The sequence below is a fragment of the Modestobacter sp. Leaf380 genome, assembly GCF_001424485.1.
Lineage (GTDB): Bacteria > Actinomycetota > Actinomycetes > Mycobacteriales > Geodermatophilaceae > Klenkia.
Window position 1 is genome coordinate 683,916 of record NZ_LMQC01000001.1, and the last position, 161,611, is coordinate 845,526.

At 75.2% G+C, this 161,611-nt stretch carries 151 protein-coding genes, 4 tRNA genes and 1 pseudogene (1 of these 156 running past the window's edge); 74 read left to right on the plus strand and 82 right to left on the minus strand.

Features of this window, described 5'->3' with window-relative positions:
- The 4 genes in view from ASG41_RS03315 to ASG41_RS03330 are tightly spaced (at most 37 nt apart) and all read right to left on the minus strand, a layout consistent with a single transcriptional unit that may run on beyond the window.
- Positions 1-173: the start of a thioredoxin family protein gene (locus ASG41_RS03315; RefSeq protein ID WP_235564413.1), read on the minus strand. It extends 286 nt beyond the left edge of the window; only the first 173 of its 459 coding nucleotides appear in the window; it begins with the start codon at positions 171-173; its stop codon lies beyond the left edge, outside the window.
- Positions 174-210: 37 nt separating this feature from the next.
- Entirely contained in the window at positions 211-897 is a 687-nt protein-coding gene (locus ASG41_RS03320) for a DUF2993 domain-containing protein (RefSeq protein WP_056289547.1), read from the minus strand.
- An 18-nt stretch (positions 898-915) separates the two neighbouring features.
- Positions 916-1,737 (minus strand): hypothetical protein, encoded by an 822-nt coding sequence (locus ASG41_RS03325; protein ID WP_056289550.1) that lies wholly within the window; start codon positions 1,735-1,737, stop codon positions 916-918.
- Positions 1,734-2,600: an alpha/beta hydrolase gene (locus ASG41_RS03330; protein ID WP_082556487.1), complete on the minus strand. Its 867-nt coding sequence runs from the start codon at positions 2,598-2,600 to the stop codon at positions 1,734-1,736. The genes ASG41_RS03325 and ASG41_RS03330 overlap by 4 nt, the downstream gene beginning before the upstream one ends.
- A gap of 88 nt (positions 2,601-2,688) precedes the next feature.
- On the opposite strand from ASG41_RS03330, the gene ASG41_RS03335 reads away from it, so the two are divergent.
- The 6 genes from ASG41_RS03335 to pstB all read left to right on the plus strand — a co-directional run bounded on the left by ASG41_RS03335 (position 2,689) and on the right by pstB (position 8,705).
- Positions 2,689-3,441: a response regulator transcription factor gene (locus tag ASG41_RS03335; protein WP_056289553.1), complete on the plus strand. Its 753-nt coding sequence runs from the start codon at positions 2,689-2,691 to the stop codon at positions 3,439-3,441.
- 22 nt (positions 3,442-3,463) lie between these two features.
- Positions 3,464-4,396 (plus strand): mycothiol synthase, encoded by a 933-nt coding sequence (gene mshD / locus ASG41_RS03340; RefSeq protein WP_056289557.1) that lies wholly within the window; start codon positions 3,464-3,466, stop codon positions 4,394-4,396.
- A 276-nt stretch (positions 4,397-4,672) separates the two neighbouring features.
- Entirely contained in the window at positions 4,673-5,764 is a 1,092-nt protein-coding gene (pstS, locus tag ASG41_RS03345) for a phosphate ABC transporter substrate-binding protein PstS (RefSeq protein WP_235564416.1), read from the plus strand.
- 106 nt (positions 5,765-5,870) lie between these two features.
- Positions 5,871-6,815, plus strand: a complete 945-nt coding sequence (pstC, locus tag ASG41_RS03350; protein ID WP_082556549.1) for a phosphate ABC transporter permease subunit PstC — start codon at positions 5,871-5,873, stop codon at positions 6,813-6,815.
- Positions 6,815-7,897 carry a phosphate ABC transporter permease PstA gene (gene pstA / locus ASG41_RS03355; RefSeq protein ID WP_082556488.1) on the plus strand — a complete coding sequence of 361 codons (1,083 nt, stop codon included), beginning with the start codon at positions 6,815-6,817 and terminating at the stop codon, positions 7,895-7,897. The genes pstC and pstA overlap by 1 nt, the downstream gene beginning before the upstream one ends.
- Positions 7,898-7,925: 28 nt before the next feature.
- The gene (gene pstB, locus ASG41_RS03360) at positions 7,926-8,705 is read left to right on the plus strand and encodes a phosphate ABC transporter ATP-binding protein PstB (protein ID WP_056289567.1); all 780 of its coding nucleotides are present in this window, start codon (positions 7,926-7,928) and stop codon (positions 8,703-8,705) included.
- Positions 8,706-8,819: 114 nt separating this feature from the next.
- On the opposite strand, the gene ASG41_RS03365 is transcribed toward pstB, so the two are convergent.
- Positions 8,820-10,163 (minus strand): LCP family protein, encoded by a 1,344-nt coding sequence (locus tag ASG41_RS03365; RefSeq protein ID WP_082556550.1) that lies wholly within the window; start codon positions 10,161-10,163, stop codon positions 8,820-8,822.
- A 621-nt stretch (positions 10,164-10,784) separates the two neighbouring features.
- Between ASG41_RS03365 and ASG41_RS03370 the strand changes: the two genes are divergently transcribed.
- On the plus strand, positions 10,785-11,585 hold the full coding sequence (locus tag ASG41_RS03370) for a hypothetical protein (protein ID WP_056289574.1): 801 nt from the start codon (positions 10,785-10,787) through the stop codon (positions 11,583-11,585).
- On the opposite strand, the gene ASG41_RS03375 is transcribed toward ASG41_RS03370, so the two are convergent.
- Positions 11,582-12,004 carry a DUF2795 domain-containing protein gene (locus tag ASG41_RS03375; RefSeq protein WP_235564417.1) on the minus strand — a complete coding sequence of 141 codons (423 nt, stop codon included), beginning with the start codon at positions 12,002-12,004 and terminating at the stop codon, positions 11,582-11,584. The genes ASG41_RS03370 and ASG41_RS03375 overlap by 4 nt on opposite strands.
- Before the next feature lie 17 nt (positions 12,005-12,021).
- Positions 12,022-12,228, minus strand: a complete 207-nt coding sequence (locus tag ASG41_RS03380; protein WP_235564418.1) for a DUF2945 domain-containing protein — start codon at positions 12,226-12,228, stop codon at positions 12,022-12,024.
- 314 nt (positions 12,229-12,542) lie between these two features.
- Between ASG41_RS03380 and ASG41_RS03385 the strand changes: the two genes are divergently transcribed.
- The 6 genes from ASG41_RS03385 (at position 12,543) to cysD (ending at position 18,218) form a co-directional block, all read left to right on the plus strand.
- A complete protein-coding gene (locus ASG41_RS03385; RefSeq protein WP_056289581.1) occupies positions 12,543-13,331 on the plus strand; it encodes a siderophore-interacting protein in 789 nt (262 codons plus the stop codon).
- 66 nt (positions 13,332-13,397) lie between these two features.
- Positions 13,398-14,150, plus strand: a complete 753-nt coding sequence (locus ASG41_RS03390; protein WP_369799966.1) for a response regulator transcription factor — start codon at positions 13,398-13,400, stop codon at positions 14,148-14,150.
- A 9-nt stretch (positions 14,151-14,159) separates the two neighbouring features.
- Positions 14,160-15,719, plus strand: a complete 1,560-nt coding sequence (locus ASG41_RS03395) for a cell wall metabolism sensor histidine kinase WalK (RefSeq protein WP_235564419.1) — start codon at positions 14,160-14,162, stop codon at positions 15,717-15,719.
- A 34-nt stretch (positions 15,720-15,753) separates the two neighbouring features.
- Positions 15,754-16,464 carry a PaaI family thioesterase gene (locus ASG41_RS03400; protein WP_235564421.1) on the plus strand — a complete coding sequence of 237 codons (711 nt, stop codon included), beginning with the start codon at positions 15,754-15,756 and terminating at the stop codon, positions 16,462-16,464.
- The gene (locus tag ASG41_RS03405) at positions 16,464-17,225 is read left to right on the plus strand and encodes an inositol monophosphatase family protein (protein WP_056289586.1); all 762 of its coding nucleotides are present in this window, start codon (positions 16,464-16,466) and stop codon (positions 17,223-17,225) included. Before ASG41_RS03400 ends, ASG41_RS03405 begins: the two co-directional genes overlap by 1 nt.
- A gap of 84 nt (positions 17,226-17,309) precedes the next feature.
- Entirely contained in the window at positions 17,310-18,218 is a 909-nt protein-coding gene (gene cysD, locus ASG41_RS03410) for a sulfate adenylyltransferase subunit CysD (RefSeq protein WP_056290323.1), read from the plus strand.
- Here cysD and ASG41_RS03415 read toward each other — a convergent pair.
- The gene (locus ASG41_RS03415) at positions 18,209-18,442 is read right to left on the minus strand and encodes a hypothetical protein (RefSeq protein WP_235564424.1); all 234 of its coding nucleotides are present in this window, start codon (positions 18,440-18,442) and stop codon (positions 18,209-18,211) included. The two genes, cysD and ASG41_RS03415, sit on opposite strands and share 10 nt — an antisense overlap.
- Positions 18,443-18,501: 59 nt before the next feature.
- Between ASG41_RS03415 and ASG41_RS03420 the strand changes: the two genes are divergently transcribed.
- On the plus strand, positions 18,502-19,803 hold the full coding sequence (locus ASG41_RS03420) for a sulfate adenylyltransferase subunit 1 (RefSeq protein WP_082556489.1): 1,302 nt from the start codon (positions 18,502-18,504) through the stop codon (positions 19,801-19,803).
- Between the two features lie 135 nt (positions 19,804-19,938).
- Here the strand turns inward: ASG41_RS03420 and ASG41_RS03425 are convergent, their stop codons facing one another.
- The 3 genes from ASG41_RS03425 to ASG41_RS03435 are packed head-to-tail and all read right to left on the minus strand — an operon-like array spanning position 19,939 to position 23,608.
- Positions 19,939-20,805 carry a xanthine dehydrogenase family protein subunit M gene (locus ASG41_RS03425; protein ID WP_056289589.1) on the minus strand — a complete coding sequence of 289 codons (867 nt, stop codon included), beginning with the start codon at positions 20,803-20,805 and terminating at the stop codon, positions 19,939-19,941.
- Positions 20,802-21,308, minus strand: a complete 507-nt coding sequence (locus ASG41_RS03430) for a (2Fe-2S)-binding protein (protein ID WP_056289592.1) — start codon at positions 21,306-21,308, stop codon at positions 20,802-20,804. Before ASG41_RS03430 ends, ASG41_RS03425 begins: the two co-directional genes overlap by 4 nt.
- Positions 21,308-23,608 (minus strand): xanthine dehydrogenase family protein molybdopterin-binding subunit, encoded by a 2,301-nt coding sequence (locus ASG41_RS03435; protein ID WP_056289602.1) that lies wholly within the window; start codon positions 23,606-23,608, stop codon positions 21,308-21,310. Before ASG41_RS03435 ends, ASG41_RS03430 begins: the two co-directional genes overlap by 1 nt.
- A 159-nt stretch (positions 23,609-23,767) precedes the next feature.
- Between ASG41_RS03435 and ASG41_RS03440 the strand changes: the two genes are divergently transcribed.
- Entirely contained in the window at positions 23,768-25,012 is a 1,245-nt protein-coding gene (locus ASG41_RS03440) for an MFS transporter (RefSeq protein ID WP_056289605.1), read from the plus strand.
- Positions 25,013-25,015: 3 nt separating this feature from the next.
- Here the strand turns inward: ASG41_RS03440 and ASG41_RS03445 are convergent, their stop codons facing one another.
- Both ASG41_RS03445 and hrpA read right to left on the minus strand, forming a co-directional pair.
- Positions 25,016-25,216, minus strand: a complete 201-nt coding sequence (locus tag ASG41_RS03445) for a hypothetical protein (RefSeq protein WP_056289608.1) — start codon at positions 25,214-25,216, stop codon at positions 25,016-25,018.
- A gap of 65 nt (positions 25,217-25,281) precedes the next feature.
- Complete coding sequence (gene hrpA / locus ASG41_RS03450; protein ID WP_056289611.1) at positions 25,282-29,241, minus strand: ATP-dependent RNA helicase HrpA; 3,960 nt, start codon at positions 29,239-29,241, stop codon at positions 25,282-25,284.
- 210 nt (positions 29,242-29,451) lie between these two features.
- On the opposite strand from hrpA, the gene ASG41_RS03455 reads away from it, so the two are divergent.
- From ASG41_RS03455 to ASG41_RS03470, 4 genes are all read left to right on the plus strand, one after another.
- Positions 29,452-30,051 (plus strand): MarR family winged helix-turn-helix transcriptional regulator, encoded by a 600-nt coding sequence (locus ASG41_RS03455; RefSeq protein WP_056289614.1) that lies wholly within the window; start codon positions 29,452-29,454, stop codon positions 30,049-30,051.
- Entirely contained in the window at positions 30,048-32,045 is a 1,998-nt protein-coding gene (locus ASG41_RS03460; RefSeq protein WP_056289617.1) for an MDR family MFS transporter, read from the plus strand. Before ASG41_RS03455 ends, ASG41_RS03460 begins: the two co-directional genes overlap by 4 nt.
- A gap of 259 nt (positions 32,046-32,304) precedes the next feature.
- Positions 32,305-33,222: an alpha/beta fold hydrolase gene (locus tag ASG41_RS03465; RefSeq protein ID WP_082556491.1), complete on the plus strand. Its 918-nt coding sequence runs from the start codon at positions 32,305-32,307 to the stop codon at positions 33,220-33,222.
- 285 nt (positions 33,223-33,507) lie between these two features.
- A complete protein-coding gene (locus ASG41_RS03470) occupies positions 33,508-35,298 on the plus strand; it encodes an acyl-CoA dehydrogenase (RefSeq protein WP_056289621.1) in 1,791 nt (596 codons plus the stop codon).
- A gap of 19 nt (positions 35,299-35,317) precedes the next feature.
- On the opposite strand, the gene ASG41_RS24090 is transcribed toward ASG41_RS03470, so the two are convergent.
- The gene (locus ASG41_RS24090; RefSeq protein ID WP_200938684.1) at positions 35,318-35,488 is read right to left on the minus strand and encodes a hypothetical protein; all 171 of its coding nucleotides are present in this window, start codon (positions 35,486-35,488) and stop codon (positions 35,318-35,320) included.
- A 226-nt stretch (positions 35,489-35,714) separates the two neighbouring features.
- Here ASG41_RS24090 and ASG41_RS03475 point away from each other — a divergent pair, with 226 nt between their 5' ends.
- Positions 35,715-37,187: an MFS transporter gene (locus tag ASG41_RS03475; protein WP_157518923.1), complete on the plus strand. Its 1,473-nt coding sequence runs from the start codon at positions 35,715-35,717 to the stop codon at positions 37,185-37,187.
- A 76-nt stretch (positions 37,188-37,263) separates the two neighbouring features.
- On the plus strand, positions 37,264-38,283 hold the full coding sequence (locus ASG41_RS03480) for a YihY/virulence factor BrkB family protein (RefSeq protein ID WP_082556492.1): 1,020 nt from the start codon (positions 37,264-37,266) through the stop codon (positions 38,281-38,283).
- A 6-nt stretch (positions 38,284-38,289) separates the two neighbouring features.
- Here the strand turns inward: ASG41_RS03480 and ASG41_RS03485 are convergent, their stop codons facing one another.
- The 4 genes from ASG41_RS03485 to ASG41_RS03500 all read right to left on the minus strand — a co-directional run bounded on the left by ASG41_RS03485 (position 38,290) and on the right by ASG41_RS03500 (position 42,067).
- Positions 38,290-39,063, minus strand: a complete 774-nt coding sequence (locus ASG41_RS03485; RefSeq protein WP_056289628.1) for a ferric reductase-like transmembrane domain-containing protein — start codon at positions 39,061-39,063, stop codon at positions 38,290-38,292.
- The gene (locus tag ASG41_RS03490; protein WP_056289631.1) at positions 39,036-39,773 is read right to left on the minus strand and encodes an enoyl-CoA hydratase/isomerase family protein; all 738 of its coding nucleotides are present in this window, start codon (positions 39,771-39,773) and stop codon (positions 39,036-39,038) included. The genes ASG41_RS03485 and ASG41_RS03490 overlap by 28 nt, the downstream gene beginning before the upstream one ends.
- Positions 39,774-39,855: 82 nt before the next feature.
- On the minus strand, positions 39,856-41,418 hold the full coding sequence (locus ASG41_RS03495) for an MDR family MFS transporter (protein WP_200938685.1): 1,563 nt from the start codon (positions 41,416-41,418) through the stop codon (positions 39,856-39,858).
- Positions 41,419-41,464: 46 nt separating this feature from the next.
- Positions 41,465-42,067, minus strand: a complete 603-nt coding sequence (locus ASG41_RS03500) for a TetR family transcriptional regulator (protein WP_056289635.1) — start codon at positions 42,065-42,067, stop codon at positions 41,465-41,467.
- Positions 42,068-42,211: 144 nt separating this feature from the next.
- Here ASG41_RS03500 and ASG41_RS03505 point away from each other — a divergent pair, with 144 nt between their 5' ends.
- Both ASG41_RS03505 and ASG41_RS03510 read left to right on the plus strand, forming a co-directional pair.
- Entirely contained in the window at positions 42,212-42,880 is a 669-nt protein-coding gene (locus ASG41_RS03505) for an IclR family transcriptional regulator (RefSeq protein WP_235564426.1), read from the plus strand.
- A 62-nt stretch (positions 42,881-42,942) separates the two neighbouring features.
- Positions 42,943-43,968, plus strand: coding sequence for a hypothetical protein (locus tag ASG41_RS03510; protein ID WP_056289641.1), 1,026 nt, complete (start codon positions 42,943-42,945; stop codon positions 43,966-43,968).
- Here the strand turns inward: ASG41_RS03510 and ASG41_RS03515 are convergent.
- Positions 43,934-44,863 (minus strand): DUF5996 family protein, encoded by a 930-nt coding sequence (locus tag ASG41_RS03515; protein WP_056289643.1) that lies wholly within the window; start codon positions 44,861-44,863, stop codon positions 43,934-43,936. The genes ASG41_RS03510 and ASG41_RS03515 overlap by 35 nt on opposite strands.
- A 60-nt stretch (positions 44,864-44,923) precedes the next feature.
- Between ASG41_RS03515 and ASG41_RS03520 the strand changes: the two genes are divergently transcribed.
- On the plus strand, positions 44,924-45,184 hold the full coding sequence (locus tag ASG41_RS03520; protein WP_056289646.1) for a hypothetical protein: 261 nt from the start codon (positions 44,924-44,926) through the stop codon (positions 45,182-45,184).
- Here ASG41_RS03520 and ASG41_RS03525 read toward each other — a convergent pair.
- The 3 genes from ASG41_RS03525 to ASG41_RS03535 form a co-directional block, all read right to left on the minus strand.
- Positions 45,126-46,316 (minus strand): NAD(P)/FAD-dependent oxidoreductase, encoded by a 1,191-nt coding sequence (locus ASG41_RS03525; RefSeq protein WP_056289648.1) that lies wholly within the window; start codon positions 46,314-46,316, stop codon positions 45,126-45,128. The genes ASG41_RS03520 and ASG41_RS03525 overlap by 59 nt on opposite strands.
- 38 nt (positions 46,317-46,354) lie before the next feature.
- Positions 46,355-49,024, minus strand: coding sequence for a bifunctional diguanylate cyclase/phosphodiesterase (locus tag ASG41_RS03530; RefSeq protein ID WP_056289651.1), 2,670 nt, complete (start codon positions 49,022-49,024; stop codon positions 46,355-46,357).
- A 115-nt stretch (positions 49,025-49,139) separates the two neighbouring features.
- Positions 49,140-49,212 (minus strand) — tRNA-Lys (locus tag ASG41_RS03535).
- Positions 49,213-49,393: 181 nt separating this feature from the next.
- On the opposite strand from ASG41_RS03535, the gene ASG41_RS03540 reads away from it, so the two are divergent.
- The gene (locus ASG41_RS03540; protein WP_056289654.1) at positions 49,394-50,272 is read left to right on the plus strand and encodes a glycosyltransferase; all 879 of its coding nucleotides are present in this window, start codon (positions 49,394-49,396) and stop codon (positions 50,270-50,272) included.
- A 159-nt stretch (positions 50,273-50,431) separates the two neighbouring features.
- On the opposite strand, the gene ASG41_RS03545 is transcribed toward ASG41_RS03540, so the two are convergent.
- The 4 genes from ASG41_RS03545 to ASG41_RS03560 form a co-directional block, all read right to left on the minus strand.
- Positions 50,432-51,283, minus strand: coding sequence for a hypothetical protein (locus tag ASG41_RS03545; RefSeq protein ID WP_056289658.1), 852 nt, complete (start codon positions 51,281-51,283; stop codon positions 50,432-50,434).
- A 32-nt stretch (positions 51,284-51,315) separates the two neighbouring features.
- The gene (locus tag ASG41_RS03550; protein ID WP_056289662.1) at positions 51,316-52,206 is read right to left on the minus strand and encodes a Rieske (2Fe-2S) protein; all 891 of its coding nucleotides are present in this window, start codon (positions 52,204-52,206) and stop codon (positions 51,316-51,318) included.
- An 89-nt stretch (positions 52,207-52,295) separates the two neighbouring features.
- Positions 52,296-54,293 carry a methyl-accepting chemotaxis protein gene (locus tag ASG41_RS03555; RefSeq protein WP_056289664.1) on the minus strand — a complete coding sequence of 666 codons (1,998 nt, stop codon included), beginning with the start codon at positions 54,291-54,293 and terminating at the stop codon, positions 52,296-52,298.
- Positions 54,294-54,469: 176 nt separating this feature from the next.
- Positions 54,470-54,775 (minus strand): putative quinol monooxygenase, encoded by a 306-nt coding sequence (locus ASG41_RS03560; RefSeq protein ID WP_056289667.1) that lies wholly within the window; start codon positions 54,773-54,775, stop codon positions 54,470-54,472.
- 184 nt (positions 54,776-54,959) lie between these two features.
- On the opposite strand from ASG41_RS03560, the gene ASG41_RS03565 reads away from it, so the two are divergent.
- The 4 genes from ASG41_RS03565 (at position 54,960) to ASG41_RS03580 (ending at position 58,349) form a co-directional block, all read left to right on the plus strand.
- Positions 54,960-55,475 (plus strand): GtrA family protein, encoded by a 516-nt coding sequence (locus tag ASG41_RS03565; RefSeq protein ID WP_235564428.1) that lies wholly within the window; start codon positions 54,960-54,962, stop codon positions 55,473-55,475.
- Between the two features lie 64 nt (positions 55,476-55,539).
- A complete protein-coding gene (wrbA, locus tag ASG41_RS03570) occupies positions 55,540-56,139 on the plus strand; it encodes an NAD(P)H:quinone oxidoreductase (RefSeq protein WP_056289670.1) in 600 nt (199 codons plus the stop codon).
- 264 nt (positions 56,140-56,403) lie between these two features.
- Positions 56,404-57,984, plus strand: coding sequence for a metallophosphoesterase (locus tag ASG41_RS03575; RefSeq protein WP_056289672.1), 1,581 nt, complete (start codon positions 56,404-56,406; stop codon positions 57,982-57,984).
- Between the two features lie 17 nt (positions 57,985-58,001).
- Entirely contained in the window at positions 58,002-58,349 is a 348-nt protein-coding gene (locus ASG41_RS03580; protein ID WP_056289675.1) for a hypothetical protein, read from the plus strand.
- On the opposite strand, the gene ASG41_RS03585 is transcribed toward ASG41_RS03580, so the two are convergent.
- Positions 58,346-58,978 carry a hypothetical protein gene (locus tag ASG41_RS03585; protein WP_157518925.1) on the minus strand — a complete coding sequence of 211 codons (633 nt, stop codon included), beginning with the start codon at positions 58,976-58,978 and terminating at the stop codon, positions 58,346-58,348. The genes ASG41_RS03580 and ASG41_RS03585 overlap by 4 nt on opposite strands.
- A 155-nt stretch (positions 58,979-59,133) precedes the next feature.
- On the opposite strand from ASG41_RS03585, the gene ASG41_RS03590 reads away from it, so the two are divergent.
- The 7 genes from ASG41_RS03590 to ASG41_RS03620 all read left to right on the plus strand — a co-directional run bounded on the left by ASG41_RS03590 (position 59,134) and on the right by ASG41_RS03620 (position 62,637).
- Positions 59,134-59,206, plus strand: a tRNA-Glu gene (locus ASG41_RS03590).
- Between the two features lie 20 nt (positions 59,207-59,226).
- Positions 59,227-59,300: transfer RNA gene (locus tag ASG41_RS03595), tRNA-Asp, on the plus strand.
- 43 nt (positions 59,301-59,343) lie between these two features.
- Positions 59,344-59,417, plus strand: a tRNA-Phe gene (locus tag ASG41_RS03600).
- Positions 59,418-59,583: 166 nt separating this feature from the next.
- Positions 59,584-60,327 carry a response regulator transcription factor gene (locus ASG41_RS03605; protein WP_056290341.1) on the plus strand — a complete coding sequence of 248 codons (744 nt, stop codon included), beginning with the start codon at positions 59,584-59,586 and terminating at the stop codon, positions 60,325-60,327.
- An 8-nt stretch (positions 60,328-60,335) separates the two neighbouring features.
- The gene (locus ASG41_RS03610) at positions 60,336-61,901 is read left to right on the plus strand and encodes a cell wall metabolism sensor histidine kinase WalK (RefSeq protein ID WP_235564429.1); all 1,566 of its coding nucleotides are present in this window, start codon (positions 60,336-60,338) and stop codon (positions 61,899-61,901) included.
- 52 nt (positions 61,902-61,953) lie between these two features.
- Positions 61,954-62,361, plus strand: coding sequence for an STAS domain-containing protein (locus ASG41_RS03615; RefSeq protein ID WP_157518927.1), 408 nt, complete (start codon positions 61,954-61,956; stop codon positions 62,359-62,361).
- Positions 62,362-62,394: 33 nt separating this feature from the next.
- Positions 62,395-62,637: a DUF1272 domain-containing protein gene (locus ASG41_RS03620; protein WP_056289680.1), complete on the plus strand. Its 243-nt coding sequence runs from the start codon at positions 62,395-62,397 to the stop codon at positions 62,635-62,637.
- Positions 62,638-62,643: 6 nt separating this feature from the next.
- On the opposite strand, the gene ASG41_RS03625 is transcribed toward ASG41_RS03620, so the two are convergent.
- A complete protein-coding gene (locus ASG41_RS03625; RefSeq protein WP_056289682.1) occupies positions 62,644-63,504 on the minus strand; it encodes an NAD(P)H-binding protein in 861 nt (286 codons plus the stop codon).
- An 84-nt stretch (positions 63,505-63,588) separates the two neighbouring features.
- On the opposite strand from ASG41_RS03625, the gene ASG41_RS03630 reads away from it, so the two are divergent.
- Entirely contained in the window at positions 63,589-64,299 is a 711-nt protein-coding gene (locus ASG41_RS03630) for a TetR/AcrR family transcriptional regulator (protein WP_056289687.1), read from the plus strand.
- A gap of 3 nt (positions 64,300-64,302) precedes the next feature.
- Here ASG41_RS03630 and ASG41_RS03635 read toward each other — a convergent pair whose 3' ends face one another.
- The 4 genes from ASG41_RS03635 to ASG41_RS03650 form a co-directional block, all read right to left on the minus strand.
- Positions 64,303-65,037 (minus strand): GGDEF domain-containing protein, encoded by a 735-nt coding sequence (locus tag ASG41_RS03635; protein WP_056289689.1) that lies wholly within the window; start codon positions 65,035-65,037, stop codon positions 64,303-64,305.
- Positions 65,027-66,172, minus strand: a complete 1,146-nt coding sequence (locus ASG41_RS03640) for an FIST signal transduction protein (protein WP_056290347.1) — start codon at positions 66,170-66,172, stop codon at positions 65,027-65,029. The genes ASG41_RS03635 and ASG41_RS03640 overlap by 11 nt, the downstream gene beginning before the upstream one ends.
- A 103-nt stretch (positions 66,173-66,275) precedes the next feature.
- Complete coding sequence (locus ASG41_RS03645) at positions 66,276-67,148, minus strand: hypothetical protein (protein WP_157518929.1); 873 nt, start codon at positions 67,146-67,148, stop codon at positions 66,276-66,278.
- Complete coding sequence (locus ASG41_RS03650; RefSeq protein WP_235564467.1) at positions 67,145-67,876, minus strand: MerR family transcriptional regulator; 732 nt, start codon at positions 67,874-67,876, stop codon at positions 67,145-67,147. Before ASG41_RS03650 ends, ASG41_RS03645 begins: the two co-directional genes overlap by 4 nt.
- Positions 67,877-68,100: 224 nt before the next feature.
- Between ASG41_RS03650 and ASG41_RS03655 the strand changes: the two genes are divergently transcribed.
- From ASG41_RS03655 to ASG41_RS03665, 3 genes are all read left to right on the plus strand, one after another.
- Positions 68,101-68,676 (plus strand): RNA polymerase sigma factor, encoded by a 576-nt coding sequence (locus ASG41_RS03655; RefSeq protein WP_235564430.1) that lies wholly within the window; start codon positions 68,101-68,103, stop codon positions 68,674-68,676.
- Positions 68,673-69,677, plus strand: coding sequence for a hypothetical protein (locus ASG41_RS03660; RefSeq protein WP_056289699.1), 1,005 nt, complete (start codon positions 68,673-68,675; stop codon positions 69,675-69,677). Before ASG41_RS03655 ends, ASG41_RS03660 begins: the two co-directional genes overlap by 4 nt.
- Positions 69,678-69,859: 182 nt before the next feature.
- Positions 69,860-70,054: a GNAT family N-acetyltransferase gene (locus ASG41_RS03665; RefSeq protein WP_304438012.1), complete on the plus strand. Its 195-nt coding sequence runs from the start codon at positions 69,860-69,862 to the stop codon at positions 70,052-70,054.
- Positions 70,055-70,061: 7 nt separating this feature from the next.
- Here the strand turns inward: ASG41_RS03665 and ASG41_RS03670 are convergent, their stop codons facing one another.
- Both ASG41_RS03670 and ASG41_RS03675 read right to left on the minus strand, forming a co-directional pair.
- The gene (locus tag ASG41_RS03670; RefSeq protein ID WP_056290353.1) at positions 70,062-70,454 is read right to left on the minus strand and encodes a GntR family transcriptional regulator; all 393 of its coding nucleotides are present in this window, start codon (positions 70,452-70,454) and stop codon (positions 70,062-70,064) included.
- Positions 70,455-70,459: 5 nt separating this feature from the next.
- Complete coding sequence (locus ASG41_RS03675) at positions 70,460-71,395, minus strand: hypothetical protein (protein ID WP_056289704.1); 936 nt, start codon at positions 71,393-71,395, stop codon at positions 70,460-70,462.
- A 973-nt stretch (positions 71,396-72,368) separates the two neighbouring features.
- Here ASG41_RS03675 and ASG41_RS03685 point away from each other — a divergent pair.
- Complete coding sequence (locus tag ASG41_RS03685; protein WP_056289709.1) at positions 72,369-72,629, plus strand: hypothetical protein; 261 nt, start codon at positions 72,369-72,371, stop codon at positions 72,627-72,629.
- A gap of 187 nt (positions 72,630-72,816) precedes the next feature.
- Here ASG41_RS03685 and ASG41_RS03690 read toward each other — a convergent pair whose 3' ends face one another.
- From ASG41_RS03690 to ASG41_RS03715, 6 genes are read right to left on the minus strand one after another with little or no spacing between them, the layout of a single operon-like run.
- Positions 72,817-74,118 carry a glycosyltransferase gene (locus tag ASG41_RS03690; protein ID WP_235564431.1) on the minus strand — a complete coding sequence of 434 codons (1,302 nt, stop codon included), beginning with the start codon at positions 74,116-74,118 and terminating at the stop codon, positions 72,817-72,819.
- Positions 74,112-75,011 (minus strand): hypothetical protein, encoded by a 900-nt coding sequence (locus ASG41_RS23370; RefSeq protein WP_056289715.1) that lies wholly within the window; start codon positions 75,009-75,011, stop codon positions 74,112-74,114. The genes ASG41_RS03690 and ASG41_RS23370 overlap by 7 nt, the downstream gene beginning before the upstream one ends.
- On the minus strand, positions 75,008-76,036 hold the full coding sequence (locus tag ASG41_RS03700; protein ID WP_235564433.1) for a hypothetical protein: 1,029 nt from the start codon (positions 76,034-76,036) through the stop codon (positions 75,008-75,010). Before ASG41_RS03700 ends, ASG41_RS23370 begins: the two co-directional genes overlap by 4 nt.
- A complete protein-coding gene (locus tag ASG41_RS03705; protein WP_056289718.1) occupies positions 76,021-76,827 on the minus strand; it encodes a glycosyltransferase family 2 protein in 807 nt (268 codons plus the stop codon). The genes ASG41_RS03700 and ASG41_RS03705 overlap by 16 nt, the downstream gene beginning before the upstream one ends.
- A complete protein-coding gene (locus ASG41_RS03710) occupies positions 76,824-77,795 on the minus strand; it encodes a glycosyltransferase (protein WP_056289720.1) in 972 nt (323 codons plus the stop codon). Before ASG41_RS03710 ends, ASG41_RS03705 begins: the two co-directional genes overlap by 4 nt.
- On the minus strand, positions 77,792-78,997 hold the full coding sequence (locus ASG41_RS03715; protein ID WP_200938686.1) for a glycosyltransferase family 4 protein: 1,206 nt from the start codon (positions 78,995-78,997) through the stop codon (positions 77,792-77,794). Before ASG41_RS03715 ends, ASG41_RS03710 begins: the two co-directional genes overlap by 4 nt.
- Before the next feature lie 391 nt (positions 78,998-79,388).
- Here ASG41_RS03715 and ASG41_RS03720 point away from each other — a divergent pair, with 391 nt between their 5' ends.
- Positions 79,389-81,320 carry a hypothetical protein gene (locus ASG41_RS03720; RefSeq protein WP_056289725.1) on the plus strand — a complete coding sequence of 644 codons (1,932 nt, stop codon included), beginning with the start codon at positions 79,389-79,391 and terminating at the stop codon, positions 81,318-81,320.
- Positions 81,321-81,502: 182 nt separating this feature from the next.
- Positions 81,503-83,764 carry a diguanylate cyclase domain-containing protein gene (locus ASG41_RS03725; protein ID WP_056289728.1) on the plus strand — a complete coding sequence of 754 codons (2,262 nt, stop codon included), beginning with the start codon at positions 81,503-81,505 and terminating at the stop codon, positions 83,762-83,764.
- 12 nt (positions 83,765-83,776) lie between these two features.
- Here ASG41_RS03725 and pcaC read toward each other — a convergent pair whose 3' ends face one another.
- Genes pcaC through pcaH form a run of 5 tightly spaced genes read right to left on the minus strand, consistent with a single transcriptional unit; the run spans position 83,777 to position 87,709 of the window.
- Positions 83,777-84,160, minus strand: a complete 384-nt coding sequence (gene pcaC, locus ASG41_RS03730) for a 4-carboxymuconolactone decarboxylase (protein WP_235564435.1) — start codon at positions 84,158-84,160, stop codon at positions 83,777-83,779.
- Positions 84,157-84,930 (minus strand): 3-oxoadipate enol-lactonase, encoded by a 774-nt coding sequence (pcaD, locus tag ASG41_RS03735; protein ID WP_157518931.1) that lies wholly within the window; start codon positions 84,928-84,930, stop codon positions 84,157-84,159. The genes pcaC and pcaD overlap by 4 nt, the downstream gene beginning before the upstream one ends.
- A 10-nt stretch (positions 84,931-84,940) precedes the next feature.
- Positions 84,941-86,275, minus strand: a complete 1,335-nt coding sequence (locus ASG41_RS03740) for a lyase family protein (RefSeq protein WP_056289731.1) — start codon at positions 86,273-86,275, stop codon at positions 84,941-84,943.
- A gap of 22 nt (positions 86,276-86,297) precedes the next feature.
- Positions 86,298-86,954, minus strand: a complete 657-nt coding sequence (gene pcaG / locus ASG41_RS03745) for a protocatechuate 3,4-dioxygenase subunit alpha (protein ID WP_200938687.1) — start codon at positions 86,952-86,954, stop codon at positions 86,298-86,300.
- Positions 86,951-87,709 carry a protocatechuate 3,4-dioxygenase subunit beta gene (gene pcaH, locus ASG41_RS03750; RefSeq protein WP_056289735.1) on the minus strand — a complete coding sequence of 253 codons (759 nt, stop codon included), beginning with the start codon at positions 87,707-87,709 and terminating at the stop codon, positions 86,951-86,953. The genes pcaG and pcaH overlap by 4 nt, the downstream gene beginning before the upstream one ends.
- Positions 87,710-87,778: 69 nt before the next feature.
- Between pcaH and ASG41_RS03755 the strand changes: the two genes are divergently transcribed.
- A complete protein-coding gene (locus ASG41_RS03755) occupies positions 87,779-88,567 on the plus strand; it encodes an IclR family transcriptional regulator (RefSeq protein ID WP_056289738.1) in 789 nt (262 codons plus the stop codon).
- A 201-nt stretch (positions 88,568-88,768) separates the two neighbouring features.
- Positions 88,769-89,941 (plus strand): 4-hydroxybenzoate 3-monooxygenase, encoded by a 1,173-nt coding sequence (locus tag ASG41_RS03760; RefSeq protein WP_056289742.1) that lies wholly within the window; start codon positions 88,769-88,771, stop codon positions 89,939-89,941.
- 3 nt (positions 89,942-89,944) lie between these two features.
- Here the strand turns inward: ASG41_RS03760 and ASG41_RS03765 are convergent, their stop codons facing one another.
- On the minus strand, positions 89,945-91,006 hold the full coding sequence (locus ASG41_RS03765; protein WP_056289746.1) for an ABC transporter permease: 1,062 nt from the start codon (positions 91,004-91,006) through the stop codon (positions 89,945-89,947).
- A gap of 53 nt (positions 91,007-91,059) precedes the next feature.
- Here ASG41_RS03765 and ASG41_RS03770 point away from each other — a divergent pair, with 53 nt between their 5' ends.
- The 4 genes from ASG41_RS03770 (at position 91,060) to ASG41_RS03785 (ending at position 93,396) form a co-directional block, all read left to right on the plus strand.
- Positions 91,060-91,671, plus strand: a complete 612-nt coding sequence (locus ASG41_RS03770; protein WP_200938688.1) for a TetR/AcrR family transcriptional regulator — start codon at positions 91,060-91,062, stop codon at positions 91,669-91,671.
- Positions 91,672-91,830: 159 nt separating this feature from the next.
- Positions 91,831-92,043 carry a hypothetical protein gene (locus ASG41_RS03775; RefSeq protein ID WP_056289752.1) on the plus strand — a complete coding sequence of 71 codons (213 nt, stop codon included), beginning with the start codon at positions 91,831-91,833 and terminating at the stop codon, positions 92,041-92,043.
- A gap of 67 nt (positions 92,044-92,110) precedes the next feature.
- Positions 92,111-92,764: a hypothetical protein gene (locus tag ASG41_RS03780; RefSeq protein WP_056289756.1), complete on the plus strand. Its 654-nt coding sequence runs from the start codon at positions 92,111-92,113 to the stop codon at positions 92,762-92,764.
- Complete coding sequence (locus tag ASG41_RS03785) at positions 92,761-93,396, plus strand: hypothetical protein (protein WP_056289759.1); 636 nt, start codon at positions 92,761-92,763, stop codon at positions 93,394-93,396. The genes ASG41_RS03780 and ASG41_RS03785 overlap by 4 nt, the downstream gene beginning before the upstream one ends.
- Before the next feature lie 72 nt (positions 93,397-93,468).
- Here the strand turns inward: ASG41_RS03785 and ASG41_RS03790 are convergent, their stop codons facing one another.
- The 4 genes from ASG41_RS03790 to ASG41_RS03805 are packed head-to-tail and all read right to left on the minus strand — an operon-like array spanning position 93,469 to position 97,653.
- Complete coding sequence (locus ASG41_RS03790) at positions 93,469-95,058, minus strand: GMC family oxidoreductase (protein ID WP_056289763.1); 1,590 nt, start codon at positions 95,056-95,058, stop codon at positions 93,469-93,471.
- Positions 95,055-95,234 carry a hypothetical protein gene (locus ASG41_RS03795; protein WP_056289766.1) on the minus strand — a complete coding sequence of 60 codons (180 nt, stop codon included), beginning with the start codon at positions 95,232-95,234 and terminating at the stop codon, positions 95,055-95,057. Before ASG41_RS03795 ends, ASG41_RS03790 begins: the two co-directional genes overlap by 4 nt.
- Entirely contained in the window at positions 95,231-96,535 is a 1,305-nt protein-coding gene (locus ASG41_RS03800) for a class I adenylate-forming enzyme family protein (protein ID WP_235564440.1), read from the minus strand. Before ASG41_RS03800 ends, ASG41_RS03795 begins: the two co-directional genes overlap by 4 nt.
- On the minus strand, positions 96,529-97,653 hold the full coding sequence (locus ASG41_RS03805) for a hypothetical protein (protein ID WP_157518933.1): 1,125 nt from the start codon (positions 97,651-97,653) through the stop codon (positions 96,529-96,531). The genes ASG41_RS03800 and ASG41_RS03805 overlap by 7 nt, the downstream gene beginning before the upstream one ends.
- 120 nt (positions 97,654-97,773) lie before the next feature.
- On the opposite strand from ASG41_RS03805, the gene ASG41_RS03810 reads away from it, so the two are divergent.
- The 3 genes from ASG41_RS03810 to ASG41_RS03820 are packed head-to-tail and all read left to right on the plus strand — an operon-like array spanning position 97,774 to position 99,556.
- Positions 97,774-98,295: an SUKH-3 domain-containing protein gene (locus ASG41_RS03810; RefSeq protein ID WP_056289771.1), complete on the plus strand. Its 522-nt coding sequence runs from the start codon at positions 97,774-97,776 to the stop codon at positions 98,293-98,295.
- Positions 98,292-98,921 carry a hypothetical protein gene (locus tag ASG41_RS03815; RefSeq protein ID WP_056289775.1) on the plus strand — a complete coding sequence of 210 codons (630 nt, stop codon included), beginning with the start codon at positions 98,292-98,294 and terminating at the stop codon, positions 98,919-98,921. Before ASG41_RS03810 ends, ASG41_RS03815 begins: the two co-directional genes overlap by 4 nt.
- Entirely contained in the window at positions 98,918-99,556 is a 639-nt protein-coding gene (locus ASG41_RS03820) for a hypothetical protein (protein ID WP_056289778.1), read from the plus strand. The genes ASG41_RS03815 and ASG41_RS03820 overlap by 4 nt, the downstream gene beginning before the upstream one ends.
- Positions 99,557-99,594: 38 nt before the next feature.
- Here the strand turns inward: ASG41_RS03820 and ASG41_RS03825 are convergent, their stop codons facing one another.
- Positions 99,595-107,703 carry a toxin glutamine deamidase domain-containing protein gene (locus ASG41_RS03825; protein ID WP_056289780.1) on the minus strand — a complete coding sequence of 2,703 codons (8,109 nt, stop codon included), beginning with the start codon at positions 107,701-107,703 and terminating at the stop codon, positions 99,595-99,597.
- Between ASG41_RS03825 and ASG41_RS23910 the strand changes: the two genes are divergently transcribed.
- The 3 genes from ASG41_RS23910 to ASG41_RS03840 all read left to right on the plus strand — a co-directional run bounded on the left by ASG41_RS23910 (position 107,675) and on the right by ASG41_RS03840 (position 112,074).
- Positions 107,675-110,209 carry a hypothetical protein gene (locus tag ASG41_RS23910; protein WP_056289784.1) on the plus strand — a complete coding sequence of 845 codons (2,535 nt, stop codon included), beginning with the start codon at positions 107,675-107,677 and terminating at the stop codon, positions 110,207-110,209. The two genes, ASG41_RS03825 and ASG41_RS23910, sit on opposite strands and share 29 nt — an antisense overlap.
- Before the next feature lie 48 nt (positions 110,210-110,257).
- The gene (locus tag ASG41_RS23375) at positions 110,258-110,893 is read left to right on the plus strand and encodes a hypothetical protein (protein WP_157518937.1); all 636 of its coding nucleotides are present in this window, start codon (positions 110,258-110,260) and stop codon (positions 110,891-110,893) included.
- A gap of 476 nt (positions 110,894-111,369) precedes the next feature.
- Complete coding sequence (locus tag ASG41_RS03840; RefSeq protein WP_056289788.1) at positions 111,370-112,074, plus strand: SUKH-3 domain-containing protein; 705 nt, start codon at positions 111,370-111,372, stop codon at positions 112,072-112,074.
- 9 nt (positions 112,075-112,083) lie between these two features.
- Here the strand turns inward: ASG41_RS03840 and ASG41_RS03845 are convergent, their stop codons facing one another.
- A complete protein-coding gene (locus ASG41_RS03845) occupies positions 112,084-112,419 on the minus strand; it encodes a hypothetical protein (RefSeq protein ID WP_157518941.1) in 336 nt (111 codons plus the stop codon).
- A 4-nt stretch (positions 112,420-112,423) separates the two neighbouring features.
- On the minus strand, positions 112,424-112,816 hold the full coding sequence (locus ASG41_RS03850; protein ID WP_056289794.1) for a YbaB/EbfC family nucleoid-associated protein: 393 nt from the start codon (positions 112,814-112,816) through the stop codon (positions 112,424-112,426).
- Between the two features lie 113 nt (positions 112,817-112,929).
- Here ASG41_RS03850 and ASG41_RS03855 point away from each other — a divergent pair, with 113 nt between their 5' ends.
- Positions 112,930-114,219 (plus strand): S8 family serine peptidase, encoded by a 1,290-nt coding sequence (locus ASG41_RS03855; protein ID WP_056289798.1) that lies wholly within the window; start codon positions 112,930-112,932, stop codon positions 114,217-114,219.
- 66 nt (positions 114,220-114,285) lie between these two features.
- Here the strand turns inward: ASG41_RS03855 and ASG41_RS03860 are convergent, their stop codons facing one another.
- From ASG41_RS03860 to ASG41_RS03885, 6 genes are all read right to left on the minus strand, one after another.
- Complete coding sequence (locus ASG41_RS03860) at positions 114,286-114,588, minus strand: WXG100 family type VII secretion target (protein ID WP_056289801.1); 303 nt, start codon at positions 114,586-114,588, stop codon at positions 114,286-114,288.
- 14 nt (positions 114,589-114,602) lie between these two features.
- On the minus strand, positions 114,603-114,941 hold the full coding sequence (locus tag ASG41_RS03865) for a WXG100 family type VII secretion target (RefSeq protein ID WP_056289804.1): 339 nt from the start codon (positions 114,939-114,941) through the stop codon (positions 114,603-114,605).
- A gap of 165 nt (positions 114,942-115,106) precedes the next feature.
- On the minus strand, positions 115,107-116,546 hold the full coding sequence (eccB, locus tag ASG41_RS03870; protein WP_056289808.1) for a type VII secretion protein EccB: 1,440 nt from the start codon (positions 116,544-116,546) through the stop codon (positions 115,107-115,109).
- Between the two features lie 12 nt (positions 116,547-116,558).
- Positions 116,559-117,956 carry a type VII secretion integral membrane protein EccD gene (gene eccD, locus ASG41_RS03875; protein ID WP_056289811.1) on the minus strand — a complete coding sequence of 466 codons (1,398 nt, stop codon included), beginning with the start codon at positions 117,954-117,956 and terminating at the stop codon, positions 116,559-116,561.
- Entirely contained in the window at positions 117,953-118,417 is a 465-nt protein-coding gene (locus ASG41_RS03880; protein ID WP_056289814.1) for a hypothetical protein, read from the minus strand. The genes eccD and ASG41_RS03880 overlap by 4 nt, the downstream gene beginning before the upstream one ends.
- Positions 118,414-118,890, minus strand: coding sequence for a hypothetical protein (locus tag ASG41_RS03885; protein WP_157518943.1), 477 nt, complete (start codon positions 118,888-118,890; stop codon positions 118,414-118,416). Before ASG41_RS03885 ends, ASG41_RS03880 begins: the two co-directional genes overlap by 4 nt.
- A 116-nt stretch (positions 118,891-119,006) precedes the next feature.
- Between ASG41_RS03885 and eccCa the strand changes: the two genes are divergently transcribed.
- Entirely contained in the window at positions 119,007-122,975 is a 3,969-nt protein-coding gene (gene eccCa, locus ASG41_RS03890; protein WP_056289817.1) for a type VII secretion protein EccCa, read from the plus strand.
- 39 nt (positions 122,976-123,014) lie between these two features.
- Positions 123,015-123,776, plus strand: a complete 762-nt coding sequence (locus tag ASG41_RS03895; protein ID WP_056289820.1) for a hypothetical protein — start codon at positions 123,015-123,017, stop codon at positions 123,774-123,776.
- A gap of 74 nt (positions 123,777-123,850) precedes the next feature.
- Here ASG41_RS03895 and ASG41_RS03900 read toward each other — a convergent pair whose 3' ends face one another.
- Both ASG41_RS03900 and ASG41_RS25030 read right to left on the minus strand, forming a co-directional pair.
- Positions 123,851-124,249, minus strand: coding sequence for a hypothetical protein (locus ASG41_RS03900; protein ID WP_157518945.1), 399 nt, complete (start codon positions 124,247-124,249; stop codon positions 123,851-123,853).
- Between the two features lie 24 nt (positions 124,250-124,273).
- Positions 124,274-124,408 carry a hypothetical protein gene (locus tag ASG41_RS25030; protein WP_255352953.1) on the minus strand — a complete coding sequence of 45 codons (135 nt, stop codon included), beginning with the start codon at positions 124,406-124,408 and terminating at the stop codon, positions 124,274-124,276.
- A 1,825-nt stretch (positions 124,409-126,233) separates the two neighbouring features.
- Between ASG41_RS25030 and ASG41_RS23380 the strand changes: the two genes are divergently transcribed.
- The 3 genes from ASG41_RS23380 to ASG41_RS03915 all read left to right on the plus strand — a co-directional run bounded on the left by ASG41_RS23380 (position 126,234) and on the right by ASG41_RS03915 (position 128,835).
- On the plus strand, positions 126,234-126,374 hold the full coding sequence (locus ASG41_RS23380) for a hypothetical protein (protein WP_157518947.1): 141 nt from the start codon (positions 126,234-126,236) through the stop codon (positions 126,372-126,374).
- Positions 126,375-126,661: 287 nt separating this feature from the next.
- Positions 126,662-128,131 (plus strand): type VII secretion protein EccE, encoded by a 1,470-nt coding sequence (gene eccE / locus ASG41_RS03910; RefSeq protein WP_056289833.1) that lies wholly within the window; start codon positions 126,662-126,664, stop codon positions 128,129-128,131.
- Complete coding sequence (locus ASG41_RS03915) at positions 128,128-128,835, plus strand: hypothetical protein (RefSeq protein WP_157518952.1); 708 nt, start codon at positions 128,128-128,130, stop codon at positions 128,833-128,835. Before eccE ends, ASG41_RS03915 begins: the two co-directional genes overlap by 4 nt.
- Before the next feature lie 9 nt (positions 128,836-128,844).
- Here the strand turns inward: ASG41_RS03915 and ASG41_RS03920 are convergent, their stop codons facing one another.
- Positions 128,845-129,240 carry a hypothetical protein gene (locus tag ASG41_RS03920; RefSeq protein WP_056289842.1) on the minus strand — a complete coding sequence of 132 codons (396 nt, stop codon included), beginning with the start codon at positions 129,238-129,240 and terminating at the stop codon, positions 128,845-128,847.
- On the minus strand, positions 129,237-130,193 hold the full coding sequence (locus tag ASG41_RS03925; protein WP_082556504.1) for an SseB family protein: 957 nt from the start codon (positions 130,191-130,193) through the stop codon (positions 129,237-129,239). The genes ASG41_RS03920 and ASG41_RS03925 overlap by 4 nt, the downstream gene beginning before the upstream one ends.
- 64 nt (positions 130,194-130,257) lie before the next feature.
- Between ASG41_RS03925 and ASG41_RS03930 the strand changes: the two genes are divergently transcribed.
- Positions 130,258-131,919 carry an AAA family ATPase gene (locus ASG41_RS03930; RefSeq protein ID WP_056289845.1) on the plus strand — a complete coding sequence of 554 codons (1,662 nt, stop codon included), beginning with the start codon at positions 130,258-130,260 and terminating at the stop codon, positions 131,917-131,919.
- Positions 131,920-131,955: 36 nt separating this feature from the next.
- On the opposite strand, the gene ASG41_RS03935 is transcribed toward ASG41_RS03930, so the two are convergent.
- Positions 131,956-132,900, minus strand: a complete 945-nt coding sequence (locus ASG41_RS03935; protein ID WP_157518954.1) for a MinD/ParA family protein — start codon at positions 132,898-132,900, stop codon at positions 131,956-131,958.
- 129 nt (positions 132,901-133,029) lie between these two features.
- Here ASG41_RS03935 and ASG41_RS03940 point away from each other — a divergent pair, with 129 nt between their 5' ends.
- A complete protein-coding gene (locus tag ASG41_RS03940) occupies positions 133,030-133,542 on the plus strand; it encodes a hypothetical protein (protein WP_157518956.1) in 513 nt (170 codons plus the stop codon).
- A 10-nt stretch (positions 133,543-133,552) separates the two neighbouring features.
- On the opposite strand, the gene ASG41_RS03945 is transcribed toward ASG41_RS03940, so the two are convergent.
- Positions 133,553-134,920, minus strand: a complete 1,368-nt coding sequence (locus ASG41_RS03945) for an amidohydrolase family protein (protein WP_162245525.1) — start codon at positions 134,918-134,920, stop codon at positions 133,553-133,555.
- Positions 134,921-134,967: 47 nt separating this feature from the next.
- A complete protein-coding gene (locus tag ASG41_RS03950; protein ID WP_157518960.1) occupies positions 134,968-135,837 on the minus strand; it encodes an MBL fold metallo-hydrolase in 870 nt (289 codons plus the stop codon).
- A gap of 76 nt (positions 135,838-135,913) precedes the next feature.
- On the opposite strand from ASG41_RS03950, the gene ASG41_RS03955 reads away from it, so the two are divergent.
- Positions 135,914-136,429 (plus strand): hypothetical protein, encoded by a 516-nt coding sequence (locus ASG41_RS03955; protein ID WP_056289855.1) that lies wholly within the window; start codon positions 135,914-135,916, stop codon positions 136,427-136,429.
- 101 nt (positions 136,430-136,530) lie between these two features.
- Here ASG41_RS03955 and ASG41_RS03960 read toward each other — a convergent pair whose 3' ends face one another.
- The 4 genes from ASG41_RS03960 to ASG41_RS03975 form a co-directional block, all read right to left on the minus strand.
- A complete protein-coding gene (locus tag ASG41_RS03960) occupies positions 136,531-137,910 on the minus strand; it encodes a M23 family metallopeptidase (RefSeq protein WP_082556506.1) in 1,380 nt (459 codons plus the stop codon).
- A 186-nt stretch (positions 137,911-138,096) separates the two neighbouring features.
- Complete coding sequence (locus ASG41_RS03965; protein WP_056289858.1) at positions 138,097-138,891, minus strand: ATP-binding cassette domain-containing protein; 795 nt, start codon at positions 138,889-138,891, stop codon at positions 138,097-138,099.
- Positions 138,888-139,940 (minus strand): ABC transporter permease, encoded by a 1,053-nt coding sequence (locus tag ASG41_RS03970; RefSeq protein ID WP_056289861.1) that lies wholly within the window; start codon positions 139,938-139,940, stop codon positions 138,888-138,890. Before ASG41_RS03970 ends, ASG41_RS03965 begins: the two co-directional genes overlap by 4 nt.
- Before the next feature lie 72 nt (positions 139,941-140,012).
- A complete protein-coding gene (locus ASG41_RS03975) occupies positions 140,013-140,975 on the minus strand; it encodes a sugar ABC transporter substrate-binding protein (RefSeq protein WP_056289864.1) in 963 nt (320 codons plus the stop codon).
- A gap of 243 nt (positions 140,976-141,218) precedes the next feature.
- On the opposite strand from ASG41_RS03975, the gene ASG41_RS03980 reads away from it, so the two are divergent.
- Both ASG41_RS03980 and ASG41_RS03985 read left to right on the plus strand, forming a co-directional pair.
- A complete protein-coding gene (locus ASG41_RS03980) occupies positions 141,219-142,280 on the plus strand; it encodes a Glu/Leu/Phe/Val dehydrogenase (RefSeq protein ID WP_056290382.1) in 1,062 nt (353 codons plus the stop codon).
- Positions 142,281-142,499: 219 nt separating this feature from the next.
- Positions 142,500-142,685, plus strand: a complete 186-nt coding sequence (locus ASG41_RS03985) for a DUF3073 family protein (protein ID WP_369799967.1) — start codon at positions 142,500-142,502, stop codon at positions 142,683-142,685.
- A 151-nt stretch (positions 142,686-142,836) separates the two neighbouring features.
- On the opposite strand, the gene purM is transcribed toward ASG41_RS03985, so the two are convergent.
- From purM to ASG41_RS04010, 5 genes are read right to left on the minus strand one after another with little or no spacing between them, the layout of a single operon-like run.
- Positions 142,837-143,892, minus strand: a complete 1,056-nt coding sequence (purM, locus tag ASG41_RS03990; RefSeq protein ID WP_056289871.1) for a phosphoribosylformylglycinamidine cyclo-ligase — start codon at positions 143,890-143,892, stop codon at positions 142,837-142,839.
- The gene (purF, locus tag ASG41_RS03995) at positions 143,889-145,469 is read right to left on the minus strand and encodes an amidophosphoribosyltransferase (RefSeq protein ID WP_056289875.1); all 1,581 of its coding nucleotides are present in this window, start codon (positions 145,467-145,469) and stop codon (positions 143,889-143,891) included. Before purF ends, purM begins: the two co-directional genes overlap by 4 nt.
- A gap of 58 nt (positions 145,470-145,527) precedes the next feature.
- A complete protein-coding gene (locus tag ASG41_RS04000; protein ID WP_056289879.1) occupies positions 145,528-146,256 on the minus strand; it encodes a DUF72 domain-containing protein in 729 nt (242 codons plus the stop codon).
- 7 nt (positions 146,257-146,263) lie between these two features.
- Positions 146,264-146,872: an MBL fold metallo-hydrolase gene (locus ASG41_RS04005; RefSeq protein WP_056289882.1), complete on the minus strand. Its 609-nt coding sequence runs from the start codon at positions 146,870-146,872 to the stop codon at positions 146,264-146,266.
- Complete coding sequence (locus ASG41_RS04010) at positions 146,872-147,957, minus strand: S-(hydroxymethyl)mycothiol dehydrogenase (protein WP_056289886.1); 1,086 nt, start codon at positions 147,955-147,957, stop codon at positions 146,872-146,874. Before ASG41_RS04010 ends, ASG41_RS04005 begins: the two co-directional genes overlap by 1 nt.
- Positions 147,958-148,143: 186 nt before the next feature.
- Between ASG41_RS04010 and ASG41_RS04015 the strand changes: the two genes are divergently transcribed.
- Both ASG41_RS04015 and ASG41_RS24095 read left to right on the plus strand, forming a co-directional pair.
- Positions 148,144-149,550, plus strand: a complete 1,407-nt coding sequence (locus tag ASG41_RS04015; protein ID WP_056289890.1) for an OFA family MFS transporter — start codon at positions 148,144-148,146, stop codon at positions 149,548-149,550.
- Complete coding sequence (locus ASG41_RS24095; RefSeq protein WP_200938689.1) at positions 149,547-149,684, plus strand: hypothetical protein; 138 nt, start codon at positions 149,547-149,549, stop codon at positions 149,682-149,684. The genes ASG41_RS04015 and ASG41_RS24095 overlap by 4 nt, the downstream gene beginning before the upstream one ends.
- Before the next feature lie 69 nt (positions 149,685-149,753).
- On the opposite strand, the gene ASG41_RS04020 is transcribed toward ASG41_RS24095, so the two are convergent.
- From ASG41_RS04020 to purS, 4 genes are read right to left on the minus strand one after another with little or no spacing between them, the layout of a single operon-like run.
- Positions 149,754-150,152: a sterol carrier family protein gene (locus ASG41_RS04020; RefSeq protein ID WP_157518964.1), complete on the minus strand. Its 399-nt coding sequence runs from the start codon at positions 150,150-150,152 to the stop codon at positions 149,754-149,756.
- On the minus strand, positions 150,152-152,422 hold the full coding sequence (gene purL, locus ASG41_RS04025; RefSeq protein WP_056289893.1) for a phosphoribosylformylglycinamidine synthase subunit PurL: 2,271 nt from the start codon (positions 152,420-152,422) through the stop codon (positions 150,152-150,154). The genes ASG41_RS04020 and purL overlap by 1 nt, the downstream gene beginning before the upstream one ends.
- Positions 152,419-153,090 carry a phosphoribosylformylglycinamidine synthase subunit PurQ gene (gene purQ, locus ASG41_RS04030; protein ID WP_200938690.1) on the minus strand — a complete coding sequence of 224 codons (672 nt, stop codon included), beginning with the start codon at positions 153,088-153,090 and terminating at the stop codon, positions 152,419-152,421. Before purQ ends, purL begins: the two co-directional genes overlap by 4 nt.
- Before the next feature lie 2 nt (positions 153,091-153,092).
- Positions 153,093-153,341: a phosphoribosylformylglycinamidine synthase subunit PurS gene (purS, locus tag ASG41_RS04035; RefSeq protein ID WP_056289896.1), complete on the minus strand. Its 249-nt coding sequence runs from the start codon at positions 153,339-153,341 to the stop codon at positions 153,093-153,095.
- 175 nt (positions 153,342-153,516) lie between these two features.
- Between purS and ASG41_RS04040 the strand changes: the two genes are divergently transcribed.
- The 5 genes from ASG41_RS04040 (at position 153,517) to ASG41_RS04060 (ending at position 156,541) form a co-directional block, all read left to right on the plus strand.
- Positions 153,517-153,987, plus strand: a complete 471-nt coding sequence (locus ASG41_RS04040; protein WP_056289900.1) for a hypothetical protein — start codon at positions 153,517-153,519, stop codon at positions 153,985-153,987.
- Positions 153,988-154,026: 39 nt separating this feature from the next.
- A complete protein-coding gene (locus ASG41_RS04045) occupies positions 154,027-154,557 on the plus strand; it encodes a hypothetical protein (protein ID WP_157518966.1) in 531 nt (176 codons plus the stop codon).
- Complete coding sequence (locus ASG41_RS04050; protein ID WP_056289906.1) at positions 154,554-155,030, plus strand: hypothetical protein; 477 nt, start codon at positions 154,554-154,556, stop codon at positions 155,028-155,030. The genes ASG41_RS04045 and ASG41_RS04050 overlap by 4 nt, the downstream gene beginning before the upstream one ends.
- Positions 155,031-155,152: 122 nt before the next feature.
- A complete protein-coding gene (locus ASG41_RS04055; protein WP_056289910.1) occupies positions 155,153-155,824 on the plus strand; it encodes a PilZ domain-containing protein in 672 nt (223 codons plus the stop codon).
- A 69-nt stretch (positions 155,825-155,893) separates the two neighbouring features.
- The gene (locus tag ASG41_RS04060) at positions 155,894-156,541 is read left to right on the plus strand and encodes a PilZ domain-containing protein (RefSeq protein ID WP_056289912.1); all 648 of its coding nucleotides are present in this window, start codon (positions 155,894-155,896) and stop codon (positions 156,539-156,541) included.
- Here the strand turns inward: ASG41_RS04060 and ASG41_RS04065 are convergent.
- Entirely contained in the window at positions 156,534-157,394 is an 861-nt protein-coding gene (locus tag ASG41_RS04065; protein WP_200938691.1) for a phosphoribosylaminoimidazolesuccinocarboxamide synthase, read from the minus strand. The genes ASG41_RS04060 and ASG41_RS04065 overlap by 8 nt on opposite strands.
- A complete protein-coding gene (gene purB / locus ASG41_RS04070; protein WP_056289915.1) occupies positions 157,391-158,698 on the minus strand; it encodes an adenylosuccinate lyase in 1,308 nt (435 codons plus the stop codon). Before purB ends, ASG41_RS04065 begins: the two co-directional genes overlap by 4 nt.
- A 164-nt stretch (positions 158,699-158,862) precedes the next feature.
- On the opposite strand from purB, the gene ASG41_RS04075 reads away from it, so the two are divergent.
- A complete protein-coding gene (locus ASG41_RS04075; RefSeq protein WP_056289918.1) occupies positions 158,863-160,389 on the plus strand; it encodes an AI-2E family transporter in 1,527 nt (508 codons plus the stop codon).
- A gap of 107 nt (positions 160,390-160,496) precedes the next feature.
- On the opposite strand, the pseudogene ASG41_RS22770 reads toward ASG41_RS04075, so the two are convergent.
- Positions 160,497-161,493: pseudogene (locus ASG41_RS22770) on the minus strand (IS481 family transposase); the annotation flags it as partial.
- Positions 161,494-161,611 lie beyond the last annotated feature (118 nt).

Below are 161,611 nucleotides of genomic sequence, written 5' to 3' on the forward strand. Positions count from 1 at the left end.
TCCTCGGGGCGCACACCCAGCGAGCGGAGCACCTCGGTGTCCCTGGACCCGGTCACGTCGGCCTCCTCCTCGGCGGGGCGGCGGACCGCGCCGCTGCGGGTGCGCAGCCACCAGGCCGCGAGGCCGGTGAGGGCCAGCGCGACGAGCAGCACGACCAGACCCGTCGTCTCCACGTCCCGCCCAACACGACCGGCCTGGTGGGGATTCCCGTCAGCGCAGGACGGTGTCGGTGGCCTCGACGGTGAGGTCCACGCCGGAGTCGGTGGTGGTCAGCCCGGTGAGCTGGAGCCCGAAGGGCAGGGCGGGCACGGTGTAACGGAAGTCGAGCAGGTCCTGGGCGGCGTCGAGCAGGAAGTCCGGGACGTCGACCCCGGCGCCGGCGGCCTGGTCGACGGTCACCACCAGGTCCTGCCCGTCGAGGGCGACCTGCCCGGCGGCGGTCAGCCGGACCGACTGCCCGAGCACCTCCACGGTCCGGGTGACGCGGACGCCGTCGCCCTCGCGGGACAGCTGGGTGTCCCCGTCGAGCTGGGAGGAGAGCAGCCCCCAGGACAGCGAGGCCCGCCCGTCCACGTGCTCGACCGGGATCTCGGCGACGTCGCCGGCGATCACGTCGGACAGCGGCAGCTGCACTCCCTGCAGGGAGACCTCCGCGGTGCCGCCGTCGGGGAGGCCCAGCTGGTCGGCCGTGAGCGCGAGCCGGACGTCCTCGTAGCGACCGCCCAGGGCCTGGGTGAGGAACGGGAAGCCGGTGATGTCGACCTCGGGCTCACCGGTGAGCTGTCCGCGCTGGGCCACCTGGGCGGCGACCTGGTCCTCCGCGACCACGACACCGACCCGGTCGGCGGCCACCAGCAGGCCGAGCAGGACGAGGACGGTGATCAGCAGGCCCTTCACCGGGCCCAGTGTCCGGCGTCAGAGGCTGGTCTGCAGCGCCAGGAAGAAGGCCACCGGGGTGGCGGTGGCGAGCGGCAGGGCGGCCTGGACGACGGGCAGCGCCCAGCCCCGCTGCGGGCGCTCGGCGACGACGTAGGACGCCCCCACGGCCATCAGCGCCGCGACACCGCCGATCGCCGCCCCGTAGGTGGCTGCCGACAACGCGTCGACCAGGTCGTCGGGCGCGCGGCGCAGCAGCGCGACGCCGACCCCGGCCAGCACCGCCAGGACCAGGCCGACCAGCCCGCGGGGCACGCCCTGGGCGATCTGCGGCCGGGGCAGCACCAGGTCGACGAGGTGGCCGACGAGCAGCGCCGCGGTCACCACCAGCACGGCGCTGGTGGCCAGCCGGTCGCCGTCCGCGCTGCGACCCAGCGCCAGCAGCACCGACAGGGCGACGACGGCGCAGACCAGCAGCACCACACCGGCCAGCGAGGCCACCAGGTAGCGGCGGGGTGCGGGGCGGGCCATCTGGTGCACGAGGGCCACCAGCAGGCCGGGCCCCAGGACGAGCAGCAGCGACCCCAGCTGGGGGCGCTCGGGCAGGTGCATGAGCAGGTCGGCACCGACGGCGGCGGCGACCCCGATGCCGAGGGACCCGACGAACCCGCGGATGCCGGTGGCGACCACCCAGGCGCCCACCAGCGCCAGCTGCACGACGAGCACGCCGACCAACCGGCCGGTGTCACCCAGGGCGAGCGGGCCGCCGACCAGCAGCGCCCCCGCCACGACGACGGCGCCCGCGGCGGGCAGGTGGTGCGCCCCGCGCGGCAGCTCGGTCTCCAGCGCTGAGTGGCTCACCCGCGCATGGTCCCACCGTCGGTCGCGGACGCCGTGGAGGTCGCGACCCCGGGGGTGCTGCCCGGGACGCGGCCCACGGTGTCCCGCGCCCAGCGGCCGATCCGCTCGGCGAGCGGGCCGGACATCCCGCTCTCGGCGTGCCCCATGCCCGGGACGGTCCAGACGGTGGCAGCGGGCCCGGCGGCCCGGGCGAGTGAGCGGACGTGCTCGAGGGGGAAGTACGCGTCCTGGTCACCGTGCACCAGCAGCAGCGGCGTGGGCGCGATGGAGCTGACCAGCTGCACCGGCGCCGGTGGGCTGGCCGCCCACGGCGGCGCCAGCCGCACGCCCACGACCCGGGAGCCCAGCCGGCGCCCCAGGGTGGTCTCCAGCATCCAGTGCACCCGCCGCATGGGCAGCGTGTCCCGGACGAACCACCGGCTGACGGCGCTGACGCCCACCACGGCGTCCGGGCGCGACGTGCCGATCGCGGCCTGCCGCAGCGCGGCGCCCCCGCCCATCGACAGCCCCAGGCTCACCACGGTCCGCGCCCCGTCCGCCCGGGCGGCCGCGACGGCCGCGTCGACGTCGAGCAGCTCGGGGTCACCGCCCACCCCGGACTCCCCGCCGGAGCGGCCGTGGCCGCGGAAGTCCACGCCCCGGACCTCGCCGAACCGGGACAACCAGGAGGCCAGCCGCAGGAACGGCTGCCGCGCCGTGGAGTTGGTGAACCCGTGCGAGACGACGAAGGTCAGCGGTCGCTCGTCGGGCCCCAGCGGGGCCGGCAGCGCCGCCGGGACGACGATCCCGTGCAACCGGACGCCGTCGGCGGTGCGCACCGTCACCTCGGTCCGCGCGACGGAGAGGGTCTCAGGACGGCGCACGTCCGCTATCCTGCCAACTCACCTCGACACCGGTGTCGAAGGCCGCGCACCACAGGCGACAGCCAGTACGACGTGTGAGGAGATCGACGTGCGACTCGTGCTCATGACGTCCGCCCGGCAGGCCACCACCGAGGTGTTGCCCGCGCTGGGCCTGCTGGCCCACCAGGTGCGGGTCGTCGCGCCGGAGCTGTCCAGCCTGCTCGACGGCGACGCCGGCGACGTCGTCCTCGTCGACGCCCGCCACGACCTGGTCTCCGCCCGCACGCTGTGCGCGCTGCTGTCCTCCACGGGGGTCGCCGCCTCGGTGGTCGCCGTGCTGAGCGAGGGCGGCCTGGTCGCGCTGTCCGCCGACTGGGGCGTCGACGACGTGGTCCTGGACACCGCCGGCCCCGCCGAGGTCGACGCCCGGCTCAAGTGGGCTGCTGCCCGCCGGGTCGCCGCGGCCACCCCGAGCGCCGCCGACGACGGCGGGGTCACCAAGGCCGGCGAGCTGGTCATCGACGAGCACAGCTACTCGGCCAAGCTCCGGGGCCGCCCGCTCGACCTGACGTACAAGGAGTTCGAGCTCCTCAAGTACCTGGCCCAGCACCCGGGCCGGGTCTTCTCCCGCGCGCAGCTGCTGCAGGAGATCTGGGGCTACGACTACTTCGGTGGCACCCGCACCGTCGACGTCCACGTCCGCCGGCTGCGCGCCAAGCTGGGCACCGAGCACGAGGCGCTGATCGGCACCGTGCGCAACGTGGGCTACAAGCTGGACCAGCAGGTCGCCGACGCCACGGCCGCGGCGAACACCGCCGCCGAGACCGCCGTGCTGTCCGACAGCCGTTCCCCGCTCGCCTGAGACGTCCGTCCTGAGCACCCCCCTGCCTCCCGTCCGGGACGTCGACCGGCTCGCTGCCGACGACGTCCCGGCGGTGCTGGGGCTCCTGGCCGCGGCCACCGCCGCCGACCGGGTGCGCCCGGTGTCGGAGGAGGCCGAGCTCCGGCTGCAGCACGGCGGCCCGGGCGAGAGCCGGGACCTGCTGGCCACCCGGGACGGCGCGCTCGCCGGCTACGCCCGCTTCGAGGTCGACGGTGCCGAGTGCGAGGCCGAGCTGGTCGTGGCACCGCCCGCCCGCCGCCAGGGCGTGGGCAGTGCACTGCTCACCCGGCTCGAGGAGCTCGCCGGGGACCGCCCGCTGCGGGTGTGGGCGCACGGCGAGCTGCCGGGGTCGCGGGAGCTGGCCACCGGCCGCGGCTACGACCGGGCCAGGACCCTGCTGCAGATGCGCCGCCCGCTGGCGACCGTGGACCCCGATCCCCGCCCGGCCCTGCCGGCCGACGTGGTCGTCCGGGCCTTCCGGCCCGGGGTCGACGAGGACGCCTGGCTGCGGGTCAACTCCCGGGCGTTCAGCCACCACCCCGAGCAGGGCGGCTGGACGGCCCAGGACGTCGCGCTGCGGGAGGCCGAGGACTGGTTCGACCCGGCCGGGTTCCTGCTGGCGTGGCGGACGGCGTTCGCCGGCTCCGAGACCCTGCTGGGCTCGCACTGGACGAAGGTGCACCCGGCCGGCGAGGTGGCCGAGGAGGCCGTCGGCGAGGTCTACGTCCTCGGGGTCGACCCCGACGCCCAGGGCATGCGGCTGGGCCGCGCGCTGACCGACCTCGGGCTGGCGCACCTGCGGGGGCTCGGGCTCACCGACGTGCTGCTCTACGTCGAGGAGGACAACACCGCCGCGGTGTCCCTCTACGAGTCCACCGGCTTCACCCGGTTCGCCGTCGACGTCTCCTGGCGACGGGTCCCCGCCTCCCGCTGAGCGGTGCTCCCGCACGACCCCCGGGGCCCTCTCCAGGGTGACCAGGCGCACGCTCGGTGACCGCCGCGCCGTCGTTCACCTGACGGACGTGATGCGTCCCTCACCCCGTCGACGAAGCTCCGGGGCGCGTTCACCTCCCGTTCACCGATGCACCCGGATCCGTCCACCTCGCCTCCTTAGCGTCCTCGTCTGTTGGAACCCCACCGCCCGGCACCGACGTCCGGGCACCCACAGTCGAAAGGCACTGAGTTGAAGCTCAGCACCAAGACGCGCGCCGTGACCCTGTCTGCGGCGTTCGCCAGCACCCTCGCGCTCGCTGCCTGCGGCGCCTCCAACGAGGGCGGCGGCTCGACCGACGCCGCCGGTGGCAGCAGCAGCGAGGAGCAGCTGAGCGGCACCCTGGTCGGTGCCGGCGCCTCCAGCCAGCAGGCCGCCATCCAGGGCTGGACCGCGGGGTACTCCTCGCTGCAGCCGGACGTGACCGTCAACTACGACCCGGTCGGCTCCGGCGGTGGCCGTGAGCAGTTCCTCGCCGGTGGCACCGACTTCGCCGGCTCCGACGCCCCCCTCGACGACGAGGAGCTCGCCACCGCCGAGGAGCGTTGTGGCACCGACGGCGTCTTCGAGCTGCCGAACTACATCTCGGCCATCGCCGTGGTCTACAACCTGCCCGGCGTGGACGACCTGAACCTGTCCCCCGACACCCTGGCGGGCATCTTCACCGGCGCCATCACGACGTGGAACGACCCGGCCATCGCCGGGGACAACCCCGACGCGCAGCTGCCCTCGACGTCGATCACCCCCGTCCACCGGGCCGACGACTCGGGCACCACGAACAACTTCACCGACTACCTCTCCCAGGCCGCGCCGTCGGTGTGGACCGAGGAGCCGGACGGCGAGTGGCCGCTGGAGGGTGGCGAGGCCGCCAACCAGACCTCGGGCATGGTCTCCGCCGTCACCGCCGGTGAGGGTGCGATCGGCTACGCCGACGAGTCCCAGGCCGGCGACCTCGGTGTCGCCAACATCGGTGTCGGCAGCGAGTTCGTCGCTCCCTCCCCCGAGGCCGCCGCGGCGGTCGTCGAGGGCTCGGAGCTGGTCTCCGGGCGCGGCGAGTTCGACTTCGCCTACGAGATCAACCGCACCACGACCGCCGCTGACGAGTACCCGATCGTCCTGGTCAGCTACCACGTGGGCTGCATCTCCTACGAGGACGCCACCCAGGCCGACCTCGTGAAGTCCTTCATGGGCTACGTCATCAGCGAGGACGGCCAGCAGGCCGCGGCCGACGCCGCGGGCAGCGCGCCGATCTCGGACACGCTGCGCGAGCAGGCGCAGACCGCGGTCGACGCCATCACCTCCGGCAGCTGACCCACCCCGCTCCACCCGGCCCGGGGGTCCACACGGACCCCCGGGCCGGCGCACGACCCCCACCCGATCCCCTGAGATCACGGCCTCGAGCCGAACGGAGCACGTGGTGACAGCCACCGACGCACCCCCGACCCGCCCCCGCCCGCGGCAGCAGCCCGGCGACCGGGTCTTCGCCGGCAGCGCCAAGGGCGCCGGCATCCTGATCCTGGTCATCCTGGCCGGCGTCGCGATCTTCCTCATCACCGAGGCGTTCCCGGCGTTCACCGCCGACAGCGCCGACCTCCCCGGCGGCGAGGGGCTCTTCTCCTACGTCGCCCCGCTGGTCTTCGGCACGCTCATCGCCGCGGTCCTGGCGCTCATCGTCGCCACCCCGCTGGCCGTCGGCATCGCGCTGTTCATCACCTACTACGCGCCCCGGCGGATCGCCGCGGCCCTGGGCTACGTGGTGGACCTGCTGGCCGCGATCCCCAGCGTCGTCTACGGCTTCTGGGGCATCTTCGCCCTGGCGCCGGCGATGGTGCCCTTCTACGGGTGGGCCGAGGACAACCTGGGCTTCCTGCCCTTCTTCGCCGGCCCCGCCTCGGCCACCGGCCGCACGATGCTCACCGCCGGGCTGGTCCTCGCGGTGATGATCCTGCCGATCATCTCGGCCATCTCGCGCGAGGTCTTCAGCCAGGCCCCGGCCCTGCACCGCGAGGCCGCACTGGCCCTGGGTGCCACCCGCTGGGAGATGATCAAGATGGCGGTGCTGCCCTACGGCAAGTCCGGCGTCATCGGTGGCGCGATGCTCGGTCTGGGCCGGGCGCTGGGCGAGACGCTGGCGATCGCGCTGGTGCTCTCGGTCTCCGGCGGCATCACGTTCAACCTGATCTCCTCGTCGAACCCCTCGACGATCGCGGCGAACATCGCCCTCCAGTTCCCCGAGTCCACCGGGCTCGCGGTCAGCACGCTCATCGCCAGCGGCCTGGTCCTCTTCGTGATCACGCTGCTGGTCAACATGCTGGCCCGCTACGTCGTCAACCGCCGGGCCGACTTCTCCGGAGCGAACTGATGTCCACGTCCACCCCGCCGCGTCCCGACATCGCGCCCCCTCCGCTGGAGGAGGCCGTCCGCAGTCACAAACAGCTCCCCCGCTTCGGCGGCTCCGGCCTGTTCGCCGGCGGCGTCGTCCTCGGTGGCCTGCTGTCGGCACTGACCGGCTTCAGCTGGGCCCTGCTCGTCGTCTACGGCGTCGTGCTGGGCACGCTGGCGGTCTACGTCGGCTCCCGCGCCGTCGAGGGCAAGCGCAAGGCCACCGACCGGCTGGTGACCTGCCTCGTCGTCTCCGCGTTCGGCATCGCGATGGTGCCGCTGGTCTCGCTGGCCTACACGGTCATCAGCCGCGGCGCCGCCCGCTTCGACGCCACGTTCTTCAGCAACTCGATGGTGGGCGTCGTCGGCGAGGGCGGTGGCGCCTACCACGCCATCATGGGCACGGTGATCATCACCGCCCTGGCGGCGGTGATCTCGGTGCCGATCGGCCTGCTGACCGCCATCTACCTCGTCGAGTACGGCACCGGCCGGCTGAAGAAGGCCATCACCTTCCTCGTCGACGTGATGACCGGCATCCCCTCGATCGTGGCCGGTCTGTTCGCCTACGCCCTCTTCGCGCTCTTCTTCGGCCCCGGCGTCCGCCTGGGCGTCGGCGGCGCCGTCGCGCTCTCGGTGCTGATGATCCCGGTCGTCGTCCGGTCCTCCGAGGAGGTCCTCAAGCTCGTCCCCAACGAGCTGCGGGAGGCCGCCTACGCCCTGGGCGTGCCCAAGTGGCGCACGATCCTCAAGGTCGTCGTCCCGACCGCCATCGCCGGCCTGGGCACCTCGGTCACCCTGGCCGTCGCCCGCGTCATCGGGGAGACCGCGCCGCTGCTGGTCATCGTCGGCATCACCGCCGCGACCAACTTCGACCCGTTCGACGGACGGATGGCGACGCTGCCCGTCTACGCGTACTACCAGCTGACCCAGCCGGGGGTCCCGCCGCAGTTCGGGATCGACAGGGCCTGGACAGCAGCGCTCGTCCTGATCATCCTCGTCATGGCCCTCAACGTCGTGGCGCGCCTGATCAGTCGTTTCTTCGCCCCCAAGACCAGTCGCTGACCGAAGAACCAGGAAAGAGAGACCACTCATGGCCAAGCGCATCGACGTGTCGGACCTGGACATCTTCTACGGCGCCTTCAAGGCCGTGGAGGGCGTCAACGTCTCGATCGAGCCGCGCAGCGTCACCGCGCTGATCGGCCCCTCCGGCTGCGGGAAGTCCACCTTCCTGCGCTCGCTGAACCGCATGCACGAGGTGATCCCCGGCGCCCGCGTCGAGGGCAAGGTCGTCATCGACGGCCAGGACCTCTACGGCTCCGACGTCGACCCGGTCGACGTCCGCCGCCAGATCGGCATGGTCTTCCAGCGCCCGAACCCGTTCCCGACGATGTCGATCTACGACAACGTGGTGGCCGGCGTCCGGCTCAACGCCAAGAAGATGAAGAAGTCCGACCTCGACGACCTGGTCGAGAGCTCCCTGCAGGGCGCCAACCTGTGGAACGAGGTCAAGGACCGGCTCTCCCGTCCGGGCTCGGGCCTGTCCGGTGGCCAGCAGCAGCGGCTGTGCATCGCCCGGGCGATCGCCGTCCAGCCCGAGGTCCTGCTCATGGACGAGCCCTGCTCGGCCCTGGACCCGATCTCGACGCTGGCCATCGAGGACCTGATGACGGAGCTGAAGGACCGCTTCACCATCGTCATCGTCACGCACAACATGCAGCAGGCCGCCCGCGTCAGCGAGCAGACCGGCTTCTTCAACCTCAACGGTGTGGGCCAGCCCGGCCGGCTCATCGAGTTCAACCCCACCGAGAAGATCTTCAGCAACCCCGACCAGAAGGCGACCGAGGACTACATCTCCGGCCGCTTCGGGTGACCTGACCCCACCGCACCGCAGAGGGCCCCGCCGACCACTGGTCGGCGGGGCCCTCTCGCGTCCGGGCTGCTCGCCGCTGTCCCGGCGTCCGGGCTGCTCGCCGCGGTGCCGCCCTCAGCTGCAGGCGGCGGGAGCAGCCGCGACCGTGCCGGCCGCTGCGGCAGCGGCGGGGTCGGCAGCCGGGTCGACGGCCGGCGCGGCCGGCTCGGGCAGCCGGCTGTCCTTGATGACGGCGTCGAACACCAGCCGCGCGGCGTCGCCGTCGAGCAGGACGTGCGCGGTGTCGCTGCCGACCGGCACGTAGCCGAGCTCGGTGACGGGCACCCCGGTGCGTGCGACGGCGTCGGCGGGCAGGTCGCCCAGCGTGGTGGCCAGCGCCCGGACGTCGGCCAGGGAGGTGTCCTCGTCCAGGGTGAACGCGTCCGCGGCGCGGGTGAGGAACGTGGTGGAGGCGACCGGGTCCACCAGGTGGCCCACCGACAGCGCCGACCGCAACGTGGAGGTCAGCACCAGCTGCTCCCGCTCGGCGACCGCGACGCCGGTGAGGTCGGGACCGGCCGTGCCGGCGGTCAGCAGGCCCGTGACGTCGTCCCCGCTGAGGTCGCTGGTGCCGGCGTCCAGGGCGAGACCGGAGACGGTCGCGTCCAGCGGGGCCGCCAGGCACACCTCGACGCCGCCCAGCGCGTCGACCATGCCGGGCAGCCCGGCCAGGTCCACGCCGAGGTAGTGGTCGACCCGCAGGCCCGAGAGCTGCTGCACCGCCCGCACCAGGCAGGAGGGGCCGCCCCGGAGCAACGCGTCGGCCAGGGACCCGGTGGTGGGGTCGCGGACCTCGCCGTCGCTGCCCCGGCACTCCGGGGTGTCCACCAGTGCGGTCGGCGGCATGCTGACCAGCACCGCCCGCTCGCGGTCGGCGGACACGTGCACCAGCAGCGGGCTGACCGAGGCCGGGCCGGACGCGCCGGGCACGCCGGTGCCGACCACGAGGTAGGTCTCGGTGCCCTCCTGCAGCTGCGGGGCGAGCACCTCCGGGGCGTCCGGGGTCAGTGCCGCGACCCGCTGGACGGAGCGGTCGACGGCGAAGTAGAGGCCCACGTAGTAGCCACCGACCAGGGCGACCAGCACGGTGAGGACCACGACGACCCGACCGAGACCGCGCCGCAGCGGGCTCATCGCGGCCCGGCGCTCGGCCCTCGTGGGCGGTGGCGGCTCGGCGGCCGGGGCGTCCCGCCCGGGGATGGGGGGCAGAGGCGCCGGCGTCCTGGGTGCGCGGCCGGGCAGCGGCGGGACGGGCGTCGAGTGCCGGACGCCGTCGGCGCCGGGCAGTGGGGGGACCGACGCGGACGGGCGGGCGCCGTTCGCGCCGGGCAGCCGCGGGACGGGCGCCGAGTGCCGGACGCCGGGGGCGGCGGGCGGCACCGGTGGGGCGCTGGGGCCGTCGGTCTGCTGTGCCGGCATCTCCGTGGTGCCCGGCGCGACCGGCCGGGCCGTCTGAGGGGCAAGTGGGGCTTGCGAGGCCGGGGGTGCCAGCAGCCGGGACACGTCCGGGCGCGGCGGGGCGGGCGGCGCCACGTCGGGCCGGCGCCCGGGAGGACGGGCGGAGTCGGGGCGGGCGGGCTCGAGGCGGGACGGCTCGGGGCGCGGGGGTGCCTCGCCCCCTGCGGGCTCGGCGTCCTCGGTGCGGCGCCGTCGCCCCGAGCGGGGTGCGGGGCCTGCTTCGGCCGGGGCCCGGCCGGCGGCGTCGCCGTCCGCGCGGGAGCGGGCGAGCAGGGCCTCGACGGTCAGCGCTGCGTCGGCACCGGCCCGGGAGCGACGTCCACGCCGGGTCGCGTCCGGGGACGACGGTCCCCGACCGTCGTCCGGTCCGTCCCGCCTCGGCTGGTCCGCCACCGGTGTCGACACCCCATCGTCGTGTTCCGCGGCGCCGTCGACAGCGGCCGCTCGTCCCCCGCCCGCCGACCGGGCCCGGTCGGCAGACTCGGTCACGATACGGCCACGGAGAGCACCCGCCGGTCCCCCACGCCGGTCGACGAGTCGACACGTCGCGGTGCGCCACCGGCGTGCGTACCGTCCTCAGGCGTGAAGCTGCCGCTGCTCCCCGGCCCGAGCGACCTGGTCAACGCCGCGGAGGGCCTGCGCGACCTGGTCACCCAGTCACTGGCCCTGGTGCCCCGCGTGGTGACCGCGGTCGGGCAGGCCGAACTGCTGTTGGACCGGGTGTCGGTGCTGCTGGCCCGGGTGGAGGCGGTCGTCGACCGCGCCGAGGACGCCGTCGGTGGTGTCGCCGAGGTCAAGGACCGGGCCGACGCCGCCATCACCGGGGTGCAGGAGACCAAGGCCCGCGCCGACGCCGCCATCGCCGGGGTCCAGTCGACCAAGGACGCCGCCGACGCCGCCATCGCGGGCGTGCGGGGCACCCAACAGGCCGCCGACGAGGCGATCGCCGGCGTGGCGGCCACCCGGGCGGGGGCCGACGCCGCCATCGCCGGCGTCGACGGCACCCGGGCCGCGGCCGACCAGCTGCTGGACCGAGCCTCGGGCCTGCTGGACACGGCCTCTCCGCTGGTGCACGAGTACCAGCCGGTGCTGGAGAAGCTGGCACCGCTGCTCAAGCGCTTCGCCGACGACCTGGACCCGGCCGAGGTGGAGGCGCTGGTGACCCTGGTCGACCGGCTGCCCACCCTGGTCGTGCACCTGGACGAGGACGTGCTCCCGGTGCTGGCCTCCTTGGACCAGGTCGCCCCCGACGTGCACGCGCTGCTGGACACCGTCCAGGACCTGCGCGAGCTGGCCAAGGGCTTCCCGGGCTCCAAGCTGTTCCGCCGCCGCGGGGCGGAGGAGATCGCCGAGGAGCAGGCCGAGGAGCGCGGCCGCCGCTAGTCGGTCGACCCCGCGGGGGGCGGCGCCTCGGTCTCGTGGCCCAGCGCGCGGACCACCTCGCCGATCCGGGTGAAGGTCTCCCCCGCCGGCAGCTTCGCCAGCTCGTCGGCGACGGCGTCGGGGGCCCGGTGGTCGCGGGCCGCCTCGACCAGCTCGCCGCCGGTGGCCGGGAAGTCCGCCCGGTCCAGCCAGCGGGCCAGCTCGGCCCGCAGCTGCACCGTGTCGGCGTCCACGCCCTCGGGCGTGCCACCGGTCAGCGTGCCGCCGGCGGAGCGGTCCACGGCCGGCTCGTCCTCACCGGCCGGCTCCGGGTCCAGGAACTCGTCGGCGTGGGTGGCCCGGCCCGCCCGGACCATGCCCTCGACCTCCCCGGCCATCTCGTCGTCCCGCATCGCGCTGTGCTTGGTGTTCCGCTCCACGTCGCTGCCTCCCGCCGTCACTGCTTGTCCAGGGCGTCCGGCTTGTGCACGGCCTTCTTGCCCGACTTGTCGCTCTCCACCTCGTACTGGGGCTCGTCCGGGCTGGCCTTGACCTTGCGGCCGCCGGCCTCGGTCTCCGAGGTGATCTTCTTCGTGACCTCGCCCTCGGTCGTGGTGCCGTGGGTCTTCCAGGTGACGTCGTCACCCTTCTTCAGCTCGCTCACGTCGGACCTCCTCGATCGGTGGGACCAGCTGCCTGCCCGGCTGCGCCCAGGCGCACACATGGCCGGTCCCTCACCCGTCGGGGTGGTCCGGCCACCGGAGACGTCGCGCTGACCAGGTCTGCTCACCTAGCGTCGTCACCAGGACGACGACAGCCGGGACTCCTGGCTCGGTGGTCGACGTGAGCTCACGCTCCGTCACCGGTCGACGTCCGCCGACGCCGGCCCGGTCGACCCCATCCCCCGGGGACGGCCGGGCCGGCCCCGTCTCCCGCCCGGACCGGCGCCCACCACGGCCGGGCCTAGGCTGGGCGGCCGTGAGCACCCCCGCCGGCCCCGACGACGGCCCCCGCCCGGTCGACGTGCTGACCGTCGTCTCGACGACGCAGGTGACCCCGGCCGTGCGCCGGGTGACCCTCACCGGCAGCCCGGAGGCCGTGGCGGCCGCCGGCCCGACGCTGGCCCTGCTGGTGCCCCGGGTCGACGACCCCGCCCCGCGCTGGCCCGAGGTCGCCCGGGACGGCCGCATCGTGTGGCCGCAGGGCAGCCACGGGGTGAGCCTGCGCAGCTACACCGCCCGCCGGCAGGACCCCGCCACCGGTGAGGTGGACGTCGACTTCGTGCTGCACGGCGACGGACCCGCCGCGACGTGGGCCGCGGCCGCCGTCCCCGGTGCCGTGCTCGCCGTCGCCAGTGCCGCCCCGCTGGGCGACGCCCCCGCCGGGTGGCTGCTGCTGGCCGGGGACGAGACGGCCCTGCCGGCGATCTCCCGGGTGCTGGCCGCGGCCGCCCCGGACGCCCGCGGGATCGCGCTGCTGGAGGTCGCCGGCGCGGCGGAGGAGCAGCACCTGGCGCACCCGCCCGGCGTCGAGCTGCGCTGGCTGCACCGCGGGGACGCCGCCCCCGGCGAGGCCCCGCTGCTGGCCGACGCGATCGCCGCCCTGGACCGTCCCGAGGGCGAGGACCTCTTCGCCTGGGTGGCCGCCGAGTCCGCGACCGTCCGGGCCGCGCGCGCCGACCTGCGCCGCCGCTGGGGCCTGGGCCGCGGCCAGCACCACGCCATCGGCTACTGGCGCCGCGGCCGCGCCATGTCCCCCGCCGGCTGAGCAGCTCGCAGCGTCCTCACAGGTAGCGTCCAGGACGGCCTCAGTCGCTGGGAAGACGCTGTGGTCATGACGACGACGGAGCTCACGGGGGGCCGGATGACCAGCAGCACGGGTCAGCGAGCACCCGAGGCGCGGCTGCTCGTGGTCGACGACGAGCCCAACATCCGCGAGCTGCTCTCGGCCAGCCTGCGCTACGCGGGCTTCGAGGTGGCCACCGCCGCCGACGGCCAGCAGGCCCTCGCGGTCGCCGCCCAGTTCCGCCCCGACCTCGTGGTGCTGGACGTGATGATGCCGGGCCTGGACGGCTTCGGCGTCGTCCGGCGGCTGCGGCAGAACGGCACGCACACCCCGGTGCTCTTCCTCACCGCCCGGGACGCCGCCGAGGACAAGGTCTCCGGTCTGACACTGGGTGGGGACGACTACGTCACCAAGCCCTTCAGCCTCGACGAGGTGCTGGCCCGGATCCGCGCGGTGCTGCGCCGCAGCCAGGGCGCCCGGCGCGTCGAGGAGTCCCCGCGGCTGGTGTTCGCCGACATCGAGCTGGACGAGGAGTCCCACGAGGTCGTCAAGGCCGGTGAGCTGATCAGCCTGTCGCCCACGGAGTTCAAGCTGCTGCGCTACCTGATGAGCAACCCGGGCCGGGTGCTGTCCAAGGCGCAGATCCTCGACCACGTCTGGAACTACGACTTCAACGGCGAGGCCAACGTCGTGGAGTCCTACATCTCCTACCTGCGCCGCAAGATCGACACCACCGAGCCCCGCCTGCTGCACACCCTGCGCGGCGTGGGCTACTCGCTGCGCCTGCCGCGCGGGAGCTGAGCCGCCCCCGTGGCCCCAGGCACGACCGACCGCACCGGGACGGGCGAGGAGCAGGACTCCTCGCCCGTCCCGGCGTCTGCTGTGGCCGACCCCGCCCCCGCGCCGGCCCTGCACCCCCAGCGGGTGCCGCTGCGGATCACCCTGGTCACCCTGCTGGTGCTGCTGGTGACCGTCGCACTGGGCGCCACCGGGTACGTGGCGACGTCCCAGCTGCGGGACTACCTGATCGGGCAGCAGCAGGGCGAGCTGCAGACCCAGATCCAGTCCCTCGTGACCGAGCCGGCCCGGACCCTGCAGCTGTGCTCCACCCCCTACCGCTTCGCCGGGCCCACCCTGATCGCCTGTGCCGACCGGACCGGCGGGCGGGTCGTGCAGGGCGGGGACGAGGACCCGGACTCGCTGCCCGACGTCTCGGCGATCACCCCGAGCACCATCGACTCCTACGACGACGCGCCCTTCACCCTGGGCTCCGCCGACGGGAAGACGTCGTGGCTGCTGGTGTCGGAGCAGCTGACCGACGACACGGTGGTGGTCGCGGGCATCGACCTGTCCGGTGACCAGCGCGCGCTGGGCCGGCTGATCCTGGTCCAGCTGATCGTCGGTGCCCTGGTCCTGGTGGTGCTCGGCGTCGCCGGGTACCTGCTGGTGCGCAACTCGCTGCGTCCCCTCGTGGACGTCGAGCACACCGCCGCTGCGATCGCCGCCGGCGACCTCTCCCGCCGGGTGCCCGCGGGCGACGACCGCACCGAGGTCGGCCGGCTGTCTCAGGCGCTCAACGGCATGCTCACCCGGATCGAGGGCGCGTTCCAGGCCCAGTCCCGCTCGGAGGAGCAGGCCCGGGCCTCGGAGACCCGGATGCGCCGCTTCGTCGCCGACGCCAGCCACGAGCTGCGCACGCCGCTGACCTCGATCCGCGGCTTCGCCGAGCTGTACCGGCACGGCGCTGCCGGCGGTGTGGGCGGGGACGACCCGGAGACCGCGCGCATGATGGCCCGGATCGAGGCCGAGGCGACCCGGATGGGCATGCTGGTCGAGGACCTGCTGCAGCTGGCCCGCCTGGACCAGCAGCGCCCGGTGGCCGCCCTGCCGGTGGACCTCGAGGAGGTCGCCGGGGACGCCGTGCACGACGCCCGGGCGGTCCAGCCCGACCGGACCGTCGAGCTGGTGCTCGACGACTCGCTCACCGACGTCCCCGTCGTCCTCGGTGACGAGGGCCGGTTGCGGCAGGTGGTCGGCAACCTGGTCACCAACGCCCTCACCCACACCCCGGTCGACGCCCGGGTCACCGTCCGGCTGTCCGAGGAACCGGGCGACCCCGACGCGGTCACCGTGTCGGTCACCGACGAGGGCCCCGGCCTGTCCGCAGCCGACGCCGAGCGGGTCTTCGAGCGGTTCTACCGCGCCGACGCCTCCCGCACCCGGGCCGCCGGCGGCACCGGGCTCGGCCTGTCGATCGTGTCCTCGCTGGTCGCCGCGCACGGCGGCACGGTCACCCTCACCACGGCACCCGGGCAGGGGGCGACCTTCGCCGTCCGGCTGCCGCGGACCGGGCCGGAGGGCGCCGTCTGACCCCGGCCGACCGGCCGGGGGATACGGTCCGACGGTGATCCCCGAGAGCAGCTACGACCCCGAGCTGATGGCCGCCGTCACCGAGCTGGGCAGCGCCCTGCGGGAGCTGGTGGGCGTCTCGGTGGCCACCACGGTCGGCCCCGACGAGCTGCGCGCGGCTGCGGCCCGGGCCCGGGAGATCACCGCCGAGCTCGGGGCCGCGACCCGGGAGCGCACCCGGCTGCCGGTGCTGGACGACCCGATCGCGTTCCGTCGGGTGTTCTCCCCGGTCACCGGGGTCGGCAGCGCGATCGCCCCGCCGTTGCGGGTGCGCCGCACCGAGGACGGCGGGGTACAGGCCGAGGCCACCCTGGGTCTGCAGTACGAGGGGCCGCCCGGGTTCCTGCACGGCGGGATGAGCGGGCTGCTCATGGACCAGATGCTGGGTGCCGCCGCGATCGCCGGGAACCGCTGGGGCATGACCGCGCACCTGGCCCTGGACTACCGCGGCCCGGTGCCGCTGGACACCCCGCTGGTCCTGCGCGCCCGGGTCACCGAGGAGCAGGGCCGCAAGACCCTCATCGGCGGCAGCATCGCCACCGCGGCCCACCCCGACCGGGCGCTGGTCGAGGTGTCCGGGGTCTTCGTGACCCCGCGCGAGGAGAAGATGGGCGACTACTTCGGCGCGATCACCGACGCCGCGGGGAGGCACGCGCCGCCCGGCCGGGCCACCGACGCGACCGCCCTGCACGGGGACGGGGCCTGATGCCCGCCGCCACCGAGCTCACCGACGTCCAGGTCGCGGCGCTGGCCGCCCGGGCCGCCGCCGACGTGCTGCTGCCGCTGCGCGAGGCCGGGGAGCTGCACGAGGCGACCCTCGGGGACGCCGGGGACGCCGCCGCGCAGCGGGCCATCGCCGCCGTCCTCGCCCAGCACCGCCCGGGGGACGCCGTGTTCAGCGAGGAGGCCGTGGACGACCCGGCCCGGCTGTCGGCCGACCGGGTCTGGATCGTCGACCCGCTGGACGGCACCCGGGAGTACCGCTCCGGGGACCGCCGGGACTGGGCGGTGCACGTGGCCCTGTGGGAGCGGGACGCCGGCGACCTGACGGCGGCCGCCGTGGGGCTGCCGGCCTACGGCGAGGTGCTGACCACCTCGCCGGCGCCCGTCGTCCCACCGGTGCCGGAGGGGCCGCTGCGGGTCACCGTCTCGCGCAGCCGGCCCCCGGCGGAGGCCCGGGCCGCGGCGGAGGCGCTGGGCGCGGTGCTGGTGCCGCTGGGCTCGGCGGGCTACAAGACGCTGGCCGTGGTGCGCGGGGAGGCCGACGCCTACGTCCACGCCGGCGGGATGTACCAGTGGGACTCGGCTGCGCCGGTCGCCGTGGCGCGCGCCGCGGGGCTGTTCACCTCCCGCCTGGACGGGTCGCCGCTGGTCTACAACACGGCGGAGGCCTGGCTGCCCGACCTCGTCGTCTGCCGCCCGGAGCTGGCCGGACGGGTGCTGGCGGCGGTCCGACCAGGGGCATGAGCGAGACTGGTCGACGCAATCCCCACCTGAGTGGTGGGGATGGACCGTCCGTCCGCCGTCCTCGAGCCCCCGGAGCACCCGCGCGTGAGCACCGTTGACCACCGGCTGACCCAGCTGCAGACCCTCGAGGCAGAGTCGATCCACGTGATCCGCGAGGTCGCCGCCGAGCTCGAACGCCCGGTGCTGCTCTTCAGCGGCGGCAAGGACTCCATCGTCATGCTGGAGCTGGCCCGCAAGGCCTTCGCCCCGGCCCGCATCCCGTTCCCGGTCATGCACGTGGACACCGGGCTGAACTTCCCCGAGGTGCTCGCCTTCCGGGACCGCCGGGTCGCCGAGCTGGGCGTGGAGCTCGTGGTGGCCTCGGTGCCCGACGCGATCGCCGCCGGCACGGTCAAGCAGGAGCCCAACGGCTCCCGCAACCGGATCCAGACCCCGGTGCTGCTGGACGCGGTCGAGCAGCACGGGTTCACCGCGCTGTTCGGCGGAGCCCGCCGCGACGAGGACAAGGCCCGGGCCAAGGAGCGGGTGTTCAGCTTCCGCGACGAGTTCGGCCAGTGGGACCCCAAGAACCAGCGCCCCGAGCTCTGGGACCTCTACAACGGCCGGATCCACCTCGGTGAGTCGATCCGGGTGTTCCCGCTGTCGAACTGGACCGAGCTGGACATCTGGTCCTACATCGCGCACTGCGACATCGCGATCCCCGAGCTGTACCTGGCCGCCGAGCGGGACGTCGTCGACCGCGGCGGCATGCTCTACGCGGTCAACGAGTTCATCACCCCGCGCGAGGGCGAGCAGGTCACCCGGGAGTCGGTGCGCTACCGCACCGTCGGGGACGCGAACCTCACCGCGGCGGTCCGCTCCACCGCCGTCACCGTCGAGGAGGTCATCGCCGAGATCGCGGTGACCCGGCTGACCGAGCGCGGCGCCACCCGCGGCGACGACAAGGTCAGCGACGCCGCGATGGAGGACCGGAAGAAGGAGGGCTACTTCTGATGGCCCGCCCGACCCCGACGTCGCCGGCGCCTGAGCAGCCAGCGCACCAGCCCGACCAGCAGCGCGACGCCCAGCAGCCAGCCCACCACCTCGGGCACACCGGGGCCCAGCGGGGCGTGGAAGGCCGCGTCCAGACCGCGGCTGACCAGCACGGTCAGCCCGTAGCCCACCAGGTACCCGACCACCACGACCAGCAGGCCGGGGACCAGCGGGGCGAAGAACACCAGGTGAGCGTCCGCCGGTCTCCCCTCCCCCGCCAGCCCGAGCACCAGGAGGTGGCCGCGTGAGCGCCCCCGAGATCCACGACGAGCTCGCCACCGCCGCGGCCGAGATCGCCACCGCCCGCAAGGACATCCTGCGGATCGCCACTGCCGGCTCCGTCGACGACGGCAAGTCCACCCTGATCGGCCGGCTGCTCTACGACTCCAAGGCCGTCTTCGAGGACCAGTACGAGGCGATCTCCCGGGCCAGCCGCGGCGACCACGTCGACCTGTCGCTGCTCACCGACGGCCTGCGCGCCGAGCGGGAGCAGGGCATCACCATCGACGTCGCCTACCGGTACTTCACCACCCCACGGCGCACGTTCGTTCTGGCCGACACCCCCGGACACGTGCAGTACACCCGCAACATGGTCACCGGCGCCTCCACCGCGGACCTGGCCATCGTGCTGGTCGACGCCCGCAAGGGCGTGCTGGAGCAGTCCCGCCGGCACGCCTACCTGGCCTCGCTGCTGCGGGTCCCGCACCTGGTGGTCGCGGTCAACAAGATGGACCTCGTCGACTGGTCGCAGGACGTCTTCACCCCCATCCGGGAGGAGTTCACCGCCTTCGCGGCCCTGCTCGACGTCCCGGACCTGACCGTCGTCCCGATCTCGGCGCTGGCCGGGGACAACGTGGTGACGCCGTCGGAGCGGATGCCCTGGTACGACGGCCCGTCGCTGCTGCACCACCTGGAGCACGTCGAGGTGGCCAGCGACGTGAACTTCGACGACGTCCGGTTCCCGGTGCAGTACGTGATCCGGCCGCAGTCCGACGCGCACCGGGACTACCGGGGCTACGCCGGCACGGTGGCCAGCGGCGTGCTGCGTCCCGGCGACGAGGTGCAGGTGCTGCCCTCGGGCCGGACGACGACGATCGCCGCGATCGACGGGCCCGCCGGACCGGTGGACGAGGCCTTCCCGCCGATGGCGGTGACCGTGCGGCTGGCCGACGACGTCGACGTCTCCCGCGGGGACCTGCTGTGCCGCCCCGACGGCGCACCGACGGTGACCCAGGACCTGGAGGCGGTGGTCTGCTGGATGACCGACGAGCCGCTGCGCGCCCGGCAGAAGCTGGCGGTCAAGCACACCACCCGCTCGGTGCGGGCCGTGGTGAAGGCCCTGCACCACCGCCTGGACGTCAACACCCTGGAGCCCGACGCCGAGGCCACCGAACTGGGTCTCAACGACATCGGCCGGGTCACCCTGCGCACCACGCAGCCGCTGTTCGTCGACGACTACCGGCACAACCGGGCGACCGGCCGGTTCATCCTGGTCGACGAGGCCACCAACGCCACCGTCGCCGCCGGGATGATCACCGCCGTCTGACGCTGACGACCCGTCGCCCCCTCTCCCCGCTGGGTGGCTCAGCCACCGGACAGGGGGACGAGCCGCCGTCGACGGTGGCTCATCCCCCTGCTGGACGGTCCAGCCACCCAGCGGGAAGGGGGTGGCTGGGTGGGGTCAGGCTGCGGCGGTGGACTCCGCGGTGCTGGGCGCGGCCTCGCCGGCCGCGACGGTGAGCGCCCGGCGCACCAGCAGGCGGGCCAGGTGCGAGCGGTACTCGGCGTCGGCGTGCATGTCCGACGACGGCGAGGTGCCCTCGGCGGCCAGCGCGGCGGCCTCGGCGATGGACTTCCCCTCGGCGAGGGCGGCCTCGACGGCGGGGGCCCGCAGGACCACGCCGCCCATGTTCGCCATCGCCACGCCGACCCCGCCACCGGGCAGGTGGGCCACGGCCGCGGACACGATCGGCCAGTCGTTCTCCCGGCGGGTGAACTTCTCGTAGGCCCAGCCGGCGTCGCCGGTGCGCGGGACCCGGAGCTCGACGATCATCTCGCCCTCCTCCATGGCCGTCTCGAAGAAACCGAGGAAGAACTCGGTGATCGGCAGGGTGCGCCGTCCCTCCGGTCCGGCCAGCACGACGTCGGCGCCCAGCGCGAGCAGCGCGGTGGGCAGGTCCGAGGCGGGGTCGCAGTGCGCGACGGTGCCGCCCAGGGTGCCGCGGTGGCGGACCTGGGGGTCCCCGACCCGGGAAGCGACGTGCGGCAGCAGCGGCACCTCGGCCTTCGCCACGTCGGAGTTCTCCAGGTCGTGGTGCCGGGTGCCGGCCCCGATGGCGACCTGGTCGCCGTCGACCCGCACGTAGTTCAGGTCGGTGATCCCGGAGATGTCGATGAGCACCGAGGGGATCGCCAGCCGCAGCTTCATGATCGGCAGCAGCGAGTGCCCGCCGGCCAGGATCTTGGCGTCCTCACCGTGCTCGGCCAGGGCCGCGACGGCCTCGTCGACCGAGGTCACCCGCACGTAGTCGAACGGGCTGGGGATCACGCGGACACCTCCTGGGAGCGCTGCGGGACCTGACCGGCGACCGGTCCGGCCTCGGCGGCCTTGAGGACCGCGCGGACGATGTTGTGGTAGCCGGTGCAGCGGCAGAGGTTGCCCTCCAGGCCCTCGCGGACCTCCCGGTCGGTGGGGCTGGGGTTCGCCGCGAGGACGCCCACCGAGGCCATGACCATCCCCGAGGTGCAGAACCCGCACTGCAGGCCGTGCTCGGACTGGAAGGCGGCCTGCACCGGGTGCAGCTCGCCGTCCTCACCAGCCAGGCCCTCCAGCGTGGTCACCTCGCCGCCCTCGACCTGCAGGGCCAGCACGGTGCAGCTCTTCACGCTGAGCCCGTCGACGATGACGGTGCAGGCACCGCAGGACGTCGAGTCGCAGCCGATGTTGGTGGCGGTGAGCCCCAGGTTGTCGCGCAGGTGGTGCGCCAGCAGCATCCGCGGCTCGACCTCGTCGGTCCGCTGCTGCCCGTTGACGGTCATCGAGACCTGCATCAGTTCGTGCTCCCGTTCTGGGTCTGGGCGCCCGCCTGGGCGGCCTGCACGGCCTTCCAGACGCGCATGGAGGTGGCGGGCATGTCGACGTGCCGGACGCCGAGGTGGGCGACGGAGTCGATGACGGCGGACTGCACGGCCGGCGTGGAGCCGATCGTCCCGGCCTCGCCGATCCCCTTGGCACCCAGCGGGTTCATCGGGGTCGGGGTGGCCATGTCCACCAGCTCGAAGCTGGGCAGCTCGGTGGCGGAGATGAACGGGTAGTCCGCGAGCGTGGAGGTCTGCGGGTTGCCGTCCTCGTCGTAGAGGACCTCCTCCAGCAGCGCCTGGGCCACGCCCTGGGCGATCCCGCCGTGGCGCTGGCCCTCGGCCAGCAGCGGGTTGATGATCGTGCCGGCGTCGTCGACGGTGACGATCCGGACGACGGTGGCCTTGCCCGACTCCACGTCGGTCTCCACGACGGCGACGTGCGCGCCGAAGGGGAAGGTGGCCGCGGCGGCGGTGAAGGTGGTCTGCACCAGCAGGGCCTCCTCGGCGGCGAGCTCGGCGAAGCTCACCGAGACGCCGGGGGTGCCCTTGACGGTCAGCGAGGCGGTGCCCAGGTCCACGACGAGGTCGTCGGGGTTGGCCTCCAGCCGCTCGGCCGCGCGCTTCTTGGCCAGCTCGACCAGCTCGACCGCGGCCTGGTGCACCGCGGCGCCACCCTGCTGCAGGGAGCGCGAGCCCATCGTGCCGCCGCCCTTGGGGATCCGGTCGGTGTCGCCGTGCAGCACGGTGATCTTCTCGACCGGGATGCCCAGCTGGTCGCTGGCCAGCATCGCCCAGGTGGTGGCGTGGCCCTGGCCGTGCGGGGAGGTGCCGGTGAGCACGGTGGCTGTGCCGTCGGGGTGCACCTCGAGCTCGGCCTCCTCGCCGGTGCCGGCGCCGTTGTCCGCACCGGTGATCTCCACGTAGGTGCTGACGCCGATGCCCAGCTGCCGGACGTCGCCGCGCTCGCGACGGGCGGCCTGCTCGGCGCGCAGCTCGGCGTAGCCCGAGGCCTCCAGGGCCCGGTCCAGCGCCGCGACGTAGTCGCCGCTGTCGTAGGTGGCGCCGGTGGGGGTGGCGTGCGGCTCGTCGAACGCCGGCACCAGGTTGATCCGGCGGACCTCGGCCGGGTCCATGCCGATCTCGGCGGCGAACAGGTCGATCGCCCGCTCGACGGCCGCGGTGGCCTCGGGACGGCCGGCGCCGCGGTAGGCGCCGATCGAGGTGGTGTTGGTGGCCAGCACGCGGGCCTGGGCGTGCACCTTGGGGAAGGCGTAGGTGCCCGGCGTCATCAGCATGGTCAGCGTGGGGAGCACGACGCCGATGCGCGGGTAGGCGCCGCCGTCCTGGTCGGTGACCAGGCTGTAGGCGTGCACCGTGCCGTCGCGGCTGCCGCCGATCTTCACGACCTGGTCCTGGCCGCGGCCGTGCAGCATCGAGGTCAGGTTCTCCGAGCGGCTCTCGGTCCAGCGGACCGGGCGGCCGGACAGCTTGGCCAGGTGGGCGATCAGCGCGTACTCGGGGTCGGCGCCGATCTTCGCGCCGAAGCCGCCACCGACGTCGGGGGTGACCAGGTGGACCAGGCCGGCGTCGATGCCCAGCCAGTCGGCGATCTGGCCCTTGGCCTGCTGCGCGCCCTGGTTGGTGCACCAGACGGTGACCCGGCCGTCCTCGCCCCACACGGCCGAGGTGGCCCGGGTCTCCAGCGGCACGGGGGCCACGCGCTGGTTGACCACGGCCTGCTCGACGACGACCTCGCAGCCGTCGAAGAAGTCGGCCGGCGCGGGCTCCCCGAAGGCGGCCAGCACGTTGGTGCCGGCGGCGGGGAACAGCAGCGTCTCGTCCTTGGCGGCGTTCGCGGTGCCGACGACGGCGGGCAGCACGTCGAGGTCGACGACGACCATCTCCGCGGCGTCCTCGCCCTGGTAGCGCTCCTCGGTCAGCACGACGGCGACGGCGTCACCGACGAAGCGGACCGTGTCGGTGCACAGCCACTGGCGCTCGAACTCCGCGGCGATGAACGGGAACGGCGGGGCCAGCGGGGGGAGGTCGGTCAGGTCCGCGGCGGTGTAGACGGCGACGACGCCGGGCGCGGTCTTCGCGGCCTCCGTGTCGACCGACAGGACCTTCGCGTGCGCGACCTGGGAGCGCACGAACGTGGCGTGCAGGGCGCCGGTCAGGCGCTCGTCGGTGAGGTCGTCGGTGTAGACCGCCCCACGGGTCAGGAACTGGGGGTCCTCCGTGCGGACCACCCGGGTGCCGAGGATGCTCATGCGCTCGCTTCCGTCGTTCGTCGATCGTCGTGCGACAGGGTGCTGGCCGTCACTGTCGCACGGTGGTGTGAGCCGGACCACCCCCGGTCGCGCCTGGGCTGCACTCAGTGCCACCCACCGCCTCCGGGGGATGTCGGGGGCACGTGGTCTGCTGGCCCGGTGGACGCCGCACCGCCCCTCCCGCACACCGCGACACCGCCCTCCCGCACGACCGCCGGGACCGTGCTCCTGGTGCTCGCCGTCGTCCTGGTGGCGCTGAACCAGCGGCCGGCCGTCGTCGGCGTCGCGCCGGTGTTAGGCGACATCCGCACCGACACCGGGCTGTCCAGCGCGCTGGGCGGGCTGCTGACCTCGCTGCCGGTGCTGTGCTTCGGCGCCTTCGCGCCGCTGGCACCCGGGCTGGCCCGCCGGCTGGGCCTGGAGACGGCGGTCGCGGCGTCGCTGGTGCTGCTGGCCGGGGGCACGGCGCTGCGCCTGCTGGACCCGGTGGCCGCGCTCTACGGCGGCACGGTGGTGGCCGGGGCCGCGATCGCCACGGCGAACGTGCTGGTGCCGGCCTACGTCAAGCGCGAGTTCGCCCAGCCCGGCCTGGTGATGGGCCTGTACTCGGCGGCGCTGAACGCCGGGGCGGCGCTGGCCGCCGGGCTGACCGTGCCGATCGCGATGGCACTGGGCGTCGGGTGGCGGGTGGCGCTGGCGTCCTGGCTGCTGCTGGCGGTGCTGGCGCTGGCGGTGTGGCTGCCGGTGGCCGGCACCGGGCGCTCCCGCCGCGGGGCGGCGGCCAGCCCGGGGCCCTCGTGGGGCCTGCTGCGGCACGGCCTGGCGGTGCGGGTGACGGTCTTCCTGGGCATGCAGAGCACGCAGTTCTACGCCGTCGCGGCCTGGCTGCCCACGCTGCTGGTGGACGCCGGGCTGCCGGTGGCCGACGGCGGCCTGCTGCTGGCCGTGTGCACGGTGACCGGGGCGGTCGGGGCCTTCTTCGGGCCCACCGTGGCCGGCCGGCTGCAGGAGCGCGGCCGCGGCCAGCGCCTGCTGGTCGTGGCGGTCGTCATCGGCTACGCGACCGGCGTCGGCGGGCTGCTGCTGTGGCCCGCGACCGGGTCGGTGGTGTGGGTGTCGCTGTTCGGGCTGGCACAGGGCGGCGGGTTCGCCCTCGCGCTCACCCTCATTGTGCTGCGCAGCGCCACCCCGCTGACCGCGGCCCGGCTCGGCGGTGTCGCGCAGTGCCTGGGCTACCTGGTCGCGGCGACCGGACCGGTGGTCCTGGGTGCGCTGCACGACCTCACCGGTGGCTGGGAGTGGCCGCTGGTCCTGCTGCTGGTCCTGCTGGTGCCCATGGCGTGGGCGGGCTGGGGTGCTGCCCGCGACGTCGTCCTCCCGGAGGGGACGACGCCGCGGGGCTGAGCGCTACTCCGTCGGCGCGGGCGTCTCCGAGGCGTCGCCGTCCCAGTCCTTGCCCGCGTTCTGGGCGTTCTCCGACGCGCTGTCGGTCTGCTCGGCGACGGTCTCGACCATCTCGCGGTCGCTGACCCCCTCGCCGGCGGCGTGGGTGCCGGAGCTGTGGCTCTCGACGGTGGTGGACTCGGTGTGACTGGTGGGCTCGCTCACGGTGGTGCTCCTTCGTCTCAGAGGTCACCTGAGCAGTCCCCGCCCCCCGGGGGGCGCAAACCGGGTCAGCCGGCCGGGACCGGGATGGCGTCGATCGCCTTGAGCACCCGCTGCTCGCTGATCGGCCGCGGGGTGCCCACCACCTGGGCGAACAGGCCGACCCGCAGCTCCTCGACCATCCAGCGCACCCGGGCCACCGGGTCGTCGGGGCCGCCGACGGCCGGCACCTGGGCGCGCAGCTGCCGGTACTCCGCGGTGACCGCCTCGATCTGCTCCTGCCACATCGCGTCCCGGACGGCGTTGGCCGGCAGCTTCTCCAGCCGGTGCACCATGCCCTTGAGGTAGCGGACCAGGTCCGGCAGCCGCCGGCGGCCGGCGGTGGCGACGAAGCCGCGGTGCAGCAGGCCGGTCATCTGGGCCCGGAGGTCGGCGATGGCGGCCTCGGGCACCCGCCGTCCGGGCGCCGCCCCGATCGCGATGGCCGCCTCGCGCGCCTCGGTCAGCACGGCCTCGACCCGGCGCACGCAGTCGGCGGTGAGCGTGTGCAGCTGGGTCCTGGACCCCGCGACCAGCGCCTCGAAGGCGGCCTGGTCGCGCGGGGGGCCGCCGTGGGTGGCGATCAGCTCGTCGGCCGCGGCGTCCACGCAGTCGGCCACCAGGTCGGGGATCTCGCCGTCGGGGTTGAACTGCAGGGCCAGCCGGCTCCGGGGGCCCAGCGACTTGACCACCGGCTTGACCGGCGAGCCCACGGCCAGCAGCAGCAGCCGGCGGGCACCCAGCCAGGTCAGCCGGGAGGCCTCGGCCGCCGTCGGCACCACCCGGACGCCGACGGTGGCGCCCTCGTCGACCAGCGCGGGGTACGCCGTCACCAGGTGGCCGCCGCGGGAGACCTGCACGGTGGCCGGCAGCGTGCCCAGCGTCCAGGAGGTCAGCCCGGTCCGGCTGACGTCGGCCGACGCGGCGGCCAGCGAGGCCCGGGACTGCGGTGCGACCTGCCGGCGCAGCGCCGCCAGGTCCTTGCCGGTGGCCAGTGGCCGCGCCCTGTCGTCCAGCACCCGGAAGGTGGCTCGCAGGTGGTCGGGCACGCTCTCGGGCGCCCACGCGTCGTGCGGGATGGTCACCGCGGTGGCCCGGCGGACCTCGCGCTCCAGGGCCGGCAGCAGCGGCTCGGTGGGCGCGATGTGCGGCAGCACCTCGCGCACCCGGTCGGGGATGGGCACCAGACCGCGGCGCAGCTGCTTGGGCAGCCCGCGCAGCAGCGCCGTCACCAGCTCCTCGCGCTGCCCCGGGACGGTCCAGGCCAGCGAGGCACCCGAGGTCTGCTCGGCGACGGTGTCCAGCACCCCGAGCGGGACGTCGACGGTCACGCCGTCGTCGTCCGCGCCCGGGGAGAAGGCGTAGGACAGCGGCAGCGTCAGGCCCTGGGTGAGGTGGACCTCGTCGGGGTAGTCGGCCAACCGCACCTGGTCGGCGACCCCGGCGTCGGTGAGCATCTCGGGGGTGAAGTCGAGCAGGTCCGGGTGCTGGCGGCGGGTCTGCTTCCACCAGGCGTCGAAGTGCCGGCTGGAGACGACGTCCGGGCCGACCCGGGCGTCGTAGAGGTCGAAGACGGTCTCGTCGTCGACCCGGATGTCGCGCCGGCGGGCCCGCTCCTCCAGCTCCTCGACCTGGGCCAGGACCTGCTGGTTGTGCGCCCAGAACCGGTGGTTGGTCTGCCACTCCCCCTGCACCAGCGCGTGCCGGATGAACAGCTCGCGGCTGACGACGGGGTCGATCGAGCCGTACTGGACCCGGCGGCCGACGACGAGCGGGATGCCGTAGAGCGTGACCCGCTCGGTGGCGACGACGGAGCCGCGCTTGGCGTCCCACCTGGGCTCGCTGTACTGCCGCTTGACCAGGTGGTCGGCGAGGGACTCGATGGTCTCGGGGTCGACCCGGGCGCAGGTGCGGGCGAAGAGCCGGCTGGTCTCGACCAGCTCACCGGCGACGACCCAGCGCGGGGGCTTGCGGGTCAGCACCGACCCCGGCGCGATGACGAAGGTGGCACCGCGGGCGCCGGTGTACTCCCGGGAGCCGCGGCGCTTGTCGGCCGGGGCGGCGTCCTTCTTGGGCTCGACCTGCAGGCCGACCTGGGACAGCAGCCCCGACAGCAGCGCCGCGTGCACGCCGCGCTCGTCGGGCTCGGGGGCGAGCTCGCCGCGCCCGTCCTGCAGGGTCATGCCCAGCCGGCGGGCGGTGCCGCGCAGCTGGCCGTGCAGGTCCTGCCACTCCCGGATCCGCAGCCAGTGCAGGTACTCGCGCTTGACGGTGCGGCGGAACTGGCTGCCCGACAGCTCGGCCTGCTGCTCACCCAGGTAGCGCCACAGGTTGAGGATCGAGGTGAAGTCGGAGTCCTCGGCGGCGAACCGGGCGTGCAGCTGGTCGGCGGCGGCCTGGGCGTCGGCGGGGCGCTCGCGGACGTCCTGCACGGTGAGCCCGGCAGCGATGACCAGCACCTCCTCCAGAACCCCGCGCCGGTCGGCCTCCACGACCATCCTGGCCAGCCGCGGGTCCAGCGGCAGCGCGGCCAGCGCCCGGCCGGTCTCGGTGAGCTCCCCCTCCGGCGTCAGCGCACCGAGCTCCTCCAGCAGGGCGATGCCGTCGGCGACCGACCGTCGGTCCGGCGGGTCCAGGAACGGGAAGTCCTCGACCTCGCCGAGCCCGAGGGAGGCCATCTGCAGCAGCACCGAGGCCAGGTTGGTGCGCAGGATCTCCGGGTCGGTGAACTCGGGGCGCTCCTCGAAGTCGGCCTCGGTGTACAGCCGGATCGCGATGCCGTCCGAGGTGCGCCCGCAGCGGCCCGAGCGCTGCCGGGCCGAGGCCTGGCTGATCGCCTCGATGGGCAGCCGCTGCACCTTGGTGCGATGGCTGTACCGGCTGATCCGCGCCGTCCCGGGGTCCACGACGTAGCGGATGCCGGGCACGGTCAGCGACGTCTCGGCGACGTTGGTGGCCAGCACGATCCGCCGGCCGGTGTGCGGCTGGAAGACCTTGTGCTGGTCGGCCGCCGACAGCCGCGAGTAGAGCGGCAGCACCTCGGTGTGTGCGAAGGCCGCCTCCCCCAGGGCGTCGGCGGTGTCCCGGATGTCCCGCTCGCCGGCCAGGAAGACCAGCACGTCGCCGGGACCCTCGGCGACCAGCTCGCGGCAGGCGTCGACGATCGCCGTCGTCTGGTCCCGGTCGGGGTCGGCCCCGGCGTCGTCGGGGTCCACGACGGGCCGGTAGCGGACCTCGACCGGGAACGTGCGGCCGGACACCTCGACGACGGGGGCGTCACCGAAGTGCTTCGCGATCCGGTCCACGTCGATCGTGGCCGAGGTGATCACGATCTTGAGGTCGGGACGGCGGGGCAGCAGCTGGGCCAGGTAGCCGAGCAGGAAGTCGATGTTCAGCGACCGCTCGTGCGCCTCGTCGATGACGATCGTGTCGTACTGGCGCAGCAGCCGGTCGCGCTGGACCTCGGCCAGCAGCACGCCGTCGGTCATCAGCTTCACCAGGCTGGTGTCGCCGACCTGGTCGGTGAAGCGGACCTTGTAGCCGACCACCTCGCCCAGCGGTGAGCCCAGCTCCTCGGCGATCCGCTCGGCGACCGTGCGGGCGGCGATCCGGCGCGGCTGGGTGTGCCCGATCCGCCCGCGCACGCCCCGGCCCAGCTCCAGCAGGACCTTGGGCAGCTGGGTGGTCTTGCCCGACCCGGTCTCCCCGGCGACCACGACGACCTGGGCGTCCCGGATCGCCGCGGCGATGTCGTCCTTGCGCTGGCTGACCGGCAACGCCTCGGGGTAGCTCACGGTCGGGACGGCGGCCCGGCGGGCGGCGATCCGGGCCTCGGCGCGGACGACGTCGGCGTCCAGCTGCTCGCGCTTGCGGGCGCGGGCGGCGGGGTCGCGCACGCTGCGCAGGCCGTCGAGCCGGCGGCGCAGCCGGTGCTCGTCCTCGAGGGTGAGGGTGGACAGCCGCGACCGGAGGTCGTCGTGCTCGGTCACGGTGCTCCTTGGTGGACGGCGGGGGGCTGTCCCTCCAGGGTCCCACCCGGTCGCCACCGGGTTGCGACTCACAGACAACGTGCAGGCTGAAACTCGTTGCATGTACGGCGCAACGGCTTGTACCGTGCAACCGTCCTCGCCGGACACCGCCGTCCGCACCCCGCTCGCCACACCCCGCACGCACACCACCGCACGCCTGATCGGAGCCCCATGACCGCCACCGAGCCGACGACCGTGTCGGCCACCGGCGACGGCGACGCCCTCGACCGCCTCGACGGCGTGCACTCGCTGTCCGAGGAGCTGTCCCGGCTGATGCGCGTCGTCCACGCACTCAAGGCCCAGGCCGCCGCCGGGGCGGGCCCCGACGCCGCCCGCCAGCGCGCCGCGCACGTGCTGCTCTTCCCGCTGTCCCGGCTGGGTGCCCTCCGGCAGGGCGCGCTGGCCGAGATGGTGCACGCCGACCCGTCCACCGTCAGCCGGCACGTCACCGTGCTGGTCGACACCGGCCTGGTCCAGCGCGTCGCCGACGCCTCCGACGGCCGGGCCAGCCGGCTGGTCATCACCCCGGCCGGGCAGGCCGTCGTCGAGGGCATGCACGCCGAGCGCGAGGCCCTCTTCGAGACCGTCACCCGCGACTGGCCCGTCCAGGACGTCACCGTCTTCGGCGGCCTGCTGCACCGCTTCGTCGAGGACCTCACCGACGCGCTCCCGACGCTCGCCGCCGCCCCGCCCGGCGCGGCCACCCCCCGAGACCCTGCTGCCGCCGCCGGCGGCCAGCAGACCCGACCCACCCCCGAGAAGGACCGATGACCCAGACCACCGACCGCGCGTCCGCCGCGGCCGACAAGCGGGACGCCCGCGCGGCAGCCGCCGCGCCGGACGCCTCCGGGGCCTTCACCCACCGGCAGATCATGACCATCCTGGTCGGCCTGCTGCTGGGCATGTTCCTGGCCGCGCTGGACCAGACCGTCGTCTCCACGGCCATCCGGACCATCGCCGACGACCTGCAGGGCTACGACCTGCAGGCCTGGGCCACCACGGCCTTCCTGATCACCTCGACGATCGCCACGCCGCTCTACGGCAAGTTGAGCGACATGTACGGCCGCCGGCCGTTCTTCATCTTCGCGATCAGCGTCTTCGTGCTCGGCTCGTTCCTGTGCGGCATCTCCAGCTCCATGTACGAGCTGGCCGCGTTCCGCGCCCTGCAGGGCATCGGCGCCGGTGGCCTGATGTCGCTGGCGCTGACGATCATCGCCGACATCGTGCCGCCCCGGCAGCGCGCCAAGTACCAGGGCTACTTCATGGCCGTCTTCGGCACCTCCTCGGTGCTGGGCCCGGTCATCGGCGGCTTCCTCGCCGGCCAGGACTCGATCCTGGGCCTGGCCGGGTGGCGCTGGATCTTCTGGGTCAACGTGCCGCTGGGCGCCATCGCGCTGGCCGTGGTGTTCAAGAACCTGCACCTGCCCAAGCGCAGCAGCAAGCACAAGATCGACTGGCCGGGCGCGATCGGGCTCGTCGTCTTCCTGGTCCCGCTGCTGATCGTCGCCGAGCAGGGCCGCACCTGGGGCTGGACCGACCCCAAGGCGCTCATCGCCTACGTCGTCGGCGCGCTGGGCTTCGTCTGGTTCGTCGTCGCCGAGCGCTCCTACGGCGACGACGCCCTCCTGCCGCTGCGGATGTTCAAGAACCGCACCTTCACCATCAGCGCGCTGTCCTCGATCGTGCTGGGCGCCGGCATGTTCGGCGGCATCCTGCTGCTGCCCCAGTACCTGCAGATCGTGCACGGCTCCAGCCCCACGGTCGCCGGGCTGCAGATGATCCCGCTCGTCGGCGGCATCATGCTGGGCTCGATCACCGCCGGCCAGACCATCTCCCGCACCGGCAAGTACCGGCTGTTCCCGATGGTCGGCGTCGTGCTGATGGTGATCTCGCTGGTCAGCCTGTCCTTCATCGTCGACTCCGACACCTCGGTGTGGTCGCTGGTGCCGTTCATGGTGATGCTGGGCCTGGGCCTGGGCTTCAACTTCCAGCCGATCATCCTGGCCGTGCAGAACGCCGTCAGCCCGCGGGAGATCGGCGTCGCCACCTCCTCGGTGACGTTCTTCCGCCAGATGGGCGGCACGATCGGCACGGCGGCGTTCCTGTCCGTGCTGTTCTCCGCGCTGGGCAGCAAGGTCCCGGCCGCCTACGGCGAGGCGCAGGGCACCGAGGCCTTCCAGGCCGCGGCCGCCGCCAACCCCGACCAGGCCGCCCAGCTGCAGGGTGCCGGCACCGACCTGGCCGACACCTCGGTGTTCCAGCGGATCGACTCCGTGCTGGCCGCCCCCTTCAAGGAGGGCTTCTCCAGCTCGATCGACCTGGTGTTCCTGATCGCCGCCGGCGTCGTCGCTCTGGGCTTCTTCGTGCTGGTCTTCCTGCCCCAGCTGGAGCTGCGCACCACCTCCGGCGTGCAGGGCCAGGAGAGCGGCGAGGGTGCCGCCGAGGCGGCCACCCGATCGGCGAACGCCGCCGGCGCTGCGGCGCCCACCTCGGCCGCCGCGACCGGCGCCCCGTCCCAGGACGGCGCCCCCACCGCCGACGCCCCGGCGGGCGCCACGCTCGTCGACAGCCGACCCGAGGACGGCGCGGGCTCGCCCGGGCCCGGCGACACCGGGCGTCACGCCCGGGTCGTCGACCAGCCGCTGGGCCGGCACGAGGACGTCGGCGGTGCCGACCACGGCCGGCACGAGGGCGCCGACGACGGACCCACGGGCCTGGACAGCGTCCCCGCCGACCACCTGCCCGACGACCGCCGGGACGCCTGACCCCGCCGCCCCCGCACCCCGCACCCCGCACCCCGCACCCCGCACCACCCGCTCCACCCGAGGCCCCCGACCGCACCCGCGGCCGGGGGCCTCGCCCATCCCCCACCCTCCAGCCGGAGTCGATCATCGTCAGGTGGCTGCGTCCCGGGCCGCCGGAGGTGTGTCGGCGCGACCAGCTGACGATGATCGACAACCGCTGCGGGCGGAGGGAGCGGGCGGAGGGGGCGCGCGGCGGACGCAGGCGGGGCACGATCGGGGCATGGCACCGTCGCCGTCCGACCCGCTGTTCCCCGGCTCCACCGTCGTCCGGGCGGAGGTGGAGCACGAGCACGGCGGGACGACGGTGCACGCCGTCACCCTCGGGCAGGGCCCGCCGCTCCTGCTGCTGCACGGCTACCCGCAGACGCACGTGATGTGGTCCTCGGTCGCGCCCGACCTGGCCCGCGACCACACCCTGGTCATCCCGGACCTGCGCGGTTACGGCGACTCCGGCAAGCCCGCCGACGGCGAGGGCCACGCGGGGCACTCGTTCCGGGCGATGGCCGCCGACGTGGCGGCGCTGATGCGGGACCTGGGCCACGAGCGGTACGCCGTCGTCGGGCACGACCGGGGTGCCCGGGTCACCCACCGGCTCGCCCTGGACCACCCGGACGCCGTCACCCGGGCCGCGGTGCTGGACGTGCTGCCGACGACGCACGTGTACGCGAACGTGGACCGCCGGCTGGCCACCGCCTACTACCACTGGTTCTTCTACCTGCAGCCCGAGCCGCTGCCGGAGAACCTCATCGCCGGCGACCCGACCGGCTACCTGCACAGCCTGCTCGGCGGCTGGGGCAGCGGGCTGGACGTCTGCTCCCCCGCCCAGCTGGCCGAGTACGAACGCTGCTTCGCCGACCCGGACACCCGGCACGCGATGCTGGAGGACTACCGGGCCGGTGCCTCGATCGACCTGGAGCACGACGAGGCCGACGCCGCCGCCGGCCGCCGGGTGAGCTGCCCGTTGCTGGTGCTGTGGGGCTCGGCGGGCGTCGTCGGAACCGGCCCGGACGACGTCCTGGCGGTCTGGCGCGAGCGCGCGGACGACGTCACCGGCCAGCCGGTCGAGGCCGGCCACTTCCTGGTCGACGAGCGCCCCGCCGAGACCGTCGCCGCCCTCCGCGCCTTCCTCGACACCTGACCCCCGACCCCGGTCCGACCCGACCGGCCCGGCCCCGCCCGGCCCCGCCCGGCCCGGCCCGGGCCCGGGCCCGGCCCGGGCCCGGGCCGCTGGATGTGACATCGAGGGGGGTCGCGGGGACGGGACACCCCTCGATGTCACATCGAGCGGCCCGCGGAGGGACACCGGAGGGGGCAGGGCAGGGGCGGCGGGGGGCGGCGGGGGGGCGGCGGGCGGGGCACGAGCGGGGCCGGGGACACCGGCCTAACCTCGGGGCACCGCTGACACCGTCGTCTGGAGGAGCCCGTGCGCTCGTCGTTGGTCCTGTCCCGCCGTGACCTGGACTTCCTGCTGCACGAGTGGCTGCAGGTGGAGACCCTGACCGAGCGCGAGCGGTTCGCCGCGCACGACCGGGACACCTTCGACGCGGTGATCGACCTGGCCGCCCAGATCGCCACCGAGCACTTCGCCCCGCACAACCGCACGGCCGACGAGAACGAGCCGCACGTCGTGGACGGCAAGGTGGTGCTGGTCCCCGAGGTGGCCGCTGCCCTCAAGGTGTTCGGTGAGGCCGGGCTGACCGCGGGCACGCTGCCGGAGTCTCTCGGCGGCATGCAGCTGCCCCAGGTGGTCAGCAAGGCGATGACGACGTGGTTCCAGGCCGCCAACATCGGCAGCTCGGCCTACCCGTTCCTCACCGTGGCCAACGCGCACCTGCTGATCGCGCACGGCAGCCCGGAGCAGATCGAGACCTACGTCCGGCCGATGGCCGAGGGCCGCTGGTTCGGCACGATGGCGCTGTCCGAGCCGCAGGCCGGTTCCTCGCTGGCCGACATCACCACGAAGGCCGTGCTCCAGGACGACGGCTCGTACCGGCTGACCGGCACCAAGATGTGGATCTCCGGCGGGGACCACGAGCTCAGCGAGAACATCGTGCACCTGGTGCTGGCCAAGGTCCCGGGCGGTCCGGCCGGGGTGAAGGGCATCTCGCTCTTCGTCGTCCCCAAGTCCTTGCCCGAGGGCGACGGCATCGGGGAGCGCAACGACGTCGTGCTCGCCGGGCTGAACCACAAGATGGGCTACCGCGGGACGACGAACACCCTGCTGTCCTTCGGCGAGGGAGTGCACACCCCGGGCGGGCAGCCCGGCGCGGTGGGCTGGCTGGTGGGCCAGGAGAACCGCGGCCTGGCGGCGATGTTCCACATGATGAACGAGGCCCGGGTCGGGGTCGGGCTGGGCGCGACGGCGCTGGGCTACACCGGCTACCTGCACGCGGTGGAGTACGCCAAGACCAGGACACAGGGGCGCCCGCCCGCCGGGAAGGACCCGGCCGCTCCCCCGGTCCCGATCATCGAGCACAGCGACGTCCGGCGGATGCTGCTGGCCGCCAAGAGCTACGTCGAGGGCGGACTGGCGCTGGGCCTGTACTGCGCGCTGCTGGTCGACGAGGAGGAGACCGCGGAGACCGACGCCGAGCGGGCCCGGGCGCACACCCTGCTGGAGGTGCTGACGCCGATCGCGAAGAGCTGGCCCTCCCAGTGGGGCCTCGCCGCCAACGACCTGGCGATCCAGGTGCACGGCGGCTACGGCTACACCCGGGACTTCCCGGTCGAGCAGTTCTACCGGGACAACCGGCTCAACCCGATCCACGAGGGCACCGTGGGCATCCAGGGGCTGGACCTGCTGGGCCGCAAGGTGGTGGCCGGCGGCGGCGAGGGGCTGCGGGTGCTGGCCGAGACGATCGCGGCGACGACGGCCCGGGCGGCCGGCACCGAGTGGGCCTCGTTCGCCGCGGAGGTCGACACCACGGTGGCCCGGGTCGCCGAGGTGACGGCGACCCTGTGGTCGGCCGGCGACCCCGACGTCACGCTGGCCAACGCCACGGTCTACCTGGAGGCGGTCGGCCACGTCGTCGTCGCCTGGCTCTGGCTGGAGCAGGTGCTGGCCGTGGGCGCGAGCACCGGGGAGTTCTACGAGGGCAAGCGGGCCGCGGCCCGGTACTTCCAGCGCTACGAGCTGCCCCGGACCGGACCGCAGCTGGACCTGCTGGCCAGCCTGGACCGGACGACGCTGGACGCGCAGCCCGGCTGGTTCTGAGCCCCGGGGCCCGGAGGCTCTAGGCGTTCGCGGTGGCGCGGGCCTGCTCGGGGGCCGCGTGCCGGGAGCGGGGGGCGGCAGCCGCCCGCTTCTCCTGCTCGTAGCGCGCCGTCGAGTGGGTCCCCATCGCGATCACGAGGGCGGTCAACAGCAGGAACCCCACCAGGGTCACGGCCGGCCACAGCACCATCGGGTTCGTCTCCCAGAGTCGTCCAACAGCTCCCGGCACCGCCGGCAGCACTTCATCACAGACGTTGTTGCCCCCGTCTTCGGCAGTCGAACCACCCTGATCGAGGGAAGTCCGGTGAACACCGTGTGACGCCGCTCCCAACGAGGGGGCCCCGCGCGGTCACCCGGCCGTGGTGTCATGACGGGTGAGTGGTGCAACCACCCGCTCGTCGAACCCTGGAGGTCCCGTGCGCACCCGCACCCCTGCCGTCGGGCTGCTGGTCTTCACGCTGGCCCTCGGCGTCACCACGCTCTCGCTGCTGCAGTCCCTCGTCGTCCCGATGCTGCCGGTGATCGCCGAGCAGCTCGGCGTCGACGCCGGGGCGGCCGGCTGGGTGCTGACGGCGAACCTGCTCGCGGCCGCCGTCCTCACCCCGGTCATCGGCCGGCTCGGGGACACCCTCGGTGAGCGTCGGGTGGTGCTCGGCGTACTCGCGGTCATCACCGCGGGCACGCTGCTCGCCGTCCTGACGACGTCGCTGCCGCTGCTGCTCGTGGCCCGGGTGCTGCAGGGCGCCTCCTACGGGCTGTTCCCGTTGTCGATCTCGATCCTGCGCCGGGAGCTGCCCGCGGGGCGGCTGACCGTGGCGATGTCGATCGTGTCCAGCACGCTGGCCGTCGGCGGGGTGATCGGCCTGGTCGTCACCGGCCTGCTGACGTCGGAGGGCGGGGACTACCACCACCCGTTCTGGCTGGGCCTGGGCATCTCGGTGGCCGCGTTCGCACTGGCCTGGTGGGTGCTGCCCGCGCGGGCGGCCAGTGCGACCGGCGGCGTGGACTGGTGGGGCGCACTGGTGCTGGGCGTCGGGCTGGTCCTGCTGCTCCTGCCGCTGTCCCAGGGGCACACCTGGGGCTGGGGCGACGTGAAGACCGTCGGCTGCCTGGTCGGCGCGGTGGTGGTGCTGACCGGCTGGGTCTTCCTGCTGCGCGGTCGGACCCACCCGCTGGTCCGGCCCGGCCTGCTGGCCGACCGCCGGATGCTGGTCCCCAACACCGCCGGCCTGATGACCGGCTTCGGGCTCTTCGCCTCCTTCCTCGCCGTCACCCAGTTCGTGCAGGTGCCGGCGGCGGCCGGCTACGGGTTCGGCGCCAGCACGCTGGAGGCCGCCGTGGTCTACCTGCTCCCCGGCGGCATCGCCGGGGTGGTGCTGGCGCCCTTCGCCGGCCAGGTGGTGGCCCGGATCGGCGGGCAGACGACGCTGCTCATCGGGGCGGCGTCCGGGCTGGTCGGGTTCGTGCTGTTCGCCGTCGCCCGGTCGGAGCCCTGGGTGGTGGTCGTCGTCGGCCTGCTCACCCAGCTCGCCGTCACCGTGGCCTTCGCCGCGCTGCCGGCACTGGTCGTGCAGGCGGTGGAGCCGGCGGAGACCGGCGTCGCCAACGGGGTCAACTCGATCACCCGGTCGGTCGGCAGTGCGCTGGCCAGCGCGCTGATCATCACCGTCGTCGCCGGGTCCGCCGACGCGACGGGGCTGCCCAGCAGCGGGTCGTTCACGATCGTCGCCCTGCTGGGTGCGGGCAGTGCGCTGGTCACGGCCGCGGTCGCCACCTGGGGCATCCTCGGCGAGCGCCGCAGGGGCGGACGGCGTCCCGACGAGCTGGCCGAGGTCGAGCAGGCCACCGCGTGCGCGGGCGAGTGGTCGCCGGTGTCCGGCATCCGCTGAGGGGTTGGACGGCCGCGCGGCGGGCATGCACCGCCGGACGGGAGACCACCGTCCCGCGGCGACGCCGGGAGCCACGATGTCCAGCAGCACCAGCAGCACCCCCGAGCACCGGGACACCGTCCCGCAGGACGACCGCATCAGCGACGGCGGACGGGCCGACCACGCGCCCCGCGGCGCGGGCGGGAAGGCCACCACGGGCGGGACGTTCAAGCGGCTCGTCAGCGAGGTCAGCGAGGACAACCTCACCGACTGGGCCGCCTCGCTCACCTACTACTTCGTGCTGGCCATGTTCCCGGCGCTCATCGCGCTGGTCTCGATCGTCGGCCTCGTGTTCGACCCGCAGCAGGTCACCGACGCGCTGACCCAGGTCCTGGACCAGGTGGCGCCGGGGACGGCGGCGGACACCTTCAGCGGCGTCATCGAGCAGGTCGCCGGCAGCACCTCCACCGCCGGCATCGGCCTGGTCGTCGGCCTGGCCGGTGCGCTGTGGTCGGCGTCGGGCTACGTCGGGGCGTTCACCCGGGCGGCCAACGTCATCTGGGAGACCCCCGAGGGGCGCACGTTCTACGTCCTCAAGCCGCTGCAGCTGCTGGTCACCCTGATCGGCATCCTCTTCGTGGTGCTCATCGCCCTGTCGGTGGTGGCCACCGGGCCGCTCACCGACGCCATCGGCAACGCCCTGGGCCTGGGCAGCACCGCGACCACCGTCTGGGACATCGCCAAGTGGCCGGTGATGGTGGTGATCGTCGCGATCATGATCGCGATCCTGTACTACCTGACGCCCAACGTCCGGCTGCGCGGGTTCCGCTGGGTGTCCCCCGGCGCCGCCTTCGCGCTGGTCGTGTGGATCGTCGCCTCGGCGCTGTTCGCCTTCTACGTGGCCAACTTCGGCAGCTACAACAAGACCTACGGCGCGCTGGCCGGCGTCGTGGTCTTCCTGGTCTGGCTGTGGATCACCAACCTGGTGCTGCTGGTCGGCCTGGAGCTGGACGCCGAGCGCGAGCGGACCATCGAGATGCGCGAGGGCGTGCCGCGCGCGGACAAGGAGATCCAGCTCGACGCCCGCGCCGAGCCCAAGGACCAGAAGACGACCTGAGGCCGCTCAGCCCGCCAGGCCCGGCTGCACCGCCAGCAGGACGACGAGCAGCAGCGCGAGGGACGCCGTCAGCACGCCCAGCACGGCGGCGTCCCGCAGTGCCCGCTGGCGTGGGGTGGTCTGCCGGGCCAGCGGGGACTCCACCCGCCGGTGCGGCGCCAGCAGCCGGACGGCGAAGAGCGCGAAGAGCGGCAGCTGGGCCACCCACACGGCGGTGCGCACCCAGCCCTCGGCACGCAGGTCACCGCCCAGGGCCAGGGCGTGGAACAGGCCCAGCACGTAGGTCAGTGCGGCGGCCTGGTGGGCCAGCAGCCAGGCCCGCCGCGGCACCCGGGACCGCAGGTACCAGCTGGGGCCCAGCAGGACGGCGAGGTAGAACGCCAGGATGCCGGCCGACCAGCCCAGCCGGCCGACCTCGGCGGTCTGCGGCACGAAGGACACCAGCCACGACCCGCCGCGCAGGCCCACCACCGACGCGACCGCGTGCACCAGCGTCAGCGCCAGGACGGCCAGGCTGAGCTGGCGGTGCACCGCGACCAGGGTGGTCCGTCGTCCCGGCACGGCCGGACGGCGGGACCCGGCGACCAGCCCGAGCACCAGGCCGGCGTAGGACCAGACCAGTGCCGCGATCCCGGACCCCAGCAGCAGCTGGTGGGCGGCTCCGCCCTCCCCCGGCCGGGCCGGCAGCGCGAGGGCCAGCCCGACCGCGGCGAGGGTGACGAGCAGGGCGTGGGCGACCCCGGCGAGCCGGTTCAGCCGGCGGAGCGGCGCATCGACCACATCTGGGCCGGCCGCTCGAACTGGGTGGCGACCTCCCAGCTGACGTGCGGCGGGCCGGTCTCCTTGCGGAAGTTGCCCACGGCGACCCGGGCGAGCTCGGCGTCGGCGGCGACCCGGGCGGCCAGCTCGCGGGCGCGGGGCTCGACGTCCTCGGGGTCGACGGCGGCCCAGGCCATCCCGAGCTCGGCGGCGCGGGTGCCGCTGACCTCCTCACCGAACAGCGCCATGGCCGCGGCGGCCTCCCGGCCGATCAGCCGGGACAGGATGACGAAGTGCCCGCCGCCGGGGTGCAGGCCGCGCTTGAGGAAGCCGCACAGCAGCCGGGCGTCGGTGGCCACGATCCGCAGGTCGGCGGCCAGGAGCATGTTCATCCCGGCGCCCACGGCCGAGCCGCGGACGGCGGCGATGGTGGGCACCTGGACCTGGCCCAGCCGGTAGAACGAGTCGTAGATGGCGCCCATGCCGGCGTAGGCGTCGGGGGCGGCGGGGTCCTTGCCGGCGTCCAGCAGGGTCTGCACGTCACCGCCGGCGCAGAAGCTCTTCCCGACCGCGGTGAGCACCAGCGCGCCGACGTCGCTGCGGCCGTCGACCTCGTCGAACACGGCGATCAGCTCGGCGGCCATGGCCGGGGTGAGCGCGTTGCGGCGGTCGGGGGCGTTCAGCGTGACGACGGCGACGCCGTCGGCCACCTCGAGCAGGACCTCGGACATGCATCTCCTCAGACGTGGCACGGGGGCCCGGCGACTCTGCCGGACCCCCGTGATGAGACCACGCCCGCCGGGGGGCGGCCGCTCAGGAGGCGGCGCGCTCCTCCTCCAGCCGCTGCGCGCCGGTGGTGGTCTTCAGCGGCTTCTCCTTGACGAAGAGCACGACCAGCAGGGCGAGGGCGGCCAGCGGGGTGGCGATGAGGAACAGCTCGGCGGTGGCGTTGCCGTAGGCGGTCTGCACGACCGTCTGCACCTCGGGCGGCAACGTCGAGACGTCGGGGACGGCGGCCTCGCCGGACCCGCCGCCACCGAGGGCGCCCAGGTCGGAGCTGACCCGGGCGGCGAGGACCGCACCGAGCACGCTGACGCCGATGGTGCCGCCCAGGCTGCGGAAGAAGGACAGCACCGAGGTGGCCGAGCCCAGCTGGGCGGCCGGGACGTCGTTCTGCGCGGCGAGCACCAGGTTCTGCATGAGCATGCCGACGCCGGCGCCCATGACCAGCATGTAGACCCCGATGAGCACGATCGAGGTGTCCGCGCCGATGGTGGCCAGCAGGCCGAACCCGACGGTCATCAGCGCGGCGCCGGTGACCAGGTAGCGCTTCCAGAGCCCGGTGCGGGTGATCAGCTGGCCGGCGACGGTGGAGGACACCAGCAGACCGGCGATCATCGGCAGCGACAGCAGCCCGGCGGCGGTCGGCGAGTAGCCCAGCGACACCTGGAAGTACTGGCTCAGGAACACCGTCCCGCCGAAGAGCGCGATGCCGACCAGGGCGCTGGCGACGACGGTCAGCGCGACGGTGCGGTTGCGGAAGATCGTCAGCGGCACGACCGGGTCGGCGACCCGGGACTCCACCCACACGGCCAGGCCGAGGACGGCGAGGCCGCCCAGCACCAGCAGCGCACTGGGCGCGGAGACCCACTCGTAGCTGTTGCCGGCCAGGGTCACCCAGATCAGCAGCATGGAGACGCCGGCGGTGATCAGCAGGGCGCCTGACCAGTCCACCCGGACGCCGGTCCGCTTCACCTGGGCGAGCTTCAACGTCTTCTGCAGCAGCACGATGGCCAGCAGCGCGAACGGCACGCCGATGAAGAAGCACCAGCGCCAGCCCAGCCACGAGGTGTCGACCAGCACGCCGCCGATCAGCGGCCCGGCGACGGTGCCCACGGCGAAGACGGCACCGAAGATGCCGGCGTACCGGCCCAGCTCGCGCGGCGGGATCATCGCGGCCATCACGATCTGCACCAGCGCGGTCAGGCCGCCGGCGCCGATGCCCTGCACCACGCGGGCGGCGATGAGCATGGTGGTGTCCTGGGCGAACCCGGAGGCCAGCGAGCCGACGACGAACAGGCCCAGCGAGGACTGCACCAGCAGCTTCTGGCTGAACAGGTCGGCGAGCTTGCCCCACAGCGGGACGGTCGTCGTCATCGCCAGCAGCTCGGCGGTGACCACCCAGGTGTAGACGGACTGGCTGCCGCCGAGGTCGCTGATGATCGTGGGCAGCGCGTTGGACACGACGGTCCCGGCGAGGATCGCCACGAAGACGCCCATCATCAGGCCGGACAGGGCCTGCAGCACCTGGCGCCGGTCCATCACCGCCCGGGTGCTGGCCGCGGTCCCCGCGGCGGGGTCCTGGGTGGTGGTCACGGTGTGGTGCCTTCCTTCTCTGGTTCTCGGGTGTGCGGGGTCGGGGTCAGGGGGTGGGCAGGCCGGCGGCGACGGCGTCCAGCGCCTCGTCCAGCACGACCGCCAGCGGGACGTCGGTGGTGGCGTGCCAGCGCATGACGGCGACCCGGGAGACGGCGCTCAGCACGGCGGCGACGAGGCCGGGGTACAGGTCGGTGGCCGGGTCGGTGCCGGTGCGGGCGGCGACGGCGGCGGCCACCGAGCGCTCGTCGGTGGCCGACAGCTCGACCAGGCGGGGCAGCAGCGCCGGGGTGGCCGCGATGACGGCGAACCGGGCGCGCCAGGTGTCGGCGTCGGCCTCGAAGCGCTCGAGCTCGACCCGCAGGGCCACCCGGACCGCCTCGAGCACCGGCAGGGCCGGGTCCACCTCGGCCAGCCGTGCGGCCAGCCCGGGACGGCCGGCGCCGTCGGGCTGCAGCAGGGCCTCCTCCTTGGAGGCGAAGTGGTTGAAGAACGTCCGGTAGGAGACGTCCGCGGCGGTGGTGACGTCCTCGACGGTCACGTGGTCGAAGCCGCGCTCGACCGACAGGCGCAGCACCGCGGCGGCCAGGGCGGCCCGGGTGTCGGCCTTCTTGCGCTCGCGCAGCCCCGTCGTCGTCACGGAGGACATCAGACTCCTTCGCTGCACAGTGTGCAACGTTGCTCGCTGTGCAACGGCTCACCATGACGCCGGTCACCCCTGTCGGGCCGTGCGGGTGGTTCGATCTCCGGACGGGCTGTGCGCGGAGGGAGACAGGTGGTCGAGGAGAGCGGGGTGCCGGCGTCCCAGACGCTGGACCGGGGGATCCGGGTGCTCGAGCACCTGGCGGCGACCCGGGAGCCGCAGACGATCGCGACCGTCGCCGCCGCCGTGGGGGTGCACCGGTCGATCGCCTACCGCTTGCTGCGCACCCTGGAGGCCCACCGGCTCGTCGAGCGCGACGCCGACGGCGGCTACGGGGTCGGGCTGGGCGTCGTCGGCCTGTCCCGCTCGGTACGCCGCACCCTGCAGGCCGCGTCGACCCCCGAGCTCGCCCGGCTGGTCCAGGAGCTGGGCATGACCGCGTTCCTCGTCGTCCGGGACGGCGCCGAGGCGGTGACGGTGAACGCCGTCGAACCCCGGGACAGCCCGGCGCACGTGGCCTTCCGGCCCGGCAACCGGCACCCGGTGGAGCTCGGGGCGACCGGGCTGGCGCTGCTCGTGCCCGAGGAGCCCGCGCCCGGTGACCGGCCCGAGCTGGTGGAGGCCCGGCGCCGCGGCTTCGCGTCGTCGCTGGGCGAGGTGATCCCCGGGATGCGGGCGGTCGCCGCGCCCGTGCGGCACCCCGACGGCTCGACCGCCGGCGCACTCGCGGTGATCTTCGTCGACCAGACCGTCGACGACACCGTCGTGGGCGCCGCGGTGGTCACCGCCGCCGACCGGGTCTCCGCCGTCCTGGGCTGACGCGCGCGGTTCGACCTCCCGAGGCCGGGTAGGCGCCGGGGACGTCGACGAGGGGAACCACCGTGCGCTTGCTGGTCCTGGGTGGCGGGGGGTTCCTCGGCTACCACGCCGTGACGGCAGCCCTCGGCCACGGCCACGAGGTGACCGTGCTCAGCCGTTCCGGGGACTCGGTCGTGGAGGGCGCCGTCGCGCTCACCGGCGACCGGGAGGGCGACCTGTCCGCCCTGGAGACCGGCACCTGGGACGCGGTGCTGGACACCTACACCGACACCGACCTGGGGACGCCGGCCGTGCGCCGGACCGCCGAGCTGCTCTCGGGCCGCGTCGGGGTCTACGGCTACGTGTCCGGGATGAGCGTCTACGCCCCGTCCGGCCCCGCCGTCCCGGCCGAGGACGCCCCGGTCCGCGCGGCCGGCACCGAGCCGGCCGACGACCCGCTGCAGGAGCGGTCGCTGGCCAAGCTGGGCGCCGAGCAGGTGCTCGACGAGGCCTTCGACGGCCCGGTGTTCCTGCCCCGCGTCGGCATCATGGTGGGCCCGCGGGACCCCTCGGACCGGTTCTCCTACTGGCCGCTGCGGCTGGCCCGGGCGCACGCCGGCACCCGGGAGGGGCCGGTGCTGGTGCCCGGCGACCCCGGCCGGCCGGTGCAGTACAGCGACGCCCGCGACGTCGCCGACTGGGTCGTGCGGGTGCTCGACCGGGGCGGCAGCGGGACCTACAACGCCGTCGGCCCCGGCCGGACCGAGACCCTCGGGGACGTGCTGGACGCCTGCCAGGTGGCCGCCGGCGCCGAGCCCGGCGACGTCGAGCTGGTCTGGGTCGGTGAGGACTGGCTGCGCGACCAGGTCGCCGACCTGCCCGAGGAGCGCCGGCCGCTGTGGTTCCCCGAGGACCAGATCCCGCAGGAGGCGGTGGACAGCTCGGCCGCCCTCGCGGCCGGCCTGTCCTTCCGCCCGGTGCTGGAGACCGCGCGGGACACCCTGGCCTGGTCGTGGGACCACGCGCTCGCGGACGGCCTCGCCGCCGGGCTGACGGCCGACCGCGAGCGCAGCCTCATCGAGGGCTGGCGGGCCCGGTCGGGTCGCTGACCCCGCCGGCACAGGCCAGCCCGGGCACGTCCCAGCCGGCCCGGGTCGCACCCGCGGTGTAGGCCGCCTCGTAGAACGCCAGCACCGCGGCACGCGGGTCGTCGGCGGCCCGGGCGACGTCGTAGGGCAGCACCGCGAGGTGGCTGCCGCCGCGGGCCAGCCAGGTCGCGCCCTCGGGCAGCGGGTCCTGCTCCAGGCCCGCGGGCTCGGGTGCGGTGTAGGAGTAGAACGCCGGGTCGGGGTGGCTGGGGTCGCCGAACCAGAAGCCGGAACTGACGACCTCCCGGCTGTAGGCCTCCCGGGTGACCGGGTCGGCATCGGGCTGGGCGACGACACGGTCGGAGAAGCGGGTCAGGGCCAGGTCGAAGGTGTGCCAGAAGTGGTGCACCGGGCTGGTCTTGCCGGAGAACCCGCCGGCGAACTCCTCCAGCAGCAGGGAGACCTGGCTGAGCACCTGCCAGTACCGGGTGACCGCGACGGGGTCCCAGCTGGCGTGCTCGGTGTCGGCGGCGAAGGGGCGGGCGGCGTCGGGCAGGTCGAAGGGGCGCGCGTCGGCGACGTCGACGTCGATGCCGAGCTCGGCCAGCGCCCGGGTGAGGTCGGCGTGCACGTCGGCCACCGAGCGGCCCAGCAGGCTGGAGGACACCCGGCGTCCCTCGACGGTGCTGACGTCCAGCCGGTGGTCGAGGAGGTCCAGGTCGATGGTGAACGTCGGGTCCAGGCCCATCGGCCGGGTCGTGGTGCCGCGGCCGCTGACGTGCAGGGGCACGTTCCACCAGTGGTTGCGCCGCGGGCTGGCCAGCAACCGCACCCGGCCCACCAGCTGGGAGACGCGGTGCACGGTGGCCAGGGTGTCGGCCCAGCCGGCGTAGGGGATCGGGGGCAGGAGCTCCATGGGCCTGATCGTGTCGGTCGCGGCACCGCGCCGTCCAGCCTGCGCACTACCGTCGGGGCCATGACCGAGCCCAGCAGGCCCGCCTCCGAGGACCTCCCCGACCCGGCCACCGACGGGACCACCGACGAGGACGCTCCCCCGGCGCGCAAGTCCCCGGTGTGGTGGCTGGCCGTGCCGGCCCTGGTCGCCGGGAACGCCGGCTACCGGCTGCTGCAGGGCGACACCGGCGGCATCTGGCCGTGGGGCGAGGTCGTGATGCTGGTCATCGCACTGGCACTGCTGGCGTTCGTGCTGGCCGACCGGCGGCGCGTGCGCCGCTGACGGCGTCGGGGAACGAGCGGTCCCCGAAGAGCACCCGCCGGGCCACCGCCCGGCCCGGTGGGGTGCGCAGCGCGGTGAAGGCGAGCTCGGTCAGCGCCGGTGACCCCAGCGCCGACAGCCCCCGCCGCATCGACAGCCGGCCGCGGAACGACCGGCGCAGGGCAGCGCCGTCGTAGTGGCGCAGCGGCTCCGACCGCCCGGTGCGCAGCGCCTCGTCCAGCACGGCGACGGCGTGGTCGGACAGCCGCAGGCACGGGTCCAGCCCGCCCGCGGTGAGCGGGGAGACCGCGCCGGCCGCGTCGCCCACCAGCAGTCCCTCCGCGCACCCGATCCGGCGCAGCAGTCCGCCCACCGGGATCGGGCCGCCCCGGCGCTCGACCTCGCCCGACCGGTGCCGCGGCAGCCCCGGTGCGGTGGCCGAGAAGCGGGTGAGGGCACCGCGCATGCCGTCGGGGAAGCGCTCGGCGTGACCGGCGACGCCGACGTGGGCGTGCCGGCCGTCGTCGACGACCCAGGCCAGGTAACCCGGGGCCAGCCGGGGGTCCAGCACGCAGTGGAACGTCGGGACGACGTCCCGGGCGGGCAGCGACCACACCTCCTCGGCACCCACCAGCAGCCGCTCGTTGCGGTCCAGACCCAGCTCCCGGGCCACCCGGGACCGGGCGCCGTCGGCACCGACCAGGAAGCGCGCGCGTACCCGGGCCGGGCCGTCGGGTCCCTCGAGCCGGTGCACCCCGGCGTCGTCCCGGCCGACGTAGCGGGTGCCCAGGGTGAGCCGGACGCCGGCGCGGACCGCGGCGCGGGCGGCGGCGGCGTACAGCCCGGCCATGTCGCCGACCCGGTACTCGTCCCGGTGGCTGAGCAGCTCGACCGGTCCGCGGGTGCTGGGCGGGTAGAGCACCACCCGGCGGATCGGCGGGCCCAGGCAGTCGGCCGGCAGGTCGTAGTCGTCCAGGGTCTTGCGGACGAAGATGCCGGTCGTCCGGATGGCGCCGGCCAGCGAGGGCCGGCGGTCGACCAGCTGGACGTCGTGGCCCAGGCGGGCCAGTCCGGTGGCGGCCTGCAGGCCGGCCAGGCCCGCGCCCACCACCAGCACGTCCGTGGTGCGGGGCGGCGGTGTCGTCGGCGTCATGCAGCGATCATCGATGATGATCCATCGAAAGTCGATGGCTACACGCCGATGGTCGTGTCCTGCCGCCCGGCCAGCAGCATCGCGTGGGCGGCCTGGACCCCGAGCGGGCGGGCCAGCAGGTAGCCCTGCGCCAGGTCGCAGGAGTCGGCCTGCAGACGGGCCAGCTGGGCGGGGTCCTCCACGCCCTCGGCGACGACGGTGAGACCGAAGGCGTGCGCGGACTGGATCATCAGCGCGACCAGGGTGCGGTGCGAGGGCTCGTCGCTGGCGATGAAGCTGCGGTCGATCTTCACCGTGTCCACCGGCATGTGCCGCAGCTGCCCGATCGAGGTGTAGCCGGTGCCGAAGTCGTCGATCGCGATGCCGACGCCCAGGTCCCGCAGGGCGGCCAGGTGGGCGTACGCCGCCGGGTCGTCCACCAGCACGGTCTCGGTGATCTCCACGACCAGCAGCCCGGCCGGCAGGCCCGAGGCGGTGAGCGCGTCGACCACGTCGGTCACCACCCGGGAGTCCGACAGGTGCCGCCCGGAGATGTTGACCGCCACGGTGGGCTCCCCCGGCCGGACCGGGCCCGTGCCGGTGCGCCACTCGGCGAGCTGGCGGGTGGCCTCGTGCAGCACCCACCGGTCCAGCTGGCAGATCAGCCGGGAGGCCTCCGCGGCGGCGATGAAGGCATCGGGCTGGACGACACCGTGGCCGGGACGGTCCCACCGGATGAGCGCCTCGTAGCCGATCAGCGCACCGGAGACCACGTCGCAGACGGGCTGGTAGTCCAGCCGCATCTCCCCCGCGGCCAACCCGGCGGCGATGGCCGCCTGCAGCTCGGCACGCTCGACCAGCTGGGCCCGCAGCGCCTCGTCGAAGAGCTCGGCGCGGCCCCGGCCGTGGGCCTTGGCCCGGTAGACGGCGGCGTCGGCCTGGGCGAGCAGCGCGTCGCCGTCGGTCCCGGCGTCCCGGCTCACGGCGACACCGATGCTGGCGCCGACCGCCATCGTCGCCCCGCCCACGGTGATCGGTGCGGAGACCGCCTCGATCAGCCGGGCGGACAGTTCCAGCAGGGCCTCCTCGCCGTCCACGGGCTCGAGCAGGACGACGAACTCGTCGCCCCCGAGGCGGCAGACGACGTCCCCGGAGCGGACGCCGTCGTGCAGCCGGCCGGCGACCGTGCGCAGGACGTGGTCGCCCGCCGCGTGGCCGAAGCCGTCGTTGACCGCCTTGAACCCGTCGAGGTCGACGAACAGCAGGCCGATGGCGGCGCCCGAGCGCTGGGCCCGGTGCAGGGCGGAGGTGAGCAGCCGGCGGGCCTGGGCGCGGTTGGGCAGCTCGGTCAGCGGGTCGTGCGCGGCCTGGTGGGCCAGCGCGGACTGCAGCTCCTCCCGCTCCCGGACCGAGGTGACGATCTGCTGGACCGAGGCGTGCACGACCTCGCCGAGCGGGCCGGGCAGCGGCTCGGCCAGCAGCGCGTGGTCCAGGTCGCCGGCGGCGACGGCCCCGGCCTGGTCCTGGATGCGCCGCAGGCTGGCGACGCTGGCCTGCAGGGCCGCCGACACGGTCCGCACCTCGCGGGGCCCGGACACCTCGACGTCGACGAGCGAGCCGCGGCTGACCTCCTGGGCGCGGTCGGCCAGGCGGCCCAGCGACCGGGAGACCGAGCGGCCCACCCAGACCACGGCACCGGCCGAGACGGCCAGCAGGGCCGCACCGACCTGCAGCGTGGTGTCGCGGGCCCGGTCGGCCGCGGCCCGGTCGGCGCCGGCGGCGTCCACCGCGGTGCCGACGGCGGTGTCCAGCAGCGCGCCGAAGGCCACCGACCGCTCCGCGTTCTGGGTGACCAGGGTGAGCATCTGCAGCGCCACGAGCGGGGTGGCCCCCGGGAGCAGCTGGCTCTCCAAGGCGTCGTCGATGCCACGGACGGCGGTCAGCGCCGCGGTGTCCGCCCAGGCGGCGGCCAGGTCGGGGTCGGTGAGGTCGGCGAGGGCCTGGGCCGCCGAGCGGTAGTCCGCGCGGGCGGTGATCCAGGTGTCCTCACCGACCTGCTCGTCCAGATCGGTCATGGTGCTCAGGAAGAGGGGGATCTCCCGGCTGGCGGCCTGGGAGGCGCGGGCGACCAGGGCCACGTCGGCGACGGCGGCACGGGTGTCGGCGGAGACGTCCTGCCGGCCGGCACCGGCGCCGGCGTCCTGCTGGTCGGCGCCGAGCTGGTCGGACAGCCGCAGGTAGCCCTCGTAGGTGGCCAGCACGTCGGCGAACACGACGGTGCCGGCGGCGCCGGGCGCACGCAGGGCCTCGAGGGCCGCTGCGGCCTGGCGGGCGGGTCCGGCCGCCGGCGAGTCCGCGGCGACGGCGTCGAGCGCGTCGTCGGTGGCCTGGCGGGTGGTCTCGACCGCGGCCTGGGCCTGCTGGCCGGCCATCGCGGCGAAGGCCGGCGTGAGGCCCAGTTCGGCCAGCGTCTCGGGGCTGGCCAGCACCGCGGTGGTCAGGACCGGGATGACCTCCTGCTCGATGCTGCTGCGGACCGTGTCCAGCAGGGCGACGGCGCGCACGGACTCCTCGGCCGCCGCGGCGGACCGGGAGTCGTGCACCGCGCCGGCCACCAGCACCCAGCCGAGGGCGAGCAGACCGAGCACGGGCACCAGGACGAGAGCGGTCAGGTGGACCGCCAGCGGGACCCCGCGGCGGGCCGCGGGCCGGGGCAGGGGCGAGCGCATGTCCGGTACTTCGGGCCCAGCGGGTCCGTAATTGAGCGGTGGCCGGACGAGACCCCCCGGTGGTGTCAGTCCCGGAGTCGTTCCGGTTCTGCTGACGGGCGCGACACCCGCGCGGTGGGCCCCGTGGGGATCGAACCCACAACCCGCGGATTAAAAGTCCGCTGCTCTGCCAGTTGAGCTAGAGGCCCTGCGGGGACGAGTCTCCCAGACCCCGGCGACGTCACCCAGCGTCGTCACCCCGGGGCTGGGTCACCCGGTCGGGGGCAGGCACCGCCCGGTCAGGGGATGCCGTCGTCACGCTGCGCTGCCTACGGTCGCTGAGTCACCTGCGGTGACGCCCACCGACGCCGTCCGGACGGAGCACCACCTGTGTCCAGCGAGGACCTCGACGTCCCCCGACGGCCGACGACGACCGGCTCGGTGCTGCCCGCGGCCCCGGCGCTCGGCGCGGCGCGGCGGCTCGGGGGCGCGCGTCTGGCCGTCACCCGGCTCCTGCACGGGGTGCGGCACCGTCCGGCCCAGCGCCCCACCGCCCGACTGCTGGTGCTCGTCCCGGCCCACGACGACGAGGCCACCGTCGGGCGCACGCTGTCGGCGCTGCTGACCCAGAGCCGGGTGCCCGACCGGGTGGTGCTGCTCGCCGACCGCTGCACCGACCGCACGGAGGAGATCGCCCGCCGCCACCACGGGGTCACCGTCATGCGGGTCGTGGAGAACACCGGCGGCACCGCCGGCGCCCTGGACCAGGGCTGGCGTCGCTGGCAGGCCGGCCACGACCTGGTCGCCGTCGTCTCGGCCGACACCGTGCTCGCCCCGGACTGCCTGCAGCAGCTGGAGACCGAGCTGACCCGCACCGTCCGGCCCGGCGCCGTCGTCGCCCGCTACGCCGTGGACCTGCGGTTGGGCACCACGACGGCGGCCCGCCTGCTCCTGCGCGCCCGGCGGGGCGGCCCCGCTGCCTTCGCCGCGGCCGCCCTCGACCAGGACGACGTCACCCGCGTGCTGGGCGGCCAGACCGCCCTCTTCGACGCCGACGCCCTCCGCCGGGTCGCCGCGAGCCGCGCGACCCGCGGCCCGTGGGACCCGGGGGCCGTACACGCCGGCGCGGCACTGGTCCGCGCGCTGCGCGGGCTGGGCCGGGAGACCGTCGTCTCCACCGCGGCCCGGGCGCACGCCGGACCGGTCCTCACCGTGCAGCGCCTCCGGGACCGCTCGCGAGCCACGGCCGCCGCGCCCCAGCACCCCTGACCCCGGGCTCCCGGTCCCCCCACCGGGAGCCCCTCCCCGCCCGCCCGCACCCGCCTCCCCCGCGTGGTGCGGGCGGGACGCACCCGGCCCCGGCCGGTCCTCCCCCGGGACCGCGTCCGGGGCCGGGCCCGTCTCGTGCCCCGACCGGAGACCGAGGACTCAGCAGACCCGGTCGACCAGGGCCTGCAGCCCGTCCCGCTGCGCATCGTCCAGCGGCAGGTCGAGCACGGTGTCCTCGCCGTCCACCCGCACCGTCAGCGGGAAGACGAACGGCTTCTTCGTCTCGGCCAGCACGTGCGGCTCGCAGGACACCAGCTCCACCGTCAGCGGCAGCACCAGCTCGTCCCGACCCGCCCGCAGCGTCGCCGGCAGGCCGTCGTCCACGGTCGGAGCCAGCAGCACGCTGCGCCCCAGGGCCCGCACCTCGACGTCGACGTCCGGGCTGCCGGCGACCCGGGTCAGCACCAGGGACGCCGTCACCTCCTCCCCCGAGCCGACGGGCCCCTCGACGGCCACGTCGACCAGGGTCAGCAGCTGCTGCACCCGGCACCCCTGCTCGTGCACCCGGTCCAGCACGTCCCCGGCCAACGGCACCAGCACCGTCTCCACCGGCCCCCCGGCACGGCTGAGCACCACCTCCGCGGCCACCGGCGCGACCGGGGCCGCGCAGTCCACCGCCCCGAAGGGCACCGGCAGGTCGATCGTCAGCCCCGGCCGGTAGACAGCGGTCTGCTGGGTCAGCGGCTGGGCGGCGAAACCGGGGGAACGCAGCGCCACCGCGGTGACCGTGAACGGCTCGTCCCCGGTGTCGGTCAACCGCACCTGCACCTGCCCGCCGAGCGCCTCGTCGGTGCGGGACCGCACGACCTCGCCCTCGACCCCCGGCACCGGGGGCAGCGTCGGCACGGCGGTCGCGCTCGCCGGCGCGGCCGGACCCTCGCCCGCCCCGCACCCGGCCAGTGCCAGCACGCCCGCCAGCGCCACCGTGACCAGCACCGCGACGCCCCGCACGCCGCGCAGCCTAGGTCCGCGGCGGCCCGCGGTCAGCCCTCCTCGGTGTGCCGCCCCGCCAGCTTCGCCAGCACCCGGCCACCCTCGTACCGGACGTCGAGCTTCTCCTGCGGCACGGCGGCCGGCCCGCGCCGCGGCTCCCCGGCGTCCAGGTCGAAGGCGGAGTCGTGCCACGGGCAGACCAGGCAGTCCCGGCCGGCCACCTGCTCGACCCGGCCCTCGGCCAGCGGCCCGCCCAGGTGCGCGCAGGCCCCGACGAAGACGTCGACCCGGGAGCCCCGGCGCACGACCGCCAGCGGCACGGGGGCGCCCTGCCCTTCACCGGTCCGCAGCGCCGGGCGCCCCTCGGGCAGGTCGTCCAGCGGCCCCAGGTCGATCCAGTCGTGGGTGAGCTGGCGGGCAGAGGTGACGGCGTGCGAGGCGCCGGAGGACTGCGCGTAGCTCATGTGCCCGCCCACCGCGGCCGAGCCCGAGGCCAGCGCGAGACCGGCGTAGGACAGCACCCGCCCCGCGGTGCCGGCACCGCGCCGGCGGGCGACCAGCGAGCCGACGTAGAGCCCGAGCGCCGCGGTGTTGAGGACGGCGTGCAGCGCACCGACCCGGCGGACGCCCACCTCCTGCTCGGACCAGTCGGCGGCCCCGGCCAGCGCGGTCGGCACGGCCGCCGCGACCCCGGTCCCGATGAGCACGGTCGCGGCCGGGCGCAACGGGGGCACCAGGTCCAGCAGACCCGCGGACACCCAGCTGCCGACCGGGACCTGGGCGAGGACGGGGTGCAGCGGGTGGCCGAGCCACGTGCCGTGCAGGGCGTCCTTCAGCCCCTGGGGGCGCAGCAACCGGTCGACGGCGGTCCGGGCGGGCTCCACCGCCTTGTCCAGCGAGGTGACGTCGGCGAGGCGGTCCAGGATCCCGAGCAGGCTCATGGCGGCGGACTACCCAGCGCCGCCGTCCCGGAACGCCTCGATCCGAGACCGATCACGACCCTCCGAGAGTGCCCGACCGGGATCCGCCCTCAGACAGCCGCGTCCGCGGCCCGCTGGGGCAGGTCGAAACGGGAGACCAGCCCGCGCAGCTCCTCGGTGATCGCGCTGAGCGCGGCGGCAGTCTCCCGGGTCTGGTCGGTCGAGGCTGCGGTCGACCGGGTCGCAACAGTCACCGTGCGGACGTCGCCGCTGACGCCCTCGGTGCCCACCGCGGCCTCGGTGACGTTGCGGCTCATCTCCGCCGTCGTCGCGCTCTGCTCCTCCACCGCAGAGGCGATGGTGTGCTGGTGGTCGTTGACCTGCTCGACGATCGAGGTGATCTCCGCGATCGAGGCCGCAGCTCCGGCGGTGTCGGCCTGGATGGCCTCGACCCGGCGGGTGATGTCCTCGGTGGCCCGCTGCGTCTCCTGGGCGAGCTCCTTGACCTCGTTCGCCACGACCGCGAAGCCCTTACCGGCCTCCCCGGCCCGCGCTGCCTCGATGGTCGCGTTCAACGCCAGCAGGTTGGTCTGCTCGGCGATCGAGGTGACGGCCCTGACCACGTCCCCGATCTGCCGGGAGGACTCGCCGAGCCGGGCGACCTGCGCGGTCGTCTCCCTCGCCACGCGGACTGCGGTGGCACCCACGCGGGCTGCCTCGGAGGTGGAGTGGGCGATCTCACGGATGGAGGCGCCCATCTGCTCGGCGCCTGCCGCGACGGTGCGCACGTTGTCGCTCACCAGCTCGGTGGCTGCCTGCGCGGCGCCCGCCACCTCGGTGCCGTGGGCGGCGTCCCGGGCGACGTCGTCGGCGAGGCCACGCAGTTGGTCCGAGGCGGTGGACAAGTCGGTGGTCCGGTCGCGCAGGCCGCCCAGCGCGCCCCCCACGTTCTCCAACGACCGGTTGAGGGAGACGGCCAGTGTCCGCAGCTCGTCGGTGCCGGTCTCAGGCAGCCGCGGGCGCAGGTCACCGTCGGCGACCTGTTCCAGGACAGCGACCGCGCGGTCCAGCGGACGGGTCAGAGCGCGGGCCACGAGCAGGGCCACCACGGCGACCCCGGCAGCGACCAGCACGGCCACGAGGAGCACCGCCCGCAGCAGGGCAGACGCCGGCGCCACCGCATCGGCGAGCTCCTGACTGAGCACCACGCCCCACCCGTAGCCGGCGAAGCCGAGGGCACCCTGTGAGGCCGACCAGCCGCGCACCTCCTCGGTGTCCCCGCCGGTGCCATCGGTGAGCTCGTCGGTACCGAACCCGGACCCGCCGCCGACCACCGAGGCGGCGGCTGGCGAACCGGCCGCGGCCAGGTCGAGGGCCTCGGCAGCACCAGGTCCGGCCAGCACGACGCCGTCCGAGCGCAGCAGCTGGGCGGTGACGTCCAGCCCGCGGGCGGCCAGCCCGGCGACCTGCTCGCCCATGATCTGGTCGATCACCCGGGGCACCGACGCCCAGTTGACCCACAACCGCTGCGGCTGGCCGTCGGGACCGTAGACGGGGGCGGCGAAGACCAGCGTCGGGTCGTCCCGGCCGGTCGCGCCGCTGACCAGCGGGTCGATCTCGGGGTCCTGGACGTGCGTCTGTCCCGCCGGCAGCGCCAGCGCCTGGGCGAACCACGGGCGCGTGGACAGGTCGACGGCGGCGTACGCCGCCGGATCGACGGGCGCCCCGTCACCCGTGACGCTGTTGCCGGCGACCACTCGGCCTCCCGGGTCGACGACCAGGAGCAGGTCGTAGATGATGTAGTTGCGGCTGTAGAAGTCGGCGGCCCGGGCGACAGTCGTGGGTCCGGCGGAGGCGTCGGGGTTGAAGGCGAAGGCCTGCACGTCCCCGTAGCGTTCGAAGAGGTTGCGGTCGATCTTGTCGATCGTGGAGCGGGCCTCGCTCTGCAGGAGTTCCCCGGAGTTGCGCACCCAGTCGCCCTCGCTGCGCTGCCAGGCGAAGACACCCAACCCGGCGAGGGGCACGGTGCTGCAGGCCAGGACGACGAGCACCAGCAGGGCCCGCAGCGACCGCAGCCGCAGGGCGGTGGCCAGGCGTGGAGCGGTCATGGTCTGGCCTCTTCCGGTACACCGCGCCCGACTGGTCGCCGACGCTGGGACGCAGCAGACATCGGCACGGCCGCAGCACCCTCCAGGCCAACTGGCCGCTGACCTGGCCAAACGGGGACCGAAGGTGTTCCAGAACAGCCAGAGCCGCGGGCGGTCTGACGCTGCGCGGCTGGGACTCAGACGCCGTCGACGGCGGCGTACCGGGTCAGCCGGGGTGCGGCGGCGAGGAGGGACCCGAGCTGCGAGGCACCGTCCGGGGTCTGGCGCCAGGCCCGGTAGGCGTCGTCGTGCTCGATGCTCTCCCAGCGCTCGAGCACCGTGACGTGGGCCGGGTCGTCGACGTCGACGAGCACGTCGACGCCCAGGCACCCGGTGAACGCCCGGGTCGCCTCCAGGGTCGCGGTGATCAGCCGGTTCGTACCGTCGACGTCGTCGACGGCGGCAGGGGTCAGGGACAGCTCCAGCAGCGAGGTGACGGTCATGGACCCATGGTGCCGCGCGACCACGAGCCCGCCCGGTGGCGAGCGACGCCGGTTCTGTTGCAGGTGACAACCGTCACGGTTGGTACGGGTCACACCGGGAATGCACATCCTCCGCAGGGGTTGGTCTCGTATACATGACCAGCACACCCGCGCCGACCGCACCACCCCGCACCTGGAGAACCCCGTGACCTGCCCGACCCTGCGCCGCCGCCACCCCGCGGTGGACGCCGTCTCCGATGTGGCCGACCAGTCGGCCCACCGGGTCCGGGCCCTCCTCACGGCCTTGCGCGATGGCGACGCCGGCAGCGCACAGTTCGCCCGCTTCGTCGTCGTCGGTGGTCTGTCCAGCGCGCTCTACGCGGTGCTCTTCATCGCCTTCGACTCGATGGGCGACCAGCCGGCCAACCTCGTCGGGGCGGTCGGCTCCACCCTGCTGGCCAACGAGCTGCACCGTCGGCTCACCTTCCACGCCGACGGCCGGGTCTCCTGGTTCACCGCGCAGTGGGAGGGCGGTGGTCTCGCCGTCGTCGGCCTGGTGGCCACCTCGCTGGCCCTCGCCGGTGCACACCAGCTGCTCGGCGACACCTCCTGGCAGGTCAACGTGCTGCTCATCGGTGGTGTCACCGGCCTGATCGGACTGGTCCGCTTCGTGGCCCTGCGGGCCTGGGTGTTCACCGGCCGTTCGCTCCAGCGCGGGTAGCCCGGCGGTCACCGGGGTAGGTGGTTGAGGACGCAATCGTCCCGAGACCGCGGAGGCACCACCGATGACCAAGATCGCCGTCGTCTACTACTCGTCCACCGGCAACACCCACCAGCTGGCCCAGGCCCTCGCGCAGGGTGCCGAGGAGGCCGGCGCCGAGGTGCGCCTGCGCCGCGTCGCCGAGACCGCCCCGGACGCCGCCATCGACAGCAACCCGGCCTGGCGTGCACACGCCGACGCCGTCGCCGACGTCCCGCTCGCGCAGCCCGAGGACCTCGAGTGGGCCGACGGGTACGCCCTGGGCACCCCCACCCGCTTCGGGACGCCGTCCGCGCAGCTCAAGCAGTTCATCGACACCCTGGGCGGCCTGTGGGCCACCGGGAAGCTCGCCAACCGTGGCGCGACGGCGTTCACCAGCGCGCAGAACACCCACGGTGGCAACGAGTCGACGATCCTGACGCTGTTCAACGTCTTCTCCCACTTCGGCGCCGTGATCGTGCCCCCGGGCTACACCGACCCGCTGCTGTTCGCTGCCGGCGGCAACCCCTACGGCACCTCGGCCCCCTCGGCCGGCAACGCCGACGCCGCCTCCGACGAGGCGCTGGCCGCGGCCCGCTACCAGGGCCGTCGCCTCGCCGAGATCAGCGCCAAGATCACCTCCTGAGCCACCGTCTGGGCGCGCACCCCTCACCGGGTGCGCGCCCAGACTGCTGTCGCGGCCCCGTGCCCGTCATGGGCGCGCACCGGCCGCGCGAGCGCGCGACCACTCGGGCGTCCTCCAGACCACCGCCGTCCCGGCGCGCACCCGGCGCCCGACCGCGCCCTGGCGCGCCCACCCCGGCGGGTGCCCCGGCGAGTGCCCCGGCGACGGCGTGAGCCTGGTCGCGTCCGGGCGCGGTCCCGGGCGGGCCTCGTTACCGTGGTCGCGGTGACGACACCGGGGCCGACCAGCGACGACGTCGACCCCGCCCCGGACCCGGCACCGGCCCCCGCCGCCCGCCGCAGCCGCCTGCGCACCCCGGTCCGCTGGCTGCAGCGCATCGTCGTCGCCCTCATCGGGGCCACCCTGGGCGTGCTCCTCTTCGCCCGCGTCGAGGCCCCCATCGGGCCCTTCGACGCCACCGTCGCCTTCACCCCCTCCACCGGTGGCGGGGCCGAGCTGGAGATCCCGCCGCTGGGCGCCCTCGCCGTCGACGCCTACGACGGCCCACTGCGCCTGGACGTCCAGCTCCGCCGGGTCGACCAGCTGCGCGCCCAGGCGCTGGCCACCGACCCCAGCCAGCTCGACGGCGTCGTCGACAGCGTCAGCGCGGACCTGCAGTCCGCCGTCGTCCAGCTGGTCTGGACCACCGCCGCCGCGGGCATCGGCGGGGCTGCGCTGTTCTCGCTGATCGCGCTGCGCCGCAAGCGCGAACCGCTGATCGCGGTCGGCATGTCCACCGTGCTGCTGGTGGGCACCGCCGGACTGGGCGCCGCGACCTGGCGCCCCGAGGCGCTGTCCCAGCCGACGTACACCGGACTGCTGGTCAACGCCAACAGCCTCATCGGCAGCGCGCAGGACATCGTCGCCCGCTACGACGCCTACCGGGCCTCCCTCGAGGACCTCGTGGCCAACGTCAGCACCCTCTACTCCGCCGTCTCCACGCTCCCCGACCCCTCCGGCACCGGGGACAGCGTCACCCTGCTGCACGTCGCCGACATCCACCTGGCCCCTTCCGGGGCGGACCTGGTCGAGCAGGTGGTGACCCAGTTCGGTGTGGACGGCGTGCTGGACACCGGTGACATCGTCGACTGGGGCAGCTCTGCGGAGAGCCAGACCTTCGGGTGGATCGGCGACCTCGGCGTCCCCTACGTGTTCATCCGCGGCAACCACGACTCAGCCGCCACCGCGCTGGCCGTGCAGGCCCAGCCCAACGCCGTGGTGCTCGACGACTCCTCGACCACGGTGGCCGGCATCGAGGTCGTCGGCGCCCCGGACCCCCGCTTCACCCCGGACAAGGACGCCGACGAGGGCACCCAGACGCTGGAGGAGTCCGGCGAGGAGCTGGTCGACTACATCGACACCCTGGACGACCGGCCGGCGGTCGCGATGGTGCACGACCCGAAGCAGGCCCCGCCGCTGGACGGCGTCGTCGACCTGGTGCTCGCCGGGCACACCCACCAGCGCGACGTCTCGGTGCTGGAGGACGGCACCCGGCTGATGGTCGAGGGCTCCACCGGCGGCGCGGGGCTGCGCGGGCTGCAGGGCGAGGAGCCCACCCCGCTGTCGTGCTCGGTGCTCTACCTGGACCCGGCCACCGGCGAGCTGACCGCCTGGGACGAGATCACCCTCGGCGGTCTGGGCCAGTCCGAGGTGACCATCGAGCGGTTCTACGTGGACCCGCTGCCGACCGGGGACGAGCCGTCGACGGACCCCGACGGGATCCCGACACAGGGCCCTGACCAGCAGCCCACCGACGGGACACCGACCGACGCACCCTCGGTGGCTCCCGCCGGCCCGACCGGCTGAGCCCTACGCTCCCGGCCATGACGACGGCCGCCACCACCACGACCGCCCGCGCCCGACGGGCCGCCGGACCGCTGCTGGCCGGGGCGCTGTCCTTGGCCGCGCTGGCCGGGTGCTCGTTCACCTCGAACAACGTGTCGTGCTCGGGGAGCCAGTGCACGGCCTCGCTCACCGGCGAGGGCTCCGAGGCCGAGATCCTGGGCACCTCGCTGGTGTTCGCCGGCACCCAGGACGACCGCGCCACCCTCTCGGTCGGCAGCGCGGAGGTCAGCTGCGCCGAGGGCGAGAGCGTCACCGCCGGCCCGCTGAGCCTGACCTGCACCGCGGTCACCGCCGACGGTGTCGAGCTGACCGCCTCGCTGGGTTAGTCGGCCACGTCGACGACGAGGCGGGACGGGTTCCCCAGGGCGTAGACCCGGAAGGGCTTCTCGGCGGTCAGCCCGAGGTAGGCCAGCGCCTGGCCCTCGTAGGTGGAGTCGTAGAAGACCCCGGCGACCGAGCCCGCGCCCGGGCCGGCGACGCCCCCGCGGGGCACCTCGGTGACCTCCGGCGCCTCGTAGGGGTTCGTGACGCCGGTCAGGAGCACCCGCAGGTACGCAGTGCCCGGGACGTCGAGGGGCTCGCCGCTGCCCTCGGCGGTGGGCGCGTCCACGTAGGCGACGTCCCAGCCGGGCGCCGCGGTGCCCGACAGCTCGAACACGACCCGGTCGAAGCCGTCCTGGTCGCCCACCCGCAGCGCGGTGACGACGGTGGGGCCCTGGCCGGCGACGCCGTCCCCGGTGTCGGGTGCGGTGTCCGCGGGGAAGGCCGGCGCGTCCGTGACCCCCTCGGGGTCGCTGGTCGCGGGCGCCCCGGTGCTCGGCGCGGGGGCGGAGGTGCCGGTCGCAGCGGCCGACGTCGTGCTGGCGCTGCCGGACTCCTGGGTCGCGGGGTCGCCGCACCCGGAGAGCAGCACGAGCACGGACACGGGGACGACGGCGAGCAGGCGGCGGCGCATGCGCCCACCCTGACAGCCCGGGACCACCGGCCCGGTGCACCACACGCCGACCACTGCGAGACCAGCCCGGACGCTTCCGGCGACGCGCCCACGGACCCCCGTCCGGAGACCCCCTCGGCGTTGTGTATTGTTCTCCCTGCCTCCAGCGAGCACGAGCCCTCATCGTCTAGTGGTCCAGGACGCCGCCCTTTCAAGGCGGTAGCACGGGTTCGAACCCCGTTGGGGGCACGCACCAAGAAGTACAGCAAGGCCCTGTAGCGCAGTTGGTTAGCGCGCCGCCCTGTCACGGCGGAGGTCGCGGGTTCGAGTCCCGTCAGGGTCGCCGACCGATGTCCACGGAGCACCACCCGTGGGTACCGGCATCGGGCCAGGTAGCTCAGTCGGTACGAGCGCTCGCCTGAAAAGCGAGAGGTCGGCGGTTCGACCCCGCCCCTGGCCACCTCACTCCCCTGCCGCTCTCCCTCTCCACAGGGTCGGCACACCCCACGCCCGGTCCCGCCCGGGGCCGGCTGCGGCGCACCGTCACCTCGGTACTGGGCGGGTCGACAGACACTTCCTGGACTGCTCACAGGGAACGCGCAGGGAGGGGACCCAGGGTGGACGTCATGACGGCGACGATCCCCTCCTCGACCAGCTCCCGTGCCCAGCTGACCCGGCCGGACGGCAGCGCCCTGCGGGTGCTCGTCGTCGACGACGAGCGCTCCATCTGCGAGCTGCTGTCCATGGCCCTGCGCTACGAGGGCTGGGACGTCAAGACCGCCGCCGACGGCGCCGAGGCGGTCAAGGCCGCCCGCGAGTTCCGGCCCGACGCCGTCGTGCTCGACGTCATGCTCCCCGACATGGACGGCCTCGAGGTGCTCCGCCGGCTCCGCGCCGAGTCCCCCCTGGTGCCGGTGGTCTTCCTGACCGCCAAGGACGCCGTCGAGGACCGGATCGCCGGCCTCACCGCCGGGGGCGACGACTACGTCACCAAGCCCTTCAGCCTGGAGGAGGTCGCGGCCCGCCTGCGCGGCCTGCTGCGCCGCACCTCCCGCGTGGTGGCCGACGACGGCCTGCTCGTCGTCGGTGACCTGACCCTGGACGAGGAGTCCCACGAGGTCACCCGCAGCGGGGACGACGTCCGCCTGACCGCGACCGAGTTCGAGCTGCTGCGCTACCTGATGCGCAACCCCAAGCGCGTGCTGTCCAAGGCCCAGATACTGGACCGGGTGTGGCAGTACGACTTCGGCGGCCAGGGCAACATCGTCGAGCTCTACATCTCCTACCTGCGCCGCAAGATCGACGCCGGCCGGGCCCCGATGATCCACACGCTGCGGGGCGCCGGCTACGTCATCAAGCCCGCCGTCTGACAGGACACGTGACCAGCCAGCCACTGCCCGCAGCGCGGTCCGCCTCCCGTCGGCGGTACTCCCTGCGGGCACGGCTGCTGGTCGCGTTCCTGGTGCCCACCCTGCTGGTCCTGGCGGTGGTGGCCTTCGCCTCGACCGCCGTGCTGCGGCACGAGCTGATGCGGCAGGTCGACGACCGGCTGGCCGGCGCCGGGTCCCGCACCGAGCAGGCCGCCGGCTACTACGACGCCGAGCCACCCGAGCCACCCGCGGACGGCGCGGGGGACGACATCTTCGGGCCGGGACAGGGCGAGGGCACGCTGATCGCCCGGTTCAGCGACGGGATCTGCACGTACTCCGGGGTCATCGAGCGGTCCGGGGAGAAGAAGGGCCTGACCGCCTCGCAGGTCGGCTCGCTCGGGAACGTCAGCGGGGACTGGACGCCCACGACCGTGGACCTCGGGGACGGACTCGGGGACTACCGGGTGGTGGGTGCGACCACCCCGGACGGTGACCTCGTCGTCACCGGGCTCCCGCTGGGCTCGGTCGACGACGCCGTCGGCTCGCTGGTCCTCGTCGAGGTCCTCGCCGGGCTGGTCGCCCTGCTGGCCGCCGTCGCCGCCGCCGCCGTCGTCATCCGGCGGACCCTGCAGCCCCTGGACCGGGTCGCGGCGACCGCGACCCGGGTGTCGGAGCTGGAGCTGTCGACCGGTGAGGTGCAGCTGGCCGAGCGGGTGCCCCCGGAGGACACCGACACCCGCACCGAGGTCGGCCAGGTCGGGACGGCGCTGAACCGGCTGCTGGACCACGTCGAGGGCTCGCTGACCGCCCGCCAGGCCTCGGAGACCCAGGTCCGCCAGTTCGTCGCCGACGCCAGCCACGAGCTGCGCACGCCGCTGGCCTCCATCCGCGGGTACGCCGAGCTGGTCCGCCGCCAGCACGCCGACGTCGAGCCCGAGGTCGGGCACGCCCTGCGCCGGGTGGAGTCCGAGGCGGTGCGGATGTCGGTGCTGGTCGAGGACCTGCTGCTGCTGGCCCGCCTGGACGCCGGCCGCGACCTCGCCCACGAGGAGGTGGACCTGGCCGCCCTGGTGGTGGACACCGTCTCCGACGCCCACGTCGCCGGGCCGGGGCACCGCTGGCGTGTGGACCTGCCCGACGTCGCGGTGCTGGTGCCCGGGGACGGCGCGCGGCTGCACCAGGTGCTGGCCAACCTGCTGGCCAACGCCCGCACCCACACCCCCGAGGGCACCACGGCGACCGTCCGGCTGCGGGCCGAGGGGGACGTCGCCGTGCTGCAGGTCGCCGACGACGGCCCCGGCATCCCGCCGGCGCTGCGGGCGCACGTCTTCGAGCGGTTCGCCCGCGGCGACTCCTCCCGCTCCCGACAGGCCGGGTCCACCGGCCTGGGGCTGGCGATCGTGGACGCCGTCGTCACCGCGCACGGCGGCACCGTGGCGGTGGCCAGCGAGCCCGGCCGGACCGAGTTCACGGTGCGGCTGCCGCACGCCAGGACCGTCGAGGGCGACCCCGACACCGAGCTGGACGACGGGGGTCCGGACCCGGACCTGTTGGTCGGGGGCCAGCCACGCTGACGAGGACGTCGCCGGGAGCGTGATCGTCGCGGACCCGGGGTATGGACGTCCCATGACGCAGCCCAGCGCCCCGCAGCCCACCGAGGGCCTCCCCGAGGGCACCGAGACCGCGGCCGCCCCGGTGGACCCGCCCACCGTCACCGTCGAGCACCCCACGCCGGACACCGCCCGGGTCGTGGTGGTCGGCGAGCTCACCGCCGAGGCCCGCCGCCCGCTGATCCGGGTCGTCACCGACCTGCTGCTCGGCCAGGACCCCCCGCAGCGGCTCCAGCTGGACCTGCACGGGGTGGACTTCCTCAACTCCGCCGGGCTGTCCACGGTGGTCCAGGTGCACCGGATGCTCGAGGGGCGCGGGTCCGAGCTGACCCTCGTCGTCGGCACCACCGCGGTGGCCCGCCCGCTGCAGCTGTCCGGGCTGTGGCACCGGTTCCACGTGCTGGACGAGCGCCGCGGCAACTGACCTCCCGGGGCGGACGGCGCTACGGTCTCCGGCGTGCTCGAGCTGCGTCCCTCCTGTGAGTGCTGCGACCGCGACCTGGCGCCGGACAGCCCGGACGCGCTGATCTGCAGCTTCGAGTGCACCTGGTGCACCGCCTGCGCCGCGGGCTTCCCGGACCGGGCCTGCCCCAACTGCGGCGGCGAGCTGGTCCGCCGCCCGGTGCGCCCGGCCCGGTCGCTGGTCGGCAGCCCGGCCTCGACCACCCGGGTGCTGGCCGACGGGCCACCCTGCCGCTGACGGGGCCTAGCGCGCCACCGCTGCGGCCAGGACGGTGCGCACCGGCGTGGCCGGACGGCCCAGCAGCTCCTCCAGGGTCGGGTCGGTGACGTCGAACTCACCGCGCCGGGCGGCCACGAAGAGCCCGAGCAGCATCTGCGCCTGCGCGGCGGGGACCCCTCGGCCGACCATCCCGGCCAGCCACTCGTCGTCCGACTGCACCACGCGGCGGACGGGTGAGCCGGTCAGCTCGGTGAGCAGGGCGGCGACGTCGGCCAGGTCCAGGGTGACGGGGGCGGTCAGCGGCGGGGAGACGCCGTCGAGCCGACCCTCGTCGGCGAGCACGACCGCGGTGGCCTCGGCCAGGTCGACGTGGGCGGTCCAGGAGACCGGGCCGTCGGCCGGGGCGGCGAGCTCGCCGGTCTGCAGCGCGGCACCCAGCAGGACGGGCACGGTGGCGGCGTAGAAGCCGTTGCGCAGCGCGGTGGCGGGCACCCCGAGGTCGGCCAGCAGGGCGTGCGTGGCGGCGTGGTCGCGCATCGGGTCGAACGCCGACGCCGGCCCCGCGGCCTGGTGGCTGGTGTACAGCACCCGGCGGGCACCGGCGTCCCGGGCCGCCTGCAGGGCGGCGGCGTGCTGGGCTACGGCGCCGTCCCCGGCGCTGTTCGAGGAGACGACGAGGACCTGCTCGGCGCCCTCGAAGGCCGCGGTGAGCGTCTCGGGCTCCGCGTAGTCCCCGCGGCGGACCCGGACGCCCAGCGCGGCCGGGCCGGCGGCCTTCTCGGGGTCCCGCACGCTGAGCGCGACGCGCTCGGCGGGCACCCGCTGGAGCAGCTGTCCGACGACGAGGGAGCCGAGCTGTCCGGTGGCTCCGGTGACGACGATCATGGTGGACCTCCTGGTATCGGCGGAACGGATGTTCCGACATCGACGCTAACACCATCGATAACGCTGGTGCGTTATCGTCGATCCGTGACCGCGACGGAGCAGGACCCCGACACCCGGCGGACCCGGACCCGGGGCGAGGTCGTGGAGGTCGCTGCCCGACTGCTCGCCGCCGGCGGTGCGGACGCCGTCACCACCCGGGCCGTGGCGGCCGAGGCGGGCGTGCAGGCGCCCACGATCTACCGGCTGTTCGGGGACAAGGACGGCCTGCTCGACGCCGTCGCCGAGCACGTGTTCACCACCTACGTCGCCGGCAAGCAGCTGGCCCCGCAGACCGACGACCCGGTCGCGGACCTGCGCGCCGGGTGGGACGTGCACGTCGGCTTCGGGCTGGCCAACCCGGCCCTGTCCGCGCTGCTGGCCGACCCGCGCCGGGGCGCCCGGTCCCCGGCGGTCCGGGCCGGTGCCGACGTGCTGCGGGCCCGGGTGCGCCGGGTGGCCGCGGCCGGCCGGCTGCGGGTCAGCGAGGAGCGGGCCGTGGACCTGGTGCACTCGATCGGCACCGGCTGCGTGCTGACCCTGGTCCGCACGCCCCCGGAGGAGCGCGACCTGGGCCTGGTCGACGCCGCGTGGGACGCGGTCCTCGCCGCCGTCACCACCGACGCCGCCGGCACCGCACCCGAGGGCACGACGGTGGCCGCGGTCGCCCTGCGGGCCGGGCTGGACGACGTCGCCGTGCTCTCGGCGTCCGAGCGGGCGCTGCTGGCCGAGTGGCTGGACCGGATCACCGCCGGCTGAGCCTCAGGCCGGGGCGTGGACCGCGTCGGCCAGGGTGACCCGGCCCTTGCCGTGCTGCTTGGAGCTGTACATGGCCGCGTCGGCGCGCTGCAGCAGCTCCTCCGCGGACTCCCGGCCGCTGCGGGTCAGCGCCACACCGAGGCTGGCCCCGACCTGGGCCGGTCCGCAGGCCAGCTGCACCGGACGGCTGACCGAGTCCCGGAGCCGGTGGGCCAGGGCGAGGGCCGGGTCCCGGTCCGCGCCGTCCGCGCAGACCACGACGAACTCGTCCCCACCCAGGCGGGCGAGGACGTCGTCGGGGCGCAGGCAGTGCGCCAGCCGCGCCGCGACGACGATCAGCAGGTCGTCCCCGGCCGCGTGCCCGAGCCGGTCGTTGACGGCCTTGAAGCCGTCCAGGTCGATGAACAGCGCCGCGACGCCCGGCCCGCCGGTCCGGGCGCGGGCCAGCGCCTGCCCGAGGTGGTGCACCAGCGCCACCCGGTTGGGCAGCCCGGTGAGCGGGTCCTCCTCGGCCCGCCGGCGCAGCTGCTCGTGCAGGTCGCGCATCTCGGTGGAGGACACCTCGATGGAGCGCTCGAGGGTGTAGCGGTCCTCGTCGGCCTCGGCGTACGCCCGGGAGACGACGGCGAGCAGAGCGGCCCACTGGGCCTCGTCGGGTGCGCCGCTGATGCCCAGCCGGCGCAACTGGCGGGCCAGCAGCCGGTGCAGCTCGGGGACGGGGGGCGCCTCAACGCTCACGGATCACCGAGACGGTCATCGTCTGGTTCTGCATGGTGGCGCCCGCATCGCCGGAGGTCAGCTCTCCGTAGGAGTAGAAGCCGACCGTGGCCGGGGCGGGCCCGCCGTCCCCGAGGGCCTCGGCGACGGCCTCCAGCTCCTCCTCACAGCGCTGGCCCAGCACCAGCCGGCGGCCCACGCAGCTGACGACCAGCGCGAGCGAGTCACCCGGGGCGACGGCGAGGCGGGCGGCCTCGGCGGCCTCCTCGGCGGCGCCGACCAGCCGGTCGGTGGAGCTGCGCATCAGCTGGGCGCGGGAGCCCACGGGCACCTCGCCGGCGAACGTCAGCGACTGCTCGGCCGGGTCCACGCCCAGCACGGTGCGGACGGACTCGCGGTCCCCGCCGGGTGCGCGCACGCCGAGCGGGAAGAGCAGGGCGGTGGCCGGCAGTCCGCTGGCCCGGTCGCCGAGGTAGGTGCGGTAGAGCTCGAGGGCGGGCCGGTCGTCCAGCTCGTGGACGACGGTGCCGCGGGAGCGGGTGACGATGCGCTCGGGGCCCAGCACGGACCAGCCGCCGCGGGCGCCGTGGCCCACCTCGACGGCGTCCCCGGCCAGCCCGACGGCGATCACGTGGCCGCCGACCGGGACGCCGTCGACGAGCACCCAGGTCGCGGCGAACCGGTCGCCGTCGCCGGCGAGGCCGCCGACCACGGTGGTGCCCAGGGGCACGCCGGCGGAGAGCCCGTCGGCCAGGGCGGAGCCGTTGACCCGCAGGCCCTCGCTGAACACCAGCACGGCGGCCAGGTCGGGGGCGCGGTCGGTCAGGTGCTTGCCCAGCAGCAGGCCGACGTCGCGCGAGTCGTCGGCGGAGACCGGGGAGGTCTCCACCAGCACCCGGGTGGCGGCGAAGCGGAGGACGGCAACGGTGAGGGTGTCGTCGTGCAGCTCGCTGCCCGACACCTCACCGGAGGTCGAGCAGCCGGCGATCGAGGCGGTGGGGTACGCCGCCCGGAGGTCGGCCAGGCCCGGGTGCCCCGGCTCGTCGCGCAGACCGCTGGGGCCGAAGACGAGCACCAGGGTGGCGGGTCCGTCCCACGCGGGGAGGGCGTCCGACCAACCGGTCGGGTAGGCCCATCGGCCCGAGAACACGTCCATCGTCACCCTCCGCGGGACGCGGTGCCCCTGCCTCCTCCATCGGCTCCGACGGGCCCGGATACACCGTGCGGGCGGCGTCCTCACCCCAACAGAGGACGGGTCCTCACCGCCCGGAAGCGTCGTCGTCGGGGCTCCCGGATGGCACCGGTCGCTCCCTGACCGCTGCGGCGACGGACTGCACCTGCGCGAGCGCAGAGCGGGGATCGTCGACGGACAGCTCGATCCGCGTGACGGGAACCGGAGGGCGTCGGCGCGTCACCCGCGTCGCGACCGGGGTGGTCAGCTCGATGGTCAGCGACGTGCCGTCCAGGGAGGGCAGGTACAGCGTGCCGTCCTCGACCGCAGGCAGCAGCCCCACCCGTCGGATGTCCCTCCGGGGGCGCACGGCAGCGAGGTGGCGCAAGGGGACGTCGAGGACGTCCTGGACGCCGTTGCGCAGGCGCAGGACGCCGTCGGTGACATGGTGCGGGTAGGCCACCCGGGCGGCGACCAGACCCACGACGGCCACGCAGGCATACACCGTGACGGCGGTCAGGACGACGCGCACCCAGCCGGCCGGCAGCAGCACGTGCACCACGGCCGTCTCCACGACGGTGACGCCGAGGAACGCCAGGGCGGGTACGGTCACACCCCGGCCGTAGGGCAGCGCCGTCGCACCGGCCGGCAGGTCCGTCCGGCGTCGGGCCACCAGCCATAAGGCGCGTAGTGCCCGCCACTCGGCGGTCGCCACCCGTACCGCCGTCTGCCCGAGGACGGCCTCGACGGCCTCCCGGGCGCTCGACCCACCCCGTCGGAGGGCGCGGTACGCCCGCGTGCCCGCCCAGCCGCCGACTGCGGCGAGCGGGAACTCGACGGCCAACGCCAGCTGCCCCGCCGTCCGGATCGACAGCACCCCGGCGCCCAGCAGGGCGGCGTCGACGAGCAGCACCGCGACAGAGGCGGCCACGGCGGCCCGGTGCCAGGGCCACGTCCTCACGAGGTCGACTCCCGGACCAGGTCCATGCAGCGTCGTTGACCCGGGGTCAACGACGCCAGGAACTCCGCCATGAGCGGGGCGCCGGGCGACGGCACGAGCCCGCCGCCGCCGTCCACCGCCTCGAACATCGCGACCATGCGCTGGGCGACCGCGCGGACGGCGGGGTCGTCCGCCGTCGTCAGTGCCTCGAACTGCTCTGCGATCTCAGCGAGCTCACCGGCTCGTCCCGGGTCGGCGAGCACGTCCTCGACGGCCACGGTGATCGCGGCCGCCTGGTCGTGCGGCACGGACGCCGCGATCGACTCCCAGGCGTCCCGCTCGCGCTCCAGCCGCCCGGGATCGGCGACGCCGACCAGGCCCGCCACGAGCGCCGGGGGCATGGCCGGGAGGTGGGCCAGCCGCAGGTCGTCGTGGTCGAGCATCTCGAGCAGGACCCGTCGCTGGCCGGTCAGCTGGTCGATCTGGCCCTCGATGTCCTGCACGACGTGTTGGAGAACCGCGCGGAGCTCCGTCCCCGTGTCGTCGTGGAGCACGTCCCGGACCTCGGGGAGCGACAGTCCGCGCTCGGCCAACCGCACGGCCCTGACCACTGCGAGGACGTCGGCCAGGTCGTACTCGCGGTACCCGCTGGCCCGACGGGCGGGTTCGGGCACCACCCCCAGCTGGTGGTAGTGCCGGATGGTGCGCGTGGACACCCCGGCCGTGCGGGCGACCTCCCCGATCAGCATCACGGGGGGATCTTCGACCTCGACGCTACGTCAAGGTCAAGCCGCGCGACCTGACGTCCCCATCATGGGCGCGTGAACCCGTTCCCCCGCTCCGGACATGAAGGGGTGTGACCACGACACCACCGCGAGCGCGGGGCGCGTCCCCGGTGCAGGTGCTGATGAGCGACGCCTCGCCCCCCGACCTCCCCGTACGCCCACCGCCGTCCGGACCGACGGACGGCGAGGTGCTCCGCGCGTCGCTCACCGACCCCGGCCGGTTCGCCGTGCTGTTCGACCGGCACGCGGCCACGGTGCACCGCTACCTCGCCCGCCGGGTCGGGGACCTGGCCGACGACCTGCTGAGCGAGACGTTCCTGGTGGCCTTCCGCCGCCGGGCGGACTACCAGCAGGTGCACGCCGAGGTGCGGCCCTGGCTGCTGGGCATCGCCACCCACCTGCTCCGGAGTCACCGTCGCAGCGAGGAACGCCGGCTGCGAGCGCTGGCCCGCATCCGGCCCGACGACGACGCCACGCCTGCCGTCGACCTCGATGCGCTGTCCGACCGGATCGCCGCGGCCGCCCTGCGCGGGCCGATCGCCGCTGCGCTGGCCGCCCTGAAGCCCGCCGACCGCGACGCGCTGGTCCTGCTGGCCTGGGAGCAGCTGACCTACGAGGAGATCGCCGCGGTCCTGGACGTGCCGATCGGCACGGTCCGCTCCCGCCTGCACCGGGCCCGACGCCAGACCCGCAGCGCGCTGTCTCCCCTCCTGCACCAGTCCCTCGCCACCGGCGACCCCACGAGCACCGAGGACCCGTCGTGAACGAACTCACCGCCCTGCGCGTCGCCGCCCCGGAGGCCACGCCGCTCAGCCCGGCCGTGCGCCTGGCCGCACGGGCCGCCCTCCTCGAGGAGATCGGTGACCCGCGCGCCCGGTCGCGCCGGAGCCCGGTGCGCCGCCGGACGTGGATCCGCGCCGGGGTCGGGGTGGTCGCCGTGGTGGCCGCGTGGACCACGGCCGTGGTGGTGGCCGCCCCCGGCCCGGCCGGCACGCCCCCCGGCGGCATCGAACTGGTCGCCTTCGCCCCGCCGGCGTTCCCGTTCACCCTGGACCCGACACCGGCCGATCTGCAGGTCACCTACAGCGCCGATCCCGGCGGGCTGCTGCACGCCGTCTGGGCCGGCGACACCGACGACCGCCTGGTGGTGGACATCTCGCCCGACGAGCCCGACCTGGCCGATCCCGCCGACGAGCAGGACGTCTCCGTGCAGGGCCGCGACGGATACCTCGCCACGGAGACGCAGCAGTCCCCCACCGGGGACCGCCTCCAGGAGGTGCTGGTGCTCGAGTGGGCCGACGACCTGTGGGTCACGCTTCGCGGCGAGGGCCGGTTCAGCGACCGCGACGATCTCCGTGACGCCGCGCGGACCCTGACCGCGCAGCCGGTGGACGTCGGCCTGTCCGTGCGGCTGGCTCCTGCCGGGTGGTCGGTCTACGCATACAAGGACGACACGACCCTCACCCTGACCGACGACGCGCAGGCGCAGACCCTGACTGTGTCGCTGCCTCCCGGGCCGGTTCCGGCCGACGAGCTGCTCGCCCAGCTCGAGGGTCCGGTGGGGCCGGTCATCGACGGGTCGGTGAACGGCCTGCCCGCACAGCTGGTGGCCGTCGACACCGGGTACACCGGCCCCGGCGGGTCGGCCGGGTGGTACTTGCAGGCCCAGTTCCCCGACGGCCGGACCTTCGTCGTCCAGACGCCCGGGGCCCTCACCCGGCAGCAGGTGCTCGAGCTGGCCGGCCAGGTGACCTACACCCCGTGACGCGGGAGACCTCGGAGCAGGCCATCCCGACGAGCCGCCCGACTCCCAGACCGATGGATGCGTTCTCGGTATGGACACGAGCTCTGCGGACCATGTCGCCCGTGAGCTCCTCGTCGTTGAAGGAGACGATGAGCTGGACGAGCAGCTGAGTGCGCGGGTAGACGTGGGGCACCTGTGCCGGGATCGGGATGCTCTGGTTGCGCGAGGACGCCGGGCAGGACGGATGGGGTCGGCACCTCCTGGCTGCCGCGGAGGCCGTGGCGGTGGATCGCGGTTGCGAGCAGATCATCGTCAGCTCGTTCACCTCCCAGGCCCCGGGCTTCCACCAGCGCTGTGGCTACGTCGAGACCGGGCGGATCGAGGGCCCTTCCAGCTGACCACCGCCTATCGAGACGCAGGCGCGCCCTGGGCTCGTGTCGCGACAAGAGCTGCGCGCAGGAACGACAGGACGGTCTCGTCGTCCAACCCGGCCCTCCGGGCTCTGCTCGCGAGTTCGTTGGCTGCCTGGCGGACGTCCTGAACCACCTCGGGCGGTGTCGGTGAGAGTGCCACCACCGTGCCGAGTCGGCGCCGACTCACGACCAGGCCCGATCCTTCGAGTTCTCGGTAGGCCCGCGCCACGGTGCCGACAGCGACGCCGAGGTCACCGGCAAGAGCTCTCATGCTGGGAAGGCGGGCACCCTCCTCGAGCTGCCCGCCGGTGATGGCCGCGGTGACCTGAACGCGGATCTGCTCGTAGGGCGGTACGGGGCTGGCGAGGTCGACCACGACGTCCATGACCCTCACCGATCCGCGCGGACGGGTTCGACCATGCGGCCCGTGGTGCGGACGACGACGATTCCCACGCCCGCCGCGCCACCGAGCAGTCCCAGGAAGGCCAGTGCACCACCCACCCACGGCAAAAGTGTGGCAGCCGTCCCGACCGGCAGGTCTGCGAGACGGGCGTTCTCGGCCGCCGCCAGCGCCGCGTTGCGGACCGCCAGCCCGCTGACGGCAACGAGACCGGCCACCAGGACCAGTCCGGCAGAGGTCGCGCCTCGCAGCACGCGGTGCGCCGACGCGCGCCGGAAAGCGTCGTCCTGTTCGGCATCGTCGGTGACAACCGCGGGGCGGTTGGCGACGACCCACAGGGCGGCCGCCGTCACCGCGAGCAGGCAACCCAGACCCACCAGGGCAGGCAGCCCGTATCCCGGGCCCACGTAGGGAGAGGCCGAGCCCTGGACCGATCCGGCTCCGGCGTAGACGGTGATGCTGCGGGAGTAGCGATCGCCGGTCACCGCACCCACCGCGATCACCACGATGCCGGTCACGGCCGTGCCTGCTCCCGTCCGCAGCAGCCAGACCGGGGCGGTCTGCAGCACGCCTCGGTGCCTGAGCTGCGCGCGCCGAACCAGGCCGGCGGGCCGAGGCCAGGTCAGCTCCCCGACCAGGAGGACGCCGGTGTGCGCAACACCGAACGCCAACGGCAGCATCATCGCCGCCACTCCGGGTCGCCCGACCGCAGAGTCCATCGGCGCGGGCAGCAGCACCGCTACGGCTGCGGCCAAGGCGGCGAGTAGACCGATCACTACCGCCGCGCCCGAGATCAGGTGCGCATGCCGCCGTGCGCGCTGCTCAGCACTTGCCTCGGCGTGGACGAACTGGCGCATGAGCAGCGCTGCGCCGCCGGCGGCCACACCGACCACGAGCAGGAGAACGAACAGTGGAGAGACGTCCACGAGAGGCCTCCAGGCGGTCTGTATCAAGTAGGCAATACATTGACACAGGAGTCGTTGGCGGGGCCGACACCCGAGCCGCGCGTGTCGGGGACTGCGACTGGCCCGACGTCCGTCTCACCCGACGACCGTTCACCCCCCACGGTCGAGCTTCCACGATCCCGGTGGGGCGAGGAACGGCAACCAGTGCCCTCTCGGTGTTGATGGTCGGGTTCGTGGTCTCGAACCCGGTATGCCGGGCGTGCGAGAACGCTGCGACAGCACCGACGACGGCGCTCACCGGGATGGTGACCCAGCTCTTCCGGACGCTCTCGCGGGCGGCCGCGCGCCGCGGACGGCCAGAGCGAGTGCTCCGATTCGGCACCATGGCGAAGACCGCGGGCACGGCAGCAGCCCAGCTCGCGGCGGCTGTGACGACTTCACCGGCGCAGACGTGTACGGCGTCGATGCCCAGGACGCCGAAGCCGACTCGTGGATCGGACGCAATCTCTGCTTCGCCCTGTCCCCGGCGGAAGCCAGGGCGCACATGAGGGGTGCTGGGTTCCACGAGCAGCGGACCCGGGCCACCTGGACCCCGAGGCAAGCGCCTCCCGAGGGGGTCCCCGCGCACCTCGCTGCCGAAGACACCCGTTGATATCGGTCACGGCTGAACGATTCAGGTTAGCCCGAACACGAGGCCCTGCCTGCCGAGTACGACCACTCGACGTCCGGATCGAACCAGGGCTGAGGGCCTTGTCGGCACCGTCACGAACACGACGGTGACGGGGACTGAGCGCAAAGGCCTCGCCCGCGGCGGGCGGGCATCCCACCGGCACCGGCTACCGCACCGGATCCCGGTCCACTCGGCGGTCATGCCTCGCACCGGTCTTCGGTGGATCAGCCGGACCGAAGCGTGCGAGAACCAGGCGACCAGACCGGCCGACAGCGCCGGTGAGAGGTCATACTTCCCGCCCCCGACTGTGGATGGAGCCGTTCCGTGGCCAGTGGTGAAGAGTCCGAGTTCGAACGGAGAGCCAAGGCGTCGATGCGTCGCGAAGAGGACCGAGCGCTGTCCAGGACGGCCTCCTCGAGTACCGCCAGCTGGCTGTCGAAGCTCCTCTTGTCGTCATCGGCCGCAGGCGTCCTGGGCTACTTCCTCGACGGGTTCGCCACCGCAGCACTGCTCTTCGTGGTCTGGCTGGTCAGCGGGATGGCCATGAGGGTCGTCGCACGCCGGCGACTCGCGGCAGGTTCCTGACGGAGTGCGACCTCCCACGATGCCCCCGCGCTCGGGGTGGTGAGGTCGCCCGAGCAGTCCGCCGACGGTTGTCCACCGGGCGGCGGCGAGCGGTGCGATCCGCTGACCAGCGGGGCCGCCGAGCGTCCGGTGGACCGATCGGATCGACCTCCCACCGGGGGCCGTCGAGCGACAGCCCACGCGACGACTAGAGCCGGGGCAGGTGGTGTCCGAGGTCGGGGTGCGGACCCAGCTGCTCGGCCGGGATGTCGGCCTCGGCATCGTCGAACAGCGTCGCCAGGGGCACGTCCCACCGGCTGCTGCGCCGAAGCGCCCGGGTCGCGGCCACCGTCACCCCGACGTCGCCGACGTGGCCGGTCAGCCGCCCGGCGCCCCCGGGACGAACCTTGTCCAGCAACGCGGCGAGCCCGCCGGGTGCCCAGCGCAGCGGGCCGTCGAGGGTCACCTGACTGCGGGCCCGGGCCAGCACCGGCGGCGGCGGCTCCCCCGTGTGCACCCGCGGGTCGCCGTCCAGCAGGTCGGGGTCCACGCCCCACACCTGCAGGTCCGCCCCCGCCGCGAGCAACGACCGGACACCGAGCACCGTGGCGTCGTCGTCGGCACCGGGCGCCATCCGGACGACGACGGCCGGGTGGCGCCACCAGCCGCCCACCCCGCGGGCCGCGGGGTCGGGCAGCAGGCGGGCCAGCGAGCGGGTCTCGGCGTTCTTCTCCCGGCGGGCGGCCACCGGGTCGTCCCCGCGCAGGCCCCAGTCCGGGCCGTCGTGCCAGGCCACCGCCCGCTCGCGGTGGGCCAGCACCGCACCGGCGGAGAAGAGCCGGTGGGCCAGCTCCCAGTCCTCGCCGCCGTAGCCGGCGAAGGTCTCGTCGAAGCCGCCGACCTCCTCGAACAGCGCCCGGGTGGTGCCCATGACGGCGCTGATGACGAAGCGGTAGGACCGGTCGTCGGCGTCGAGCAGGTCGCCGGCCTCCCGCAGCCACGCCGGCTCGGTGAGCTCCTCGGGCGCGGCGCCGCCGGCGAACCAGTCGCGCAGCCGGTCGGGGGTCCAGCCGGCGAGGTCGGCGTGCCGGCGTCGGCCGGTGACCAGCGCGTCGGGCACCAGCGCGGGCAACGCGGACAGCTCCTCGACGTAGGTCGGGGTGGGGACGGTGTCGCCGTCCAGGAACAGCAGCACCTCCCCCTCGGCGGCCCGGGCACCCAGGTTGCGGGCCGCGGCGGCGCGGAACCCCCGGTCGGGCTGCCGGACGACGGTCACCCCGGCCGGCACCCGCGGCGGCTCTGGCGACCCGTCGTCGGCGACGACGACCTGCAGCCGGGACGCCGGGTGGGTCTGCAGCGCGAGCCCGGCCAGCACCAGGTCCAGCTCGTCCTGCGCCCGGTAGTACGGCACCACCACGCTCACCTCGGGCGGCTGCCCGGGGCGGGCGTCGGCCAGCGGCGACCAGTCGTTGCCGGCCACCACGTGCCGGCCGTCGGGCAGCGTCAGCACGAGCGCCACACCGCCCGGTAGGACTCCAGCGTCGCGGCCAGGTCCGGGCCGGTGGGCGTGCCCGGTGTGAGCCAGGTCGAGGCCGGGTCGGCCAGGGCTGCGGCCAGGGCGGGCGCCAGGTCCTCGTAGAGCCACAGCGCCCCGGGGCAGCGGGCGGCGACCTCGCGGGTGTAGGCCACGTCGGGGACCAGCGGGCGGCGTCCGGCGGCCAGCCAGCTGCCGATGGAGCCCGACGCGCTCACGTGCCGGTGCGGGGCCAGCGGCACCGACGCCGCCCGCAGCCGGGCCGGCAGCTCCTCGTCGGGCACGTAGCCGGTGACCGTCAGCGGGCCCAGGGCGGACAGCTCGTCGACCAGGTCGGCGTGCCCGTCCGAGGGCTTACCGAGCGCGGTCAACCCGACCCCGGCGGGCAGCGCGCGCAGCGCCTCCTCGTGGCCCTTGCCCGGGTACAGGAACCCCAGCACCACGACCTGCCCGTCCGGCGGGGGCACCGGGCCCGCCGGCAGCGGCTGCACCGGCAGCGGCACCACCGTGGCGACGACGTCGGAGAACGCCCGCAGCCGGGCGGCCTCGTGCTCGCTGTTGACCACCACGGCAGCAGCGGTGTCGACGACGGCCGCGTAGGCCCGGGCCCGGCGCTGCTGCAGCACCGATCCGTCGTCGGGCGGGACGTCGTGCAGGGCCACCACGAGCGGGCGACCCAGGTCCGCGGCCAGCGTCGTGAACGCCGCCGCGCTCTCCTCGGCGGTGGGCGCGAAGAGCCGGTCGGTGTAGTGCACCTGGACCAGCTCGGCGCCCTGCACCAGCGGTGAGCCGTCGGCCTCGGCGAGCTCCCGGGCGTACCGGACGACACCGTGGTCGGCCGGGCCGACGAGCAGGTGCCCGACCCTCACGCCGGTGCCCGGTCGGCGGCCACCCGGCTGTAGACGTGGGCGTGCACCCGGCGCAGCTGCGCCTTCTGCTCGGCCCGCCAGGCGGGGTCGGCCTTCGCCGGCCACGGCCGGGTCACCGCGGCCATCACCGCACCGGTCAGCGAGGGGACGTCGAGCCCGCGGACCTCGTCGTTGCCGTAGAGCACGACGTCCTCCCACTGGTCGGCGTAGTGCCCGCAGGTCGGTGCCACCACCCGGGTGCCGACGTCCCGGCAGGCCTCCAGCCAGCCCGAGTGCGTGCCGAAGCGGTGCGGCAGCACCGACACCGCGATCGACTGCAGGTAGGCGGTCAGCTCGTCGTCGCCGAACCGCGGGTGGACGGCGAGCTCGAACTCCCCGGCGTCGGCGGCCTGGCGCAGGCCCGGCACCCGCTGGTCCAGGTCGACGTCGTCGTGCACGTCGACCCGCAGCCGGCCGCCGCCGGACACCGCGCCCGACGCGGCCGCCCGGACGACGTCCAGCGGGTCGAGCAGGTTGGTGCGCAGCGACTTCAGGTGCACCCCGACCAGCCGCGGCTCCCGGCCGATGCCGGGCAGCGGCGTCACCAGGCCCGGGTGGGCGACGACGATGCAGGACCGCTGGAACCGCTCGGCGATCTCGTCGGCGGCGCCCTCGGTGAGGGTGAGCACCACCTCGGCGGCGCCCAGCAGCGCGGCCAGGTGCCGGTCGTGGCGCTCCCGGGTGGAGTGGTGCGGGTTGCGCAGGTCGTGGACGGTCACCACGAGGGCGACGCCGCTGCGCCGGACCACCTCGGTCCAGGCCAGCATCTCGTCGGGGGTGAGCCCGTCGAAGCCGAAGTGCAGGTGCAGCACGTCGATCTCCGCGGTGTGCGCGGCCAGGTACCGGGGGTCCAGCCACGGGCTGGGCGCCCACGGGTCCTCGACCGAGGGAGCCGGGCCGACCCGGACGACGTCGGGCGGCAGCACGGCGTCGAGGTAGGGGTGCGCGAAGGGCACGGTGGCGACCCGCATCACGCGTGCACCCACCCCTCGTCGGTCCGTCGCACCAGGCCGCGTTCGGCGAACGCGTCCAGCCAGCCCTGCATCGGCCACCACCCCCACCGGTCGGCGAAGACCCGGCCGTTGGCCAGCACGTCGTCCAGGTGCTCGACCGGGGGGCGGGAGACCGGGTGGTGCTGGTGGAAGGCCGCGGCCCCACCCACCCAGCGCAGTCCGACGCCCGCGGCGTGCGCGGTCTCGGCGAAGTCCGTGTCCTCTCCCCCGTATCCGGCGTAGCCCTCGTGGAAACCGCCGAGGGCGGTCCAGGTGGGCGCGGTGACGGCGAAGGACAGCGACCAGAACAGCCGGTGGTCGGTCGAGTCGAGGACCTCGCCGTCGGCCGGCACCGGGCGGGCCGGGTGCGGGTCGGCCAGCTCGGCCAGCCGCGCGGGGTCGGTGAGGTCGTAGCCGCCGGCGGGGGGCGGGGGCAGGTAGCTCACGGGTCCCGAGTCCAGCACACCGTCCTGTGCGACGGCCGCGTACCGCTCGACCAGTGCGGGAGCCGGCACACAGTCGACGTCGAGGAAGACCAGCAGCTCCGCGCCCCCGGCCAGCGCCGCGGCGGCTCCGGCGTTGCGGGCCGCGGCCAGCGGCAGCCGGTCACCGGCGGGCAGGTCCACCACGTCGGCGGCGTCCCCGACCACGGAGCGGATGCCGTCGTCGCCCATGGCGACGACGACGTGCCGGTCGGCCCGGCGGGTCTGGGCGGCCAGCCCGGCGAGCTGTCCGCGGAGGTGGTCGTGCCGGCCGTGGACGACGGTGACCACGGCGGTCCTCACGAGCGGGCGACCTCTCGGATGGCGGCGGCGGCGCGCTCGGCGGCGTCGCCGGGTGACCAGCGGGACCAGCCCTGGCCGCCGCGGGTGCGGGCGGCCTCCAGCAGCACCGGCCAGCGGTCGGCGGTCGGCCAGGCGGGCAGCCCGACGGCGATGCCGGCGGCGTCGAGCGCGGCGGTGGTGCGGTGCTGCTCGGCGAAGGGCCGGTCGGCGGCCACGACCACGGCCGGACGGCGGGCGGCGGCGACCTCGGCCAGCGCGTTCTGCCCGGCGTGGGTGACGACGACGTCGGCCGCCGAGAGCACCGGCCACGGGTCGGCGCACCACTCGCCCGGGCCGCCCAGCACGGTCCAGCGCAGCCCCGGGGTGGCCCGGCGCAGCGCGTCGACGTCCTGGGCGGTGACGGCACTGCCCCCGGTGCCGGCCAGCAGCACGGCGGTGCCCGGCGCCGGGTCGGCGGCCGACCGCCGGTCGAACCGGGAGACGGCGCCGACGTGCGTCGTCGTCGCGGCGAAGGGGGCCAGGTACGCCGGGGTGAGCACGTCGGCGGGGAAGAACGCCAGCAGCCGGTCGGCGACGGTGTACCCGGTGGTGTGCGGGGCGTCGTCCCGGTCGCCGGGCATGGCGGTGACCACGACGGGCACGCCCATCAGCCGCAGCAGCAGGGTCACCTCGACCGACACGTCGACCACGACGGCGTCGGGCCGGGCCCGCTCGACCCAGGCCGCCAGCTGGGCCGACCGGGACCGCAGGCCCTCGTGCCGGCGGGGTGCCCAGTGCAGGGCACCACCGGCGGTGACGTGCTCGACGGTGCCGCCGGCGTCGTCGGCGAGCTGCACCCAGTCGGCGAAGGGGGCACCGGGGGAGGGCAGCGAGGACAGCCCGACGACGTCGTCGTCGAGCACCTCGGCGATCGCCGCCGCCCGGTGCAGGTGCCCCGACCCCTGGTGGTGGACGTACCAGCCGATCACAGCGCCGCGGCGGTGGCGTTCGACTCGACGAGCGAGGCGTACAGCTGCTCGTACCGGGTCACCATCGTCTCCACCGAGCAGTGCGTGCGGGCCCGCTCGCGGGCCGCCTCGCGGGACAGGCCCTCGGCCTCCGGGATCGCCGCGGCCAGCGCGGCGACGTCCCCGGCGGGGACCAGCCGGCCGACCTCGGGTGTGAGCACCTCGGGGATGCCGCCGCGGGCGAAGGCGACGACCGGGGTGCCGCAGGCCAGCGCCTCGGCGACGACCAGGCCGTAGGGCTCGTCCCAGCACGGGGTGACCAGCGCGACCGAGGCCCGCCCGACGGCAGCGGCCAGCCCGGCCTGGTCCAGGTGGCCCAGGTGGGTGACGCCGCGGCCCAGGAAGGGGGCGATGGTGCGCTCGAAGTAGCCGGCGTCGACCACCGGGCCGGCGATCTGCAGCTCCCGGCCGGCGGCCAGGGCGGCCTGCACGGCGAGGTGGGTGCCCTTCTCCGGGACGATCCGGCCCGACCAGACCAGCGGCCCGCCGCCGGGTCCGGCCGTCCAGCTCGTCAGGTCGACCCCGTTGGGGACGACGCCCACCGGCTGGTGCACGCCGTCGACCCCGGACCACGCCGCGGCGGTGTGCCCGCTGACGGCGACCAGCGACACCGGGGAGGGCACGCTGGACTGCAGCGCGGACTCCAGCCAGGGCGTCGGCGGGCAGTGCAGGGTCGAGAGCATGGGCACCCGCAGGGCGGGGGCCATCGCGATCGGCAGGTAGTGCAGCGAGTGGTTGTGCACCAGGTCGAAGTCGTGGGCCCGCTCGCCGGTCAGCGACATCATCAGCGACAGGTAGGCGTGGTGGTCCTCGAGGAAGACCTCGGGACCCATGCTCACGTCGGCCCGGGCAGCCGGGCTGACCCGCACCGGGCGGACGGGGAGCGCCTCGACGGCCAGCGAGGGGTCCGACCCGGGGCCGGCGAAGAGGGTGACGTCGTGACCGCGGGCGGTCAGGGACCTGGTCAGCTGCCAGACGTGCGCCTCGAGCCCACCGGCGAAGGGCTGGGCGATCGGGTAGCGGCTGGAGGCGATGAGCGCGATGCGCAGCGGCCGGGAACGGTCGGCGCGGGCGTGGGAGGGCAGCGGGGCCGACGGCGTGGGCACCGCGGGGACCGAGCGCAACCGGCGGCCACGGCGGGGCAGCGGCAGGGTGGCGGTCACGCGCGGGCCGGACGGGGGGACGGGTCGGTCACCGCGGGCTGGGTGAGGACGGGGCTCTCGGACAAGGACGGGCGACACCTCCTGGGCGGGGGCACACCTGAGGACCGGTGGAGCGGTCGGGGTGTGTCGGCTGGTGGCCTGCCCCGCTTCATGAGGCGACGACGTGGCGCGCAGCGCTGCAGCGTCGTCGGACCGGACCGCCTCGATCATCACAGACGGGGGGGCCCCCCGCACATCGGCCGGAGGTGCGTTCTCCCACCCCTCCAGCGGAACCCGCGCTTCCCCCCGTCCGGGTGATCTCGTGGAGGCGGTCCGGGGTAGCGGTTCGGTAGCGTTCCGCCACCGAGGCCTGGGTGTGGACACCGCGGCTGCGAGCGACCTGGAGGAACGCGTGAGCGAGCGCGGGGACGACCGACCGAGCGACGACGGCCGCGGGGGCGCCGGCGAGCAGCCCGGCCAGCCCGGGTGGTCCCCGGCCCCACCGGTGCCGGGGCGCCCCGGACCGGCCGGGCCGCCCCCGCAGCCCGGGTGGCAGGGCTCCGCCCAGCAGGGTCCCGCCCCGCAGGGTCCCGGGCAGCAGGGTCCCGGGCAGCAGGGTCCCGGGCAGCAGGGCGGGTGGCCGGGCCAGCAGGGCTGGTCGGTCCCCCCGCAGCAGCCGGGCACCCCGCCCCGTCCCCCGCAGCCCGGCGGTCAGCAGGGCCCTCCCCCGGGCCCGGGCCGGCCTGGCCAGCAGCAGCCCTGGGGCGGCCGTGAGGAGACCCGCCAGTTCGGCGCGGTCCCCGGCCAGCAGCAGGGTCCCCCCGCCGGTCCGGCACCCCACGGCCAGCAGGGACCCCAGGGCCCGCTCGGCCAGCCGGGCCAGCCGAGCCAGCCGGGCCAGCCGGGCCAGTGGGGCGGCCCGTCGTCCCCGCCCCCGGCCGGCGCGTGGTCGCCGTCCAGCGGGCAGCCCGCACCGTGGGCCGCCCAGCCGGCCAAGCGGTCGCGGAAGAAGCCGCTGCTCATCGGCGGCGCTGCGCTCCTGGTGCTGCTGCTCGTCGCCGGCGGGGCCTTCTTCTTCCTGCGTGGCGGCGACTTCACCTACGCCGGGCGGGACGTGGTCGAGCCCGAGACGGTGCTCACCGACGCCGAGTCCGCCGTCGACGCCTACGTCGACAGCCGCGGTGGAGCGAGCTCCGACGACACCTCGTGCTGGTTCCGCCACCGCAACGCCGACACCACCGACATCGAGGACGACCTGGTCTGCGGGCCGGTGCTCTTCGTCGACGGCGACCCGGCGGAGGCCTACCTGCTCCTGCCGGTCACCCCGTCGGGCGGTGACGGCGACGTGACGCTGACCGTGGCCACCGAGCCCACCGACCCCGCGCCGCAGGCGCTGCCCGACGCCGACCTGCTCAGCCGGCCCGACGGCACCGCCCCGCCGTCGGAGGTGGACCTGGAGCCGCCGGCGCCGCCGGCCGCGGAGCCCGGCTACGAGGCCACCGGCCCCTTCGAGGACGTCGAGCTGACCGCGCCCGAGGGCGTGGCCACGCTGTCCGGGCCCGCCGCGCGGGTCACCGTCACCGGGCTGGGCCAGGCCGACCGGGTGGGCGCCGGCGACGACGCCCTCCGGCCCGCCGACGGCGAGGTCTTCCGGGTCTTCAGCTACACGATCGACACCGGCGAGGGCCTGTCCAACGACCCGCCGGCGCTGAGCTACTCCGTCGACGGCGTCGAGACCCCGGTGGACACCTCGCTCGTCGTCCCCGGTGCGACCGTCGAGGGCCTGGTGTCGGCCCCCGAGGACGCCGACGTCGCCCTGGTCGTCGTGGACGGCGAGGCGACCCAGTCGCTGTCGCTGCTCGACGGCAGCCCCGGTGACCAGAACCTCGTCGTCACCACGCGGGCCAACCGGGACGCCGACCCGGTCCCGGCCCAGCAGGTGCCCGGGGTCATCAGCGCGCCCGGCCGGGTGACCACCCCGTTCACCTTCACCGTCACGGTGCAGAGCGCGGAGCTGACCTGGTTCTCCGGCACCAACGTCACGGTGCGGCCCTCCGCCCCGGACCGGGCGTTCCTGCTCATCGACACCGACCTGGTCGCCGACGGGCTCAGCGCCGGCGAGGGGCCGGCGGAGTACTGGCGGCTGACGCTGCCCGACGGCACCGTGGTCGCCTCCCAGGACGTGGTGGCCGACCCCTCGCTGATCGCGACCGCCTTCGACGTGCCGGCCGACTTCACCACCGGCACGCTGACCTTCGGCGGGGTGTTCACCTACCCCGACACCGCGACGGTCGACTTCGGCGCGGCGACGCTGTCCTTCCCGGTCAGCATCCCGGCGGGCTGAGCGCAGCCGCGGGCACCGGGCCACAGCAGCACCAGACCGGCCCGTCCACCCCGATCGGGGTGGGCGGGCCGGTCCCGGCTCCAGGCCCCTGGCACCGGGTGCCGAAGAGGGAGCTGGGTGCCACCGGTCTCCAGACCCACGGGGACGCCGAGGTGGCCACGACAGACGGGGCTCCAGGCAGCATGTCCGACACCGACCGCACCACGATCGACGACGTCCTCGCCGAGGGCTCCGTCACCAGCGTCTTCCAGCCCATCGTCGACCTGGACAGCGGCCGGGTCGTGGCCTACGAGGCCCTCGCCCGCGGTCCGCAGGGCCCGCTGCACCGGCCCGACGACCTCTTCGCCGCAGCGCGCGCCGCCGGCCGGCTGGCCGAGCTGGACGCGCTGTGCCGCAGCGCCGCCTTCCAGGCCGCTGTCACCCAGGGCCTGCTGGCCCCGCTGACGGTCTTCGTCAACGTCGAGCCCGAGGTGCTGGACTCCGCGCCGCTCGCCGACCTGCTGGCGATCGCCGAGGCCGCCCCGGCGGAGCTGCGCATCGTCGTGGAGATCACCGAGCGGGCGCTGGCCACCCGGCCGGCCGAGCTGCTGCAGACCGTGCAGCGGATCCGTGAGATCGGCTGGGGCCTGGCCCTGGACGACGTCGGCGCGGACTCCATGTCGCTGGCCTTCATGCCGCTGTTGCGCCCGGACGTGGTCAAGCTGGACCTGCGACTGGTGCAGGAGCGCCCCGGCCCCGAGGTCGCCGAGATCATGAACGCGGTCAACGCCTACGCCGAGCGGACCGGTGCGCTGGTGCTGGCCGAGGGCATCGAGACCGAGGAGCACCTGGTCAAGGCCCTGGCGCTGGGCGCCACCCTGGGTCAGGGCTGGATGTTCGGGCGCCCCCAGCCCGGCCCGGCCACCCAGTTCGCCACCGCCGAGCTGGTCCTGCCCCCGGTCGCCGCCGACCCGCCGGGCGTCGACGTCTCCCCCTTCGCCTGCCTGCCCCCCGGCACCGTGCTGCGACGCTCGCCCAAGCTGCTGCTCATCGAGTTGAGCAAGCAGCTGGAGCGGCACGCCATGCGCCTGGGCGAGACCTGCGTGATCGCCTCCACGTTCCAGGACGCCCGCCACTTCACCCCCTCCACCGTGGAGCGCTACCGCGAGCTCGCGGCCCGCACCGGGTTCGTCTGCGCCCTGGGCGACGGGCTCAGCGCCGAGCCGCTGCCCGGGGTCCGCGGCGCCACCCTGGCCGCCACCGACGAGGTCCGCGGCGAGTGGGACGTCACGGTGATCAGCCCGCACTTCAGCGCCGCCCTGCTGGCCCGCGACCTGGGCGACGACGGGCCGGACATGGAGCGCGTGTTCGAGTTCGCGCTGACCTACGACCGGGTCACCGTGGCCCGGGCGACGCACGCCCTGGTGTCCCGGGTCGCGGCCCGGGAGACCCGGCAGCCGGTCGCACCCGAGTCCCGCGCCACGGCCACCACCGCTGCCCGGGTCCCGGAGACCGCCGTCCCGACGGCGGCCGTGGAGGGCCTGCTGCACCGGGCCCTGGCGGCCACCACCAGCGGCGTCGTCATCGTCGACCTGACCCTGCCCGACCAGCCGATGGTCTTCGTCAACCGGGCCTTCGAGGAGCTGGCCGGCTTCACCCGGGAGCAGGTGCTGGGCCGCAACTGCCGCTTCCTGCAGGCCCCGGACACCGACCTGGCCGCCGTCGCCCGGATCCGGGAGGCCATCGCGGCCGGCCGGGAGTGCCGGGAGACCCTGCTCAACCTGCGCGGACCCGAGCGGACGCCGTGGTGGAACGAGCTGCACCTGGCCCCGGTCACCGACGCGACGGGCCGGGTCGTGCAGTACATCGGCGTGCAGAACGACGTCACCGCCCGGGTCGAGGCCGAGCGCCGGCTGACCCGGGAGCAGGACCGCACCCGGCAGTACCTGGCCCGGATCGAGGAGCTGGCCTACACCGACCCGCTCACCGGGCTGCCCAACCGGCGGCGCCTGCAGGAGCAGGTCGAGCTGGCGCTGTGGGAGGCCTCCGCGTCGTCCACCGCGGTGGGGCTGCTGTTCGTCGACCTGGACGGGTTCAAGGCGGTCAACGACCGGCTCGGGCACGCCGCGGGCGACGAGCTGCTGGTCACGGTGAGCCAGCGGCTGCGCGCCCGGCTGCGGCGCAGCGACCTGCTGGCCCGCCTGGGCGGCGACGAGTTCCTGGTGGCACTGCCCGGCCTGGACCCGGTCCAGGGCGCGGCCGAGGCCGACCGGGTCGCCGAGGTCCTCGCGCACGCGGTCCAGGCACCGATCGACCTGCGCGGGGAGGCGATCGTCGTCGGTGCGAGCATCGGCCGGGCCGTCACCCCCGACGACGGCTGCGACTTCGCCACCCTGCTGCACACCGCCGACCAGCGGATGTACGCCGTCAAGCAGCAGCTGTGCCGCCGGGCGCTCACCGGCTGAGCGCCCGCGGGGTCAGCCCCGCAGCTCGGCCAGGATCGGCTTGGCGACGGCGAGCGCGTGGTTGGCCGCGGGCACACCGGCGTAGACGCCTGTGTGCAGGCAGACCTCGGCGATCTCCTCGTCGGTCAGCCCGTTGTGCACCGCCGCCTTGACGTGCAGCGCGAACTCGTCCCAGTGCCGCAGCGACGCGGTGATCGCCAGGGTCAGCATGCTGCGGGCGCGGCGGTCCAGGCCGGGCCGCTGCCACAGGTCGCCCCAGGCGACCCGGGTGATGAAGTCCTGGAAGTCCGCGGTCAGCGGGGTCACCGCGGCGACGGACCGGTCGACGTGGGCGTCGCCCAGCACCTCCCGCCGGGTGCGCATCCCGGCCTCGCGACGCTCCTCGTCGGTGCTCACGCGGTGCCGCCCAGGTGCGCGAGCAGCGCCTCGGTGACCCGCTCGGGCTGCTCGACGTTGGCGATGTGCGCGGCCGGGCTCAGCTCCAGCAGCCGGGCCCCGGGGATCGCCTCGGCCAGTGCCCGCTGGTGCTCCGGCGGCAGTGCGGGGTCCTCGAGCCCGGAGACGACCAGGGTGGGGGCGGTGATCGAGGCCAGGTCGGCGCGCTGGTCCATGCCGCCGACCGCGGCACAGCAGGAGGCGTAGCCCTCGTCGTCGGTGCCGGCGATGGTCGCCCGCATCTGCGCGACGTGGGCCGGGTGCTCGGCCGCCCAGGCCGGGGTGAACCAGCGGCCGACGACGGCGTCGGCCAGCGACGCGGTGCCCTCGGTGCGGGCGGTGTGCGCGCGGTCCCGCCAGGCGTCGGGGGCCCCGGTGTGCGCGGAGCTGCACAGCACCGCCAGCCGGTCCACCCGGTGCGGCTCCCGGACGGCCAGGCGCAGCCCGGTCATCCCGCCGATGGACAGCCCGACGACGTGCGCCCGCTCCACGTCCAGCCGGTTCAGCAGGGCGATCGCGTCGTCGGCCAGGTCGTCGATGGTGGCGTCGCCGGGGACGGTGGGCGAGCCGCCGTGTCCGCGGGTGTCGTAGCGGACCACCCGGTAGCGCTCGGTCAGCGCCGCCAGCTGCGGCTCCCACATGGCCATCGTGGCGCCCAGGGAGTTCGAGAGCAGGACCACCGGGGCGTCCCGGGGGCCCTCCACCACGTGGTGCACGTCGATCGGGGGCACGGCGTTCTCCTCAGCTCTGGGCGATGGTGTGCGCGGCGAGGGCGGCGTCCACCTGGGCGGCAGCCTCCCCGACGTCGGGGGTGGCGGCGGCCAGCAGGGCGGCGACGTCGACGTCGGTCCGTCCGGCTACGACGTCGGCCAGGGTGCGGCCCTCGCGGGTGGCCTGCCGGACGGCGTCGGCGGCCGCGTCGTGGGCCGGCCCGCGGCCCAGGCTGCCGGTGAGCGCGTCGGCCAGCGCCCCGGCCAGCGACGCCCCGGACGCGGCGTCCACGACGGCGGCCATCCGGGCGGTGTCCAGGGTGAGCCCGCCCAGGCAGTCGGCCAGCCAGGCGGCCGCCGAGCCCACGGTGGACAGCAGCGCGGAGAGGGTGGGCCACTCGCTGTGCCAGGCACCGGCGGAGCGCTCGTACTCCTGCTCCATGGCGCCGAAGAGGGTGCCGACCAGCCCGGGGGCCCGGCGGGCGCAGGCCCGGGCCGAGATCGCGGCGACCGGGTTGCGCTTGTGCGGCATGGCGCTGGAGCCACCGCGCACCTGACCGCCGAGGCCCTCCCCCGTCTCCCGCGCCTCGGCGACCTCGGTCTGGGCCAGCAGGACCACGTCGACCGCGACGGTGGCCACGATCCCGGCCGCGGCGCCGAGCGCGCCCGCGAGGTCGGCGACCGGCAGCCGGGTGGTCGCCCACGGCACCGCGGTGGTCTGCAGCCCCAGCTCGTCGGCCAGCGCGGCCCGCAGGTCCACCCCGGACCCGCCGCTGGCGGCCAGCGTGCCGACGGCCCCGCCGTACTGCACGGGCAGGGAAGCGTCGACGGCGGCCAGGCGCGCGCGGGCGCCGTCCAGACCGGCCAGCCAGACGGCGGCCTTGAGCCCGGCGGTGGTCGGCAGCGCCTGCTGCATCAGCGTGCGGCCGATCGTGACGTCGTCCCGGTGGGCGGCGGCGAGCCGGGCCGCGGCGTCCGCGGCGGCGGCCAGGTCGGCGTCGATGGCGGCCAGGGCGCGGCGGGCCAGCAGCAGCATGGCGGTGTCCAGCACGTCCTGGCTGGTGGCGCCCACGTGCACGGCCCCGCCGGCGTGCGGGCCGACCGCGTCGGTGAGCACCCGGACCAGCGGGGGCACCGGGTTCCCGGCGTCGGCGGCCTGCGCGACCACCCGAGCCAGGTCCAGCGCGCCGGGCTGACCCGCGACCCGGGTGACCTCGGCGGCCGAGGTCTCGGCGACCAGCCCGCAGCGCGCGGCCGCCCGGGCGAGCGCGGCCTCGACGTCGAGCAGGGCCTGCAGCCAGGCGTCGTCCGACACCGCCGCGGCCGCTCCCCCGCGCGCGAACGTCCCGTCCCAGAGCCCCGTCACGGGCCCATCCTGGCCGACGTCGTCACACCGCGAAGAAGACGGTCTCGGCGTCCCCCTGCAGCCGGACGTCCAGCCACCAGCCGTCCTCGGTGGGCTGCGCGACCAGGGTGGCCCGGTCGGCCTCGGACAGCGCGGAGAGCACCGGGTCGGCGGCGTTGGCCTCGACCTCGTCGGCGAAGTACAGCCGGGTGACGACCCGGTCCAGCAGGCCGCGGGCGAACACCGAGACGTCGACGTGCGGGGCCTGCCAGCCGCCCTCGCCGTCGGGCACCGGGCCCGGCTTGAGGGTGCAGACGGCGTACTCGCCGTCCCCGGTGGAGGAGCGGCCGAAGCCGCGGAAGCCCGGAGTGGTCACCCCGCCGCGCGGGTCGTCGGGGTGCGCGAAGCGGCCGTCGGGGTCGGCCTGCCAGGTCTCCACCATCGCGTCGGGGACGACGTCGCCGTTGCCGTCGAGCACCCGGCCGCGCAGCCACACCGCCCCCGGCGTGCCCTCGGCGACGGCGAACGGGCCGTCCGGCCAGGTCAGCCCGATGGCCAGGTAGGGGCCGACGGTCGCGCTCGGCGTCGTGGGCAGGGTGACCGGCTCGTCGAGGAAGCCGGTGCCGCGGCGCGGGGTGCCGGGGCGCCGGTCGTTGGTCTCGTCGGCGTCCCGGACCAGCGGGGAGTCGTGGTCGGTCACGCGACGTCACCGTCGTCAGCACCGTCGTCGTGGCTCTCGAAGGGCGTCTGCTCGACGCCCCGCAGCACGATGTCCCAGCGGTATGCCAGCGCCCAGTCCGGCTGGGTGCGACCCAGGTCGAAGGTGGCGACGGCGCGGTCCCGGGCGGCCGGGGGGATGGCGTTGAAGATGGGGTCCTGACCGAAGAGGGGGTCGCCCGGGAAGTACATCTGGGTGACCAGGCGCTGGGTGAACGCCGTCCCGAACAGCGAGAAGTGGATGTGCGCCGGCCGCCAGGCGTTGTGGTGGTTGCCCCACGGGTACGCGCCGGGCTTGACGGTGGTGAACTCAAAGCGACCCAGCGCGTCGGTGACCACCCGGCCCAGCCCGTCGAAGTGCGGGTCCAGCGGGGCCGGCCAGTTGTCCACCACGTGCCGGTAGCGGCCGGCGGCGTTGGCCTGCCAGATCTCCAGCAGCGCCCCGGGCACCGGGCGTCCGCCGCTGTCCAGCACCCGGCCGAAGACGACGATCCGCTGGCCCTGGGCCTCCCCGCCGGAGCGCAGCGTCAGGTCGCCGTCGCCGGGGGCCACCCGGTCCTCCCCGAGCACCGGGCCGGTGACCTCGGTGAGCCGGTGCGGCAGGTCGACCGGGGTGCGCAGCGGTGCCCGGGTGCCGGTGGACCGGTAGCCGGGGGACGCGACCGGCGTGCGCTGGCCGGGGTCCTCCCGCAGGTAGCGCGGCAGCACCAGGCCACTGCTCGTCGGGGTGGCGGTCATGGCGGGGAACGTACGACGTGACGCCGGTCTCTGGCACTCTCGTGCTCCCACTCAGCGGAAGGACCACCGATGGCCGGCGGCAGCACCGGGGCGGGGCGGTCGGTGACCTCCCGTGCCCTGCGCGTCCTGGACGCCTTCGACGTCGACCACGCCCGGCTGACGCTGTCCGAGATCGCCGGGCGCAGCGACACCCCGCTGACCACGGCCCACCGGCTGATCGGCGAGCTGACCGCCTGGGGAGCACTGTCCCGGCGCCCGGACGGGCGCTACGAGATCGGCCGCAAGCTGTGGGACCTCGGGCTGCTGGCCCCGGTGCAGGCCGAGCTGCGCCAGGTGGCCAGCCCCTTCCTGCTCGACGTGCACACCGCGACCCGGGACACCGTCCACCTCGCCGTCCGGGACGGCGCGACCGCGCTCTACGTGGACCGGGTGTCGGGCCGGGAGTCCGTGCCGGTGGTCAGCCAGGTCGGCAGCCGGCTGCCGCTGCACGCCGTCGGCGTCGGCAAGGTGCTGCTCGCCGCCGCCCCCGACGACGTCGTCGAGCAGGTGCTGCGCTCCCTGACCCGGGAGACCCGGCACACCGTCGTCGAGCCGGCCCGCCTGGCCCGCGAGCTGGCCGAGGTCCGCCGGACCGGCGCCGCCCGGACGTCGGAGGAGATGAGCCTGGGCGCGGCCTCGGTCGCCGTCCCGGTGACGGTGGTGCGGGGGGCCGGGGGCCGGGCGGTGGTCGCCGCGGCGCTGGGCATCGTCGTCCCCACGCACCGGGCCGAGCGCGACCTCCCCCGACTGGTGCCGGTCCTGGAGGTCGCCGCCCGCGGCATCGGCCGCGAACTGGCCCGCACAGACGAGTTCCGCTGACCCCCCCCCCACCTGAGCCCCCCAGCCGGAGACCCCCAGCCGCGATGATCATGGGCTTCTCGCCGCTGGACACCCCGGTGACGGCGTGTCCAGCGGCAACGACCCCGTGATCACGGCCGGGGCCCCGGCAGGGCGAGGGCGCTTCCGGCCAGTGGCAGGGCGGTCTCGCCGGGTGGACGTCACCGTGGTCACACTCCTGCCGTGCGTACTCAGGTGGGGATCATCGGGGCCGGTCCGGCCGGGCTGTTGCTGTCGCGGATGCTCGCGGTGCAGGGCATCGAGTCGGTCGTGCTGGAGAACCGGTCGCGGGACTACGTGGAGGCGCGGATCCGGGCCGGCATCCTCGAGCAGCACACCGTCGACACCCTCCGGGACGTCGGCATGGGCGCCCGGCTGGACCGCGAGGGCCTGGAGCACGACGGCATCTACCTGCAGTACCCGGGCACCCGGCACAAGCTGGACTTCCCCGAGCTGTGCGGGCGCAACGTGTGGATCTACGGCCAGTCCGAGGTGGTCAAGGACCTCATCGCCGCCCAGCTGGACGACGGTCCCCCGCTGCTCTTCGAGGTCTCCGACGTGCAGCCCCGCGACGTGGACACCGACTCCCCCTCCATCGCCTTCACCGACGCCGACGGCGTGGCCCAGGTGCTGGAGTGCGACGTGATCGCAGGCACCGACGGGTTCCACGGCGTCTCCCGGCCGATCGTCACCGCGGCCACCGACGGGCAGCTGTGGGAGCGCACCTACCCCTTCGCCTGGCTGGGCATCCTGGCCGACGTCGCCCCGAGCACCGACGACCTGGTCTACGCCTGGCACCCCGACGGCTTCGCCATGCACTCGATGCGCTCGCCGTCGGTGTCGCGGCTGTACATCCAGGTCGACCCGACCGAGAAGATCGAGGACTGGTCCGACGACCGGGTCTGGGAGGCGCTGGCCACCCGGATGGCGCTGCCGGGCTGGGAGCTGCAGACCGGGCCGGTGACCGAGAAGTCGATCCTGCCGATGCGCTCGTTCGTGTCCTCCCCGATGCGGCACGGCCGGCTGTTCCTGGCCGGGGACGCCGCGCACATCGTGCCGCCGACCGGCGCCAAGGGGCTCAACCTCGCCGTCGCCGACGTGACCCTGCTGGCCGCGGCGCTGGTCCGGCTGCTGGCGGAGAATGAGACCGACCTGGTCGACGCCTACTCGGACAAGGCGCTGGCCCGGGTCTGGCGGTGCACGCACTTCTCCTGGTGGATGACCTCGATGCTGCACACCCACGGCGACGAGTTCGACGCCCAGCTGCAGCTCTCGCAGCTGCAGCGGGTCTGCAGCTCGGAGGCGGCCGCCCGCGAGCTGGCCGAGATGTACACCGGGCTGCCGGTCGCCCCCTGAGGCTCACGCCCGGACGTCGACCCGCTCAGACTCGGGCTCGGTCGCCGTAGCCCGGCCGGAGCCGACCAGCGTGGCGACGACGCCGACCACCGCGTAGGCGGCCAGCACCCAGCACGCCTGGGCCACCCCGCTGACGCCGAAGTAGACGATCCCGCGCACCGCGTCGGTGCCGGCGCCCGGCGGCAGCCACGGACCGATCGCGGACCAGAACGGCGGCAGCAACGGGGCCGGGTAGGCACCGCCGGCGCTGGGGTTGCCCAGGATGACGAACAGCACGATCGCCAGGCCGATGCCGACCAGCCCGGTCCACACCTGCAGCGCCATGGTGAAGGCGCCGACGGCGAAGACCAGCAGGGCCCCGAGGAGGGTGAGCGCCAGGGTGTGGCCGCCCTCCAGTGCGCCCAGGACCGGGCCGGCGATCAGCGCACCGCCCAGTCCGCTGACCAGCGCGTAGACGGCCAGCGCGCCCAGCCGGGTCGCACCCCGGCCCCGGGTGAGCGGCCGGGAGCCGGCGCTGATGCCGATGATCGAGGCGACCAGGTAGCCGCCCACCACCCAGCCCACGGCCAGGTAGAAGGCGGACAGGCCCCGGGCGTCGCCGTCCCCCGCGGGCAGGACGTCGGTGGTGGTCAGCGTGCGCGACTGCGCCGCGTCTACCGCGGTCAGCACCTGCTCCAGCGCCGCGCTCACCGCACCGCCCTCGGCGCCGGAGACCAGCAGCACGTCCGCGGTGCCGGTGCCGGGCAGGAACGCGCCGTCGACCTCCCGGTCGGCGATGGCCTGGCGGGCGGCGTCCTCGCTGTCGTAGGCGGTGGCGTCCAGCGGACTGCCGTCCAGGCCGTCGAGCTGGGTGACCAGGGAGTCCGCGGTGCCGGCCGGGGCGCCCGCGGGCGCGACGACGGCCAGCGGGACGTCCCGGGGGGTGGGCGAGTGGAACGCGCCGACGTAGCTGAGCACGAAGCCCAGCTGCAGCAGCAGGACGCCGACGACGAGGACCGCTGCGCGCCGGGTCACCCCCGGCAGCAGCTCCCGGCGGGGCGCCTCGTGCAGACCGTGCTGGCTCATCGTCTCTCCTCGATACCGATGCGTATCCGATACGCACGAGTATGCTCCGGGGCGTGGAACAGGCAAGCCCGATCGACGTGACGGTGCGCACCCGCCCACGCCGTGACGAGGTCCGCGCCCGGGTGCTCGCGGCCGCACGCGTCGTCTTCGCCGATCGCGGCTTCGCCGGGGCGAGCACCGACCAGGTCGCCGCCGCGGCCGGGTTCACCAAGGGCGCCGTCTACTCGAACTTCGGCAGCAAGGACGAGCTCTTCCTGGCCCTGATGGACGCCGAGGGCGCCGCGAGGGTCGCTGCCGTCGAGCAGGCCCTGGACGGCACCACCGACCTGCCCGGCGCCCTGGCCGTCGTCGGGGCCGAGCTGTCCCGCCGGAACACCTCGTGGCAGCTGCTCTACCTGGAGTTCTGGCAGCGTGCGGTCCGCGACCCCGACGTCCGGACGGCGTTCGTGGCCTCCCGCCGCGAGCTGCGTACCCGGGTCACGGAGGTGGTCGAGCGGTTCCTCGCCGACCACCCGGTGCGCACCGGCTGGGACGCCGGCAGCCTGACCCTGGTGCTCCTCGCGCTGACGAGCGGCCTGGCCCTGGAGGCCCTGCCCGACCCCGACGCCGTCCCCGACGACGTGCTGCCGCGGGTGCTGGCCGACCTGCTGGACGAGATCCCGTGAGGGCAGGCCGACACGCGGGCCGACACGTGGGACGAGTGGGGCGGGTGGGGCGGGTGGGGCGGGTGGGGCCAGGACTGTCACACTCGCCAGTGATCGGGCGGTGCCGTTCGGTGACTTCTGCTGGCGCGACGGAACGGTCCGCGCACGTACGGTCAGGACATGCTCTCGACGCTCCTGGTCATCGGTGGTGTGCTCGTCGCGCTGGTGCTGCTGCTGGTCCTCATCGTGACCCTCAGCGCCCGCCCCTCGGACAAGCGCGGCACCACCACGAGCTCGCGCACCCCGGGCTGGGTCGTCGACCAGGGCCAGAAGCACCCGGACGCGTGGTCGCCGCTGTCGAACACCAGCACCTCCATCCGCGCCACCCGCTGAGACAGGCGCACCGGAGCCGGTCCCCGGGACCGACCGTCGCGTCGGTGACCGTCGACGGGTCGCGGCCGTGACGCTGCTCCTCCCACTCGGCCGGCTGCTGACCGTCCTCGACCTCGCCACCCCCGGCCACCCCGACCCGCGGTCGGCTCACGGCTACGTGCAGGTCCTGGGAAACCCGGTCGGCCTGTCGGGGGCCGCCCTGCACCTCTGGTCGGCCTGCCACGGCCCCTTCGACGCCCCGGGACCCTGGGACCGCGACCACGCCGCGACCCGGGCCGTGGCGTGGGGACTGGACCCCGCCGACGTCGCGGCCGGCTGGACCGAGCTGGACACCGGAGGGCTCGTCGTGGACCTGGTGGACGACGTCGACGGCCGCCGGGCGTGGGCGCGTTCGCACACCCTGCACCCGCTGGTGCCCGGCCTCGGCGAGGTGCCGGGGGCGCCCGGCCTGCACCACCTCGGCCTGCCCGGCGTGCCGGCTCTGCCCCTGGTGCAGGTCTCCCGGGTGCTGCGCGACGTGTGCGCGTGGGGTCCGCTCTTCGCCGACGTCTGGGCCGACGTCGACTGGCACGCCGCCGGGTACCGGGACGTCGGCGCCGACGAGCCGCGGCTCACCGATCCCGACCTGCTGCTGGCCGACCTGGTGGCCTCCCTGCCGGCGCTGCTGTCGACCCGGGCCGCCCACCTCGACCCGTCCCCGACGGCGGGGGGTGCACCGTGAGCGGCGGTCCGTGGCTGCTGCCGGTCGGCTACCGCCTGGGCGCCGAGACCCTGCCGCGCCCGGTGGCCGGGTCGGTGCGGCTGGGCTGGCGGCGCCTGGGTCTGGACGCCGACCAGACCCGGGTCTGGGACCTCGCGCACGGTGCGGTCGAGGACACCGACCACGGCCGGGACCTGCTGGTGGAGCGGGCCGCCGGCCTCGGCGTGCCCTCCCCTGCCGCCGTGGTGGCCCGGCTGACGGAGCGCTCGCTGCTGGTCGAGCTGCCCGTGGGCGGACCCGACCTCCTCGCCGCGGCCGGTCGGCTGCGGGCCCGTCCGCTGCTGACCGGGCTCGGCATCGGCCGCGACGGCAGCACGAGCGTGCTCGGCCTGCCCGGGTACCCGGTGCTCGAGCTGTCCCGGTCGAGCATCCGGCGGTGGGAGGACACCGCCGCCTCACCGGACCTGGTGGAGGCCGCCGAGCTCGCCGTCCTGCGGGCCTGGGACCAGGCCGACCCCGACGTCGACGCCGATGCCGCGCCGACGCCGACCACCGCCGAGGTGGCCGGTGCGCTGGTGGGCGTGGTCGCCGACCTGCCCGCCCTGCTCGCCCGCAGCTGCGGCTACCTGGACCTCGCCGACCCCGCCGTCTGAGTCGGCCGGCGACGGCCGGTCCGGCAGCTCGATCGTCGACGCTGGACCGGTCCGGCGGGTGTCCCCGGCGGGTCAGTTCCCGGTCATCAGCTCCGCCGCCCGCTCCCCGATCGCCACCGCGGTGGCGGCGGGACCGCGGGTGGGCACCGTGGGCAGCACCGAGGTGTCCACCACCCGGAGCCCCTCGACCCCACGCACCCGCAGGTGCTGGTCCACCACCGCGCCCGGGTCGTCGTCGGGGCCCATCCGGGCGCTGCCGGCCAGGTGGATCGCGGTGGCCAGGTGCGCCACGGCCCACGCGTCGAGCGCCCGGTCGTCGGCCAGCACGTCGTCGGGCAGCCCGGTGCGCGCGGCCACCAGCGGTGCCATCGCCCTCGTCCGCAGCAGGTCCGCGGCCAGCCGGACGACGGCCCGCACCTGCCGGCGGTCGGCCTCGGCGGTGAGGTACCGGTACTCGATCCGCGGCTGCACGGACGGGTCTGCGCTGGTCAGCGACAGCCGGCCGCGGCTCTCCTCGGCCTGCAGGGCGACGCCCAGGTACAGGTCGTCCCGGGTCCGGGCCTGCTGCCACAGCTTCTGCAGCGACGTCCCCCGCAGGGCCCGCAGGGTGGCCGCCGGGCGGCGCAGCACCTCGGTGAGCCCGGACAGCGCGTGCCCGTCCGAGCGGGACAGCATCACCCTGCTGAACGGCTTGAGCCACGGCATGACCTCGAGGTGGTCGGTCGTGTTCAGCGCGGTGGTCAACGGCAGCATCCCGCGGCGCATCGGGGTGGCCCGGGCAGGCTGGTACGTGACGTAGAGGTCGGGGTGGTCGGTGAAGTCGGCGCCCACCCCGGGCAGGTCCAGCAGCGGGGTCACCCCGGCGGCGCGCAGCTGGTCGGCCGGGCCGATGCCCGAGAGCATCAGCAGGTGCGGCGAGCCCACGGCACCACAGGCCAGGACCACCTCGGCCGCCCGGTGCTCGGTGCCGTCGGCGGTGCGCACGCCGACCGCCCGGCCCCGCTCGACCAGCACCCGGACGACGGGGCTGTCCCCGCGCACCGTCAGCCCGGGGTGCGCGCGGCGCGGGGAGAGGTAGGCCATCGCGGTGTTCACCCGGACGCCGTCCCGGACGTTGACCGGCACCGGCCCCACCCCCGGCGCGGCGTCGCCGTTCTTGTCCGGCTCCGACGGGTGGCCCAGCTCGAGGCAGGCCGCGGTGAAGGCGTCGCTGACCGGGTGCGGGGCGGTGGTGCGGGTGACCGGCATCGGGCCGGTGGTCCCGTGCAGCGGGTCGCTCTCGCTGCGCTCGAAGCTGGGCAGCAGGGCCTCGTGGGACCACAGGTCGTTGCCGCGGGCGGCCCAGCCGTCGCAGTCGGCGCGCGTGGCCCGGATGAAGTAGGTGCCGTTCAGCGCACTGGAGCCCCCCAGCACGCGGCCCCGGGGGACCGGCCAGCGGACGCCCTCGGTGAGCTCGCCGGTGAGGTCCCAGTTCGCCGGGTGCCCGGGCACCGCGGCGCCCATCGTGGCCGCGTCCCGGACCGTCGCCGGGAAGTCCTCGGGCTGCCGGTGGTCCGCCCCGGCCTCCAGCAGCAGGACGGTCCGCCCGGCGTCCACCAGCCGGGCCGCGAGCGCGCAGCCCGCCGACCCGCCACCGACCACGACGACGTCGTACCCGGTCACCGGACCCCCTCCGGCGACACGAGCACCGTCCCCGCCCGCACCCGGCCGGCGTCCTCGGGGTGCAGCCCGATCCCGAGCACGACGCCGGCGGCCAGCTCGCCCGAGCGCAGCTGCCCGACCACCCACGGGCCCCGGCCGGTCAGCCGCTGCGACTCCGTGACCTCGAACCTGGTCACAGCCCCAGGACCCCCGGCAGGTCCAGCCGGCGGACCTTGCCCGTGGACGTGCGCGGCAGCTCCCCCACCGGGTGCAGCGACTTGGGCCGCTTGGCCGGCGCCAGCCGCTCCCGCGCCCAGGCACCCAGCTCCTGCGCCGTCACCGCACCGACGTAGGCCGCGACCACCCGCTGCCCCCAGTCCTCGTCCGGGACGCCGACCACCGCGGACTCCACCACCGCGGGGTGCGCGTCCAGGACGGCCTCCACCTCGGCCGGGTAGACGTTCACCCCGCCGGAGATGACCAGGTCCTCCCGGCGGCCGTCCAGCCAGACCACGCCGTCCGCGTCGACCCGGCCCAGGTCGCCGACGGTGACCCGGTCGCCGTCCCAGGCGGCAGCGGTCTTGTCCGGGGCGCGCCAGTACTCGAACCGGGCCCACCGCGGGACGGCGCACCACAGCTGGCCGCGCTCGTCGGTGCTGAGCGTCCGCCCCGGCCGGGCGCGCCCGACGCTGCCGGGGTGGGCCAGCCAGTCGGCGGTGGAGCAGACGGCGAACTGGGCCTCGGTGGAGCCGTAGAACTCCCACACCGACCCCTCGGGCAGCGCGGCGACGACGGCCCGCTTCACCGGCTCCGGGCAGGGCGCCCCCGCGTGCGCGAGCAGCCGGAAGGAGGACCAGTCGACGTCCTCGCGCAGCAGCCGCTGCAGGTGGGTGGGCACGCAGAACGCCGTCGTCGGCCGCTCCCGGGTGATGACGGCGGCCGCGCGTGCCGCGTCGAAGGGCCCGGGCAGCAGCACCTCACCACCGGCCAGCAGGGTGTGCGCGGCGAAGCGCAGCGGCGCGGAGTGGTGCAGCGGGGACAGCACGAGGTGCCGGTCGGCCGGGCCGAAGCCCCACAGGTCGATCTCCTCGGTGGCCAGTGCGCGGGCGTCGTCGTCCCCGAGCACCCCGGACCACACGCCCTTGCGGCGGCCCGTCGTCCCGGACGTGTAGTGCATCGGGCGGGCCAGCGGGAACGGCGCGAGCGCCGTCTCGGCGTCACCCAGCACGGCGGCGGGGTCGTCGCCCAGGTCCAGCGCGGGGTCCGCGTCGGCCACCAGCTCGGCCCGCTCACCCGCCGGCAGCGCCGGGTCCAGCACCACCGGGACGACGCCGGTCCGCAGCGCGCCCAGCACCGCGGCCAGCAGTGCCGGGGACGCCGAGGCCGACACCACCACGCGGTCCCCGCGGCCGACCCCGCGGGCGACCAGCCCGGCGGCGGCGCGACGCTGGTCGACCTCGCTGTCGGCCGCGCGCACCACCGGGACGTCGGTCAGCACGGCAGCGCCGCCGGTGCCTGGCCACGGCGCACGAGTTCCGCCTGGACGGCCTGCAACCGGCTCCGCCGCTCGCCCAGCCGCTGCTCGAGCCGGACCCGGGTGAACTGCTCGGGGTCCCCGACCAGCTGCACGGGGCGGCCGAAGCGCTTCATCAGCGGGACGGCCGCCTTGCCCTGGGGCACCAGAGCGAGCAGCTCGCCGGTGGCCTGCACCGAACCGATCAGCAGGGTGCGGGCGTTCTCGAGCTGCTCGACCGACCAGGTCGCGGGGTCCCCGCCGGCCAGCACGTCGAACCGGTCGGCCAGGTACAGCAGGTCCCCGCCACCCAGCGCCGGGGCCGATCCCGGCCGCCCCCACGCCCACGGGTCTGCCGGGTCCGCGGCGTCGGCGGCCCGCAGGGAGAAAACCTGCACCACGCCCACCCCGCAGGCCGGGCAGGGCCCGTTCCAGGCCCAGCCCTGCGCGCCGGAGTCCGCGACCGGGGTCATGCCCTGCACCGGCAGCGGCCGGCCGCAGGTGTGCGTGCGGGCCTCCAGCAGCATGGCCAGCTCCCGCACGCCACGGACCGCGGGCCCACCGCGCAGCAGCACCCGGCTCGGCCACTCCCGCGCCGCCCGGGCCTGCAGCGGCAGCACGGGGAGCCACGCCACCGCCAGGACGACGAACGGGGCCAGCATGGAGGGCTCCTGCGGGTTGCCGTCGCCGTAGACGTACCAGAGCAGGAAGGCCCCGATGACGCCGCAGACGACGGTGGCCAGCCGGGCGACGAAGAAGCCCTGCTGGTAGTCCCCGGAGTGCAGCGCCCGCTTCACCCCACGCCAGGACAGCGCGCTGAGCAGGAACAGCGTCCCGGAGAACAGCACCGTCTTGACCAGCGACAGGAACACCCCGTCCGGCCCGGTCCAGGTGGCCGCCAGCAGCCACAGCGACAGCACGAGCAGGCCCAGCGGCATCAACGCCATCAGCGCGACACCGACGAGCACCGACACCGGGGGGCGCAGCTCGCGCAGACCGCGCAGCACCTCCCGGGTGGGCGGCCCCTCCCCCGCCGGGGGCCGGGCCGCGGCCAGGACCTTGCGCGTCTCCATCAACGGCGGCAGCTGCCCGGGCCGGCTCATGACCCGACCCTGGCACACGGCGGGCGCGGCCACAGCCGTCGTCCGCAGGTCCGCGTGCTCCGCGCAGCGCGCACGGCCCGCCACTAGGCTCGGCCGCGACGACCGGACGAGGGAGGACCAGTGCCCAGCGAGGCCGAGGCCGCACGAGCACAGTCCTGGCAGGCTGCCCACGCGCAGGCCGACGACGGCCGGTTCGAGCCGCGGGTGCTCTCGGCGCTGCGCGCGGCCGGGTGGGTACCCGGTCGGGCGCTGGAGCCCGGCCTCCTGGAGGACTGGGAGGACGACATGGCGGCCCTGAGCCGGTTGGTGCCGGCAGTCTCTGCCCACCCGCTCGCCCGGGCGGCGGTCTCGGAGTTCGGGGGGCTGCACCTGGAGGTGGCGGGGACCCCGCCCGTCCTGGTCTACCCCGCCGACGAGCACCTCGACCCGGAGGCCGCACTCACCGCGTCCCGGGAGGTCGACGAGGCCCTCGCCCCGATCGCCCTGGTCGCCGACGGGTGGCCCACCACCGTGGTCACGACGTCCACGGGTCGGACGCTGGCCGTCCGTGGCGGCCGCGTCCACCCCCTGGGGCCCGACGTCGTCTCCGGGCTCACGTCACTGCTCCTCGGGCCCACCCCCGACACGGGCGTGCCGGCGTGAGCGCACCGCTGCTCTTCCCCGTGGGCCACCTGCTGGGTGCCTCCTACCCGCGCGCCGGGTCTCCCGAGCACGTCGTCCAGGTCCGGGTCGGCCCCGAGCTCGTCGACCTCGACGACACGTCCTTCTCGCTGTGGGCGCTGGCCCACGGCCTCCCCGGGCACGGCCCCGAGGACCCGTGGACCCGCGAAGCCGTGGAGCAGGCCGCCCAGGCACAGGGGCTGACCGACGCCGCCGCCCTCCTCGACGCGCTGCTCACCGACCGGCTGCTCGTCGAGGTGGCGGTGGAGCCGGCTCCGGCCGTGGCCTTCGCGGAGCAGCACCGCCTGCTCCCGCTCGTCGAGGGCCTCGGCAACGACCCGGACGCACCCCAGCTGTGGTCCGTCGGTCCCCCTGGGCAACCCCTGGTGACGGTGACGGCGGCCGCCTTCGACCTCTTCGAGTGGGCGCACATGGACACCGACCTGTGGGCTGCGTGCCAGGCCGCCGCCCGGAGCGCCCGTGGTGTCGGACGCACCGACCCGGTGTCGACCGAACCAGAGCTGCTGCTGCTGGCCCTGGTGGAGAGCCTGCACCAGCTGACGACCCCCGGGGTCGTCTGCCTGGACACCCGGCTGGCCGCCTCGTGACCCGCCTGCTCGCCGTCGGCCACTCGATGGGCCCGGTGCACCTGACCCCCGGCGCGGCACCGGACCACCACGCCGTCCGCATCGGGTGGGAGTCCCACCGCCTCAGCGACCCCGACCAGGTGGTCGTCTGGCGGCTGGCCCACGGTGACCCGGAGGGGGTCCCGGCCACACCGGAGAGCGTGTCGTCGGCGGCCACCGCTGCCGGGGTGCGCGACCCCGGGGGCGCCCTGGCGTCCTTGGTCGGTCCCGGCCTGGTCGTCGAGGTCGCCGAGGAGAACGCCGAGGCCTTCGCGCGGGCGCACCGGGTCCAGCCGCTGCTGGCCGGGCTGGGCAACAGCGCCGAGGACCTCATGGACTCGATCGGGTTGCTCGGTCTCCCGCCGGCGGCCCGGGTCCGCCCGCGGGTGTTCGAGGTCTGGCGCTGGGCCCACCTGTGGCCGGACCTGTGGTCGGCCGCCGAGGGCCTGGCCGCAGCGGGCGCCGGGGACGACGGCGAGCCCCGCTCGACCGCCGCCGACGAGCTGCTCGGGCTCCTGGACGCGGTCCAGGAGCTGCTGTCGGCCGGCGCCGTCCACCTCGACGTCGCCCGCGGGGGCCGACCGGTCCGCCGGCACGAGCTCCGACCGCTGCGCTGACCCGGCCCACCCCGACTCCGGCCCGCTGACCGGGTCGCTCAGCGGGCGGGCGCCCGGTCCCGGGTGAGTGCGGCGACCGCGTCGTCCACCGGGCCCAGGTGGCGCTCGCGCCCGAGCTCCGCTGCCGCGTGCTCGGGCAGGACGCGCTCGCGGCCGGTGAGCGCGGGTGAGTCGTCGGTCCAGCGCACCTCGACCTCACGCAGCACACCGTGCGGCTCCTCGGGGCCCGCCGGGCACAGCACGCCCCAGAACGCGTGGCGCAGCCAGTCGCGCGGCAGCCCGACCTCGGCCGGCAGCTCGGCCAGCAGGGCCGCCACCGGCAGGACGACGCCGCGGTCGGGCACCCCGTCCAGCCCGGCCAGCAGCACCACCGGGCGACCGTGCGGGGTCACCGAGACGCGCACCAGCAGGCGCAGGGACCGGCCATGGGGGCCGGCGAGGGAGACCAGGGCGCTGACGGTCCGCCGGTCGCCCTCGACGTCCACGGTGAAGCACTCCCCGGTGGCCGGTCCCCAGACCGGTCCGGCGGGGGCGTGCGGCGGCCCGGCCGGCGGGTGCACCGGCCGTCCCCCCGGCGCTCGCGGCGGCACGGGCGGAAGTGGCCGCGGCAGCCCCGTCTGCGGAGGACCGGACGGGTGCCGGGGCGGTGTCGGATCCCCACCGGGGCGCCCCGGCTGGGCCGGGGGGGCCGCCGGCGGGGCGGGGACGGTCGGGGGCGGCGTCACCGGGGTGGGCGACGTCGGAGTCGGGGTCGGCGGCGTCGGAGTCGGCGGGGTCGGGGTCGGCGGCGTCGGAGTCGGCGGGGTCGGGGTCGGCGGCGTCGGAGTCGGCGGGGTCGGGGTCGGCGGGGTCGGGGTCGGCGGGGTCGGGGTCGGCGGGGTCGGGGTCGGCGGCTGGACCTCGGGCACCGGGAACGGTCGGTCCTCCACCCGCTGGGCCGCCGGGGCCGTGACCTCGCGGACGTGCGGCTCGCGGTCCCAGCCGGTGCTGTTCGCGATCGCGCGTCCCCGGGCCCACACCGACTCCTCGCCCGACCGGGCCCGGTCGGGCTGCGCCGGGTCGACCGGGAGTGGTCCTGCGCCGTCGACGGTGTCGTCGGGGGACGGTCGGCCCTGGGTGCTGGACCCGGTCCCCGGCGGGGCGAGCAGGACGCCCACCAGGTCGTCGAGCGCCCGCTGCAGCTCGACGGTCTCGGCGCCCAACGCCGCGAATGCCTGCCGGTGTTCCGCGGCGAGCAGCAGCGCGGAGTGGTTGCCGATCTGGGCGTCCCGCGCGGTGGTGCGCGCGAGGGTGTCGTCGGTCAGCTGCCGTTCGGCCAGTGCCGCCACCGGCGCCAGGAGCAGCCCTGCGCTCGATGTCACGGCGCTGCCGAGCAGGGCGCGGTCACCGACCGCCCAGGTCGCCAGTCCGCCGGCGGGCAGCCCACCGGCGGCGAGGGTGGCGACGGCGGCCGCCCCGGTCAGTGCGCCGGCGGTGGCGGCCGGCGCGGCGAAACGGGCCTGGTACTCCCGCAGGGTCTGCCGCGTCGCCCCCTCCGGGGCCGTCACCGGCGCGGCAGCCGCAGCGCCGAGTGCCGCCCGGTCGGGGTCAGCGGCGGTCGTGGTGCCCGCGACGACGTCGGCCCGGCCGGGCTCGGGAGCGCTGCGCAGCCGGTCGAGCGCCCGGGCGAGGTGTTCCTGCCTGGCCCCGGCGGTGGCCGCCTCCTCGGCTGCGACGCGCTGGTCTGCGAGCTCCCGGGCGACCTCGGTCACCAGCTGTTGGACCTCGACCCGCGCCTGGGCGAGCGCGACCTCGAGGTCCAGGCGGGCGTCGTGCACCGCGCGGGCCTGTCGCAGACCCGCCGACGCCGGGCTCGCGGCACCGTCGGAGTCCTTGGCCGCCTCGGTGCGCAGGGCGAAGCGACGCTCGATGGCGGCTGCTGCCGGCACGCTGACGACGGCGACGGCGGACAGCGCGCTGGCGATGAGGCCACCGGGCCCGGCGACGGCGGCGACGACGGTGGCCGCAGCGACCGGGAGCGCCAGCGAGACCAGCCACTTGGGCAGGTGCTCGGCCCAGCTGGGGGTGGCGGCCGGGCGGGGGTCGCCCACGCTGATGTCGGCCAGCAGCTGCTCGGCCGCGGTCGCGTCGAGCTCGGCGGTGACCGCCTGCAGCAGGTCGGCCCGTCGCGACACCCACGGCGTGTCCGCCAGGCGCGCCAGGTCCTCCGTCGTCAGCGGGGCGGCGGGGTCGGCACCGGTCAGCAGGTCCGAGCCGACCAGGTCGTGGGCCGCGACGGCGGCCGCGAGGTCCTGGGTGAGCGCCTTCCGCTCCTGGGAGGGCGGACGAGCCGGTGTGCCCGCGGCCTGTTCCCGCGTGTCCAGGGCGGTGCGCCGCCGGGCGAGGTCGGTGAAGACGCCCCTCACCTGCAGGTCCAACCAGCTCCCGGCGACGCCGGGCGCGTCAGCCCGGGCGGGCGCGGCCGCCTCGGTGGGCCCCGTCGGCTCGGTGGACTCGGCCTGCTCCGAGGGCGCGGCCGCCCCGGTCGCCGTCCGGGCCGGGTCCAGCAGTCGCTGCTGCTCTGCCACCTGGTCGGCTTCCAGGCCCGCCAGTCGCGCCAGGTCGGCGCGCTGCGTCGCGGTGCGGCGCTGGGCGTGCGCGGTCTCCAGGGCCTGGGCCCGGGCGTCGAGCTCGGCGTTCTTGCGGTCCTCCCGGGCTGCCTTGCGCTGGGCCGTCCACCGCTCCACCAGAGCGGTCGCCACCGCGACCACGACGGCGGCGACCAGGGCCCCGACGGCGACGGTGAGCAACGGCCACCCGACGGCCGCCGCGATGCCCACGTTGATCCCGACGCCGACACCGGCGGCGATCGTCGCGCCGGTCGCGTGCTTGGCCAGGTAGCGGCCCAGCGACAGCACCTTCTCCCGGGCGCGGGCCCGCCGGGACAGGCCGGCCTCCCCCGCGCGCTCTGCTGCGAGCCGGTCGGCGGCGTCGGGGCGGACGTCGGGACCCGTCGTCCGGGGCGCCGGCGCGGCAGCCTGCACCGCGACGTCGCCGCCGCCGTCCAGCCGCGTGCGCAGCTGGCGCACCTCGTCGGAGAGCGCGGCATCGGCGCGCCGCCCGGCGGCGGCGGTCTCGGCCGACCGCGCGCGCAGCAGCCGCACGGCGGCGGGCACCCGGTCCTGGGCGTCGACGCGCGTGCCCAGCTGCTCCGTGGCCCGCGCCGCGCCCCGTTCGGCCCAGGCGGTGGAGACACCCGTCAGGGAGGTGGTGACGACGCCGACCCCGCCGGCGACGGCTCCCTGCGGTGCGCCTGCCGCAGCGCTGAGACCGGCGCCGGCGACCGAGGCCACTGCCCCGGCCAGGGAGCTGGCGCCGAGGGTCTTGAGCAGGTAGCGCCGGAGCGGGCTGACGCCGCTGTCGACCACCTCGGCCAACGCGGAGTTGTTCAGGGCGAACACCAGCGTCTGGACGTCGTCCGGGAGGGACTGGAAGCGCGCGGCGTAGCCCTCGCGCCGCTGCGCGGCAGCCTCGGCCCGGGCTGCCGACGCCGGGTCCGCGGAGGCGGCAGGGGTCGAGGCGGCAGGGTTCGTGTCCGGGCCCGGGGTGCTGCCGCCCACGGGGGTCAGCTCGATGCCGTCGGCGGTCTCGCCCTGCGCGACGACGGCGGGAGCCGTGCTGGAGACGTCCGGCGTCGCTCCGGCTGCCGTGTCGGCGGCGGCCGGCGGCGGGGCGAGGAGCAGACCGAGGCGCTCCAGCAGCGGCCGCAGTCCCTCCGTGGCTCGCCGGCTCTCACCTGGGGCGCTGGACCGCGTGCGGTCGGCCAGGAGGCGGAGCTCGGCCAGGCCGGTCCGGTCCGCGACGGTCAGCTGCGGGGCCCTCGACCCGAGCTGCTGCGCCGGGCCCGACGTGAGCACGGGGGGCCCGTCGAGGGCCCCCTGCTGCCGGGCGACGATCGCAGCGAGCTCGCGGGCGACCGTGCGCTCGACGTCCGTCGAGGGCACCGTGTCGGACACGGTGACCCGGAACAGCGGCCCGGCGGGACCACCGTCGTCCTGGCGGGAGGACGACCGGGTGCCCGGGGGCAGCTCACCGCTGCGCTCCACCCGGACGCGGAACTCCGCCACGCCGGGGGCCGTGAACACGCGCGTGCCGGTCTCCCGGTCCCGCCCGGTGGCGGTGACCCCCGCCGCCCGGTGCACCGTGGCCGAGCGCAGGACCCGGTCGACGGCGAGCTCGGCGAGCTGCTGCCCCGGAAAGCTGGAGACGGCGTCCCCGCCGTCCGGGGTCAGGCCTGCTCGGCCACCAGGCTCGCGTGCGCCTCCTCCAGGGTCTCCCTGGCCAGGTGCACCGGCCGGACCCTCCCGGCCCGGACCAGCAGCAGGGGCTCCCCCCGCCGTGACGTCGGCCGGACCACCGCCCACGCGTCCAGGAACGGCCGCGCCCGCCACGGGCCCTCCGTCGCCTGGTCGTCGACCCCCGTCCACCGAAGCACCGCTGCCACGGCTCCCTCCGGCGTCCCCGGCAGTGCCCGTCCCGTCTCCTCGTCCTGCGGCAAGGTCCATCCCCTCCCATGCAGCGCCCGGACGACGCACGATCGCCTCGGCCCGCCAGATCAAATGCGTGTACGCCGGTGGCCAGCCCGAGACCGTCCCGTCCTGCCCGTCGACCCACTGCAGGCCCTGGTCGGTCACGACCGCGGTGAACCAGTGCCCCCCGGCCTCCCCGCGGGCGAACCCGGTGACGTTCCAGTCGACCCCGAGGACCGCGACCGTGCCCACCGGGGCACCGGCGAGCTGGTCGGCGATCGTGGCCCAGGCCTGCTGGGTGAAGGCAGCGGTGTCGTCCGCGGGGACGACGGGGGCCGCGGGGTCGGCCGGGGCCGGGGCCGGCGCGGTGGCCGCGGACTGCGGACGGACCCCCGCCCAGTCGTACATCTCCCGGTACTCGCCGCGCCGCGGGTCGCCCCACGCCGGTTCCACGCCCTGTCCGCCCACGGCGTCGGCCACCCGCCGGGAGCACTCGCCACAGTTGTTGGCCCACTGCGCCGCGGCGTCGCTGCCGACCGGGTGGACCTGCAGGTTCGGGTTGACGCGCGACACCCAGGAGGTGAGCCGGGGGTCCGCGGCGTGGGCCTGGCGCAGCGCCTGCCGGATGGCGTCCCCGGGGTCGGTGTAACGGTCGGGCTCCACCTCCGGGCGGGCCGTGCCCGGGTTCAGGGCCAGCGCGTCCATCGCGGCGGTCAGGTCGGCGACCGACCCGTCCGCGGGAGAGGGCCCCTGCGCTGCCGGGTCCAGGCTCAGCGCGTCCATCGCGGCGGTCAGGTCGGCAACCGACCCGTCGGCGTCCGATGCGGACGCGGAGTCGATGGGAGCCGGTCGCTGTGCCGCCGGGTCCGAGGTCCGCGCGTCGAGCGCGTCGGTCTGCCCGGCGGGGCCGGTCAGACCGGGGAGCGGACCTGCTCCACCGAGGTCACCTCGTCGGGCGCCGCCGTCGTCACGTACACGCCCGGCTGGGCCATCGTCAGACCCAGGGTCTCCGCTCGACGGTGGTCCCGACCGAGGTAGGTCAGCTGCAGCCGGCCCCCGGGGGTCGAGCCCTCCACGCTGAACGGCTCCCCCTGCCACCGGCACGTCGTCCGCACCCGGTACAGCTCGGCCTCGGCCGCCGGGACCACCCTGCTCCAGCGGCCCGTCCGGGTCGCCGTCCACCGGTCGTCCGGCCGGTCCGGGCTGAAGAGCTTCACCGATCCCGGCGGCCGGGCGGAGGGCACCGCCTCGAAGGTCCGACCCTGCCACTCCGCCCAGGTGTCCGTGCTCGCTGGGTGCTGCGTCGGTCTGGTCATGCACTTCCTCCGTGGTGGTGAGGCCGGCGTGCTCCTGACCCGCGGCGGTCGACGTCCAGACCTCGCCGTCGAAGACGCCGAGCAGGGTCTCGCTGCCGTCGCGGCCGACCGACCAGATCTCGGCCCCGTCCGGCAGGACGACGAACTCGTCGGTGCGGTACTCGGGGACCGCGTGGCCCTGGCTGGCGGTGAAGCCGTTGCCGGTGAACGGCGTCGGGTCGACGTCGGTGCCGCCGAGGGCCGGACCGTACGGCGTCCGCAGGGTCGTGGCGTCCTCGCCGACCGGGAACCGCAGGACGGCGATGGTGTCGTCGTCGGCCCGGTAGGGCGGCCGGCCGTTGCGGGACTCGTAGCCGCGGTCGGTGTAGTCCAGCCGCAGCCCCTCCACCACCTCGGCCGGGGTGGTCAGTCCGATGACGTCGCGCAGCGCGGCGGTGTACCCACGGGCACCGGCCGGGTCGAAGACCAGCGCACCCTCGTCGTCGAGGACCGGCTGATTGCCCAGGTACCCACGGGTGGCCTCCAGGGGCAGGGCCCGCTGAACGAGATCGCCCGGTGAGACCGCTTGGGTGTCCCGCACCTGCCGGAGCACCTCCCGCTGGTCGGGGTCCAGGGTGGCCAGCTCGGCGGTCCGCAGGGCGTGGAAGTCCGCGGGGCTGGTGCCCGCGGGCAGCAGGTCGGGCAACGCCTGCTCGAAGCCGCGCCCCACGTCGAGTCGGTCCCGCCCGTAGGCGGGGGTGACGGTGCTGCCGTCGACCAGCTCCACCTCGACCACACCCGTGGCCGGGGCCGACGCCGGCCCCCCCGCCTGGGTGGGCGTCACCACAGCGGCGCCGCGGTCCCCGGTCCCAGGCGGCGGCGGTGGCCCATCCGTCAGGCCACCAGCACGCCCGTCTCCGGCCAGGTCCCCGTCGCGGCCCGTTCCCGGACCACCTCGTGCACCACCCACGTCGCCTGGCCGAGCAGCGTCCCGCGCGGCTGGCCGCTCACCTTGTCGATCACCGTCGAGCCCCCCATCCGGCCCGGGTCCGCCCCGAAGCGGTACGTGACCGTGGTCGGGGTCTCCGCCACGCGTTCCCAGTGCACCAGCAGCGCCATGCGCGTGTCCCTCCGTCAGGGTGGGGTGGACGCCCTCGCGGGCGAGGGCGGCGACCCAGTCGTGGGCACTCGTGGCCCGGGTGTGGGCCTCCTGGTAGTTGGCGGCATCGCCGGAGGCGAGCAGGTCCGACTCCGTCAGCTCGTGCCGCAGCAGGACCTCGTCGGAGGCCCGGACCTCGCCGTCGGACATCCGCTGCCAGGCCTCGGCGATGAGCGGGTGCGGGGTGAAGGGGCGGTGGTCCAGCGTCCCGTCGGGTCGGGCGATCGGCTGGGTGGGACGGAGCAGGTGGTCCTTGACCTGCTGCACCTGCTCTGGCGTCGCCCAGCCCACGGTCGCTGCGATGCGCGCGACGTCGCCGTCGTCGGCACGGAACCGCTCGTAGGCAGCGCCCGCCTCGGCGAGAGCCGCATCGGCCTCGGCCTGCGCTGCAGCCGCCGGCGCGGCGGGCAGCGGGGTCCGGGGAGTGCCCGCCGGTGTGTCGGTGGCCTGCACGGTGCCCAACGACGGGGAGACGACGACCGGCACACCGTCCGGGCCCGTGGTCGCCTGGCCGATCGCCGCGGCGCAGGAGGAGCACGGCTCCTTGTACGGCGTCGGGGTCCGCTCCCCCTCGACGGTGGTCCCGGCCTTGAGGTCCACGGAGGTGATGACGGCACCGGCCAGGACGGCGTTGGCCCACTGCTCGAACGGCGCCCACTCGGCGTCCGAGGCCGTGCGAGCGGGGAGTGGCCCAGGGAGCTCGGGGATGCCGTCCTGCCCGGCTCGGTCCTGCGCCGACCACAGCGCGTCGGACAGCAGCGCCACCTCGGCGCACTGCCCGTGGTGGACGGCGGGGCTCCCGCCGGTCCGCACGGCGTCGTACACCCGGCTGACGACGGGGTGCACCCTGTCCAGGGTCCCGCCCTTGATGCTGGTGTGCGTCCAGACCCGGCCGTCGGCGGTCACCAGCGCACCTGCGGTGCCCGGGACCTTCGACCGCTGCTTCTTGGACACCGGCTCACCGGGGTGCTCCGCACTCCACCGCGCGGCGAAGGCGTCCTGCGTGGTCTCGGCCAGCCGCGAGGCGCGGTCAGCCGCGACCTCGGCGGCGGTGGTGCCGGTCAGGTCGACGGTCTCGGAGGGCAGTGAGTAGCTGGTCGTCCCGGGCGCCGACCACCCCGGGCCGGACAGCCCGGCGTACCCGGCGAGCGGGGCCGTGGCCGTCGCCGGGCTCAGCCCGGACACCGCCCCGGACGCCTCGAACGGGCTGCTGGGCGGTCCGCCCGGGTTCGTGGTCGACGACGCGGGGACCGAAGACGGACCCACAGGGGCGGACGGCGACGACGGACTCACCGTCGACGCAGCCTCGACCGACAGCGTCGAGGTCGAGGTCGAGGCAGCCGGCGCCGTCGTCTGCGGCGCGTTCACGGCCGGCGGCGTCGCTGTCGAGGTCGGCGCGGGCGCAGCAGTCGAGGCCGGCGCAGCCGTGCCGGGCGGCGTCGCAGTCGAGGCCTGCGCGGGCGCAGCCACGGCAGCAGCCGCCGGCGTCGAGGCCGGGGCAGCCGGGCCCGACTGCGTCGCTGCCGGGGTCGGCGTCGGCGCAGTCGGGGTCGGCGCAGTCGGGGTCGGCGCAGTCGGGCGGTTCGTGGCGGGTGCGGGCGTGCTGCCCCCGACCCCCGGGGCCACCGCGGGCGTCGTGGTGCCGGTCGCCACGGTCGCCACGGTCGACGCGGGGACCGGCGCGGTCGACGACGGGGTCGTCGGGACCGTGGGGGCCGCGGACGGCGACGTGCCGGCGGCGGGGGACGCGTGTGCGGGGGCAGGGGATGCCGGAGTCGGAGATGCCGGAGTCGGAGATGCCGGAGTCGGCAGTGCCGGAGTCGGGGACCCGGCCGGCGGGACCGGGGACGCGGTCGACGGTCCGGCCACGGAGGACGCCGACGTGGTGCCTGTCGTCGCCGTGCTCGGGCTCCCGGTCGGGGCAGGGACCGGCGTGGTCGACACCGCACCGGCCGGGGACGCGAGCCCAGCCACGGGCGACGGCGTCGTGTCAGCCGACTGTGCCGGTGCAGAGGACGACGGCGCGGAGGTCGACGGGACGGGGGCCGACGTCGCGGAGGACGACGGCACGGGGGCCGACGTCGCGGAGGACGACGGCACGGGGGCCAACGTCGCGGAGGACGACGGCACGGGGGACGACGGCACGGGGGCCGACGGCGCGGGCTCAGCCGTCGTGGGTGTCCCGGCAGAGGGGCCGGTCACCGAGGTCGTCGAGGTCGCGGGCGAGGCCGGTGCGGCCGGTGCCGCAGGAGGGGTCGCAGACGTCGGCGATGCGGTGGCGCCCGGCGCACCGGCCGCTGACGTCCCCGGCACCGCGGGGGACGTCGCACCGACGGGTGCCGAGGCGGGCGTGGGCGTCGCAGCGGCGGTCGCCGTGGCTCCGGCCGAGGCCCCCGACGAGGGCGAGGCAGCGACCACGGGTGCCGAGGTCCCAGCGGAGACCGGTGCGGCCGGGGTCGTGGGAGCAGCCTCGGTCGACGGTGTCGGCGACGCGGGCGCTGTGCCGGCAGGAGCCGGGGTGCCCGTCGCCGGTGCGCCCGTGGCCGCGGTCCCCGCCGACGCGGTGGCGCCCGGGCCGGCCGCAGGCCCGGACGACGACGGGCCCGCGGTCCCAGCCGACACCCCGGCAGTCCCGGCCGACGCTGCCGCAGTCCCCGTCGACCCCGATGTCCCGGTCGCGGCGGTGGCCCCCGTCGACGCAGAGGTCCCCGCCGAGGCCGCAGGCCCCGACGAGGCCGCTGTCCCCGCCGACGCGGTGGCGCCCAGGCCGCCCGCAGGCCCGGACGACGACGGGCCCGCGGTCCCAGCCGACACCTCGGCAGTCCCGGCCGACGCTGCCGCAGTCCCCGTCGACGCCGTGGTCTCGGTCGAGGCCGTGGTCCCCGTCGAGGCCGGGGCCCCCGTCGAGGCCGCAGTCCCCGCCGAGGCCGCAGTCCCCGCCGACGCCGGAGTCCCACCCGACGGGGCCGTCGTCCCCGCCACCGACGGACCGGCGCCCGGCGAGGCCGCAGGCGCCCCGGCCGCGGGACCCGACGAGGACGCAGCGGCCCCGGCCGGCGCACCAGCCGCCGACGACGGGCCGGCGGCCGCCGGGGCTCCCGTCGAAGCAGCGCCGGCCGAGGCGGGCGCGGACCCGGTCTGCGCAGCGGTGCCCGTACCGGCCGCGGTGCCGGCAGCCGCCGAGGCGCTCGACCCCGCAGGAGCCCCGGCAGGCGCCCCGGCCGGCGCCCCGGCCGCGGACCCACCCTCGGCAGCGCCGGAGGAGGCAGCCGAGGCTGGAGCAGCACCGCCGGCCGATGAGGCACCAGCGCCCGAGGGAGACCCAGCGCCGGCTGCCGCCGGGGCACCGCCGCTGCTGGGCGTGCCCGGGCCCTGGGCCGCGCCCGCGGACGCGTCCACGACGACCGGAGGGCTCCCCGCCGTCGCGCCACCGGCCGCTGCGGCCCCGCCGGGCAGCAGGCCCGCGTCCTGCAGCGCGGCCGCACCCTGGGGTGAGGCGTTGTCGGCCAGCGCCTGCGCCAGGGCCGGTCCCGTCTGGGCTGCGCCCGCCACGGCGGCGGACGGGTTGACCACGGCGGCGGCGACGTCGGGGCTGAACGGGCTGACCATCCCGGCACGCCCGACGCCCGCTGCCGCGGAACCGGCCATGGAGGTGGCCAGCTCGCTCAGCGACATGGTCCAGTCCCCGTAGACGGTGCCGTTGGCCAGGTAGGACGCGGCTGGGGAGATGATCGCGTTGGTGACGGCCGCCTGGGCCGCGGTCGAGGGCCAACGCGCCGCCGAGTTCCGCAGTCCCGGCAGCTGCGCACCGTCGACGTCGGTCCGGGTCACGGCACGGGACAGACCCGAGCGTCGGTTCAAGCCGGTCGCCGCCCGGCTCACACCCGCGCCGACCGGCACCCCGGCCAGACCGCCGGCCGCACCGCCCATGGCCGAGGCTGCGGTCTTCTTGCCGTCCCACTCGGTGCGGGTGCCGCGGCGGAACTGGTCCAGCTGGGTCACCGCGTCGATGAAGACCTCTTCGGCGACCTCCTCGGCCACCTCCTTGCCCACGTGGGTGGCCAGGGCCCGGCGGCCGGCGGCCGTCGTCACCGATCGGGCTGCGGTGACGCCGACCTGGCGGGCTGCGGCCTTCATCGCGGCCTGGGTGGCGAACCGCCGTCCGGCGATCTGCACGAGCTTGGAGATGATCTGGCTGATCGCGGCCCGTAGGCCCGCGATGATGCCCCCGGCCGCCCCGAGCGAGGCACCGAAGGTGAAGAAGGCCATCAACACGGAGGCGAAGAGGGCCGCGATGGCGATCCAGAACGCCACGTTGATGGAGATCTTGGAGTACTGCGTCTCCCGCGCGAAGGAGTCCGTCTGCTGGGCGTAGGCGTTCGCGTTGGTCAGCAGGACCTGCAGGCCCTTGTCCGGCGCGGCGAGGAGGTCGTCCTGGATCTGGCGGAACACCTGTGCGGCGGGGGCGTCCCAGCCGGCCAGCAGGGTCGCGGCGGCGCCGCTCTCGGCGGCGATGGCCTCACTGAGCTGGCTCTGCAGTTCGCCGTAGTGCTCGGACAGCTGCCAGAGCGCGGTCTCGGAGCCCTCCGGCCAGTTCTGGCCGGCGACGAGGAAGGAGATCAGGGAGTCGGCCCATCCGGGGAACGACTCACCCCAGGCCTTCCCGACGTCCCCCACGCCACCCCCGCTCGTCGTCTCCGGCCCGGACACCCCGGCGCGACCCGCCAGCCGAGTCTGTCACCCGGTCGGCCGGATGGGCCAGCGCGCGCAGTCACCCGACCGGGTGTCGGGGCCGCCGTGGCCACCTGCCGGGTCGGCTACGGTCGCACCGGGCCGATGCGAGGAGGACGGGTGCGCGAGGACGACGCCGCACGGGCACGGTTGACCTCGTGGGCTGCCTACAACGGCTGGGGCGGCGCCGCTGTCGGGCTCCGCCGGATCGACGGCGGCTGGCTGGGGTGGGTCACCCGGGAGCCCACCGACGACCCCGCGACCGGTGACGGCCTGCGCCTGCTCCTCAACGCGGACGACACCGTCGACTCCTGGCCCGCCTGGCCGCTGGCCGAGATCGAGTCGCGGTGGTCCCGGTCCACCCCCGAGGACCGCTTCCCGCCCTACGTGCAGGCCGTGCTGGAGACCGCCGGCTGGTTCCCCGGCCGGCGCCTGGACGACGAGGTCCTCGACGCCTTCGCCGCCGAGATGGCCGTCGTGCCCGACCTGGACCCACCCCTGGTGCTCCACGCAGCGGCCCGGGCCGCGCTCGCCGAGTTCGGGGGGCTGGTCCTGGAGGCCCCCCTGCGCACCCCGGTCCAGCTGGCACCGGTGCCCGGACACCGCTGGCAGGGCACCCTGGTCGACGCACTCACCGAGGTCTACGGCCAGCGCGTCTGCCTGATCGGACGCACTCCTGACGCGGAGCTGGTGATGGCCGAGGCCGGCTGGGTGCTCGCCACGACCGGTGGCGACTTCTACCGAGCCGGGGTCGACGTGGACACCGCCATCAGCACGCTGCTGACCCTGCGCGGGCCCCTGCCCGAAGTCGTCTTCGACGACTGAGCGCGCCCGTCAGGGCAGTCCCTCGACCTCCACGGTCACGTGCCCGGCCTGGACCTCGTCGCTGGCGATGGACCGCTCGACGGCGGTCCGGGAGTCCACCCCGAGCTGCACCACCTGGTCCACCACCTCACCACCGACGGTGAGGAACTGGTCGGCGCCCTCGGTGTACCCGCCGGCGAACTCCTCGCCCGGGCCGTCACTCCCCCAGGTCGCCGGGGTGTTCAGCGCCTGGATGGCGGCCACGGTCTCGGTCCACCCCGACTTGAGCGGAGCCGAACCGGCGTCCCACTGGGCCAGTCCGTTGGACGCCTGCTGCGGGTCCACGTACACGCTGTCTTCTGCCACGGTGTCAGCCTCTCCCGGTCATGCGGTCGGTCATCTGGTCCAGGTAGCCCTCGAGGTCCCCGCTGAGCTGGGCCTCCACGGCCTCGCGCGGCAGGACCGAGGACATGGTCTCCACCACCATCTCCTCGGCCTCGGCCGCGGCAGCCTGCACGGTCTCCACGATCGTGTCGGCCAGTGCCCGGCTGTCGGGACGACGGAAGACCCGCGGGTCGATGTCCAGGGTCACCAGGTCGCCCCGCGGTCCCACCGTCACCGACACCAGGCCGTCCCGCGACTTGCGCGTGACCGTGATCTGCCGGGCCCGGGCCGCGGCCTCGGGGCCCTCGGTCAGCATCCGTTGGAAGTCCGCGCGCAGGCCCTCGGCCTGCTCCTGCAGAGCGGCGTTCCTCGGGTCCACGGTCAGCTCCCTGGGTGGAGGACGGGCGGCACTGGCGGCCCCGACCATACTGTCCCGAGGTGTCCACGGCAGGGGCCGAGGGCCGGGGTGCACACGATCGGGGGTGCGGGCTGATGTCCCGGTGGGCGTCCCTGTCGTGTGTCGCGCTGGTCGGCGCCGCCGTGCTGGCCGTGCCGACGGCGGCCTCGGCGGCCGAGGTCTGCGAGACCCCGCCACCGGTGGACCAGGTGGTCGAGGACGTCCCCCGCGCGCAGACCGGGTACGACCCGCAGGAACGCCTGTGGCCCCTGAGCCGCGGCGCGGGCGTGACGGTCGCGGTGCTGGACACCGGGGTGGACGCCTCCCACCCGCAGCTGGCCGACCGCGTGGACCCCGGGTTCGACCTGGTCCGCGGCGTCCCGGACGCGACGACGGACTGCAGCCCGCACGGCACCGGGCTGGCCGGTGTCGTCGTCGCCCAGGAGGTGCCCGAGACCGGCTTCGTCGGCCTCGCGCCGCAGGCGAGGGTGCTGCCGGTCCAGGTGACCGACGAGCCCCGCGTCGACAACGGCGGCGAGCCGGTGTCGACCACGCTCATCGCGGCCGGCATCGACACCGCCGTCGCCGAGGGGGCCCAGGTCGTGGCGGTGGGCGTGGTCAGCTACGCCGACGACCCCGAGCTGGCCGCGGCCGTGGCCCGGGCGGTCACCGCCGGCGTCCTGGTGGTCGCCCCGGTGGGGGACGCGCACGACCGCGACCGGGACGGCGCGGGGGCCACCCGTCTCACCTCGTACCCCGCCGCCTACGACGGCGTCCTGGGGGTGGGTGCCGCCGACCGCTTCGGCGGGCGTGTGCAGACCTCGCAGGTCGGCGACTACGTCGACCTGCTCGCCCCCGGCCAGGACGTGCTGTCCACCGGCATCGGCGGGCAGCACGTCTACCAGGGCAGCGCGATCGCCACCGCGTTCGTGGCGGCCACCGCGGCACTGCTCGTGGCCCTGCCCGACGCCGACCGGGCCGAGCCGCTCCCGGCGACCGGCTCCGAGCGGGTCGCGGCGCTGAGCGACCGGATCACCGGCACGGCCACCGGCAGCAGCGACTCGCTGCGCTACGGGGCCGGGGTGCTGGACCCGGTGCGCGCGCTGGCCGAGTCCCGCGCCGCGGACGGGCCGCGGCTGCCCGGCGCCGTGCAGACCCCGCCCCCGGACCCCGCCGCCGAGACACTGGCCACCGCCCGCGCGGACGCCGCCGACCGGTCCGGGCTGGTGCTGGCCGGTGCGGCCGCCCTGCTGGCCGTCGCCGTGCTGGTCGCCGCGCTGCTGCCCCGGGCCCGGCGCCGTCGGTGGCGGGCCGGGCGCACGCCGGTGCCCGTGCGACCGGACCACCCGCCGGAGTTCCTGTCGGGGGACGCGCTCTACCGCTGACCCCCCGGGACGACGAGAGCCCCCACCCGCCGTGGCGGATGGGGGCTCTGCGACGTGCGTCGGCGGTCAGCCGCTGACGACACCCACGTTGCGCGACTCGGTCGAGGACGCCGTGTCCGCCGAGCTGTTCAGCCCGGTGACGAACTGCTGCAGCGCGGTCTTGATGCTGTCGCCCGCACCGTTCCACTGGGTCTGACGGGCGAGGTAGGCCTCGCGCGCGTCGGAGTCCCAGGTGCCGATGAGGTTGTTCACCTGCGTGTTGAGGTCACTCAGCTGCGAGTCCATCGTGCCGATGGCGGTGCTCACGCTGCTCGCGGCCTCGGTCTGCATGGCCCAGCTGGTCTGGTAGACGCCGTCTCCACCACTCATGTCTGCTCCTCCGCTCAGCTCAGGGTCAACGAGCTGGTGATGCCCGTCGTCGCGCTGTTGACGTTGCTCATCTGGGACTGCTGCTCGTCATCGGCCGTCGAGTAGTTGGCGCTCGCGGTGTTGATGTCCGAGGCGATCCCGTTCAGGGCCCGGTTGAGCCGGTCCAGCTCGGTCTGCACGGTGGCCTTGGTCTGGCCGAAGGACGAACCCCCGCGACCCTGCCAGTACGCCTCGAGGGGAGCGAGCTGGTTCAGCAGAGTGGTCAGCATGCCCGTCAGCTGGCTGGAGATGTCCGTGGCCGAGCTGGCGAACTGCGCCATCTGGGTGGTGCTGGTCGTTGTGCCCTGGGGCATGCGATCCCACCTCTCATCGTCGCCCGGCCGAGACCGGGTCGTCCGCAGACGCCTGTGGCGCCCCTTAGCCCGGCGAACCTAACGCGCCCGGCGCCGGTTGGCGACCCCGGACCGGACGGTTCACCAGGACGACGGACACCGGGCACCCCGCCGTCACCCCGGACGTCACCCTCGCCCGGCGGGCAGCCGGGCGTCGTCCTGGTCCAGCGCCGGGCCCGCCAGCACGCGGGCGACCAGCGAGCTGGGCAGCACCACCGGCTGCACCTCGCCGTAACCCAGCACCGCCTGCACCTCGGGGCTGGGGACCAGGTACCGGACGCCCTCGTCGGTGACCAGGTACAGCGTGCCGTCGACCGCGCCGTCGGCGCCGCGGGCCGAGACCAGGGCCCCGGCGCCGGGCTGGACGACGACCCGGTCGGCCAGCACGGTGCCGTCGGCCGTCGTCCCCCCGCTGTCGACGACGGAGTCGCCCTCGTCCACCACGGCCTGCACGCTGACCGTGGGCAGTCCGGAGTCACCGTCGAAGGAGGCGCAGACCGAGCTGTCCGGGCCCGCCACCTCGGCCGCCGAGGGCGCCTGCGCCGGCGGGTCCAGCGGGGTGGGCTCCGGGGCCACGGTGCGCTCCAGGGAGTTGGCCACGGCCGCGGGCAGCGCCAGGGCCTCGGGCTCCCGTCCCGCGTAGGCGGTGTCCCGCACCGCGGGGTCGGCCAGCAGCAGGTCCGCCTGCACCGGGGTGATCTCCTGGATCCCCGTCCGGGTGACCTGGTACCACTGCCGCCCGGCGCCGCCGTCGACGTAGCGGACCTCGCCGACCCGGGTCTCGGGCAGCACGGCGGAGGGCTCCCCGCGGCCCTCGGCCGGCTCGGGGACGAGGGCCCGCCCCTGGGGCAGCGCGTCCAGCCACGCGGCCCCCACCTGCACCTCGTTGGCCCCGCGCAGGCTCAGGCCCTCCAGGACGGCGTCCTCCTGCGGCACCGGGTACTGCCGGCCGCCCAGCACCAGGTGCAACGACCCGTCCTGCACGACCCGGACCAGCACCGCGGCCTCGCCGCCGACCGGGTCCCCGGAGTCCGCGGACCGCCCGACGACGAGCACCGTGTCCGGGACCAGAGAGCCCGAGCCGGGCAGGGGCGCGGCGCTGCACAGCGTCCACGGGGCGCCGAGCAGGCGGTCGGGGGCCGGCAGGGAGTCCGGCGCGCCGGGGATGCCCAGCCGCACCCCGCGCGGCGCACCTGCCAGCGACTCGGGGGACACCTCGACGATCTCGGTCGTGCCCATCAGCAGTGCCGCGGTGGCCAGGTTGGTGACCGGGTGCAGGTGGTAGACGCCGTCCTCGTCGGCGAGCCACGCGAAGCGCGCACCGGTGCCCTCCTCGACGACCACGGCGCCGGCGTCCTGCCAGGTGGTGTTGCCGCCCGGGGACAACACGCCGATCAGGCCGGCGACCGCGAGGCTCAGCACCGCGACCATCACGCTGCCGAAGACCGCTCCGCCCATCCGGCGCAGCGGCGACTGCGCCGGGTCGGCCTCGCGGAGCACGACGCCGGCCACCAGGCGGCGGACCGAGGACTGGTAGCTCTGGTAGAGGTCACGCCTGCTCGCCACGTCGTCGCCCGGTCAGCCGTAGAGGCCGCGGAGGTAGCCGTACAGCCCGACGACGACGCACACGGTGGGGACGACCGCCAGCACCAGCAGCACGTCGAACACGTCGGCCAGCCGCCCGATGTAGGGCCCCGGCGTGCGCTGGGCGTAGGAGCGGCCGGCGGCCAGCCCCACCAGGCCCAGGGCGACGAGCACCGGGACGGCGACCGCCAGCCGTTGGCCGGGCTCCAGCGCCAGGCAGGCCAGCCCGAGCAGGACCAGGCACAGTCCGCCGGACGTCGCCAGCGGCAGCCGGTGGCGCAGGGCCGGGAACAGCCGGGTGCGCAACAGGGACACCCCCGCGACCAGGGCGACCAGCACCAGGGCCGACGTCCGGGCCGAGAGCACCAGCACGACCGCGGCGAGCACGGCGACCACGGCGCCACCTCCGAGCATCCCGGTCAGGAGCTCGTCGGAGCGGCGCACCCGGGCCTCCACCCGGGACCGCGGGACCGGCGGTGGGTCCGAGACCAGTTCCTCGGCCGTGGTGGGCAGCACCGGGACCGGGAGGCGGCCCAACCGGATGGACAGCAGCGGGACCAGCGGGGTGAGGGCGAGCACGAGCGCCACCAGCACCGCCGCGGTGTCGACGGCGTCCATGGAGTCGGCCTGGGCGACCAGCCCGCCCACCAGGCCGAGCAGGCCCACGACCACACCGCCGACGCCGTACTGGGTGCGGTCGCCCACCCCGGCGTAGGCCGCGCCCGCGGCCACCAGGAGCGCGACGGCCCCGGCCAGCACCTGGGTCGGCGCGAGCTGGTCCAACCCCAGGTCGCCCAACCCCACGACCAGCCCGCCGAGTCCCGCCGCCGGCAGCGCGAGCAGCCCCAGGACGGTGCCGGTGGTGGTGTCGCCGAAGCCACGTGCCGCGCCGGCCGCCAGCACGACGAGCAGCAGTCCGATGCCCAGCGAGACCAGGCCCGGGACCGTCCAGCCCTCGGTGGGGCCGGTGGAGAAGACCAGGCCCAGGGCGACGAGCACGGCCCCGACGGCCACCGTCAGCCCCGCGCGACGGGTGTCCGGCCCGGCCCAGCTGCGGCTGTGCGCCCGGGCACCCTCGGCGATGGCGTCGACGACGTCGTCGTAGTCCAGCTCGGGCCAGTCCTGCTCGCGCGGCACCAGGTGGAGCACCTCGCCGTCGCGCAGCTCCTGGGACGACAGGGAACGGCCCGGGTCGACCGACCCGCCCTGCGCGCGGCGCAGCACCCAGCCGCCGTGCACCTGACCCTCGTCGGCCAGCTCCTCGCCGGCCGCGCGCAGCAGCCCGGGCAGGAGCTCGGCGACCGGCACGGAGTCCGGCAGTGCGACGTCGACCCGACGCCGCGGCGCCGCGACGGTGACCCGGGTCAGCCCGGTCCCGACGGCCCTGGTCATGCCGGCGGGTCCACCAGGACGGTGAGCGCGTCCGCGCTCGAGGAGGTCACCTGCACCCGGCCGGCCCCCTCCTTGCTGGCCTGCAGCGAGGAGAGGGCCAGGTCGGCGTCGCCTTCGCTGCGCACGACCTGGAAGCCCGCGGCCTCCAGCTGCTGCTGCAGGGCGTCCAGCACCTCGGTCTGGTCGACCTGGAGCACCTCGAAGGCCAGGCCGCCACCGGTCTCGTAGTCCACGACCCGGGCGTCGGCCGGCACGGTCAGCTCGGGGAGCCCGTACTCCGCGGGGACCGCGAGGGCCCCGGCGGAGTCCCCGCCGGTCTGGGCGGCGGAGGACGGCGTGGCGGCCGGCGCGGGACCCGTCGCCGCGGGAGCGGCGGGGTCGTCCCCACCCCCGCAGCCGGTCAGCAGCACCGCGCCGGCCGCCAGGGCGGCCAGGACCGGTCCGACGCGCGACCGGGTCACGTGCGCACGCCGAGCGACACCTGGCCGAAGGCCGCGGACAGGGTGACCGTGACGCCGTCGGTGTCCTCCGCGTCGAGGGTGCCGGAGGCCTCGTCGGCCAGGCCGACCGTGAAGCCGGCTGCCGGGAGCGCGGTCTCGTAGAAGGAGAAGGCCGTGGGGCCGTCCACCCCGGTCAGCTGGACCCGGTACACACCACCCGTCGTCTCCTCGCTGCCGACCACCGCACCCTCGGGCAGCGGCAGCTGCACCCCGCCGAACTCGGCGGGCACCTCGAGGACCGGGCCGGTGGGCTGTGCGGTCGGCTGCGCGGTCGGCTGCTCCGTCGTCGCCTCGGCGTCCTCCGTGCCCGGGGCGGCCGAGGACGACGTCGGCGACGCCGACCCGGCGGTGGCGTCCTCCCCCCCGCCGCCGCAGCCGGCGAGCACGAGGGCGGCGGCGACCGCCACGGCGGTCGACAGACGGGGGGCTCGCACGGGTGGTCTCCCTGGGTCGGCGGGCCCCGGGTCGGGGGCCCCGTCGGGTGGAGCGCCCATACGATACGGGCGCGCCCCCCTCCCCGCGGTGCGGGCACGACCAGGAGGTCACCAGCGTGAGCACCGTCGTCATCCGCCGCCGACCGCGGCGGGACGCGCCCGAGCTGCCCTCCGGCGAGGTCGTCGTCGAGCCACCTCCCGAGCTCCCCGGACCGGGCGGCCGCCGCTGGCAGCAGATGCTCATGGTGCTGCCGATGCTGGCCGGCGCCGGGGCCATGTCGCTGATGTTCACGCAGGGCCGCGGCGGCCCGCTGTCCTACCTGGCCGGGGGCATGCTCGGCGTGTCGGCGCTGGGCATGGTCGCGATGACCGTCATGAACGGTGGCGGTGGTCCGGGCAAGAAGGAGATGGCCGAGGCCCGCCGGCAGTACATGCGGCACCTGGCCCTGCACCGCCGTCGGGTCCGCCGCACCGCGGCCGAGCAGCGCACCGCGATGCTCTACCGGCACCCCGACCCGGCCCAGCTGTGGACGACGGCGGCCAGCCACCGGCTGTGGGAGAGACGCCGCGAGCACGCCGACTTCGGGGTCGTCCGGATCGGGCTGGGGCCGCAGACGCTGGCCACCCCGATCGTCCCGCCGCAGACCCGCCCCCTCGACGAGCTCGAACCGATGGCCGCGGCCGCGCTGCGCCGGTTCGTCCGCACCTGGTCCACCGTCCCGGAGCTGCCCGTCGCCATGGCGGCCAACGGGTTCGGCCGCGTCCACCTGCGCGGGGACGTCGAACGCACCCGGGGTCTGGCCCGGGCCGTGCTCGCCCAGCTGGCCGTGCACCACGCCCCCGACGACGTCCTGGTGGCCGTGGTCGCCGGCCCCGAGCAGCGCACCGACTGGGAGTGGACCCGCTGGCTGCCGCACGCCCTGCACCCCGAGCGCTCCGACGCCCTGGGCAAGCTGCGCCTGCTCACCCCGACGGTGCCCGCGCTGGAGGCGCTGCTGGAGGACCTGCTGGCCAGCCGGCCCCGGTTCGACCCGTCGGGGCCCTCGGCGGGCGTCACCGGCCCGCACCTCGTCGTCGTCCTGGACGGCGGGGAGACCACAGGGTCCAGTCACCTGATGACCGAGGGCGGCGTCGAGGGCGTCACGGTGCTGGACCTGACGAACCCGCCGCCGCGGTTGCTGGACCGGGCCACCCTGGTGCTCGAGGTCGCCACCGACGGTGCGGTGCTCAGCCGCACCCTGGACGGCGAGGCACCGGTCGGGCGGGCGGACTCCCTCGGGGTCGCCCAGACCGAGGCGCTGGCCCGCCAACTGGCCCCCTTCCGGCTGTCGACCGGTCCGCGTGGGGAGAAGGCGATGAACGTCGCCATGGGCCTGGCCGACCTGCTCGACATCTCCGACCCCTACGAGTTCGACGTCGCCCAGGGCTGGGCACCGCGGCCCAACCGGGACCGGCTGCGCGTGCCGATCGGGGTGGGCCCCGACGGGCAGCCCATCGAGCTGGACATCAAGGAGTCCGCCCAGGACGGCATGGGCCCGCACGGCCTGCTCGTCGGCGCCACCGGTTCCGGCAAGTCCGAGCTGCTGCGCACGCTGGTGCTCGCCCTGGCGGCCACCCACGACTCCGAGACGCTGAACTTCGTGCTGGTGGACTTCAAGGGCGGTGCGACCTTCACCAAGCTCGACCGGCTCCCGCACACCAGCGCGGTCATCACCAACCTGGCCGACGAGCTGCCTCTGGTCGACCGGATGACCGACGCGATCAACGGCGAGCTGCTGCGCCGCCAGGAACTGCTCCGGTCGGCCGGCAACTACTCCTCGGTCCGGGACTACGAGCGCGCCCGTGCCTCCGGCGTCCCCCTGGCCCCGCTGCCCAGCCTGCTCATCGTCTGCGACGAGTTCAGCGAGCTGCTCAGCGCCAAGCCCGACTTCATCGACATGTTCGTCCAGATCGGTCGGGTGGGCCGCTCGCTGGGCGTGCACCTGCTGCTGGCCAGCCAGCGCCTGGAGGAGGGCCGGCTGCGCGGCCTGGACACCCACCTGTCCTACCGGATCGGGCTGCGCACCAACTCGGCGATGGAGAGCCGCGTGGTGCTGGCCTCCCCGGACGCCTTCGAGCTCCCCCGCGCCCCGGGGCACGGCTACGTCAAGTTCGGCACCGACCCGCTCGAGCGCTTCCGCGCGGCCTACGTCTCCGGGACGCACACCCGCTCGGGAGCCCGGCGCGCCGAGGGCACCGGCGCCGGCGGGGCGACCGTGCTGGAGTACGACACCCAGTACCTGGCCCCCCCGGTCACCGTCGAGGACGTCGAGGCCGGCCCGCCCGCCGAGGACGCCGACGAGCAGGTCGGCGAGAGCCTGCTGGACGTGCTGGTCGACCGGCTCGACGGCGCCGGGACGCCGGCCCACCCGGTCTGGCTGCCCCCGCTCAAGGAGCCGCCGACGCTGGATCAGCTGCTGCCCCGGCTCACGGTGGACGAGCGCCGCGGGCTGACCGTCGACAACCCGGAGCTGTGGGGCCGCCTGCAGGCCTCCGTCGGGCTCGTGGACCGCCCGCTGGACCAGCGGCGTGACCCGCTGGTCCTGGACCTCGCGGGGGGCGGCGGGCACGCCGTCGTCGTCGGCGGTCCGCAGAGCGGGAAGTCCACGCTGCTGCGCTCCCTGGTGACCAGCCTGGCGCTCACCTGCACCCCGCAGGAGGTGCAGTTCTACTGCCTGGACTTCGGCGGCGGCTCGCTGTCCTCCCTGCGCGGCCTGCCGCACGTGGGCTCGGTCGCCGGGCGCCGGGACGTCGACGTCATCCGCCGCACCGTCGCCGAGCTGCAGGTCCTGGTCGTCGAGCGGGAGAACCGCTTCGCCCGCGAGGGCATCGACGGCATGGCGACCTACCGGCGCCGGCTGCGCGCCGGGCAGGTCCAGGGCGACCCGTTCGGCGACGTGTTCCTCGTCGTGGACGGCTGGCTCACCCTGCGCAACGAGTTCGAGGACCTGGAGGCGGCGGTCACCGACCTCACCACCCGGGGCCTGTCCTACGGCGTGCACGTGGTCGTCGGGGCCTCCCGGTGGATGGACCTGCGCCCGGCGATCCGCGACCAGTTCGCCACCCGGGTGGAGCTGCGGCTGGGCGAGCCAGGGGACTCCATGCTGGACCGGCGCACCGCGGTGAACGTCCCGGCCGGCACCCCCGGGCGCGGGATCACCGCGGACAAGATGCACGTGCTCGGCGCCCTCCCCCGGGTCGACGGCGTGCAGGAGACCGAGGACCTGGCCGAGGGCGTGGAGGCCACCGTCGGCCGCATCGCCGCCGCGTGGCAGGGGCCGACCGCCCCCGCCGTCCGACTGCTCCCGCCGGTGGTCACCCACGCCGACCTGCGCGCCGTCCCCGAGCGGGGCTTCGCCGTGGGCATCGCGGAGGCCGACCTGGGCACGGTGCACCTGGACCTGTCCGGCGACTCGCACCTGGTCGTGTTCGGCGACGCCGAGTCCGGGAAGAGCTCGTTCCTGCGCACCTTCGCCCGCCGGCTGCGGGAGCAGTGCGACCCGGTCACCGGCGCCAAGATGCTGGTCCTGGACTACCGGCGCAGCCTGCTGGGGTCGGTCGAGGGAGACCACCTGATCGGGTACGCCAGCAGCGCGAACCAGGCCCGCGACATGGTCACCGAGGTGGCCGGGGTGATGGCCGGCCGCCTGCCGGGACCCGACGTCACCTCCGAGCAGCTGCGCGACCGGTCGTGGTGGCGGGGCCCCGAGCTCTACGTGCTGGTCGACGACTACGACCTCGTGGCCGCGGGGCAGCCCAACCCGCTCCTGCCGCTGGTCGAGTACCTGGCCCAGGCCCGCGACGTGGGTCTGCACCTGCTGGTCACCCGCCGCTCCGGTGGTGCCGGCCGGGCCCTCTACGAGCCGCTGCTGATGCGCCTGCGGGAGCTGTCCACGCCGGGCGTGGTTATGTCCGGGGCCAAGGACGAGGGCGCCCTCGTGGGCAACGTCAAACCACAGCCGCTGCCCCCCGGACGGGGGTTCCTGGTCACCCGACGCGAGGGCACCCGGCTCGTACAGCTGGCCTGGGAACCCCCTGCTCGTTAGCATCCCTTGCGACCTGCGTCCCGCGTCGAGGAGGAACCAGTGCCCGCAGTCCATGACGGTGGCGGGGGTCCTGCGACCCCCGGTTGGCTCAAGCCCGCCGACCCGGAGAACTCCCACGACCTGTTCACCCAGGCCCAGGGCATGGGCGTGCGGGTCGAGCCGGACGTGCTCAAGACCTTCTCGGCACAGACCGGCGCCGAGGCCGCGGCGTTCAACGCCAACGTCGCCAGCGGCATCGGCTCACTGATGCAGCTGGCCTCCGGCGTCGGCGCGGGCACCCAGTCCTCGGCACACCTGGCCGGCACGCACGGTGACCGGGTGCAGCAGCTGATGGCCTTCGCCCAGGACGTCGGGGTGGGGCTCGCCGCCTTCAGCGCCGGGTCCAGCACCATCGCGCTGAACTACGTCGACTCCGACAGCACCCAGTCGGCCACCATGCAGCAGGTGACCTCTGCGTTCGCGCCCCCGGCGGGCGGCCCGTCGCTGCGCCAGCAGATGGACGCCGCGGCAGCCGAGCAGGCCGAGGTGACCGCCGAGGACCAGGCCGTCATCGACGGCATGGTCGAGACCCTCGAGCTCCCCGAGCCCACCGACCTGTCCCCCGACCAGGACGCCCCGACCGACGAGGCCGACCCCCGCGCCGGCGAGCAGACCGTCGAGTACGGGGACACCGGCGACACCTACACCGTCGACCGGAACTACGACCTGGAGGGCCTGGACCCCAACGGCACCCTCGAGCAGATGGGCGCCGACGCCGAGACCGGGGACGACTACACCGCCCCGCAGCCCGACGACGAGTGACCCCCCTGCCCTCGGGACGGGGGCACCGTGCCCGAGAGTGAGTTCGGCCCGGGGCCGATGGGCCCCTTCGGGCCCTACGTCGTCGAGCCCACGCCGGTCCCCGAGGGCATGCCGGCCGTCGAGAACCAGCAGATCGAGGAACACGCGGTCGCGCTGAGCCAGCTCGACGACGGCGCCGCGCGGGCGGCGTCGCAGATGTGGGCCAACGCGGCCACCCTGCTGGACAGCGTGCAGTCGACGCTGCGTTCCCAGGCGATGCCGGTCCGGGACACCTGGGAGTCCGACGCCTCCGACGCGTTCTTCGTCCACGTCGCCGGTGCGATGTCGAGCCTGGAGCGCTGGTCGGTGGTCGCCACCGACAACGCCGCGGTCCTGGACCGCGTGGCCACGGCCATCGACCAGGCGCAGCAGAAGATGACCACGCTGCTGGAGGAGTTCGACAGCCGGCGCACCTCGGTGCTCAGCGAGCGCACCACCTACGTCTCGGGCTACATGGGCTACCCGGTCCCCATCGAGCCCGACCACGGGGCGGGGCTGGCCGCGGCCAGCGAGGAGTTCACCCAGCGCTCGCTCTCCGAGGTGATGCGCCCGCTGGAGAACACGCTGGCCGAGGAGGCCTCTGCACTCACCACCGCCGAACGGTGGTCGGGTCCCAAGAACGCCGCCGTGCCCAGCGCGGAGCAGATCACCGCCCTGCTGCAGCGGGGGGCGCCGGGCGCGCCCGCCGTGCCGGGCGGTCCCGGCGCCCCCGCCGCCCCCAGGACCGGTGGCCCCTCGCCGGCAGCACCCCCGCGGGCGCCGTCCGCACCACCGGCGGCGCCACCCACCCCGACCGCACCCCCGGCGCCGCCCGCTCCCCCGGTGACCGGGACGCTGACCCCTCCCGCGCCCGTGGTGCCGCCACCGCTCGTCCCTGCCGTCGCCCCCGCGCCGGTGATGGCGCCTGCCCCGCAGGCCGTGGTCGCTCCCGCACCGCCGGCCGGCCTCGGTGCCGCCGCCGCGGCAGCCGCCCTCGGCGCGAGCTCGTTGATGGGCGCCGCCGCGCGCGGAGCGGCGCCTGCAGCGCCCCCGGCCCCCACGGGCACCTCGGCCGTTGCCCGTGGACCCGCCCCGGCCGCTCCGCCCGCCGGTGGCGTCCCGCAGGCACTGGTCGGCCGTGGCGCGCCTCCGCAGGCCCCACCGAGCCCCGGCAGCGGATCCGCCGGTGCGCCGCCCGCTCCGCCCCAGCTCGGCGGCCGCACCGCCGGGGCCCCGCCGGCCCCTCCGCCGACCGGTCGTGGCGGCGTCCCCGGTGCCCCCGGTGGGCCGGGAGGTCCCAGCAACCAGCTCGCGGGTCGCGGCGCGCCCCCGGCGGCTCCGCCGTCCCCGCCCGGCGGCACCGCGGCCCGCGGACCCGGTGCACCCGGCGCACCGCTGCGTCCCTCGGCACCACCGGCCGCCCCTCCGGGCACCGGCACCCCGGCGAGTCCCGGCCTGGGCGGCCGGGGCACCCCGCCCGGTGCCCCTCCCGGCGCCCCGGCGCGCTCCGGAGGCACCCCGCCGGCCGCTCCCGGTCGTCCCGTCGGAGGGAGCCCCTCGGCACCCGGGGCCCCTGGTGGGCTGCAGGGTGCCCGCGGGGGCACCCCGCCCGCACCCCCCGGCTCGGCCCGTCCCGGCACCCCGGGTGGACCGGGCGCGCCCGCTGGACCCGGTGCCACCGGTCGTCCCGGCGCTCCCGCGGCGCCCGGTGGACCCGGTGCCCGTCAAGGCGCCCCCGGTGCCCCCGGTGGCGCAGGTGGCGCAGGTCGCCCCGGCGCGCCCGCCGCCCCGGGTTCCCCCGGAGCACGTCCCGGAGCCCCCGCCGCCCCCGGCGCACGCCCGGCTGCCCCCGCCGCCCCGGGCGGACCCGGCGCCGGTGGGCGTCCCGGTGCGCCCGCTGCCCCGGGTTCCCCCGGTGCGCGTCCCGGCGCGCCGGCTGCACCCGGCGGGCCCGGTGGCGCCGGGCGACCCGGAGCCCCCGCCGCTCCCGGTGGACCCGGGGCCACCGGCCGACCCGGCTCGCCCGGTGGCCCCGGGCCCCTCGGACGACCGGGCACGCCCGGCGGTCCCGGAGCGGCCGGTGGTCCGGGCGGTCGCGGTGGCCTCGGCGCCCCATCCGGTCCCGCCGGGTCCCCCGGGGCTCCTGGCGGCCGCTCACCCTCCCGTCCCGGCGCTCCCTCCCGTCCAGGCGCCCCGTCCGGCCCGGGAGGCCCGGGAGGTGCGGGAGGTCCGGGAGGTCTCGGCGGACGGTCGTCCGAGCCCGGCGCACCGCTGCGCCCCGGCACACCCCGTCCGGTCGGCACCTCCGCCGGCGAGGCTCTGCGCCCCGGCAGCGGGCCCGGTGGCGGTGCCCGCCCGGGCGTCCCCGGCACCCCACCCGCCGGACCGCCCCCGTCGCCGCGCACCCGCCGGCGACCCGACGACGAGGACGGTGCCCCGGTGGAGAAGGTCGGCGACGCGGAGCTCTTCGACGTGGCCGACTCCGGCGACGGCGTCATCGACCGACCTGCGGAGCGCCGACCCGACCGGCGCCCGGGCCCGGCGATCGGTCCCGACGGCCGCGGCCGGGGCGACCGGTGACCGCGCCTCCCCCGGCGGCCGCCCCGGGCCCGTCCCGACCGGCAGCCACCCCGGCCGACCAGCCCGTCGCGGCACCGCGCCCGGCGCGCACCGCGCGGCACGCCGGCCCCGCCGGTGCTGACGCCGGTGCCGTGCTGCGGGCCCCGCGGGCGGCAGCGGCACCCCAGGGCGCGGTGCTCCCGCCCCCGGCGGCAGCCCAGCACCTCGCCGAACCCGCCCCCGCATCGCGGCCGGTGCCCGGTACGGCCGCGGTGGACGCGCAACCGGCCCCTGCTGCGCTCCCCCCGATGCCCTACGGCGCACGCCGGGCAGCCGCCTGGGAGGGCACCGCCCACCAGGTCGGCAGCCCACAGGCCGGCGACCTGCTGACCACGGTCACCCAGGACACCGGCACCGGGCTCGCCGCCGGGGCGGCGGACACCGCGGCCGCAGTGGTCGCCGAGGAGGCGGCCGCCCCGCAGGCGGAGGCCGCCGCAGCTCCCCAGGGCGCGGCCGTCGCCGCCCTGGACAACGCTGTGGCCGCGCCGGACGGCGACGTGCCGACCCGTCCCCGGCCGACCCGGCCGGTCCGCCGCCGCCGGCCGTGGACGGTCGGCGGCCTGCACGTGCTGCAACTGGTCGTCTGGGAGGCCGCGGTGGCCGCCGTGTTGACGGTGCACCGCCAGTCGCCCGCCGTGCTGGTCCCGGTCGCCGTCGTCGCGACGCTCGCGGTGCTGCTCACCGCCGTCCGGGTGCGGGGCAGGTGGCTGCACCAGTGGCTGGGACTGTGGCTCCGCTTCCGGGCGCGCCGCCGCTCGGTCGCCCTCGGCGGGCCCGGCGACACCACCGCCGACGTCGCCCGCACCGTGCTGGACTCCCTCGCCCGGGGCAGCAGCCTGGGCCTGCTGAGGGTGGGCGACGACGAGGTCGGCACGATCGTGCACACGACCGGTCTCAGCGTCCTGGTCGAGACCAGCCCCGAGGGCGGCGACCCCACCGCCGAGGCCACCCGGACCCTGCCCCCGCTGACCGCCCTGCTGCCCCCCGTCGAGGACGACGACGCGACGGTCCCGGCGTTGGCCGTCCAGCTGCTGGTGCAGACCGTGCCCGCCCCGGCATGGGCGGGCGCCGACGACCCGGCGGCGTTGTCCTACCGGCAGCTCACCGGCGGCACGGTCCCGGCCCGGCGGCGCTGCTGGGTCGCCCTCCAGGTCGTCCGCCGCCCTGACGACGACGGCACCGCCGACCTGGAGGCTCCCCTGGTCAACGGCCTGCGCCGGCTGCGCCGCCAGCTGGAGCGCGCCGGGCTGCGGACCCAGGTGCTCGGGCCCGACGACCTGGCCGCGGCCCTGATCGGCGTCGCGGGCCTGGAGGCCGGCCCCCAGGGCCTCCCACGAGGCGGTGACGCGGCGTTGACCGGCGCGAGGGTCACCGAGACGTGGACCGGTTGGTCCGCGGGCACCGTTGTCCACACGACCTTCCGGCTGTTGGACTGGCCGTCACTGGAGTCCCCGGCCGGCCAGGAACTGGTCGACCGGCTGGGCACCAGCACGGCAGTGTCCACCACCGTGTCGCTGGCCGCCCGCCGGGTCTCGGCCGACCAGGTCGAGCTCGCGACCTCGCTGCGGGTCGTCCTGCCGGGGTCCGCCGCGCTGGACGACGTCACCGCACGGCTGCAGGCCGAGGCCACCTCGTGCGGTGCGCGGGTCGAGCGGCTGGACGGCCGGCAGGCCGCCGGGATGGCCGCTGCCGTGGCGTTCGGGGGGTTCCTCCGATGAGCCCCCGACCCCGGCTGCCCAGCACCGCTCCCGTGGTGCCCCAGGCGCTGGACACCCACCTCGCCGACCTGCCCACGGCCGCGGCGGTCACCCTGCGCACCGGGGGCTCCGGGGTCGTGCTGGGCACGGCACCCGACGGCGGCACCGCCAGCATCGCGCTCTTCCGGCCCGAACCCACCACCGCCGTGGCCGTCGGCGGCCTCCCGCTGGCCCAGCTGCTCGCCTTCCGCGCCCTCGCGGTGGGGGCCCAGGTGTCGGTGGAGACCCGCCGTCCCGCAGCCTGGCAGACCTTCGCCAACCTCTCCCCCGGCGCCACCGGGAGCATCGTCCTGACCCCGCACGCCGACGACGACGCCAACGGCAGCGTGCACACCCCCCGCTTGCTGGTGGTCGACGCGCAGTCCGCGGCCAGCGCCGAGCCCCGGCGGGTGGGCCGGTGGAGCACGGTGGTCACCGCGCACGACCAGCTCAGCAGCTGGAGCGCACCCCTGCTGGGCACCTGTGACCTGTCCCTGCTGCTGTCGCCGAGCCTGGCAGAGGCCCGGCTCGCCGCCAGTGCGCTGAACCTGCCCGACGCCGCCCGTCAGCTGGCCGGGCACCCGGCGACCACCGTCGTGGTGGCGCACCGTGGCGGCTGGCGGACCGTGGAGGTCGCCCCCACCGACGTCGAACGCTGGCTCATCGGGGGGCTGGAGCGCCGCTGAGCTCCCGGGTCAGTCCGTCTCGAGCAGGGCGGTGTCCTCCCGCAGTCCGCGGACGTCGTCCCGGGGCACCCAGCGCCGCCACACCCCGCGGTCCACCCGGTCGAAGCCGGCGGCACGGGCCGCCGTCCAGGACCCGCCGGTGGCCTCGACCAGGAGCTCGTCGTCCCGGTCGTCCAGGACCACGACGTCGGCCCCCCGCCAGGTGCCGACCGTGCGCACCGAGAGGACGGCGTCGCACTCCCGGGCCGGCACCGACCGCACGTGCAGCCCGGGCGCGACCTCCTCGAAGCCCTCCTCGGGAGCGACCGAGCGCAGCCGGACCCGGAGGCCCTCGACGGTGGCCTCCAGCGCTGCCGGGTGCTCCTGACCGCGCCAGCGCGCCCGGTGGGTGGCCCAGCCGGTCACGGGGCGCCGCCCTCGGGAGCCGTGCCGTCAGGAGCCGGGCCGTCAGGAGTCGGACCCTCGGGAGCCGCATCCGGGTCGACCCGGACGGCCCACAGCCAGCGGCCGGCGTCCCCGTCCCACTGCGCCCGGCGGCGCTCGGTCCCGTCGGGCGCCATCTCCCAGACCTCGGCCGCGTGCGGCAGCAGCAGGCCGTGCACCCGGTACTCGCGCACCAGGGAGTCCACGTCGGCGGTGAAGCCGAGGCCGGTGAACGGCTCCTCCTCGACCACCCAGCCGCCGACGGCGTCGCGTCGCTCGTCGTCCGTGCCGCCCAGCGGGGTGCGGTGCGCCTCGGGCTCCAGCACGGGCCAGCGCAGCACCAGCAGGGTGCCGTCCTCGGCGAGCAGCTCACCGGCACGGTCCCGCAGGCCCACCGCGCCCAGCAGCGCCTCCGGGGTGCTCAGGTGTGCGGCGTCGTGCAGGTTGTGCACGTAGCCCGACACCCGGCCCGACCGGGTGTTGATCAGCTCGAAGAGCTCGTCGGCGCTGATCGGCCGCTGGACCAGGGTCGGCAGGGTGTCCGGTTCGCGCAGCCGGTCCTCGACCAGCGTGGGGGCCGCCAGCCGGGCCAGCGCACCGGACTCCAGGGAGAACGGGGTGCGCCGTCCGGGGTCGACGGCCAGCCCCCACCGAGGGTCGGGCCAACCGGCGGCGAGCTCGGCGAAGCCCAGCACCCGGGCCCGGGTGGCGGCCCCGCCGGTGGCCTCGACCATGGCCTCCACGGAGGTGAAGGCGAGCACCCAGGTCCGGTCGGGACCAGCCACGGTGGCCCAGGCCGCGGGCTCCCGGCCCTCGGCTGCGGCCTCGGTGACCGGCAGGGCCAGCTCCGCACCGCGCAACAGCTGCAGGCAGGACACCCGGTCCCCGGCAGCCCACAGCTCGCCCAGCTGCTCCTCGAGGGTCGGTTCCGGCACCGGGCCAGCCTAGGGCGCTCTCGGTAGGGTCGCGGGACAGCCACCACCCCGACCCGGCGGAGCGATGACCACGACGTTGCAGGTGTCCACCGACCGGCCCGGCACCTACCCCTCGGTGCGCGAGGCCCTGCTGGACGCTCCCCCCGGCGCCACCCTGGTCGTCGACGCCGGCAGCTGGGCGGAGTGCCTGGACGTCGTCGACCGGGAGGTCACCGTGCAGGCTGCCGACGGCGCGGTCGTCGAGATCGTCGGGGACGGCGGGTACGACCCGACCGTCCGGGTCCGCGGTGGCCGGGTCACCCTGCGCGGCCTCGTCCTGCGGGCCACCGAGGCCGCCGCCGTGGACGTCGCCGACGCCGACCTGGTGCTCACCGACTGCACCCTCTCGGCGACGTACGGCGCAGGTCTGCGCGCCGCCGACCGCGCCCGGCTCACCGTGGCCGACTGCACCGTCGAGGCCGCCCAGCAGGGCCTGGTCCTGGAGGACTGCAGCGGCACCCTCGAACGGACCACCGTGCGTGGCAGCGCCGACGACGCCGTCGTCCTGCGGCTGGGCGCCGAGCCGGTGCTGCGCGACTGCACCGTGGAGGGTGCCGGGCACCGTGGCGTGTACGTCTACCAGTCCGCCCGGCCGACGCTGGAGAGCTGCGAGGTCTCCGGCACCACCGCGGAGGGCGTCGTCGTGGCGCAGGGGGCTCGGGCGTCCCTGGTGCGGTTGCACGTGCACGGCACCGGCGGTGCCGGCGTGGTCTTCGACGCCGGCACGTCGGGCCGGGTCGAGGCCTGCCGGCTGGAGTCCACCCCCGGGCTGGACGTGGCCGAGGGGGCCGAGGTCGAGGTGGTCGAGGCGCCGGCGGCCGCGGCCGCCGGGGTCGGCGCCTCCGACAGCGGCGGCGGGGACCCCGAGCGGGTCGAGGAGCTGCTCGCCGAGCTCGACGCGATGGTCGGGCTGGAGGGCGTGAAGGACGAGGTCCGGTCGATCATCGACGAGATCCAGGTCAACGAGTGGCGGCGCAGCGCGGGGCTCGCGGTGGGCGGCTCCAGCCACCACCTGGTCTTCGCCGGTGCACCCGGCACCGGCAAGACCACGGTCGGCCGCATCTACGGCCAGCTGCTGGCCGCCCTCGGCGCGCTGCCCGGTGGCCCGCTCAAGGAGGTCTCCCGGCGGGACCTGGTGGGGCAGTACATCGGGCACACCGCGGAGAAGACCGCGGCCGTGTTCGACGAGGCCGCCGGTGGCGTGGTCTTCCTGGACGAGGCCTACACCTTGACCCGGCAGGCCGGCGGGGGCGGGAACGACTTCGGTCAGGAGGCGGTCGACATGATCGTCAAGCTGATGGAGGACCGCCGCGACACCCTCGCGGTGATCGCCGCCGGTTACACCGCCGAGATGGTCCAGTTCCTGGACGCCAACCCCGGCCTGGCCTCCCGGTTCGTCAAGACCGTGGAGTTCGAGAACTACGGCGCGGACGAGCTCACGCTGATCACCAGCCGGATGGTGTCCTCGGGGGACTACCGGCTGGACCCCGAGGCCGAGCCGGTGCTGCACGAGCACTTCGCCACCGTCGAGCGGGGCGCGGACTTCGGCAACGCCCGGGAGGCCCGCAAGCTGTTCGAGAAGCTGCGCAAGATCCAGTCCCAGCGACTGCGCCGGCTCGGCGAGCGACCCACGCTCGAGCAGCTGCAGACCATCACCGCCGACGACGTCCGCGCCGCCATCGCCTGAGACGGGGACGTTGGGTCGGGGTGTCTGCCCCGCGCCTCAGGGGGTCGCGAGGGCCGCGCCGAGAGCGGAGGCGGCCAAGCGGGTCGCCGCGGCACGCGTGTGGCTCTCGAGTGCGTCCAGCTGCAGCCTGCTGCCGGTGGCCAGGTGCCGGTCGGCGGGCACGGTGAGGAAGTCCCCTGCCATCCCGGCGAACCGCTCGCGCGCGGCTCCGACGTCGACGGCGCCACCGGGCGACACGTTGGTGACGGCGACGATGCTGCGGTCGGCCAGGGCCTCGAAGCCGGACTGACGCAGCCAGCGCAGGACGTTGTGACTGGCGAGCAGGCCGTCGACGCTGGGGGACGTGGCCAGCACGAGGCTGTGGCAACCGCTGACGACCCGGCGCATCAGCGGCGTCGCCAGGCCCGCGCCGCAGTCGGTGACCATCACCGCGAAGTGCTGGAAGACCGCGTTCATGGCCCGGACGTAGACGTCCTCGGTCAGTCCGGCACTCTGCTCGGGGTCCCGCCCGCTGGGCAGCACCCAGGCGCCGTCCGCCGAGCGGGCCAGGGCGCCGGCGAGCACGTCGAAGCGGCCGGGGTCACCGGCGGTGGCCAGTTCGTGCGCCGAGGCCTGCAGCGGCACCCCGGTGCGCAGCGCCAGGGAACCGAAGGTGGTGTCGGTGTCGAAGAGCAGCACCGGGTCCCGGCGGGACCGGGCCAGCGTGCTGGCCAGCAGCACCGACAGCGTGGTCTTGCCGACCCCGCCCTTGAGCGCGATGACGCCGATCCGCCGGGGGGAGGGAACCGGCGCCGCCAGCAGGGCGGTCCAGGCCGCGACGTCGGCTGCGCCGGCGACGGGCTCACCCTCGGCCAGGCCGCGGCCGAACAGCCGGCGGCGCTGGGCGGGCCGGGGCGCGTCCAGGCCGGCCACGCCCGGGTCCAGGTGCGGAGCGGAGCTGGTGCCGGAGTAGGGCATCGGGGGGTGGTGCGGTGAGCTCACCGCGCTCGGACCTCCGTGGACTCCATGCGGTCAAGATACGACGCGCAGGCGCATCGCAGCCCGGGACCGGCCGTGTCTCCCCCGGTCGGGTCGTTCTCACCCGGTGACGGCGTCCGTAGCCTGCTCACCATGCGCCTCCGCACCCTCGTGCCCGCCACCCTGTCCGCTGCGGCCCTGCTGCTGCTGCCCGCCTGCGGCGGCAGCGACGACTCCGCGGACGCCTCCTCGTCGTCCGCGGCGAGCACGTCGTCCGCCCCGCAGTCCTCCGAGCCCGCGGACGCCGACACCGAGGCGTTCTGCACCGACGCCCAGGCCGCGCTGACCTCCATCCAGGGCGCCATCACCGCCACCGCCAGTGACCCCACCCAGGCCTCGGCCGCCTTCCAGCAGGCCGCCGACGAGCTGGCCGCGGTCACCCCGCCGGACGAGATCGCCGACGCCTGGCAGACCCTCGGGGACAGCTTCCAGCAGGTCGCCGACAACACCGCCGGCGTGGACATCAGCACCCCGGAGGGCCAGGCCCAGTTCCAGCAGGTGCTCGACGGCCTCGGTGCCGAGGCCGACCCGGCCTCGACGGCCACCGAGACCTACCTGACCGACAACTGCGGCATCACCGACCTGACGCCGGCACCGACCAGCTGACCCCCGGCGGTCAGCAACCGTCGACCAGGACGCGCAGCCGGGCCATCCGCTCGTGCACCTGGTCGACGGTCTCGGCCGCGCCGTCGGACACCAGCCGCGCCCCGTCGGCGACCAGCTCCCCGCCGGACCAGACCGCGTGCAGGTTCCGCAGCGAGCAGGCCAGCACGTAGGTGGCCACGGCGTCCCACACCGGGCCGGTGTCGGGGTCGCGCGGGTCGACGACGAGGAAGTCCGCGAACCGGCCCACCCGCAGGCTGCCCACCCGGTCGTCGATGCCCAGGGTCTCCGCCGAGCCGCGGGTCGCCAGCACCAGCATGTCGTGCACCGGCATCGCCGCGGGGTCCTTGTAGGTCGCCCGCAGCAGGGAGATCCCGGTCCGCATGTTGGCGAAGGGGTCCGAGACGTCGGTGCAGGACTGGTCGTCCAGCCCGATGCCCACCCGCATGCCCGCGGCACGCATCTCCGGGATGCGGGTGACACCGCTGGCCAGGCGCCCGTTGCTCATCGGCTGCCAGCTCACCCCGCAGCCGGCCTCGGCGGCCTGGGCGATGATCTCGTCGTCGGTCTGGATGAAGTGCCCGAAGACGACGTCGGGGCCCAGCACGCCGGCGTCCCGGTACCAGGCGAACTTCGAGCGCTGCAGCTCCACCTCGTGCGGGGTCTCCAGCAGGTGCGGCTGGTTGAGCATCCCGTGCCGCTGCATGGCGGCCAGCTCCAGGTCGGCCGCCGTCGCCTCCGGCGCCCACTGCACGGAGCCCGAGACCGCCAGGCCCAGCAGCAGCGCGGGGTCGGTGTCGGCGGCCATCGCGACCACCTCGTCGAGCTGGGCCAGGGAGTCCGCGTGCGGGACGGCACCCTGGCCGAGCATCAGGCTGTGCACCGAGCGGAGCCCGGCGTCGACCCGGGCGCGCAGCTGGGCGTGCTGGTAGGCGCTGTCGGGCAGCGCGGCGGAGAACGACGCGACGCCCGCGGACTCCCGCTCGAAGGACAGGTTCGGGTCGGTGAAGTCGAAGGCGGTGGTGATCCCGTTGCGCAGGAAGTCCTGGCTGCCGTGCCGGGTGAACCAGTACACGTCCTGCGCGTCCCCGGCGTCGGTGTACCGGGTCATGCCCTCGATCCAGCCGTAGAGCGACTGGTCGGCGGCCAGCCCGCGGCTGGCCGAGGTGAACAGGTGGCTGTGCGCGGAGACGAAGCCGGGCCCGACGAGCGCGCCGCCGACGTCCAGGGTCCGGTCGGCGGTCACCTCCGGGCCCGGGTCGCCGGCCTCGACGGCGGTGAGCCGGCCGTCGTCCCCGACGGTGAACCAGCCCCGGAAGGACGGCGGACGGTCGGGGTCGCAGGTCAGCAGGACGGCGTTCGTCACGAGCAGGCGGGTCACGCCGCGATGCTCACCCGCGCGCGTTGCGGGGCCGTGACGATCAGGGGTCAGGCCAGTCGCCAGCTGTCCCCGGCGCCGCGCACGACCTGGCCCTGCGCCGACAGCTTGGCCAGCGTGGCCCGGGTGGACTGCGCCGCGGCCGGCCACACCTCGCGGGGCACCGCGGCGTAGACGTGCGTGACCAGCTCGTCCACGGTCTGCGCGCCCGGCAGCAGCGCGTCGACCAGCTGCCACTCCCGGTACGCCCGGTGGGCGGCGTAGAAGCCCAGCACCGCGCCGACGTCCTCGGTGAGCTCCGGGCCGTGCCCGCAGTACAGCGCCGAGGGACCCAGGTCGTGCACCCGTCGCAGCGAGTCCAGGTAGGCCAGCACGTCGCCCTCGGGGTGGGTGACCACCGAGGTGCCGCGGCCCAGCACGTGGTCCCCGACCAGCACCGCCCCGGACTCCAGCCGGAACGCCAGGTGGTCCCGGGTGTGCCCCGGGGTGCCGACGACGCCCAGCACGGTCCCGGCCAGCTCCACCCGGTCGCCGTGCTCCAACACCCGGCCGGCGTCCCCGGCGACGTCGCGGGACCCCGCGGCCACCGGGACGCCGAACCGCTCGCCCCACGGCAGTGCGGCCTCGGCGTGGTCGCCGTGGTGGTGGGTGACCAGCACGCCCACCAGCTCGGCGTCCCGGTCGCGGAGCGCGTCGAGGACGGCGGCCAGGTGCTCGGCGTCGTCGGGACCGGGGTCGACGACGACGGCCCGACCGCTGCCCGGGGCACCGACCAGGTAGGTGTTCGTGCCGTCCAGGGTCATCGGCGACGGGTTGGGCGCCAGCACCCGGGTCACCAGCGGCTCGAGCTCGACGGTGCCGACCATCGCGCCCGGGGCGGGCAGCGCCCAGCTGCGGCGGGGGTCCACGGGTGCGTCCACGCAGGCGACCCTAGGCCGCCGCTCCGAACGGCTCGGCGTGGCCGGAGAACACCCGTGGGGCCCGTAACCTGCCCCCATGCGCCTCTCGACCGTCACGAAGACGGCCCTGTCCGCGTCCGCCGCCCTGGTGCTGCTCACCGCCTGCGGGGGTGGCTCCGACGAGGAGCCCGCCGCGTCGAGCAGCAGCAGCGCCGCAGCGACCACCACCAGCCCGAGCGCCGAGCAGAGCAGCTCGGACGCCGACCCCGAGGCCTCCGCGTTCTGCAGCGAGGCCCAGGCGGCCCTCGGCGAGCTGGAGTCCGTGGCGAACACCGCCGACCCGACCACCATCCCCGCGCTGTTCGCCGACGCCTCCGCCCAGCTCAGCGCCATCGAGCCGCCGGCCGAGATCAGCGAGTCCTGGGGCACCCTGACCGGCGCCCTGGCCCAGGTCGTCACGAACATCCAGGGCCTGGACCTCACGACCCCCGAGGGCCAGCAGGCCTTCGTCACCGAGTTCACCACCCTGCAGACGACCTCCACCGACGCCCAGGCCGAGGTCGAGGCCTACGTGACCACGAACTGCGACATCACCGCCGCACCCACCTCCTGACCTCCGACGACAGCGGCCCGGCACCCCTCCGTGGGGTGCCGGGCCGTCGTCGTGGTGCGGGGTCGTCGTGGTGCGGGGTCCTCGTCGTGGGGGGCGTCGGTTCAGCAGCCGCGGATCGTGACGCCGCGGGCCGCCATCCACGGCACCGGGTCGACCTGACCGCCGTACATGGCACCGCTGGGGTGCACCTCGAAGTGCAGGTGCGGGCCGGTGGACTGGCCCTTGTTGCCGACCTCGGCGATCTGCTCACCGGCCGAGACCCGCTCGCCGGCCGAGACGAAGTACCGGTTGACGTGGCCGTACACGGTGACGGCGCCGTCGTCGCCGCGGATGTAGACGGCCTGGCCGAAGCCGGTGGCCGCGCCGGCCCGCTGGACGGTGCCGGAGGTGGCGGCGTAGATCGGGGTGCCGATCGGGGCGGCGACGTCGACGCCGAAGTGGGTGGTGCCCCAGCGGCTGCCGTAGCAGCTGGAGGTGCGGCCGGCGGCCGGGAGGACGTAGTTCGAGCTGCCCGGGGTGATGGACCCGCCGCCGCCGTAGTCGACGGAGGGGGCACTGCGGGCGCTGCTGGTGGCTGCAGCCGCGGCCGCCGCGGCAGCCGCGGCGGCCTGCGCCTGGGCGGCGGCGGCAGCGGCCTCCTCGGCGGCCTTCTGGTCCAGCCACGCCTGGTAGGCGTTGCGGGCACCCTGCAGCGAGAGCAGCTGCACCTGGGCGGCCTGCAGCTGGGCGTCGTAGGCCTGCTTCTGGGCGGTGGCGGCGGAGACGGCGGCCTCCTGGCCGGCCACCTGGGCGTCGGCGTCGGCCTTGGCGTCGGCGGCGGCCTGCTCGGCCGTGGCGCGCTCGGCGACGGCCTGCCGGGCGGCGGAGTCCGCGTTGGCCTGGGCGACCCGGGCGACCTCGAGGCCGCCGAGGACGTCGAGCTGGTTCTCGGCGACCCAGTCCAGCATCGCGGCCTTCTCGACCAGCTCGGCGGGACCGCCGGCGTCGAGCAGGGCGACCTCGCTGGTGAGGGCGGCGCCGTTCATGTAGCTGTTGCGGGAGAAGTCGCTGAGCCGGCCCTGCGCGGCGGTGACCGAGGCGGTCGCGGTGGCGAGCTGGGCGGCGGTCTCGTCGGCGGCGGCCTGGGCCAGGCCCAGTGCCTCCTCGGCGGCCAGGTAGGCGGTGCCGGCGGCCTCGGCCTGGACCTGGACCTGCTCGAGCTGTGCCTCGGCGCTGGCGACGAGGGCGGCGATCCGGCCGACCTCGGCGGCGGCGGCGTCCTGCTGGGCCTGCGCGGAGCCGATCTCGGCGTCGGAGGGGTTGCCCGGGGCGGCGGGGACGGCGAGGGCCGGGCCCGCACCCAGGGTCACCAGCGCGACCGCCAGCAGACCGACGAGCCCGCCGGTCAGGGCCCGACGGGAGCCGCGGGGGGCGGCTCCGGGTCGGTGCGTGGTGGTCGGCGTCCGGTGGTCACCGGAGGCGCGCAGCGGCTGCCGCGGCATGGTCGCTCCCTGGGGAAGAGGGATGGCGTGTGAGCCCGATCAGCGTCCCATCTGCACCACGAGTCACAGGAGCAACACGCAGAGGCAGCACAGGACTCATCAGTTGCTGTCCGCAACCCACACTGTCTGTCCCTCTCCCATCGACCCGTGACGGGTGGGACTTGAGGGACAGGAGGTGGAAATCCCTCAGGAGGGTGGGCGCTCCAGCTCGTGCGCCAGGTCCTCGAGCTCGGCCCCACCGGCCATCATGGCGGTGATCTCCTCGCGGCTGACCTCGTCCTTGCGGAAGTCGCCCAGGCTGCGGCCGCGCTTGAGCAGCACGAACCGGTCCCCCACCGGGTAGGCGTGGTGCGGGTTGTGGGTGATGAAGACGACGCCCAGCCCGCGGTCCCGGGCCTGCGCGATGTACCGCAGGACGACGCCGGCCTGCTTGACGCCCAGCGCCGACGTCGGCTCGTCCAGGATCAGCACCCGGGCACCGAAGTACACCGCGCGGGCGATGGCCACGGACTGCCGCTCACCGCCGGACAGCGTGCCGACCGGCTGGTCGGGGTCCCGGACGTCGATGCCCATCGCGGCCAGTTCGCGCCGGGTGACGTCCTTGGCGGTCGCGGCGTCGAAGCGGCGGAAGGGCCCCCACCCCTTCGTCGGCTCCGAGCCCAGGAAGAAGTTCCGCCAGATCGCCATCAGCGGGATCATCGCCAGGTCCTGGAAGACCGTGGCGATCCCGGCGTCCAGCGCCTCCCGCGGGGCACCGAAGCGGACCGGGGCACCGTCGAGCAGCAGCTCGCCGCGACTGGGCTGGTGCACCCCGGACAGCACCTTGATCAGGGTGGACTTGCCGGCGCCGTTGTCACCGAGCACGCAGGTGACCTCACCGGCCCGCACGCTGGTGGAGATGCCGTCCAGGGCGATCACCGAGCCGAAGTCCCGGCCGATGTCGCGCAGCTCCAGCAGGGGGGCGCCCTCGGGACCGCTCATCGCCGCGCCTCCGCGTAGCGCCGGATCGCGCGGTTGGTGAGCACGGCCAGCAGCAGCATCGCGCCCAGGAAGAAGTAGAACCAGTCCGAGTCGTAGCGCAGGTAGACGATCCCCTGCTGCGTCATGCCGAAGATCAGCGCACCGAGCGAGGCGCCCACGGCCGAGCCGAACCCGCCGGTGAGCAGACAGCCTCCGATGACCGCCGCGACGATGTAGATCAGCTCGTTGCCGATGCCCACGTTGGCCTGCACCGAGGTCTGCCGGACCGCGTAGACGACGCCCACGAACCAGGCCGCCCCGGCCGTGGTCATGAACAGCGTGATGGTGGTGCGGGCGGCCGGCACACCGACGTTGCGGCTGGCCACCTCGTCACCGCCGGTGGCGAAGACCCAGTTGCCGAAGCGGGTGCGCAGCAGCACCCAGGTGGCCAGCAGCGTCACCAGCACCCACCACACGACGGCGATCCGGAACGGCTGCCCGGCGATGGTGAAGGAGGAGGCGAAGACCGCCTCGGCGGACTCGAAGCCCGCGGTCGCGCCGATCCCGCCGGCGTTGACCGTGCCGGTGAACAGCTTGGTCAGCCCCAGGTTCAGCCCCTGCAACATGAGGAACGTGCCCAGCGTGATGATGAAGCTGGGCAGCCCGGTGCGGACCACCAGGAAGCCGTTGAGCGCACCGATCGCCAGCGCGATCACCAGCGCGACGGCGATGCCGACCCAGATGCTGGTCTCGAACTGCACGCTCACGATGCCGACGGTCAGCGCCGACGTCCCGGTCATCACCCCGGCCGACAGGTCGAAGTGCCCGCCGATCATCAGCAGCGCCACCGCGCAGGCCATGATCCCCAGCGTCGAGGCCGGGTCCAGCCAGTTCGCGATGCCCGCCGGGGACAGGAAGACCGAGGACTGGGCCGCGAAGAACACGAACACGACGACGGCGCCGACCAGCGCGCCGAGCTCGGGCTTGACCAGCAGTCGCTTGAGCAGCCCGACCGAGGCCACCCGCTCGTCCGCCGGGGGGCGGGTCGGTGGCGCGTCCGTCGTCGTCACGGTCTCTCGTCGTCCTCTCGGGGGTGCTCCGGCCGGCCCGGGGTGCGGGCCGGCCGGTCGGTCAGCCGTGCGTCAGCGGGTGCCCGCCGTCGCCAGGTCGGCGATCTCGTCGACGTTCTCGCTGTCCACGATGCCCGGCCCGGTGAGGACCGGCTGCCCGCCACCCACGGTGTTCAGGTTCTGTGCGTACAGCTGCAGCATGACGACCGGCAGGTAGCCCTGCTCGAACTGCTGCTGGTCGACCGCGAAGGAGATGGTGCCCTCCTGGATGCCGGAGATCACGTCGGCGTTCAGGTCGAACGTGGCGATCTCGGCCTCGGAGCCGGCGTCGGTGGCGGCCGAGGCGGCCACCGCGGCGACGGCGGAGTTCAGCGTGAGCACCGCGTCGATGCTCGGGTCGCTCTGCAGCGAGGAGGTGATCGTCGACTCCGCGGCCGCCAGGTCGTTGATGTCGACCTGCAGCGTGGTGACGTCGGAGCCCAGTCCCTGCGAGGCGCCGTCGCAGCGCTGCTCGAGGCCGATGTTGCCCGCCTCGTGCACCACGCACAGCACGTTCGTGCGCCCGTCGGTGGCCAGCCGCTCCCCGGCGCCCTGGCCGGCGATCGTCTCGTCCTGACCGACGTGCCCGATCGCGCCGAACTCGACGGACTCGGCGGCACCGGAGTTGATCGTCACCACCGGGATCCCGGCGGCGACGGCGTCCTCGACGGCGGACTGCAGCGCCTCGGGGTTGGCCATCGAGACCACGATGCCGTCGACGCCCTGGTTCACCGCGGCCTCGATCAGCTGCGACTGCCGCTGGGGGTCGCCGTCGGACTGGTAGTCGACCTCGATCCCGAGGTCCTCACCGGCCTGGACGGCACCGTTCTGCACGACGTCCCAGAAGGCGTCGCCGGGCGACCCGTGCGTGACGACGGCGAAGGTCAGCGAGTCGCCGTCGGCACCGGTGGCCGTCGGCTCGTCACCGCCCGAGCAGGCGGAGAGCAGCAGGGGTGCGGCCAGGGCGAGGGCGAGCAGCCGCTGGGGTCGGGCCATCGTGGGGTTCCTCCGAGTGTGCGTGCGTGCGGCGGGCGCAGCGTGCTCCCGCGGGTCCGTGCCGGCGGGCGGCACTGTGGGCCCGCACGGAGTGTGCGGCACGCGCCCCGCGACCGGGACGTGCGACCCCCCGGACGGAGGACGACGCTCGATGATCCCCCGGCCGGCTGCCCCCGCGCCCGGCGGTGGTCACACCGAGACCCAGTCGTCACCGACGATCCCTAGGCTGGAGCCGTGGACGTCATGGGCTCCGGGCACGAACAGGTCGTCTTCTGCTCCGACCGGGAGTCCGGTCTGCGGGCGGTGATCGCGGTCTACTCGACCGCACTGGGGCCGGCCCTGGGCGGCACCCGCTTCTTCCCCTACGCCTCCGAGGCCGACGCCGTCACCGACGCACTGGCCCTGTCCAGGGCGATGGCCTACAAGAACAGCCTGGCCGGCCTGGACCTCGGCGGCGGCAAGGGCGTGATCATCGGCGACCCGGCGACGGACAAGACCGAGGCGCTGCTGCGCGCCTACGGCCGGTTCGTCGAGGCGCTCGGCGGCCGCTACCTCACCGCCTGCGACGTCGGCACGTACAACGCCGACCTCGACGTCGTCGCCCGGGAGACCCGCTTCGCCCACGGCCGGTCCCTGGCGTACGGCGGGTGCGGGGACTCCTCGGTGCTCACCGCCTTCGGCGTCTTCCAGGGCATGCGGGCCGCCGCGCAGCACCGGTGGGGCTCGCCGTCCCTGGCCGGGCGCACGGTCGCCGTGGCCGGGGTGGGCAAGGTCGGGTCGTGGCTGGTCGACTCCCTGGTCGAGGACGGCGCCTCCGTCGTCGTCACCGACGTGGACGCCGCCGCCGTCGCCCGGGTCACCGCGAAGCACCCGGGGGTGCAGGCGGTCGCGGACACCGCCGCGCTGGTCCGCACCCCGCACGACGTCTACGCCCCCTGCGCCCTCGGCGGCGCCCTGGACGACGAGACCGTCGCCGTGCTGCCCGCCGAGATCGTCTGCGGCGGGGCGAACAACCAGCTGGCCCACGAGGGCACCGCGCAGCTGCTGGCCGACCGGGGCGTCCTCTACGCCCCGGACTACCTGGTCAACGCCGGCGGGGTCATCCAGGTCGAGGACGAGCGGCACGGGTTCTCCTTCGCCCGGGCCCAGGCCAAGGCGACCACGATCTACGACGTCGCCCTGCGGGTCTTCGCCGCCGCGGACGCCGCCGGGGTCACCCCCGCCGTCGCCGCAGACCGACTCGCCGAGGAGCGGATGTCCTCCGTGGGACGTCTGTCGACCATCCGACTGCCCCTCCGGCACTGAGATCCAGGCCACCCGGAGGCCTCCTGACCAGCCCGTCCGGGGGACGCGCGGGGAGGACGTGTGCCGAGCCCCGTTCCGTGACGTAAGCTCGCCCTCGGACACAATCACTCAGTCGGGGTCGCCACACGGGCCGTCCAAGCCCAGTGCTGGACGCCCGCCACTCCGTAACGAGGGGGTCGAGCCATGGGGCGCGGCCGAGCGAAGGCCAAGCAGACACGCGTGGCCCGTGAGCTCAAGTACAGCTCACCCAATACCGACCTGACTGCCCTGCAGCGGGAACTCGGTGGCCAGCCGTCGTCCTACCCCACCCAGGTGGGCAAGGACGACGCCGAGGACGACGGCGACGAGTTCGCTGCTCGGTGGGTCGACGACGACGCGGACGACGACTGGGCAGCCAGTCGCTGATCCGCTGCGCCGATCGGCCCAGCAGGACGCAACACGCAACAAGCTCACGACACCGCCGCCCCTCGGGACGGCGGTGTCGTCGTGCTGTGCGCCGGCAGTCCGACCGCGGGTCGGCTCCCGACCGCCCACCAGGGGCGACCGGGAGCTGCCCTCAGCGGTAGGAGCCGACCAGCCGGGCGGGGGCGGCGGTGGGGTCGGTGCGCTCGCCGACGGTGCCGGCCACCCAGGCGGGGACGCCGCGCTCGGTGAGCAGGGCGACCGTGCGGTCGGCGACCTCGGGGGCGACGGCGGCGACCATGCCGACCCCGCAGTTGAACGCCCGCTCGGACTCGGTGCGCGGCACGCCCTGGGACTCCATCAGGTGCACCGCGGCCGGCAGGGCCCACGTGGAGCGGTCCAGGACCGCCTCCAGGCCGTCGGGGACGACGCGGCCAGCGTTGGCGGCCAGCCCGCCCCCGGTGATGTGCGCGAAGGCGTGCACGGCGTCCACGGACAGCTCGGCGACCAGGGCCAGGCAGTCCAGCGCGTAGATCCGGGTGGGCTCCAGCAGCGTGGCGCCCAGCTCCCGGTCCAGCCCGGCCGGGGTGGCCAGCAGGTCCAGCCCGGCGCTCGCGACGACGCGGCGGACCAGGGAGTAGCCGTTGGAGTGGAAGCCCGAGGAGGCCATGGCGACGACGACGTCCCCGTCGCGGACCCGCTCGGGGCCCAGCACCGCGTCGGCCTCGACCACGCCGACGGCGGTCGCGGCCAGGTCGTACTCGTCGGCGCCCATCAGGTCGCCGTGCTCGGCGGTCTCCCCGCCGACCAGTGAGGCCCCGGCCAGCCGGCAGCCGGTGGCGATGCCGGTGACGATCGCGGCGATCCGCTCCGGGACGACCTTGCCGCAGGCCACGTAGTCCTGCAGGAAGAGCGGCTCGGCACCGCAGGCCACCAGGTCGTCGACGCACATGGCGACCAGGTCGATGCCCACGGTGTCGTGCCGGTCCAGCTGGCGGGCCAGCGCGATCTTGGTGCCGACGCCGTCGGTGGACGACGCGAGCAGCGGCTTGCGGTACTTCTGGGTGTCCAGCGCGAACAGCCCGGCGAACCCGCCCAGCCCGCCGACGACCTCGGGCCGGTTGGTGGCCTCCACCGCGCTCTTCATCAGCGTGACGGCGCGCTCGCCGGCATCGATGTCGACGCCGGACCCGGCGTAGGTGAACGTCACGGGCGGGTCAGCGCGTCGTCGGCGCCACCGGCGGTGCTGGGGCTGCCGGCCTGCTGGCCGGTCCACCCGCTCACCGCGCGGGCCGCAGCCCGGTCGACGTCGTCGAGCACCGGCAGGGTGCGCCGGCTGATGCCCTCGAGCACGTGCTTGCCCAGCACCTCGGGCTCGCCCAGCGGGATCGGGTACTCCCCGGTGAAGCAGGCCGAGCACAGCCGGTTGGCCGGCTGCTCGGTCGCCGCGATCATCCCGGCCTCGCTGACGTAGCCCAGCGAGTCGGCGTTGATCGAGGCGCGGACGCCATCGACGTCCAGCCCGTTGGCGACCAGCTCGGCGCGGCTGGCGAAGTCGATGCCGTAGAAGCAGGGCCACTTGACCGGCGGCGAGGCGATCCGCACGTGCACCTCGACGGCACCGGCCTCGCGCAGCATCCGGACCAGGGCGCGCTGGGTGTTGCCGCGCACGATCGAGTCGTCCACGACGACCAGGCGCTTGCCGCGGATGACGTCGCGCAGCGGGTTGAGCTTGAGCCGGATGCCCAGCTGGCGGATCGTCTGGCTGGGCTGGATGAACGTGCGGCCCACGTAGGAGTTCTTGACCAGACCCAGGCCGTAGGGGATGCCCGAGGCCTCGGCGTAGCCCACGGCGGCCGGCGTGCCCGACTCCGGGACCGGGATGACCAGGTCGGCCTCGACGGCGTGCTCCTTGGCCAGCCGACGGCCGATCTCCACCCGGGCGGCGTGCACGCCACGGCCGGAGATCGTGGTGTCGGGGCGGGCCAGGTAGACGTACTCGAAGACGCAGCCCTTGGGCGAGGCGGGCGCGAAGTGCTGGGAGCGCAGACCGTCCTCGTCGATGGCGATCAGCTCACCCGGCTCGACCTCGCGGACGTAGGAGGCGCCGACGATGTCCAGCGCAGCCGTCTCGCTGGCCACCACCCAGCCGCGCTCCAGGCGGCCCAGCACCAGCGGCCGGACGCCCTGGGCGTCCCGGGCGGCGTAGAGCGTCGTCTCGTCCATGAAGGTGAAGCTGAAGGCCCCGCGCAGGTGTGGCAGCACCTGCATCGCCGCCGCCTCGACCGACAGGTCCTGCTTGGCGGCGATCAGCGCGGTGACGATGTCGGAGTCCGTGGTGGAGGAGAAGGCACCGGAGACGCCCTCGTCGGCGGCCTTGCTCGCCAGCTCCGCGGTGTTCACCAGGTTGCCGTTGTGGCACAGCGCGATGCCGGTGCCCGAGCCCGTCGTCCGGAACGTCGGCTGGGCGTTCTCCCAGGTGGAGGCACCGGTCGTGGAGTACCGGGTGTGCCCGACGGCGAGGAAGCCGCGCAGGCTGCTCAGGGTCGACTCGTCGAAGACCTGGCTCACCAGCCCGAGGTCCTTGTAGACCACCACCGAGGCACCGTCGGAGACCGCGATGCCGGCGGCCTCCTGACCCCGGTGCTGCAGGGCGTAGAGACCGAAGTAGGTCAGTTTCGCGACCTCCTCCCCCGGCGCCCAGACACCGAAGACGCCGCAGGCGTCCTGGGGTCCGGCGTCCTGGGGGTCGAGGTCGTGCGTCAGCCGTCCATCACCGCGAGGCACGGGAGCGAGGGTACCGGGGCGAGGTGGACACGCCAGCCCCGGCGGGGTGACGACGCGCTCATCCCAGCAGCTCACGCAGCCGCCACGCGTCGCGGACGGCGTTCCCCTCCCCGTCGTTGTTGAAGTAGGCGAAGACCTCGACGCCGCCGGCACGCCACTCGCCGATGCGGTCGGCCCACCAGGCGAGGTCCGCGTCGCTGTAGGAACCGGCGTAGAGGTGCTCGTGGTCCGGGCCGTGGAACCGGACGTAGGCGAAGGGCGCGGTCACCCGCAGCTCGCAGGGGATGCCGGCCCCGCTCACGACGCAGTACGCGGCGCCGTACCGGGCCAGCAGCGACCAGACGTCCTCGTGCTGCCAGCTGGGGTGCCGCAGCTCGACCGCGACCCGCAGCCAGGGCGGCAGCTGCCGCAGGAAGAACTCCAGCCGGGCGTCGTCGCGCTGGTGGTCCGGCCGCAGCTGCACCAGCAGGACGCCGCGGCGGTCGCCGAGCTCGTGCCAGCCGGCGGCGGTCCGCTGCACCCAGGCCTCGGGCTGCAACAGCCGCCTGGCGTGGGTGAGGCCGCGGGCGGCCTTGACGCTCATCGCGAAGCCCGGGGGCAGCCGCTCCCGCCAGCCGGCGAACGTGGTGTCCCGGGGCCAGCGGTAGAACGAGGCGTTGAGCTCGACGGTGTCGACGTGCTGCACGTAGTGCGCGAGCCGGTCCCGGGACGGCGTCCCCGGTGGGTAGAGGACGCCGTCCCAGTGGTCGTAGCTCCAGCCGGACGTGCCGACCCGGACCTCCGCCACGGCGGACCTAGGAGATGTTCCCGGTCTCCGCGGCGACGGTGGTGTCGTCGCCGTGCCCGGTGCGGACGACGGTGTCGCCGTCCAGGGTCAGCAGCCGCTCCCGGATCGAGGTCAGGATCGTCGGCTTGTCGCTGTAGGACCGCCCGGTGGCCCCGGGGCCACCGCAGAACAGCGTGTCGCCGGTGAAGACGGTGCCCAGCTCGGGGGCGTGGAGGCAGGTGCTGCCCGGGGAGTGGCCCGGGGTGTGCATGGCCACGAGCTGGGTGCCGGCGACGTCGAACGTGGTGCCCTCGACCAGGTCGTGGTCCGGGGCGGCGTCGGGGTGCACGACGTCCCAGAGCATCCGGTCGGCCGGGTTGAACCAGATCGGGGCGCCGGTGGCCTCGCGCAGCGCCACGGCGGCGGTGATGTGGTCGTTGTGCCCGTGGGTCAGCACGATGGCGCCCAGGGCGCGTCCAGCGACCGCCGCGAGGATCGGGGCGGCGTCGTGGGGGGCGTCGATGACCAGGACCGTCTCGTCGTCGCCGACCAGCCACACGTTGTTGTCGACGTCGAAGTCCTGCCCGTCGAGGCTGAACACACCGCTGACCACGGTCTTGTCGATGCGCGCCGGCATCAGAACACCACGACCGAGCGCAGCACGTCGCCGTGGTGCATCTTCTCGAACGCGGCCTCGACGTCGCCGATGGCGATGGTCTCGGAGACGAAGGCGTCCAGGTCGAAGCGGCCCTGCAGGTACAGGTCGATGAGCATCGGGAAGTCCCGGCTGGGCAGGCAGTCGCCGTACCAGGAGGACTTCAGTGCACCGCCCCGGCCGAACAGCTCGATCAGCGGGAAGGTGATCTCCATCGTCGGGTTCGGCACGCCGACCAGCACGACGGTGCCGGCGAGGTCGCGGGCGTCGAAGGCCTGCTGGTAGACCGCCGGGTGGCCCACGGCGTCGATGGCGACGTCGACGCCGAACCCGCCGGTGAGCTCCTTGATCGCGGCGACCGCGTCGGTCTCCTTGGAGTTCACCGTGTGGGTGGCGCCCATGCCCGTGGCCCACTCGAGCTTGCGGTCGTCGATGTCGACGGCGATGACCTTCGCGGCCCCGGCCAGCCGGGCGCCGGCGATGGCGGCGTCACCGACACCACCGCAGCCGAAGACGGCGACGGTGTCGCCGCGGCCCACGCCACCGGTGTTGATCGCGGCACCGACGCCGGCCATCACGCCGCAGCCCAGCAGGCCCGCGGCGGTCGGGGAGGCGGCCGGGTCGACCTTGGTGCACTGCCCGGAGTGGACCAGCGTCTTCTCGGCGAACGCGCCGATGCCCAGCGCCGGGGACAGCGGGGTGCCGTCGGCCAGGGTCATCTTCTGGGTGGCGTTGTGGGTGTCGAAGCAGTACCAGGGCTTGCCCTTGGCACACGCCCGGCACTTCCCGCACACCGCGCGCCAGTTGAGGATCACGAAGTCACCCACGGCGACGTTCTCCACGCCCTCGCCGACCGCGGAGACCACGCCGGCGGCCTCGTGGCCGAGCAGGAACGGGAACTCGTCGTTGATCCCGCCCTCCCGGTAGTGCAGGTCGGTGTGGCAGACCCCGCACGCCTGCACGTCCACGATCGCCTCACCCGGACCCGGGTCGGGGATCAGGATCGTCTCCAGCGAGACGGGGGCACCCTTGCTGAGGGCGACGACGCCCTGGACCTCGTACGGCATGCGGCCGAGCTTATGGGTGGTCCCCGCCGACCGCGTCCGGGCCTCCGTCCGTCGGCCAGGTGACGTTCTGGTCTCGCTCACCCTGCGATTGGTTGCAACGCGAACTACCGTCGCCTCCGGCATGGCCCGCGTCACAGCGGGCACCCAGCGTCTCCGGGGCTCGGCCCCGGTTCAGGAGGACCGTCGGTGGCTGTTCCCAGCTTCCTGGCTCGCGAGCGCATCATCGCGAAGCCGGGCTTCAACCGGTGGCTCATCCCACCGGCCGCCCTGGCCGTGCACCTGTGCATCGGCCAGGCGTACGCGACCAGCGTCTACAAGACCGCCCTGGTCGAGCACTTCGACGCCAGCCTGACCTCGATCGGCGTGGTCTTCTCCATCGCCATCGTGATGCTGGGCCTGTCGGCCGCGGTCTTCGGCACCTGGGTGGACCGCAACGGCCCGCGGGCGGCCATGTTCACCGCCGCCTGCTTCTGGTCCGTCGGCTTCCTGGTGGGCGCCCTCGGCATCGCCACCGACCAGCTGTGGCTGCTCTACCTGGGCTACGGCGTGCTCGGCGGGATCGGGCTGGGCATCGGGTACATCTCGCCGGTCTCCACGCTGATCAAGTGGTTCCCCGACCGCCCGGGCCTGGCCACCGGCATGGCGATCATGGGCTTCGGTGGTGGCGCGCTCATCGCGACCCCGCTGTCCCGCCAGCTGATGAGCCTCTACGACCCGGCCTACGACGGCACCGCGGCCACCGTGCCCAGTGGCGGTGCCGTGGCCGGGCTGTTCGTCACCCTCGGCCTGGTCTACCTGGTCTACATGATGGCGGGGGCGTTCATCGTCCGCGTGCCGGCCGACGGCTGGAAGCCCGACGGCTTCGACCCCGCCTCGGTCAAGCAGAAGTCGCTGGTCACCACCGACAGCGTGTCCGCGGCCAACGCGATCAAGACCCGGCAGTTCTGGCTGCTGTGGGTGGTGCTGTTCTGCAACGTGACCGCGGGCATCGGCATCCTCGAGCAGGCCAGCCCGATGATCCAGGACTTCTTCCGCGAGGGAGACGCCTCCACCGTCGCCGCCGCGGCCGGAGCTGGGTTCGTCGGTCTCCTGTCGCTGTTCAACATGGCCGGCCGGTTCGTCTGGTCCTCGACCTCGGACAAGATCGGCCGCAAGCCGATCTACATGGTCTACCTCGGCGTCGGGCTGCTGCTCTACGTCGCCCTGGCCACCGTCGGCAGCTCGGCGACCTGGCTGTTCGTCGTCCTGGCCGCGGTGATCATCAGCTTCTACGGCGGCGGGTTCGCCACCATCCCGGCCTACCTGCGCGACCTCTTCGGCACCTACCAGGTCGGTGCCATCCACGGCCGGTTGCTCACCGCCTGGGCCGCGGCGGGCGTGGCCGGGCCGTTGATCGTCAACGGCGTCCTGGACACCCAGGGCACCCCCGGTGAGCTGGTCGCGGCGGACTACCGGATCGCCCTGTTCATCATGGTCGGCCTGCTCGCCGTCGGGTTCGTGGCCAACCTCCTCGTGACCCCGGTCGCCAGCAAGTGGCACGAGCCCAAGACCGACACCACCCCCGCCACCCCGGAGAGGAGCGCCGCCCGATGAGCTCACCCCAGCGCACGCAGTCGTCCACCCCGACCCTGCTGATCGTCATCGCCTGGCTGCTGGTCAGCATCCCGCTGGCCTACGGCCTGGTCCGCACGGTCATCACCGCCGCCCCGCTGTTCACCGGCGGCTGACCCGCCCGGTCTGCCCCGACGCCCCGTCCACCCCCGCGGTGGGCGGGGCGTCGTCGTGTGGGGGCGCCCTCAGGCGGGCGGGCCGCTGCGGAAGGGCCGCAGCGGGAGCAGCTCGGCGAGGTCGGCGCGGTTGCCGCTGGCGGCCACCCGCCCCTCGGCGACGGCCTGGTCCCAGGTCTGCAGCCCGCAGGCCATCCGCAGCCACGTGGCGGCGTCGGTCTCGACCACGTTGGGCGGGGTGCCGCGGGTGTGTCGCGGCCCCGGGATGCACTGCACGGCGACGTGCGGGGGCACCCGCACCTCCACCGACCGACCGGGCACCTGCTGGGCCAGCCAGCGCGCCGTCGTCTTGACCGCGGCGCCCAGGACCGCGCGGGGAGGCTGGTCGGCCTCCCCGCGCAGCCAGGGCAGCGCGGGCAGCAGCGCATCGCGCAGCGCCTCGGCCGGGATCGGCGGCGTCCCGGCCATCAGCTCGTCGGGACGGCGCCCGTCGGGACGGCACCGACGGTGGCCTCGGGTGTGTCGAAGAGCGCCGGGAGCGTCGTCGACCAGGTGGTGCGGAGCTCGGCGAGCGGCAGCTCGACCAGCCCCTCCACGACGAGGGCGTCCCCGCCGGTGGTGCCCAGCTCGGTCGCCGGGACCCCGCGCCCGCGGGCAGCGGCCAGGACCGTGGCCGGGTCCGAGGTGGTGACGACGGCGCGGGCCACCGACTCGGAGAACAGCGCGGCCGTGGCGTCACCGCGGACCGACACCGTCGCACCGACGCCGTACCGCAGCGCGGACTCGCTCAGCGCCTGGGCCAGGCCGCCGTCGGAGAGGTCGTGCGCGGAACTGACCAGCTCGTCGGCGGCCAGGTCGGCGAGCAGCTCGCCCAGGGCGCGCTCGGCGTCCAGGTCCAGCTGCGGCGGGAGCCCGCCGAGGTGGCCGTGCACGACGGAGGCCCAGGCGGACCCGCCGAACTCCGGCCGGGTCTCCCCGAGGAGCACGAGGGTCTCCCCCGCGGTCTTCCAGCCGCCGGACACCCGGGTGCGGACGTCGTCGTGCACGCCCAGCACGCCGATGACCGGCGTCGGGTTGATCGGCACGTCGCCGGTCTGGTTGTAGAGGCTGACGTTGCCGCCGGTGACGGGCAGGCCCAGCGCGCGGCAGCCGTCGGCCAGGCCGCGGACGGCCTCGGCGAACTGCCACATGACCTCGGGCTCCTCGGGGGAGCCGAAGTTCAGGCAGTTGGTGACGGCCAGCGGGACGGCGCCGGAGACGGCGACGTTGCGGTAGGCCTCGGACAGGTTGAGCTGGGCGCCGGTGTAGGGGTCCAGCCGGGCGAAGCGGGCGTTGCCGTCCAGGGCCAGCGCGATGCCGCGGTGGGTGTCCTCGTCGATCCGGACGACGCCGGCGTCCTCGGGCTGGGCCAGCACGGTGTTGCCCTGGACGTAGCGGTCGTACTGCTCGGTGACCCAGGACTTGTCCGCGCCGTCCGGGCTGCCGACGACGGCCAGCCAGTCCGCGCGCAGGTCGGTGGACTCGACCGGCGGGACGGCGGCCTGCAGGGCGTCCAGGTCGGCCGGGCGGGCCATCGGGCGGTGGTAGACCGGGCCGTCCAGGGCCACGGTGCGCGGCGGGACGTCGACGATCTGCTCGCCGTGCCAGTCGACGGTGAGCCGGGTGCCGTCGGTGACCTCGCCGATGACGGTGGCCAGCACGTCCCACTTGGCGCAGACGGCGAGGAACTGCTCGACCTTGGCGGGCTCCACGATCGCGCACATGCGCTCCTGGGACTCGCTCATCAGGATCTCGGCGGCGGTCAGCGTGGAGTCCCGCAGCGGGACGGTGTCCAGGTCGACGTGCATGCCGCCGGAACCGGCCGCGGCCAGCTCGCTGGTGGCGCAGGACAGCCCGGCACCGCCGAGGTCCTGGATGCCGGTGACCAGGTCGGCGGCGAAGATCTCCAGGCACGCCTCGATGAGCAGCTTCTCGGTGAACGGGTCGCCGACCTGGACGGCGGGGCGCTTGGCCGGGCCCGCCGCGTCGAAGGTCTCACTGGCCAGCACCGAGACCCCGCCGATGCCGTCGCCGCCGGTGCGGGCGCCGAAGAGCACGACCTTGTTGCCCACGCCCTCGGCCTTGGCCAGCCGGACGTCCTCGTGCCGCATGACGCCGACGCACAGGGCGTTGACCAGCGGGTTGCCGGCGTAGCAGTCGTCGAAGAGCAGCTCCCCGCCGATGTTGGGCAGGCCCAGGCAGTTGCCGTAGCCGCCGACCCCGGCGACCACGCCGGGCAGCACCCGGGCGGTGTCGGGGGCGTCGGCGCGGCCGAAGCGCAGCGAGTCCATGACGGCGACCGGGCGGGCGCCCATGGTGAGGATGTCCCGGACGATGCCGCCGACGCCGGTGGCCGCGCCCTGGTAGGGCTCGATGTAGCTGGGGTGGTTGTGCGACTCGACCTTGAAGGTCACCGCGTAGCCGTCGCCGACGTCCACGACACCGGCGTTCTCGCCCATGCCGACCAGCAGCGCCTCGCTGCGGGGCAGGTCGCCGAAGGTGCGCAGGTGGACCTTGGAGGACTTGTAGGAGCAGTGCTCGCTCCACATGACCGAGTACATGGCCAGCTCGGCGGTGGTGGGCCGGCGGCCGAGGATCTCGCGGATCCGGGCGTACTCGTCCTCGCGGAGCCCGAGCTCGGCCCAGGGCTGCGGCTCGTCGGGGGTCTGTGCTGCGTGGGAGACGGTGTCGACGGTCATGCGGAGAGGACTCCCTGGAGCACCGAGGTGAAGAACCCGAGCCCGTCGACCGAGGGCCCGGTGAGGTCCTCGACGGCGTGCTCGGGGTGCGGCATGAGGCCCACGACGCGGCCGTCGGCGCTGGTGACGCCGGCGATGTCGCGGGAGCTGCCGTTGGGGTTGCCGCCCACGTAGCGGACGACGACGCGGCCCTCGCCCTCCAGGGCGTCGAGGTCGGCGTCGGAGCCGACGTAGCGGCCCTCGCCGTTCTTGACCGGGACGACGATGGTCTGGCCCTGCTCGTAGGAGGAGGTCCAGGCGGTGTCGGCGCGCTCGACGAGCAGGCCCTGGTCGCGGTTGCGGAAGTGCAGGTGGCTGTTGCGGGTGAGGGCGCCGGGCAGCAGCCCGGCCTCGCACAGCACCTGGAAGCCGTTGCAGATGCCCAGCACGGGCAGGCCCTGGCGGGCCCGGTCCACGACGGTGCGCATCATCGGGGCGCGGGCGGCGATGGCGCCGGCGCGCAGGTAGTCCCCGTAGGAGAACCCGCCGGGCAGCACGACCGCCTCGACGCCGGCGAGGTCGTCGTCGGCGTGCCAGAGGGCGACCGGTTCGGCCCCCGCCAGCCGGACGGCGCGGGCGGCGTCGACGTCGTCGAGCGAGCCCGGGAAGGTGATGACGCCGATGCGCATGCTCAGACCCCCGGGGTGGGGTCGAGGTGCAGCTCGACGTCCTCGATGACCGGGTTGGCGAGCAGGGTCTCGGCGATCTCCCGCAGCTGAGCGGCGTCGGGGGTGCCCTCGACGTCGAGCACGAAGTGCTTGCCCTGCCGGACGCTGGTCACCCCGCCGTGGCCCAGGCGACCGAGGGCGCCGAGCACGGCCTGCCCCTGGGGGTCGGAGATCTCTGGCTTCAGGACGACGTCGACCACGACACGAGGCACGACCAGGAGGGTACTGGGGCCTGGACCGGCGTTTCCCCGGTGTGTACGGCGGCCCGGGACCCCGACTCGTCGACGGAGTTCGCCGTTCGAGTGTGTTTCGGAACCCTGCCTGCCGATAGCGCTCGGGAGACGATCGGACGATCACGTTCCGGTGCACACCAGTCCGAGGAGTCCAGTGAACCTGCGCAAGCGATCCGGCGTCCTCGCCCTGCTGCTCGTCGCCATGCTCGGCGGCGGGGTGGCCTTCGCCGCCTGGATGGTCAGCGGCGGCGGGTCCGTCAACGGCGTGGCCGGGACGACGGTGGACTTCGCCGTCGTCGCCAGCACCCCGGCGTCCTCCCTGCTCTACCCCGGCGGGACGGCCGACCTGGCCGGCACCGTCACCAACCCCAACGGCTTCCCGGTGCGCATCACCCAGGTGGTCCTCCAGACGCCCACCACGAGCTCGGGCACCTGCACGGCCGGCAACATCACGCTGCCCCGGACCACCATCACCGGCCTGGCGATCGACGTGCCGGCGAACTCGACCACCACGGTGCTGACCCTGCCCGCCGCCGTCTCGATGCTGCCCACGGCCGCGGACGGCTGCAAGCAGGTGACGTTCACGGTGCCGGTCACCGCCACGGGCACGACCCTCCCCGTCTGACGTGCGGCAGGGAGGTCTCCGGCGGGGAGGGGTGCGGCCGTGAGCGGACGGCACCGCCGGGGCACGGGCCGCCGCGGGGCGGGACGGGTGGCGGTCCTCGGGACCGCGCTCGCCCTCCTGTTCGGCGGCACCGGGGCCGCCTGGGCCGCGTGGAGCGCGTCGGGTGGGGGCGCCACGCAGGCCAGCGCGGTCACCCCGGTCGCCCTGACCGTCACCGCGGTGCCCCAGGGCAACCCGGTCTTCCCGCGCACCGGGACCACGTACGCCAACCCGCTGACCGGGACCATCGGCTTCACGATCACCAACGCCAACCCCTACCCGGTCTCGCTCACCACGCTGACCCTGGGCAACGGGGTGGCCGCGGACCAGACGGCGTGCCCCACCGGGAACGTGCTGCCGGTGGTGACGACGATCGACCGCTCCGGCGTCGCCGCGATCGTGGTGGCCGCCAACTCCACCAGCACCCCCGTCGTGCTGACCGGCGCGGTCTACATGCGGGCCGAGGCCCCCGGCGGCTGCGCCGGAGCGACCTTCACCGTGCCCGTGACGCTGTCGGGCACGTCGCTGTGAGTCGGCCGACCCGGCCGACGCGGCCGACCCGGAGCCCGCGCCGTGCCCTCACCGCCGTCGTCGGCACCGCGGTCCTGCTGGTCGGCGGCGCCACCGCGTCCCGGGCGTCGTGGGCCGCGAGCACGGCCGTCGGGAGCTCGGCCTCCGTGGTCGCCGCGACGGTCCCCTCGGTGGCACCCGTCGTCGCCAAGCGGACCGACGGGACCCTCGGCTTCTCCGTGGCGGTGTCCTGGACCGCGGTGACCGTGGAGGGCGCCCCCGTCCGCGGGTACGAGGTGGCCCGCTTCGTCACCCCGCTGCTCGGCACCCCGACCCGCACCCCGGGTTCCGGCGCCTGCGACGCGGTCCTGACCGTCACCTCCTGCCTGGACACCGGCAGCCTGCTGGGCCTCGGCGGCGCCCTGACCTACGTCGTCACCCCGGTCTTCGCGACGAACTGGCGGGGCACGCCCGTCACCTCGAACTCCACGTGAGCGCAGGCGACCCGCCCCCCGTCAGCGGGAACGCCCGGTTTCGGGGCGATTCCGGGACGGTCCTGCCGATGGATCCCCCGACGACGCCACCGAGGCGGAGCGGAACAGGTGGGAGCAGGCACGTGACCGACGTCCAGGCTCCCGGCCTGTCCCGGCCCGAGAGCGGCGGCACCGTCGAGGTGGTCGTCGACGGGTCCACCACGCTCGCGCACAGCACCGTGGAGAGCAGCCTCGAGCAGGAGCTGGTCCTCGAGGTCGGCGTCGACGCCTCCGGTCGCCGGGTGCGGCTGTCCCTGGGCGCGGAGGTGTCGGTCTGGTGGAGCCCCACCGACGTCCCGGTCCGCTGCCGGCCCTACCAGGTCGCCGACGTCCGGGGCGGGACCGTGCCGACCTGGCGGCTGCGCCCGCTCGGCCCGGCCGACGACGGCGACCGCCGCTCCAGCCCGCGCGCCCCGCTGCACGTCCCGGTCGGGCTGGCCATGCCCTCGGGGATGCTGCTGGGCGAGACCGCCGACGTCAGCGAGGGCGGCCTGCGCGCCGTCTTCGTGGCCGAGCCCACCGTGGGCTTCGGCGACGTCGTCCACCCCCTCCCGGACGCCGGGGAGCGCGCCATGATGGCGATCGTGCTCGACGGCACCCGGGTCGAACTGCGCTGCCGGGTCGTGCAGCGCCAGCGCCTGGCCGACGGACGACGCACCCTGCGGGTCGCCTTCGAGGACCTGCCCGACGACGTCCGGGCCCGGCTGCGGTCCGCGACCGCCCTGGAGATCGGCCGCCGCGCGGCCCGGGTCTGACCCCCGCACACCCACTCACCGACCCCGCACCGCGGCCGGCCGCCGCCGGACACCACGAGAGGACCCACCTTGGGACTGGCCAGCGCGATCGGCCGCGACCGACCCGACAGCGGTGCCCGGCTCACCGTGGTGGTCGACGACGCCCGGATGTCGAGCCAGACCCGCTGGTCCAGCGAGACCGAGCTGACCGCGGCCGTCGCCCGCACCCGGGACGGCCGGCGCGTCCGGCTGGCGCTGGGCAGCGAGATCACGCTGTGCTGGTCCCACCTCGACGGCGTCCGCAGCCGCCGCTACCAGGTGGTCGACGTCCTCGGCGGCGGCGATCCGCAGTGGCGGCTGCACCCGCTGGCCCCCGCCGAGAGCGGCAACCGCCGCTTCGCCCCGCGGGCCGACGTCGCCGTCCCGGTGGGCGTGCAGGGTGACGCCGGCCTCGTCGTCGGCACCACGCTGGACCTGTCGGTCTCCGGCGCCCGGATCGCCTTCCCCGCCAACGTCCCGGGCACCCCGTTGCGGCCGCTGCCCGACACCGGTCAGACCGCGCGCGTCGTGCTGGTCCTGGACGACGTCCGACTGGAGCTGGTCGCCGAGGTCGTGCGCCTGGACGCCCGGTCCGACGGCAGCCGCGAGATCCGGGCCGCCTTCAGCGACCTGGACGAGGCCGCCCGCGACACCCTGCGGGCCGCCGTCGACCAGCTGCTGGCCGCGCCGGTCAGCTGAAGGGCGTGCCGGTCAGCTCCTCGTAGGCGGCCACGTAGCGCTCACGGGTGGCCGCGACGACGTCCTCGGGCAGCTCCGGGGCCGGGGACCGACGGTCCCAGCCCGAGGAGGTCAGCCAGTCCCGGACGTACTGCTTGTCGTAGGAGGGCTGCGCGGCACCCGGCGACCAGGTCACCGCCGGCCAGAACCGCGAGGAGTCCGGGGTGAGGACCTCGTCGGCCAGCACCAGCCCACCGTCGGCGACGCCGAACTCGAACTTGGTGTCGGCCAGCACGATGCCCGCGGCCGAGGCGGTCTCCGCCGCCCGCCGGTAGAGCGCCAGCGTCAGGTCGCGCAGCTGGGCGGCCTGATCGGCCCCGACCAGCTCGACGGTGCGGGCGAAGGTGATCGCCTCGTCGTGCTCCCCCACGTCGGCCTTGGTCGAGGGCGTGAAGACCGGCTGCGGCAGCCGGGACCCCTCGACCAGCCCGGCCGGCAGCTCGACGTCCTGGATCGCGCCGTGCGCCTGGTACTCCACGGTGCCCGAGCCCGACAGGTAGCCGCGGGCAACGCACTCGACCGGGGCCATCTCCAGCCGGCGGACCAGCATCGCCCGCCCGGCCACCTCGGCCGGCACGTCGGTGGCGCTGAGCAGGTGGTGGGTGGCACCGAAGGCGGCCAGCACGTCGGCGAGCTGGTCGAACCACCACACCGACAGCTGCGTCAGCACCCGCCCCTTGTCCGGGATGGGGGTGGGCAGCACTGCGTCGTAGGCCGAGATCCGGTCCGAGGCGACCAGCAGCAGCCGGCCCTCGCCGGCGTCGTAGACCTCGCGCACCTTGCCCCGGGCCAGCAGCGGCAGGTCCAGGGTCACGAGAGGGCGGCCAGGCGCTCGAACAACGGGTCCAGGTTCTGCACGTACCGCTCGGGCCGGCAGATCTCGTCCAGCCGGGCCTCGTCGAGGGTCACCCCGTCGGCGTCGGCCTTCGCGCGCAGCGTCTCCCGGAACGGCGTGCCGGTCTTCCAGGTCTCCATCGCCGCGGTCTGCACCAGGGCGTAGGACTGCTCGCGGCCCATCCCGGCCTCGACCAGCTCCAGCAGCACCGAGGAGGTGTAGATCAGCCCACCGGTGGAGTCCAGGTTGGCCCGCATCCGGTCCGCGTCGACGACCAGGTTCTCCACCAGGCCGGCGGTGAGGTCCAGCAGGTAGTCGGTGGTGATGGAGGCGTCGGGCAGGAAGACCCGCTCGGTCGAGGAGTGCGAGATGTCGCGCTCGTGCCAGAGCGGGATGCCCTCCATGACCGGCACGATCGCCGCCCGCACGACCCGGGCCAGCCCGGCGATCCGCTCGGAGCGGATCGGGTTCTTCTTGTGCGGCATCGCGCTCGAGCCCTTCTGGCCCGACCCGAACGCCTCCGACAGCTCGCGCACCTCGGTCCGCTGGCCGTGCCGGACCTCCAGCGCGATCGCCTCGCAGACAGTGGCGATGATCGCCAGCGCCGAGACCCACTCGCTGACGCCGTCGCGCAGCACGACCTGGGTGGAGGCGTCCGCGGCGCGCAGGTCCAGCGCCTGCGCCACGGTGACCTCGACCGAGGGGTCGATCAGGGAGTAGGTGCCCACGGCACCGGAGATGGCGACGACACCGACGGCGGACCGGGCGGCGCGCAGCCGGTCCCGGGAGCGGGCAGCGGCGAAGGCCAGGTCGGCGACCCGGTGGCCCCACACGTCGGGCTCGGCGTGCACGCCGTGCGTACGGCCGACCTTGAGCGTGCCCCGGTGGGCCAGCCCGTGGTCGCGCAGCGCGGCGACCAGGCGGTCGGCCTTGGCCAGCAGCACGTCGGTGGCGTCGGTGAGCTGGACGGCGAGCGCGGTGTCCAGCAGGTCCGAGGAGGTCATGCCGTGGTGCACGTAGGCCGCGGCCGAGCGGGGCTCGGTGTTGTCGGCCCAGGCGGTGAGGAAGGCGATGACGTCGTGCTGGGTGGTCGCCTCGATCTCGGCGACCCGCTCCGGCGTGGGTGCGGGTGCGTTGCGCACCGGCTCGACGACGTCGGCGGGCACCCGGCCGGCGGCGGCGTGCGCCTCCAGGACCAGCGTCTCCACGCGGCACCACAGCTCGTACTTGTGCTGCTCGCTCCAGACACGTCCCATCTCGGGCAGCGTGTAGCGCTCGATCATGCGGGTACCTGCTCGTCTCGGTCGGTCGTTGCTCGCAGCACGGGCCCATCCTCGCGCACGGCCAGCCTCAGACCCGAACGCCCCTGCCCCCGGCAGGCTCGACCCGCCCGCTCCGCGTCACCCACCACCGCCCCACCCGGGCCCGGCACTCTCGAGGTCCCACCGTGTTGAACCGAGCCCGTTCCCTCACCGACCGGGCCCGCGAGCGCATCCGGGCCGCCCGCGAGCACGACCCGCACGCCCTGCCCGAGGGCACCGTCCTGCTGATGGAGGACGGCAGCCGCGCCGTCGTCGAGCACGTGCCCGACGACCGGCCCGGGACGCCGTCGCAGGAGCAGGGCGCCGCGGCCGCGGCGAGCGAGCGGCCCGTCGACCCCGGGGCCGACGCCGAGGACGTGCACCCCGCCGGCAGCCCGCACCCCGACGCCCCCGACGTCGACAGCCCCGGCGGTGTGAGCGGACCCCCGCGGGCCGGTGGCCGGGCCCCGCTGCCCGGCCGGGACCGCAGCCGCGGGTCGCTGCTGGCGCCCGAGGAGTCCCGCGAGGTCGTCGCCGAGGTGCCCAACGCGCTGCGGATCACCGCGGCCTGGTCCTGGCGGGCGATCGCGGTGGGCGCCGCGCTGTACCTGGTGCTGGTCGGCGCGGCCTACATCGCGGTCGTCGTCGTGCCGGTCATCGTGGCCCTGCTCCTGGCCGCGCTGCTGCAGCCCGGTGCGGCGCTGCTGCACCGCAACGGCTGGCCCCGCGCGCTGGCCGCGGCGGTGATGCTGGTGATCGGCCTCGGCGTCGTCGCCGGGATCATCACCCTGGTCGTGGAGCAGTTCGCGGCCGGCTACGACGACCTGGCCGGTCAGGTCGGCGAGGGCCTGGACCAGATCCAGCGCTTCGTCGTGGACAACCTGCCGGTCTCCCAGAGCCAGCTCAACGACGCGATCGACTCGGCGGTGACCAGCGCCCAGGACGCGATCGTGAACAACCGCGACACCCTCACCGCGGGTGCCCTCACGACCGCCGCGACCCTCGGGGAGGTGCTCACCGGCTTCGCGCTGACGCTCTTCACGCTGTTCTTCTTCCTGCTCGACGGCCGCGACATCTGGCTGTGGATCGTCGGCCTGAGCCCGGTCAACTCCGCGGCCTACATCGACGAGGCCGCCCGCCGGGCCTGGCGCACGCTGATCTCCTACGTCCGCGCGACCGTCGTCGTCGCCGCCTTCGACGCCGTGTTCATCGGCATCGGGCTGACCCTGCTGGGCACCCCGCTGGTGGTGCCGCTGGCCGCGCTGGTCTTCCTCGGCGCGTTCATCCCGATCATCGGGTCGTTCCTGGCCGGTTCGGTCGCCGTGCTGGTCACCCTGGTCGCCGTCGGACCGGTCAAGGCGCTGATCGCACTGGGCATCATCGTGCTGATCATGCAGCTGGAGGGCCACGTCCTGCAGCCGCTGCTGCTGGGTCGGGCCGTCTCGGTGCACCCGCTCGCGGTCGTGCTGGCCATCGCCGCCGGCCTGCTGGTCGCCGGCATCTTCGGCGCCCTGATCGCGGTGCCGGTGATCGCCTGCGGCAACGTCGCCGGCACGTACCTCTCGCGCCGCCACCAGGGCCCGCGGCCGCCCGAGCCGGACACCCGGCGGCACCGGGCCGCGGTGACGGCGTCGGCTAGATGTGATGTCCAGCGAGGTTGTCCAGGCGGCTGATCGGGGGTAGGGCTCCGGTGGCGCTGTGGGGCCGGTGGTGGTTGTAGAAGTGCAGCCATCCTGGCAGCGCGTCTCGGCGTATGGATACTCCATAAGATGACACCTTNTGTGATGTCCAGCGAGGTTGTCCAGGCGGCTGATCGGGGGTAGGGCTCCGGTGGCGCTGTGGGGCCGGTGGTGGTTGTAGAAGTGCAGCCATCCTGGCAGCGCGTCTCGGCGTGCTTGTTCGGAGTCGTAGAAGCGGGCGTAGGCCCAACCGTCGGCCAAGGTGCGGTGGAACCGTTCGATCTTGCCGTTGGTCTGTGGCCGGTAGGGCCGGGTCCGCTTGTGGACGACGTTGAGCTCGGCGCAGGCGTCGCGCCAGGCGTGGGAGCGGTAGGCCGAGCCGTTGTCGGACAGGACTCGCTGGACGGTGACGCCGCGCTGGTTGAACCAGGTCACGGCGCGGTGGAGCACGCCGATGGCGGTAGCGGCGGTCTCATCGGTGCAGATCTCGGCGTAGGCGACGCGGGAGTGGTCATCGATCACGGTGTGCACGAACCCGCGCCCCAGCAGGGGGCCATGGGTGGCGCTGCGGGGTGCGCCGGTGCGCGCGACGGTGGCTGCCCGGTTGCGGTCGCCTTCGAACTTGCCGACGTAGCGCCAGCCGCCGCCGTCGGGGATGTTGCCGAACTTGGTGACATCGACGTGGATCAGCGAACCCGGGTGGTCGTGTTCGTAGCGGCGCAGGGTTTCGCCGGTGACCCGGTCGATGCGGGTCAGCCGGTTGACCCGGCAGCGCACCAGCACGGCGTGGACCGTAGAGGCCGGGATGCCCAGCCGGCCGCCGATCTGCACCGGGCCCAGCCGCTGGCGCCACCGCAACCGCACGATCTGCTTGACCTGAGCGAGCGGAGTCCGGGTGGGCTGGTGGTGCGGCCGCGAGCTGCGGTCAACCATCCCGGCTGGGCCCTCGGCGCGGTACCGGTCGGCCCACTTGCGCGCGGTGGACGGGTCGACCATGAACATCGACGCGGCCGCCGACACCGGCCATCCCTGGTCCACCATCAACCGGGCCATCCGCAGGCGGGCGCGTGGGGTCAGGGCGGCGTTAGCGTGGGACACGAGGGCCTCCGGTCTGTGAAGCGGTTCCTAGACAGCTCCACTTCACACCGGAGGCCCTCCCCGTCTCAACGACAGGCCCCGATCACCTCAGCTCGGGACAACGTCCCTGGACATCACA

Coding starts and splice junctions, on each gene's coding strand:
- pstA (WP_082556488.1), top strand. CDS start 6,815: ATGTCCACGTCCACCCCGCCGCGTCCCGACATCGCGCCCCCTCCGCTG.
- pstB (WP_056289567.1), top strand. CDS start 7,926: ATGGCCAAGCGCATCGACGTGTCGGACCTGGACATCTTCTACGGCGCC.
- ASG41_RS03365 (WP_082556550.1), bottom strand. CDS start 10,163: ATGCCGGCACAGCAGACCGACGGCCCCAGCGCCCCACCGGTGCCGCCC.
- ASG41_RS03390 (WP_369799966.1), top strand. CDS start 13,398: ATGACGACGACGGAGCTCACGGGGGGCCGGATGACCAGCAGCACGGGT.
- ASG41_RS03405 (WP_056289586.1), top strand. CDS start 16,464: ATGCCCGCCGCCACCGAGCTCACCGACGTCCAGGTCGCGGCGCTGGCC.
- ASG41_RS03430 (WP_056289592.1), bottom strand. CDS start 21,308: ATGCAGGTCTCGATGACCGTCAACGGGCAGCAGCGGACCGACGAGGTC.
- ASG41_RS03435 (WP_056289602.1), bottom strand. CDS start 23,608: ATGAGCATCCTCGGCACCCGGGTGGTCCGCACGGAGGACCCCCAGTTC.
- ASG41_RS03455 (WP_056289614.1), top strand. CDS start 29,452: ATGACCGCCACCGAGCCGACGACCGTGTCGGCCACCGGCGACGGCGAC.
- ASG41_RS03460 (WP_056289617.1), top strand. CDS start 30,048: ATGACCCAGACCACCGACCGCGCGTCCGCCGCGGCCGACAAGCGGGAC.
- ASG41_RS03465 (WP_082556491.1), top strand. CDS start 32,305: ATGGCACCGTCGCCGTCCGACCCGCTGTTCCCCGGCTCCACCGTCGTC.
- ASG41_RS24090 (WP_200938684.1), bottom strand. CDS start 35,488: ATGGTGCTGTGGCCGGCCGTGACCCTGGTGGGGTTCCTGCTGTTGACC.
- ASG41_RS03480 (WP_082556492.1), top strand. CDS start 37,264: ATGTCCAGCAGCACCAGCAGCACCCCCGAGCACCGGGACACCGTCCCG.
- ASG41_RS03490 (WP_056289631.1), bottom strand. CDS start 39,773: ATGTCCGAGGTCCTGCTCGAGGTGGCCGACGGCGTCGCCGTCGTCACG.
- ASG41_RS03500 (WP_056289635.1), bottom strand. CDS start 42,067: ATGTCCTCCGTGACGACGACGGGGCTGCGCGAGCGCAAGAAGGCCGAC.
- ASG41_RS03515 (WP_056289643.1), bottom strand. CDS start 44,863: ATGGAGCTCCTGCCCCCGATCCCCTACGCCGGCTGGGCCGACACCCTG.
- ASG41_RS03520 (WP_056289646.1), top strand. CDS start 44,924: ATGACCGAGCCCAGCAGGCCCGCCTCCGAGGACCTCCCCGACCCGGCC.
- ASG41_RS03525 (WP_056289648.1), bottom strand. CDS start 46,316: ATGACGCCGACGACACCGCCGCCCCGCACCACGGACGTGCTGGTGGTG.
- ASG41_RS03530 (WP_056289651.1), bottom strand. CDS start 49,024: ATGCGCTCGCCCCTGCCCCGGCCCGCGGCCCGCCGCGGGGTCCCGCTG.
- ASG41_RS03550 (WP_056289662.1), bottom strand. CDS start 52,206: ATGAGCCTGCTCGGGATCCTGGACCGCCTCGCCGACGTCACCTCGCTG.
- ASG41_RS03555 (WP_056289664.1), bottom strand. CDS start 54,293: ATGACCGCTCCACGCCTGGCCACCGCCCTGCGGCTGCGGTCGCTGCGG.
- ASG41_RS03560 (WP_056289667.1), bottom strand. CDS start 54,775: ATGACCGTCACCTCGCTGCTGGAGCTGTCCCTGACCCCTGCCGCCGTC.
- wrbA (WP_056289670.1), top strand. CDS start 55,540: ATGACCAAGATCGCCGTCGTCTACTACTCGTCCACCGGCAACACCCAC.
- ASG41_RS03580 (WP_056289675.1), top strand. CDS start 58,002: ATGACGACGGCCGCCACCACCACGACCGCCCGCGCCCGACGGGCCGCC.
- ASG41_RS03585 (WP_157518925.1), bottom strand. CDS start 58,978: ATGCGCCGCCGCCTGCTCGCCGTCGTCCCCGTGTCCGTGCTCGTGCTG.
- ASG41_RS03605 (WP_056290341.1), top strand. CDS start 59,584: ATGACGGCGACGATCCCCTCCTCGACCAGCTCCCGTGCCCAGCTGACC.
- ASG41_RS03615 (WP_157518927.1), top strand. CDS start 61,954: ATGACGCAGCCCAGCGCCCCGCAGCCCACCGAGGGCCTCCCCGAGGGC.
- ASG41_RS03625 (WP_056289682.1), bottom strand. CDS start 63,504: ATGATCGTCGTCACCGGAGCCACCGGACAGCTCGGCTCCCTCGTCGTC.
- ASG41_RS03640 (WP_056290347.1), bottom strand. CDS start 66,172: ATGGACGTGTTCTCGGGCCGATGGGCCTACCCGACCGGTTGGTCGGAC.
- ASG41_RS03650 (WP_235564467.1), bottom strand. CDS start 67,876: ATGCTGATCGGGGAGGTCGCCCGCACGGCCGGGGTGTCCACGCGCACC.
- ASG41_RS03670 (WP_056290353.1), bottom strand. CDS start 70,454: ATGGACGTCGTGGTCGACCTCGCCAGCCCCGTACCGCCCTACGAGCAG.
- ASG41_RS03725 (WP_056289728.1), top strand. CDS start 81,503: ATGTCCGACACCGACCGCACCACGATCGACGACGTCCTCGCCGAGGGC.
- pcaH (WP_056289735.1), bottom strand. CDS start 87,709: ATGACCGCCACCCCGACGAGCAGTGGCCTGGTGCTGCCGCGCTACCTG.
- ASG41_RS03755 (WP_056289738.1), top strand. CDS start 87,779: ATGGCCGGCGGCAGCACCGGGGCGGGGCGGTCGGTGACCTCCCGTGCC.
- ASG41_RS03765 (WP_056289746.1), bottom strand. CDS start 91,006: ATGAGCCAGCACGGTCTGCACGAGGCGCCCCGCCGGGAGCTGCTGCCG.
- ASG41_RS03775 (WP_056289752.1), top strand. CDS start 91,831: ATGCTCTCGACGCTCCTGGTCATCGGTGGTGTGCTCGTCGCGCTGGTG.
- ASG41_RS03805 (WP_157518933.1), bottom strand. CDS start 97,653: ATGAGCCGGCCCGGGCAGCTGCCGCCGTTGATGGAGACGCGCAAGGTC.
- ASG41_RS03855 (WP_056289798.1), top strand. CDS start 112,930: ATGTCCCGGTGGGCGTCCCTGTCGTGTGTCGCGCTGGTCGGCGCCGCC.
- ASG41_RS03860 (WP_056289801.1), bottom strand. CDS start 114,588: ATGAGTGGTGGAGACGGCGTCTACCAGACCAGCTGGGCCATGCAGACC.
- ASG41_RS03865 (WP_056289804.1), bottom strand. CDS start 114,941: ATGCCCCAGGGCACAACGACCAGCACCACCCAGATGGCGCAGTTCGCC.
- eccD (WP_056289811.1), bottom strand. CDS start 117,956: ATGACCAGGGCCGTCGGGACCGGGCTGACCCGGGTCACCGTCGCGGCG.
- eccE (WP_056289833.1), top strand. CDS start 126,662: ATGCCCTACGGCGCACGCCGGGCAGCCGCCTGGGAGGGCACCGCCCAC.
- ASG41_RS03915 (WP_157518952.1), top strand. CDS start 128,128: ATGAGCCCCCGACCCCGGCTGCCCAGCACCGCTCCCGTGGTGCCCCAG.
- ASG41_RS03930 (WP_056289845.1), top strand. CDS start 130,258: ATGACCACGACGTTGCAGGTGTCCACCGACCGGCCCGGCACCTACCCC.
- ASG41_RS03940 (WP_157518956.1), top strand. CDS start 133,030: ATGCGCCTCCGCACCCTCGTGCCCGCCACCCTGTCCGCTGCGGCCCTG.
- ASG41_RS03955 (WP_056289855.1), top strand. CDS start 135,914: ATGCGCCTCTCGACCGTCACGAAGACGGCCCTGTCCGCGTCCGCCGCC.
- ASG41_RS03960 (WP_082556506.1), bottom strand. CDS start 137,910: ATGCCGCGGCAGCCGCTGCGCGCCTCCGGTGACCACCGGACGCCGACC.
- ASG41_RS03965 (WP_056289858.1), bottom strand. CDS start 138,891: ATGAGCGGTCCCGAGGGCGCCCCCCTGCTGGAGCTGCGCGACATCGGC.
- ASG41_RS03975 (WP_056289864.1), bottom strand. CDS start 140,975: ATGGCCCGACCCCAGCGGCTGCTCGCCCTCGCCCTGGCCGCACCCCTG.
- ASG41_RS03980 (WP_056290382.1), top strand. CDS start 141,219: ATGGGCTCCGGGCACGAACAGGTCGTCTTCTGCTCCGACCGGGAGTCC.
- ASG41_RS04005 (WP_056289882.1), bottom strand. CDS start 146,872: ATGCCGGCGCGCATCGACAAGACCGTGGTCAGCGGTGTGTTCAGCCTC.
- ASG41_RS04010 (WP_056289886.1), bottom strand. CDS start 147,957: ATGCCGTACGAGGTCCAGGGCGTCGTCGCCCTCAGCAAGGGTGCCCCC.
- ASG41_RS24095 (WP_200938689.1), top strand. CDS start 149,547: ATGAGCTCACCCCAGCGCACGCAGTCGTCCACCCCGACCCTGCTGATC.
- ASG41_RS04020 (WP_157518964.1), bottom strand. CDS start 150,152: ATGGCCGGGACGCCGCCGATCCCGGCCGAGGCGCTGCGCGATGCGCTG.
- purL (WP_056289893.1), bottom strand. CDS start 152,422: ATGACCGTCGACACCGTCTCCCACGCAGCACAGACCCCCGACGAGCCG.
- purQ (WP_200938690.1), bottom strand. CDS start 153,090: ATGCGCATCGGCGTCATCACCTTCCCGGGCTCGCTCGACGACGTCGAC.
- purB (WP_056289915.1), bottom strand. CDS start 158,698: ATGATCGAGCGCTACACGCTGCCCGAGATGGGACGTGTCTGGAGCGAG.